The organism is Aequorivita sp. CRS11 (assembly GCF_059693805.1).
Genome location: NZ_JCATIG010000002.1, coordinates 57,672 through 288,357, shown reverse-complemented (window position 1 = coordinate 288,357; position 230,686 = coordinate 57,672). Strand labels below are relative to the sequence as shown.

At 38.8% G+C, this 230,686-nt stretch carries 226 protein-coding genes, 2 tRNA genes, 1 pseudogene and 1 riboswitch (2 of these 230 only partly in view); of the genes and pseudogenes, 104 read left to right on the top strand and 125 right to left on the bottom strand.

Features of this window, described 5'->3' with window-relative positions; translation table 11 throughout:
• The 3 genes from AC58DT_RS04450 to AC58DT_RS04440 form a co-directional block, all read left to right on the top strand.
• Window positions 1-481, top strand: partial view of a PIG-L family deacetylase gene (locus AC58DT_RS04450; RefSeq protein ID WP_497215625.1) — the end only. It extends 2,012 nt beyond the left edge of the window; 481 of the gene's 2,493 nt are visible here — the last part of the coding sequence; its start codon lies off the left edge, out of view; the stop codon is at window positions 479-481.
• Window positions 482-602: 121 nt separating this feature from the next.
• On the top strand, window positions 603-2,306 hold the full coding sequence (locus AC58DT_RS04445; RefSeq protein WP_497215624.1) for a sodium:solute symporter family protein: 1,704 nt from the start codon (window positions 603-605) through the stop codon (window positions 2,304-2,306).
• A 454-nt stretch (window positions 2,307-2,760) separates the two neighbouring features.
• Window positions 2,761-2,916, top strand: coding sequence for a hypothetical protein (locus AC58DT_RS04440; RefSeq protein ID WP_497215623.1), 156 nt, complete (start codon window positions 2,761-2,763; stop codon window positions 2,914-2,916).
• Between the two features lie 152 nt (window positions 2,917-3,068).
• Here AC58DT_RS04440 and AC58DT_RS04435 read toward each other — a convergent pair whose 3' ends face one another.
• Window positions 3,069-4,112: a WD40/YVTN/BNR-like repeat-containing protein gene (locus AC58DT_RS04435; protein ID WP_497215621.1), complete on the bottom strand. Its 1,044-nt coding sequence runs from the start codon at window positions 4,110-4,112 to the stop codon at window positions 3,069-3,071.
• A 245-nt stretch (window positions 4,113-4,357) separates the two neighbouring features.
• Here AC58DT_RS04435 and AC58DT_RS04430 point away from each other — a divergent pair, with 245 nt between their 5' ends.
• Window positions 4,358-5,569, top strand: a complete 1,212-nt coding sequence (locus AC58DT_RS04430) for an RsmB/NOP family class I SAM-dependent RNA methyltransferase (protein WP_497215620.1) — start codon at window positions 4,358-4,360, stop codon at window positions 5,567-5,569.
• A gap of 20 nt (window positions 5,570-5,589) precedes the next feature.
• A complete protein-coding gene (locus AC58DT_RS04425) occupies window positions 5,590-6,633 on the top strand; it encodes an endonuclease (protein ID WP_497215618.1) in 1,044 nt (347 codons plus the stop codon).
• A gap of 74 nt (window positions 6,634-6,707) precedes the next feature.
• On the opposite strand, the gene AC58DT_RS04420 is transcribed toward AC58DT_RS04425, so the two are convergent.
• On the bottom strand, window positions 6,708-9,626 hold the full coding sequence (locus AC58DT_RS04420) for a GEVED domain-containing protein (protein WP_497215617.1): 2,919 nt from the start codon (window positions 9,624-9,626) through the stop codon (window positions 6,708-6,710).
• A 132-nt stretch (window positions 9,627-9,758) separates the two neighbouring features.
• Between AC58DT_RS04420 and purL the strand changes: the two genes are divergently transcribed.
• Window positions 9,759-13,487, top strand: a complete 3,729-nt coding sequence (gene purL / locus AC58DT_RS04415) for a phosphoribosylformylglycinamidine synthase (protein WP_497215938.1) — start codon at window positions 9,759-9,761, stop codon at window positions 13,485-13,487.
• A 197-nt stretch (window positions 13,488-13,684) separates the two neighbouring features.
• Window positions 13,685-20,185 (top strand): alpha-2-macroglobulin family protein, encoded by a 6,501-nt coding sequence (locus AC58DT_RS04410; RefSeq protein WP_497215616.1) that lies wholly within the window; start codon window positions 13,685-13,687, stop codon window positions 20,183-20,185.
• 149 nt (window positions 20,186-20,334) lie between these two features.
• On the opposite strand, the gene AC58DT_RS04405 is transcribed toward AC58DT_RS04410, so the two are convergent.
• On the bottom strand, window positions 20,335-21,942 hold the full coding sequence (locus tag AC58DT_RS04405; RefSeq protein ID WP_497215614.1) for a hypothetical protein: 1,608 nt from the start codon (window positions 21,940-21,942) through the stop codon (window positions 20,335-20,337).
• Window positions 21,943-22,135: 193 nt separating this feature from the next.
• Complete coding sequence (locus tag AC58DT_RS04400; protein ID WP_497215613.1) at window positions 22,136-22,801, bottom strand: hypothetical protein; 666 nt, start codon at window positions 22,799-22,801, stop codon at window positions 22,136-22,138.
• A 448-nt stretch (window positions 22,802-23,249) separates the two neighbouring features.
• Here AC58DT_RS04400 and AC58DT_RS04395 point away from each other — a divergent pair, with 448 nt between their 5' ends.
• Window positions 23,250-26,039 carry an FIDD domain-containing protein gene (locus tag AC58DT_RS04395; RefSeq protein WP_497215612.1) on the top strand — a complete coding sequence of 930 codons (2,790 nt, stop codon included), beginning with the start codon at window positions 23,250-23,252 and terminating at the stop codon, window positions 26,037-26,039.
• Window positions 26,040-26,291: 252 nt separating this feature from the next.
• Window positions 26,292-26,618, top strand: a complete 327-nt coding sequence (locus AC58DT_RS04390) for a hypothetical protein (protein ID WP_497215611.1) — start codon at window positions 26,292-26,294, stop codon at window positions 26,616-26,618.
• A 201-nt stretch (window positions 26,619-26,819) separates the two neighbouring features.
• Here the strand turns inward: AC58DT_RS04390 and AC58DT_RS04385 are convergent, their stop codons facing one another.
• The 5 genes from AC58DT_RS04385 to AC58DT_RS04365 form a co-directional block, all read right to left on the bottom strand.
• Window positions 26,820-27,338 (bottom strand): hypothetical protein, encoded by a 519-nt coding sequence (locus AC58DT_RS04385; protein ID WP_497215610.1) that lies wholly within the window; start codon window positions 27,336-27,338, stop codon window positions 26,820-26,822.
• 127 nt (window positions 27,339-27,465) lie between these two features.
• Window positions 27,466-27,900 carry a hypothetical protein gene (locus tag AC58DT_RS04380; protein WP_417559133.1) on the bottom strand — a complete coding sequence of 145 codons (435 nt, stop codon included), beginning with the start codon at window positions 27,898-27,900 and terminating at the stop codon, window positions 27,466-27,468.
• 153 nt (window positions 27,901-28,053) lie between these two features.
• On the bottom strand, window positions 28,054-29,286 hold the full coding sequence (locus tag AC58DT_RS04375) for an ApeA N-terminal domain 1-containing protein (RefSeq protein ID WP_497215609.1): 1,233 nt from the start codon (window positions 29,284-29,286) through the stop codon (window positions 28,054-28,056).
• Between the two features lie 8 nt (window positions 29,287-29,294).
• On the bottom strand, window positions 29,295-32,558 hold the full coding sequence (locus tag AC58DT_RS04370) for an Eco57I restriction-modification methylase domain-containing protein (RefSeq protein WP_497215608.1): 3,264 nt from the start codon (window positions 32,556-32,558) through the stop codon (window positions 29,295-29,297).
• 793 nt (window positions 32,559-33,351) lie between these two features.
• Window positions 33,352-34,002 (bottom strand): hypothetical protein, encoded by a 651-nt coding sequence (locus AC58DT_RS04365; protein WP_497215606.1) that lies wholly within the window; start codon window positions 34,000-34,002, stop codon window positions 33,352-33,354.
• 629 nt (window positions 34,003-34,631) lie between these two features.
• Between AC58DT_RS04365 and AC58DT_RS04360 the strand changes: the two genes are divergently transcribed.
• The 12 genes from AC58DT_RS04360 to AC58DT_RS04305 all read left to right on the top strand — a co-directional run bounded on the left by AC58DT_RS04360 (window position 34,632) and on the right by AC58DT_RS04305 (window position 51,373).
• A complete protein-coding gene (locus tag AC58DT_RS04360; RefSeq protein WP_497215604.1) occupies window positions 34,632-36,413 on the top strand; it encodes an AMP-dependent synthetase/ligase in 1,782 nt (593 codons plus the stop codon).
• 6 nt (window positions 36,414-36,419) lie between these two features.
• Window positions 36,420-36,746, top strand: coding sequence for a DMT family transporter (locus AC58DT_RS04355; RefSeq protein ID WP_497215603.1), 327 nt, complete (start codon window positions 36,420-36,422; stop codon window positions 36,744-36,746).
• Between the two features lie 77 nt (window positions 36,747-36,823).
• Window positions 36,824-37,345, top strand: coding sequence for a DUF488 domain-containing protein (locus AC58DT_RS04350; RefSeq protein WP_497215602.1), 522 nt, complete (start codon window positions 36,824-36,826; stop codon window positions 37,343-37,345).
• 214 nt (window positions 37,346-37,559) lie between these two features.
• Window positions 37,560-38,000 carry a MarR family winged helix-turn-helix transcriptional regulator gene (locus AC58DT_RS04345; protein ID WP_497215601.1) on the top strand — a complete coding sequence of 147 codons (441 nt, stop codon included), beginning with the start codon at window positions 37,560-37,562 and terminating at the stop codon, window positions 37,998-38,000.
• A 77-nt stretch (window positions 38,001-38,077) separates the two neighbouring features.
• Window positions 38,078-40,486, top strand: a complete 2,409-nt coding sequence (locus tag AC58DT_RS04340; RefSeq protein ID WP_497215600.1) for a 3-hydroxyacyl-CoA dehydrogenase/enoyl-CoA hydratase family protein — start codon at window positions 38,078-38,080, stop codon at window positions 40,484-40,486.
• Window positions 40,487-40,534: 48 nt separating this feature from the next.
• The gene (locus tag AC58DT_RS04335) at window positions 40,535-40,897 is read left to right on the top strand and encodes a four helix bundle protein (RefSeq protein ID WP_497215599.1); all 363 of its coding nucleotides are present in this window, start codon (window positions 40,535-40,537) and stop codon (window positions 40,895-40,897) included.
• A gap of 66 nt (window positions 40,898-40,963) precedes the next feature.
• A complete protein-coding gene (locus AC58DT_RS04330; protein WP_497215598.1) occupies window positions 40,964-42,160 on the top strand; it encodes an acetyl-CoA C-acyltransferase in 1,197 nt (398 codons plus the stop codon).
• A gap of 23 nt (window positions 42,161-42,183) precedes the next feature.
• Window positions 42,184-43,992 (top strand): acyl-CoA dehydrogenase FadE, encoded by a 1,809-nt coding sequence (locus AC58DT_RS04325; protein WP_497215597.1) that lies wholly within the window; start codon window positions 42,184-42,186, stop codon window positions 43,990-43,992.
• Window positions 43,993-44,095: 103 nt separating this feature from the next.
• Window positions 44,096-44,962, top strand: a complete 867-nt coding sequence (locus AC58DT_RS04320) for a TolB-like translocation protein (RefSeq protein WP_497215595.1) — start codon at window positions 44,096-44,098, stop codon at window positions 44,960-44,962.
• Between the two features lie 77 nt (window positions 44,963-45,039).
• Entirely contained in the window at window positions 45,040-46,371 is a 1,332-nt protein-coding gene (locus AC58DT_RS04315; protein ID WP_497215594.1) for a M28 family metallopeptidase, read from the top strand.
• Window positions 46,372-46,383: 12 nt separating this feature from the next.
• Window positions 46,384-48,051 carry a M1 family metallopeptidase gene (locus tag AC58DT_RS04310; RefSeq protein ID WP_497215593.1) on the top strand — a complete coding sequence of 556 codons (1,668 nt, stop codon included), beginning with the start codon at window positions 46,384-46,386 and terminating at the stop codon, window positions 48,049-48,051.
• Window positions 48,052-48,079: 28 nt separating this feature from the next.
• Entirely contained in the window at window positions 48,080-51,373 is a 3,294-nt protein-coding gene (locus AC58DT_RS04305) for an amidohydrolase family protein (RefSeq protein WP_497215592.1), read from the top strand.
• Window positions 51,374-51,422: 49 nt separating this feature from the next.
• Here the strand turns inward: AC58DT_RS04305 and AC58DT_RS04300 are convergent, their stop codons facing one another.
• Entirely contained in the window at window positions 51,423-52,055 is a 633-nt protein-coding gene (locus AC58DT_RS04300) for a fasciclin domain-containing protein (protein ID WP_497215591.1), read from the bottom strand.
• Between the two features lie 208 nt (window positions 52,056-52,263).
• On the opposite strand from AC58DT_RS04300, the gene AC58DT_RS04295 reads away from it, so the two are divergent.
• Entirely contained in the window at window positions 52,264-52,641 is a 378-nt protein-coding gene (locus tag AC58DT_RS04295; protein ID WP_497215590.1) for a LysM peptidoglycan-binding domain-containing protein, read from the top strand.
• 60 nt (window positions 52,642-52,701) lie between these two features.
• On the opposite strand, the gene AC58DT_RS04290 is transcribed toward AC58DT_RS04295, so the two are convergent.
• Both AC58DT_RS04290 and AC58DT_RS04285 read right to left on the bottom strand, forming a co-directional pair.
• Complete coding sequence (locus AC58DT_RS04290) at window positions 52,702-54,165, bottom strand: magnesium chelatase (protein ID WP_497215589.1); 1,464 nt, start codon at window positions 54,163-54,165, stop codon at window positions 52,702-52,704.
• Window positions 54,166-54,274: 109 nt separating this feature from the next.
• Window positions 54,275-55,396 carry a vWA domain-containing protein gene (locus AC58DT_RS04285; RefSeq protein ID WP_497215588.1) on the bottom strand — a complete coding sequence of 374 codons (1,122 nt, stop codon included), beginning with the start codon at window positions 55,394-55,396 and terminating at the stop codon, window positions 54,275-54,277.
• Between the two features lie 160 nt (window positions 55,397-55,556).
• On the opposite strand from AC58DT_RS04285, the gene AC58DT_RS04280 reads away from it, so the two are divergent.
• A complete protein-coding gene (locus tag AC58DT_RS04280; RefSeq protein ID WP_497215586.1) occupies window positions 55,557-57,497 on the top strand; it encodes a S9 family peptidase in 1,941 nt (646 codons plus the stop codon).
• 5 nt (window positions 57,498-57,502) lie between these two features.
• On the opposite strand, the gene AC58DT_RS04275 is transcribed toward AC58DT_RS04280, so the two are convergent.
• The gene (locus AC58DT_RS04275; RefSeq protein ID WP_497215584.1) at window positions 57,503-58,468 is read right to left on the bottom strand and encodes an App1 family protein phosphatidate phosphatase; all 966 of its coding nucleotides are present in this window, start codon (window positions 58,466-58,468) and stop codon (window positions 57,503-57,505) included.
• Window positions 58,469-58,533: 65 nt separating this feature from the next.
• Between AC58DT_RS04275 and AC58DT_RS04270 the strand changes: the two genes are divergently transcribed.
• From AC58DT_RS04270 to AC58DT_RS04245, 6 genes are all read left to right on the top strand, one after another.
• Complete coding sequence (locus AC58DT_RS04270) at window positions 58,534-59,436, top strand: diacylglycerol/lipid kinase family protein (RefSeq protein ID WP_497215583.1); 903 nt, start codon at window positions 58,534-58,536, stop codon at window positions 59,434-59,436.
• 9 nt (window positions 59,437-59,445) lie between these two features.
• On the top strand, window positions 59,446-60,663 hold the full coding sequence (locus AC58DT_RS04265; protein WP_497215582.1) for a bifunctional alpha/beta hydrolase/OsmC family protein: 1,218 nt from the start codon (window positions 59,446-59,448) through the stop codon (window positions 60,661-60,663).
• Between the two features lie 58 nt (window positions 60,664-60,721).
• Complete coding sequence (locus AC58DT_RS04260) at window positions 60,722-61,255, top strand: hypothetical protein (RefSeq protein ID WP_497215581.1); 534 nt, start codon at window positions 60,722-60,724, stop codon at window positions 61,253-61,255.
• A complete protein-coding gene (locus AC58DT_RS04255; RefSeq protein WP_497215580.1) occupies window positions 61,252-62,004 on the top strand; it encodes an LVIVD repeat-containing protein in 753 nt (250 codons plus the stop codon). Before AC58DT_RS04260 ends, AC58DT_RS04255 begins: the two co-directional genes overlap by 4 nt.
• A 78-nt stretch (window positions 62,005-62,082) precedes the next feature.
• Entirely contained in the window at window positions 62,083-62,676 is a 594-nt protein-coding gene (locus AC58DT_RS04250) for a superoxide dismutase family protein (protein WP_497215579.1), read from the top strand.
• 140 nt (window positions 62,677-62,816) lie between these two features.
• The gene (locus AC58DT_RS04245; RefSeq protein ID WP_497215578.1) at window positions 62,817-66,347 is read left to right on the top strand and encodes a TraB/GumN family protein; all 3,531 of its coding nucleotides are present in this window, start codon (window positions 62,817-62,819) and stop codon (window positions 66,345-66,347) included.
• A gap of 64 nt (window positions 66,348-66,411) precedes the next feature.
• Here the strand turns inward: AC58DT_RS04245 and lpdA are convergent, their stop codons facing one another.
• Complete coding sequence (gene lpdA / locus AC58DT_RS04240; protein ID WP_497215576.1) at window positions 66,412-67,815, bottom strand: dihydrolipoyl dehydrogenase; 1,404 nt, start codon at window positions 67,813-67,815, stop codon at window positions 66,412-66,414.
• 175 nt (window positions 67,816-67,990) lie between these two features.
• Between lpdA and AC58DT_RS04235 the strand changes: the two genes are divergently transcribed.
• Window positions 67,991-69,196 carry an aminotransferase class I/II-fold pyridoxal phosphate-dependent enzyme gene (locus tag AC58DT_RS04235; protein ID WP_497215575.1) on the top strand — a complete coding sequence of 402 codons (1,206 nt, stop codon included), beginning with the start codon at window positions 67,991-67,993 and terminating at the stop codon, window positions 69,194-69,196.
• 10 nt (window positions 69,197-69,206) lie between these two features.
• On the opposite strand, the gene AC58DT_RS04230 is transcribed toward AC58DT_RS04235, so the two are convergent.
• Both AC58DT_RS04230 and AC58DT_RS04225 read right to left on the bottom strand, forming a co-directional pair.
• A complete protein-coding gene (locus tag AC58DT_RS04230; RefSeq protein WP_497215574.1) occupies window positions 69,207-71,699 on the bottom strand; it encodes a phage tail-like protein in 2,493 nt (830 codons plus the stop codon).
• A 182-nt stretch (window positions 71,700-71,881) separates the two neighbouring features.
• Window positions 71,882-73,447: a tetratricopeptide repeat protein gene (locus AC58DT_RS04225; RefSeq protein ID WP_497215573.1), complete on the bottom strand. Its 1,566-nt coding sequence runs from the start codon at window positions 73,445-73,447 to the stop codon at window positions 71,882-71,884.
• Window positions 73,448-73,715: 268 nt separating this feature from the next.
• On the opposite strand from AC58DT_RS04225, the gene nhaC reads away from it, so the two are divergent.
• From nhaC to ribB, 14 genes are all read left to right on the top strand, one after another.
• Window positions 73,716-75,212 carry a Na+/H+ antiporter NhaC gene (gene nhaC, locus AC58DT_RS04220; RefSeq protein ID WP_497215571.1) on the top strand — a complete coding sequence of 499 codons (1,497 nt, stop codon included), beginning with the start codon at window positions 73,716-73,718 and terminating at the stop codon, window positions 75,210-75,212.
• Between the two features lie 150 nt (window positions 75,213-75,362).
• Window positions 75,363-75,998, top strand: coding sequence for a peroxiredoxin (locus AC58DT_RS04215; RefSeq protein ID WP_497215570.1), 636 nt, complete (start codon window positions 75,363-75,365; stop codon window positions 75,996-75,998).
• A 3-nt stretch (window positions 75,999-76,001) separates the two neighbouring features.
• Entirely contained in the window at window positions 76,002-76,316 is a 315-nt protein-coding gene (locus AC58DT_RS04210; RefSeq protein ID WP_497215568.1) for a thioredoxin family protein, read from the top strand.
• A complete protein-coding gene (locus tag AC58DT_RS04205; protein WP_497215567.1) occupies window positions 76,297-76,545 on the top strand; it encodes a DUF6952 family protein in 249 nt (82 codons plus the stop codon). Before AC58DT_RS04210 ends, AC58DT_RS04205 begins: the two co-directional genes overlap by 20 nt.
• A 222-nt stretch (window positions 76,546-76,767) precedes the next feature.
• Window positions 76,768-77,454: a hypothetical protein gene (locus AC58DT_RS04200; protein WP_497215566.1), complete on the top strand. Its 687-nt coding sequence runs from the start codon at window positions 76,768-76,770 to the stop codon at window positions 77,452-77,454.
• A gap of 230 nt (window positions 77,455-77,684) precedes the next feature.
• On the top strand, window positions 77,685-78,185 hold the full coding sequence (gene tpx, locus AC58DT_RS04195) for a thiol peroxidase (protein ID WP_497215565.1): 501 nt from the start codon (window positions 77,685-77,687) through the stop codon (window positions 78,183-78,185).
• Window positions 78,185-78,544 (top strand): diacylglycerol kinase, encoded by a 360-nt coding sequence (locus tag AC58DT_RS04190; RefSeq protein WP_497215564.1) that lies wholly within the window; start codon window positions 78,185-78,187, stop codon window positions 78,542-78,544. Before tpx ends, AC58DT_RS04190 begins: the two co-directional genes overlap by 1 nt.
• Before the next feature lie 141 nt (window positions 78,545-78,685).
• The gene (locus AC58DT_RS04185) at window positions 78,686-80,089 is read left to right on the top strand and encodes a vWA domain-containing protein (protein WP_497215563.1); all 1,404 of its coding nucleotides are present in this window, start codon (window positions 78,686-78,688) and stop codon (window positions 80,087-80,089) included.
• A gap of 9 nt (window positions 80,090-80,098) precedes the next feature.
• Window positions 80,099-80,728: a hypothetical protein gene (locus AC58DT_RS04180; protein WP_497215562.1), complete on the top strand. Its 630-nt coding sequence runs from the start codon at window positions 80,099-80,101 to the stop codon at window positions 80,726-80,728.
• 10 nt (window positions 80,729-80,738) lie between these two features.
• The gene (locus AC58DT_RS04175; RefSeq protein WP_497215561.1) at window positions 80,739-81,422 is read left to right on the top strand and encodes a hypothetical protein; all 684 of its coding nucleotides are present in this window, start codon (window positions 80,739-80,741) and stop codon (window positions 81,420-81,422) included.
• A gap of 512 nt (window positions 81,423-81,934) precedes the next feature.
• Window positions 81,935-84,295, top strand: coding sequence for an FtsK/SpoIIIE family DNA translocase (locus AC58DT_RS04170; RefSeq protein WP_497215560.1), 2,361 nt, complete (start codon window positions 81,935-81,937; stop codon window positions 84,293-84,295).
• Between the two features lies 1 nt (window position 84,296).
• Window positions 84,297-84,935 (top strand): outer membrane lipoprotein periplasmic chaperone LolA1, encoded by a 639-nt coding sequence (gene lolA1 / locus AC58DT_RS04165; protein ID WP_497215559.1) that lies wholly within the window; start codon window positions 84,297-84,299, stop codon window positions 84,933-84,935.
• Window positions 84,936-84,943: 8 nt separating this feature from the next.
• A complete protein-coding gene (locus AC58DT_RS04160; RefSeq protein WP_497215558.1) occupies window positions 84,944-86,389 on the top strand; it encodes an LptF/LptG family permease in 1,446 nt (481 codons plus the stop codon).
• Between the two features lie 75 nt (window positions 86,390-86,464).
• The gene (ribB, locus tag AC58DT_RS04155) at window positions 86,465-87,613 is read left to right on the top strand and encodes a 3,4-dihydroxy-2-butanone-4-phosphate synthase (protein ID WP_497215556.1); all 1,149 of its coding nucleotides are present in this window, start codon (window positions 86,465-86,467) and stop codon (window positions 87,611-87,613) included.
• Here ribB and AC58DT_RS04150 read toward each other — a convergent pair.
• From AC58DT_RS04150 to AC58DT_RS04130, 5 genes are all read right to left on the bottom strand, one after another.
• Window positions 87,610-88,803 carry a DegT/DnrJ/EryC1/StrS family aminotransferase gene (locus tag AC58DT_RS04150; protein ID WP_497215555.1) on the bottom strand — a complete coding sequence of 398 codons (1,194 nt, stop codon included), beginning with the start codon at window positions 88,801-88,803 and terminating at the stop codon, window positions 87,610-87,612. The two genes, ribB and AC58DT_RS04150, sit on opposite strands and share 4 nt — an antisense overlap.
• Before the next feature lie 86 nt (window positions 88,804-88,889).
• Complete coding sequence (locus AC58DT_RS04145; protein WP_497215554.1) at window positions 88,890-89,528, bottom strand: NAD(P)H-dependent oxidoreductase; 639 nt, start codon at window positions 89,526-89,528, stop codon at window positions 88,890-88,892.
• A gap of 93 nt (window positions 89,529-89,621) precedes the next feature.
• The gene (locus AC58DT_RS04140) at window positions 89,622-90,032 is read right to left on the bottom strand and encodes a hypothetical protein (protein WP_497215553.1); all 411 of its coding nucleotides are present in this window, start codon (window positions 90,030-90,032) and stop codon (window positions 89,622-89,624) included.
• The gene (locus AC58DT_RS04135) at window positions 90,029-90,166 is read right to left on the bottom strand and encodes a hypothetical protein (RefSeq protein WP_497215552.1); all 138 of its coding nucleotides are present in this window, start codon (window positions 90,164-90,166) and stop codon (window positions 90,029-90,031) included. The genes AC58DT_RS04140 and AC58DT_RS04135 overlap by 4 nt, the downstream gene beginning before the upstream one ends.
• Before the next feature lie 118 nt (window positions 90,167-90,284).
• Complete coding sequence (locus AC58DT_RS04130; RefSeq protein ID WP_497215551.1) at window positions 90,285-94,175, bottom strand: hybrid sensor histidine kinase/response regulator; 3,891 nt, start codon at window positions 94,173-94,175, stop codon at window positions 90,285-90,287.
• Between the two features lie 142 nt (window positions 94,176-94,317).
• On the opposite strand from AC58DT_RS04130, the gene AC58DT_RS04125 reads away from it, so the two are divergent.
• The 4 genes from AC58DT_RS04125 (at window position 94,318) to AC58DT_RS04110 (ending at window position 96,586) form a co-directional block, all read left to right on the top strand.
• Window positions 94,318-94,402 (top strand) — tRNA-Ser (locus AC58DT_RS04125).
• 115 nt (window positions 94,403-94,517) lie between these two features.
• On the top strand, window positions 94,518-95,672 hold the full coding sequence (locus AC58DT_RS04120) for a tyrosine-type recombinase/integrase (protein WP_497215550.1): 1,155 nt from the start codon (window positions 94,518-94,520) through the stop codon (window positions 95,670-95,672).
• A 34-nt stretch (window positions 95,673-95,706) separates the two neighbouring features.
• The gene (locus AC58DT_RS04115; protein ID WP_497215549.1) at window positions 95,707-96,372 is read left to right on the top strand and encodes a hypothetical protein; all 666 of its coding nucleotides are present in this window, start codon (window positions 95,707-95,709) and stop codon (window positions 96,370-96,372) included.
• A gap of 1 nt (window position 96,373) precedes the next feature.
• Entirely contained in the window at window positions 96,374-96,586 is a 213-nt protein-coding gene (locus AC58DT_RS04110) for a hypothetical protein (RefSeq protein ID WP_497215548.1), read from the top strand.
• Window positions 96,587-96,620: 34 nt separating this feature from the next.
• On the opposite strand, the gene AC58DT_RS04105 is transcribed toward AC58DT_RS04110, so the two are convergent.
• The 12 genes from AC58DT_RS04105 to AC58DT_RS04050 form a co-directional block, all read right to left on the bottom strand.
• Window positions 96,621-97,085 (bottom strand): hypothetical protein, encoded by a 465-nt coding sequence (locus AC58DT_RS04105; RefSeq protein ID WP_497215547.1) that lies wholly within the window; start codon window positions 97,083-97,085, stop codon window positions 96,621-96,623.
• Between the two features lie 122 nt (window positions 97,086-97,207).
• Window positions 97,208-97,744: a hypothetical protein gene (locus tag AC58DT_RS04100; RefSeq protein WP_497215546.1), complete on the bottom strand. Its 537-nt coding sequence runs from the start codon at window positions 97,742-97,744 to the stop codon at window positions 97,208-97,210.
• Window positions 97,713-98,429 (bottom strand): phage holin family protein, encoded by a 717-nt coding sequence (locus AC58DT_RS04095; protein WP_497215544.1) that lies wholly within the window; start codon window positions 98,427-98,429, stop codon window positions 97,713-97,715. Before AC58DT_RS04095 ends, AC58DT_RS04100 begins: the two co-directional genes overlap by 32 nt.
• Before the next feature lie 5 nt (window positions 98,430-98,434).
• Window positions 98,435-98,905 carry a hypothetical protein gene (locus AC58DT_RS04090; RefSeq protein WP_497215543.1) on the bottom strand — a complete coding sequence of 157 codons (471 nt, stop codon included), beginning with the start codon at window positions 98,903-98,905 and terminating at the stop codon, window positions 98,435-98,437.
• Complete coding sequence (locus AC58DT_RS04085) at window positions 98,905-100,284, bottom strand: hypothetical protein (RefSeq protein WP_497215542.1); 1,380 nt, start codon at window positions 100,282-100,284, stop codon at window positions 98,905-98,907. Before AC58DT_RS04085 ends, AC58DT_RS04090 begins: the two co-directional genes overlap by 1 nt.
• Entirely contained in the window at window positions 100,284-101,561 is a 1,278-nt protein-coding gene (locus tag AC58DT_RS04080) for a hypothetical protein (protein WP_497215541.1), read from the bottom strand. Before AC58DT_RS04080 ends, AC58DT_RS04085 begins: the two co-directional genes overlap by 1 nt.
• Window positions 101,561-102,085, bottom strand: a complete 525-nt coding sequence (locus AC58DT_RS04075) for a DUF6712 family protein (protein WP_497215540.1) — start codon at window positions 102,083-102,085, stop codon at window positions 101,561-101,563. Before AC58DT_RS04075 ends, AC58DT_RS04080 begins: the two co-directional genes overlap by 1 nt.
• A complete protein-coding gene (locus AC58DT_RS04070; protein WP_497215539.1) occupies window positions 102,063-103,208 on the bottom strand; it encodes a hypothetical protein in 1,146 nt (381 codons plus the stop codon). The genes AC58DT_RS04075 and AC58DT_RS04070 overlap by 23 nt, the downstream gene beginning before the upstream one ends.
• Window positions 103,209-103,214: 6 nt before the next feature.
• Window positions 103,215-103,898 carry a hypothetical protein gene (locus tag AC58DT_RS04065; protein WP_497215538.1) on the bottom strand — a complete coding sequence of 228 codons (684 nt, stop codon included), beginning with the start codon at window positions 103,896-103,898 and terminating at the stop codon, window positions 103,215-103,217.
• Entirely contained in the window at window positions 103,879-104,484 is a 606-nt protein-coding gene (locus AC58DT_RS04060; protein WP_497215537.1) for a hypothetical protein, read from the bottom strand. Before AC58DT_RS04060 ends, AC58DT_RS04065 begins: the two co-directional genes overlap by 20 nt.
• A gap of 51 nt (window positions 104,485-104,535) precedes the next feature.
• Window positions 104,536-105,462 (bottom strand): hypothetical protein, encoded by a 927-nt coding sequence (locus tag AC58DT_RS04055; RefSeq protein WP_497215536.1) that lies wholly within the window; start codon window positions 105,460-105,462, stop codon window positions 104,536-104,538.
• A 147-nt stretch (window positions 105,463-105,609) separates the two neighbouring features.
• Window positions 105,610-106,836: a hypothetical protein gene (locus AC58DT_RS04050; protein WP_497215535.1), complete on the bottom strand. Its 1,227-nt coding sequence runs from the start codon at window positions 106,834-106,836 to the stop codon at window positions 105,610-105,612.
• An 89-nt stretch (window positions 106,837-106,925) separates the two neighbouring features.
• Here AC58DT_RS04050 and AC58DT_RS04045 point away from each other — a divergent pair, with 89 nt between their 5' ends.
• The 3 genes from AC58DT_RS04045 to AC58DT_RS04035 all read left to right on the top strand — a co-directional run bounded on the left by AC58DT_RS04045 (window position 106,926) and on the right by AC58DT_RS04035 (window position 107,958).
• The gene (locus tag AC58DT_RS04045; protein ID WP_497215534.1) at window positions 106,926-107,165 is read left to right on the top strand and encodes a hypothetical protein; all 240 of its coding nucleotides are present in this window, start codon (window positions 106,926-106,928) and stop codon (window positions 107,163-107,165) included.
• A 72-nt stretch (window positions 107,166-107,237) separates the two neighbouring features.
• A complete protein-coding gene (locus tag AC58DT_RS04040; protein ID WP_497215533.1) occupies window positions 107,238-107,447 on the top strand; it encodes a hypothetical protein in 210 nt (69 codons plus the stop codon).
• Window position 107,448: 1 nt separating this feature from the next.
• The gene (locus tag AC58DT_RS04035; RefSeq protein ID WP_497215532.1) at window positions 107,449-107,958 is read left to right on the top strand and encodes a hypothetical protein; all 510 of its coding nucleotides are present in this window, start codon (window positions 107,449-107,451) and stop codon (window positions 107,956-107,958) included.
• Between the two features lie 17 nt (window positions 107,959-107,975).
• Here AC58DT_RS04035 and AC58DT_RS04030 read toward each other — a convergent pair whose 3' ends face one another.
• From AC58DT_RS04030 to AC58DT_RS03975, 12 genes are all read right to left on the bottom strand, one after another.
• Window positions 107,976-108,194: a hypothetical protein gene (locus tag AC58DT_RS04030; RefSeq protein ID WP_497215531.1), complete on the bottom strand. Its 219-nt coding sequence runs from the start codon at window positions 108,192-108,194 to the stop codon at window positions 107,976-107,978.
• Window positions 108,195-108,448: 254 nt separating this feature from the next.
• On the bottom strand, window positions 108,449-111,289 hold the full coding sequence (locus AC58DT_RS04025) for a coiled-coil domain-containing protein (protein ID WP_497215530.1): 2,841 nt from the start codon (window positions 111,287-111,289) through the stop codon (window positions 108,449-108,451).
• 36 nt (window positions 111,290-111,325) lie between these two features.
• Window positions 111,326-113,512: a hypothetical protein gene (locus AC58DT_RS04020; RefSeq protein ID WP_497215529.1), complete on the bottom strand. Its 2,187-nt coding sequence runs from the start codon at window positions 113,510-113,512 to the stop codon at window positions 111,326-111,328.
• Window positions 113,509-114,690, bottom strand: a complete 1,182-nt coding sequence (locus AC58DT_RS04015) for a hypothetical protein (RefSeq protein WP_497215528.1) — start codon at window positions 114,688-114,690, stop codon at window positions 113,509-113,511. Before AC58DT_RS04015 ends, AC58DT_RS04020 begins: the two co-directional genes overlap by 4 nt.
• Entirely contained in the window at window positions 114,690-115,208 is a 519-nt protein-coding gene (locus AC58DT_RS04010; protein WP_497215527.1) for a hypothetical protein, read from the bottom strand. The genes AC58DT_RS04015 and AC58DT_RS04010 overlap by 1 nt, the downstream gene beginning before the upstream one ends.
• Before the next feature lie 173 nt (window positions 115,209-115,381).
• The gene (locus AC58DT_RS04005; protein WP_497215526.1) at window positions 115,382-115,723 is read right to left on the bottom strand and encodes a hypothetical protein; all 342 of its coding nucleotides are present in this window, start codon (window positions 115,721-115,723) and stop codon (window positions 115,382-115,384) included.
• Window positions 115,724-116,158: a hypothetical protein gene (locus tag AC58DT_RS04000; RefSeq protein ID WP_497215525.1), complete on the bottom strand. Its 435-nt coding sequence runs from the start codon at window positions 116,156-116,158 to the stop codon at window positions 115,724-115,726.
• Entirely contained in the window at window positions 116,118-116,738 is a 621-nt protein-coding gene (locus AC58DT_RS03995) for a hypothetical protein (protein WP_497215524.1), read from the bottom strand. Before AC58DT_RS03995 ends, AC58DT_RS04000 begins: the two co-directional genes overlap by 41 nt.
• Window positions 116,714-118,213, bottom strand: coding sequence for a phage terminase large subunit (gene terL / locus AC58DT_RS03990; protein WP_497215523.1), 1,500 nt, complete (start codon window positions 118,211-118,213; stop codon window positions 116,714-116,716). The genes AC58DT_RS03995 and terL overlap by 25 nt, the downstream gene beginning before the upstream one ends.
• Complete coding sequence (locus AC58DT_RS03985; protein ID WP_497215522.1) at window positions 118,200-118,643, bottom strand: hypothetical protein; 444 nt, start codon at window positions 118,641-118,643, stop codon at window positions 118,200-118,202. The genes terL and AC58DT_RS03985 overlap by 14 nt, the downstream gene beginning before the upstream one ends.
• Window positions 118,627-118,866 (bottom strand): hypothetical protein, encoded by a 240-nt coding sequence (locus AC58DT_RS03980; protein ID WP_497215521.1) that lies wholly within the window; start codon window positions 118,864-118,866, stop codon window positions 118,627-118,629. Before AC58DT_RS03980 ends, AC58DT_RS03985 begins: the two co-directional genes overlap by 17 nt.
• A complete protein-coding gene (locus AC58DT_RS03975) occupies window positions 118,820-120,310 on the bottom strand; it encodes a DNA-methyltransferase (protein ID WP_497215520.1) in 1,491 nt (496 codons plus the stop codon). The genes AC58DT_RS03980 and AC58DT_RS03975 overlap by 47 nt, the downstream gene beginning before the upstream one ends.
• A 139-nt stretch (window positions 120,311-120,449) precedes the next feature.
• Here AC58DT_RS03975 and AC58DT_RS03970 point away from each other — a divergent pair, with 139 nt between their 5' ends.
• Window positions 120,450-121,175 (top strand): DUF2971 domain-containing protein, encoded by a 726-nt coding sequence (locus AC58DT_RS03970; protein ID WP_497215519.1) that lies wholly within the window; start codon window positions 120,450-120,452, stop codon window positions 121,173-121,175.
• A gap of 3 nt (window positions 121,176-121,178) precedes the next feature.
• On the opposite strand, the gene AC58DT_RS03965 is transcribed toward AC58DT_RS03970, so the two are convergent.
• From AC58DT_RS03965 to AC58DT_RS03845, 25 genes are all read right to left on the bottom strand, one after another.
• Window positions 121,179-121,376, bottom strand: coding sequence for a hypothetical protein (locus AC58DT_RS03965; RefSeq protein WP_497215518.1), 198 nt, complete (start codon window positions 121,374-121,376; stop codon window positions 121,179-121,181).
• 177 nt (window positions 121,377-121,553) lie between these two features.
• Window positions 121,554-121,814: a hypothetical protein gene (locus AC58DT_RS03960; RefSeq protein ID WP_497215517.1), complete on the bottom strand. Its 261-nt coding sequence runs from the start codon at window positions 121,812-121,814 to the stop codon at window positions 121,554-121,556.
• Window positions 121,815-121,877: 63 nt separating this feature from the next.
• Window positions 121,878-122,690 (bottom strand): HNH endonuclease signature motif containing protein, encoded by an 813-nt coding sequence (locus tag AC58DT_RS03955; protein WP_497215516.1) that lies wholly within the window; start codon window positions 122,688-122,690, stop codon window positions 121,878-121,880.
• The gene (locus AC58DT_RS03950) at window positions 122,683-124,479 is read right to left on the bottom strand and encodes a ParB/RepB/Spo0J family partition protein (protein ID WP_497215515.1); all 1,797 of its coding nucleotides are present in this window, start codon (window positions 124,477-124,479) and stop codon (window positions 122,683-122,685) included. Before AC58DT_RS03950 ends, AC58DT_RS03955 begins: the two co-directional genes overlap by 8 nt.
• A 29-nt stretch (window positions 124,480-124,508) precedes the next feature.
• Window positions 124,509-124,733, bottom strand: coding sequence for a hypothetical protein (locus AC58DT_RS03945; protein WP_497215514.1), 225 nt, complete (start codon window positions 124,731-124,733; stop codon window positions 124,509-124,511).
• Entirely contained in the window at window positions 124,730-125,122 is a 393-nt protein-coding gene (locus AC58DT_RS03940; RefSeq protein WP_497215513.1) for a putative endonuclease domain-containing protein, read from the bottom strand. The genes AC58DT_RS03945 and AC58DT_RS03940 overlap by 4 nt, the downstream gene beginning before the upstream one ends.
• Before the next feature lie 35 nt (window positions 125,123-125,157).
• Complete coding sequence (locus AC58DT_RS03935; RefSeq protein ID WP_497215512.1) at window positions 125,158-125,334, bottom strand: hypothetical protein; 177 nt, start codon at window positions 125,332-125,334, stop codon at window positions 125,158-125,160.
• Window positions 125,331-125,957, bottom strand: coding sequence for a hypothetical protein (locus AC58DT_RS03930; RefSeq protein WP_497215511.1), 627 nt, complete (start codon window positions 125,955-125,957; stop codon window positions 125,331-125,333). Before AC58DT_RS03930 ends, AC58DT_RS03935 begins: the two co-directional genes overlap by 4 nt.
• Window positions 125,958-125,979: 22 nt before the next feature.
• Window positions 125,980-126,690: a DUF6291 domain-containing protein gene (locus tag AC58DT_RS03925; protein ID WP_497215510.1), complete on the bottom strand. Its 711-nt coding sequence runs from the start codon at window positions 126,688-126,690 to the stop codon at window positions 125,980-125,982.
• A 10-nt stretch (window positions 126,691-126,700) separates the two neighbouring features.
• A complete protein-coding gene (locus AC58DT_RS03920) occupies window positions 126,701-128,374 on the bottom strand; it encodes a DEAD/DEAH box helicase (protein ID WP_497215509.1) in 1,674 nt (557 codons plus the stop codon).
• 6 nt (window positions 128,375-128,380) lie between these two features.
• Window positions 128,381-128,617, bottom strand: a complete 237-nt coding sequence (locus AC58DT_RS03915; protein WP_497215508.1) for a hypothetical protein — start codon at window positions 128,615-128,617, stop codon at window positions 128,381-128,383.
• 276 nt (window positions 128,618-128,893) lie between these two features.
• A complete protein-coding gene (locus tag AC58DT_RS03910) occupies window positions 128,894-129,334 on the bottom strand; it encodes a hypothetical protein (protein WP_497215507.1) in 441 nt (146 codons plus the stop codon).
• A gap of 5 nt (window positions 129,335-129,339) precedes the next feature.
• Complete coding sequence (locus AC58DT_RS03905; RefSeq protein ID WP_497215506.1) at window positions 129,340-129,495, bottom strand: hypothetical protein; 156 nt, start codon at window positions 129,493-129,495, stop codon at window positions 129,340-129,342.
• 1 nt (window position 129,496) lies between these two features.
• Entirely contained in the window at window positions 129,497-129,748 is a 252-nt protein-coding gene (locus AC58DT_RS03900) for a hypothetical protein (RefSeq protein WP_497215505.1), read from the bottom strand.
• The gene (locus tag AC58DT_RS03895; protein WP_497215504.1) at window positions 129,745-129,918 is read right to left on the bottom strand and encodes a hypothetical protein; all 174 of its coding nucleotides are present in this window, start codon (window positions 129,916-129,918) and stop codon (window positions 129,745-129,747) included. The genes AC58DT_RS03900 and AC58DT_RS03895 overlap by 4 nt, the downstream gene beginning before the upstream one ends.
• Window positions 129,919-129,956: 38 nt before the next feature.
• Window positions 129,957-130,277 carry a hypothetical protein gene (locus AC58DT_RS03890; protein ID WP_497215503.1) on the bottom strand — a complete coding sequence of 107 codons (321 nt, stop codon included), beginning with the start codon at window positions 130,275-130,277 and terminating at the stop codon, window positions 129,957-129,959.
• 73 nt (window positions 130,278-130,350) lie between these two features.
• Complete coding sequence (locus AC58DT_RS03885; RefSeq protein WP_497215502.1) at window positions 130,351-131,001, bottom strand: PD-(D/E)XK nuclease-like domain-containing protein; 651 nt, start codon at window positions 130,999-131,001, stop codon at window positions 130,351-130,353.
• Complete coding sequence (locus AC58DT_RS03880) at window positions 131,001-132,200, bottom strand: hypothetical protein (protein WP_497215501.1); 1,200 nt, start codon at window positions 132,198-132,200, stop codon at window positions 131,001-131,003. The genes AC58DT_RS03885 and AC58DT_RS03880 overlap by 1 nt, the downstream gene beginning before the upstream one ends.
• A 16-nt stretch (window positions 132,201-132,216) precedes the next feature.
• Window positions 132,217-133,005 carry a recombinase RecT gene (locus AC58DT_RS03875; RefSeq protein WP_497215500.1) on the bottom strand — a complete coding sequence of 263 codons (789 nt, stop codon included), beginning with the start codon at window positions 133,003-133,005 and terminating at the stop codon, window positions 132,217-132,219.
• Between the two features lie 136 nt (window positions 133,006-133,141).
• Window positions 133,142-133,366 (bottom strand): hypothetical protein, encoded by a 225-nt coding sequence (locus AC58DT_RS03870; protein WP_497215498.1) that lies wholly within the window; start codon window positions 133,364-133,366, stop codon window positions 133,142-133,144.
• A gap of 109 nt (window positions 133,367-133,475) precedes the next feature.
• A complete protein-coding gene (locus tag AC58DT_RS03865; protein ID WP_497215497.1) occupies window positions 133,476-133,598 on the bottom strand; it encodes a hypothetical protein in 123 nt (40 codons plus the stop codon).
• Between the two features lie 22 nt (window positions 133,599-133,620).
• Entirely contained in the window at window positions 133,621-133,863 is a 243-nt protein-coding gene (locus tag AC58DT_RS03860) for a hypothetical protein (protein ID WP_497215496.1), read from the bottom strand.
• Window positions 133,863-134,213 carry a hypothetical protein gene (locus AC58DT_RS03855; RefSeq protein WP_497215495.1) on the bottom strand — a complete coding sequence of 117 codons (351 nt, stop codon included), beginning with the start codon at window positions 134,211-134,213 and terminating at the stop codon, window positions 133,863-133,865. Before AC58DT_RS03855 ends, AC58DT_RS03860 begins: the two co-directional genes overlap by 1 nt.
• 24 nt (window positions 134,214-134,237) lie before the next feature.
• Entirely contained in the window at window positions 134,238-134,549 is a 312-nt protein-coding gene (locus tag AC58DT_RS03850) for a hypothetical protein (protein ID WP_497215494.1), read from the bottom strand.
• Window positions 134,549-134,887 carry a response regulator transcription factor gene (locus AC58DT_RS03845; RefSeq protein WP_497215493.1) on the bottom strand — a complete coding sequence of 113 codons (339 nt, stop codon included), beginning with the start codon at window positions 134,885-134,887 and terminating at the stop codon, window positions 134,549-134,551. The genes AC58DT_RS03850 and AC58DT_RS03845 overlap by 1 nt, the downstream gene beginning before the upstream one ends.
• Window positions 134,888-135,039: 152 nt before the next feature.
• On the opposite strand from AC58DT_RS03845, the gene AC58DT_RS03840 reads away from it, so the two are divergent.
• The 7 genes from AC58DT_RS03840 to AC58DT_RS03810 all read left to right on the top strand — a co-directional run bounded on the left by AC58DT_RS03840 (window position 135,040) and on the right by AC58DT_RS03810 (window position 140,575).
• Window positions 135,040-135,777: an XRE family transcriptional regulator gene (locus tag AC58DT_RS03840; protein ID WP_497215492.1), complete on the top strand. Its 738-nt coding sequence runs from the start codon at window positions 135,040-135,042 to the stop codon at window positions 135,775-135,777.
• Window positions 135,774-136,223: a hypothetical protein gene (locus tag AC58DT_RS03835; protein WP_497215491.1), complete on the top strand. Its 450-nt coding sequence runs from the start codon at window positions 135,774-135,776 to the stop codon at window positions 136,221-136,223. Before AC58DT_RS03840 ends, AC58DT_RS03835 begins: the two co-directional genes overlap by 4 nt.
• Window positions 136,224-136,519: 296 nt before the next feature.
• A complete protein-coding gene (locus AC58DT_RS03830) occupies window positions 136,520-136,684 on the top strand; it encodes a Lacal_2735 family protein (protein WP_497215489.1) in 165 nt (54 codons plus the stop codon).
• Between the two features lie 15 nt (window positions 136,685-136,699).
• Complete coding sequence (locus AC58DT_RS03825) at window positions 136,700-136,969, top strand: TIGR03643 family protein (RefSeq protein ID WP_497215488.1); 270 nt, start codon at window positions 136,700-136,702, stop codon at window positions 136,967-136,969.
• 115 nt (window positions 136,970-137,084) lie between these two features.
• Window positions 137,085-138,992, top strand: coding sequence for an acetate--CoA ligase (gene acs, locus AC58DT_RS03820; RefSeq protein WP_497215487.1), 1,908 nt, complete (start codon window positions 137,085-137,087; stop codon window positions 138,990-138,992).
• Window positions 138,993-139,189: 197 nt separating this feature from the next.
• Window positions 139,190-139,366: a DUF1328 domain-containing protein gene (locus AC58DT_RS03815; protein ID WP_497215486.1), complete on the top strand. Its 177-nt coding sequence runs from the start codon at window positions 139,190-139,192 to the stop codon at window positions 139,364-139,366.
• Window positions 139,367-139,555: 189 nt separating this feature from the next.
• The gene (locus AC58DT_RS03810) at window positions 139,556-140,575 is read left to right on the top strand and encodes a helix-turn-helix domain-containing protein (protein ID WP_497215485.1); all 1,020 of its coding nucleotides are present in this window, start codon (window positions 139,556-139,558) and stop codon (window positions 140,573-140,575) included.
• Between the two features lie 221 nt (window positions 140,576-140,796).
• Here AC58DT_RS03810 and AC58DT_RS03805 read toward each other — a convergent pair whose 3' ends face one another.
• Together AC58DT_RS03805 and AC58DT_RS03800 are read right to left on the bottom strand one after the other, a co-directional pair.
• Window positions 140,797-141,108 (bottom strand): hypothetical protein, encoded by a 312-nt coding sequence (locus tag AC58DT_RS03805; protein ID WP_497215484.1) that lies wholly within the window; start codon window positions 141,106-141,108, stop codon window positions 140,797-140,799.
• Window positions 141,109-141,325: 217 nt separating this feature from the next.
• Complete coding sequence (locus AC58DT_RS03800) at window positions 141,326-141,499, bottom strand: hypothetical protein (protein ID WP_497215483.1); 174 nt, start codon at window positions 141,497-141,499, stop codon at window positions 141,326-141,328.
• A gap of 196 nt (window positions 141,500-141,695) precedes the next feature.
• Here AC58DT_RS03800 and purB point away from each other — a divergent pair, with 196 nt between their 5' ends.
• The gene (gene purB / locus AC58DT_RS03795) at window positions 141,696-143,039 is read left to right on the top strand and encodes an adenylosuccinate lyase (protein ID WP_497215481.1); all 1,344 of its coding nucleotides are present in this window, start codon (window positions 141,696-141,698) and stop codon (window positions 143,037-143,039) included.
• Between the two features lie 71 nt (window positions 143,040-143,110).
• Here purB and AC58DT_RS03790 read toward each other — a convergent pair whose 3' ends face one another.
• Genes AC58DT_RS03790 through AC58DT_RS03775 form a run of 4 tightly spaced genes read right to left on the bottom strand, consistent with a single transcriptional unit; the run spans window position 143,111 to window position 145,169 of the window.
• Window positions 143,111-143,653, bottom strand: coding sequence for a GFO_1091 family lipoprotein (locus AC58DT_RS03790; protein ID WP_497215480.1), 543 nt, complete (start codon window positions 143,651-143,653; stop codon window positions 143,111-143,113).
• 2 nt (window positions 143,654-143,655) lie between these two features.
• Complete coding sequence (locus AC58DT_RS03785) at window positions 143,656-144,195, bottom strand: GFO_1090 family protein (RefSeq protein ID WP_497215479.1); 540 nt, start codon at window positions 144,193-144,195, stop codon at window positions 143,656-143,658.
• A 43-nt stretch (window positions 144,196-144,238) separates the two neighbouring features.
• Complete coding sequence (locus AC58DT_RS03780; RefSeq protein WP_497215477.1) at window positions 144,239-144,676, bottom strand: PG0215 family putative anti-sigma factor; 438 nt, start codon at window positions 144,674-144,676, stop codon at window positions 144,239-144,241.
• Window positions 144,663-145,169 carry a GFO_1088 family ECF-type sigma factor gene (locus AC58DT_RS03775; protein WP_497215476.1) on the bottom strand — a complete coding sequence of 169 codons (507 nt, stop codon included), beginning with the start codon at window positions 145,167-145,169 and terminating at the stop codon, window positions 144,663-144,665. Before AC58DT_RS03775 ends, AC58DT_RS03780 begins: the two co-directional genes overlap by 14 nt.
• Window positions 145,170-145,376: 207 nt before the next feature.
• Here AC58DT_RS03775 and AC58DT_RS03770 point away from each other — a divergent pair, with 207 nt between their 5' ends.
• A complete protein-coding gene (locus tag AC58DT_RS03770; RefSeq protein ID WP_497215475.1) occupies window positions 145,377-146,771 on the top strand; it encodes a GFO_1087 family putative carboxy terminal peptidase in 1,395 nt (464 codons plus the stop codon).
• Window positions 146,772-146,847: 76 nt separating this feature from the next.
• Here the strand turns inward: AC58DT_RS03770 and AC58DT_RS03765 are convergent, their stop codons facing one another.
• Window positions 146,848-147,894: a YncE family protein gene (locus tag AC58DT_RS03765; RefSeq protein ID WP_497215473.1), complete on the bottom strand. Its 1,047-nt coding sequence runs from the start codon at window positions 147,892-147,894 to the stop codon at window positions 146,848-146,850.
• A gap of 14 nt (window positions 147,895-147,908) precedes the next feature.
• A complete protein-coding gene (locus AC58DT_RS03760; RefSeq protein ID WP_497215472.1) occupies window positions 147,909-149,741 on the bottom strand; it encodes a TonB-dependent receptor plug domain-containing protein in 1,833 nt (610 codons plus the stop codon).
• Window positions 149,742-149,770: 29 nt separating this feature from the next.
• Window positions 149,771-149,983, bottom strand: a riboswitch (cobalamin riboswitch).
• A gap of 45 nt (window positions 149,984-150,028) precedes the next feature.
• Between AC58DT_RS03760 and AC58DT_RS03755 the strand changes: the two genes are divergently transcribed.
• The 5 genes and pseudogenes from AC58DT_RS03755 to AC58DT_RS03735 all read left to right on the top strand — a co-directional run bounded on the left by AC58DT_RS03755 (window position 150,029) and on the right by AC58DT_RS03735 (window position 154,738).
• Window positions 150,029-151,174, top strand: a complete 1,146-nt coding sequence (locus AC58DT_RS03755) for an ABC transporter substrate-binding protein (RefSeq protein ID WP_497215471.1) — start codon at window positions 150,029-150,031, stop codon at window positions 151,172-151,174.
• Window positions 151,174-152,205: a FecCD family ABC transporter permease gene (locus AC58DT_RS03750; RefSeq protein ID WP_497215470.1), complete on the top strand. Its 1,032-nt coding sequence runs from the start codon at window positions 151,174-151,176 to the stop codon at window positions 152,203-152,205. Before AC58DT_RS03755 ends, AC58DT_RS03750 begins: the two co-directional genes overlap by 1 nt.
• Window positions 152,206-153,000: an ABC transporter ATP-binding protein gene (locus AC58DT_RS03745; RefSeq protein WP_497215469.1), complete on the top strand. Its 795-nt coding sequence runs from the start codon at window positions 152,206-152,208 to the stop codon at window positions 152,998-153,000.
• A gap of 26 nt (window positions 153,001-153,026) precedes the next feature.
• A complete protein-coding gene (locus AC58DT_RS03740; RefSeq protein ID WP_497215468.1) occupies window positions 153,027-154,367 on the top strand; it encodes a DNA recombination protein RmuC in 1,341 nt (446 codons plus the stop codon).
• Window positions 154,368-154,373: 6 nt separating this feature from the next.
• A pseudogene (locus AC58DT_RS03735) lies at window positions 154,374-154,738 on the top strand (6-phosphogluconate dehydrogenase).
• A 10-nt stretch (window positions 154,739-154,748) separates the two neighbouring features.
• On the opposite strand, the gene AC58DT_RS03730 reads toward AC58DT_RS03735, so the two are convergent.
• From AC58DT_RS03730 to rpmH, 3 genes are all read right to left on the bottom strand, one after another.
• Window positions 154,749-155,324: a T9SS type A sorting domain-containing protein gene (locus AC58DT_RS03730; RefSeq protein ID WP_497215467.1), complete on the bottom strand. Its 576-nt coding sequence runs from the start codon at window positions 155,322-155,324 to the stop codon at window positions 154,749-154,751.
• A 56-nt stretch (window positions 155,325-155,380) separates the two neighbouring features.
• On the bottom strand, window positions 155,381-158,233 hold the full coding sequence (carB, locus tag AC58DT_RS03725; protein WP_497215466.1) for a carbamoyl-phosphate synthase large subunit: 2,853 nt from the start codon (window positions 158,231-158,233) through the stop codon (window positions 155,381-155,383).
• A gap of 100 nt (window positions 158,234-158,333) precedes the next feature.
• Window positions 158,334-158,495 carry a 50S ribosomal protein L34 gene (gene rpmH / locus AC58DT_RS03720; RefSeq protein ID WP_068760675.1) on the bottom strand — a complete coding sequence of 54 codons (162 nt, stop codon included), beginning with the start codon at window positions 158,493-158,495 and terminating at the stop codon, window positions 158,334-158,336.
• Between the two features lie 274 nt (window positions 158,496-158,769).
• On the opposite strand from rpmH, the gene AC58DT_RS03715 reads away from it, so the two are divergent.
• The gene (locus AC58DT_RS03715; protein WP_497215465.1) at window positions 158,770-159,336 is read left to right on the top strand and encodes a DUF2892 domain-containing protein; all 567 of its coding nucleotides are present in this window, start codon (window positions 158,770-158,772) and stop codon (window positions 159,334-159,336) included.
• Between the two features lie 123 nt (window positions 159,337-159,459).
• Window positions 159,460-160,161 (top strand): TlpA family protein disulfide reductase, encoded by a 702-nt coding sequence (locus AC58DT_RS03710; RefSeq protein ID WP_497215464.1) that lies wholly within the window; start codon window positions 159,460-159,462, stop codon window positions 160,159-160,161.
• Between the two features lie 46 nt (window positions 160,162-160,207).
• Here AC58DT_RS03710 and AC58DT_RS03705 read toward each other — a convergent pair whose 3' ends face one another.
• Both AC58DT_RS03705 and AC58DT_RS03700 read right to left on the bottom strand, forming a co-directional pair.
• Entirely contained in the window at window positions 160,208-161,128 is a 921-nt protein-coding gene (locus AC58DT_RS03705; protein WP_497215463.1) for a lytic transglycosylase domain-containing protein, read from the bottom strand.
• A 59-nt stretch (window positions 161,129-161,187) separates the two neighbouring features.
• The gene (locus AC58DT_RS03700) at window positions 161,188-161,847 is read right to left on the bottom strand and encodes an alpha/beta fold hydrolase (protein WP_497215462.1); all 660 of its coding nucleotides are present in this window, start codon (window positions 161,845-161,847) and stop codon (window positions 161,188-161,190) included.
• Between the two features lie 245 nt (window positions 161,848-162,092).
• Between AC58DT_RS03700 and AC58DT_RS03695 the strand changes: the two genes are divergently transcribed.
• Window positions 162,093-162,392 (top strand): GNAT family N-acetyltransferase, encoded by a 300-nt coding sequence (locus tag AC58DT_RS03695; protein WP_062620971.1) that lies wholly within the window; start codon window positions 162,093-162,095, stop codon window positions 162,390-162,392.
• Here the strand turns inward: AC58DT_RS03695 and mtaB are convergent.
• Window positions 162,389-163,720: a tRNA (N(6)-L-threonylcarbamoyladenosine(37)-C(2))-methylthiotransferase MtaB gene (mtaB, locus tag AC58DT_RS03690; RefSeq protein WP_497215461.1), complete on the bottom strand. Its 1,332-nt coding sequence runs from the start codon at window positions 163,718-163,720 to the stop codon at window positions 162,389-162,391. The two genes, AC58DT_RS03695 and mtaB, sit on opposite strands and share 4 nt — an antisense overlap.
• Before the next feature lie 61 nt (window positions 163,721-163,781).
• On the opposite strand from mtaB, the gene AC58DT_RS03685 reads away from it, so the two are divergent.
• Both AC58DT_RS03685 and AC58DT_RS03680 read left to right on the top strand, forming a co-directional pair.
• Entirely contained in the window at window positions 163,782-165,422 is a 1,641-nt protein-coding gene (locus AC58DT_RS03685) for an ABC transporter substrate-binding protein (RefSeq protein ID WP_497215460.1), read from the top strand.
• A 38-nt stretch (window positions 165,423-165,460) separates the two neighbouring features.
• Window positions 165,461-165,742, top strand: coding sequence for a hypothetical protein (locus AC58DT_RS03680; RefSeq protein ID WP_497215459.1), 282 nt, complete (start codon window positions 165,461-165,463; stop codon window positions 165,740-165,742).
• Here AC58DT_RS03680 and AC58DT_RS03675 read toward each other — a convergent pair.
• Both AC58DT_RS03675 and AC58DT_RS03670 read right to left on the bottom strand, forming a co-directional pair.
• The gene (locus AC58DT_RS03675; RefSeq protein ID WP_497215458.1) at window positions 165,739-166,914 is read right to left on the bottom strand and encodes a GlmU family protein; all 1,176 of its coding nucleotides are present in this window, start codon (window positions 166,912-166,914) and stop codon (window positions 165,739-165,741) included. The two genes, AC58DT_RS03680 and AC58DT_RS03675, sit on opposite strands and share 4 nt — an antisense overlap.
• A 169-nt stretch (window positions 166,915-167,083) precedes the next feature.
• Window positions 167,084-167,365 (bottom strand): type B 50S ribosomal protein L31, encoded by a 282-nt coding sequence (locus tag AC58DT_RS03670; RefSeq protein ID WP_497215457.1) that lies wholly within the window; start codon window positions 167,363-167,365, stop codon window positions 167,084-167,086.
• A gap of 210 nt (window positions 167,366-167,575) precedes the next feature.
• Here AC58DT_RS03670 and AC58DT_RS03665 point away from each other — a divergent pair, with 210 nt between their 5' ends.
• From AC58DT_RS03665 to AC58DT_RS03635, 7 genes are all read left to right on the top strand, one after another.
• A complete protein-coding gene (locus tag AC58DT_RS03665; protein ID WP_279448436.1) occupies window positions 167,576-168,106 on the top strand; it encodes a DUF4199 domain-containing protein in 531 nt (176 codons plus the stop codon).
• An 8-nt stretch (window positions 168,107-168,114) separates the two neighbouring features.
• On the top strand, window positions 168,115-169,068 hold the full coding sequence (locus AC58DT_RS03660; RefSeq protein WP_497215456.1) for a glycosyltransferase family 2 protein: 954 nt from the start codon (window positions 168,115-168,117) through the stop codon (window positions 169,066-169,068).
• 39 nt (window positions 169,069-169,107) lie between these two features.
• Window positions 169,108-170,823, top strand: a complete 1,716-nt coding sequence (locus AC58DT_RS03655) for a phospho-sugar mutase (protein ID WP_497215455.1) — start codon at window positions 169,108-169,110, stop codon at window positions 170,821-170,823.
• On the top strand, window positions 170,823-172,649 hold the full coding sequence (locus tag AC58DT_RS03650; RefSeq protein ID WP_497215454.1) for an ABC transporter ATP-binding protein: 1,827 nt from the start codon (window positions 170,823-170,825) through the stop codon (window positions 172,647-172,649). The genes AC58DT_RS03655 and AC58DT_RS03650 overlap by 1 nt, the downstream gene beginning before the upstream one ends.
• A gap of 66 nt (window positions 172,650-172,715) precedes the next feature.
• Window positions 172,716-173,270, top strand: coding sequence for an RNA polymerase sigma factor (locus AC58DT_RS03645; RefSeq protein WP_497215453.1), 555 nt, complete (start codon window positions 172,716-172,718; stop codon window positions 173,268-173,270).
• 24 nt (window positions 173,271-173,294) lie between these two features.
• Entirely contained in the window at window positions 173,295-173,795 is a 501-nt protein-coding gene (locus AC58DT_RS03640) for a hypothetical protein (protein WP_497215452.1), read from the top strand.
• Window positions 173,792-174,253: a sensor of ECF-type sigma factor gene (locus AC58DT_RS03635; protein WP_497215451.1), complete on the top strand. Its 462-nt coding sequence runs from the start codon at window positions 173,792-173,794 to the stop codon at window positions 174,251-174,253. Before AC58DT_RS03640 ends, AC58DT_RS03635 begins: the two co-directional genes overlap by 4 nt.
• A gap of 51 nt (window positions 174,254-174,304) precedes the next feature.
• Here the strand turns inward: AC58DT_RS03635 and AC58DT_RS03630 are convergent, their stop codons facing one another.
• The gene (locus AC58DT_RS03630) at window positions 174,305-175,150 is read right to left on the bottom strand and encodes a DUF2911 domain-containing protein (protein WP_497215450.1); all 846 of its coding nucleotides are present in this window, start codon (window positions 175,148-175,150) and stop codon (window positions 174,305-174,307) included.
• Window positions 175,151-175,484: 334 nt separating this feature from the next.
• Here AC58DT_RS03630 and AC58DT_RS03625 point away from each other — a divergent pair, with 334 nt between their 5' ends.
• The 5 genes from AC58DT_RS03625 (at window position 175,485) to AC58DT_RS03605 (ending at window position 178,990) form a co-directional block, all read left to right on the top strand.
• Window positions 175,485-175,946 (top strand): SRPBCC family protein, encoded by a 462-nt coding sequence (locus tag AC58DT_RS03625; protein WP_497215449.1) that lies wholly within the window; start codon window positions 175,485-175,487, stop codon window positions 175,944-175,946.
• A 17-nt stretch (window positions 175,947-175,963) separates the two neighbouring features.
• On the top strand, window positions 175,964-176,659 hold the full coding sequence (locus tag AC58DT_RS03620; RefSeq protein WP_497215448.1) for an SDR family NAD(P)-dependent oxidoreductase: 696 nt from the start codon (window positions 175,964-175,966) through the stop codon (window positions 176,657-176,659).
• A 3-nt stretch (window positions 176,660-176,662) separates the two neighbouring features.
• Window positions 176,663-177,967, top strand: coding sequence for a cryptochrome/photolyase family protein (locus tag AC58DT_RS03615; RefSeq protein ID WP_497215447.1), 1,305 nt, complete (start codon window positions 176,663-176,665; stop codon window positions 177,965-177,967).
• Between the two features lie 109 nt (window positions 177,968-178,076).
• Entirely contained in the window at window positions 178,077-178,325 is a 249-nt protein-coding gene (locus AC58DT_RS03610) for a (4Fe-4S)-binding protein (protein WP_497215446.1), read from the top strand.
• Window positions 178,326-178,402: 77 nt separating this feature from the next.
• Entirely contained in the window at window positions 178,403-178,990 is a 588-nt protein-coding gene (locus tag AC58DT_RS03605; protein WP_497215445.1) for a hypothetical protein, read from the top strand.
• Between the two features lie 3 nt (window positions 178,991-178,993).
• Here AC58DT_RS03605 and murA read toward each other — a convergent pair whose 3' ends face one another.
• The 3 genes from murA to AC58DT_RS03590 form a co-directional block, all read right to left on the bottom strand.
• Window positions 178,994-180,307 (bottom strand): UDP-N-acetylglucosamine 1-carboxyvinyltransferase, encoded by a 1,314-nt coding sequence (gene murA / locus AC58DT_RS03600; protein WP_497215444.1) that lies wholly within the window; start codon window positions 180,305-180,307, stop codon window positions 178,994-178,996.
• A gap of 17 nt (window positions 180,308-180,324) precedes the next feature.
• Window positions 180,325-180,978, bottom strand: a complete 654-nt coding sequence (locus tag AC58DT_RS03595) for a DUF4290 domain-containing protein (RefSeq protein ID WP_497215443.1) — start codon at window positions 180,976-180,978, stop codon at window positions 180,325-180,327.
• 75 nt (window positions 180,979-181,053) lie between these two features.
• The gene (locus AC58DT_RS03590) at window positions 181,054-181,344 is read right to left on the bottom strand and encodes a DUF493 family protein (protein WP_062621497.1); all 291 of its coding nucleotides are present in this window, start codon (window positions 181,342-181,344) and stop codon (window positions 181,054-181,056) included.
• Between the two features lie 82 nt (window positions 181,345-181,426).
• Between AC58DT_RS03590 and AC58DT_RS03585 the strand changes: the two genes are divergently transcribed.
• The 5 genes from AC58DT_RS03585 (at window position 181,427) to AC58DT_RS03565 (ending at window position 186,042) form a co-directional block, all read left to right on the top strand.
• Window positions 181,427-181,972: an AAA family ATPase gene (locus tag AC58DT_RS03585; RefSeq protein ID WP_497215442.1), complete on the top strand. Its 546-nt coding sequence runs from the start codon at window positions 181,427-181,429 to the stop codon at window positions 181,970-181,972.
• A complete protein-coding gene (locus AC58DT_RS03580; RefSeq protein WP_497215441.1) occupies window positions 181,969-183,867 on the top strand; it encodes a RecQ family ATP-dependent DNA helicase in 1,899 nt (632 codons plus the stop codon). The genes AC58DT_RS03585 and AC58DT_RS03580 overlap by 4 nt, the downstream gene beginning before the upstream one ends.
• A 4-nt stretch (window positions 183,868-183,871) precedes the next feature.
• Window positions 183,872-184,822 (top strand): methionyl-tRNA formyltransferase, encoded by a 951-nt coding sequence (gene fmt, locus AC58DT_RS03575; RefSeq protein WP_497215440.1) that lies wholly within the window; start codon window positions 183,872-183,874, stop codon window positions 184,820-184,822.
• A 181-nt stretch (window positions 184,823-185,003) separates the two neighbouring features.
• Entirely contained in the window at window positions 185,004-185,276 is a 273-nt protein-coding gene (locus AC58DT_RS03570; RefSeq protein ID WP_062620916.1) for an HU family DNA-binding protein, read from the top strand.
• Between the two features lie 205 nt (window positions 185,277-185,481).
• Window positions 185,482-186,042, top strand: a complete 561-nt coding sequence (locus AC58DT_RS03565) for a YqgE/AlgH family protein (RefSeq protein WP_497215438.1) — start codon at window positions 185,482-185,484, stop codon at window positions 186,040-186,042.
• Here AC58DT_RS03565 and AC58DT_RS03560 read toward each other — a convergent pair.
• Complete coding sequence (locus AC58DT_RS03560; protein ID WP_497215437.1) at window positions 186,039-186,884, bottom strand: aminotransferase class IV; 846 nt, start codon at window positions 186,882-186,884, stop codon at window positions 186,039-186,041. The genes AC58DT_RS03565 and AC58DT_RS03560 overlap by 4 nt on opposite strands.
• Window positions 186,885-186,941: 57 nt before the next feature.
• The gene (locus AC58DT_RS03555; protein WP_497215436.1) at window positions 186,942-187,328 is read right to left on the bottom strand and encodes an START-like domain-containing protein; all 387 of its coding nucleotides are present in this window, start codon (window positions 187,326-187,328) and stop codon (window positions 186,942-186,944) included.
• Between the two features lie 195 nt (window positions 187,329-187,523).
• On the opposite strand from AC58DT_RS03555, the gene AC58DT_RS03550 reads away from it, so the two are divergent.
• The 3 genes from AC58DT_RS03550 (at window position 187,524) to AC58DT_RS03540 (ending at window position 188,664) form a co-directional block, all read left to right on the top strand.
• Window positions 187,524-187,597 (top strand) — tRNA-Met (locus tag AC58DT_RS03550).
• A 251-nt stretch (window positions 187,598-187,848) separates the two neighbouring features.
• On the top strand, window positions 187,849-188,007 hold the full coding sequence (locus AC58DT_RS03545) for a hypothetical protein (RefSeq protein WP_157881719.1): 159 nt from the start codon (window positions 187,849-187,851) through the stop codon (window positions 188,005-188,007).
• A 513-nt stretch (window positions 188,008-188,520) separates the two neighbouring features.
• Window positions 188,521-188,664, top strand: a complete 144-nt coding sequence (locus AC58DT_RS03540) for a hypothetical protein (protein WP_497215435.1) — start codon at window positions 188,521-188,523, stop codon at window positions 188,662-188,664.
• A gap of 14 nt (window positions 188,665-188,678) precedes the next feature.
• On the opposite strand, the gene hisS is transcribed toward AC58DT_RS03540, so the two are convergent.
• Window positions 188,679-190,052, bottom strand: a complete 1,374-nt coding sequence (hisS, locus tag AC58DT_RS03535) for a histidine--tRNA ligase (protein WP_497215434.1) — start codon at window positions 190,050-190,052, stop codon at window positions 188,679-188,681.
• Window positions 190,053-190,211: 159 nt separating this feature from the next.
• Here hisS and AC58DT_RS03530 point away from each other — a divergent pair, with 159 nt between their 5' ends.
• On the top strand, window positions 190,212-191,453 hold the full coding sequence (locus AC58DT_RS03530; RefSeq protein WP_497215433.1) for an ABC transporter permease: 1,242 nt from the start codon (window positions 190,212-190,214) through the stop codon (window positions 191,451-191,453).
• Window positions 191,454-191,533: 80 nt separating this feature from the next.
• Here the strand turns inward: AC58DT_RS03530 and AC58DT_RS03525 are convergent, their stop codons facing one another.
• The 4 genes from AC58DT_RS03525 to rpsF all read right to left on the bottom strand — a co-directional run bounded on the left by AC58DT_RS03525 (window position 191,534) and on the right by rpsF (window position 193,274).
• Window positions 191,534-192,007, bottom strand: coding sequence for a DUF6495 family protein (locus AC58DT_RS03525; protein ID WP_497215431.1), 474 nt, complete (start codon window positions 192,005-192,007; stop codon window positions 191,534-191,536).
• A 66-nt stretch (window positions 192,008-192,073) separates the two neighbouring features.
• Window positions 192,074-192,619, bottom strand: coding sequence for a 50S ribosomal protein L9 (gene rplI, locus AC58DT_RS03520; protein ID WP_497215429.1), 546 nt, complete (start codon window positions 192,617-192,619; stop codon window positions 192,074-192,076).
• A gap of 16 nt (window positions 192,620-192,635) precedes the next feature.
• On the bottom strand, window positions 192,636-192,932 hold the full coding sequence (gene rpsR / locus AC58DT_RS03515; protein WP_497215428.1) for a 30S ribosomal protein S18: 297 nt from the start codon (window positions 192,930-192,932) through the stop codon (window positions 192,636-192,638).
• A 3-nt stretch (window positions 192,933-192,935) separates the two neighbouring features.
• Window positions 192,936-193,274 (bottom strand): 30S ribosomal protein S6, encoded by a 339-nt coding sequence (gene rpsF, locus AC58DT_RS03510; protein ID WP_062621494.1) that lies wholly within the window; start codon window positions 193,272-193,274, stop codon window positions 192,936-192,938.
• A gap of 212 nt (window positions 193,275-193,486) precedes the next feature.
• Between rpsF and AC58DT_RS03505 the strand changes: the two genes are divergently transcribed.
• Window positions 193,487-194,200, top strand: coding sequence for a LytR/AlgR family response regulator transcription factor (locus AC58DT_RS03505; protein ID WP_193392790.1), 714 nt, complete (start codon window positions 193,487-193,489; stop codon window positions 194,198-194,200).
• Here the strand turns inward: AC58DT_RS03505 and priA are convergent.
• From priA to nadC, 4 genes are all read right to left on the bottom strand, one after another.
• Entirely contained in the window at window positions 194,197-196,647 is a 2,451-nt protein-coding gene (gene priA / locus AC58DT_RS03500) for a replication restart helicase PriA (protein WP_497215427.1), read from the bottom strand. The genes AC58DT_RS03505 and priA overlap by 4 nt on opposite strands.
• A gap of 88 nt (window positions 196,648-196,735) precedes the next feature.
• Window positions 196,736-197,164 (bottom strand): DUF2147 domain-containing protein, encoded by a 429-nt coding sequence (locus tag AC58DT_RS03495; RefSeq protein ID WP_497215426.1) that lies wholly within the window; start codon window positions 197,162-197,164, stop codon window positions 196,736-196,738.
• A gap of 24 nt (window positions 197,165-197,188) precedes the next feature.
• Entirely contained in the window at window positions 197,189-198,103 is a 915-nt protein-coding gene (locus AC58DT_RS03490) for a YihY/virulence factor BrkB family protein (protein ID WP_497215425.1), read from the bottom strand.
• On the bottom strand, window positions 198,100-198,960 hold the full coding sequence (nadC, locus tag AC58DT_RS03485) for a carboxylating nicotinate-nucleotide diphosphorylase (protein ID WP_497215424.1): 861 nt from the start codon (window positions 198,958-198,960) through the stop codon (window positions 198,100-198,102). Before nadC ends, AC58DT_RS03490 begins: the two co-directional genes overlap by 4 nt.
• A gap of 98 nt (window positions 198,961-199,058) precedes the next feature.
• Between nadC and rlmH the strand changes: the two genes are divergently transcribed.
• Window positions 199,059-199,532, top strand: coding sequence for a 23S rRNA (pseudouridine(1915)-N(3))-methyltransferase RlmH (gene rlmH / locus AC58DT_RS03480; protein ID WP_045079643.1), 474 nt, complete (start codon window positions 199,059-199,061; stop codon window positions 199,530-199,532).
• 76 nt (window positions 199,533-199,608) lie between these two features.
• On the opposite strand, the gene AC58DT_RS03475 is transcribed toward rlmH, so the two are convergent.
• The 3 genes from AC58DT_RS03475 to AC58DT_RS03465 form a co-directional block, all read right to left on the bottom strand.
• Window positions 199,609-199,917, bottom strand: a complete 309-nt coding sequence (locus AC58DT_RS03475; RefSeq protein ID WP_045079644.1) for a DUF6122 family protein — start codon at window positions 199,915-199,917, stop codon at window positions 199,609-199,611.
• A gap of 9 nt (window positions 199,918-199,926) precedes the next feature.
• Window positions 199,927-200,391 carry a DinB family protein gene (locus AC58DT_RS03470; RefSeq protein ID WP_497215423.1) on the bottom strand — a complete coding sequence of 155 codons (465 nt, stop codon included), beginning with the start codon at window positions 200,389-200,391 and terminating at the stop codon, window positions 199,927-199,929.
• A 91-nt stretch (window positions 200,392-200,482) separates the two neighbouring features.
• Window positions 200,483-200,662: a hypothetical protein gene (locus tag AC58DT_RS03465; RefSeq protein ID WP_497215422.1), complete on the bottom strand. Its 180-nt coding sequence runs from the start codon at window positions 200,660-200,662 to the stop codon at window positions 200,483-200,485.
• Between the two features lie 570 nt (window positions 200,663-201,232).
• Between AC58DT_RS03465 and AC58DT_RS03460 the strand changes: the two genes are divergently transcribed.
• Window positions 201,233-201,634: a helix-turn-helix transcriptional regulator gene (locus AC58DT_RS03460; RefSeq protein WP_497215421.1), complete on the top strand. Its 402-nt coding sequence runs from the start codon at window positions 201,233-201,235 to the stop codon at window positions 201,632-201,634.
• A 440-nt stretch (window positions 201,635-202,074) separates the two neighbouring features.
• Here AC58DT_RS03460 and AC58DT_RS03455 read toward each other — a convergent pair whose 3' ends face one another.
• The 7 genes from AC58DT_RS03455 to udk form a co-directional block, all read right to left on the bottom strand.
• Window positions 202,075-202,749 (bottom strand): tetratricopeptide repeat protein, encoded by a 675-nt coding sequence (locus AC58DT_RS03455; RefSeq protein ID WP_497215420.1) that lies wholly within the window; start codon window positions 202,747-202,749, stop codon window positions 202,075-202,077.
• Between the two features lie 70 nt (window positions 202,750-202,819).
• On the bottom strand, window positions 202,820-204,064 hold the full coding sequence (locus AC58DT_RS03450; protein WP_497215419.1) for a DUF6161 domain-containing protein: 1,245 nt from the start codon (window positions 204,062-204,064) through the stop codon (window positions 202,820-202,822).
• A gap of 39 nt (window positions 204,065-204,103) precedes the next feature.
• Window positions 204,104-206,269, bottom strand: a complete 2,166-nt coding sequence (gene scpA / locus AC58DT_RS03445; protein ID WP_497215418.1) for a methylmalonyl-CoA mutase — start codon at window positions 206,267-206,269, stop codon at window positions 204,104-204,106.
• Entirely contained in the window at window positions 206,269-206,916 is a 648-nt protein-coding gene (locus AC58DT_RS03440) for a hypothetical protein (protein WP_497215417.1), read from the bottom strand. Before AC58DT_RS03440 ends, scpA begins: the two co-directional genes overlap by 1 nt.
• A gap of 144 nt (window positions 206,917-207,060) precedes the next feature.
• Complete coding sequence (locus AC58DT_RS03435) at window positions 207,061-208,437, bottom strand: methylmalonyl-CoA mutase subunit beta (RefSeq protein WP_497215416.1); 1,377 nt, start codon at window positions 208,435-208,437, stop codon at window positions 207,061-207,063.
• A complete protein-coding gene (locus tag AC58DT_RS03430; protein WP_497215415.1) occupies window positions 208,434-208,766 on the bottom strand; it encodes an FtsB family cell division protein in 333 nt (110 codons plus the stop codon). Before AC58DT_RS03430 ends, AC58DT_RS03435 begins: the two co-directional genes overlap by 4 nt.
• Complete coding sequence (gene udk, locus AC58DT_RS03425; RefSeq protein WP_497215414.1) at window positions 208,763-209,383, bottom strand: uridine kinase; 621 nt, start codon at window positions 209,381-209,383, stop codon at window positions 208,763-208,765. The genes AC58DT_RS03430 and udk overlap by 4 nt, the downstream gene beginning before the upstream one ends.
• A 164-nt stretch (window positions 209,384-209,547) precedes the next feature.
• Here udk and AC58DT_RS03420 point away from each other — a divergent pair, with 164 nt between their 5' ends.
• Window positions 209,548-210,174, top strand: a complete 627-nt coding sequence (locus AC58DT_RS03420; RefSeq protein WP_497215413.1) for a WbqC family protein — start codon at window positions 209,548-209,550, stop codon at window positions 210,172-210,174.
• Window positions 210,175-210,266: 92 nt separating this feature from the next.
• Here AC58DT_RS03420 and AC58DT_RS03415 read toward each other — a convergent pair whose 3' ends face one another.
• The 7 genes from AC58DT_RS03415 to AC58DT_RS03385 form a co-directional block, all read right to left on the bottom strand.
• Window positions 210,267-211,283, bottom strand: a complete 1,017-nt coding sequence (locus AC58DT_RS03415) for an endonuclease/exonuclease/phosphatase family protein (RefSeq protein ID WP_497215412.1) — start codon at window positions 211,281-211,283, stop codon at window positions 210,267-210,269.
• Window positions 211,284-211,286: 3 nt separating this feature from the next.
• Window positions 211,287-212,162 carry a rhomboid family intramembrane serine protease gene (locus AC58DT_RS03410; protein ID WP_497215411.1) on the bottom strand — a complete coding sequence of 292 codons (876 nt, stop codon included), beginning with the start codon at window positions 212,160-212,162 and terminating at the stop codon, window positions 211,287-211,289.
• A gap of 2 nt (window positions 212,163-212,164) precedes the next feature.
• A complete protein-coding gene (locus tag AC58DT_RS03405) occupies window positions 212,165-212,908 on the bottom strand; it encodes a rhomboid family intramembrane serine protease (protein WP_497215410.1) in 744 nt (247 codons plus the stop codon).
• Window positions 212,909-214,753 (bottom strand): DNA mismatch repair endonuclease MutL, encoded by a 1,845-nt coding sequence (mutL, locus tag AC58DT_RS03400; protein WP_497215409.1) that lies wholly within the window; start codon window positions 214,751-214,753, stop codon window positions 212,909-212,911. It abuts the gene before it with no gap.
• A 6-nt stretch (window positions 214,754-214,759) separates the two neighbouring features.
• Window positions 214,760-215,044 carry a riboflavin synthase subunit beta gene (locus AC58DT_RS03395; RefSeq protein ID WP_497215408.1) on the bottom strand — a complete coding sequence of 95 codons (285 nt, stop codon included), beginning with the start codon at window positions 215,042-215,044 and terminating at the stop codon, window positions 214,760-214,762.
• Window positions 215,045-215,229: 185 nt separating this feature from the next.
• The gene (gene ribH / locus AC58DT_RS03390) at window positions 215,230-215,727 is read right to left on the bottom strand and encodes a 6,7-dimethyl-8-ribityllumazine synthase (protein ID WP_497215407.1); all 498 of its coding nucleotides are present in this window, start codon (window positions 215,725-215,727) and stop codon (window positions 215,230-215,232) included.
• A complete protein-coding gene (locus AC58DT_RS03385) occupies window positions 215,728-216,495 on the bottom strand; it encodes a tetratricopeptide repeat protein (RefSeq protein WP_497215406.1) in 768 nt (255 codons plus the stop codon). It abuts the gene before it with no gap.
• A 296-nt stretch (window positions 216,496-216,791) separates the two neighbouring features.
• Between AC58DT_RS03385 and recF the strand changes: the two genes are divergently transcribed.
• The 4 genes from recF (at window position 216,792) to AC58DT_RS03365 (ending at window position 220,065) form a co-directional block, all read left to right on the top strand.
• Entirely contained in the window at window positions 216,792-217,871 is a 1,080-nt protein-coding gene (gene recF, locus AC58DT_RS03380; RefSeq protein WP_497215405.1) for a DNA replication/repair protein RecF, read from the top strand.
• Between the two features lie 116 nt (window positions 217,872-217,987).
• Window positions 217,988-218,425, top strand: coding sequence for a lipocalin-like domain-containing protein (locus tag AC58DT_RS03375; protein WP_497215404.1), 438 nt, complete (start codon window positions 217,988-217,990; stop codon window positions 218,423-218,425).
• A gap of 17 nt (window positions 218,426-218,442) precedes the next feature.
• Window positions 218,443-218,739 carry a DciA family protein gene (locus tag AC58DT_RS03370; protein WP_497215403.1) on the top strand — a complete coding sequence of 99 codons (297 nt, stop codon included), beginning with the start codon at window positions 218,443-218,445 and terminating at the stop codon, window positions 218,737-218,739.
• Between the two features lie 57 nt (window positions 218,740-218,796).
• Complete coding sequence (locus AC58DT_RS03365; protein ID WP_497215402.1) at window positions 218,797-220,065, top strand: YCF48-related protein; 1,269 nt, start codon at window positions 218,797-218,799, stop codon at window positions 220,063-220,065.
• 95 nt (window positions 220,066-220,160) lie between these two features.
• On the opposite strand, the gene AC58DT_RS03360 is transcribed toward AC58DT_RS03365, so the two are convergent.
• Window positions 220,161-220,580, bottom strand: coding sequence for a nucleoside-diphosphate kinase (locus tag AC58DT_RS03360; protein ID WP_497215401.1), 420 nt, complete (start codon window positions 220,578-220,580; stop codon window positions 220,161-220,163).
• Window positions 220,581-220,728: 148 nt separating this feature from the next.
• Here AC58DT_RS03360 and AC58DT_RS03355 point away from each other — a divergent pair, with 148 nt between their 5' ends.
• Genes AC58DT_RS03355 through AC58DT_RS03345 form a run of 3 tightly spaced genes read left to right on the top strand, consistent with a single transcriptional unit; the run spans window position 220,729 to window position 223,415 of the window.
• Window positions 220,729-221,754 carry a DHH family phosphoesterase gene (locus AC58DT_RS03355; RefSeq protein WP_497215400.1) on the top strand — a complete coding sequence of 342 codons (1,026 nt, stop codon included), beginning with the start codon at window positions 220,729-220,731 and terminating at the stop codon, window positions 221,752-221,754.
• Window positions 221,744-222,292: a gliding motility-associated peptidyl-prolyl isomerase GldI gene (gene gldI / locus AC58DT_RS03350; protein WP_497215399.1), complete on the top strand. Its 549-nt coding sequence runs from the start codon at window positions 221,744-221,746 to the stop codon at window positions 222,290-222,292. Before AC58DT_RS03355 ends, gldI begins: the two co-directional genes overlap by 11 nt.
• Window positions 222,293-222,308: 16 nt before the next feature.
• Window positions 222,309-223,415: a peptidylprolyl isomerase gene (locus tag AC58DT_RS03345; RefSeq protein ID WP_497215397.1), complete on the top strand. Its 1,107-nt coding sequence runs from the start codon at window positions 222,309-222,311 to the stop codon at window positions 223,413-223,415.
• Between the two features lie 119 nt (window positions 223,416-223,534).
• Here the strand turns inward: AC58DT_RS03345 and AC58DT_RS03340 are convergent, their stop codons facing one another.
• From AC58DT_RS03340 to AC58DT_RS03325, 4 genes are all read right to left on the bottom strand, one after another.
• Entirely contained in the window at window positions 223,535-224,617 is a 1,083-nt protein-coding gene (locus AC58DT_RS03340) for a T9SS type A sorting domain-containing protein (protein ID WP_497215396.1), read from the bottom strand.
• Window positions 224,618-224,628: 11 nt separating this feature from the next.
• Entirely contained in the window at window positions 224,629-224,946 is a 318-nt protein-coding gene (locus AC58DT_RS03335) for a T9SS type A sorting domain-containing protein (RefSeq protein ID WP_497215395.1), read from the bottom strand.
• Entirely contained in the window at window positions 224,943-225,605 is a 663-nt protein-coding gene (locus tag AC58DT_RS03330; protein WP_497215394.1) for a zinc metalloprotease, read from the bottom strand. The genes AC58DT_RS03335 and AC58DT_RS03330 overlap by 4 nt, the downstream gene beginning before the upstream one ends.
• 487 nt (window positions 225,606-226,092) lie before the next feature.
• Complete coding sequence (locus AC58DT_RS03325) at window positions 226,093-227,544, bottom strand: aminoacyl-histidine dipeptidase (protein WP_497215393.1); 1,452 nt, start codon at window positions 227,542-227,544, stop codon at window positions 226,093-226,095.
• Between the two features lie 206 nt (window positions 227,545-227,750).
• Between AC58DT_RS03325 and AC58DT_RS03320 the strand changes: the two genes are divergently transcribed.
• A complete protein-coding gene (locus AC58DT_RS03320; protein ID WP_497215392.1) occupies window positions 227,751-228,818 on the top strand; it encodes a DUF3810 domain-containing protein in 1,068 nt (355 codons plus the stop codon).
• A 17-nt stretch (window positions 228,819-228,835) separates the two neighbouring features.
• Here the strand turns inward: AC58DT_RS03320 and AC58DT_RS03315 are convergent, their stop codons facing one another.
• Both AC58DT_RS03315 and AC58DT_RS03310 read right to left on the bottom strand, forming a co-directional pair.
• The gene (locus tag AC58DT_RS03315) at window positions 228,836-229,681 is read right to left on the bottom strand and encodes a DUF6503 family protein (RefSeq protein WP_497215391.1); all 846 of its coding nucleotides are present in this window, start codon (window positions 229,679-229,681) and stop codon (window positions 228,836-228,838) included.
• A 123-nt stretch (window positions 229,682-229,804) separates the two neighbouring features.
• Window positions 229,805-230,686: the 3' end of a T9SS type A sorting domain-containing protein gene (locus AC58DT_RS03310; protein ID WP_497215390.1), read on the bottom strand. The gene runs 1,068 nt beyond the window's last position; only the last 882 of its 1,950 coding nucleotides appear in the window; the start codon falls outside the window, past its right edge; its stop codon occupies window positions 229,805-229,807.

The window sequence follows — 230,686 nt, the reverse complement described above, 5'->3', positions numbered from 1 at the left end:
AATTCGGGCTTATAATACCGTTCCTGAACTAGCTTTCGCACAAACTGCCTTAAACAAATACGTGGAAAACGGCGGTACGATTATCGTGCAATACAACACCAGTCGCGGTTTGGTTACTGAAAATATTGCACCTTACGAGCTAAAACTTTCGCGAGATCGTGTTACCGATGAATTTTCAGAAGTGAGGATATTGGCGCCCCAGAACCCCATTTTAAATACCCCCAACAAAATCACACAAAAAGACTTTGAGGGCTGGGTGCAGGAACGCGGCTTGTATTTCCCCGATGAATGGGCGAAGGAATTTACACCAATTCTGGGAATGAACGACAAAGACGAAGCTCAAACAAAAGGCTCGCTTCTTGTGGCCAAATACGGAAAAGGATATTATATTTATACGGGATTGAGCTTTTTCCGCGAACTACCCGCTGGAGTTCCCGGAGCATACAGATTGTTCGCGAATATGCTTTCAATCGGAAAATAATTTTAAGAAAGTGACCGAAGAAAAACAAAAATTCGTCTGGAAATGGAAGTACACACTAGTGCTTTTGTTCAATGCTGTTTATATCTATCTGTTTTATTTATTAATGCAAAACTTCGCCTAAATGCAGCAGATTGATTGGATTGTTTTAATCGGAACCCTTCTTTTTATCGTGCTTTATGGCACATGGAAATCGCGCCAGCAAAAAGACGTGGGCGATTATTTAAAAGGCGGAAACACAGCCCATTGGTGGACCATTGGTTTGAGTGTTATGGCAACGCAAGCCAGCGCCATTACCTTTCTTTCCACACCCGGGCAAGCTTTTCACGACGGGATGGGCTTTGTGCAATTCTACTTTGGATTGCCAATTGCAATGGTTGTAATCTGTTTGGTTTTTATACCCATTTATCACAAGCTGAATGTTTATACGGCCTACGAATATCTTGAAAGCCGTTTTGATAAAAAAACACGAACACTTACCGCAATCCTATTTTTGATACAGCGCGGCCTGGCTTGTGGAATTACCATTTTTGCACCTTCCATCATACTTTCGGCTGTATTGGGCTGGAATTTGATTTATTTGAATATCATCATCGGAGTGCTTGTAATTATATACACTGTGAGCGGCGGCACAAAGGCGGTGAGCGTTACCCAAAAACAACAAATGGCCGTTATTTTCTTCGGAATGCTGATTGCCTTTCTTTTAATTCTGAATTATCTTCCGCTTGATATTTCGTTTTCCAAAGCGCTGGAAATTGCGGGTGCAAATGGCAAAATGGATATCCTCGATTTCTCTTTCGACTTTGATAACCGCTATACTTTTTGGAGTGGGATAATTGGCGGAACTTTTTTGGCCCTTTCTTACTTCGGAACAGATCAAAGCCAAGTGCAACGCTATCTTTCCGGAAGAAGTGTGAAACAGAGCCAAATGGGTTTAATAATGAACGGTCTGCTAAAAGTACCTATGCAGTTTTTCATATTGCTTGTGGGGATCATGGTTTTTGTTTTTTATCAATTCAACAGCTCTCCGTTGCATTTCAATCCTGCTGCCGTTAAGGATGTAAAAAAATCTGAATATGCAGCTGAATACAAGGCTTTGGAAGCACAAAAAGAAGCTATCGACCAAGAACTGGCCGCAACGCAGATAAGTTATTCAAAAGCCGAAAGTGATGCTTCCAAACAAACCTTGGCCCAAGAAATTAAAACCCTTAGCAACACCGAAAAGCAGTTGCGGGAACAGTCGGTAGCAGTGATCAAAAAAGCAAATCCAAATGCCGAAACAAATGATAAGGATTACGTTTTTATACATTTCATCCTAAACAACCTTCCGCGTGGGTTGATAGGTTTGCTATTAGCCGTAATTTTAAGTGCCGCAATGTCCTCAACCGCTTCAGAACTGAATGCCTTGGGAAGCACCACAACCATAGACCTTTACAAACGAAACGTACCCGGAAAACGTGAAAAACATTATGTGGCAGCATCACGCGGGTTCACACTGCTTTGGGGAATTATTGCCATTGTGGTAGCCTGTACGGCAAATTTATTTGATAACCTCATTCAGCTTGTAAACATTATCGGTTCCATTTTCTACGGAAATGTTCTAGGAATATTTCTACTTGCATTTTTTATAAAATATGTGCGCAGCAAAGCGGTTTTCATCGCTGCGCTAATCACTCAAGTTATCATTATCTATTTCTGGTATATAGACCTTATGCCCTATCTGTGGTTAAATTTGGTGGGGTGTGTAATTGTAATGGGGATTGCCATTTTACTTCAAGTTTTATTGCCAAAGAAAGATGATGCCGGAATTACGATTTCAGAACAATAATGTTTTAATTCAACTGTCACACTGCCCGCCACCAAAGAGTGATTAGGTTTCGACTGGGCTCAACCTAGGGTTTTGATACTGTGCTTCATACTTTATTCATACTCTATTCATACTCTATCTATGGCTTATATATGGGTGAACCTAGAGTTTAAGCAGTCCTAAAATAACGCTGTAATATTCGGCCACCAGTAGTCCGCAATTGGCACAGGAAATACAATGTATTATTACCGAAATCGAGGTTGGTCTGGATTATATGGGGCTGGACCACGGTGCTTGGAGCGTTATATAACACCTCTACCCAAATACTGATATTCCTGTACTTGAAAATGAGTATAGACTATTCAAAACCAGCTGAATTTCACTATGAATTGGCGAAGGAACTAAGCAGTCTTCGCAAAAAAAGTGTCTTTATTGTTGGTAGCGGCTGTAAGGCACACAAGTTGCGCTTGGTCGCTTGGAACAGATTAAAGAAAACTATGCTTTTGATTGGGCAACAGAAGCAAACGAAAATATAAAAACCCTTATTTTAAATTCAGACCACCAAAAACTCAGCGATTTTAAAGCGCAAGGAAAAGCTTTTGACTGGGCCATCCCAACTCCAGAACATTGACTGCCTTTACTTTATACATTAGCACCAATAGAAGAAAAAGAAATGATAACATTATTTAACGACAAGCCAGTTGGAGGGTCGTTAACAATGACTTCAGTAAAAATAGAACCGAATTATTAATTGGGTCTATACCCACTTGAAAAATCTTAATGTTATTCCCTAAAAACCAACTTTGAAATCCGGTTATTCCCCGAAGCAAAAGCAATACTATCATTCACAAACTCAATAGCAAAAAAACCTTCTTTTGAGAGTTCTTTCCAGTTTTTTCCGCCATCGCCACTAAAGGAAATTCCAGGTGAACCGATGGCTACAATCCCCTGCCCTTCTGTTCCGGGAATATATTTTACAGAAGAGCGATATCCCGGTTCTTTGCCGTTGGCAATCAATTTCCAAGTTTTTCCGCCGTTTTTGGTTATGGCTTTATTCCCTTCGTTATACGATTTGTCTTCCCAATTTCCACCGAAAATTATTCCATGCTTTTCATCCCTAAAATCAATACTGTAAATGCCCGTCATTGCTTTGCCTTGAAGGATTGGCGTATCAAAGATTTCCCAAGTTTTTCCTTTATCGGCGGTATGCATCACACGCGATTTTTTTCCGCCAGTTGCCACCCAGGCGTTATCGCCAAAAACGGCTATATTACTATTGCTTGCCGCAAAAGCCGCTTCGCCCTTTTCAACCTTTGGAAGGTTTTCGCACGGCAATTTCACCCAAGTATTTCCACCGTCACGAGTTATGATTACAGACATACAATTGACCACGGGATCGCCAATAGCAATACCTTCGTTATCATTCCAAAATTTCATGGAATCATAAAAAACATTCTCGCCTTTTTCGTTATAAACCTCTTCAATATTAGTTGCTTCGGTACCATTAAAACCAATTTTATAAAGCACAGCCGGATTGGCAATACTCAAAACGAAAACCGCCTCTTTTGTGGTTGCAATAGAACGAAAGTGTAATAATGAATCGCCGTATTTTATAATTGCCAATTTGGGAGTATCACCATCAATCAATCCCACCTTTCCCTTATCTGCCGAAAACCAAACCCTTTTTTCATCCAAAGGCTGGATGGCACGAATACTTAGACTATCAATAAAAACGGGGGTTATTTCAACGGAATTGATTTCAATTTCAGTTTTCTTTTCACAGGAAAAAAGAAAAAGGACAATAAATGTGGCAATGGCAAGACGCATAGATTCAATTTTTGGCAAAAGTAATGATTCTAAAATTTCAAATGGGTTATTCGGGTATTGAGTTACTTGGTTATTGGGTTATTGAGTTACTGAGTTACTGAGTTACTGAGTTACTTAAAAGTTATTTCGATTTCGGCTTTCGTATTTTGTATTTCGTATTTCATATTTCGTATTTTGTATTTCGTATTTCGTATTTCAAAAATCTAAGTTTAAAAAGATACCTTTGCAATCGCAAAACGCAGAAAATGAAATTACACAGAAATTTAGTATTCGCAACCATAGACTCCCTTCACTTGATTTTTAACGAAAACAAGCAAGCGGACAAGGTGCTAAAAAATACCTTAAAGCGCGATAAGCGCTGGGGTGCCCGCGACCGTGCTTTTATAGCCGAAACTACCTACGATATTGTACGTTGGAAACGGTTGTACGCCGAGATTGCCGAAGTACGCGAACCTTTTGACCGTCCAAATCTTTTTAGGTTATTTACGGTTTGGGCAACTTTGAATGGGATTGCCATCCCAGAATGGAAACAGTTTGAAGACACCCCAACCCGCCGTATAAAGGGAAAATTTGATGAACTTTCAAAAATCAGAAAGTACCGCGAATCTATTCCAGATTGGTTGGATGAATTGGGACAGAAGGAACTTGGCAAAAAGTGGGATAATGAAATTGCTGCTTTAAACCAACAGGCAGATGTGGTTTTACGAGTAAACACCTTGAAAACTACAGTTGAAAAACTTCAAAATGAATTGGCGGATCTTGAGATTGAAACCGAGATTTTAAAAAACTATCCCGATGCCTTAAAGCTGAAGGAACGCGCCAATGTTTTCACAACAGATGCTTTTAAAAACGGGTTGTTTGAAGTGCAGGATGCCTCTTCGCAAAAAGTGGCGGAAATGCTCGATCCAAAACCCGGAATGCGCGTAATAGATGCCTGTGCCGGAGCCGGCGGTAAAAGTCTTCACATTGCGACAATGATGGAAAACAAAGGCCAATTGATTGCAATGGACATTTATGAAAACAAGCTGAACGAGCTGAAACGTCGTGCCCGACGCAACGATATTTTCAATATTGAAACCCGCGTTATTGATTCCACGAAAGTGATAAAAAAATTGATTGATAAAGCTGATAAGGTTTTGATTGACGCGCCGTGCTCAGGCTTGGGTGTTTTAAAAAGAAATCCGGATGCCAAGTGGAAACTACAGCCCGAATTTTTGGATAATATTCGCGCCACACAAAAGGAACTGCTTGACAGTTATTCGCGTATGGTAAAACCGGGCGGGCAATTGGTTTATGCCACTTGCTCTATACTTCCTTCGGAAAACGAAATGCAGGTGAAAGCTTTCTTAAGTCGCGAAGAAGGAAAAGATTTCACATTGTTAAATGAAGAAAAAATAATGCCCAGTAAAAGCGGATTTGATGGATTTTATATTTCTTTGCTGCAAAAAAAAGATTAATGTCAAAACACTATTAAAAAATGAACAAAATATTTACCCTATTTCTTTTATTAAGCCTACAAACCCTTTTTGCCCAACAGCCTTATTATAATGATGTAAATCTTTCCTTAACCGGACAAGACCTATATTTTGCGCTGCAACAAAAAATTGAAAATGCAAGCACATCTTTCAATTATGGCGATACACGTGATTCCATGAAAATCACAGATGAAGACCCTGAAAACAATAATAATGTTTTGTTGCTTTACGGTTATGACGATGCGGGAAGTTGCACTACAGACCGAAGCCGTGACAAGGATGATTTTGGAGGTAGCAGTTGTCAATACAACCGCGAACATACTTTTGCCCGATCAAACGCAAATCCTTCAATGGGAAATGTAGATAATGGAACTACCGGAATTGGTGCAGACCCACACAACATTCGTCCAACTGACCAGCAAATGAACAACAACCGCGGAAGTAAGAAATTTGCAGATGGCTCTGGGAACGCTGGCGATGTGGGAAGTGGATATTGGTATCCCGGTGACGAATGGAAAGGTGATGTTGCTAGAATAATGATGTATATGTACACCCGATATGGCGATCGTTGCAAACCTTCATTAAACGGCAATGGGGCGTTACAAGGCTCTACAGAAATGCTACAAGTTTACCTGCAATGGAACGCTGAAGACCCTGTTACAGATTTTGAGGACCAACGAAACCCGTATTTGGAAAATTTCTACGGAAACCGAAATCCTTTTATTGACAATCCATATCTGGCAACGCTTATTTGGGGTGGCCCCGCTGCAGAAGATCGCTGGGGTTTAATTGGAACCGAAGAATTTATTGCGGAAAATATTTCAGTTTATCCAAATCCAACTTCAGAAATTCTTTGGGTGAAGGACGACACTTCTTTTTCAGTTGAAAACTATTCCGTTTATGATATTTCTGGAAGAAGAATACTATTCAACACTTTCAGTACTTCTGAAAAGAAAGTGGATGTTTCAAATCTCAACAGCGGAGTTTATCTTTTAGAATTGGTTTCTTCTGAAAGAAGAATTACCAAAAAAATTGTGGTTCAATAAAAAAAATTGAACATTATATAGAAAGAGCGGGCAATGCCCGCTCTTTTCATTTTTGGATTATTTCAGCGAATAATTTATTTTACAATAATTCGTGCCGTTTTAAAAGATTTGGTGTATTGGCCACCTACCCTTACAAGATAAACTCCACTTGCCGCTTCCCCCATATCGAGCTTTGCCTTAAAAGAATTACCTATCTTATCTAGCATCTTCACCTTAAGTTGTTGCCCCAGCATATTATAAATTGCTAAATAAGCTGTTCCCTCATATGCTGTTATAAAGTTTACTTCAAAATTTTTGTTGTTTTCTGAAGTAATTATCAAATCACCTTTGCTGATTGAAAAGTCATTTACGCCAAGTGTTCCAATATTTGCGGTATAGTCTTCAGTTTCTCCGAAACTGGTTTCTTCACAGGCGTCTGCCGGCACTTGGCCATTCCAATTGGTCTTTGCACGCATTCGGTGCGGGCCCATTGCTGCTCCTGCGGGTACAACCAAATCCATTGTGACTGTATAGGTTCCCTGACCTTGCCCGGAGGCAATTTCTACATTATCAACTACAACTTCATCTGCAGTAAAAGTGGAATCATCATTGAAATCAATCCAAACTTTCACAAACTGATCGCCATAGCCAGTGGTTATGGTCAATTCATTTGTGCTATCCGGTGCCAAATTGGCTACAAGGTTGGTGAAATCGCCATAACCTTCACAAGCTGAAGGGTTATTTATTTCTGCAACTGAAAATAATTGAAAACCATCACCAAATTCACAGTTCAAAAAGGGCTGGCATAAAATGTTTTCTATTTCGGTTGTAATGGCATCATTCGCAGCATTTGCATCACCTGCCAAAGAAGTTGAGACAGTTACGTTATAAACACCCAGCGCTGTAAAATCTGCTGTTTGTGTAAAACTATAGCTCATCTCCTGTTCGGAATCAATAGGCCCCGCAAAAGTTTCAACTACGGGTGTACCACCGTTTATAACATACTGTACATTAAAATTTGATTGGGTATCAGCCCCAAAGTTTTTTATCGTTGCAGTGATAGTTTCGTTGCCCAATCCTGAACCAGATATTGGCGCTGTAATCTCTAAAGCTCCAACATCATTCGCCAAAAGATGTGTGATATCTTTTGTAAATGGATCATTGGCAGGAAATTCGTCTCCCGCCAGATTAGATTTAACTTGAATAGCATAGGTTTGTCCAGGATTTGACAAGTCAATAGTTTGAGAAAAAGTATAGTTTGCCGTCGAACCTGCAGCTATACTCCCCGAGAAAGTTTCAGAAGCAATCAGGTTGCCGTCCACACGAAGTTCCAAAGGAATATTTGCTTGAGCCGCAGTTCCGAAATTTCGGATGCTTACTTCAACTGTTTCGGCATTTGTCAAGATTCCATTTTCCGGTTGAATTAGGGCATTAACACCTACATCTTTAGCAAAACCTCCAGACAAGGTGAAGGCGGCAATTTGGGTTCTCCAGTTGTTGTCTGAGGAAAAATATTCCGCAGTGTGCCAAAAAGTAAAATTATCAGGATCTAAGGTTAAATGTGAATAATCACCAAATCTGTTGGAAAACGTTTGCACACCTGCACCTTGAAATATTTCTGTCTCAGCAACGGTCATTTGACCCAAAGGATCTCCGTCAAACCTACCCGTATAGCGTATTCCTGCTTTCAACGAACCACTGGCTATGTTAAATGCAAGGCCAATATTTCCTGCGGCATCCATTCCAGCACTTCCCATAAAACGACTATTTCCATCTGCAGGCGCATAGGTACCTTCCTGAAATATGGACCATGGATTTGAGGCGTCATTTCGGAGTTCAATCCATCGAACGCCGGAAGTGTCATTTCCATCAATATCTGTATTAAAGGTGATTACCCAGCTATTGTGCCCGGCGAAGCTTCTATAATTGGGCGCATACGATATTATACCGCCTATCATATCAATCTTTTGATTAGTGCCTGGTTGGGCCACATCACCAGATCCAAAAGGAGCAAACACAGAATTGAAAGGGGCTGTGGGTATTTCCAAAGGTGCCGATATGGTAGAATTACTTGTTGTAATCCAATCAAGATCAATTTCCCATACTTTTAAATGGTCAAAAGTAACTCCCGACCATCCATCATCTTGAAGATATGTTACATACCCAGGAACATCTGCAGGATAAGTGGTCCCCAATAAATTTGCCGGTTCTGGACTTAAAACCGTGTTTGTATTTTGGGTAACGCCTGGAAGCGGAAAGCCCACAATCTTTGGATTGGCTCCCCCTGCCAACATCACATCTCTTTCAACCGCATAAACCTTATTTGTTGTTCCAATATTGGCCGTAAGATAATAAGCGTCATGCCAAACGCTATAATGGGGATAATCAGGAAAGCTTCCAAAGGTATATTGATATACATTGTAAGCACCTGTGGGGTCATTTGTTTCAGAAACGCCTATTGCAAGTGAATTGTTTAATGAACCAAATTCACTAACAAACCAACGGTCTGCCAATTGATCGTAAAGCACAATGGGATCTCCGGAATTGGAACCAATTCCTAAAAATGTTCCCAAAGCTACGGGGCCAACTACAAGATTGCCCGTTTTGTCAAAAATCTTTACGATAGAGTTAACCGCATGAACGTAATGGTTCGGACCCGCAGCTCCTGTAGGATCTGGCGGAACAAAACCCGACTCTGAAGAGGAAGCGCCTATAAAATTTTGTTCAATCGCCCTAGTTTGGATATTTCCAAAGTTCTTTTGAACTGTTTGGTCAATACCCGTGGGCAAGGCATTTGCATTTACTTGTTCATGATAGCGTGAACCGTTTTGTACAATTCTGATTTCCTTAATAGTTTGGTCAAGATTTTCTTCTTGAAGGGCAAAATCCCTCAAAGGAATTGTTTTTCCTATAAAAGTTCCAACGATAACCTCGTCTGGCGGAAAAGTTTCCTGGGAATATGCTCCCAGTCCAAATAGCATACAGGCTACAAATAGTAGTTTTTTAAGTTTCATGGTTTGATTTTAAAAAATTGAAGAGGAAAGGTAAGGCATTTTCCTTAATTATTAATTGTTAATAACCAGAAGTTTATAATAAATTGAGAACTCATAAATCTTACATTTTTATGTGATTAAAAATCCTTCAAAATTGGTTATCTTTGCACCTTCAAAAAACATCAAATATTTAAAAGGATGATTCACTTTTTCGGGAACGTTGAAAACACTGTTTTTGCAGTCCAGACCCAGGGAGAAATTACAGAGGAAAATATTAAAAAGTTGGAGTGGCTTTTTGGCAACCAACCTAAAATAAAGCAATCCGTCCTGTCTACAAACGCGACGGATTTTTTTGTTGGGCCACGTGCCGCAATGATTACGCCCTGGAGTACCAATGCTGTGGAAATAACCCAAAATATGGGCGTTGAGGGAATCATTCGTATCGAGGAATTTCATAACAACAAGGTTGAAAAAGGAACTTTCGATCCTATGCTTTCGCAGAAATTCAACCAATTGGATCAGGATATTTTTGATATCCACATTCAACCGGAGCCTATTTTGGAAATTGATAATATTTCCGAATACAACCAAAAGGAAGGTTTAGCATTAAATTCCGAAGAAGTTGAATATCTTAAAAATCTTTCCAAAAAACTGGGACGAAAACTTACAGACAGTGAAGTTTTCGGGTTCAGTCAAGTTAATAGTGAACATTGCCGCCATAAAATCTTCAACGGCACCTTTGAAATAGACGGCAAGGAAATGCCCTCTTCCCTTTTCAAATTAATAAAAAAGACTTCAGCTGAAAACCCGAATGAAATTGTTTCGGCATACAAGGATAATGTGGCATTCGTAAAAGGCCCAAAAGTAAAACAATGGGCGCCAAAAAGCGGCGACAAGCCCGATTGGTACGAAGAAAAGGATTTTGAAAGTGTTATCTCTCTTAAAGCGGAAACCCACAACTTCCCAACAACCGTGGAGCCTTTTAACGGTGCGGCAACCGGAAGCGGTGGTGAAATCCGCGACCGCTTGGCTGGCGGAAAAGGTTCATTGCCTTTGGCGGGAACAGCTGTTTATATGACTTCATATTCCCGATTAAACGAAGAGAGACCCTGGGAAAAAGGAATGAAAGAACGCGATTGGCTATACCAAACGCCGCTTGATATATTGATTAAAGCAAGTAACGGAGCTTCAGATTTTGGAAATAAATTTGGGCAACCGTTGATTGCCGGGTCTGTTCTAACATTTGAACACGAAGAAGAAGCGAGAAGATTAGGTTTTGACAAAGTAATTATGCTAGCCGGCGGAATTGGCTACGGAAAAGCAAGCCAGGCCATAAAAGACAAACCACAGGAAGGCAATAAGATTGTAGTTTTAGGCGGTGACAATTACCGAATCGGGATGGGTGGTGCCGCGGTTTCTTCTGCAGACACAGGCGAATTTAGTAGTGGAATCGAGTTGAACGCCATCCAACGAAGTAATCCCGAAATGCAGAAACGTGCCGCAAACGCAATCCGCGCAATGGTGGAAAGCGACGAAAACCCAATAGTTTCCATCCACGACCACGGCGCTGGTGGACACTTAAATTGCTTAAGCGAATTGGTTGAAGATACAGGAGGAAAAATTGATTTGGACAAACTCCCCATTGGCGACCCTACCCTATCTGCAAAGGAAATTATGGGCAACGAAAGCCAAGAGCGCATGGGCTTGATTATCGGGAAGGAAAACATTCAAAAACTGAAGCGGGTTGCTGACCGCGAACGTTCGCCAATGTATGAAGTGGGGAAAGTTACTGGCGACCAACGCTTCTGTTTTGAAAACGAAAAAGGTGAAAAACCTATGGATTTCGCCTTGAAAGATATGTTTGGCAGTTCGCCAACAACAATAATGAAAGATAAAACCGTAAACAGGAATTATAAAAACCCTGATTATGAAGTTTCGAAAATAAAAGATTACATTGAACAAGTGCTTCAATTGGAGGCTGTAGCTTGTAAAGATTGGCTTACCAACAAAGTGGACCGTTGCGTTACAGGCCGCGTTGCCAAACAGCAAACCGCAGGACCGTTACAACTTCCATTAAACAATTGTGGCGTAATGGCGCTTGATTTCCACGGAAAGGAAGGTGTTGCGACAAGTATCGGACATTCGCCATTAACAGCATTAATTGACCCTGCTGTCGGTTCGCGCAATGCCATTACGGAATCGCTTACCAATATTGTTTGGGCGCCGTTAAAGGACGGATTGAAAAGTGTGACCCTTTCCGCAAACTGGATGTGGCCCTGCAATAACGAAGGCGAAGATGCCAGACTTTATGCCGCCGTAAAAGCAGTTTCCGACTTTGCAATTGATTTGGGAATCAACGTTCCCACTGGAAAGGATTCGCTTTCCATGAAGCAGAAATACAAGGATGGCGAAGTAATTTCTCCCGGAACCGTGATTATTTCAGCGGCGGGAAATTGCAACGATATTCAAAAAGTTGTGGAACCAGTTCTACAAAGAAATGGCGGCAGCATTTATTACATAAACATTTCACAGGACGACTTTAAACTGGGCGGTTCCTCATTCGGGCAGATTTTGAATGCCATAGGAAATGACGCGCCAACCGTGAAAAGTGCGGAATATGTAAAAACCGTATTCAATACGTTGCAGGAATTGATTCGCGAGGAAAAAATCCTTGCCGGGCACGATGTGGCTTCGGGTGGATTGATTACCACTTTGCTGGAAATGTGTTTTGCCGATGTGCATTTGGGAGCAGATTTGGACCTTTCAAGTTTAGGCGGAAGTGATTTGGTGAAAGTGTTGTTTGCTGAAAACTGTGGCGTTGTAATCCAAGCTTCGGATGATGCTTTGGTTGAAAAAATGCTTTCTGACAATAAAATCGACTTCCAAAAGATTGGAACTGTTTCAGAAAGTGATTCCCTTTCAATAAAAAATAATAATAAAGAATTAGAATTTTCTATTTCTGAAATGCGCGATGTTTGGTATAAAACTTCCTATTTATTGGATAAAAACCAAAGTGGTGAAACACTTGCAAAAGAGCGTTTCAGCAATTTCAAAAAACAACCCCTACTACTTGATTTTCCAAAAAAATTCAATGGTAAACTCCCCTCCTTCGGAGGGGTCGGGGGAGGCCGCCGACCTAAAGCAGCAGTTATCCGCGAAAAAGGAAGCAACAGTGAGCGGGAAATGGCGTATATGATGCACCTTGCAGGGTTTGATGTAAAGGATGTGCATATGACCGACCTGATTGAAGGCCGTGAGGATTTGGAAGACATAAAACTATTGGTGGCCGTTGGAGGATTCAGCAATAGCGACGTTTTAGGTAGCGCAAAAGGTTGGGCGGGTTCGTTTTTGTACAACGAAAAAGCGAACACGGCCCTAAAGAATTTCTTTGCAAAAGACGATACACTTTCCCTGGGAGTTTGTAACGGTTGCCAGCTTTTTGTGGAGCTCGGCCTTTTAAATCCCGAAGATGATGAAAAGCCGAAAATGCTCCATAACGATACAGGCAAGTTTGAATGTGTGTTTACTTCGGTGAAAATTCAGGAGAACAATTCCGTGATGCTATCTTCAATGGCGGGAAGCACTTTGGGAATCTGGTCTGCACACGGGGAAGGGAAATTCAGTTTTCCAAAGGCGGAAAGCCACTATAATATTGTTGCAAAATACGGCTACGATGCGTTACCGGCCAATCCCAACGGCAGCGATTTCAACACGGCGATGATGACCGATAAAACCGGGCGCCATTTGGTTATGATGCCGCATTTGGAACGTTCTATTTTTCCGTGGAACTGGGCGTATTACCCAAAGGATAGAAAAAATGATGAAGTTTCGCCTTGGGTGCAAGCCTTGGTAAATGCACAAGAGTGGATTGAGAAAAAGTAAGAAGACCATTAAACATTTATAACCGTTTGCAACTTTCTGTAAACGGTTTTTTATTTTTGAGGAAACTGAAACAGTTAAAATCTATGAAAACTAAACCAGAAATACTGTTCACAGTTTAAAAGCATTGGTTCCCTAATTTGGAAATTTTTGTAGTTTAGAAAACGCATACCTTCGAGCTTCAACCAAAATCACTAGCCATGAAAAATGTAATCTTTACCCTTTTTCTTCTTGTTTCTTTTACTGTTATCGGACAAGATTTTGAGAAAAACTGGAAAAACGTAATTGAATTTGAAGAAATCGGAAGCATAAAATCTGCAAATGATGAGGTAGCAAAAATCTACAAAAAAGCAAAAAGAAAAAATAACGACCTTGAACTGATAAAAACATTTTTCTTTCGGGCGAAATATATGCAAGTGCTGGAGGAAGACGCCCAAGTAAAGATTATTTCCGAATTAAAAACTGATATCGCAACCGTTTCAGAACCTGGAAAATCACTTTTGGAATTCGTCTATGTTTCCTGCATCAATGAATATTTACTTCAAAACAAATATAAAATACAACGAAGAACGGAAACTGAAGCTGTTGCTCAGGATAACTTTTTAACTTGGACACTCCCTGATTTTGAAAAGGAAACAATAAAATATTTCCTTAAACTATCCCAAAACAATGCAGTATTAAAAAACAAGCCCTTAAAGGAATACGAACAACTTCTCGATTTTGAAAAACTGGATAATATTGAAAATTTAAGTCTTTACCAATTTTTGCTAAAAAAACACATCGCCCTTTACACCCGCCATTTAAACCAATATGAGGATAATGCAATTTTCTTTTCTCCAATTGAAACTAAGGTTTTTGGTAGCACCAAAGAATTTCTGTCAATAAGTTTTGATTCATTATCAAACACCAATTTAAAAAACACAAGTCTTCTCTATCAAGAATTGGAACGCCTGCATCCCGATGATGAAACTTTGGATTTTGAGCGAATTCAATTTTATGAAAATTATGTGTTTAGAAAAGATGCCAACTATCTCTCGATTTTAAATCGATACCAAAAAAGAGTGAGTGATACGGCACTTTTTCGCAAAGTTCAGTTAGCACGGGCAAATTTGTATTCGAAAATGGCTTCAAAGGAAAAATATCCCGATTACAACGCTATCGCCATCAAAATTTTGGACAGTATTCTAAGTGTGAAGTCGCGATCAAATTCCTATAAAAACGCATATTTACAAAAGCAAAGAATGCTCGCAAAATCAGTTGATGTTCAATTGCAGAAATATGTTTATGATGGGGAAAACACCCGAGCTTTTGTAAAATTCAAAAACACGGACAGTCTTTTTTTAAAAATTTTCAAAATCCCCAGCGAATTTCAATTTGAAAATAATGCCTTCAATAGGGATAGTATTATCACTGAATTATTGAAAAATGCCAAATTTGAAAAAACAGTTGCGTATAAACTTCCCAATAAAAATGACCTTTTCAGCTATAGTACCGAAGTTTTGATGCCCAAACTAGAAAAGGGAAAGTACTTGATCCTCTTCGCTGTTGATGAATCACGCTTTGCCGAAAAACAAATTTATAATTTCACTTTTTTAAATGTTAGCGATTTAGCCGTGCTGCACAAAGAAAAAGGCAATGACGATATTTTTCAAATCGTAAACAGAAAAACGGGAAAACCCATTGAAGGTGCTAAAATTCAACTTGAAGAAAAGCAAACAAAGACTGATAAAAATGGTAATGCTATAATTGCAAGAACCAAAGCTAAACCAAACAGTGACAGAAGAACGGAGTTAGAGATTTCAAAAGGAATCGACTCCTTGAAAATTGATTTTTTCAAAGGTTATTATAGCGAATACAGTGAGGAAAATGAAACCTTTACTGGCGATGTAAAATTCTACATGGATCGCGCGATCTATCGTCCCGGGCAAAAAGCATATGTAAAAGCTATTGCGCTACAAAACAAAAACGGTGTAAAAAGTACAGTTCCCAATCTAACTGTTTATGTGGAAGTGTATGATGCTGATAATAATACAATTGTTGAACGTGAATACCAAACCAATGAATTCGGTTCTTTCACTTTTGAATTTGATATTCCCAAAAATGGCGTTACGGGTGAATATATCATTGAAGCCGATGAGCCCGATAACTTGGAAAATGACGAATTATACGACCCTGAGGAAGATGAACATCTATTTTGGGACAATGTAGATTTTAGCTACAATGAAACTATATTTAGTGTTGAGGAATACAAGCGACCTACTTTTAAAGTTGAATTCAATCCCACCACCGAAACTTTTGCGGTAAACGACACAGTACAGGTTTCAGGAGAATCGATATCCTTTTCGGGCGTCAATCTCAGCGATTCACAAGTTAGCTACAACGTTCAAAGAGAATCCTACGTAAATTACCACTACCGCCAAGGTTGGTCCGACGAAAGTTTAACGATTGCAAAAGGAGAAACCACAACCGATAGTAATGGAGAATTCAAAATAGACTTTCCCGCCCTTCCATATTTAAATTTAAAAAAAGAAGACCTCCCGGTTTTTGAATATACCGTAAATGTGGCCGTAACAGATAGCCGTGGCGAAACGCAAACCGCAGAAACCCTGGTAAAAGTAGGTTACCACACTTTGCAATTGTCTGCGGAAATTCCTTCCGTATTAAATACCAAAAATGAAATCTCAGTAAAACTTAAAAGCACCAACCTCAACGGCAGTTTTCTGGCAACAAAAGGGATTGTTGAAATTTATTTTAAAACGCCTTTAAGCAACAAATTAAAAAAGCGCATTTTTTCAAAACCCGATATTCCAGGATTTACCGCAGAGGAGTTTGAAAGGCTTTTTCCCTATGAAAATATCGGCATTGAAGTAAATAAAGGTTTAGGAACTTTGGTTTTTTCTAAAGAAGTGAATACGGAAATAGACAATGAAATTTCACTCAACTTTTTAAAAACAAACCAAACGGGAAATTACACGTTAATTTTTTCCGCAACAGATAACCTGGGAAATAAGATAGAAACTTCAAAAGATTTCAAACTTTTGCACCACGACGCATTTGTTTCCGATAGACTTTTCACCATAAATCAAAAAAACGAAAATCCGTTTGCGGATGGTTTTGCAGAACTTGAAATACGTTCGGAAATTAAAAAACTTTACATTACAATTTCCGATAATAATGAATCCATTTTAAGGGAAGTCCCAATAGAGCTCAATGACGGACTTGCAAAAATAAAAGTACCGCTCAACAATGAGCGTTCAGAAGATCTGCGATTGTATTTTGAAACGTTTTTTGAAAACGAATTCTATTCCGAACCGTATACAATTGCAAAAGCAGACAAAGGAGAAATTGATATTGCCATTAAAAGCTTTAGAAATAAAATTGAGCCAGGAAGCAAGCAAACCTGGAGTTTTACCCTCACAAAAAATAATAAAGCCAAAGAAGCGGAAGTTCTCGCCTCTATGTATGATAGTTCGTTGGATCAATTTAAGACTGGTAATTGGGGCGCACTGCAGATACATAATTATTACTCCTATCGCAATTATTCCAATACTCGAAATCTAATCGATGGCATTGATTACATAAATCTTAACGCTTTAAATGCCCCGCTCCCGTTATTTCATTTTGCAGACGATGGAGTGGATTTATATTGGTTCGGTTTTGATTTTAACAATCCCAAAGGCGTAAAGAATTATAAAAACCAGAAAAAGCTAATTTCGAAAATTCCAGCCGGCGCAACTATGGTTTACGGCCTGGTGACCGATGATACTGGCTTGCCACTACCGGGCGCCAATGTTATTATTCGGGGCACCAGCCGCGGCACCCAAACCGATTTTGATGGGTATTATTCCATTGAAGTAGCACAGGGCGAAGTGCTTGATGTTTCTTATGTGGGTTTTAATACCAATAGTTTTATCGTTAATTCCAAGGAAAACAATGTGTCTTTGCAAGGGGGCTCGGCTTTGGAGGAGGTTGTGGTTACGGCTTATGGTATTAGTAGAGAGAAAAGAAGTTTGGGTTTTTCAGTAGTTGCATCCGTAGATTCATTGCTTGCGGGGAGTATGCCCGGAGTAATGATTGCGAAAAACTCAGAATACACTCCGGGAAGCGGCTCGTCTTTGGTTATTAGAGGAGCCTCATCATTACCTTCTTCTAAAAAAATACTCATCATTGTCGATGGTGTACCAGTTAATTTTGAAGATAAAAGTTTAGGGAATAGTATCGACAAAAACAATATTATAAATATTGCAAATTTAGACTCCAATAATATTGCAAGTATAACTTTTTTAAAAGGCGAAGAAGGAACAAGTTTATACGGCTCCGCGGCAGCAAATGGTGTTGTAATAATTACCACCAAAACCGCTTTGGAAGAATTAAAAAAGGTTGCTCCACGGAAAAACTTTAACGAAACTGCTTTCTTTTACCCTCAGCTAAAGACTGATAAAAACGGGGAAATAAGTTTCAATTTTACCAGTCCCGAATCATTGACGCAATGGAAACTACGTCTTTTCGCACACGATAAAAATGCACTTTCCGGCTATTTTGAAAATATGGTAATTACCCAAAAGGAATTGATGATCGTTCCAAACATGCCACGCTTTTTTAGGGAAAAAGATACAATTCAAATCACCGCTCGAATTTCAAACCTTACTTCAGAAAATAAAAATGGCACCGCAATTCTGCAGCTTTTTGATGCTGTTACTTTGGCGCCAATTCACGCTGAAATGGGCAACAAAATAAATTTAAAGAACTTCCAAACCGTACCAAAAGGCAATACTACCGTAAGCTGGAAAATAAATATTCCTGAAGGATTGCAGGGTGTGCAATACAGAATACTTGCAAAAGCTGGCGAATTTTCAGATGGGGAGGAAAATATAATTCCTGTTTTAACAAACAATATTTTGGTTACCGAAAGTATTCCGCTTTGGGTGCGCGAAAATTCCAAACGGGAATACACTTTTGAGAATTTGAAAAACAATACTTCCAGTACTCTTAAAAATCATCAACTTACCCTGGAATATACCTCAAACCCTACATGGCTAGCAATTCAGGCCCTTCCCTATTTGATGGAATACGAACACGAATGCGCAGAGCAGACTTTTTCACGTTATTACGCAAATGCACTTGCTTCAAATATTATAAATAGCAACCCAAAAATCGCTGCATATTTTGAAAGTATAAAAGGAAAAGGTATTTCTTCGGAATTGGAAAAAAACGAAGAATTGAAATCAATCATTCTTGCTGAAACACCTTGGTTCAACGATTCCCAAACGGACGAGGAAAAAAATAGAAGATTGGCATTTTTGTTCGATTTGGAGAAAATGAAAACGGCACAGCAAGCCACGTTTGAAAAGTTAAACAACCAGCAAATGGCAAGCGGTGGATTTCCGTGGTTTCAGGGTGGTTCAGAAAATGAATTTATAACAAGGCATATTCTTGCAGGCTTTGGAAAATTGATGCAAAGAACCGATAATCTCCCTGAGGATCTTAAATACCTGACAAACCGAGGAATTAGCTTTTTGGATAAAAAATTTGAGAAAGATTTTAAAAACAACAAAACCCAAAACAAATCCATCCCAAATTATTCAGAAATACATTATTTGTACGCCCGCAGTTTCTATTTAAAGCAGAATCCACTTTCGGATAGTCTTCAATTGAAAATAAATAAAAAATTGGAAATTTTGAAAGAGAATTGGCTGGATTCCCCACTTTACGAAAAAGGAATGGCAGCACTTATTTTTGAAAGATTTGGAGATACAAATACTGCCAAAAAAATCATTAATAATTTAAAGGAAACCGCTTCAAACAACGAAGATTGGGGAATGTATTGGCTTGAAAACAAAGCAGGTTGGTATTGGTACCAATCGCCAATTGAAACACAAGCGCTTATAATAAACGCTTTCGCGGAAATAACAAAAGACAAAAAATCTGTGGAGGCTATGAAAGTTTGGTTGCTAAAAAACAAGCAAGTGAAACATTGGCCTACCACAAAATCAACAACGGAAGCGGTGGATGCAATGCTAAATTTCGGGAGTGATTATACAAACGTAAAGGACAAAACAAAATTTGAGTTTGGCGATTCAAAAGCGATACAGAAAAAAATTACGGAAGTGGAAAAAGAAGCCGAAACTGGTTATTTCAAAATAAATTTTAACAGTTCGGAAATGCAAAAAGAAATGGCCTCCTTAACCATAACCAACAAATCTGAAGTTCCAGGTTATGGCGGTTTTTATTGGCAATATTTTGAAGATTTGGATAAAATTGTTGAAAATAACAATCAACCCCTAAAAGTTTTAAAGGAAATCTATCTAAAGAAAAATACTGATAACGGAGCGCAGCTTCAAAAAATATCTTCGGAAAACCCTTTAATAATAGGTGATTTGATTACGGTCCGGCTCATAATTTCCACTACGGAAAATATGGAATATGTCCATTTAAAAGATATGCGGGCATCAGCATTGGAGCCTGTTGATGTACTTTCAAAATTTGAATATAAAGATGGCTTGGGCTATTTCAAAAGCACCCGCGATGCAGCCACCCATTTCTTTTTTGACGAAATAAGAAAAGGTACTTATGTTTTGGAATACGATGTGAGAGCAAATAACATCGGTGAGTTTTCAAACGGAATTACAACGATCCAAAGTATGTATGCACCAGAATTTGCAGGTCATTCCAAAGGGATCAGGATAAAAATTGTTGAGTAATTTCTGAAGCAAATCGAAGATCCAACGTAGTTAAGTAGTTAATCTGTTGTGGTGCAGTCAAGCTCATCCCCCCTCTGAAGAGCTTGTCCCGAGCTTGGCGAGAGAGGGTTAGGGGGATGTTACAAGCAGTCTCATAAGTTTAACTCTTTTTAATCATTACCCATACCTCCTACTTTCTCAACTGCCGGCGTTAATTCATTTTTTAATACATTTAAAATCTCATCCATAATTGCCCATTTTTCTTCCGGTATTCTGTCTAGGCCGTGATTAAATTTGGTACTATAATCAAGGTTTTTAAAAAACGTATCTCCGCCCAGTTTTACAAATAGATACTCCATCTTGCCCAAATTGGGTTTGGCATAGCAGCATATCATCCACAGATTGTAGGCAGATAGATAATGCGGTTGGTAGGAAAGTTTTGAGTATATCAGCGTCCTAAAGGCTCTTAAAATGGCGGTGGCGAACATAGTATTTAGACCTTCCGCATTATCTAGAGCAGCATGCTCGCGAAGCACAAAGTATTGGGCAATCATTTTATCCGTAGCCTTGTACATAGAATCCAAGTCGCCATAATAGGGATTGCGGCATTTTTCCCAATGCATTGTAAATTGTTTGTACGGGATTTTGAATATCCTGTTTTCCAATGTCATAATTTTTTTAAAGAATTCCTGATGGATAAAGAGGTTGTCTTGTATCCAAAACCGTGTGTGCCCTATTAGGATTACATTACAGGCTGTAGTAGCCTTTGCGGTAACGGACTGTTGCATCCTATTCAAAATTGCCGTCCCTATCCCCGCTCCTATCAACAATAAATAGTAAAAGGTAGAGGTATCCGTTTGGGTTGTATGAAAGAGATAAATCTCTTCCGGCTGTTTTATTTTGTTTATTTGCGCTACCACTTCAAACAATTGTTGGTCCATAGGTGATTTTTCTGCTACAGCAATTGGTTTATCGGTGCTGGGTTTATTGCACTTGATTCTTTTTTTTAGTGCCAGAAAGCGATCCGAGACCATAGTGTACAATTGCTCCTCAACTTCTTTAATGGCGGGATATAGATTCCAGTTTAGCATCATTTCATCCCCATCCTCCGCCGCCTGTATTGCCACTTCCAGTTGTGCGATCAGGTAGTATGTACTTCCATTTTGTTTTACAAATAAGTCTTCAATGGATGGTAGGTATTGGGCTAGGAATTTTATGCGTTCCGTGAGACTATTGCCGTTAAAACTATGCCCTATATAAAGCCGTTCCAAATACGTTAGATGTTGTTCGTACAAGGAAATATAGGTCAGGAAAATGCTGGTACGTGCCTTTACAACAAAAAAATCGTTCACCATATTCATTAAGAACTCGTTTTCTTGATTATATTCATATTCATACTTTTTAAATCGCTTCTTAAAGGCCTTCCAATTCGTTTTAGGCTGAAATATATTTTCATTGTCTTGATATACCTTTGTGGCTGATGTACAATAGGTGGGAATAAATGGATTTCCTTCTTTATATCCATCTATCATTTGCAGCTTATTTAATACATGAAAAAATAATTGTTGTTTCTTTTGGGCCCTGCAGAGCCATTTTCTTGTTTCTATTTGGTCGCAGTGTTTATAATCCACTACAAAAAAAACCAAGTGTGGAGGCGATGTGCTGGTTGCAGGATGAAAATAAATACTTTCTATAGAGAATTCTAAAATTAGCTGTCGCAGTTTGACAGCCAATTCTGGTGGCAGAATCTGAAATGATTGGCTTTGAATTGTTTCCATGACATAATTTTTAAAGATTGCTTCAGTAAAGCTCTTTTAATGTGCAGGCATATTCAAGTTTATAAAAGGATATTTTAGAAACGTCATTGCGAAGAAGCGACAACAGGAGCGACTGAAGCAATCTCTCGAAGTGTAGTTACAATCATGATAACAAGTACCCTAATAAGATTACCACGACCTATCAACCTCACAATTAAGGGTTAACACCATTATCTTTTTCAATATAGAAATAAATAGCATCCAAAAAAATACGCATAAGCGTAAACCACATTACGAGTTGTAAATGCTTTTTAAGTATTGGGTCATTTTCAAAAGCCCACCTTTGTTTTGGGGTTACCGGTTTGTCGAAAATGGTGATTTGTTCAAGCAGCCTGTCATAATAGGGTTTCCCCACTATGTTCAGCATTGAAGCTGCCAATTCCACTTGAAATTCCTCAAGGGGCATTAAGGTGATCGCAACCTTCATGGTCATGGGGATTTCAAAGTTAGGCCAATCACCCTCCGGGTTACCATAAAATCTATTTCCAAACAGTCGCCAACATTCACTTAATAAAAACATAAGGAGCATTGCCAAGCCCACCGTTTTCAGTATTTGTTTATTGTTTATACCCGGAAAATCCATTTTTGCCTCTAAAAAATCCGTTATTGAATAGTTCCCCTCTTCCAGAATTTCGGGTATATTCAAATAAAGCTTATAGGCTTCTGAATCTTCCATACTCTGTAGCCATAGTAGGATGCCCTCGTTTAATGTTTCCTCTGTTTGGTCATCAAATAATTCTCGAAGAACCAGTTTCGCCTGTTTCATATTGGTTACATACAGGTAGCCTTGTGTTTTATTATTTTCCTTCCCCGCTTTCATACCGTACTTTTTAATGGATTAGCGAAGTGAAGTTCTTTATCAAAAAGCGGATATACCATTCTGAGGATGTATAATTTATCTTTACTAGGGGATATTTTAGAAGGAACAAGGGTCAGGCTTATTGACATATTTGTTAAATGTGATTTGCAGCCGTAGGCTGTAGGCTGTAAGCTATAAGCTCTAAAATAAAATCCAAGAGTCTCATAATCCATTCCCCCAATTGTCTAATTGCTAATTGGTCATTAAACATTGTTCCTAGCACCTATATTCACCACCTGTCCGTAGAAAAAATTCCAGAAAATGATTGTATTACAGGAGAAAGCAAAAACCCTTTAAAGCATAACAATCTTAGAGAAAATCCCTTTCAAGCGTATCAATATGAGCATCATATTTTTAATTCATAGTATCCCTTCTTTATTTGGTTATATTTGCCGAAAAATTGGAAACCATGAAAAAGGGATTACTACTACTATTACTATCATTATATTTTAATCTTCACGCCCAACTCGGGGGTGATTTGGATGTTACCTATGGCACGGGCGGCATTGCCGAATATACCATTACCGTTAATGGCGAACTAAGAGGCGTTACTATTTATGACAGCTACCAACTCCCAGATGGCAAATTACTGGCAGTGGGCATCGCCCAGTCTGGATGTTCTAATTATAGGGTTTACTATGGCGTAATACTTCGCCTTAACCCCAATGGAAGTCTGGATGCTTCCTTTCAGGATGGAGGCTATGGTTTTTATGGAGACACCGGTTTTAGGCAAATAAAACCAATGGGTGCCAACACCTTTTTGGTAGGTAAATCGGATAGACTTAGAAAAATTGATGTAGATGGGAATATTGATATGACATTTGGAGTAGATGGTACTATAATGACCGCTATGTCCTTAAGTAGTTTAGCCCTACATCCTGATGGTTCCTTTATCTTAGGTGGTAGCACAATGAACTCGGCAGGAAAATATGAACTCACTGTTTCGAAAGTATTTGCCGATGGTTCTGTTGATACCAGTTTTGCCACTGATGGCTATTATAAAATCCCTTATCAGGAGTTGGCGGCGCATACCTTATATGAACTACAATTGGATGCTTCCAACAGAATTCTTATAAACGGCCGTAAACAACGGAGCCAAAATAATGGAAATGTGTTATTGATTCGTCTTACCCCTCAAGGCGATCCCGATACTTCATTTGCAGATGATGGTGTATATGTAGATTTATACCATCATAACGGGTTGGCAAATAAGGTAGTTATTGAAGATAATGGCAACCTCTTAATTGCTGGCCATGGTTTGGATACCGCATTTGGTGATTTGGGGATGATACTTTCCCGCTTAAATAGCAATGGAATTATTGATACCACTTTTGGAACGAATGGCAGAGCTTTTCATCCTATCTATAGTGATTCTGAGCCAACAAGCATTCATCCTTTTGAAAATGGCTATGTAATTTCTGGAGTAGGCTATAATAATTTATTTGTGGCCAAGGTAACTGTTGATGGCGCCTTGGACACCACTTTTGATGATGACGGATTTGTAATTGTGGATTCTTTTGAATATACGGGGTATAGCACCAGTTCAACAATCGATGGCAACAGGATGATTATTGCTGCCAATAATAATTTTGCGCATTGTGCCCAATCTAAATATAAGGCTCAATTTATAAGAATCTTTTTAAATGATGAGGGTCTTCAGGTCACTGCTTTTCCCGGGGAGGATCTTGAGGCATGTGAGGAGAACAACAACGGGATAGCATTATTTGACCTTTCCCAAAATGATGCCCCTATACTTTCGGGTCAAGCGGGAGTAACCCTTACTTACCATGAAACACTTGCCGATGCTGAAACAGGTAGCAATCCCATTGCAAATATTACGGCATATACCAACCTTACCAATCCGCAAACAGTATATGCCCGAGTACAGGACGATAACAATGCTGATTTTGATACTACTTTTTTCAATCTTCTGGTTAATCCCAAACCTATTGTTCCCCCTATGGTGGATAGTATCGTTCAATGTGGGCCAGGAACTTTTGACCTTACCCAACGGGATTCTGCTATATACGGGACGCAGTCGCCTATGGAGTATACCGTTGTATATTTTGAGACCTTGGAAGATGCCCAAAATAACGTTTCACCAATTATGGATTCTAATGCATATAATATTATAGGAAGTAACCAAACAATATATGCGCGTTTGCAGCACAATACCACGCTCTGCTTTAACACTGTTTCCTTCGAAATTGAAGCCCTACCCGTACCGGATGATAGTGCCATAGTAAGCGAGTTTGCTATTTGCGAAATAGATTTTGATGGTCAAAGCGTTTTTGATCTTACCACTAAAATCCCGGAAATTTTGGGCGGGCAAGACCCGGGGCAATATTCCGTATTCTTTTTTCAAAGTGCATTAGATGCCGCTAACAATATCGACCCCATAATGAATACCACTGCTTTTACGAATGTAACGAATCCGCAGGTTCTTTATACTGGTATCCTAAATACAGTAACGGGTTGTTATGTAGGTGGAACACAGAATTTTGAGCTAGAAGTGCGGGGCGTTGTGCTGTCTCAGGAACCCCCTGATATGTTTGTGGATGAGGGCGATGGTAATGGCATTGCAGTTTTTGATCTTACACAAAATGAAGCTATAATGCTTGGATCTCAAAACCCTGCTACCTTCTCCTTTTCTTATTTTGAAAGTCTTGCCGATGCCACCATTAATGAAAATGTCATTGCAGTTCCTACGGCCTATACTAATATTTCCAATCCCCAATCAATTTTTGTAAGGATTGAAAATACAGATACGGGATGCTTTACGCTAGCAGAATTTGAAATAGAAACCGACGAAACAATCGTACTATTGGATAGTGATCAGGATGGGGTACCCGATATTGATGAAGACATTAATGGCAACGGAGATTTTGACGATGATGATACCGATGGCGACGGTATTCCCAATTATCTTGATATGGATGATGATGGCGATACCGTACCTACTGCTATTGAAATAGAGGGAATCGGTGCGGGCATTAGCGTTATTGATACTGATGGGGACGGCATTCAGAATTATCTTGACAACGATGATGACGGAGATGGTGTTCTTACCGAAGATGAAGATTACAACCACAACGGCAGCCCATTGGATGATGACCTCAATGCAAATGGCCTCCCTGACTTTTTAGATGCGCTTGTGGCTCTCTCGGTTGGCAACAACAATATGGAAACCCACCGCTAGTGCGCGATTGTATCGCGTTCCTTTCCGGCTCAACCATAATAGCGAAATACCACAATACAATCCAATAATCCTTTTTCCTTTGCATAATCTGCACATCTTTCTATCCTCCAGCTCTTTCTCCTTTTGGCACGAGCTACTACCGTCGAGGCAAGAACAACGAAAATTAGTACGTCCCCTAATTTACCACTTCCAAGAATTTTTTATCCCCCTCCCCTTTAGCATCTTGTAAGGCAAATACTTAAATCCGCTATTATGAAAAGCAAGAAAACCCAATTAAAACATTTAAAGAAATCAGCAAAGGACTCGCTGGTAACTCTCCAACCGTCAAAGAATAATTCAAATAAATTTAAAGCCAGCTTTCTGTATTTTGAAGGCTATCTGGATTTATTCACCACGATCGAATCCCTTCTCAATGTATGTATACTGGCAACTCAGGGAGATGGTTTTTGTCCGCCTCATATCAAGGAGCACGAGCGTGACATTAGAAAAACCTTAGAACTCGCGGCACAACTGCTGCCTTTTGAGGAAGGGGAGTTTTTGGATAAGGCTTATGAAGTATTTATAAAGAATGGCGAGTGACAGTAGGTAGCGCCAAGTTTAGGTAACTGGTATTGAATCTGCCAATAGTAGCAATATATATAGCTTTATATCTCGCTAGAAGTACTGCCACAATTTAATCGGATTCCCTAGTTATTAAATCGTTTCATCATCTCTAATTAGGTGGTTGCCATATTTGGAATTAATGAATACCCTTTAGAAATGGCCACAGAAGCAGAAAGATTATTTAAGCTTCCATAAATATTCAGAGAAAACTGGTTTATTGATGTAGAAAGAATATTTATTAAGGAATGAATCATACAATGCATTGTAATTGCAGCCACTTAAAGGAAATAGAATGATTTCTAAAGGTTGTAAACTCTTGTCCCCGAAACCCAGGACGATAAAAACCTTGTTTTCGTTTTTATCTATCGCCTTGTATCTTCTTAATTGCTTTTCATTGCACCATTCAATCTTATTTTCCCTATTGTAAACTCCACGACGCCATTTTGCCTCCACATAAAATTCCTTTCCGGTTTTTTTGTCTCGAAATTTAAAATCTGGTTTTAAACTGGACTCAATATAATCACCATTGTTGGAGTGATAATCGTGGGTTCGATGTACGAGATCATAGTCTGATTTTGGGAATAGGTATTTTCTAACATAGTCCTCGAACTCCTCTCCCTTTATGAAAGAATCTGGTTTGTTTACTTCGTTTTTTAATGCAGTAATGCCTTTGGTAATTTTTTTGAAGAGGCTCATGGTTTTAAATAAGCTATTGGTTTTTGCTAAAATATAAATTTACTGTGGGTAAATATAGGTTCTGTTGAATTTTAGTGCCAAGACAAGAGCGGAATTGCATTGGCATGAAAATATTTACATAAATGAATTATCTTTTTCTTCGTTTCCTTTTCGGTTTAGTTCTAAAAAATATCGGCTTTTGAATTTCATCTTCGACTATCTCAATACCTTGATTTCTTAGCACCATTTCAATATATTCTGGGTCCTGCCCTACCTGCAATGCCAAATCTTTAATGGTTACTCCTTTTAAATAATTACTTTGGATTTTCTGTTTGTCAATTTCTGTTATGTATTTCAGATTATGATCAGACTTTTGTGGAAGTTTTGCTTCATAATTTAGAAGAACTTTAATAATATCTGGAAGAACCGTCGGATTAATTTTTATTGATTCGGCTTTTTTATTTGAGTTTATAATTGTTTGCGTTATCTCAATATAAAACTTGCCATTTTCATGCTTTACCAAATCAATCAAAAAATCACTTTTGTCAAACTCAAGCTGTGTGGTTTTAATAATCGTTTTCATAGGGTAAATCATTAAATATTTAAAAATCCCTTATTTAATATATTTTAACCAAGTTCTATAGAATAGATTTACCCTCCGTTTTCCATGTTTAAACATGGAAAACGGAGGGTTCTTTCATAGATGATGAAGCGTTTGTTTCTAATTTTAAATTATTTAATCATTAATTTCTAAAATATCTTTATTCAATAATTTATTGACTGACTGCATATCTTGATATGTAGATTTAGCTCTACCTATAATTTTTTCAATAATTTTTTCGGAAGCTTCCATTTTTTTCATCAAACCTATACCAACTATATAATCTAATAAAAACGAAATATATAGTAATTCAAATTGTGAAAAAATATTGTTCTCAATTTTATTACGGTGAGTCAAAAAATCCCTATGTCTCACAATTTTAGAAACATATCCTTTGATTTCATTTTCAGGAATTGAAGTAATTCTCTGAATTAACTCTTTATGCTCTAATAAATACTTTTCTACGGTTGGGTTTTTATATGTTTTACCGAATTTAAAACTATAGGCTTCAAAAGCAGAGTAAGAATTTGTAAATCTTCTGCTATGACTTGTTTTTACAGATAGTAAATTTTCAATTATTATATCTGCACAATACGTAATATCGGGATTCGTAAACCAATGTTTAATTATTTTGGATAAATCTTCATTAATTGCATCATAATCCAGTGTAATAAACCCTGAAATGTTCTCCTTATTAAAGTCATCCTTATAATATAAGGAAGCCCACTTACCACAACTTAAACATTTAAAATTAAAGGACTTAAACTGAACAGATTTACCGTAAATGAAATGAAATAATTTTTGGAATAAATTGTAAAGTTCTATACTTTCCAGAATACTCAAATTCTTTCCTAACTTGTAATCTACATAGCCTACGTTATCCATTCTTAAAAATTCGTGATTGGAAGTGTATGAAGTAGATTTTGTTATTGTTAAAGTTAAGTCTTCTGAAATAACTGTTTGGTGTTTTATGTCCTCTTGTTTTTCAACCTTATCTTCGATTGAATTATACCAGTTCATTTTTCTTACCCATTTGACAATTGCTGTATTATCGATTTGAAACTCATTTGTCTTGAGGTTTATGGGGTCAATTAGATGATAAGCACAAACAAAAGTGTATTTAGGTCTATAAACTTTAGTTTCGACAATACCAGTACTACTATGCTGAATGTTACAGTTAACAAAGGTTACATAGCCCAAGCCAGTAAACATTCCATAAATAACATCTATTTGATAGGCAGTATATTTCTCGGTGAGGTTTGTAGTAATAAATATCTTATCCTCTATCAATTCAAGAACACAGAAGCATTTTGCATCCTCTGATTCCTTGAACCATACTTCACCGAAATATTTATTTTCTTTAAACATATATCCTATTAACTATTCTCTACAATGTCTCGTTCTTCTTGTGTAAGGCCATAGAGGTCGTACACCATTGTATCTATTGTTTTTTCTGTTAGGGTTATTTGGTTTTGTAGCGCTTGCGCTTTTTTCTTGTTGTCCTCAAAAAGTTCCAACCACTCAAACTCATCTTTTTTGGTAAGTGGTGTACCTCCTGCCTTTTTAATGGCCTTGTTGAGTTCTTTTATAAAATCTGCAAAGTCTAACTCGTGCCAGTTTTCGATTTTTTTATTAATGTCAATGTTTAGTTGACTTAAAATAAATTTTATGAACTGTTTATTTTGCTTATAAAAACTTGAATAAATATTTAAAATCTTGGTAACAGCATCATTTAAATTTTCTGATTCATAATTATTTGGTAAGGGTATATTTAAAATATACTGACTTTTCAACCTTAAATAACCACCTCTTGCTTTTACACATACAGAATTAAGATATACCTCAATGAGTTTAGAATTTAGAATACCTAAAATACTTTTAGAGTTAGTTGGTAAACCAAAACAAGTCATATCCATTAAAACATCCTTTGCAATAGAGAAATTTACAGAACTTGATATATCGGGATAGACTATATATTCTTGACGAAAAGGAAAATCCAATTTAATTTGTTGGTACTCATACCATTTTTTAGTTCCTTTTTCTATTCCCTTATCTATTATTGCTCTGTTCGATAATATATCCTTATTCTTTTCAAGAAAATTTAAAACTTCTTTGTGATCATCAAAATCTTCTATTAAAATTAAACCTCGATTATTAGATTCTTTATATGGAAACACAGTCTTATTTGCAGTTTCAACTGGGCTATATTTTTTTACCTCTCTACCTACTAAATAATCTTTCAGTAAAATAGAGTTTTCAATTTCTTTAGGAACTTCTTCTTTTTTGATTATATATGAGGCGTTTGAACCAGTTTTAATTCCAACTTGAGGTTTTTCAATAATTTCTGATAGTTTGTTATTCTCATCTTCTAATTTTCTCAATATAGAGAACAACTTATTATCAAGGGAACCTGTAGACCAAGAACCTAACCTTTTAAAAATTTCAGATTGATTTACTTCGATTGAATTTTGAAAGTTATTCTGAACTTCTTGATAATTTTCTTCTGAAACTACAAGTAATTTTGATTTTGATTTATTGGAATTTGTTTTTTCCTTGTCAAAAAGTATAATTGAAGGATAAGCAACAATTCCACTAAAAACATCTAAATCTCTGAAATCAATGAATGAGTTTATTTTACTATTATTCTGCAAATATTCAATTAAAATCTTTCCGTATTTTGTTTTAGTATACTTGCTCGATACAATAAAACCACACTTTCCATTTTCTTTTAAATTCGTTAATGATTTTTCAAAGAAGAAAACATATAAGTCTGATTTACCGGTAAACACTTCATATCGCTTCTCAAAATATTTTTTTGAATCTGCATCTATAAATTCATTTCTAACATAAGGCGGATTCCCAATCACCACATCAAAGCCACCATTTTTAAAAATCTGCGGGAATTGTTCCTGCCAATTAAATGCTTTATCACCTGCCACGGCTTTACTATCAATTAGCGAATTCCCGCATTTAATGTTATTGCTCAAATCGTTGAGCTTACGTCTTGGTTGTGCGGTTCGCAACCAAAGAGATAGTTTGGCTATTTCTACTGATTCTTCATTAAGGTCAACCCCATAGATGTTATTCTCTAAAATGGTGTTCTCTATATCGCTTAATATAAGGCCGCCACCTAATACTTTTGCTTTTAATTCATCGATATAACGGTGTTCTTTAATAAGAAAATCTAACGCTTGGTTTAAAAAGGCTCCAGAGCCACAAGCAGGGTCGCAAATAGTAATCTGCAATAACCACTCGCGGTAAGTGTCCAGCACCTCTAAAAGTTGCTTTTTGGTGTTTTGGTGCGTGCCTTTTTTCACCTCGAAATAGGCTTCTTCTTTAAAGCCCAGTGCTTCTTTTTTCTCTTGGCAAAGTTTACCCACTGTATTTTCTACTATATATTTGGTAATGTATTTGGGCGTGTAGAAAACCCCATCCTTTTTGCGTTTACTCTTTTGCTTATCAAACTCACCACCTTCAATTTCGGCATTTACGCTTTCAATCTCGTTAAGCGAGTTTTCAAAGATGTGGCCTAAAATATTGACATCTACCTGACTGCTAAAATCGTATTTAGCCAGTTTGTAAGTGTGTTTGTACAACAAGTCATCGTCTATTTCCAAATTATCAAGAATAGTATCCGGTTTAAACAATCCACCGTTATAGGCATAGATTTCCGCTCGTGAGCTTGTGCCTTTTCTGCCTTCATCCAGAAAATGAAAATATTTTTTAAAGAGGTTGTAAAGTGGACGCTCATCACCAAAATCGATATCGGCTTTCCATTTGTCCAGAATTTGGATAGTTGAGTTTGGTGGTAATAGGTCTCTATCTTCCGCAAAGAAAATAAACAGGAAACGGTCTATAAGCTTTTGGGATTTTTTGAATAGGGATAGCTTTACGTTTTTTTCAAGGGCTTTTAGTTCGTTACTATTGTCTTCATCAAAGGATTGCTTCGTCGTGCCTCCTCGCAATGACATCTCTGATTTAATACGTTTGGCATTTCGTTTTACAAGATCCCTAAAAAGTTCGCGTTTAAAAACAGAATAGGCACTGTAAAATTGTTTGGTTATTTTTTCCTCTTCAATTAGTGAGGCTTCTTTTATGGTTAGCGGTAAATGGTTAAGAATGTTGTCTTTTTGTAAGCATAGGTACATTAAGGCAAACTCTTCTGGTGCTAATTGAAACAGATTGAACTCTAAAAACTCCGTAGCATCATTAATATAGAACCGCAACTTCTCAAAATTGGAAGTGATTACATAAACACAGCCTTTTTGGTTGGCTTTATAATCAAACGCCTGTTTGCGGATGCTTTCTAAATCTTTGGTATTGGTTCCCTTTAATTCTATTACCCCAACAGCTTTGGCATCCTTTAATATAGCCCCATCTGCCTTTCCTGCTCCTTTTTGGTTTTTGAATTCGGTGGTGATATTAAAATTAGGTTTTGGATTAAGCGTATAATCCAACACATTTACAAACAACTCATCCAAAAACTTAGCTTGATACTGTTCTTCCTTTGAGTTTTTTATATTTTCTTGTATGGTTACGTTATGAAAATACTTAGTGTATTTTTTATAGGCTCGTTCTATAGCGAAACTATCCTGTTGTGCTAAGTATGTTTTTAGAACTGAAGTCTGAAATAATGTCATTTATTAGCTATTGGTTTTTTTGACGTTTATCAGTGGTTTGTTGGTTTTCAAATATAAAACAATAGATATTCATCCCACTACGGAAATCCGCAATAGGAGCAAATTAAAGGGGAGAAAAGTAAAGATATTAATAAATACTATTCCGTTTACATCTAAATTATTTTTCTCGATGAAATGTCGAGTTATTGGCTATAGGCTATAGGATTTAAGCTTTAGGCATTAGGCTTTAGGCTGTAGGCGGAAATGGTGAATAGGTGAATGTAATTAACAACGAATCCCGAATCTCGAATCTCTAATCACCAGGTTCAATTCTCAATTTAAGCAGCATTCAACATTCAACTTTCAAAATTCAACATTCAAAATTCAACATTCAAAATTCAATGGATGTGAACTTGTGAGTTTGTGAATGGTCTAAAAATCTTACGTCCTACGTCTTTCCGTCTTAGGTCTTAAAGCTGTAGGCTGTAGGCTGGATGGTGAATAGGTGGATATGTGAATGGTTGTGGATTGTGGATTGCTGTAAAACAAATCCCGAATCCCAAATCACAAGGTTCAATTCTCAATTTAGACAGTATTCAAAATTCAACATTCAAAATTCAACATTAAATGGATGTGAACTTGTGAGTATGTGAATGATCTAAAAATCTTACGTCTTACAGTCCTAGGTCTTAAGTCTTTCAGCGCAGCGGTCTTACCTCCTAAGTCTTATAGAAGCGGTAGCGAAACATAAAATCAAATCGTGAACCCAAAATCAACAGACAACAAACAACAGACAACCGAAAACAGAAAACCCTCAAAATACTCCCAAAATCTCAATCCCAACAGCATCCTGCCCCAAACATGCATATTCCTCTTCCCCAAGGATCTCCAAATACCGCAGCCCGATTACGGGAATAAAATGCATTCCCTCTTTTTTCTTCACCTTCCGTTCTAGTGGCATCACCAAAACTTCCGCTTTCCCCTGTTTTGTTCTTCGAATGGGAACGGCTTCATAAGTAGTAAATAAATTTATATCGGGATCATACGCCAGCAATAAATATATTAGCTCAAAATCCGTCGCTCCCTTCGGAAATCGGCCCGAAGAGGGATCAAATCCGCGCCAGGTCAGTGTGAAATCAACTTCATCTATTTCCGGATTCCCAAAATGTTGCCGTATGCCAGCTTTGGGCGTAAAGACAAATTCCCTGAGCAACATCTTGCCCTTAAGCGTCCGCAATCCCCCTCCCATAGTACGGTTACCTTGCTCCGCTGTGGTATCCAGTAATTTTATTTTAGAGCATAGCTTCATTAGCCGCTGGTGGAGCATGCCAACGTTTTTATACTTTAACAGGGGCCGTAAGGCTATCCTAAATTCCTTGACAAATAAACTGCACATCCCAAATTCATCCGAATTATTGTAAATTCTTGGGTTTTTTTTATTATTTTCGTAATTGAATCCTCCCATGGCTAAACTTGTTGGTTTCTAGATAAATATAGAGCCTTTTTTCAAAAAAAACAAGTATTACATGCCGACTGTAAGCCGACTCCATGCCAACTGCAAGCCGACCACATGCCGTCTCCATGCCGACCACACTCCATAGATACTCCATACATGCTCCATAGATACTCCATAAATGCTTCATAGAGGCTTTATGAATACTACCTATATGCTACTCCTCTGTCGTAATGGGAATTGTCTTTAAACTGTCCTAAATCCTACGATAAAAAACAGAAGACTTTAGAAATTAGTATTGAGTAAACAACCTAAAGAATACGGTATAGCATATAGCTTGTCTTGGTTCTTGGTTCTTGGTTCTTGATTCGTGTTTCTTGATTCGTGCTTCTTGGTTCTTGGTTCTTGTCTCTAGTCTCTAGTCTCTTCTCTCTAGTCTCTAGTCTCTTCTCTCTAGTCTCTAGTCTCTTCGCTCTAGTCTCTAGTCTCTAGTCTCTGGTCTCTGGTCTCTAGTCTCCTTCCCATACCCTACTATTAATAAGCCTTTTAAAACCCAAAAATTTTATTCAGTCGACAATCCTTTTTCATTTGAATTAAAACTTAAAAAAAATCGTTATTTTCACTTCCTTAATAATTCTATCATGAAAGACCCAAAAAGACTCTTCGACTTTCCATATTATCAACTTGAAAAATATCCTCAGGAAAAAGCCCTTGTCACAAAGTACAATGGCGAATGGAAAGCCACATCCACTCAGGAATATATAGATAAGGCCAATGCGTTAAGCCGTGGTTTAATGCGACTGGGCGTAAACCCCAACGATAAAGTTGCAATAATATCTATGACCAATCGCACCGAATGGAATATCTGCGATATTGGAATTATGCAAACCGGTGCGCAGGATGTGCCCATCTACCCTACCATCTCTGAAGATGAATATGAGTATGTATTAAACCACAGTGAATCTGTTTACTGCTTTGCTTCCTGTAAGGAGGTTTATGATAAAGTTCAAAAAATCAGAAACAACGTGCCATCTTTAAAGGAGGTTTACACTTTTGATAAAATTGAAGGCGCAAAAAACTGGCAGGAGATACTTGATGAAGGCAAAGATACCAGTAACCAGGACGAGCTGGATAAAAGAAAAGAAGCCATACACGAAGATGATTTGGCAACCTTGATCTATACTTCGGGAACCACCGGAAAACCAAAGGGCGTGATGCTTTCGCATAAAAACATTGCTTCCAATTCAAAACACAGTGTGGAACGCTTGCCGCTTGATTTCGGAAAATCCACATCCCTTAGTTTCTTGCCCGTTTGCCACATTTATGAGCGCATGATTCTGTATATGTACCAATATTGTGGCGTGAGTATCCACTTTGCCGAAAGCTTGGATACTATCAGTGAAAATTTAAAGGAGGTTAAACCCGATGTAATGACTGCCGTACCGCGTTTGCTTGAGAAGGTGTACGATAAAATTTATGCCAAGGGTGCCGAACTTACGGGAATAAAGAAAAAGCTTTTCTTTTGGGCCATAGAATTAGGGTTAAAATACGAGCCCTATGGCCAAAATGGCTGGTGGTACGAAACCCAATTGAAACTTGCCAATAAACTGATTTTTAGCAAATGGCGTGAAGCCTTGGGCGGAAACCTAAAAGCTATCGCTTCTGGTAGTGCCGCTTTACAACCGCGTTTGGCAAGGGTTTTCAACGCTGCACAAATACCGGTAATGGAGGGTTATGGTCTTACGGAAACTTCGCCCGTGGTTTCGGTGAACGATATGCGTAACCACGGTTTTAAAATTGGTACAGTAGGCAAACCGCTAAGGGATACCGAAGTAAAAATTGCCGAGGATGGCGAAATTTTAGTAAAAGGTCCGCAGGTAATGTGTGGTTATTACAAAAATCAGGAACAGACGGAAGAGGTACTGAAAAATGGTTATTTCCACACAGGAGACATTGGCGAAATTGATAGTGAAGGTTTTCTAAAGATTACCGATCGCAAAAAGGAAATGTTCAAGACCAGCGGCGGAAAATATGTGGCGCCACAACTTATCGAGAATGCAATGAAGCAATCCCGTTTTATAGACCAGATAATGGTAGTGGGCGAAGGCGAAAAAATGCCAGCAGCACTAATCCAGCCTGACTTTGATTTTGTAAAGGAATGGGGAAGCAAAAAAGGAAGAAATATTCCATCAGATCCAAAGGAATTGGTAAAAAACCAAGCCGTTATAGATCGTATTCAAAAAGAAGTTGATTTTTATAACGAGCGTTTTGGAAAGTGGGAAAAGGTGAAAAAATTTGAACTTACCCCTGAGCAATGGAGCATTGAAGACGGCCATCTTACTCCTACCATGAAGATGAAACGAAAAGTAATCAAAGAGAAGTATTTAGACTTGTACAATAAGATTTATGAGCATAATTCCTAAATATTCATGAATTGGCTCCTACTAATTATAGCCGGCCTATTTGAAGTGGCTTTCGCAGCCTGCTTAGGAAAAGTAAAAGAAACCTCCGGCCTCGATTCCAAATTGTGGTTTGGAGGTTTTTTGATCTGTCTTTTTATAAGTATGTTTCTGCTTATAAAAGCCACAAAAACGCTTCCCATCGGCACTGCTTATGCGGTGTGGACAGGTATTGGAGCCGTGGGCACGGTCTTGGTCGGGATTTTCTACTTCAACGAGCCCGCTACATTTTGGCGTGTGTTTTTCATTTCAACCCTTATTCTCTCCATAATCGGGCTAAAGTTTGTTGCCAATTAAAGTTCCGTTAAACTACTTTTTTCCTATGTAAGGACTTTCCAAAATTTTTATCTTTAAAAGAAAATCATCTTTTAACAATGAAAACGCTTTGGACCATAGGGCATTCTACGCGTTCCCTCGAGGAATTTTTAAAGCTGTTGCATTCCTGCAAGATTGAAACCCTCGTGGACGTTCGCCATTTTCCCGGCTCCCGAAAATTTCCGCAGTACAATAAAGACAATTTAAAGGTATCGCTTCCCGAAAACGATATTGAATACCTGCATCTCATAGATTTAGGTGGCCGCCGAAAACCAGAGCCAAATTCAAAAAACGACGCCTGGCGGCTCGATTCCTTTAAAGGATATGCAGATTATATGCAAACGGAACAGTTTCAACAATCCCTAAAAACTCTTAAGCAAGTCGCTTCAGAAAAATATACTGTAATTATGTGTGCAGAGGCAGTGTGGTGGAGTTGTCACCGCTCCTTAATTGCAGATATTTTAAAGGCTGAAGATTGGAAAGTGTTGCATATTATGTCAGAAAATTCAGCAACCGAACATCCATATACGGCCCCCGCAAAAATAGTGGACGGGAAGTTGGATTATTCTAAAAAGACGTGAGACGGTAAGACGTAGGACGTAAGACCATAAAATACTATTCGTGCTGTAATTTATAATAGTTGGAAGGACATGTTTCACATAAAGCCTACGTCTTACGTCAACCAGTCCTACGTCCTACGTCATAAAGTCCTAAGTCAAAAAAAACCCATTAATATATTATGCACGCATAATAAAATTTCGTATCTTTGGTAATCCATTTTTTCAAAGTCTTTTAATGAAGGAAAAAACAATAGATTACATACTTCGCTCCACTTGGATGAGCGTAACAAAAATGTATAATGAGGAAGCTGGAAAAAAAGGAAGCACCATGGCCACGGGCTTTGCACTTATAAGCATTGATCCCGAAGAAGGAACCCCTTCAACGGCACTTGGTCCAAAAATGGGAATGGAGGCAACCAGCCTTTCACGCACCTTGAAATCTATGGAACAAAAAGGATTGATTGAGCGAAAACCAAATCCTGAGGACGGCCGCGGGGTTTTGATTCACTTAACGCCTTTCGGAAAAGAGATGCGCGATTTTTCAAAAGGGGTGGTTTTCGGCTTTGATGAAGCGGTAAAAAAAAATGTCTCTGCCGAAGAACTGGAGATTTTCAAAAAGGTTGCAAACACAATCAACGAATTAATCAATTCAAAAAAAATATACGACTCTGAATAAAGAGTTAGGAATTAGGAATTAGGAAAATAGTTATAACCCAATTAACGAATAACTATTAACCAATAACTTTAAAAAATATGTCAAAAAGAAGAATTAACAAAGTAGCGGTAATCGGTTCCGGAATTATGGGAAGCGGCATAGCCTGCCATTTCGCCAATATTGGCGTGGAAGTGCTATTGCTCGATATTGTTCCGCGTGAGCTTAATGATGCCGAAAAGAAAAAAGGGCTTACCCTTGAAGACAAAGTGGTGCGAAACCGAATTGTAAACGACGATTTGCAAAAAGCCATAAAAAGCAATCCTGCCCCACTCTATCACAAGGATTTTGCAAAGCGGATTTCCACCGGAAATCTTGAAGATGATATTTCAAAAGTGAAAACTGCTGATTGGATTATTGAAGTTGTGGTAGAACGTTTGGATATTAAAAAACAAGTCTTTGAAAACCTTGCAAAACACAGAAAAGAAGGCACGCTCATTACCACAAACACCTCCGGAATTCCAATACATTTAATGAGTGAAGGCCATAGCGAGGATTTTCAGAAACACTTCTGCGGTACGCACTTTTTCAATCCGCCCCGCTATTTAAAACTTTTTGAAATCATTCCCGGGCCAAAAACCGCGCCCGAGGTAATCGACTTTTTAAGGGAATACGGCGAAAAATTCCTCGGAAAGACTTCCGTAGTCGCAAAAGATACGCCCGCATTTATAGGAAACAGAATCGGAATCTTCGGCATCCAAAGCCTTTTCCACCAAGTAAAGGAAATGGGCCTGACTGTTGAAGAAGTAGATAAACTTACCGGCCCGGTAATCGGCCGCCCAAAATCCGCAACCTTTAGAACCGTTGACGTTGTTGGTCTGGACACCTTAGTGCACGTGGCCAACGGAATCTATGAAAACGTGCCCGAAGATGAAGAGCACGAAACCTTTAAGCTCCCCAATTTCATCGATACAATGATGGAAAACAAATGGTTGGGAAGCAAGAGCGGACAAGGTTTTTATAAAAAGGTGAAAAATGACGATGGAAGTAGTGAAATCCTTTCGCTCGACCTCGATTCCATGGAATACCGAAAAAGCAAAAAAGCATCTTTCGGTACTTTGGAAAAGACCAAATCGGTCAATGTGGTAGCAGACCGTTTCCCGATTCTTATTGAAGGCGAAGACAAAGCAGGCGAATTTTACCGAAAGAATTTCGGAGCGATGTTCGCATACGTTTCCAAAAGAATACCCGAAATAACCGACGAACTTTATAAGATTGATGACGCGATGAAGGCCGGTTTCGGTTGGGAAAATGGCCCGTTCGAAATTTGGGATGCCGTTGGCGTGGAAAAAGGAATTGAATTAATAAAGGAGCTAGGAAGAGAACCAGCCCCGTGGGTAAATGAAATGCTCGAAAACGGCGTGGACAGCTTTTACGAAGTGCGCGAAGGCAATACCTATTATTACAGTATTCCAGACAAAATACATAAAAAAATACCCGGACAGGATGCCTTTATCATTTTGGACAACATCCGCAAATCCAAGGAAGTTTGGAGTAACAAAGGTATTGTGGTTGAGGATTTAGGTGATGGTATTCTAAATGTGGAATTCCGAAGCAAAATGAACAGCATTGGCGGCGATGTACTTGCGGGTGTAAACAAAGCCATAGACCTCGCTGAAGCCAGCTTTGACGGTTTGGTAATTGCCAATCAAGGGAAAAACTTTTCCGTAGGTGCCAACATAGGCATGATTTTTATGATGGCAGTAGAGCAGGAATATGAAGAATTGAACGCTGCCGTAAAATATTTTCAGGATACAAGTATGCGAATTCGCTACTCCTCCATCCCTGTTGTGGTTGCACCACGCGGAATGACTTTGGGCGGTGGCTGCGAGTTTACACTTCACGCAGACCGTGTGGTTGCAGCAGCCGAAAGTTACATAGGTTTGGTGGAATTCGGTGTTGGGGTAATTCCCGGCGGTGGCGGTTCCAAGGAAATGGCGCTTCGCGCAAGCGATACTTTTCAAAAAGATGATGTGGAATTGAACAGGCTTCAGGATTATTTCTTGACCATAGGAATGGCAAAAGTTTCCACTTCGGCCTATGAAGCTTACGATACTGGAATTCTTCAAAAAGGAAAAGATATAGTAATCGTGAACGAAGCAAGACAAATTGCAGCTGCAAAAGCTGTTGCACGTTTTATGGCGGATCAAGGCTATACAAAACCTATTCCGAGAACAGATGTAAAGGTACTTGGAAAACAAGCTTTGGGAATGTTCCTTGTTGGGACCGACCAAATGGTTGCGGGTAATTATATCAGCGAGCACGATAAGAAAATCGCCAACAAGCTAGCCTACGTTATGGCAGGTGGAGATTTGAGCGAAGCAAGCTACGTAAGCGAACAATATTTACTTGACCTTGAAAGAGAAGCATTCCTAAGTTTGACGGGGGAACGAAAAACTTTGGAAAGACTTCAACATATGATACAGAAAGGGAAACCCCTACGTAACTAAAAACGACATAAGACTTTAGGACATAAGACGTAGGACTAAAAATAATATATGGCAGCAAGACATAATTTTAGAAAACTTAACATTTGGAAAGAGGGAATTGAAATAGCAAAAGAAACATATGCTATCACTCAAATGTTTCCAAAATCCGAAACATATGGATTATCCAACCAAATGCAACGCTGTGCTGTCTCTATTGCTTCAAACATTTCCGAAGGTACTGCCAAAGGAACTAACAAGCATTTTCTTCAATATCTGGAAAATGCTCTGGGCTCCTCATACGAATGGGAAACCCAGTTGATTATATCGTATGAAGTTGGGTATATTTCCGAAGACACTTTTAAAAATTTAGAAACTAAAATACAGACAATCCAAGGAATGATTACCCGCTTTATGGAAAGTCTTTCAATTTAATATTTATTTTAACGGTATAGTCTTATGTCATAAGTCTTACCGTCATAAGTCAAAAAAAAAATCATTATGAAACAAAGAACTGCATATATTGTTAAGGCATACAGAACTGCGGTGGGAAAAGCACCTCGCGGAGTATTCCGTTTCAAACGTCCAGACGAATTGGCTGCGGAAACCATTAAATATATTATGGACGAATTGCCGCAACTCGACAAAAAACGAATTGACGACGTAATTGTAGGCAACGCAATGCCAGAAGCCGAACAAGGCCTTAATATGGGTCGCTTGATTTCGCTAATGGGATTGGATATTGTTGATATTCCCGGGATGACGGTAAACCGTTATTGCGCTTCGGGATTGGAAACTATCTCCATTGCTGCTGCAAAAATTCAAACCGGAATGGCAGATTGCATTATCGCTGGTGGCGCGGAAAGTATGAGTTATATTCCAATGGGTGGTTACAAACCGGTTCCAGATTATAAATTGGCAAAGGAAGGTCACGAAGATTATTACTGGAATATGGGTTTAACGGCTGAAGCAGTCGCTAAAAAATACAACGTTTCCCGCGAAGACCAAGATGAGTTTGCCTACACAAGTCAGATGCGCGCTTTAAAGGCACAGGATGAAGATCGTTTTCAGGATCAAATAGTTCCCATTGAAGTGGAGTACACTTTTGTGAATGATGCTGGAAAAAAAGTAACCGAAAAATATACTGTTAACAAAGACGAAGGTCCACGAAAAGGAACGAATGTTGAAGCACTTTCAAAACTTCGTCCCGTTTTTGCCCAGGGCGGAAGTGTTACTGCCGGAAACTCTTCACAAATGAGTGATGGTGCAGCTTTCGCAGTAATTATGAGCGAAGAAATGGTGAAGGAATTAAACCTAGAGCCCATCGCCAGATTGGTAAGCTTTGCAGCCGTTGGCGTAGAACCGAGCATTATGGGAATTGGCCCTGTTTACGCAATTCCAAAAGCATTGAAACAAGCTGGATTGAAGCAAGATCAAATGGAACTTATAGAATTGAACGAAGCCTTTGCCTCACAATCTTTAGCAGTTATCCGCGAACTTGGTTTGGATAAAGAAAAAGTAAATGTGAACGGCGGTGCAATCGCATTGGGCCACCCACTGGGCTGTACTGGAGCAAAACTTTCCGTGCAACTTTTTGATGAAATGCGCAAACGAAACCTACAAGGAAAATATGGAATGGTAACTATGTGTGTAGGAACCGGACAAGGCGCTGCGGGGGTTTATGAATTTTTGAAATAATAACTTAACAAAATTATAGAGTAATGGAAACTGAAACAAAAAATAACGAATTGCTTCGCGGCGGACAATTTCTTGTAAAGAAAACTAAAGCTGAAGACGTCTTCACCCCAGAAGATTTTTCCGAAGAGCAAAAAATGATGCGCGATTCCGTGAAGGAATTTGTTGACCGAGAAATTTGGCCGAAAAAAGAAGAATTCGAACATAAAAACTATGCACTTACAGAAGAAATAATGCGCAAAGCTGGCGAAATGGGCTTGCTTGGCGTTGCCGTTCCCGAAGAGTATGGCGGACTGGGCATGGGCTTTGTAACCACAATGCTTGTTTGCGATTACATTTCAGGTGCAACTGGTTCTGTGGCTACCGCTTTTGGTGCGCACACAGGTATTGGAACATTACCAATAACACTTTACGGAACAGAGGAACAAAAGAAAAAGTACGTTCCAAAACTCGCCACTGGCGAATGGTTTGGAGCTTACGCTTTAACTGAACCGGGAGCAGGAAGTGACGCTAACAGCGGAAAGACAAAAGCCGTACTTTCTGAAGACGGAAAATATTACAAAATCAGCGGGCAGAAAATGTGGATTTCAAATTCAGGTTTCTGCCATACAATGATTGTTTTTGCACGTATTGAAGATGATAAATACATCACTGGCTTTATTGTTGAAAACGACCCCGAAAACGGGATTTCAATGGGTGAGGAAGAAAAGAAGCTAGGAATCCACTCCTCCTCTACCCGTCAGGTTTTCTTCAGTGACACAAAAGTTCCAGTTGAAAATATGTTGGGCGAGCGCGGCGAAGGTTTCAAAATTGCGATGAACGCTTTGAACGTAGGGCGAATAAAACTTGCTGCTGCAAGTCTTGATGCGCAACGTCGCGTAATTGCAAATGCAGTTCAATATGCAAATGAGCGAATCCAGTTTAATGTGCCTATTTCTTCCTTTGGCGCAATAAAACTAAAACTTGCCGAAATGGCTACCAGCGCCTATGTGGGTGAAAGTGCCAGCTACCGTGCTGGAAAAAATATTGAGGATAGAATTGCACTTCGTGTAAAAGCTGGTAATTCTCACCAAGAAGCAGAATTGAAAGGTGTGGAGGAATACGCAATTGAATGTTCCATCTTGAAAGTTGCCGTTTCTGAAGACATACAAAACTGCAGCGATGAAGGAATACAAATTTACGGCGGAATGGGTTACAGCGCAGATACCCCAATGGAATCTGCTTGGCGTGATGCCCGTATTGCACGTATATACGAGGGTACAAACGAAATCAATCGAATGTTGGCCGTTGGAATGTTAGTGAAAAAAGCAATGAAGGGGCACGTAGATCTTTTGAATCCTGCGCAAGCCGTAGCTTCAGAATTGATGGGAATCCCTTCTTTTGAAACGCCAGATTTTTCTGAATTGCTTTCTGAAGAAAAAGCAATGATTGCAAAACTGAAAAAAGTGTTTTTAATGGTAGCCGGAAGCGCAGTCCAAAAATACGGAACCGAACTTGAAGAGCATCAGCAAACGCTAATGGCAGCGGCAGATATTTTGATTGAAATCTACATGGCCGAAAGTGCCATTTTACGTACCGAAAAGAACGCCAAGCGTTTCGGCAAGGATTCGCAAAAAGAACAAATTGCAATGTCGCAGTTATATCTTTATCACGCAGTAGATATTATTACCGTGAAAGCTAAAGAAGCAATTCTTTCCTTTGCTGAAGGTGATGAACAACGTGCGATGTTGATGGGCCTTAAACGATTCACAAAATACCAAAACATGCCAAACATTGGCGAATTAAGAAGAACGATTGCCCATAAAGTTATTTCGGAAAACAACTATCCGTTTTAAATCAATTAATAAATTATTCTTAAAACCGCTTCAGAAATGATGCGGTTTTATTTTTAGCAGTATTTTGGTTCGAAGTTTGCTATTTTTAAAAAAACAATTTATAATGAAGAAGTTCCTTTTCCTATCAATCATATTCACTACTTATCTCACTTTCGCACAAACCAATACTGAAGTCTATGTTTTTGATATTCGTCCAGCTTATGAAGGGCTGGAATTGTTAAATATCCAAAACATTTCAAACAACAAAGGTTACAACAACCAACCTTCTTTCATCGCTAATGAAACCCTTGTTTTTGCAGGAAATAATGAAGGTCAAACCGATATTTCAGAATATAGCCTGAATACCAAATCACAAAAATGGTTCAATCAAAAAACTGAGGGCGGCGAATATTCTCCTCAAAAATTTCCCACTAGTACTGATGTTGCAGCTGTTCGGCTTGATAAAGATGGTTTGCAAAGGTTGTATAAGTATAATTCACAAACAGGAGAACCCACTGAATTAATCAAAGATTTACAAATAGCATATTTTGCTTTTTACAATTATGAAAAAATACTTGCAACAGTATTGGACAGCGACAAAATGAATTTGGTGCTGATAGATTTGCAATCAAAAAAAACAGACACATTGTTTTATAATGCAGGACGTTCCCTTCAAAAAGTCCCAAAAACCAATTCAATGAGTTATTCTTTGGTTAACGAAGAAGGAAATCTAGACCTTTACCTATTGGATATGAATTCCTATGAAAACTTTTTTGTAACCCAATTGCCTATCGGCATTCAGGATTATGTTTGGATAAACGATACTCAAATTTTAGTTGGAAGCGGAAACAAACTCTATATGTACGATACGTTAGGCGAGTCGGAATGGACACGCGTTGCCTCCCTTGAGGATTATAGCTTAAAGAATATTACCCGTATGGCCATCAGCCCAAATGGCAAGAAGCTCGCTATAGTGACTGAATCCAAATAGATACATTTTTACATTCTCTAAAAGTTTTAGTAGGTTCTTCGTTCTTTTTGGTATTTTTAAACAAAATTACTTTCCCTATGAAAAGTTTTGTTTTCTTCATTATAGTTTGTTTTACCTTTTCATCCTTTTCACAGACCGAGCAAAGAATTTACGACATAATAAACGCTGTTTCTTCTGAAAGGATTAAGGCAGATATCACCACGCTTGCAAATTTCGGCACTCGAAATACATTTAGTGATACAATTAGCAACACTCGCGGAATTGGTGCAGCAAGACGATGGATTAAAGATGAATTTGAAACAATTTCAAAAGATTGCAACAATTGTCTTGATGTCTTCTATCAAAAAGATTTCGTAAAAGCCGAAGGGAACGACCGCGTTCCCCAAGATACTTGGATTGTAAACGTGGCTGCTGTGCAAAAAGGAACAAAATACCCCAATCGTTACATCATTATGAGCGGCGATATCGATTCCCGAAACAGCGACGGCAGCGATTTTACCAAAGATGCGCCCGGCGCCAATGACAACGCCAGTGGCATGGCTGGAGCTATTGAAGCAGCACGCGTGCTTTCAAAATATAAATTTGAAAGCAGTATCGTTTATTTGGGGTTGAGCGGTGAAGAACAAGGGCTTTTCGGTGGAAAAGGTTTCGCTGACTATGCCAAAACACAGGGTTGGGATATCATCGGCGTTTTAAATAACGATATGATTGGCAACATTGAAGGTGTTAATGGCGTAATCAGCAATCGCGACTTTAGGATTTTCAGTGAACCCGTCCCTCCAACCGAAACAGATCGAGAACGCCAAATGCGACGTTTTTACGGTGGCGAGGTTGATGGAATTTCCCGTCAACTTGCCCGTTACGTTTTTAAAACTACGCAGACATATATGCCGGAAATGAACCCAATGATGGTTTACCGTTTGGATCGTTTTGGTCGCGGTGGCCACCATCGGCCCTTTAACGATTTGGGCTGGGCGGGAATCAGAATTATGGAGGCACACGAAAATTACAACCAACAACATCAAGACATTCGCACCGAAAACGGCATTGAATATGGCGATAAGTTAAAATTCGTAAACTTTGGTTATGCCACAAAGCTTACTGCTGTGAACGCCATAACTATGGCCAGTCTTGCCTGGGCGCCCCCAGCACCGAACAATGTAGCCATTGGGGGTATTGTTGAACCATCAGCAAAATTGAAGTGGGACAAAGTAGATGGAGCAACCGGTTATAAAATTTACTGGAGAGACACAACCTCGCCCACTTGGGATTACAGCCGTTATGTGGGCGATGTTTCAGAATTTACCTTGGACGGAATAGTGATTGACAATTACTTTTTTGGGGTTGCAGCTGTGGGAAAAGATGGCTTTGAAAGTGTTGTCGTATTTCCAAATTCAGTATTTAGATAATAATTAAGCAATATGATTACATCAAAAAATCAAAACATTATTCCCCCTTTGAAAGGGGTTAAGGGGATATTTTTCCTCACAATTTTATTTTTATTTAATACTGTAACAGCACAAAAATTCACCCGTGCTGATACGCTCATAGGAAGCACCACCCCTGAACGCGTTTGGTGGGATGTTACCCATTACGATTTAAAGGTAAAAGTGAATCCTTCCGAAAAAACCATTGAGGGCAGTAATACAATCTCCTATAAAGTTTTAAAACCAAATGATGTAATGCAGATAGACCTGCAAGCCCCAATGAAAATTGACAAAATACTTCAGGACGGCAAAGAAATCACGTACACTTCCGAAGGAAATGCTCATTTTTTAAAACTTCAGAAAAAACAAAAACGGGGAAAGGAAAACAAAATAACAATCCATTTTTCAGGAAAACCCATTGAAGCAGTTCGCCCGCCTTGGGATGGAGGCTTCACTTGGGCCAAGGACAGCAACGGCAAGCATTTTATTGCAACTTCCAACCAAGGTATTGGCTCCAGTGTTTGGTGGCCTTTAAAGGACCACCCTTCCGAAGAACCCGATAACGGTATTACCATAGCCGTTACCACCCCAAAAGATTTGATGGATGTGAGCAATGGAAGGTTGAAAAAAGTTATTGAGAACAAAGATTCAAAAACTTGGGTTTGGGAAGTAATAAACCCAATAAATGCTTACGGAGTAGACATAAACATTGGCGATTATGTACATTGGGGTGAAAAATACAATGGGGAAAAAGGAATTTTAAATATGGATTATTATGTACTTCGAGAAAATGAAGAAAATGCAAAAGAACAATTTAAACAAGCACCAAAAATGATGGAAGCCTTTGAGCATTGGTTTGGCCCCTACCCTTTTTACGAAGACGGTTACAAACTCGTGGAGGTTCCTTATTTGGGAATGGAACACCAGAGTAGCGTGACCTATGGCAACAAATTTCAAAATGGTTACTTGGGTCGTGATTTGTCCGGTTCAGGTTGGGGACTGAAGTTTGATTTTATAATCATCCACGAAAGCGGTCACGAGTGGTTTGCAAATAACATTACGAATAAAGATGTGGCAGATATGTGGATCCACGAAGGGTTTACTGCCTATTCAGAGAATCTTTTTCTGGATTATTTCTTCGGAAAGGAAGCTTCAGCAGAATATGTAATTGGCACCAGAGATAATATTTTAAACGATCGCCCCATCATTGGAATTTACAATGTGGACCATCCAGGAAGCGGCGATATGTATTACAAAGGCGCAAACATACTTCACACTTTAAGACAACTTATTGAGAATGATGAAAAATGGCGAAGTATTCTGCGTGGATTGAATAAAGAGTTTTACCATCAAACTGTTACCACAAAGCAAGTTGAGGGATATATTTCAAAAGAAAGCGGGATAGATCTTACTCAATTTTTTGACCAATACTTGCGGACCATCATGATTCCAAAAGTGGAATATACCATTGATGGAAAAAATCTAAAATTTCGATATGTAAATATTATTGAAAATTTTGATATGCCCGTAATAGCCTTGGTTAACGGAAAAGAGGAATGGATTTTTCCAACTTCGGAATGGAAAACGAAAACTTTTGCTTCGCCTATGGAAAATTTTCAGATTAAAAAGGATTTTTATGTGAATTCTGAAAATCTTGAATAACAATTTTTACACCCTTTAATTAAAAAAAATGAAGAAATTATTCCCCACGCTCCTACTATGTGCTCTTAGCTTAACACTCACGGCACAGAAAAAAAATAAAAAAGACAAGGAAAAGGAAGACCCAAAATGGGAGGTTGCAAATCCAGGAGAGGATTTCAACTATAAAACCCATTCCTTTACTACAGATGAAGGCACTTGGATGAACCTGGACGTAAGTCCCGATGGAAAAACTATTGTGTTCGACCTGCTGGGCGATATCTACACTTTGCCAATTTCGGGAGGAACCGCCAAAGCAATCAGAACGGGAATTCCTTTTGAAATCCAACCCAGATTCAGCCCCGACGGCACAAAAATTTCGTTTACCAGCGATGCTGGCGGCGGCGATAATATTTGGGTGATGAATGCCGATGGAAGCGATGCAAAACAAGTTACCAAGGAAGATTTCCGCCTGTTGAACAATGCCGTGTGGAGTGCGGGCGGCAATTATTTAATTGCACGCAAACATTTCACTTCGAGCAGAAGTCTGGGCGCAGGCGAAATGTGGCAATACCACAAATCGGGCGGGACGGGCTTACAACTCACAAAACGAAAAAACGACCAGCAGGACGTAAACGAACCTTTTGTTTCCCCTGATGGAAAATATCTTTATTACAGTGAGGATATGTATCCGGGCGGCTATTTTCAATACAACAAAGACCCCAACGATCAAATTTATGCAATAAAACGATATGAATTTGAAACTGGAAAAACCGAAACCATTACAGGTGGACCCGGTGGTGCTGCACGACCCACAATTTCAAGTGATGGTAAAAAATTAGCTTTCGTAAAAAGAGTACGTACCAAAAGTGTGCTTTACATCCAAGATTTGGAAACAGGGCAAGAATGGCCTATTTACGATCAATTGAACAAAGACCAACAGGAAGCTTGGGCGCTTTTTGGTGTTTATCCAAATTTTAGTTGGATGCCAAACAACAACGAAATCGTTTTTTGGAGTGGTGGAAAAATCAACAAAATTGATGTGAATTCCCTAGCAGTGACCAATATTCCCTTTACGGCAAACGTAAAGATAGATTTAGCGGAAACAGTTCACTTCAATAATAAAATTGAGACTGAAACTTTTACTCCAAAAATGATCCGTCACACCGTAACTTCGCCAAATGGGGAATTTATTGTTTTCAGTGCTTTGGGCCATTTATATAAGAAAACTTTGCCCAATGGCGAACCCCAAAGACTTACAAGTAGTACCGATTTTGAGTTTGAACCTTCCTTTTCACCAAACGGTTCCGAAATAATATATGTAACCTGGAACGATGCCGAAAAAGGAGCGATTTATAAAATTTCCGCAAACGGTGGGATTCCGGTGAAATTAACTTCAAAAAAAGGAATTTACCGAACCCCTTCCTACTCGCAAAATGGAGCATTTATTACCTTCAGAAAAGAAAAAGGAAACACCGACCAAGGTTTTACTTTTACGAAAAACGATGGCATTTATGTAATGAATTCCGATGGAAGCAATGAAAAATTTGTAGTAGATAAGGGCGAATACCCTATGTTCAGCAAAGACGGAAAACGGATTTTTCTGCAGACCGGTGGAACCTATTTTGGAGATATCGAAAAAAAACTAATCAGTGTTAACCTTGAAGGCAACGATGAAAAAATCCACCTAACTTCAAAGTATGCAAATAGATTAATACCCAGCCCAAACAACGAGTGGATTGCTTTTACAAACCTCCATAAATTGTATGTTGCCCCTTTGGTGCTGAACGGTCACACTATTGACTTGGATGACAAAACTAAGGCCCTGCCCGTTTCGCAACTTGCGAAGGATGCTGGTATAAACATTCATTGGTCGTCGAACAGCCAAAAAGTGATGTGGACCTTGGGCGATGAATATTTCAGTAACGAATTGAAGAACAGGTTTACGTTTTTAGAAGGCTCTCCGGAAGAAGTGCCGGAAATAACTTTAACCGGAACAAAAATCGGTCTGCAAGCCCCGATGGATAAACCCAGCGGAAGGATTGCTTTCACAAATGCCCAAATTATTACGATGGAAAACGATGAAGTAATTGAAAATGGAACCATTGTTATTCACGAAAATAAAATAGAGGCCATTGGCGCAACCGATAAAGTTTCCGTTCCCTCTGGCACAAAAGTTTACTCTGCAGAAGGAAAAACCATCATGCCCGGCATGGTTGATGCGCATGCCCACGTGGGCGCTTTCCGCTATGGTTTGCCCACGCAGCAATATTGGCCTTTTATGGCAAATTTGGCTTTCGGGGTAACTACTTCGCACGATCCTTCGGCTAATACTGAAACGGTATTTACCCTTTCTGAACTTCAAAAAAGCGGGCAATTGGTTGGACCGCGATTGTTTTCAACAGGCTTCATTCTCTATGGCGCCGATGGTGATTTTAAGGCAGTTATCAATAGTTTGGAAGATGCCCGCAGCAGTATTCGCCGTACCAAAGCCTTTGGGGCAAAAAGCGTAAAAAGCTATAACCAGCCCCGCCGCGACCAGCGCCAACAAGTATTGCAGGCAGCTCGCGAGATGGGTATAAATGTGGTGCCAGAGGGTGGTTCCACTTTTTATCACAACATAACTCAGGTTATCGATGGCCACACAGGGGTTGAGCATAATATTCCCGTGGCACCAGTTTATAAAGATATACTTGAAGTTTGGGGCAAAAGCGGAACAGGCTATACCCCTACGCTGATTGTTAATTACGGTGGAATGAACGGCGAATTTTATTATTACGAACGCGACAATGTTTGGGAAAATGAAAAATTGTTGACCTTCACGCCGCGTAATATTGTGGACAGCCGATCGCGCCACAGAATTAAGTCACCCCAAGACGAATACGAAAATGGCCACATATTGGTTTCCGAAACTGCAAAAACTTTGAGCAATGCAGGCGTAAAAGTAAATATGGGTGCTCATGGTCAATTACAAGGTCTGGGCGCACATTGGGAAACCTGGATGCTACAACAGGGTGGCATGAGCAATTTAGAAGCCTTAAAAGCTGCCACTATTAATTCTGCGGAATATATAGGGGCCGGTGAAGATATTGGTTCGCTCAAGGTAGGAAAACTTGCCGATTTAATCGTGCTGGATAAAAACCCATTGGAAGATATTGAAAACACCGAATCCATAAAAATGGTGATGGTAAACGGTAGATTATACGATGCGGAAACCATGAACGAAATTGGTAACCATTCTAAAGAGCGTCTACCCTTTTTCTGGGAGATGGACAAATACAACCAAGCTTTCCCTTGGCATCAAGAAACCCACGGGTTTATGGATGGTGGATGCAGTTGTCATTAATAAAAAAAGCCCCAAAACTGGGGCTTTTAAATTTACTTAAAATATTGAATTACATTTTTGGCATCAATACTTTATCCACAACGTGAACAACACCGTTTGATGCATCCATATCAGCACTTGTTACAGTGGCCATATTTCCTTTGGCATCTTTGATCATAACTTTTCCACCTTTTTCAGACAAAGTCAAAACTTCGCCATTAAGGGTAGTAACATCAAGTTTGTTATTGGCTTCTTTAATTTTAGCCAAAACATCAGGGGCATTCATTTTTCCTTGTAATACGTGATACTTCAATAAACCTTGAAGTTGCTCCTTATTTTCAGGCTTCATTAGGTTATCCAAAGTTGCTTTTGGAACTTTGTTAAAAGCTTCATTGGTAGGTGCAAATACTGTATACTCACCTTCTGATTTTAAAGTCTGTGCCAAATCTGCTGCCTGAAGTGCGCTAACCAAAGTTGACAAATCTGAATTGCCCATTGCTTTTGCAGCAATTGAGTTAGCTTCCATCTCTGCCATTCTCGCTTGGTTATCTGCCTCAACTTTCATCAAGGAATCTTTTTCGCGCTCCATACGCATCTGTTCTGCTTGTGCTTGCGCTTCAGCTTCTTTCTTTTTCGAGTCTTCACAGCTTGCAAAAAGCATTGTTACTACTGCAAGAGACATTACAATTGTTTTTAGTTTCATAATAGTTTTTGTTGATTTAATGTTTGCACCAAAGATATTTCAAGCGCAGGGAATTTTTTCACAATTCAGATTAATCTTTAGTTAAATTTTTTGTAAATTTTTTAGGATAATCTCAACAGACCATCCATATTACTAAAGTTTTGCTAATAAGGAAATTGAAAGCCATAAAATAGTATCTTTAGGGAAATTAACTTTAAAATTTTTTATAATGATTAAATCGAAGTATCAAAGCGTTTTGGATTTAGGTGAAAAACTAAACATCCAAAACGGTGATGTAAAAGAAGAAAATGGCCAATTAAAAGTTTGGGGAACAGCTAAAAATCAGTACGAAAAAAATCTTCTTTGGGATGAAATAAAACGTGTGGGAGGTGAAAACCCAACCGATATTATGGCTGATATTAAAGTTGCCGATACTTCTGTATTTGCCCACCATACTGTAAAAAGCGGAGAATCATTGAGTAAAATTGCAAAGCAATATTATGGCGATACCAATAAGTACCATGCTATTTATGAAGCTAATAAAGGAAAATTAAAATCTGCAGACCTTATTCATCCCGGTGATGAATTGGTAATTCCAAATATTTAAGAATCAGTTAAAGAAAGCCGTCACCATATATTTAAAGTGACGGCTTTTTTATTTGAAATTTTATAGTCCGCTGATATAACTTCCGTATAAATCTTTGAAATGCAAGCCATTTCCTATACTGAATTTGCTCAGTTTTTTGTTTTCCGCCAATGCCCAAAGAATTAACTCCTTTAAAAAGTAACCATCCTTTTTTGGTGTTTCTGGTTGGTATTTTTCTATTAATCGCTGCAACGGAATAATTCGGTCCAATTCATTTTTATATTCTTCATCAGTATAGGAATCCAGCAATTCAAAATCATTTTCCTCAAAAAACCAAGCAACCACTTCGGCATACGGATCTGGGTCATCATCCTTAGTGAGCTTTTCAATTTTTGGGAATTTCTCCTTAAAAATAGTATTTACAGCATCTGCAATCAATTGTTGTGCGACCTGCGAAACGCCTTCTTGTTCCCCTTCATAAACCAATTCTATCTTTCCGGTAATGGATGGAATTATACCCACAAAATCTCCCAAACGGACGCTGGTTTTTTCTTCACCGTTGTGCAAAGCTCTTCTTTCTGCAGTACTCAAAAGATTCTCAAAAGCAGTAATGCTTAATCGTGCGCTCACGCCACTTTTAGCATCAATGAAATCATTTTCACGGGCTTCAAAACTTATTTGTTCCAAAATATCTTTTGCCAAATCTGGCACATAAACGTTTGATTTTGTTTTGATCGCTTCTTCGGTTTCCTGTTCCGTTATAGTCCGCGCAGTAGTAATATCTTCAGGGTAATGTGTTAGAATTTGGGAACCAATTCTATCTTTTAGCGGTGTAACGATACTTCCTCGATTTGTGTAATCCTCAGGGTTTGCAGTGAAAACAAACTGAATATCCAACGGTAAACGCACTGCAAAACCTCGAATTTGAATATCGCCTTCCTGCAAAATATTAAAGAGCGCAACCTGTATTCTCGGTTGCAAATCGGGAAGTTCATTAATGACAAAAATGCAGCGGTTACTTCGAGGAATCATCCCAAAATGAATCACGCGGTCATCGGCATATGTCAATTTTAAATTTGCAGCTTTTATTGGGTCAACATCACCAATAATATCAGCTACCGTAACATCTGGAGTTGCAAGTTTTTCTGAAAAGCGATTGTTGCGGTGCAGCCAACTTATCGGGGTGTCATCGCCTTTTTCGTGCATCAAATTTTTGGCATAACGGGAAATTGGATTAAAAGGATCGTCATTAATCTCGCTACCCTCCACAACAGGAATGTATTCATCCAAAAGACCGACCATTTGGCGTGCCAATCGGGTTTTTGCTTGCCCGCGAAGCCCTAAAAGATTTATATTGTGTTTTGAAAGAATGGCGCGCTCCAATTCTGGAATTACGGTAAGTTCATATCCGTGAATGCCAACAAAGGGGGTTTCTTTCTTCATTATTTTTTGAAGTAGATTGCGGCGCAATTCTTCTTTGATTGACTTCGGTTCGTGACCTGATTTTTTAAGCTGTCCGAAGGTTTTTATTTTTTCTATTTCCATAATTTTTATTTCTAAATATTTTAACCACAGAGGGCACAATGTTTTTCACAAAGGACACAAAGAATATATTCCATTGATACTCGATTGCTCGCGATAAATCGCTAACCTACTATTTAATCCGCTTCCGGCGATTCGTTTCATAATCACTAAAAATCATTTCGCCCAAACCTTTCAAGCCTGTATAAAATGCCTTCCCTTGGTTGGCTGCCGTAAAATGCTCAATAAACTGCATTAAATACGGGTCTTCGGCAATCATAAAAGTGGTGATGGGGATGTGAAGTTTTCGCGCTTGCGAAGCCATTGCGTAGCATTTGTTCACAATATAACTGTCAAGGCCGTTGCTGTTTTTATAATACCGCCCGTCGGGTAGCCTTACACAGCTTGGTTTTCCGTCGGTTATCATAAAAATCTGTTTGTTGGTGTTCCGTTTTCTTCGCAATAAATCCATCGCCAACTCCAGCCCAGCCACGGTGTTGGTATGATAGGGACCAACATTCAAATACGGCAAATCCTTTATTTTAATGGGCCAAGCGTCATTTCCGAAGACCAAAATATCCAAGGTATCTTTTGGGTAGCGCGTGGTTATAAATTCGGAAAGCGCCATCGCCACTTTTTTTGCTGGCGTTATACGGTCTTCACCGTAAAGAATCATACTGTGGCTGATGTCTATCATCAAAACCGTGCTCATTTGGGTTTTGTACATGGTTTCCTCAACCACCAAATCGTTTTCAGAAAGTGTGAAATCTCCCAGACCATGATTTATCTGTGCATTTTTGAAACTTTCCGTCATCGAGATTTGTTCCAAGGAATCTCCATAGCGATAATCGCGAAATTCCCCCGCTTGCTCATCTCCCTTGCCCGTTTGTTTGGTTCGGTGGTTTCCTGCGCCGCTTTTTCGGAGCTTTCCGAAAATCTGTTCCAACGCTCGTTTTCGAAGTGCCCTCTCGGTTTTTTCGGTAATAGCCAAGCCATTTTTACCGTCCATTTTTATTTCTTCACGCAAATAACCTTTCTTTTTAAGGTCTTCCACAAAATCATCCAGCGTATAATCATCTGTTGTAAGATTATACTCTTCATCCAACTGTTTTAACCAGTCCATTGCTTCATCCACATCACCCGAAGTATGGGTAATAAGTTCTTGAAAGACTTCGAATAGTTTTTCAAATGGCGATTGGTCTTTGGGAGTGTGTTTCGTGAAGATAAATCCGCTCTTGGCTTCTTTCTTATTCATATTTTAAAATTAAAACAATCTTTGTTTATAAAAAAAGCCGAAACGTTAAACTACTACCAAAAAAAATAATTATTTAATATTTAGGTAATTGAAATATGAAAAACAAAATTCATTAGATTTGTTTTGAAAATCAACAATATAACTTCCAAAATACATCTTTATGAAAAATTTCAGTTTAATCTTTTCAGCGCTCTTGCTCTTTGTTTCGTGTAAAAACAACCAAAACAAGGAAACAAAGGAAGTTGCTGATGTAAAAACATACACTATCGAGCAATTTATGGACAATGAAGAAGCTTGGGAAGATGGTTTTTCTGCGGACAAGTCCAAAGTTTTGATAACAAGCAACCGCTCCGGCATTTTTAATATTTACAGCGTTTCTGCTGAAGGTGGGGAATTGATGCCCATAACCCAGTCTGATAGTGCTTCGGTTTATGGTATTTCCTATTTTCCAGATGACGACAGGATTCTCTTCAGAATGGACGGTAATGGAGATGAAATTTTTAAAATTTTTGTGAAGGACAGCAGCGGCATTCAAAGACTCACGCCCGAGAAAAATGTTAGGGCGCTCTTTCAAGGCTGGGCAAAAGATGGTAAAAGTTTCTATTACAGCAGTAATGAACGCAACTCCCAGATGATGGATGTTTATGAAATGGACATTGTCACCTTTAAACCCAAACTTCTCCTTAAAAATGACGAAGCAATGAATTTTGGCGGGATTTCAGCAGACAAAAATTATATGTTGCTCTCCAAAGCTGTAAATACCAACGATAGTGATCTATTTCTACTCAATCTTGAAACAAATCAAAAAACTAAGATTAATGAAACACTGAGCAAAAATTCGCCCGAGGATTTTTCACCCGATGGGAAGTCATTTTACTACACTACCGATGCCGATTCTGAATTTTCTTTTTTAATGAAATACAATATTGAGGACGGCACAAAAGAAAAGGTTTTAGAAAAAGAATGGGACATCAACGCGTTCTATTTTACCCATAACGGAAAGTATCAAGTGCTTTTTAGCAATGAAGACGCCAAAACAAAAATGTACGTTACCGAAGTTGCAACTGGAAAGGAATTAAAATTCCCTAATATTGATGGTCAAGCCATTGAGTTCGCAAGTTTTTCTAATGATGAAACCATGGCGTTATTGACCGTGGGCAGCTCACAACTTCCCGCTAATACATATTCCTATAATCTTGCAACGAAGAAATATCATAAACTTACCGATGTTTTAAACAAAGAAATAAATCCAGACGATTTGGTGGAAGCAACCGTTGTGCGTTTTAAATCTTTTGACGGGTTGGAAATTCCTGCCATTTACTATCAGCCTAAGCAGGCGAGTGCAACGAATAAAGTTCCGGCGTTAGTTTGGGTTCACGGTGGTCCGGGCGGTCAATCCAGACAGGGATTTAGCTCTTTTATACAATACCTCGTAAATCACGGTTATGCAATTTTGGCTGTAAACAACCGTGGCAGTAGTGGTTACGGCAAAACTTTTTTCAAAATGGACGATCAAAACCACGGTGATAAGGATTTAAAAGATTGCATTGCCGGGAAAGATTGGTTGGCAAGCCAAGAAAATATTGATAAAGACAAGATAGGAATTATAGGCGGCTCATACGGAGGCTATATGACGATGGCTGCGCTTACCTATGCTCCGGACGAATTTAAGGTTGGCGTGAATATCTTTGGGGTAACCAACTGGATCAGAACGTTAAACAGCATTCCACCCTGGTGGGAATCTTTTAAAGATGCGCTTTATTTAGAAATGGGCGATCCAAATACCGCAGATTCCGTTCGCTTAAAGGAAATTTCACCATTGTTCCATACCGAAAATGTTACCAAGCCCTTAATGGTACTGCAAGGAGCGCAGGATCCACGTGTTCTTAAAATTGAATCGGACGAAATTGTGGAAGGTGTAAAAAAGAACGGCGTGCCCGTGGAATACGTGGTTTTTGAAGATGAAGGCCACGGATTTGTTAAAAAGGAAAACGAGATTGAAGCCTACGGAAAGGTTCTAAAGTTTTTGGATCAATACCTTAAAGGAGAAGGCCAAACATCTTTGGATACAGGCACCACGGAAGCAACCGAAGTGAAATAGCAGTTTTATACAATTCCAATGTTTTTGGAATGTGCAATCGCTTTTTCGCTATTGGCAAAATAACAAGTAGCAACACCCATAGATTCAATATTCAAAAGAATTTCTTGGGTTGTTGCTTTTTTTTGTTTTGAAGTCTGCCTAATGTAAATGGCTTTAATATTTTGTGGAAATATCTTTACAATCCTTTCATAAAGGTAAGGGTCTTTCTGTGAGTCATCACCCAATAAAACGTATTCAAGTTTTGGGTAAAACATAATGATATCCTTTATCTTTTCAAATTTATGGTCGTGGCTGCCCCTTCCTGTAAAAAGAAAATCGGAGATTCCGGTTTTAATTTTTTTCAGTTTTATTACTGCCTTCGGCAATTTGTGAAGTCGTGCAAAGGAATCGATAAATTCATAAAGGTTCCACTCGCTGCTGGAAACGTAAAAAAACGAATTGGAAGCCGTTTCGTTCTCCTGCCCTGCTTTGCTCAAGGCTTGGTAGTGTGGCACCACATCCTCAAAAACCTTTCGTTTGTTGATGTTTTTTAGAAGTAGCACATACAGTTTCTTAAAAAAATTTCCGCTGTGCGAAACCAAAAAAGTATCGTCAATGTCTGAAATTACGCCGACCTTGCTTTCAAAAGGCTTCAACAATTCAGAATTTTCCACGATGCCGTAATCATAAAGTTCGCAGCTCACTTTGTATGGATGCCAACCACTTTCAAGTTTTTCGGAATACGGAATTGTAAACCGAAAGTATCCATCAGCCAATGTTTTGGTCGTGACTTCTAAATTTTTAAACTTCAATTTTACCTCAACATTTTCCAAAGGTTTTATTCGGAACATATGAATTACCGAAACCGCATGGCGAATTCCCTTACGGTCCAATCTGAATTTGTCGGGCGCCCACGATTTGAAAACGTGGCCAAAAACAACCAATTCTTCATCGTTCACATAGCCACGGTACAATTTTAAATCAAGTTTCACTAATTGAGATTTCGTTAACGGTTTGGTATTTCCAAAATAGGTATTTTTAAATTTAATTCTTACTAATGAAATCAGAAAATTATATTTTATTGGTAGTAAACCCCATAGCCGGAGATTCTGAAAAGACTGCTATAATAGACGCAGTAAAGATAGAAGCTATAAAGCACAGCTATCGGTTCCAGCTTTACACAACTACCGGCAAGGAAGATAAAAAGGCAATAGAAAAAATTATTGAAGACGTAAAACCTTCTCGTGTTTTTGTTGCGGGTGGCGACGGTACCATTTCATTGGTGGCGGAATGTTTGTATGAAAAGGAAATAATTCTAGGAATAATACCTGCAGGTTCTGCGAACGGAATGGCCGTGAACTTTGGTCTTCCCAAAATGATTGAGGAACAGATAGCAATTGCTTTTTCAGATTGTACCTTAAAAGTAGATGTGCTTTTTATCAACGGCAAAATATGTCTTCATATTGCAGATTTAGGTATCAATGCAGAATTGGTAAAAAATTATGAAACCTCAGGAGTTCGGGGCAAATTGGGCTATTTTTTACAGTCCATTCCAACTCTTATGAATTCAGAATCACCTTTTCATTTTACAATTGAAACGGACGAGGGAATAGTAGAGGATTCTGGTGTTCTTTTGGCCATAGCCAATGCAAATAAATTTGGAACTGGAGCCACCATCAACCCTCAAGGAAAGGTGAATGATGGTAAATTTGAGATTTTGATTTTCAGAAATTTGGATTTCATCGAAATTTTCAAAACAATGAATGACCAACCAGATATGTCGTCAGATTTTGTGCAAATAATATCAACCGATAGTGCTATAATCCATTCAGCTAAAAAAATTCCATTCCAAATAGATGGGGAATTTATTGGGGAAATTGACGAAGTTAAAATTACAATTGCCCAACAAAAATTAATAGTGGCATTGCCTAAAAAATTCTGTAAACTACATACACCCTAAACCTAAATAATGAATATTCAAAAAGTATCCTTTACCAATAAAGACGAAGAACAACTGGCAGGCCGTTTGGAACTTCCGCTGGATCAAAAGCCTCATAATTTCGTCATTTTCGCACATTGCTTTACCTGCACCAAAAATTTAACAGCCGTTAAAAATATTGGAAGGGCACTTACAGATTCGGGTTTTGGGGTTTTAAGGTTTGACTTTACAGGCTTGGGCGAAAGCGAGGGGGATTTTGAAAACACCAATTTCTCCGGAAATGTAGAAGATTTAGTTGAAGCCGCCAATTTCCTAAAGAAAAATTATGATGCTCCCACCCTCATTATTGGCCATTCCTTGGGTGGTGCAGCGGCAATCTTTGCGGCAAATAAAATTGCTTCCATAAAAGCCGTTGCAGTTATCAATTCTCCCAGCCACCCTTCGCACGTATTGCATTTGTTGAAAGAAAGTAAACATGAAATCACAAAAAGCGGAAGGGCGAAAGTGAATTTGGGCGGAATTGATTTTACAATTAAAAAACAATTTTTAGACGATTTGGAAGACAAATCGTTTTTAAAAATTGTAAGTAACTTCAAAAAAGCGTTGCTCATTTTACATTCTCCTCAGGATACTATTGTTGGAATAAATAACGCCGAAGAAATATATACAGCCGCACACCACCCAAAAAGTTTTGTATCGCTTGACGGTGTGGACCATCTATTGAGCAAAAAAGAAGATTCAAAATATGTGGGGCAAGTAATTGCAGGCTGGGCTTCCCGTTATCTGGAAATTCCACCTGTTGCGGAGGTAAAAAGTAAAAGCAAAGTTGCCGCTAGTTTAAATGGAGATGAAAAATTCACAACAAATTTAAAATTGGGCGATCATTATTCTATTGCAGATGAACCCACAAGTTTTGGAGGAAACAATTTTGGGCCCTCGCCCTATGAATTTCTTTCCGCAGGGCTTGCTTCTTGCACAGTTATGACCATACAGATGTATGCTAGAAGGAAAAAATGGAATGTTGAAAATGTAACCTGTCACATCAACTATTCAAAAGATCATGCGGTAGATTGCGAGCATTGCGAAGAAGATTCAGCCAAAATAGACACCTTTACCCGTGAAATAAAATTATCAGGGAATCTTTCCGAAGAACAAAAAACAAGGCTCCTTCAAATTGCTGATAAATGCCCAGTTCATAAAACACTTCACACAAAAACCCAAATTATTACATCTTTAGATATTTCTTAAGCAACCACAATCGTATCAATCTATTTTGTAAACTTGTAATGTATTTAAACTAGAGTTTATGAAAATAAAAACACATTTAATTCTATTAATAATCGCTGTAACAACTTTACAAAGTTGCTGTTGGTATGGCGATTGCAACGAAGGAGATGATTTACCTCCTTCCTTTATCGAATCCCAATACGAGCCAGTATTTATGGAACGCCCCGCGTTTGAAAGTAGTGTTGTACTCTCTCCAGCAAAACCAGTTATAAATGCAGGAAAAATTTATGTTATCGATACTTTTCTTTTTATCAATGAAAAGAACGAAGGTTTTCACGTTTTTAATAATGAAAACCCTTCCAGTCCATCCCCTATTTATTTTATAGAATCACCAGGAGCAACAGATTTAGCTATACGAGAAAATATTTTCTACATAAACCAGGCAACTGATCTTATAGCCGTTCAAGTAGATTTGATCACCGGAGGTCTCAATGTTTCTAAACGTATAAGGGATACCTTTCCTGAAATGCTTTCCCCGGATGGATTTTACCCTATTGATATTCCCCAGAATAGTGTAGTTGTAAACTGGATACCGAAAACCAATACGCCATGAAAAAAATAGCATTACTTATTTTAACAATAGCTTTTGCATTAGCTTGTAGCCAAGATGGAGAAAATGCATCTCAAAATGAAGCTATGGGCACGGGCACCAATGATGGACAGGGGGGCTCCTTGGCACGTTTCGCAATGCTTGGCGATTATTTATACACGGTGGATGAATACGGTTTAAATGTTTATAATATAACTACTCCATCTGATCCCGTATTTGTAAACAACGTTCCTATTAGTTTCAGAATCGAAACCCTTTTCAATTACAAGGAATATCTATATATAGGGTCGCAGAATGGAATGTTTATATATAGCATTGGCAACCCTGAGTTTCCTGAATACTTGGCAGATGTACAGCATTTTACCTCTTGCGATCCCGTTGTGGCAAATGCCACCACAGCCTTTGTTACACTGTGGTCAGACTTAGGTTGTGGAACCACTGTGAACCAATTGGAAATTTATGATATTACCGATGTCGTAAATCCAACGTTATTAAGCGTTAGAAATTTAACATTTCCTAAAGGCTTGGGACTTTATGGAGATTATTTATTTGTTTGTGATGATGAAATAAAAGTTTTTGATATTTCAGACCCAGCGCATTCAGTTTTGGTTCACAATATTAATAGATTAGCCTTTGATGTGATTATACAAGATGATTTGCTTATAGCAATCGGACAAGATGGAATTTATCAATATCAACTCAACCGAAGTGATATTACAGACACTTCGCAACTTAGTGTTTTAAACTTTTAAAGTATTCTTAAAAAATTGGAGTCGCATTAAAACTATTGTACCTTTAATTTAAACTAGTATTAAACCAAAAAATAAATCATGAAAAAAGTTAGTTTAATTTGTAGCCTCTTTGCCATAATGGCTTTTGTAGGATGCAAAAATGAAAAAAAAGATATGGACGGAATGAATGATTCCATCCAAATGGAGTCAGAAAACCAAACAAATGAAATTAAGGAAGAATCCAAAACGGTTTCCGTTTCAATGGACTCTAAAAGTGGAAGTACTGCAAAGGGTGAAGCCTATTTTACAGAATCAAATGGAATGGTAACTCTCGAAGCAAAGTTTTCCGGACTTAAACCAGGTACCCATGCCATCCATATACACGAAAAAGCCGATTGCAGCGCTGAAGATGCCACCTCCTCTGGCGGTCATTGGAATCCTACACATGCCCAGCACGGAAAGTGGGGCGATGCTGAAGGATACCACAAAGGCGATATAGGAAATTTTGAAGTGGGCGATGATGGGATAGGTCGTATTTCTATGCAAACAGACGAATGGTGTATAGGCTGTGGCGACGAGAATAAAGATATTCTAGGCAAAGCGGTAATAGTACACGAAGGTAAAGACGACTTCACAACCCAACCTACTGGCGATGCTGGGGGTAGAATAAGTTGTGGGGGCATAATAAAATAATACACCACAAATCTTAAAAAACGCCACCCACAAATGTTGGGTGGTTTTTTTTATAATCTTTTCAAGAAATATAATTTTAAAAATGGCTATAAATCATTATCATTGAAATTTATTTTCATCAATGATTTGCATAGCCCCTTATGAGTTCAACTTTTCGCATCCTGTTTATTTCTTTACTTCTTTTATTTACCCTAAATCCAATTTTCTCCCAAGACAGAAAAAATTATGAACTTCTTTGGGAAATTAAACACAAGACTGGAAACAAAAAATCTTATTTATTTGGAACACTTCACCTAAAAGATGCTCGAGCTTTTAAGTTTAGTGATTCAGTTATTCCTGCGATAAAAAAATCTGAAATGTTCGCTTTGGAAGTACATCCAGATTCTGCAACAAACAGTTTTGGCGACAATTATTATAACTCGAATATAGAGAATGTATATAAAAAGATTCTTTCAAAAGAAGAATATAAAAAGTTAAAGGCTCGCTTCTTTGAAGTCAATAAAATTGATTTAGACAGTTTTCCCCTAAAGCATCCAAGCTTAATAGAGTCTATGCTAACTCTTGATGAGGATAGACCCGATGACCGCCGTACATTTCTCGATGCCTATTTATACGGAATTGCCTATAATTCCAAAAAAATAATAATTGGGCTTGAAGAAGTAAAAGATCAAATTCCCGCAATTGAAAATATGAGCGATATGGAACTCAGGGAAAGTATTCTGTCTATTCTTGACAATGCGGGAGATGAAAAAAATAATGAATTTGATAAAATAACAGAGCTTTATTACGAAGGAGATTTAGAAAAAATTTGGAACTACATTAGTGATAGCCAGGCTAACGATTCTATCATGATAAAAAGGAACAACGTCATGTTCAACAGTTTGGATGAAATTATGAAAACCCATAGCATATTTGCGGCTGTGGGTGCAGCACATTTGCCAGGTGAAAATGGTTTGATCACCCTACTTCGCGAAAATGGATACCAGGTAATTAAAGTAGAAGCAACTTTTAATGATTACGAACAACAGTACGAAATTGCTCCAGACCTAGATAGATGGGTTATGGATAGGAATGATTTTTTAGGGTATAGTGTTTTAACGCCCAGTAAAGCGGTACCTGTTGAAATTACCGAAACCATAAACGCCATGACCAGTACCGACCTCATTTATGGTGGCACTTTTGTGTACATGGTCGCAGACTTAAGAAATCAAATCTTAAAAGAGGGTTATGATTTTGTTGAAAATATTATAAATACCCAAACCCAAAAGGATACAGACTCCATTATTAGTAGAAATACCTTTGTGAAAGATGGAGTTGACTTTACAGAAGTTTTGATCAAAAAAGCAGAAATCTATACACGATTGCAGGTTGTTTTTAAAGATAAAATAATCTATACGTTTATGTCCGAAAATTCTTTAGAGGAAATCACTTCAGTATACGCAAACGCATTTTTTGATTCCGTGGAACTATTTGCTCCCAAAATAGAAGCATCGGTGTGGCAAAACCATACAGACCGTATGGGCGCTTACAGTGTAGAGGTTCCTGGTAAAATTCAGGATCGCAGCCAGACAAGTGATAATCCTAACGGTGATAAAGATTCGCCTTATATTATTAATATTTTTTCTGCAGAGGATAAAGCCAATAAGACTGTTTATTTGCTTCGTTATAATGATCAGCCAGTAGGGTATTATTTGGACGAAAAAGAAAGCTACTATGATTATTTTGATAACTATTTCAAAGAGAATGGAACGTTTCTGAAAGAACCCCAAGACATAATGGTAGATGGTAATGAGGGAAAAAAATACGAGCTTTTATTTTCAGATAAATTCCATACCGTAGCAAAACTTATTTTGAGGGGTAACAGGACCTATTTGTTAATGGCCCAAAACTATAATGAAGATGATAAAATTTCGGAAGACGATTTGTTTTTCAATTCCTTTAAATTTTTACCATACGCAGAGCCTTCTTTCGACACCATTATAAATATCCAAGATAAATATTCATTTAAAGCTCCCAGTAAAACAGTAATTGTCAACGAAGAAATTCAGGATGAATATTCAGAATATAGCCATGTAAAAAACTATAGTTCCCTAGACCCTACTACATCGGGAACTTACTTGGTTCAGCATATTAAATTAAAACCGTATTATCGTAAAAAATCAATTCAAGAGTTTTATGACGATTATGCCGAACTACTTACTGAATATGACGATACCATTGTAACTAATGTAAATATTACAATGGGCGGAAAACCAGCACGTGCAATTAGAATGAACAACGAAAATACCCACGTAAAACAAAGGATGAGGTTGTTGCTGGATGACGATTCAATCCTTCTTTTTTTAACTTATTTGGGTGATGAAGAAATAGATAAACCACGGTTAGATACATTTTTCAACTCATTGGAAATAAAGAAAAGTTCCAATAATTTTGATCTTACAGCCTCTAAAGCCGATTTGATCTTTAAAAACCTAAAATCCAATGACTCCATAAAATTTGCAGAAGGCAAAGGCGCCCTAAACTATTATGAATTTGATGCTTCTGAATATAAACTTCTTGAGAAGAACTTAAAACGCGAATTCAAAGATGACTCTATTTATTATGGTACAAAATATTATATAATCGGTGCGTTGACCGATCTGGAGAAACCAGAAACCCTCAAAACTTTCACGGACTTTTATAAAAATAAAAAAAGCAGCCACCACGCACGCATGGAAATTCTTGAGCAAATGTTGAAGCTTAAAAACAAGAATTCAGAAGCAACCTATTTTGACCTTTTAGAAAATCATAAACTTGAACGTAAAGATGTTAATGGTTATGAAATAATGACCACGCTCTCAGATACCTTATCACTTTTTGTCAATCACGATGCCCAATTGGCCAAACTTACAGACATTAATGATTACAGGGATGGTATAGCTTCTATTTATGCCTACAATATTTCAAACGACAGCGTTTATGGAAACAAAATGCCTTTGCTAAAGAACAAGTTGCTCTCATATATGTATCAGGACGTGACAACCTATTTAGATACAATAGCTCGAAAGAACAACCATCATATAAATGAAGGCCTAATGTATAGCTACATTGAATTTTCAAAGGAATTTGAAAATAAACCCGAAGAAGTAGTAAAAACATTGAAGCTTATGTCTGAACAATTCAAGGATAGTAAATGGCTTCAAGCACAAGCACTCATGGCAGCAACAAAATTGAATGTAGAAATTGAACCACAAACACTGAACGAAGCTTTTGAAGATATGTATGTTCGGTTTGAGTTGATGGAAAGTTTGATTAAAGCTGAAAACAGTAAATCAATCCCCAAAGTATATCTAGAGCCCAAGGAATTTGCAAAACTTTCACTTTATAATAATGTTGGAGATGATTACGACGGCTATCCAAATATTTTTGACTATTTAGGTGAAGTAACTGTTGGCGAAAAAAATTATTTTGTATTTACGTTTTCCTATGGGGAAATAAGCGAAGAAGATACAGAAGAAACTGACGGAACAGAAAAATATGTAGGTATAGTTGAGAAAACCCCTATCAATTTTTCAGAATTTGAAATGGCAAAATCCTTTACAGATTGGGAAATAGTTGAAGAAGACTGGAAAGCGCAGGCCACAAAAACTATAAATGATAAGGTTAAGTCTGAAAATTCTGAAACTGAATAATAACTTTCCAAAAAATAAAAAGTCCCACTTCTGCGGGACTTTTTTTATGGATAACTATAAAATTTTAAATATGTAATGCCCTATCATCCGTTGCAGCAAGCGCAGCTTCTTTCACAGCTTCAGCATAGGTTGGGTGTGCGTGGCTCATTCTGGCAATATCTTCTGCACTGGCACGGAATTCCATAGCTGTAACTGCTTCGGCAATTAAATCGGCAACACGGGCACCAACCATGTGCACTCCGAGCACCTCATCGGTCTTTTTATCGGAAAGGATTTTTACAAAGCCATCTGTATCACCACTCGCTCGGCTTCTTCCCAAAGCGCGCATCGGGAACTGACCAGATTTGTATTCTACTTTTGCTTCTTTAAGTTGCTCTTCTGTTTTTCCAACTGAAGCAACTTCCGGCCAAGTATAAACTACGCCCGGAATTAGGTTGTAATCAATATGTGGTTTTTGTCCGGCAATAATTTCAGCAACCAAAACGCCTTCTTCCGAAGCTTTGTGCGCAAGCATTGCCCCGCGAACCACATCGCCAATGGCGTAAATGTTTTTAATATTTGTTTGAAGATGGTCGTTAACATCAATCATTCCGCGTTCAGTGATTTTCACACCAGCGTTTTCAGCTTTTAAGCCATCTGTATAAGGCTTTCTTCCTACGGAAACCAAGCAGTAATCGCCTTTAAAAGTTACTTCTTTATCGTTTTTATCGGTTGCGGTAACGGTTATTTCTTTTCCTTTTTTGGAAACTGCGGAAACTTTATGCGAAACGAAGAATTTTACACCTTGTTTCTTCATAACCTTCATCAATTCCTTGCTTTGCGAAGAATCCATTGTTGGGATAATTCTATCCATATATTCCACAACAGAAACCTCAGCACCCAAACGGTGATATACTTGCCCAAGTTCCAAACCAATTACACCGCCACCAATAACGATAAGGTGTTTTGGAACCTCTTTCATATTTAAAGCTTCGGTTGAAGTAATAACTCTTTCTTTGTCCAATTTTATAAAAGGAAGCGTTGAAGGCTTACTACCCGTAGCGATAATTGTGTTTTTCGCTTCAATGGTTTCTTTTTTCTTTCCGTTGGTGATTTCAATATGGGTTGCATCCTTAAACGCACCCATTCCTGTGAAAACGTCAATTTTGTTTTTATCCATCAAAAACGCAATCCCTTTGGTGGTTTGATCCACAACCGAAGCTTTGCGCTCTATCATTTTTTTCAAATTCAATTTTATATCGCCAGAAATTTCAATCCCGTGCTCTTCAAAATGTTTCATCGCATCTTCATAATGATGTGAGGAATCCAGTAACGCTTTGCTCGGAATACAGCCTACATTCAGGCAGGTTCCACCTAAAACATCATATTTTTCAATGATTGCGGTTTTCATACCCAATTGTGCGCAACGGATTGCGGCAACATAGCCACCGGGACCCGAACCAATTATTGCTACATCATAAGTGCTCATAAAGTATTTCTTTTAAATTGAAGTGCAAATTTAACAGTTAAAGCTTAGATAGTAAAAGTTATAATCAATAAAGTTTTGGCAATTCTGAAAACTAAACTTGCAAAAGGAAATGCATTATAATTTTACCACTCCTTTAATTTTTCGCAAATTTGCCGAACAACCTAAAATAACTATCATGGCTTTTAAACCAGCAGACAAAATTCAGGATTTACAATACTTTGGCGAATTTGGAGGTGTTAATCCTTCCATTTCAGATTCCTCGACCTATACGTTTCTTTCCGCAAAAACAATGTTCGACACTTTTGAAGGCAATGCGGACGGCTGTTATTTATACTCCCGCCACTCCACTCCTTCCAATCTATATTTAGGCCAAGCTTTGGCGGCAATGGAAGGCACCGAAACCGCGAATGTTGCCGCAAGCGGAATGGGCGCAATTACCCCGGCAATTCTTCAGCTTTGTAAAGCAGGCGACCATATTGTTTCCAGTAGAACTATTTATGGAGGAACATACGCTTTTCTGAAAAACTTTGCGCCACGGTTGAATATTGAAACTTCGTTTGTGGATATAACTAATTTAAAGCAAGTTGAAAATTCCATTACTGAAAACACAAAAATTATTTATTGCGAAACCGTAAGCAACCCACTTTTGGAAATTGCAGATATTGAAGCGCTTTCAAAGATTTCTAAAAAACATGGCTTGCAATTATTGGTTGATAATACGTTTTCGCCTTTGAGTATTTCTCCTGCAAAATTGGGCGCTGATGTTGTTTTGCATAGTTTGACGAAATTCATAAACGGAAGCAGCGATACTATGGGGGGCGTAACTTGCGGAACGCAGGAATTTATAGATAGTTTGCGAAATGTGAACGATGGCGCAAACATGTTGCTTGGCCCCGCAATGGATAGTTTGCGTGCGGCTTCTATTCTGAAAAATTTGCGAACGCTTCACATTCGTATAAAACAGCACAGTGAGAATGCCTTGTATTTAGCTGAAAAATTTGAGGCCGATGGTTTGAAAACGGTGTATCCGGGATTGAAATCGCACACGGGCCACGAGCTTTTCAAAAAAATGATGAACGAGGAATACGGTTTTGGAGGAATGTTGACCATTGACGTAGGCGGAATTGATAAAGCTAACGAATTGATGGAATTGATGCAGGAACGCAATTTAGGATACTTGGCCGTGAGTCTTGGTTTTTACAAAACGCTTTTCAGCGCGCCGGGTTCTTCAACTTCTTCAGAAATTCCCGAGGAGGAACAAAAGGAAATGGGGCTAAGTGATGGTTTGATCCGTTTTTCAATTGGTTTGGATAATGATATTAAACGTACCTACCAAATGATGCGTGATTGTATGGTGGAGATAGGTATTTTAGGGAAATAGCGAATTAATTTTATTGTTTTTTCAATAACGCTTTTATTTCATCAATTTCACGTTGTTGGGAATCTAGCTTCGTTTGAAGTTCGTCATTCTGTTTCTTTAATTCAATTATGTATATATAGGCCTCTTCAATCTTTTCGAGATTAGTCACGGTCATATCACCCAGATCAATGGTCATGCCATCTTCCTTAATTTCTTCAAAAGATTTAACATTTGGCAAATGACCATTTTCTATAATGAACGATTCCAATTCAGCTAAAGTTTTAAAGGAATATTCGCTGTTGATGTCTGAATAACCTTGAAAATAGGATTCAAATACATAGTCGGGATAGGTGGTTGTATCAGATTGGAAGTTTTGTGCCCGCGCAGTTCCGTACACACGCAATGGAAAACCACCTGCAAGATCAATTTCTACTTTTTCCGCGCTTGACGATTTAAAAATAAAACTATCCGTAGTATCCTCATACTCTAGCCCCCACGCCGGAAAAGCAGGGGAATGTGACAACACCATTCTGTCTGCATTTCCGGAACCTTGAAACATATATATCATTGAAGGTGGCGTACCCGTAGTATTTGGAAATGCAATACTTGTTTGATCACTGGTAAATGTAATATCATCTGTTGGGGTTGCAAGATTTAATACACCTCCGGTTCTTGACCAATAAGATGGTGAGGGGTCATCTACCCAACTTACATTCCCCGCGCCGTCAGTTTGCATCACTTGATTAGCTGTTCCTCTTGAAGCTGGAAGTATATAATTATTACCTGTTGTTGTTCCTATTGAAACATTGCCTCGAAAATAGCCTGCATAACTACCTGCTTTCAATACATCGGAATACAATCCATAATGTGTGCCTCCGGCGGTATTTAAAATTTGACTGTAAACACCATATTTTGAACCAGTTCCAGTACCGCTTAATCGACTGGACACCCCGTAATGTGGTCCTGAACCGCTCCCCCGCAAATATATAAGCGACCCATAGTGAAGACCATTTCCAGAATTGGATATATCGGTATAATTTCCAACTTGCTGCCCTGTACCAGCTCCTTGAAGCCAAATTCTATCTCCATAATGATCTCCAGTCCCATTTCCGTCTAAAACACTGTAGGACACATAATGATCACCATCACCAGAACCTGAGAGGCTTGCAAAATTAGCGTAATGATTGTTATTGCCAGAATTAGTAATAAATAGCCTATTACCGTATTGAACCCCTGTACCAGCACCTTCCAATCTAGTCCAATTTCCGTAATGCGCTCCCGTACCCGTTCCTCTTAAAACATTGTATGAACCGTAGTGCAGCCCATTACCGCTATTATCAATTACATTAATGGTTCCCAATTGGGCACCCCCACCAGAGCCTGATAGTTGAATCTCGGTGCCATTGTGTGTGCCAGATCCATTGCCTTCTAGCCTAATAAACTCGCCGTAATGTGTGTTATTTCCGGAGTTAGTAATATGAACTCTATTGCCTAATTGAATTCCAGTGCCAGTACCTTCCAGTCTTGTCCAGTTTCCGTAATGCGTTCCTGAGCCTGTATTGCCCAATAAAGTATAGTTTCCAAATATGGTTGCGTTACTAGCCCCATCTATGAAATTATGAGTAGCATATCTTGTTCCAGAGCCATCACCAGATAATTCGTTTTTTGTACCGTAAAAAGCACCGTTCCCATTATTAAAGATTCTGTTTTCGGTTCCGAATATATTTCCAGAGCCCGTTGCCACCATATTGTTGACGACCCCATAATGTTCTCCCGTGCCATTTCCGTTATTGAAATTAAAAATTCCATATTGAAGCTCATCGTTAGTGTTGCTTAGTTGGGTAAACACACCTGTTAGTTGCCCTCCACTACTTCCAGAAATACGGTTGTCCAGCACTGTTTGAGGGGCAGACCCGCTGGGAACCAATTCTGAATAAATACCTGTTTGATACCCTGCACCCGTAGTGTTCATATAAATGTCTAACCCTTTTTTTGTATTGCTATTGCTGACGGTACTTTCTATTCGGGCAATTTCTGAAACTGTGGTAAACGTTCCGGTTTGCAGTATGTTTAAAGGTCTATTTTCAGAATCTGTAATATCCAGTTTGTAATCTGCTGTGTTTTTCCCGATGGCTAAATTTCCCATAGTAAACTGGTCGTCATTTATATCATCTGGCGAATTTGTGGTGCCTTCTTCATAAAAATCGTGATCTTCCGCACTTGCCGAAGTAACTAAACGTTCCCAATTACTTCCATTGAAATAATAATATCCCACTCCCGAGCCTCCAACAGTTCCAGCGTTTGTATTATAAATCAGTAATCCTGTTGCAGCCGTATTCAACCCATCAAGCATCGTGTCGGAAACATCTGAAAGTGAAACTTGCGGAATTAAAACACCTTTATCAGTTGCATTAATGTCCAATATAGATGATGCATCTGGTGTCGTGGTACCAATTCCAACTTGAGCCTGTGAACCCGTAGTAAGAAAAAAGACAGAAAAAATTATCGGTAGTAAATGTTTCATTGTATTAATCAATTAATTTTCACTAATACTTTAAAACTGCATTTTTTTTTCAAGGAACAACCTAACCTTATGGGATAGTTTTTGAAAATAAATAGTCAATTAGTTGATTAATAAATAATTGCAAACTATTTAATTAAAGAAATAAATTAAGATTTAGAGTAATTACTTTAAGTTTTGACGAACTAAACAGATTCTAACATAAATTGGAATGCCTCTTTCCTATTGTTTACACCCAACTTACTGTATGCATTTCGCAGGTGAAATTTTACCGTACTCACCGTTACGTGCATCTGGGCTGCAATATTAGAATTGGTTTTTCCGGCTATGCACAATTTGAGGGTTTCAAATTCCCTATCAGTAAGGGGAGTTTGCAGTTTATGGTTTAATTCTTCCATATTTAAATCTACGGAGAGTTCAGATGGACTGCTATGCAGTTCCATAAAGCGCTTCTGTAAGGCTTCCATTTGCAACGTTTGTGCTACGCGTTCGGCTTTCACCTTTTTGTGTTTTGTTATAAAATATAATAACAAAACTAGAATGATAATTAAACTACTAACTATAATTATAATTAATTCATTTTTTGCTTTTGCCAGTTTTGCATCATTTAATTCACTTTCAAAAGTGAGCTTTTGAATTTCTTTTTCTTTTTTAGCGGTTTCATATTGCGCTTCCAAATCAGCCACGCGGGCTTTTACTTCTACGTTACTTAACGAATCTGCTAGTTTAATGAATGCATTACGATAATTTAACGCTTCTGCTGGTTTGCCATTTTTTAAGGCAATTTTATAAAGTAGATCATAGGTTTTTTGTTCACTATGGGAAAATCCATTCTTCTTCGCAATGTATAAGGCACTCTGCGTAAATTTTTCTGCCTCTGCATATTTGGATTGTTCTAATCTAACGTTAGCCATAGCTATTAGTGTAGTGATGTACTCTTCTTGTTCGCCTAATGTTTTAGAATAATTATGAGCTTCTTGGTAATGTACAAACGCACTGTCAAGTTTTTGTTTTTTCAGAAATATTTTTCCCAGATTGCTTTCGGCATACACCAGCATTGTTGGGTTATTCAAATTCTTAAAAAATGTGCGAGCTTTGTTTAAATGATTGATCCCTTCATCTAATTGGTCTAAATCATTATATACAATAGCCAATCGCAGATGGTTAAGTGCAATATCTGTAGTATCCTTAATAGTTTCTGATAAAGCCAAACACTTTTTTGTGGTTTCCAAAGCCTTGTCAATTTGTCCTAATTGGTAATAAACTCCTCCCAAATTTCCATAGGTTTTGCTCAACACATCATTTAGCTGTGGGTCGTTTTTACCTTCTGCTAATTTCATAACCTTTTGATATGCCTCCAACGATGCCTCATAGTCGGCTTTTCCCATAAAGACCAATCCACGCGTATTGTAGATCATAGCTAATAAAAAATCTGATTGGGTTTGTTTGGCTAGTTTTTCAGCTTTCTTAAGATAAAAAAATGAAGAATCTGCGTGATTTATCTGTCCATAGGCTATACCTAAATTCAGATAATAATGCCCTTGCAAGGAATCTTTCGTTTGAGCTACAATTTCTTGAAGTGAAAGCAGATTGTCAATTCCCTCCCGTGGGTTTTCGGTGGTCATAAATTCATCTAAGACCTTTTCTACTTGATGGTTGGCTGTTTGACTATTTATTAAAAGAGGTGCAAATAAAAACAAGGCAAAAAGCAACCTGCTTTTGGTTTTGAAAGTTTTTAGTTTGCAAGACATGTTAGCGAAAGTTGAATCTCTTAATTTCTAAATATACCAAAAATGGATTTAATGAAAGCTAAGCAATTGTGGTTCGTTTCATAAATATCTTTAATTGCGATGTTCTTTTTAACAATTTAATAATGGGAAAGTATGTAGTTGAAGATGAAGTTTTAAATACAACTATTCCTAAAGTATTTGTATGATAGTCCGGCTAATCTGTTCCTTTTTTTAATTTGCATAGGTTTTTACAAAATCGTAACATTACATTCCATTTTAAAATTTCCCTATGCAAAGTCAAGACATTAAGCCCACCGACCCAAAAGTCGATCAGATAGTTGAAAACGTAGAACTGAATATTTGGGAGGCGCTTATCCCGGTCTTTGCACTTATCGGGATGCTATTTTACAATGTTTTTTATGCCTATGGCGATAGCGCATTGGACGGAAGCAACCAATTTATTCTTTTAATGGGCGGTGCCGTGGCGGCCATTGTGGGTTTTTTCAACAAGGTGAAATTTGACCAAATGCTGGAGGAAGTGGCGATCAACATAAAATCGACAGCAGGGGCTATTTTAATTTTATTATTGGTAGGGGCATTAGCCGGAACTTGGCTTATTAGCGGCATTATTCCCACAATGATTTATTACGGTCTTCAAATTCTCAATCCAACAATATTTCTCGCCTCTTGTGTAATTATTTGCGCCATTATCTCCGTGGCTACCGGAAGTAGTTGGACTACTTCAGCTACTGTGGGTATTGCACTTGTAGGTATTGCAAATGCATTGGACATTTCTATAGGAATGACCGCAGGCGCCATTCTTTCGGGAGCCTATTTTGGCGATAAGATTTCACCTTTAAGTGATACCACAAACCTTGCACCTGCAATGGCAGGCACAGATTTGTTCACCCATATTAGATACATGCTTTATACAACAGTTCCAACGTTGATTGTTACTTTGATAGTTTTCATAATTATAGGTCTAAACTTGGATACGTCAGGAACAGCAGATACCCATCTAATTCTCGCCGCTGTAAAAGATTCCATAAATGTGAGCCCTTGGTTATTTATAGTACCTATTGTTGTTATATTTTTAATTGTGAAAAAAACCGCTCCGCTAATAGCCTTACTCATAGGAACGCTTTTAGGTGCAGTTGCGGCATTAATATTTCAACCGGATATTGTCGCTTCTATCGGAGGAGGTTCTTCCCTTACCTTTGAAAATGGCTATAAAGGAATAATGAACGCAATAACTGTAGATAGCGCCATCCCTACAGAAAATGAAGCTTTAAAGGATCTCTTCTCCGCAGGGGGTATGTCTGGAATGTTAAACACTATTTGGCTTATATTGTGCGCAATGGTTTTTGGTGGAATTATGGATGCCATTGGTGCATTAGCGGCAATTAGCAAGGCATTGCTAAAATTGTTCCACACAACATTTGGTCTTTTTGCCAGTACTGTTGCGAGCTGTTTGGCGCTAAACCTTACCGCCAGCGACCAATACCTTGCAATCGTGGTTCCCGGTAAAATGTATGCAAAAGCCTTTAAGGATAAAGGTTTAGCTCCTGAAAACCTCTCAAGAACTTTGGAAGATTCGGGAACGGTAACTTCTGTATTGGTACCTTGGAATACTTGTGGCGCATACCACAGTGGGGTGCTGGACGTAGATACACTTCACTATGCGGGTTATGCTATTTTTAACTGGCTAAGTCCATTTATGACTTTGCTTTTTGCCGCCTTCAGAATCAAAATCAGGGAGTTAGCTACCTCTCCAAAAACAGCTTAATTTTACATAGCTTTTACTTATAGTTAAAAATTTAACGTATCGTAAAAATCTATCGGTTTATAGATTAATACATTCGCTTCAATTCCTTTATCCGTAAGGAGTTTCTATCTTTGCACTAGAAAATTTTAACCCAAAAAAATAAATAAAATTATGTCATTAGTAGGAAAAAAATTCCCAAACATTTCAGTAGATGCAATGAACGAAATGGGGGATACTTTTAAACTTAATGTGCTTGAAGAAGCAAAGAAAAACAACAAGAAAGTATTGCTTTTCTGGTATCCAAAAGATTTCACTTTTGTATGCCCAACAGAAATCCATTCCTTTCAGGAAGCACTTTCAAAATTTGAAGATCGCAACACTATGGTTATCGGTGCTTCTTGCGATACGCCCGAAGTTCACTTTGCTTGGTTAAACACACCAAAAGATAACGGTGGTATTGAAGGTATAACTTACCCATTATTGGCTGATACCAACCGCAACCTTTCCAATGCCCTTGGAATTCTTGATATTACCAACGAGCGTTATGATGAGGAAACCGGCTTGCTTATGGTAGATGGCGACAATGTAACGTACCGTGCAACTTATTTGATTGACGAGGAAGGAAAAATTTTCCACGAAAGTGTAAACGATATGCCTTTGGGTAGAAACGTAAACGAATTCGTAAGATTGATTGACGCCTACACCCACGTACAGCAAAAGGGCGAAGTTTGTCCAGCAAACTGGGAAGAAGGTAAAGATGCAATGAAAGCAACTCGCGAAGCTGTAGCAACATATTTGAGAAACTAGATTATGGTACTCGAATTAACAGAAGATAGCCTACAACAATTGATAGCTGAAGAAAAGGACGTAATCGTTCAATTTTCGGCGGGATGGTGCGGCAACTGTAGATTGATGAAGCCAAAATTTAGAAAATTGGCTTCGGAAACGGAAGATTATAAATTCGTTTTGGTTGATGCCGAAAAATTCCCTGAAAGCCGAAAAATGGCAAATGTTGATAATCTGCCTACTTTCGCAACTTTCAAAAATGGTGAATTGGTAAATCAGGTTCAGACCAACAAATTTGAACTTTTAAAAGATCTTGTAGATGAAGTTGCCCGTAATTAGACATATTCAGAAGAACAATTCTGTAGCACAAATAGAAAGCTGTGTAGAAGTTTTGGAATCGTACAGCGAATACAACAGAATTACGGATGAAGAACTGGACATCATCGGCGAACTTATCACCAATCTTTGCGGAGCGGTGGAAGTCCACAAAATGATTGATGACGGAATGCCGGAGCGAGACGCTGCAAATGCTTTTGCACAAAAGGTGTTGGGCTCCATAGACCGATAGAATTTTAATTTCTTTTAATTTGTAAGAATTCCTTTGTAAGCAATTGCAAAGGAATTTTTTTTATTCCCCTCTAATTTAATATCAGAAATTACCAGACCGTTCACTGCAGAAAGATATCTTCAATTGTTTTTAACACAATATTGTCCTCTTTTAAAAATTTAAGTGTCCAATTTCGATATAATTTTGTAACTTTCAAATAATAAACACTTTACGGGTATACAAATGAAATTATTGATAGTTACTACCGTATTAATTATGATATCGCAATTTGTGTTTGCGCAAAATTTCACTGGCAGTTTTGACCTCGTCGTGGGGTCCGAAAATCCGAATTCCAATAGCCGAAGCGATACCCTATCCTTCTTTTTTGGTGAAAACAAGACGGCATTAATTATCCATGCCAGGGGCAATCAACCTGATCTGCGACTGGTATTTAACCCAAAAGACAGCACTATAACTGGGTTATTTGAAGTCAACGAAAAGAAAGGTGGCTATGTTTTGCCGATGAACAAAAAATACTGGCCCTCTATGGATTACGCGTTATCTGATTACGGAACGGGCCCAAGAAAACAGTTAAATATAACCGGGGAACAAAAGAAAATCAATGGTGTGTATTGTAGTGAAATGATTTGCAATACCGATAAATTTGAAGGTTCATTTTGGATTGCAGAGGAAATTGAACTGAGCTTGGTGCAAGTAATGGCCTATCAGACCGTAGGAGCCGGGAAAGACACAGATGCAGTAGAAATGCTGGCTGAATGTGGAATACAAGGCTTCACAATGTTAACAAAATTACGCTTGTTTGAAAGGAAAGATGTAGTAATGTTGTCAATAATTAAATTGACGAATACTTTTGACGATGCCATTTTTAGTACCGAGGGCCATACGCTTGCCGATATGACAGAAGAATAAATGGTTCATCCCTTCCTAAGAACTTATATCATCAGCAAAATCATTAAATTGGATATGCCCAAAACCACCAAACACATAAAAGCCTGTCAATTACCCATTTGGATAATTTAAAAGATGATAAACCGAATACCTAAATACATTGTAAAGACGATTAAAAACCTTTATGAAGTCTTTTGGAATCATTGTGAATTTGATTGCTTATTTTTAAGCAATTAAATTGTTAAGAAATTATGGCAAAAATAAAATTAGGTGACAACACCATTGAAACATCCGGAAACCTTCCAAAAGTGGGAGAAAAAGCTCCAGAATTTGAATTGACCGCCCGCGATTTAAGTTCAAAAAAACTCTCAGATTATAAAGGGTCGCGCGTGGTAATGAATATTTTTCCAAGTATAGACACTAATGTTTGTGCCACCTCGGTTCGAAAATTCAATGAAAAAGCTACTGGCTTGGAAAACACAAAAGTACTTTGTATTTCTAAAGATCTTCCTTTTGCACAACAGCGCTTTGTAAACGATGAAGAACTAAACAATGTTACCAATCTGTCAGATTTTCGCGATGGCAACTTCGGAAAAAATTATGGGGTGGAAATGACCAGCGGCGCTCTTAGAGGTCTTCATTCGCGTGCAGTAATTGTGTTGGACGAGGATGGCAAAGTTATTTATAATCAGCAGGTGCCCGCCATTGGTGATGAGCCCGACTATCTTTCCGCGTTAAAAACTCTTTTATAATGAAGAATTCATTTTTAGGAAAGCGCCTTAAAGCATTTCGCTATGCTTTGAAAGGTGCTTTTCTTTTACTTCGCAATGAAGCGAGCATTCAAGTGCAAACCGCTTTGGCGATAATAATGACCATTGCAGGTTTCTATTTTGAAATAACTATCGTAGAATGGATGTTTCAAATATTCGCAATTGGGTTAGTTCTCAGTATAGAAGGATTAAACACAGCTGTGGAGGAAATTGCAGATTTTGTACACCCAGATTTTCACAACAAAATTGGATTAATAAAAGATATAGCCGCGGGTGCTGTATTTTTTGCTGCCGTTACCGCCATAATCATTGGATGCTTTATCTACATTCCAAAATTTTAATTGATTATTTACAAGTTCTTTTCTTTAAAGCTTAGCGCTTAAAAATTACCCAATTGGCTAATGATATTTTCGTTGTTTTGGCTGTAAGTTTATTTATTGAATATTTTTTCACTAACTTTATTACAGCCAAAATATTTGATTATGAAACAATTAGCCGTTATTTTTTGTGCGTTGATTTTTTCTTTCCAAAGCAATTCACAAACCAAGCAAGCCCCAGAAGTACCTTCGCCCATCATCTTTATTTATGATGCTAGCGGCTCTATGTGGGGCCAAATGGAAGGTAAAACTAAAATGGAAATCGCCTCCTCGGTACTTTCTTCTTCCATTGACAATTTTGCCGAAAACCAAAAAATAGGCCTCGTAGCTTACGGACATCGAAAAAAAGGAGATTGCCAGGATGTGGAAACCTTAATTCCCATAACCAATACTTCAAAGAGCCAAGTAGCGTCAGCCGTTAAAAGCATTAAACCTTTGGGGATGACCCCCCTCGCCTATTCGGCAGAAATGATAATAGACCAACTTCGAAAAAGTAAGGAAAAAGCCACCATTGTTTTAATAACCGATGGGATAGAATCCTGCGACGGCAATATCTGCGATGTGGTAAAAGCAGCCAAAAAAGAGGGAATCGATTTTAAACTTCACATTGTGGGCTTCGGTCTAAAAGCTGGTGAAACCGCACAACTGGAATGCGCCGCCAAAGCCGGTGATGGCCACTATTATGATGCCGCCGATGCCAGTGGCTTAAGCGAAGCAATGACCGAAGTAGCGTCAGAAACCGTAGATAAACCAAAAGGCAATCATGGAGTGTATGCCACCATGAACGGAAAACCAATTGATGCATTGGTTACTGCATATAAAGCTGGCACCAAAAATAAAGCGGGAGGAATGCGTACATATCGCGACACTTCCTTTGTGTATTTACCGCAAGAAACTTATGATCTTGAAATTCGACCTTTGGAAAATTCAAGAGTAGAACCTATTGTTTTAAAAGATATTAGAACTTCCAACGATAAAAAAACCTATAGTATAATAAGTTTTGATGGAGGAAAGTTTGCCGTTTCCACCACCAATAATGGCGAAGGTTGGGATTGTACCGTAAAAATTCTAAATGCCGATGGAAAAACGGTTGGCGGTGGCCGCACCTACGGGAGAACTAAGGAATTTGAATTAAATGCTGGCACCTACAGCATTGTGTTGCAAGCTATAAATTTGAATGGGACAGATACCAAAGCCACTGTTGAAAATAATGTGATCACTGGCGGGGAGACCACGGATGTAGCTTACAATTTTGAGTCGGGTACCCTGGAAGTTTTGCCAATGGGCGGAGGGAAATTAATAGATTGTACAGTTAATGTTATTGAAGTCAATTCCCGAACTAGCGTTGGTGGCGGAAGATCCTACGATCATGGTGTGAAAATGAATATCAACCCAGGAACTTACGAAATAAAAGTCCGGGCACTGAAAAAAACAGGCTTTAGTGGCGATAAATCGACCTCGATAACCGTAAAAAAAGGTGAAGATGTTAAGCAAACGTTCAATTATTAAGTATTAAAAATGAACCCTAAATTATTTACTTTTTTTATAGTCTTCTTTGTGCCGCTAATAACTGCGGAAGCACAAAGTGAATTGGGCGAAGGGTTTTTTTCACCAAATACAACCGAAGCCGAAACGCTTTATTTATTCGATATTCCCAACAGCAGAGCAGGCAGCCAAGAGCGCCCAACAGACAGTATAACCTTTATAAAGCGATATGCTAACCATGTAGATGGTATTGGGTATGCTCCCCAAAATTTTGCTCCATTTCACGAAAAATTAGATTATGGCGTCTTTATTATTCGAGTAAAGCGATTGGGTAGGGATCATCACGAAATTGTCATAAATGAAGAAACAGGAAAAACAGCCTACGTAAGCGCTTGGCAAGGAAATTTTATGACTTGGGGCGAGTTTTTTCTCAATTGCCATTCCGTAGAATTTATAGATAAAAACCAAAAGGTATTTGATAAGCCAATGATAAAATCTGCCGGAAGAGTAGTGAGTCCTACATACTTTAGGGCACGGTACATTATGGGCGCTTGGATGGAGGTAGAAATATTGGGAGACGATTACAATACTGTAAAAGGAAAAGGATGGATACGGTGGAAAAAAGACGGTAAACTGTTGATTACCTATAACCTCTTTTCTTAAACTTAAGAATATGAGAAACTTCTTCAAACCAGCCCGAATTGCCTTTTACTTTTTGATGCTAATTTCCTTTTTTATAGCTGGAATGTATTTTGCAGGTTTAATAGATGCTGGCAAAGGACAGGGTTTAGCTGGTGGAGCCATTGTTTTTGGATATGGCGTTATGTTTGGTGCCATCGCGTTTATTGCCTCTTTTTTTATTGGCCATTTTGTTCGTCATAAATTTATAGTGTACGCCAATATCGTTTTATTGGTGGTTATACTTATCACATATGGCATAACCCATTATAGATATATTCAGCGGCAAAACGCTAAAGAACAAAATGAACAATTCAAGCCCGTACCCACCACTCCAACTCCTCAGTCCAAACCAATTGGGATGGTAACATTTTTTAAAAACGACATATCGAATTACACAACGATAAAAAACCCATTAGCAGAAAACGACGAATTGGGTCTCGGATTTTTTAAACCAAACTTTTATCAGCATCCCACTCTTTTTTTCTATGGAAACGTGACGCATGAAAAACCTGTAACACAGCATTCTCCCACAGATAGTCTTGCGCTAGGTAAAGATCAATTTGGCGATTTTACCCTGATTTCTGCGCCACCATGGTTATGGCCCGAGGCTATGAACCAGCCCTTTGGCATTTTTTATTTTAAAGTGAAAACTGTGGGGGTGAATTCATTGAAGTAGAAGTAAATTCAAAAACAAAACAAACCGCTTTCCTTAACAAACAAAATGGGGAACTCCTCTTCTGGCCTGAGTTTCTGTTAACTGCTTCTTCAATTGATTTTATTGAAGGCAAAACGCAAATTCCAAAAATAAAACCTGTAGATCATGCAGCTGAAGTCAACACGCCTTTTGTACACCTCACAACTTTGCAAGTAAAAGGTGAATGGCTACAGCTAATCTTAAAAGGTGAAAAACATCGTGAAGTAGGAAAAGGTTGGGTTCGTTGGCAGAGAGACGGTAAAATATTAATAGCATATAAACTTCCCAATATATAAGTCCATTTTAATATTTTTTTAGGAAAAGCATTGGTTAAAAATTTAAACTTTCGGGATGGTCTCTATTCTTTACTTTGAATATGATACGTTAAATTTTCGTTTTTCTCCTTTTAAAATTTATTTTGAATTTGTTTTTTGTAATTTCAAATTTTCCTCACTGATATTTGTATTTTTGCTTAAAAGACAACCGTTCCATTAATGGCCAAAAAGAAAAAATCAACAACTAAAACACCCAGAAAAAAAATAAGCTTTTCGCTATCCAAACAACAGAAAATTCTTTTGGGTAGCTTTTTGTTTTTGTTGGGCTTGGCACTTTTGTTTTCCTTTGTTTCCTACTTTTTTACGTGGCAGGCAGATCAAAGTGAAATTGGCGCCTTGACAGAACGGGAACTGCAAACCAAAAACTGGCTCAACAAGTTTGGAGCTAATGTAGCGCACTTTTTCATTTATGACGGTTTCGGAATCTCAGCCTTTATTTTTGCATTTCTTGTTGCACTGACCGGAGTTTATTATTTTTTCGATTATGCCAAAAAACAATTGGCAAAATTTTGGTTTTGGGGTTTGCTTTTAATGCTTTGGATTTCAATTTTCTTCGGTTTTTTTGGTGAAAAAACAACCCTTTTTAGTGGTATCATTGGTTTTGAAACTAACGACCTCATGCAGGATTACTTGGGCTTGGTTGGCACCATGCTGGTAATGATTTTTATTTTGATTGTCTATTTAGTTGTACGTCTGAAGCTTACACCGGAAATGGCCATTGACGCATTTAGAAGTTCCAAAAAACACATTGCTTCCGAATTTGTTTCCGATGAAAAGGAAAACGATTCCGATGATGAGAAAGGAAACAAAACTGATGATAAAATTGAAGAGGATGAAGATTTTCCCGAACCTTATATTGAAGAGAAAGTAACGCCCCCACCTCCAGTAACCGAAAAATTAATTCTGAAATCAGACGTGGAAGGCGATGTGGAAATGGAAGTGGAACAAGTTGCCGATGAAGAGGAAATAGAAAACCTTAGCGATAAACTGGTAAAAGATTTTGGGGAATTTGACCCAAAACTGGAACTGAGCAACTACAAGTTTCCTAGTATTGAATTGTTGCGCGACCATACCGTAGGCGCTGCCATAACCATCGATCAGGAGGAACTTGAGGAAAACAAAAACCGAATTGTTGAAACGCTCAGCAATTATAAAATAGGTATTGCAAATATTAAAGCTACCGTTGGGCCGACAGTAACCCTTTACGAGATTGTACCCGATGCAGGTATCCGTATTTCAAAAATCAAAAATCTTGAAGACGATATCGCGCTTTCGCTTTCGGCTTTGGGAATTCGTATTATTGCGCCAATTCCCGGTCGTGGCACCATTGGTATTGAGGTGCCCAACAAAAATGCAAAAATAGTTTCTATGCGGTCTGTGATTGCTTCGGCAAAATTTCAGAATGCAGAAATGGAACTTCCCATCGCTTTCGGAAAAACCATCAGCAATGAAACTTTTGTAGTTGACCTTGCAAAAATGCCGCACATGCTGATGGCTGGGGCTACCGGACAAGGAAAATCTGTTGGATTAAATGCAGTATTAACCTCACTTTTATACAAAAAGCACCCTGCGGAAGTAAAGTTTGTTTTGGTAGATCCCAAAAAAGTGGAACTTACGCTTTTTAATAAAATTGAAAGACATTATTTGGCAAAACTGCCCGACACCGAAGAAGCTATTATTACAGATACTACAAAGGTTATAAACACTTTAAATTCCCTTTGTATTGAAATGGACACACGTTACGATTTGCTGAAAGATGCAATGGTCCGTAACATTAAGGAGTACAATACTAAATTCAAAAATCGAAAATTGAACCCCAACGAAGGACATCGGTTTTTGCCGTACATCGTTTTGGTGATAGATGAATTTGCCGATTTGATTATGACCGCTGGTAAGGAAGTGGAAACGCCCATTGCACGTTTGGCGCAGCTTGCGCGGGCGATCGGAATCCATTTAATTATTGCTACTCAGAGACCTTCGGTAAACGTAATTACGGGTATTATAAAAGCCAACTTCCCTGCGCGTATTGCTTTTAGGGTAACCAGTAAAATAGATTCCAGAACCATTTTGGACAATTCCGGTGCCGATCAGTTAATAGGTCGAGGGGATATGCTTTATACACAAGGCAATGAACTTACTCGAATTCAATGCGCATTTGTAGATACGCCTGAAGTTGCAGATATTACAGAATTCATTGGCTCACAGAAAGCATATCCCGATGCACACTTACTGCCAGAATATGTAGGCGAAGAAGGTGGCACAACTCTTGATATTGACATAGAGGAACGCGATAAACTGTTCCGTGAAGCCGCAGAAGTATTGGTAATTGCACAACAAGGTTCCGCCTCATTATTACAGCGAAAACTAAAATTGGGGTATAACCGCGCAGGTAGAATTATCGATCAAATGGAAGCGGCGGGCATTGTTGGCCCGTTTGAAGGCAGCAAGGCACGGCAAGTTTTGGTTCCAACAATAGATGCGTTAAATCAACTTTTAGATAACGAACAAAATGACAATTAAAATGCAAAAACTAGGTATTCTTTTAATCGCTCTTTTTATCACTACTTTTTCTCAGGCACAGGATGCAAAGACACTTTTGAAAGAGGTTTCAGCAAAAGCAAAGAGCTACGATAACATTTCAATCGATTTTAAGTATAATTTAAATAATTCCAAAGAAAATGTAAACCAAGAAACCCGCGGTGATGTTACACTCCAGGGCGATAAATATGTTTTGAATATGCTTGGAACTACCCGAATTTTTGACGGTAAAAATATTTACACCATTGTTCCCGAAGACGAAGAAGTAACCATTTCGGCATATAATGCCAAGGATGACAAGGAGATTACCCCTTCAAAGATGCTTACTTTTTACGAAAAAGGCTACACCTACAAAATGGATATTGAGCAAAATGTAAAGGGCAGAAAAATTCAATATATAAAACTTATCCCTATTGACTCAAAAGCTGAAATAAAGGACATTCTTTTGGGAATAGATGTACAGACCAAGCATATTTATAAGCTGATACAGACCGATGACAAGGGTACAAAATACACCCTTACTGTAAATTCATTTAAAACAAACCAACCCGTTTCCAAAACCTTGTTTACTTTTGACGAGGCTAAGTACAAAAAAGACGGTTACTACATAAATAGACTATAGCTCCGTAAGTGAAAATACTGGACAGGTACATATTGGTTACATATTTGAAGACGTTCTTGAGCGTCTTCATTATTTTAATGTTCATATTTGTCCTGCAGACCATTTGGCTCTACATTTCCGAACTTGCCGGAAAGGATTTGGATGTCTGGATTGTTCTAAAGTTCCTTTGGTACGTTTCTCCTCGTTTGATTCCGCTGGTATTACCGCTCACCATTTTGGTGACCTCCCTTATGGTATTTGGAAGTTTTGCGGAAAAATATGAATTTGCCGCCATGAAATCGACGGGAATTTCCTTGCAACGCGCTATGGGAAGCGTTATCGGTTTTATCATCGTACTTTCCATAACCGCTTTCTTTTTCGCAAACAACGTAATCCCCTATTCCGAATATAAATGGCAGAATCTTCGGCGGAACATTTCGCAATTCCAGCCTTCTATGGTTATATCCGAAGGACAGTTCAGCCAAATTGGTGATATGTTCAATATCAAGGTGGAAAAGAAAACCGGCGATCGGGACCAGTTTTTGGAAGACGTGGTAATTCATAAAAAAAATGAAGCCAAACCAAACGGGAACTATACTGTTATAATTGCAAATAATGGCGAGCTTGCAAGTGAAGAGGGCAGCAATACGCTATCGCTAATTTTAAAGGAAGGAAATTATTACGAAGAAATCCAGCCCAAAAATCCTGCGAAACAACAAGGCGAGCCCTTTGCAAAAAGCTATTTTGACGAATATTCTATCAACATCGATCTTACCGAACTGAATAATAAAGATGTTGATAAAGAGAATAACGTTAACAACCAAAACATGTACAATATCAGTGAATTGCGTGTTGAGATCGACTCACTTTCTGACAGTTATTCCGCAGATATTCAGTCATATACCAAAAACATGTACTACCGTAGTGGGGCAGAAAAATTTAAAGAAAATAAAATTAGTGATTCTGCAAAACCTCCAGCAATAAGCTCCATTCTTGAAATTTATAATCCAGCCCATCAATTGCAAATTGTAAAACTTGCATTAAACAATGCCAAAGGAACCCTACAAACCGTGGATGCGAAAAAGGTAGAATTTAAAAATAAAACCAAAAGACTGAACAAAACCGAAATAGCATTGCATGAAAAATATGCTTTGGGCATTGCTTGTATTATTTTGTTTTTTGTGGGGGCACCGCTTGGAGCCATTATTCGAAAAGGTGGAATGGGTTTGCCAATGGTGGTCGCTATCCTGCTATTTTTAACCTATCACTTTATCGGAATCTTTGCCAAAAACAGCGCGGAGGATGGAACTATGCATCCCTTTATTGCAACTTGGTTAAGTACAGCCATTATGCTACCTCTGAGTGTTTGGCTTACCTATCGCGCCACTACAGATCAAGGGATTTTCGACTTTGATTCATTTATGCAACGCATTGGGCGATTGTTCGGGATAAAAAGGAAAAAATCTTCCGAATAACATACAGCAATCCTAAGCTTCTTTTAACTATTTACAGCCGTACATTTTATATCTTTGCACAACATATTTGAAGCTATGATTTCTACAGAAAAAGAAAATTCCGTTAAACTCAACACTATTGAAGAAGCCATTGAGGATATTCGCAATGGAAAAATAATCATTGTAGTTGACGATGAAAACCGAGAAAATGAAGGGGATTTTATTGCCGCTGCCGAAATGGCTACTCCAGAAATGATCAATTTTATGGCAACCCACGGAAGGGGGCTCATATGTGCGCCATTAACAGAGGATAGATGTAACACCCTCGATTTAAATATGATGGTGGAAAATAACACCGTGCTGCACCACACTCAGTTTACCGTTTCGGTAGATTTGATCGGCCATGGTTGCACTACCGGAATTTCCGTTCACGATCGTGCAAAAACCATTAAAGCACTCGTTGATGAAAATACAAAAGCTAGCGATTTGGGAAGACCTGGCCATATTTTTCCGCTCCGCGCGAAGCAGGGTGGGGTTTTAAGGAGAACTGGCCATACCGAAGCTGCAATTGATTTGGCACGATTGGCAGGATTAAAGGCCGCTGGGATTTTGGTTGAAATATTAAACGAAGATGGCACGATGGCGCGACTTCCGCAGTTGATGAAAGTTGCGAAAAAGTTTGATTTGAAATTGATATCCATCGAGGATTTGGTGAAATACAGAATGGAGCACGATTCCTTGATTGAAAAAAAGGAGGACTTCAAAATAAATACGAAGTTTGGAGATTTTAGACTTCGCGCCTATAAACAAACCACAAACGATCAAATCCATATAGCACTTACAAAAGGAACGTGGAACGACAATGAACCTGTTCTGGTTCGTGTTAATGCAACTTTGGTAAATGGTGATATTTTGGGAACGCTTACCAACAATGCCGAACAGAAGTTGGATGATATGTTCAACGTTATAAACAGCGAAGGAAAAGGCGCCATTGTTTTTATTAACCAACAAAGTCAATCGCTTAATCTTTTAAACCGTTTAAAAGAACTTAAAGAAGCACAGAAACCCAACGAAATCGCAAAAGCACCCCGTATTGAAATGGACAGCAAAGATTTTGGAATTGGAGCCCAAATTCTTCACGATTTGGGAATTCATAAAATTCGTTTGGTTTCAAATAGCGAGCAAACCAAACGTGTAGGGATGATTGGATATGGTTTGGAAATTACGGAATATGTGAATTATTAAAGAGTCGACAATATTGCGCTTTTCATAGCCTCTGCCCGCTCCTTCACTTGCTTTGGCGTCCAGCCAATTTTTATGAGTGATGAAATTGTACGGCCCATAATAGCATCACTTTTTGAGAAATCGGTATTGTTTAAATCTTGCATTTGGCTTCTAACTTCAGCAGAAAGTTTACCAAGCGATTTCAAGTTTCGTAAATGTTCCCAGCCGTTTATATAGTGCCAATTATTGGTGAACCAATAAAAACAGGCATCTACGCCAGCTTTAGCAAGTGCCTTATGTGCTTTTTGGGTTAATTCTGCTGTGGGAAGAAAAAAGTTCAAAAACGAATAATTTTCCTCGCCACCTTCGGGAACCCGTCTGAAAGTAACACCTTCAATAGTTTCTATAGTTTCACGAAGAATAGTATAGTTTTCCTTTTGAGTCTTTAAAATATCATCCAGTTTATTCAATTGCGCAATTCCCACGGCGGCATTCAATTCAGAAATTCTGAAATTATAGCCTAAAAAAGGATGCGTTTCCGCCCCACGATCTTTCCCTATATGGTCGTGGCCATGGTCCTGATAGTGGTCTGCGTGCAATGCATACTTTTCATTATTTGTAATAACCGCCCCACCTTCGCCACAGGTAATGGTTTTTACATAATCAAATGAAAAGCAACCCAGATCACCGTAACTTCCCAAGGGTTTTCCTTCGTATGTTCCCCCAAGTGCCTGACAGGCGTCTTCCAAAAGAATTAACCTGTGCTTTTCACAAATCGATTTCAATGCCTTCAAATCTGCCATGGAGCCACACATATGTACCGGCATTACGCATTTTGTTTTTGAGGTAATTGCAGCTTCAACAGCTTTAGGGTTTAAGGTTAAAGTATCATCAATATCCACCAAAATAGGAACCGCTCCCAAGGCCAAAATAGATTCAAAACTTGCCACAAAAGTAAACGTTGGTATAATTACCTCATCGCCCGCGCCAATGCCAGCAGAAGCTAAAGCAACCGTAAGAGCAGCCGTACCACTGGAAACCAATTGGCAGTAGTCTGAACCTATTCTTTCGGCAAATGCTTTTTCAAACTCTTTTGCTTTCCAATGGTTATTGCGCATTCCGTCAAAACCGTATCGCATTAATACGCCAGTTTCCAATACATCGTGTACTTGTTTGCGCTCTTCGGCGCCAAAAAATTCAAATCCGGGCATTTTTTAATGATTAAGGTTTAATGTAGAATGAATAATAGATGTGCTTCAAAGGTAATGGTTGTGTTGTGAAATGGGATTTTTAAACATCAATTTACTTCAATTATAAGTTCGTCAATACCGCGACGCACTTTTTTGAGGTTAATAAAAAAGTCGGATTCGTCACGATAACCTACCGGAAGTACAATTACGGACTCCAAGCCTTTCTTATTCAATCCAAGCAGTTCATCATATTTTTTTGGTTCAAAACCCTCTATGGGGCAGGCATCAATGTTCTCAACAGCGCATACGGTCAAAAGGGCGCCAAGGGTTAGATAGAGCTGGTTAACCATCCAATCCTTTATTTCTTCACTATTTTTTTCAGTAAAGGAAGCTAGCAGGTTTTGCTCAAAAGGCTCTAGAATGGCACGCGGTGTTTTTCGCTGTGCTTCTACTCTTTTGAAATGTTCATAAATAAAATTCTCATTGATTTTCTTTTCAACACATAATACTAAAACGTGTGAAGCATCGCGAACCTGCGGCTGATTGTAGGTAAGTGGCATCAACTGGGATTTCAATTCAGCATTGCTAACCACAACCAATTTTAAAGGTTGTAAACCATAGGAAGTTGCCGTAAGGTTAAAGGTTTCTTTTAAAATATTCAGCTTCTCTTCGGAGAGAGTTTTTGTGGAGTCAAACCTTTTGGTGGCATAACGCCAGTGAAGTTTTTCAATTGTATTTGAAGTCATTTAAAAATGTGAATTAGTATTCAGCACAAAAATAGCGATAAAAATTTTGAACTTTTATCGCTATCCTTTTGCTACTAATTAAACAATTAAAAATTAACCTCCACTCCCATATACTTCTTCGCAATTCTCCCAAATAACTTCTATATCTTCTCGTAAATCGTCTATTCTGTTACCAATCTCTTCCCCCAATTTATTGATTTCTTCTTGTGAACACCCTTCATTTTGAGCATTTTGAAGAATCAATAGTTCGTACTCAATCAACATGCTTTGATAATTAATTGTTCTTTCGCGCCTCATCAGGCAAGCCTCAAGAGATTGCCCATTTCCCTCAGAGTCCACGATATTGGTCATGTCATCATTATAATCTTCATTCCATTCCCGGTAGAGCTCGATACTATTTGTATAACAATCACTTGGCCCCAACTCATCAATGCCACAACCGGAGAAATAACTTAATAATAAAAGACAACTAAGAATCAATTTAATTTTAAAAGAATATTTCATTTTTTTTGAATTTTTACAGATTTCACCACTTTATTATTTAATAGAATCTTCAATTCATAATTGCCCTCTTTCAAATGGTCGATGCTCATATAGATGACATCGTCCTTTTTTTTTGAATCTAGGGAGTTTTTCATTTATGAAGCCATTTTGCCTACACCAAAATTAAATAGATATATAAATTGGGCTTAACAGAAATGTTCCAAAACATAGAAGATATGTTTCAGCACTTATAATTAGAATGTTTATCAAGGGTTACGTGTTGTTTGAAAGATATTCGTTGGGCGTACAATTATAAACTTCCTTAAAGCATTTACTAAAATAGGAAGGTGTATTAAAGCCAACTTGATAAGCAATTTCTGAAATGGAAGCGTCAGTTTCCTTTAGCAAACGAATAGCTAACTTTAATCGTTGTGAGCGTATAAATTCACTTGCAGACATTCCTGAGATCGCTTTAAGTTTACGGTGAAGTTGTGTGCGACTCATATGCATAAGCTTTCCAAAACGTTCACTTGTAAAATCTGGTTCAGTAATGTGTTCGTCCAGAACATTTTGCAAACGTTTTAAAAAATCACTTTCTGTTGAAGTTAATGACAATTCAGGATTGATGCTTAAGGTTTTGCTGAAATGCCTTTGCAGCTGCCTTCTGGTTTCGATGAGTTTTTCAACTCTAATTTTCAACTTTTCACTTTTAAAAGGTTTGGTTACATAAGCATCGGCGCCGGTTTTTATCCCTTCAATTTCGTTCTCCTCCCCTACTTTTGCGGTTAGGAGAATTATTGGAATGTGGCTAGTAAGCTCATTTGTTTTAAGCGTGTTACACAATTGGATACCATCTATCTCGGGCATCATAATATCGCTTATTATCAGGTCTGGCATTTTTTCCAATGCTTTCGCAATGCCTATTTCCCCATTCTCTGCTTCAAGTATTTGATAATTATTCTTAAATATTGAAATGATAAAAGCCCGGATATCGGCTTCATCCTCGACTATCAATAGAAGTGGATTTTCTTTTTCAACGTTTTCAGTCTGTGGATTGGTTGGTGGTTCTGTGCTTTCTATTTTGTCATCAAAAACCAAAGCATCCTTTTCAAAGGCTGTATACTCAACTGGAACGGAAACAGTAAATTGAATTTTATTATCATCAATATTGTTTGCGATTATTGTTCCCTTTGAAAGTGAAACCAATTCTCTTACCAGGGCAAGGCCCACTCCCACACCTTCGGAAAGTCTATTATCCTGATAAAATCGTTGAAATAATTTACTTAAATCCTTTTTGCCCACATAATCAGTTTGATTGATTATTGAAAGCACCGCTACCCCATCCTGATTACTCGCTTCAAAAACAATGGTGCTGTTTTCCGGAGAGTATTTTATTGCATTAGATAATAGATTTGAAATAACCTTTTCAATTATATCTGTATCATACCACACATTTTTTAGGCCTTTACTCCTGCTTGAGATCGCAATGTTTTTTTTATCAGCTTTGTATTGAAAGGCACTGATAAGCTGCTTGAGCAAAATTGTCAGGTTTCCTTGTTTAATGGCCAATTTACGCTGGCCGGAATCTATCATTGACAAATCGAGCATTTGATCTACCAAGCCCACTAATCTGTCTGCATTGTGCTTAACCAGTGATAATTCCTTTTTATCATCTTTTGAAAGTTTAGCTTTTGCCAATTGATTTTCAATCGGTCCAGATATTAGTGTAAGTGGCGTCCGGAACTCGTGTGAAATATTTGTATATAGTTTGGTTTTAAACTCATCCAGTTTTTTCAGGCGTTCGGTTTCTTCGTGTTCCAACCGCAACTGGGTTTTTATTTCCCAGCGCCATTTTAAATATCTGTAGAGATAAAATCCAAACAATAAAAACAATAATGCATACATACCCTTTGCCAAATTGGTAGCATACCAAGGTTTTAAAATTGTAAATGAATAGGTTGTCGGTTCTGTATTCCAAACGCCATCATAATTGCTGGAGATAACCTGAAATACATAATCATCTGGCGGTAGGTTTGTGTAATGTGCAGTGTTGTTATTTCCCGCATCAATCCAATCGGAATCATTGTTTAACAGTTTATACCTGTATTGATTGCGTTCCGGTTGCGAAAAATGAAGGGAGGAAAAAGTGAACGTAACTGTATTTTCATTATGCTGAAGCTGTTGACCTGGCACGAGTTTTCGATCTTGGTTAAAGATTTCAAAGCCCGAAATAACCGTTTTTGGTTTTATGGGATTAAACGATAACTGGTTTGGATTAAACCAGTTTAAGCCTTCCAAACCACCAAAATACAGCACGCCATTTTGATCTCTAAAATATGCGCCTGTATTGAATTCAAAAGCTTGCAGTCCGTCATAATTACTATAATTTTCAATTACTGAAATAGTATTATCTTGAAATTTTAATTTTGAAATGCCCTTGTTGCTGCTCACCCATAAGTATCCTTCCTCATCAGGAAGAATTCCGTAGATTACATTATTTGGCAAACCTTCCGCTGTGGTAAACTTTTGTACTGTCTTTTCTTTTGGATTAAAAACTTGCAATCCATCCCCATTTGTTCCTATTAATAAAACCGAACCATCAAAGTATAATGACTTTACATTGCTGTTTACCGCCTCTATTTTATCGATAGTATTATTTTGAGTGTTTAGTTTAAAAAGGCCGTCAGTCTCCGTTCCAATCCAAAGTTCAAATGCATTTCCCTGTTCAATAGTTCTGATATTATTGGTGCTTAGATTTGAATTTTCGGTTGTGTATTCCTGAATAATTCCACGGTCTCTATCAAACTGAATGAGTCCATGGTCCCGGGTACAAAGCCATATTGTATTGTCCTTATCGTTATAAATTTTCCAAATGGTAAAAGAGGCGGTTTTATTAAAGGAAGTAATTGTACCGCTTGCATCCCTCACTTGCAACCCGTGAGTTTGATGGCCGATCCATAGTTTGTCCTCATCTGCTAACAAACTCATAATGCGATCTCCCAATAAATCTGAGTTTTGAGCTGTATAAGTGTAAAAATTTTGTTTATCAATATTTAAGCGCGTGAGCCCTTTTCCGGAGGTTCCTACCCAAATATTGTTTTCGGAATCTTTAGCAATTGCCCTAATTACATCAACATCCACATTTAGTGGAACTTGATCGTTTGTAAGTACGTTGAATTTAACTAGATACTCATCATAATAGCTGAGGCCAGTACCGTCAGTACCTAACCAAATGGTGCCGGTATTGTCTTCAAACAAACTTAGAACGTCATTATAATGCAGTGCATAGGGGTTATTTTTATCCTCGGTAAAATTCTGAATGGTTTTTTTATCAAAATTCACCAAATAGACCCCCTTGCCATAGGTTGCAATCCACAAGTCGTTGCGTTTATCAACAAGAAGATCTTGAATTATTAAATTTTCAGGAAGTATTGCATTTTCAAATCCTTTGAACTGTTGAAAATGTAATTGGTTTTCTTTTTTAATGAAAAGTCCCTTTCCAGAGCTCCCTAGGTAAAGACTATTGTCAATAGCCTGCGAAGCTGCACTAAAATTTGTTCCCGATAAAATTTCCCTAAAAATATAATGATCATTCTTTATTTCGAAAAAACCGTTGTTTGTAACAGCTAAGATGGTTTTATCTTTCATTTCGAAAAAATTATAAACGGTGCGTTTGGAATCTTTTGGTTTTAAAAATTGAATTGTGTCCTTGGTTTGATGGTTTATTCTGTAAATTCCATTTCCATACGTACCCAAAAAATAATCTAACTTCTCGCTTTGAATAAGTGTACTTACGTTATTGACACTATTTACAAAATTAAAAGTATCGCCTTCTACATTGTATTTTTGAAGTATCCCCGAATTGGAGACAATCCACAATTCTCCACTTTTCGCTACATAAATTTTACCAAGCTTACTAAATGTGGGCCGGGTAACGTCTTCAAATTGAATATCAAAATGTGTAAAATTTCGGCCATCATATTTGTTGAGTCCATCTTGGGTTGCAAACCACATAAACCCAGTAGTGTCCTGAGCTATACTCACAACGCTATTTTGTGACAGCCCCTGCTCCACGGTAAGTTCACGAAACGCAACTTGTTTATTGTTTTGTGAAAACCCGTCACAGAAAATCAATAATGAAAAAATTAACTTTAAGAGTTTCATTGCTAGTTGGTTTGTGAATTAAAGTTACTAAAAATATTATGGGAAACGGGAAAGCAGAGAAAGGTAACTTGTGGTGTTCAATAAAAAGTTTAAAAAAAGCTTTAAAAAATCAAAAAAAGCTTTCTATATTTGCACCCGCATTGGAGAAATGGCAGAGTGGTCGATTGCGGCAGTCTTGAAAACTGTTGAGGGTAACACCTCCGGGGGTTCGAATCCCTCTTTCTCCGCTGAAATTCCGAATCCCCTGTAAAAACAGGGGTTCTGGAATAAAGTTCAAAACAAAAGCACAATTCGTGCACAGATTGATACCTCCGCAGACATTTTAATTCTAAACAAATTAAAATGAAAAAATCAATCTACACCAAACCCAAAATTTGTCGATCCGAAAAAGGATGGTACGTTTGGTTCCGATACAATGGAACATTGAAACGTTACAAGCTTGGCATCAATTACATCAAGAACCTTCAAGAAAGGGAACGTGAGGCAAATGCCTTGAGAAAAGCTCTCTCTAGAAAACTCAAAAAGGGATGGAACCCTTTGGTCCCTGAACTTCCCGAATTGGATGTCGAGATGTCACTTCCTGCAGCACTTAAATTTTGTCTTCAAAAGAAAAAAGAAAACCTCTCTGCTAAATCTTATTCTGGATATAAAGGCACTGTCAAATTTTTGAACACCGCAATCGACTCCATCGGCTTCAATTTGCTTTCAATGGATGAGGTTAGACGAGCTCACATCAGAAAATTGATGGATATAGCAGCAAAACAGAGGAAATGGTCCAACAAGGCCCGAAATAAGCATCTCAATCATTTGAAGGCATTATTGTCCGAGTTGATCCACTGGGATATCATAGAAAATAATCCAGCCCATAACATAAAGAATCTTCCAGTCCAGGAAACTGAAGCAAATGTTCCAGCTACTTTGGATCAGCATGTTCTTATTAAAGAAAAACTCGAATCTGAACACTTCAATTTTTTTGTATTCGTGGCCACGATCTTCCATACGGGAATGAGACCTTGGGAAATTCTGCAGATCAAAATAGAATATATCGATTTTAAGGCCTCCGAAATTCATTTGCCTGCCCATATAACCAAAACTAGAAAAGAGCGCACAGTGCCTATCAATAGATTCCTAATGGAGTTATTTCTTACTATAGGTGCAGATGAGGTTCCCAACAATTATTTTCTATTCGGAAGCTTTAGAATTCCAGGGAGAGGAAACTGTGGTCCAAAAAGTGACTTCATCCCTGGTCCCACACAATTGAAAAGGGATACGGCCACAAAAAGGTGGAAAAAAATCGTTAAAGATGGGATGGGTATCAATGTAAATCTTTATAGTTATAAACATTATGGGGCCAATCAGAAGATAATTGCCGGTATGGAGCTGGATGTTCTTCGCGAACTTTATGGCCATACTTCGAAACTTATGACGATGAGATATGCTAAGGTGGTAAAAGAGATCTACCGTAAAGAAATTATGGAGCGTTCACCCAATTTTTGATTAATTTAGTCTATCTAATTCCTTTTTTTATATAATGAAGAAAAAAAATATTTACATCAGAGCCATGGAAATTGGATATAATCATGATAATGGTCTCTTATATTCTCAAATGAAAACATTCTTAGAAAGAGATTTGGATTTTACTTTTTCAAAGAGTAGAGAATATACTTTTGTCTCATGGTTTCTAAAAAATTTTCAATCAATAGATTCCGCTGATGCTCTCCCGGACACATTATATAAACTTAAATACTATATTCTCAAGGGTGAAAAATATAATGAACGGGCTTATGCAGAAGTAATGACTCAAAGATTCTACATGAAGGGCGAATTGGTAAAGCAATATTTAGATTATTTAGAATTAAAAGATTCGCGCCAGCACGCGAAAAAAGCGCAACAATCTTCAACTATCGCTATTGGTATAGCCATCCTCACATTAATAATTTCCATATACTTTTCCGCAACCACCCCGAATCCACCCTATGATGTAAATGTTCTGGAAAAGCCTCAACCGATAAAAGAGATATTTGCTCCAGATCCTCTCGAATCTATCAAACCCGATAATGAAAAAGCCTTCCATTTAAAAAAATCAATTGAAGAGCTTAAAGATGAACTGAATAAAGCTGATGAACTTATTCGCTATTACGAGTCCAACGATTATATCAACAAAGAAATCGCGAAAAGGAATATTGGTAAAATTTAAATTGCCGAAATTAGTAAACAAAATTAATGATATGGACTATATAGATTTAGAGGTCGACCACCCAAAAGAAAATGGTGATTACCAGGTAAAAATAAACGGAGGTAAAGAAGGTGTGCGTATAAGTCGTGCAACCTGGAGCCCTGAGAGGGGGTTTGAGTTATTGATTGATTCTCTTGGTCCTGAAGAATATATATTTGCGTGGCAGATAAAATAATTACCTCGAATTCGATGGAGTAAAAATGGAAAGTTTATGGAAACTTTTTGGAAAACCATTTCCAGGGCATATAGGTTTTTTTAGTCCGTGAGTACCAAATGTATCCCGCGCCCAATAAAGCCAAGATTATCCACAGCCACCAAGGTATAATTTCTGATGTGCGTTCCACTTTTAGATTTTTACTTTCTTCGAGTTTCTTTTGCAGCGTATCAATCTTTTGGTTCAGTTCGGTGATGGTAGATTCCTTTTCATTATTGACGATCGTAAGACTGTCTATGGTATTTTGTTTTTTAAGTTCATCTTCCGTAATCACATTGATCCAATTGGTATAAGTTCTAATGGTCTTGCCTTCTTTTTTTTCCTCCTCGACCGTTGCGGGAAGCTTAGGGTCTGCTACCGTACCGGAGAATTTCCCTAATTCAGAAGTGGCCTCTACAGTCTTTATAGACTTTAAAGCTTCCTGGCTTTCACGCTGGTTGTTGAGAATCAGATTTTTCATTTCCTTTGTGGAAACCTGCTCAAGATATACCTTGCTTTGCTTTTGCCTGTTCCGGGTACTTTTGCATCCCATCAAGGTTATTAGTACAAAAGCTAATAAAATATATTTATAAGTCTTTAAGCTCATAATATGTGAATAAAGTTAGACGGCACTCTTGCCAATAGTTTCTGCTTGATTTCCCAGACCTGAATCTTTCTGTCCTTATTCACATCAAATAATGGATTCCATTTTGCGATTCGCTCTGGAGAGAGTCTTGACGTGTGCAGCACCCATCCATCTGGACGACCAATTGCAGCAGGAAAGAAAACTGCCAAGTAAACATCGGTCATTCTTTGCATCCTGGACTTATAGGGCTTGAGATAAAGAAATACAAAATTCAATTGTTCCACGCCATCCATCTGTCTAAGTTCCGCAGTTGTAATACCTAAAGATTTTGCGGCCGCATCCCCAAACTGAATCAATCCTGTATATCCCAATTTATTGGTTATCGCAGGGTCAAACGTTCCAGCGGTCTCAAGATCCATTACCAACATCAACCAATGCGGATTTATCTGAAGCTTCAGCGAAACTTCCACAACTTTGTTCACAAATGCCTGTGGGTCACATTTCAGTACGGAAGCGCGAAGCTTATTCCCGTTTAAAATTTCCGAGGTCTTCATCGTTTTCATTTTTGTTTTGGTTTTCATCAAATTGATAACTATCATAGGATCTTCCGAAAAAGAAACTTTTTATTCTCAACATCACTAGGTCACCCATCTTCCTGAAGAACCAGTCCATTTTTTTGTAGAATTCAGGCTTTTTCCCAAACATTCGTTCCTGGTTTTCCCCTATTGAATGCACATCAAATGAGATTACCATAAAGAAGAAAAAAAGGGTAATCAACATACCGCCCTGGTGGAGTGTGTCCTGATCAATAAATACCAGAGCACAGGAAAAAATGGTTAGAATGGAACTGATAACTATCACAGCAAAAAATTTCCAAACACTACTCCAAAGTTTTTGGGAGCTTACATAACCCTTGGTTGTTCCTGCAGATATCAAATGCTCTTTTCTGGAAGCCTTTAATCCAGTTATAAAATCAAAAGTAAAAATGACAATGTACATTCCTAGGCCTGCGATGAACACAAAAAATGTTAGAATCAATCCCCTAATAACATCAGCGCTAAAGATGTCAACGAGCACATCCACTACTTGAACCCGGGGTTTAATATATTTATCTGCCAAATCTGAGAAGATAAAGGCCAATCCAAAAGAATGTGGAAACAACCCGAAATGCTCAAAGCAAAATGCCTTTTTTACAATCTCGAACATTGTCGCAGGTGAGTGGGTGATCTTGTCAATCATTATTATTATTCTTCAAATTCAAAATTCACTTTAAGAGGCAAGCCCTCGCAGGTAATTACATTCTTTATCCAGTCTATTGCTAATTGCTTAAATGGCGTATCTGCCAATGTCAATCCAGTCCAGATACTTTCAAGATTAAAATATTGAATAGCACCTTGGTAGTCTGGCTGTCCCCATTCTTGTATTCTTTCTTCATCATAGGTGCCGCCACGTGTTAGGAAAGCAAGAATTTCTTCCTCTTCATCGTTTTCATTTAAAATAGTTGTTGGAATATAAGTTTGGTCAAATACCTTTCGGTAGCTTTCAATTTCTATCACATTGCCCTCCAGCTCATACGCAAACTGAAACTTTGCAATGAGCATAGGCTTATCTGGAATAGGCTCTGCCGAACGTGCAATAACATAAGGCGATGGAAAAAAGCCGCGGTTTGCCCGTGGGCTTTTGTAGTTTTCTATTTTTGAATTGAATTTTATCATTAAAGTGTTATTTCGTTACTAAAGTCACTGAAATTCATTTGCCCGTCAATGGTTCTAATTTTTATTTTTACCCCTGTCAAACTTCCCACATCTGAAATCACATCGCTTAAATCAACTGTATCACCCGAAGATGTTATTTCACTATGTTCAAAAAGTTTTCTCCATAAAGTACCATCATCAACCCAAACTTCATAAGCATCCGTTCCATTAGCATTTGGCGTTGGTGGCGTGAAGTTTAAATCAACTGAATTTGATGTTAAGTTTGAATAACTCAATAAAGTTGGAGCATCAACAAAAATCACACTTCCACATTCTATAATAGTACACCCTCTCGTATCTCTAGCATAAATCATAATTGGGTGTAAATCGTGTCCTCCATAAAAGTTTGCAGGACCAATGGTAACACCACTACCTGTATTGGACGGGTCCTTCGACAACGTTACCGCATTACCCCCAACACCCGGTGCTAATACATACAAACCCAATGTTGAACCAAACCTCACATTTCTTACTGTTGAATAAGTTCCTGTTCTGGTATCTGCATTTATAGCATTTCCAAGGTTTATTCCTGTTGTTCCTCCAAAAGAAGACCATTGAAATTCGCCATCTACGGTAGGTGTTCCACTTACACACGTATATGTTAACCCATTTATATAAAATTTATCTCCAACATCTATGGAACCTGAAGGAAGTCGTAACCAATTAAAAGCCTGTCTATCTTTTACCTTACAATAATCTCCTATATAAATTTTGCATCCTGTTTTTATATTGGTTAAATCGTGGGCTTCGGTTGGAGTTCTGCCACCATCATTAAATGTAGAATTTGCGGATGTTAAATTTTTTAAATAAAGTCTTTCTAACGAGGCTAAATCTCTTAAAACAGGGAATTGATAATTTGAATTTCCAATTAGGGTTGTATTTGGGAAATATAATTTTTTTAGCTTATTCGCGTTCCTTAACAAGAATCTGTTTTGCAAATAAATAGGCTTCACGTTAATTTTGAGCAACTTATTCACATTTTCAATGGAATTCCCTGCGCCTTCTAAATCTGCATTAGGGGCGTAAAAATATTTCAAATTTGTCGCTCCTACGAAACTTTGCGCCAATCCAAAAATAAGTCCATCAAGGTCAATAAAATATGTTACCGATGTTACATTGAATGTATTTAAAATCGTTGAATAAGGTTTTGTGATGTACATCGAAACATTGTTGAAAGCGTCAATTGAAAAGTTTTGAATATCGGTTTCCAAAAGTCCTGCCGTTTTTGACGCAAATGAAGCAGCACTTGTTATATATGAAGCCCCAACGCCACCTATGAAAGTGTTTAAAAGGATATCCTGACCAATAAATCTTCTCATTTCATCAAAATCACCTGCCATTACGTAAGTTTTAAAAAGTAATATTGAACAATTCCTGTTTGGCGGCACTTCACTTTCAGGTGCATATCTGTATTTGCCTGAAAAGTGTGTCCGGGTATTTTTGTAGCTCCTGTAACTGTTGGTTCCGTGGCTCTGTTAATTAAGATTGTTGCTTCACCACCAGCTATTGCACCTGTTGTGGTAAATGCAGAATTCCCATTTGCCGACAACATATTGCAACTGTTCCCGACTGGATTAGATAAATTGACCGTTGTGCCAGTATCTGCAGTTACGGTGGCTTCTAATGAAGGAGCAACATTTGATAATTTTAAAAGCTCAACCCTATTCTGTACAGCGTTATATTTGAAATGTAGAATATCATTCTGTTTGATTTCCAGATCAGTCTCCTCAGCAAACCAAAATGGAACAGTCGCTGTACCGTCGTTATGCTTTAGTGAAACAGATTCAACTTCAGAGTTTTTCAGAAATATATCCATACCGTCATAAGCAACCCCTCCTGGTAAATCTGTAACCATGAAAAATCCCTTAAGGATTTGTCCTACAGATGAAGGCTTTAATAAATGGGTCGTATATTCCTGGGATAAAAAAAGTAGTTGAGGATTTGGAGCAGAATTCGACCTATATCTCTTAGAACTTTTTGTCACAAACTGATTCCCTGGAGGTAAAGGATCTGACGGGTCGTCAATATCCTCACCAAAAACATTCACCTGTGTAATTACAATTACATTATAGGGAAGTTGCGGAGGTACACCAACATCACTCCTCTCCTCTCCGGCAATTCGTTCAAAACCATTTGCAGTATTGGCCACGATTGTATCAATCCTATATTTATCCTCAGCCGCTGCTGGAATGGGAATGAGAGTCTCTGTGTCTTTTGAATAATCCACTCCTCCAATTCTCCAAATGGGCACGACTGGCAGTATAGGTATCTTAACAGTCAGAAGATTAGCGATTATTGGATCAGGGATCAGCTCAATAGGCCCCATCTGAATAATACCATTTTCATTAGCATTTCCATCACCGAGCGTTCCCCTGGAATAAAGGATTGGAAGCAAAACGTTCTGAAGAGCCTGGGCAGTTGGATAGGTTAGACCGTTAACAGATATCTCATCGATTCGTGTCGGACGTAAAAGTTCCATTTTACTATCGTATGCATTGACAATCCTGACCAAGTTCCCGGACACGGGATCACCAATGATCTGGGAAAGGAAATTCTTATAATATGGAATGCCATTGAGTGTAAACCTCTGGCTATTTAGATTTGTTATATTGGTCATTAGATCACCCGCGTTTGGAAACCAGATGTTGATCGTGTCCGTCCACAACCTTCATAGCAGCTGTTCCAGCTCTGGTATGTCGAAATATTGCGCTCGATGAACTTTTTGAAGTCCTCAAAGATGAAATTTGCGTCTTTCTTGTACTTATAGTACATATTATTCTTTTCTTCAGTAGTCAAAGGAGTTGAATGAGGGGTGGTCTTATTGACCAGACCATGGCTCGTGCTGACATTTCCCGATTTTCTGTAGAACCTGGCATAGGTAAAGTATGCCAGTACGTCTCCGATTCCCCTGAAGGAGTAATTTTTTCCGTTATATTGATACTCTCCCCCATCAATGAGCAATTTCCACTCGGCATCCTCTTTTTTTTCAAGCAGCTCAAAGTAAAAATCCTCGCATAGAAGCGGTTTCAAATCGAAATCCTGTGCTTCACGTATAAAAACGTTGAACTCGTCCTCATTGTAGCCGATGGCCACCTGAAGGATTTCCGAAACTTTTGCCTTATTGATTAACAGTACCATCATCAAGCAGTTTAAATTGTTTTATGCTCCAGTCATTAGTCGGATTGATAGGATCCTTATAGTTCCAGAACAGTTCCTTGAAAAGCCGCTCCAATTTTTGGCGGTCCAGGGCGGTCAGAGCGTTGTAAATGGATTGGGCCTTGATTAGATCCTCTCCAGAAGTGTTACCAAGTTTTCCTTGAATGAAATCAATGAGCTGTGGTGGTATGTTCTTGTATGCCTTTCGGATGAAATTACTGGAGCTCTCCTCAAAGTGGGCATACTTCTCTGCCTTGACCTCATTCTTAATGACATCGAACTTAAAGTTCCCGGACTTTTCACGTTCATCGTCCCAGTCATCCTTAATGATCAGTTTACGGCTTGCATTCTCAAGCCCAGAGATTTCATCTATGTTTTTGTAAAAATTACGCTCATCCTCAACGTTGGGAAACTCACGATGCCGGATGTACTGGATGTCCTCAAAGCTCCTTTGTACCGTGCCCTTGTAATAAAGTCCCATATGATACTCAACCTCGGCAAAATTCATCGCCTTTTCGACCAGGGATAATGGATAGGTATGTTTTCTTTCAAACTTGAAGAACATTATCTGTCCTTTATAGTTTTCCCATCCGCCGGCACGATCTACCTGGGCCTGAATAATCTCTGGACGTGGGTTGTACACATCGTATACATCGACGTCTTCCTTTTTAAGGTTCCTGCCCCACCCTTTTGGGCTTACGACAATCTTACCATAGTAATCATCACTGTCCTTCTGTCCTACCTTGCACAATGTAAATGGGATTACCGCATATGAATCCTTTTCATAATTGGCATTATACCCCACCCTGATGAAAGCGCCTTGATGCTTTGATCCCGATTCAGCAACTTCCTGAAGAAGATCATCTGGTGTAGTGTCCTCCCAAAACACATCGCTTAGATTGACATTGGACATATCAACATTGAAACCGCCCCCGGCAATGAACGTCTGATAAGTCCACGCACATTGTGAGGCAGTTGGGGAAAGATCAATGACATTCTCGTTTATAAGCGACTTGAGGTTATCGTCCCCGTGGAAAATAACCCCAAATCGTTTGTTGAAAATATCCTTTCTCTCCTCCTTGAAGGCTTTAGGAATCGTTGACTTCATAGCGGATTATTCTTCTTCGTCCGGCATTTCTGGATTGTTCACCTCGATTTCCTCGGCTTTTTTGCCTGGTTCGGAAGCAGGCTCTACCGGCTCTTTCTTTCCTTCATCCCCTTCATTTTTGATGGTATTGGCCACCGCCAAAAGCTCGTCAAGCTTTTTGCGATCAGCTGCCTTCAGACCATCGAAGCGTTTCTGAACGCCCTCAATAGTCTTGGCGCTGGTATTGACACCGATCTGCGCAAGGATGGACGTACCTTCCTCCACGGTGTAATTGTTCTCACCAACTACAACATGTGTAGCCTCTGAAGCTTTTTCTTTACCCGACAAAAGCTCGTCAAGGTTTTTGGGCAGAACGGCAAACAACTGTTTGCGGTTCGGGTTCTTTTTGATAAATTTAAGTGCAATCTCATCAGTGAGATTCTCATTTGTGTAGACCTTGCTGGATCCAGGAACTGGAAGAATACTCCCAGTTTTAAGTTTAAAATTTCGATCGTCTTTCATGACCTTATATTTTTTAAGTTTTTTGATTCTGTTAATGTAGCCGGCTATCTTGGTTGGACAGCCGGTACAAACTTCCCCGAATAGTTCCTGATAGAGATCGAATACCTCGGTCAGGTGCTTTCTTACTAATTCATCAGCTGGGGTCTCGCTGATGAACCGTACACGTTCATTAAGGAGCGACGTACTCATTGTCAGCAATCCAGGTTTCAGTTTCCTCGAGACCTGTGGTTCCATCGCCTTCGGCCATCAGGAAAATCTTTAATCCGGTTCCCTCTTCCTCACCCTCCTTGGTAGCGACTATCAAAGTAGTTGCACCAGAGTTGGCAGTAGAATCGAAATCGTCATTCAAGATGTCCATTCCCGACTCAAGTCCGGCGATACGATAAGAAATCTCACCGTTCAATCCTGTATCAACCATTTTGTTGATGGTCCCCACTCGGGCTCCGTCAACGAGTTCCTGAATTCTTTCGGATTCTTCCTCACCTCGGTAAGTGACAATGAATTCATCCGTATGGATGTACCCATTGGCAAAATCTCCAACTGCCAAGGCGTGCTTGGTTTTCTTAGTTTTAGAGCTTCCTTCAGCTGGATAAATTTTTGCTCCCGCTTTTAATACCAGGGCCGTAACCTTAGTTCCACGGTTGGCGGTCAATGTCGCGCCCCGATCAATGTCATCGGTATTGAAATACCATTTTTTACTGACCCCTTGTTTTGGCTTATGCCCGCACTTCTTTGCGAACAGTCCGGACAATTTTGCATCACATGATTCTGGCATAATTAATATTGTTGAAAGGGGGCGCTAGGCCCCCTTAGTTAGACAAAATTTTTATAATGCGGCTTTTAACGCATAAGGGTTCACCATCTTGAAATCAAGCATATAATTTGCTTTGATCCAGAATGTCTCATCTGCGCCACCGATGTACTCCAGACGAAGATCAGATAAAGCTGCCTCGCTATCCACACCTACCTGAAGGTACTCCTTTCGGGTATTCAAAGCAAAGTGAGGAAGGTGGATAGTGTCAGGATCTGGATCATTGTCAACAATGAAATCCTTTTGCTTCCAACGGTCATAGTTAACGATCGGCTTCAAAGCCTCTCCATCAATTGAAAGGTCTTTTATTCCTTTCATTGTCAAGTCCACATTGGACTGGAGACCGTACCCATTGGCACGTTTTACCCACTTTTTATAGGATTTGAAGAGACGGTTCGAGGTCAATAAAATGTCACTATCGAAATCGTACTGGTCCAAAACTTCTTCATAGATGTTCAATGCATCCTCACTTGCAAACGTGTTCTGAAGTGCGATTGAAGCGGCATCGTTCTGAGGAAGATCGATGAACGCATCGGCAAACTCCGGAAGCGTTGACAAATACTGAAGCGTTGGGATAAGTCCCTTGTCAATGGTATTGTAAAACTTCGCGAAAGTCGCCTCATCGGTCAGGATGTCCTGAGCAGCGATATCCTTATCACCCAAGAGAATGATTCTCAAAAGATCAAGCTCCATTGCCTTGGTAACGTGGTCCTGAATGAACATTCCTAATTCAGTACCCTCCAGGTTCTTGATGTCATGTCCATTGGCCAATGCCCACTGGGTGAACTGTCCCATAAAATCATCATAGCAATAGTTCAGTTTTACCTCCTGGAGTGTAGGATTCCAGAACTGGCTAAATGCAGGAAACGATGGTGAGATTCCATTTCCACCGCAACCTGCGGATTTTGTGGTAACGTACTCAAATCCTTTCCTCGCTGCCACTTGCTGGCCTCCCTTGATCCCGGGAACGATAGTAAAGAATTCGTTTGTCGGTTGGTGAAACAGATCATTTACGATGATCTCTCGTGTGTCCTGGATGAATCTTTCATCCGTGGCCAAAAGTTGAAAAGCTGATTTTAATTCCATGGCTTACTTCTTTTTACGGTTTTCGCGAGCTTCACGAACCTTGTCGGGATCGTAGCCACTGGCATTATTCTTTTTCTTTCCACCTGCTGGAGGCTCGGCCTCATATGTGGTTTTTTTGGAAGTGACCGATTTGGCCAACGTAGTCAAACGGCCATCGAACTTCTGTACCTGGTCGGCAATAAGTTCCATGCCTTCTTGGCTTTCCTTCAGATCCTTTTTGTAGGTCGTCTGGAACTTGTCAAAAGATTTTCGCATTGCATTAAAGCTCTGCATCATCTCTGCCATTGTAGGCTCTTCATCGGGAGGTGGAGGATCAGCCTCGGCATCCTTTATCTCGGCAATCTTACCACCGGCAATCACCAGTGTCGAGCCATCCTTCAAAACCACATCACCATCAGGGAGCGGCTTACCCTCAGAATCGTTGACTTGGTCGCCAACCTTTGGGTTTTCGTCTTCAGTAACGATCGTGATTATGTCTCCCGCCGCGGTTGTTTCCTCGACATCGAACGTCTCGTTCGCACTGAATTTCTTTTTTAGTTTGTCTAAGAAACTCATCTTTTCATTGTTTTTAAATAGGTTTAGGTAATTAATATAGCGGTCAAAAAAATCCTCCACTATGGATGGATCCTTCTGAATCACGTCAAAGATTGTTGGGTTGTTATCCAAGAAATCGGTAACGATTATTCCCAGGTCATTGGAGTTAGAGAAGAGGCTATCGGTCGCAGCTGGATCATCGACCACATCGGAAGCAACAATTCCATTATAGATGTGCGAGCTGAACTTCTTACCCTCGATTTCGACCGGCTCATTTTCATATTCTGGAATCGGAATGTGGATTGAATTACCGAACATGTCAGGATTGGTCTCCGCCATATCCATCACATATTCGAACATTGATATTCCCTTTCCGTCAACATCGGTCTTTTTAGAAATTGGATCTAAATGGAGATCGGCAAAAACTTTGTTCTTTTCGAATCGGAAATTTTTATATCTCCCAATAAAACTACCCAGTGAGGTGCTGCACATATTGGGATGCCCGAAACGGGATTTTACACCTTGCTTTTGCTCATTAGCCCCTTGGGCCAAAGCTTCAAGATATTTCAGTCCGAAGTGGGTGCCATTTTTGTTGGCGCCTTCCTTCAGTATAACCACATTTTTAACGACACCGTTCTCACGGTCGACATTAATATTTTTGGATTTGGAAAATACTGGAGTTGTTTTGAAGTGCATTTCGAGCTTTCTCTAATTTGTTTCAAAACTAAGGTTGATTTTTGGCAGGTAGTTAGGAAAGGAAATTCCTAATTGATTATATTTACATTATGAAAGAATTAAATCCAGCTGACAATTATCCTCAAGCAGAGGTGATTGCATTTAATCACGTTCGAAAAGAGCTAACGGATAGAAAAGGACATGTCATCTTTCCGGTAGACCACAGAATGAATGTGTTAATCAACCATACAGGTAAAGTCCCAACCCATTCTCCAAATGGATGGAAATTTACATTTCATCGCGAATCATTAGAAGATGAATGGAAACTAGAATCAGTAGATGAATATTAGATGTGGAAATTGATATTCATATTGCTGTTTATAGCTGTTGTTGCGATTCTAATCCAACAAACCGCGAAGCAGATGTTACGGGTATTCTCCATTAATAAAAAGCGGAAAGCACTCCGAGATGAAAACCCCTACATCCGTTATCACAAGTTCAAAAATAAAAATGATCAGAACTATGAGGAATATCTCGATTGGCTTGAAAAGGAAGGCGAAGGAGTGCCAGTAGATAAAATAAAAATGCCGGAAGATGTTCGGGCTGAAAATAAAATTAAAAAATTATTTTAAAATGTTAGTTTCTGAAGCAAATTCAAAGGACGAACGTATGTTTAAAGATGAACTTCTGAAACAATTAACTTCATGTAAAGATATTGACAACCTAATATTAAAAGGCCACATTTTAACGGAATTTTATTTAGAAAATGCAATAAATGAATTAGCTATAGAGAAACTTGACTTTAACAAATTGAAATTAAGATTTTCGGATAAGTTATTAATTGCAAAAGTGTTAGGTTTATTCAAAGATAAATTTTCTCTTGAGGATAAAATTTCTTTATTAAATAAATTAAGAAATAGTATATCCCATAATCTTCATTATGATAAAAAACTTTTTGAAAAATTAAAAAATGATATTGACCCAACTATTTATAAAAGTATTTTACGAAGAGAAATGAATCCTGATGAAGAGTTGATATTAAAGGTGGGAGACGTTGAGTTTGAATCAACATTTAATCATTATATGTTTATAAGCCATATCATGGATATTTGTGGTGGTTTATTCCTTAGGAGTAAAAAATAGTTAGGTAGAGGTTAGAGTTATTTTGAAAGTTCAGCAATAATTTTCCTGATACTGCTACCATCCTTCAATCCATAAGCTTCCGCAAGTGCATCATATCTACACACAACGCAGAGCTCTGGATGCCTGTGGAACTCCTCAAAGATTTCAATATTCCGAAGTACCGTTGGTGAAACAACTCCAAGGTCCTGCAATTCCTTTATTGATTTAATTCTTCTTTTCAGTTTGGTATAAAGCATCTACCATTTTTTTCGCGGGCACTCATAGCCCGAACTCCTTACGGCCGTGGACAATGGACATCCACATTCGCCACAATAGAAACCTTTGATTTGGGAAATCTGTTTATCCGGAAGAATTGCAGCGTGCAACCCTTTTTTAATTGCCGGGCATTCGATACAAATACCGGCCCTCTCCTTTGCCGTTTCGAGATTCACTGGATCGCTTCCCTGGAAATAGTTTTTCCATCCATCGATTATGTCACTAACCTTTCCCATCAGAAATTTGCGCCCGCGGCGATTGCTTCGTTAGTTTCTTTATCCACTATACCCGAATAGGTTCCACGGCTCGAACCTTCCAAGGATCCTTCACGGCTTCCCTGTCTCACACCTTCACCAACAATCTCTGCCATAAGATCGAAATCGAACTCAGGCTGTTGTGATGTCGATGCTGCACGAAGAACCTGTCCTCCCGAAGCTAAATAACTTGAAGCTCGTGAAAGAGATACACCTCCGTATTGCTGGTTGATATCCGAAAGCAATGGCCCAATCGCTGCGGATGCCTGACGGTTCAGGATGAACATTTTCTCGTCCTTCTCCGCTTCAAATGCGGTACCATCCTCGCCGTAGAATTTGGTTCCACCTTGGCTGTGCCTTCTACCGCCGATATTGAATACAGCTCCTCTTTCCGCTTTTGGCGTTTTGGTGGAAACTATTTTTTTAACGTTGGATATACCTAAGGCTATAGCCGCACCTGCAGCAATTGCCCCGAGTACCGGACCAACTACAGGAATTGCGGACATCGCGGAATAAGCAGATACTGCAGCTTTATAGGTCTCGATAGTAGTCTGGGCTATCGCAGCTGCTTTACCCAAGGCAGTTTCCTTTCCAACGATAGTAGCCAGACTTCCTGCTGTCTGTTCAGCAAGGCTTAGCTTATTGTCCTGAACCGCTCGTTCAATAGCCTCTCGTTGTTTGGCATACTTTGCCTCAATCAATGCGAGATCTGCCCCAGTCTTCTCTGCGGCCTCAATTTCCTGTTGACGTTTTCGGTCAAGTTCCATCAACTGGAACTCCAGATCATATTCTAAATTTTCAAGTTGGGCTGCTCGTTTGTTTTCCAGGTCAACGGCCTGCTTTTCCTTTTCAGCCTCTTCCCTCGCCTTCTTTGCTTCATCCAATGCGAGTTGGTTCGCCTCATTGATTGAATTAATGGCATCATTGTATTCAACCTGATTGATAACACCAAGCTCAAGTTTTTTGGCCAAGTATTCACTCTCCTGCTCAAGCAATAATGCAAGCCGTTCCTGTTCACGGGCATAGACCTCTTCAGAATAGAATTTACCCTCTACCAGTTTTTCCTCATGAGCCTTTTTGAATGCCTGGAGCTCGCGGTCCAGATTGTCCACGGCAATCTCTGAACGCTGTCTGGCCAGTTCATTTTCCGACTGCAGGACAAAGAGCCTGAATTCCTCTTCAGTGATTTTTTTCTTCAGGAGTTTTTGCCGTTCGATCTCAATGAGCTTGGCGGAATTCTCCTCCGCTAGTTTGAGCTCTTCGGCCATCGTACGCTTTTTGATACCTTGGCTCTCAAGATAAATCTGAAGATCTAACTGCTGTTTTTTAATGGACTCGTCAAATGCCTTTTGGGCAGCTGCCTCACGTTCAGCTTGGGCCTGTTTTGCCGCGTTGGCTGCTTCAGTTGCTAGTTGCTTTTTATCGCCCAGCGCTTTCTTCTCCACGTCAAGTATGATCGATTCATTTTTGATTCGCTGCGCAACAAGTTCCTGAAGTTGCTTTTCCTCTTCCCGGGAAGTGTCATTGAGGGATTGCTTTATTTTCAATTGCTCAATCTGAAGGTCGAGTATCTCATTCTCCCGGGCCACCATTTCCTTGGCAATCTTTTCGCCCTCCTCAATTGCAGCATTTCTTTGCTCAGCTGAAAGCAACTGGTTTTTTTGGATGTTCTCCAATTTCTTCAGCTGGATCTCCTGCTCGGCCCTCCACGCGATGATGTCAATTTCCCTGCGCTCGAATTGCTTTTGGAGCTCATCGATCCGCTGGCCCTTCTTGTATGCCTCGGCAAATGTATCGCCAATCGCGCCTGCGGCATTCTTTATTGAATTGATACCTTCCACGGCCACATCGTTGATATCGGACAGTCCCTCCTTTGCTTTGGTGAAATCAAGAGTAGCAATTCCGGACAGAATCTTCCAGTAGCCCTCAAATACCTTGATAACCTTATCCTTTACGAAATCGTAAACCTCGGTAATGGTCTTCTTTGGGTTGGAGAACGCCTTGAATAGAAACTCACCTACTTGCTGTAATATGCCAATTAGTGTCTGGAATATTGCCGACAGAGGACGTGTGACAGCTGTCACGGCATCGATACCAGCTTGTGTATTTTTCAGATAGTTTATTACCAATCCAAGTACTATCCCAATTGCGGCCACCACGGCTCCGATGGGAGTTGCAATGAAAGCCAATGATGCCTTGGTGATTCCACCTATGGCACTTGTCATAGCCTTTAGAGATTTTGTAACCATTGGAACAACGCCTCCTGCCTGCTGTGCCCTGGAAATAAAACCGATAAAACCTCCATTGAAGATATTGAGTTCCTGATAAGCCTCCATAATTTGGTTCTTATAGTTACCGATCTCCATTTTTTGGGTTACATAGGCATCCGCATTCTCCTTCAGGAATTCAGTATTCTCATCAATTTTCTTATTGATTTCATCGATTACCTTTTTACCTTCCTCAGTAGTGGCATTGACATCTTTTTTCAAGCGCCTGAGCTCCTTGTTGTTCTCAATGGCCCCATTTTCTGTAACAATCTGTTTAGCCAGTGCTGCATCGAGCTTTTGGGTAACGGTTAACATTTGGCCAGAAGCACTTGTAAGGTTTGAGACCTGTTGCTGGTTAACACGGTACTCAGTTGAAAGTTTCTTAACAGCAGCTTCAGCCTTGATATATTCCTTTGAAGCCTCTCCATACTGAATCTTCGCCACGACCTGTGCATCCTTTGCATCCAATATTGCCTGCTTAAGCTCCACCGATTTCTTGATGATACCATCAACATCGATATCCGCTTCAAATAGTTTTATTCTTTCCGATGCCATTCTAAATATATTGGCGATGGGAATGGTTCCCGAAATCTAGACCTCACCTCCAGTTACGGTGAGGGTAAGTGTATTACTTGCGCTTTCAGCGCCGTTGTTGTTAACCGTCAAGGTTATATATTGCTCTCCCAAAGAGGATGGTGTGATCCTCCATTGGTAATCTGAAATTTTCACTGCATCAGGATGCTCAATGGTAAGAATCACATAATCCGTGTTGTAAATATTGTTCAACCAAACATCTACTGACTCACCCAGAGCGAGGGTCCATTCGGTAAATCCTGACCCGAAAGTTATAATCGGTCTAGGAATATTAAGGTTGTCAACGATGCGCACAAGTTCTACACTTGTTTTCTGACCCTTTCTAAAGCTGCTTATCTTGTTCAACATGAAATTACTGGCCAGCTGTTCAATGAAATATTTTTTTCTGAAGTCTACGTTTGCGACATCTTTCACATTTAGGTTCATCACGGCCTTTACCAAAAGGGATCGATTCAGTACATTCAAAATTGAACTGTAGCGATTTGATATAATGTCCTTGAACGCGATTCGACCATAACCCTCTACAGCTACTGCCCCTGTTAAAGTCGCTTCGGTACCGAGCTGCTCAGAACCTATCTTCAATCCTGCCCCAAAGATGTACGGTACGCTCTTCATAAAATAAAATCGTTTATCGAGTGACTTGTAAGTTACCGAGCCATCATTCTTGATCTGCTTGTCAAATGTCTTGTATACCAGGGTGGGCCTTCCAAAATAGTCAACGGGCAAACGTTCTGGAGTATAGACCTTCGACTGGAACAACGGCTTGGAATCCTCTAGGTTTACGTTATCAATTACAATGGCTCCATCATTATAGTTTGCATTCTCCTCATTGTATTTATGCTTGAGAAGATTTTGTTGGGCGTAGCTACCATAGATGTAATTTTCTCCTATCTTTCCCTGGTACTTTTCGGACCAGTCAACAACATCGGCCGACTGCAAACGCTCGTCCATTGTGAGGAACTGGTAATGGTTTCTGTATTTGTCCTTGAATAGTGAAAGGCCGAATTCAGCCATCACCTCCTTAACGAAATCTGTGGCGGAAAAATCGATGAAAGCTTCTCCAAAATCAATGACAACAGGATTCACCTTTGTAAAAACCACATTAAAATCTGTCTCGTCTTCATCCAATAAAAAAATCCCGTTCGGATATCCCTTGATTACGATGCTGACAGTATCATAGACATTAAGATCAAAGATGAAGGAGGTACTGAACTCCTCACCAATGAGAACAAAAGACAAGTTTGCGCCAATTGGGGTCACATTGTTTGGGAGGATTCCTACCGTGTTTTTACCGACAAGAACAACTGCATTGTCCTCACCTGACAATTGCGTTACAATTGTGCCCGATATATCAACTCGATACGTACCAGCTTCTCCGACCATCATATGTATACGACTTGGAAAACCAAAATAGGCCGGTCCCTCATCCCATGTCAATGCCTTGGCGTAATAGGCAGCTTCAATTGGAAAAGTTGGACCAGCTCTCACTACCTGGATCTCATAATCATAGTCTGATGTCTCCAATACCAAAACATCTCCTCCACTTGTTTCGAGACCCTTGGGATAGGTCATCCAAAAATTGATAAAGTCCTCGGTCTGGAAAACCGAACCAGAGTACGTTATACCAAAATGTTCGAACAACTTGTCCCAAAGCCAATTCACCCGAACCGAGGGCGTCAGATAATCAATGTTGATTTTCTCTGGTCCCCCAAAAGCTGTCTTTCCTCCATAGTCCGCGATGATGTATCGATAAATTTCATTTGACCAACTGGCCATCACGGTGGCCAGATCTTTCGCATGTTCAAGGTCACTCAGATCGAGATCCTTTAATATGAAGTTCTCAATAGTCTTGAAAAGATCAAGGTTACCATCATAGACATAGGTCCTGTAATAGTCCGTAGTTTCCTTGATGATTGCCCAACCCTTCCAAACGAAACATTCCCCGGTCTCACGATCGTAGAGATAGCACTCATTTTTTTTGTACGGAACCTCAGAGGTATTTCCAACCAATGATAAATATTCCATATTCGCGACATTTGTAGGCGTCTTGGGCAGATTGAAGGAATTGGTATAATTCGTTTGCTTGGTTTCGATATTGGTGATATCGTTGGTCTGTTTGGTCTGGGCGATGTCCGTGCTTGCATCGGTATCCATCTCCATTCCGTTGATGATGAGTCTTATCATGTTAACGACACTCGATAACGTGCCGGTAGGGCGAACTCCATCAGGAATGAATATTTATGTTTTTTGGGCTGATGGATATCAAGCTTTCGTGTCATGCACTTGACTTCAATCCATCTCTTTGCCAATGGAACCTGATCAACGGAAAGTTGTGAGCCCTGTGAAAATCGTTCCGCAACATAGAGATAGACCTTAGGGCTTTCAATGATATATTCGAGTGCGCGCACATCTTCCAAAGTGAGACGATGTGCCAGTGCCTTGATCGTATCCTGTGAGGATTCTGCCCCGGTCTGAATTGTTGGGGCAAATGTTTCGTCCAAATTGTTCCAGTCATTCTCCAGTTCATCACCGTCCTTAACATTACGGGCACGGTTGTGATTCTGATGGAACAACCAATAGCCCCACCCTCCTAACTGGGTACGATATTTTACATAGATACCACATCGCGGTGTGTGCTTTTCAACATTAACGAAGATAGGATCAACTGATGGCAATTGATGTTTTGACAATCGTAATCTATTATGCCCAAAACTCAAAGGAAGAAAGTCCTCGATTGTTTCATCGTGGCTCCCATCACAGAATGCAAGACGTGTTACCTTCTTATTCGTCGGAATTGTCACGTTCATGGAAATAGCATTCGTTATGTTGTTGACCGTCATGACCCCAGAGGAAGAAAGAAAGGAGACATCCATCGGATAACCGGGCCAATAATTCAATTTATAGTTATTATTGGTACCTTTATTTGGATTGGCAAGTATAAAAAATCCCTCCTGATATGTTTCCCTTCGCTTATAGTCCTCGATTTGAATGACCCCCCTGAGGAACTTATAGTTCTTTATCATTTCTTCACCATCAGTAACTTGGGAATGAACACTCAAAGTTGCTTCCAGATTCCAATATTCAAGGCTCGTGGCATCGTAAACCAGGGAGGAGATATTGTTGCTTATTGACAATTCGAGATTATCAACAAATTTGTCCTGCGCTACAATTGCTTTGAGATATTCTTTAAAATTAAAGGTAAAATAACCGTCCGGGTCTGGGTATAAGGTAACGGAGAAATGGGCCGTGGAGAGAATACTGTGGGTAGCATTAGCCACCGCCGTATCACGGTACTTGATTACATTGTTGTTAAATGCCCATAAGATCTTATCGGTTGGGATGGACTTCTGGAATTGTATCATTATGCTGCACGTGTATAACTGTCCCGAAGGATTCCGACCACATCGGCACGGATACGGGTAAGAAATATTTCGCCCAGTTCGTTGAGCATTTCATAAATATCGTTTGCGAGAAAATCCTTTACCACAGAATCAATAACATAGCCCGGGTTGTGCTCATTGGGAACCTTGATCCCTTCCTTGGCTATCTTACGGGCAATCAGGAATGCGTACTGTTTTTTCTTCTCTCTGAAAATTGCCGGCAATCCTTTTTTCACCTCGATCCATTCTTCAATGTTTTTTCGAGGTGGCCATCCTCCCGGTCCGCGACCGTGTTCCATATAGTACGAATGAGGAGCGCCCCACATCGTCATGGCGGCATCAGTTACCTCGGGTTCCAGTGAGCGTTCGAATTCCCCGGACGCACGAAGGCCGAGCTCGTCGTATTTCTTGATGAACTTCAGTCTCAACCTTTCTAGGTAACGGTTATATATTTCCTTTTGCTCCTTGGTCATTTTTGGTCTTATGGCTCCTGAATGCATATGCAATCGAGCCAACGATTATACTAAAGATTAGAATCACTATAAATCCCGCAATCAAAATCAGGATTGGGGCGAACACTGCCCAGTAAGATGCCTCGATGAAGCCAATCCATTTAAAGATCAATAGGACTATCGTTGCGAATGTGATGCCGTACGTTAGGCGATCCTGCCATTTATTTTTCATAAACTTTATCTTTAATTTTATAAATCTCCTCCATAACCCATTGCAGGAGGTAGCATTCAAATTCATCATTATTTAAATCCAATTGAGCTGATATGTCAATAAATATTTCATTGACCAAATGTTTAGCTTCATGAGCCACCTCGGCAGGAGTTAGATCAAAAAACCAATTTAGAACGATGACCGGCTCGTTGTCATCATTCCTATAAACACATCCTATTCTATTTTTGAAAGGATATTCTCTGGAGTTCACATATACCTCTGCCTCATATTCATAGATTTTCAAATGAAATTTCACTTGGTAGATCGGAACTATAATGCTTTCAACCTTCATCTAAACAATTGTAAAGTCCACAGTAAACCTCACCTTGAGGCCGTCCAGATTGGTATCATATTCATTCTCGACCTCCATCTCCTTCCAGCGCTTGATGCTAACTTCCTCACAGCTGGTGAACTCCTCAAAGAGCTTTTCGACCTCAGTCTCCAGATCCTTTATATGCTCCTCATACTTGAAGTTATAGTCAGCATCCGATATCTTTGACCGTACGCATAGCACCGCCTCAGCTTCGAACGTGTAGCCGACCACTGCACCAAAATCATTGATGATGAAATCCCGGTCCTTCCAGAGCAAAAGAAAATACTTTGCCCGCTGCGCAAATGGTTTCTCTCCGTCATCTGGAAAATCATTCAGGTTCTGCCAATGGCCACGGCCGTAGTTGAAGTTCCAGTTAATATCCTGGCACGCCTCTTTTAGCTTTTCTACTAACAATCTCTTGGTATTTTCTTTGGATTTCCGCTTTGTCCCTGTTTAGACAAAGCTTCCGAAATATCACGGAGTAAGGCATCTGTAAAAGTTCCTCCTCCTTCCATACCTGACCCTTGGACAGAGAGTCCAGTGCCACGGCATAATCATATCTTTCCAGTTCCTGGACACCCGCCTCTTTTTCATCATCGGTCGGCTCATCATCGAGCTCGGCCTTTTCAACATCATTGATCTCTTTTACCCGTGCGGCAATCCATTTATAGACCGCAAAGGCATTGAACATATTGAGTGACAAAAACTCTTTTTCCTTGAGTCCATAATGCAGCTTCAGCAATTCTTTTATCTCATTATCACCGAGATATTTCCTTGTCAATATGAGATCGCTCCAGCTGATGGCCCAGAGGTCAAACTGTTTTGGCCTTACTTTTTTTCGACCTATCCTCAGGCGGGGGTTGGGCCTTAAACTGTTCTTTATTGTGTAATCCACAAACTCCCTATCCTCAGTTCCCAGTGATTCATAATCACGGATCCTTACGTTTTTTTTAAGGAACCATTCCCTTATTAAGCGGTACGGCTTGAACCCCATCCTGAATTGCTCGATTTTGTTTCCTGCTCTATGATTCCAGTGAGCGCATCTGGAGCATCATCAACCTTGTTGGATGCAAAAATCTTTTTATGTTTTGTGACCGCCTTATAGAATTCCGGCCATCGAATGTGCCAATCATCCGGAAAGACAATGAGCCGATTAACACTTGCTGAGTTGGAGAAGATCCTCGCCTCCTTATTCGAACCTTGATGGAACCAATCCACAGTTATAGTACGGTCAACTTTTTTAACAAGCCTGTCCACATTACGTGCAAAGCCCCTTCCCCCATTATTGCTCTCGATCTTTGCTTTTTTGATCTTGCCGTTGATCAACATCTCCGAGACCTTCGGCTCCGTGTACTCCATTGGCTTCTGGGTATATACCACATCTGTGACGTAGTAATGCTCATCTGTGTTTGCCAAGGGTACCAGATAATTGATGCTGCACAGATAATCCGTTCCCGTGTCTGCCGTATCCGTATAATTCTTGAGCATCCTGTACGCTGGTAACTGCGTATATGTTTTGAATGGGTTCTGGTACAAAAGGCCTTCCTTGTTGACAGGATTCCCCTGATGGAGACAGTCGAACATATCGGGATCCATGGCCCTGGAGGATTCCAGTTTCTCGATGGAATGCCTAGCTGGCCAAAGTGCCTCACCAGGTTCCCGTGGGTCAAATGAACTGGGTGCATCCTCTTTGATCGCTGGAAAATTAATCTTCAGGAACTGGTCGTGCCTCAGTTTTCGAATAATTTCATCCAGATCATCCTCGCCGTTCCACTCCACTACCTTGCCATCATCCTCGAGTTTGGCGATAAGGTCGTTCTCGCTCCAACGTGTGAAGACGATCAGCTGCTGGCTATCATTGTGGAGTCGGGTATCCGCAACCGATAGGTACCATTCCCAGACCTTTTTTTGCTGAAGGGGTGAATTACCCTCCTGCCAGTCCTTGTAAAGGTCATCCAATATCAGCACGTCCACGGGTTCCCCTGTCAACGGTCCACCGACACCAACAAACCTCATCGAACCATCACTGTTGATGGATTCACGGCTCTGGTTCGTGTTCGCCTTGGTACCCGTGTACCCACGCTCGGGATATTTGACCTCTGGAAAAATATCTTTGTACTCCCGTTCGCGCATTATGGTCATAATCTCACGCCCGAACTTCTCGGACTTGGTAGCGGAATAGCTCACCAGGGCCATTTTATCATCCATTCGTTTTCCTGCAATGTAGGCAGGTAACCTCCGTGAACTTCCCTCAGACTTTCCGTGCTGTGGTGGCATCGATGCAATGAGGTTCTTTATCTCCGCATTTGCAAAGCGGTCCAAAATGTCATAGAACTTTGTATGGAACCACGCTGGCTTGAACTTCCTGAACGTGGTCTCCGTGAACTTTAAGAGATGCTCCCTTGAATCCTCCACATCATTGAGGTAAAGACATTCCTCAAGCTTCTTGGCCTCTTCATACGTTAGCATTCTTTATCAGTTTTTCCTGCATTTTCTTTATGTAAGCATCACGTTCCTCCCGGGTCATTTCGGTATGCACAACGGTGGCATCGACCTGATGCTTTTTGGCGGGCTCGAGATCCTCAAGCTTGATTATCAGTTTCTCAACTCTTGTGATTGCATTGATACCTGCAGGTGTGCCCTTGAACTCTTCCTTCAAGCTTCTTTTGGTCTGCTTGAGCTCAGCAATCTTTGCCTGTCTTCTCAAGTCGATAGTGACATCGGTGTCCTGTTTCCAATTTGTATAGGCACGGTTCAGATAGGTACGTGCCTGCCTGAGGGTGATACCCCATTGTGTGGTGGCCTGTTTCAAAATCAGGTAGTCCTGGACACCATCAATGATCCAGCCCTGAATAGTGAAGACCCTTTTCTCCGCTTCTAATTTACTGGCTTTGGCCATTTGGGTACATTCGCTTTATCACCTCGATGTGGCGCTTCAGCTCATAGACCCGATCGTTGAGTTTGATTCGTTCGCGCTCCCTCATCCTTCTGATCTCGGCATCTTCGTCCTGAATGGCCTGTGGCTCATATGCCTTAAGCGCATCCTCGTTGATGCTTTTTTCCTTTTCCAAATATTCAATTATCTGGTCCCTTATCTGAAGTAGTTGCTTGTAGTTGCTCATGGGCGAAATCTTGTAGTGTCAAACTTCCGTTCAAGTGCCTAAAGTTAACACTTAAACCTCGTTTGTTGCAATAGTTGATATATCGGATAATTGCAGACTGAATATACAATGGCTCAATATCGGTGAACCTTCCCTTTCGTTTAGTATGCTCACACGCGATCAGGCAAGTACCAGACCCCAGAAACCAATCTATAACAACATCACCGGCATTTGTGGTGTCGAGAATTGCATCCGCAATCATAGATACCGGCTTAGGCGTTGGATGGTTCTTTAACTCATATCGGTCTGGATTGGCCATCGACATAGCAGATGGATACCTCCATACGTTGGAGCGGATCCTGTCCTTCAGCTCGAGATGTGAAAGATGCTTTGCGGCATTGCCGTTCTTGAAGATGAAGCACCACTCGTTACCATCCTTGTAGAACTCACCACCCTCATCGACTAAATCTTTGTTCCACAATGCTTTTGCCCTCTCATCTGAAAAAATGAAGCACAGCTCCTGCTGGGCACGGTAGAAAGAACCATTGGCCATCATATCCTTGGCCCACACGCAAACCTGTTTAGGCTGTGGATTGCCATATACCTGGCGCGCGGCTTCGGTCATATGCCAAGAGTGCCTGAAGTCCATAAAGATGTAATGGATTGCCCCGGGCACGCTATTGTCAACAGAGGTTTGCATGATCATAGAAAGGAACTTCATAAATTCCTCATCGTTCATCTCCCCTGCCCCTTCGGCAAAATCCTTGTGGTTGTGCTTTTTCTTGTTGTCCTTGATAAAGAAATCTGCTGGAAGATTATATGGTGGGTCACAATTGATCACTCGGGCTTTATCATCTTGCATCAGTTGAGCTACAGCTTCGACATTCTGAAATGAAGCGCATACCAATCGGTGTCCATTGATCTCGAACAGATCTCCCGGTTTAACAATTATATTTTCCTCATTTGGATAAACGTGCGGTTCCTCGGCGCTGTCGGTATCGTATGTATTGAACTTCTGATCATAGCGTTCCATCGAGAACTCTGGTATGTGGATGGTATCCCTCAGGTCGGGCAGCTGGATATCGAACTTGCTCACGAAATCAAATAGACCCTGCTGTGTAATCTTTGCATATTGCGATGAATATACCAGTACCAGCTCCGCGGCTTCCTTTAGATCCTTACAGTCAATGAAAGTCCCGGGCAGCTCATCGGGAATATCCACTCCCTGGTTCTTGATGAACATCAGGTCCAGATATCTGTGCTTGCCATCGAGACAATAAAGTTTTTTACCATCCCTCCAACCCTTGAAAGGATCGATGAATTGGTACTTCAGGATGGACTCCATCAATTTATTCTCACCCGATGGAAACCATTCTTTAAAGTTCTCCTCTTGGATGAAAGTTAGCTCCTGCCATTTCACAGGTTTGGTATGCAGCACCCTGGACGAAACAGTGTCCTTTTGCATTTATAGGAAGTATTTGGAAGAAAGCGACGTTATGCGCTTTGGAAATATTGTGCCCGAAAGTGGGACTTGAAGAATTATTCTGGTTTGGCAAATATAAAGAAAATTAATTCTATATTGTTTTATTCTACAAATTACACATATGGAAAATAATAAAATTAAAAACCCAGAAATATTATATAGATATCGTTCTTTAGGAAATTCTTGGGCAAATACCTTAAGCGAAATTCTTGGTCAAATGTATTTTGCAAGAGCTGAGATATTAAATGATCCATTTGATGGTCTTTCATATGCTCCGAAATATAATAGGATTTTAACACACCCTAAATTAATAGAGCCTCTTCACTTAATAGAAATTTGGAGTGTGGTTTGCTTCAGTACAAAATGGGACAATCCAACAATGTGGTCACACTATGCGGACAACTATAAGGGTATTTGTTTAGGTTATGATAAATCCGTTCTTGAAAAGGCAATGGATCATATGAAACCAGAAAACAATGCAGTAATCACAAATAGTTTTCTAAAACCTATGAGATATAAAAAAGATTTATTTATAAACAATCAAAATACTGAAGATCTATTGACTGTAAAAACAGAACATTGGAGCTATGAAGATGAATGGAGGTTCGGTATATTAGGTAGATATGGAAACATTAGTATTAGAGAAAAGGGGTTTGAATACCCTATACGTAAAGCAATTAAAGAAATTCTATATACCTCTGAATTAAAAAGAAATGAACTAATTATTATTAAGATGATAATTAAAACATTGGATTATCCAATTGATTTATATAAAGTCGAAATTGATAAAAAAAATATGATTATGACTCGAGAAAAGCAAAATACACAGATATTTTTTTCGGATTAGAATTTAAAAATTCAGATCACTTTCAATCGTCATCAATTTAATTTTAACTTCCTTCTGCCTCTCGGTCTTCGTCATCTCTTCAATCTCGACAGCTTCTTTCCTAAGCTTCCGGACCTCCCCCATTACCTTGTCGAATTCCTCTTGGTTTTCACAAAATGGGAGGTAGCGCAATAGCAGATCTATCACGCCAACCTGTTCCATTAAGTGCTGTTGGAAATTCATTTTGTTTTCCTTCCTTCTTCCTTGTACTCATATAACAAGGTACAGAGAGAGTAAATTCCTCCGTTTTTTGTTCTGATAAAAAGATCGTTTGAATCCGGAGAGACAAGACCTTTTTTCTTTAAAAATTCCAATGGTGCTTTCATATTTCTGAGTATTTTAGAATGCCTCACCATCCTGTTCGTCTTTAAATTGCTGTTCAAATTCCGCCTTACCTAGTTTCTGAATTGCAGCGGCCACATCCTTGAAACCGTTCAACTGAGCAAATTCCAATTTTTTTTGATACAGATCCTTTGGTTTGGTTTTCTCTACAGCTTCCTCTCCCAGTAGAAGGTTGCCGAAATTTTCGTTCTTTGAATGTTTTGCTACCTGAAACATCAATTTTGCATTCTTGTTGATCTCCGCACTTATGTTGGCCATCGCCTGTGCTTTTTTATATCAATCTTATCGTTTTCGAGATCATCCAGTGCCTCAAAAAGCTTTTTATTTAGTTCCATTATGTTGCTCATGGTCTCTTATTTTTCGTTCAAGTTTTTTTGTTAATCTAATATTGGTTTTCAATTCTTCAGGGTAGTTATGGATCGAGTTGCGTCTCATATTCTCGGCATTGTCGATCATCTCAAGATTATTGAGCTCGCAGTTCAATGTGTCACCATCCTTGAAGACAATGTTCATTCCCTCGGGAATAGGACCGTTGGCCTCTTCCCAAAGATGTCTGTGCAGCTGGACCCATTCCCCTTTGGAAATTCTTATATATTTATAAGGTTTTCCTCCATTTCTGTCAGAATGTTCGTGTCTTATGGTAATATCACCATCACTCAGGGTGTTTGCCGGGAGATGGCCCTTTTGGAACCAGGTATGTTTTACTTTTTCACGAGTGGCCGCATCCATTTTCTTTCCCTTGTTAGGGGGTATACTTCCCTTTTTTAATTGACTGTCCAGTTTCCTCTGCTCAATTATCTCCCTCGGGATCTTTAGCTGGAGCTGTCTTATCCTGGTCCGGAGAACCGTTTGCGATACACCAATCTTTTTTGCCAGTGGTTTGACGGGAATATCCAAAAGATGTTCTTTCAGCATCTCATCCTGCTCTGGGGTCATTATGGATCGCCCTTTCAATTTTTCAGCCTTCCATTTGTGCCAAACTGATTTAGGAACCTCAAGTCCATTAATTCTCATAATGCGGTATACGACCGATTTACTTACGCCGAAATTCTCAGCAATTTTGGTTCCTGACATTGAAAGATAATTATCCTTAACATATTCGGTGAGCTCGTCTGTAATTACTTTTTTAGGCATCTTTTTTGGCTTTTTTGGCAGCGGGCTTTTGATTGATCTTTGCCTCTATATATTCAAAAGATTTTTTAAATTCATCCGGAGACATTTTCTCAATATCTGCTAACCTCATTGTAATCCCACCTCTTTTTATTTCCTTCACCCTATCATCGATCTCGAACCCGAGCTCGACAAATTTCTCCAACCTTGTCTCCAAGTTATCCTCACGATCACCCTCTCCCCTTAGTTCCTTCAGCTTGGCATTGGTTCGGGCAATACGTTTTTCAGCAATCGCGGTCTGGGCATCTACAATTGCTTTCACAGATTGGGGCATCTGTGCACTAATTATCTCAAAATAGAATCTGGATTTGGTGCATTTTTCAAAGTTGGGCTCATGCATCGAGGTGAGCTTATCTTTAATTGCCATCCTTACAAGTCTGTTTATTTTAAGATCTTCGAAATTGGCATTCTTGTAGAATTCAAATTCCTTGGTGTCATTGTAGGAATCCGGAGAGTTTACCAGCTTATTATATTCTCGAACGGAAGAGTAATCGGGAACTTCCTTTTTAAAAAGATACCAAAGGGCTTTCGATTCAAGTTCCGTAAGCGGTTCATCACTCAAGGGATATTCATCGTAAAGCTTTTTGTCCTCTTTGATAGCCTGAAAAACTTTCACATTGTCGAGCTCGAGTGCGCGTTTTGCCCGCTCTTCGATTTTCTTTATTTGATCTTGGACAGTTGGTTCACTGGCCATTGCATTCCCTCCTTTCCTGTCATAGAGATTCACGTTTACCATTTTACCAGCACTACTTCCTGAAACATAGAATAGCTTTTGGCCTGTAATCTTTCCAAGCTCTCCAGAGGTTTCTCGAAAATCGTCATATTGCCTCAGCACTGTGAGCTTATATTGACCGATCAAATCTTTAATAAATCCTTCGGGTGCATTATAGCCACGTCCAAACAAAACATCCTCACCGTTTTCAATTATACGGGCAATGGTCTTGGTGATGTGCGCCTCCATTTTCTGGTCGTAGCATCCCGTATCGAAACAACGGTTAGTCTCTTCAATATCGGCAAAGAGTGTAGGATTCGCGCCTGCACGTTTGGGGCAGACTTCACAGGCAGTGGCACACTTTAGAAGGTTTTCATCCCTGGTATCAAACGGAGCTTCATCAAGATCATAAGTATCATTTTCAATTTGATCTCTCAATTCATTCACAGTTCCATATCCAGGATTCCAACCATTCAAGCTGCTTTCATAAATATCTTTTTGATCCTTCTGACCCAATCGTGCAATATGAATAGCATGCCCAATTCCAAGCTTCCCCTCATAGAAATCCTTTTTAATTTCGTCGATAAGGTCCACAAACTTTAGGCGCTGCGCAATGAACGTCTCGGGCTTTGCAAATTTGGCGGCGATGTCAGCTATTTGGTATTTTCCGCTGTCAAGCATTTTCTTGAATGCATCTGCCTCCTCTAATGGATGTACATCCTTCCTCTCCAGGTTCTCGATGATCTGCATTTCAAATGCCTCATCATCTGATAGATCTCGAATATTGGCGGGAATATCTTTAATTCCTGCCATCAACGACGCCCTGTACCTACGCTCACCGCATACAAGTTCATACTTTGCCTGTTTTGGCCCATTCTCCCCATTCTCAAGGGGTCGAATGAGAATGGGTTGCAGCACTCCTTTTTCTTTTACGCTATTGGATAGCTCCTTAAGGGATTGCTCATCAAAGGTTTTTCTTGGGTTCGTAGTTGATGCAATGATTTCTTTCAGTTGCACCACTTTCAATTCTTGTTTGCTCATAGTTTTAAAATTTGATTATTGATTAATTTTTATAATTTCATTCTCAATGGTATCGCCTGTATCTCTGCAGACGGTGGTTTTTGTTGCTGGAGCTCTTCTTCAAACTCCTCGGTTCTTGTCTCATCAGCTGAGATGGCCACACGAGTTATGTAACAGTGGATCTTTATTCCGCTCTGTGTTTTTCCCTCCCATACCCTGCAGGGGATGCCGTTGAACTCAATGATCTTTTTGGTGCTCTCAATGGTTACTTTCATAATCTGTTTTTTATGGTTCTAAAATCTTTTGTGAAGTCGGTAAAATTCTTGGCCGTATATCGAAGGACGGTCCAACCATCCAGCTGGGCAAGATTGTATTTTTCACAATCCTTCGTGTAACCAACCAAAGTGGTATGTCCGGACTTGGAGCTGTTGAGTCCTTCATATTCTATAGCCAGTTTGATGCTCGGTATGGCCACATCAAACCTAAACATACGGACCTCGTGAAACCTGTGCTCGTTAACATACCCTATGCCAATAAGCTTGAGATGGTTCTTGATGAACTGCAGACCTTTCGGGTCCGAGCTCGGTATCTTCACCGCTTTTTTCTGCGGTGGTAATTTTGTACCAGTGATGCGTTCTACATCACCTTTTTTCCATTTTACCATTTTACCGTGGTATCGGGTGCCACTCGGGCGAAATATTAGTCTTTATAACCTATGGTCTTAACCGTGTCAGCTGAGCACAATAACAATGCTCCAGTCTCTTTGAAATTCTGATCAATTACGCGAACTTTTAATTTGGGATTGCGATCCTGTTCATGCCAATACACATATCCCTTTTTTCCTGATTTTGTAAGTACGATAGCGGCTTTGTTCATTTTATTGCTTTTTTAAATGTTTCAAAATCGATTAAATACTTCTTGAGATAATTACAGGCCACGATGCTACGGCAAGTATTCTCTACGGAACCAACCACCGAAGAAACATTGAACCGGTTCGTGTTTTTTTTCTTTTGAAGCTTAACGGTTTGTATTCTGAACAACCTTATCAAAACCTCCTTCCGAATTGATAACTTCGGTTTTATTTCATCGTAAAGAAGCCAGGCAGAATCCGAATAACGCTCCATAACCAATTCATCGTAAACCATTTTTAAGAAAATCTCGTGGGTTTCTTTTTTTTCATTCTCCGAGACATTTCGTTCCGGAAGGGATTTTAGTCCCTCTTTGGCCAGCTGGTATTTGTTATTGCTGCGCTTCCATCTCAGGTATGCGGATAATACAATCCCAGTGGTATTATTACTCAATTCCGGAAGAATGTTTATGCCATTGCCTTTCTCATCCAATAACTCACGGCTCATGGCCATTTTGAAAGCCAAATAAACTTCACCGGGTCTGAGTCTATTGAATCTGGAAGTGCTTATAAACAAAAGCCAGTCCTTGGCCATCTCGTTGTTCTTTTCACGGACTTGCAACAAACGAAAAAGATCATCGGCCATCTTCATTTTTTTATCCGCTGAGCATTTTTCAATACTCTCCTGGGATATTTCCATTCTCAATATCGTCGGTAAGCTCTCGAACGAGCTTCTCGGTATTGACCTTTGCAGGTTTATACCCCTGAGCGAAACCATTTCCGTTTTTGTTGTGATCTGATTTTCCATTGTTGATTAACTTTTCGTTTCTTTTCTCTATCCAAATCCTTGTGTAGGATCGTAGCCGAGGTAAAAGTTGGGCCTCATCAAATTCTATTTTACCCTGCGCTATCTCCAAATCCATTTTATCGTTGAAGCTGTTTTCAAAATCGGCCCAGTTTTTTATTTCTTTTTTGTTCTGCATCAAAAAAGCTTCAAATTTTGAAGGAGATTTATTTTTTAAAAAACTTAAAGCCCGCCCATTTTTTTCTCCCTCGGTAGAGGGAACATTATCATTATCATTTACATTATCATTATCATTTACATTAGGTTCGCTTTTGGTTTTGTTTTGGTTCGCTTTTGGTTTTTTTACAACTTTTTTTCTACCCCCTTTTTTACCGTTTTCATAACGCTTATTGTTAGCGTCCAGTTGAGGTTTAATCAGCGTAAATATTGCCTTTGGCAGTCCTTCCAGAGCAACCTCATTAAAGTTTAGCGAATACTCGAAAATTGCAGAGTAAACCTCCCCTTGAATTTTTGGATCGAGCTCTTTTATAGCTTCATAAAAGCTTCGATAAAAAACCATGCTATCTCTCTTTTCTTCCATCTTAATAAACCTATTTTTTCGTAAAAAGGCTGACCACATTATCGACAAAACTCATTTCCATTTGGTCAGTAGCTCCAGTTATGGTATTACCCACATGCCGTTTCTCCTGAATCATTTTATATAGATCTTCGTCAATTGTTTTATCGCCTAAGAAATATGTACACATCACATTGTTCTTTTGACCAATACGATGGGCCCGATCCTCTGCCTGCACACAATCTGCATACGTCCAGGGATATTCAATAAATGCGACACGCGATGAAGCTGTGAGCGTGATTCCTACCCCTGCAGCTTTTATGTTGCAGACGATCAATTTCACATTAGGATTTTTCTGGAATGCATCAATATTTTTCTGCTTGAGTTCAGTGGAATCACGCCCCGTAACCGTTACCGCCTGGGGAAATTCCTTTAGCATTTCATCGACGATAGCGTGAAGTGAGCAAAAGACAATCAACTTCTCTCCGGACTCGATCACCTCCTGCACGAATTCCTTCACTTCATTAAGCTTACCCAGGGCAGATATTCTCTTGAGCTCACCCATCTTAACCATTATCTCACCACGCATCTTACGAGCGATCTCCATATCGGTACAGCCCTTTTCCTCAAGGAATGCCACAAAATCATTCTTGGCCTTGTTGTATTCTTTTCGTGTAGTGATATCGCACAGAATAGTCTGCCTTTGCTTTTCTGGAAGATCTTTGGCCACTTCCTTTTTTTCCCTCCGGAAGAAACAGTTCTCCTGAAGCTTGAAGTTGAGCTCACGTAGATTTGAGGCACCGGAACCACCTGCACAATATCTTTCCTTAAAAATCTTGGCGCTCTTCAGTGTTCCTATGATACCAAGTTGCGGCAATAGGTCAATCGGTTTATTGATCACCGGCGTACCAGTCAACCCGATCCTCCATTTCTTTCCCTGACAAATGCGCAATGTAATCTTTGCTTGTTGGGTTGATGGCGATTTGCATCTATGGATCTCATCAATGATCACGGATTTAAATAAATCGATTCGGGGATCCATTTCAATGTCCGTGCTTTTGTTAAGCTGTCCCTTTGGGGGCATACGCTTCACAAAATATTTTTTCAAAGACTCATAATTGGTGATGAAGATATCATTCATTCCGAGCTCGTGGAACCTGTGCCATGTCGTCTTGGTTTTTGTGTCCAGGACCATTGCTTTTTTACCCGTCCACATTTCCCACTCCCTAGCCCAGTTTATCTTCGTTGACGCAGGGCATATAACCAAACAGGGCCAAACATCCTCCTGAAGGTATTTGCTGGCCACGTAGAGGGTGGCTAGGCTCTGGAGTGTTTTACCAAGACCCTGCTCATCACCGTTAATGAACCTTTTGAAATGGAGACCTTGAGCTATTCCCTGCAGCTGATATGGACGTGGTTTGTAACCGTTCTCTCGGTTTACAATATCGATCTCGAAATCCAGGTCCTTCATCGGTGAAGGCGTACCAAATTGCTGTGGTGCCTGTGGCTGGAAAACTGTCCACTCAGCCCTGCATTTCTGCTTTATCTCCTTTAGATCATCTTTATACCTTCCTGGTACCACATAGATCTTTCGGGTCCAATCAAAACGTGAGCCGTCCAGTTTTTTTATGAGATTGGACTGGTAGTTCCGGAACCTTCCGAAATCTATTGTCACGTGGAATTCTGTGGGGTGCTCAACTATCTGCATTGCTCGCTATTGAATTTTTATTATTGCATCTGAATATCTTGCAAAATCAGGACTGTAGCCTCTATACTCTGTATTGTCAGAAAATGAAAGTATTTCACCACTTTTAAGATTGTCAACTAATAGCCAGTTTCCTCCAAATTTTTGCATTAGCATTATCTGAACATCTCTTGATGAACTGCCTTCAGGAAATGGCACTAACGCTTTTTCAGTAGTGCCGTACTTCGCATATATATTAATTCTCATAATTTAAAATTTTGAATTATTCGTAATAGGATATTACAGCCTTGTGTGTCTCGTCAAACTGGTCAAAGAAGAACGATATGTTCACGATCGCAAAGTCGTACTTCATCCATTCCGTAATTGCTCGCTGGCAATCCTCGCGTTTCTTGCATGTTATTACTGAAGTTTTCATAATGCCTCGGTTTCGATTTCCTCCTCATTTTCCTCGCCGAACATCTCCAGTTGTGCCTTAGGGGCAGACTTGCCCTGCATATACTGCAGCACTTCGGATTTAAGTTCCTAAATTGCTTCTTTTAATTCTGTGACAAATTTGTATTCGTCATCAAATAGAGAAGTTCCTGGTGTGGAAAATGAAATTTCTTTATAAGTCTCCAGCCTCTTAGCGCCCTGCAGATAAACAATCTCATCCCCATCTTTCTCTACAACAGAAAACTGAAAAACACGGTACTTAAAAAATGTAGGGTTTGGTGATAGTTCCTCATCCATCAAGTGTGTGTCAGGATCCTGAATTGCCATTTCGATTACATCAGGATTTGTGATCTCCTCCGAGATGAAACAGAAATGTGGAATAAGCTTTCTGAAGCATTGTCTCAGATCCTCATGGATGGGTGCATCACTTGATGTTTTGATGAGATTTTTTACATCAACATCGGTCTGTTCGAACTCGTATGAAAGGAATAGACTTCCCTTGATTGCGGCTTTTTTGATTACTATTTGCATAATTATTATTTATTGGTTGTACGTTGAGTTTTTAAAATCTTAAGAAGATTGGTAGCTACGGTAAAAGCTACAGGACTTTGCCAGCTTTTGGGTGTTCGTATTCCAAAACCTCCCTGATTTTTTCTTCTAGCTTTTTTTGCCAGTGTGTGCTTTCTTTTCATCTTAAACTGATTTAATTGATTTTGCGATTATGTTGTTATAGTTCCTTCCGAGCTGGCTCGTCTTACCATTGAAGCGAATCTTTATTTCAGCTCTTTGGCCTTCCTGAAATCCATCAATAGCTTCTGTGAGTTTGCCTTGGAATTCTACAAATAATCTGTTGTGTCTTCCCATTTGCAGGGTTACGACCTTTTTTTCTCGGCCGTTATTGTTCTCTGTTGTAATTTTTTCGATAGTGCCTTGTACTGCTATCATTTTTTAGGTTTGTTTTTTACTAAGAAATATCGAATGGTATGCAGGGTATCCCTGCGAATTATCTTTCCCTCGTTTGCCAACTCCTCAAAAAGTTCGAGAAGCTCCACAGGATGGAAACCACAATGGCCACCACTAACCTGATCCTTCTTGTGAACCAGGAAGAGCATCACTTTTTTTAATTTTTCTCTTTCTTCCGGAGTGTATCTCATCAGGAATTTGAATTAAATGCTGACATTTCTGCCTTTGCTTTGCTGATCACGGTTCTGCACCAATCCAATTGATGAGTGCAGGATCTGTTTACTCTGTCGGCCCAATTGACCAAATAGTTCTCATCGTAACACAGCGCATCCACAAACTTATTCGCGGTGGATGCGGGGAGCTGTGTCACTTTTTTCAGGTTATCGACTACCTCACTGGATAGTTTTCTGTCCCTGTGTATTTTGGCATCAGCCAATAATTTTCCAGTCCGGGCCATATGCACAGCCAATTGGTTTCCCCGGTACTGTGCTTCGTTGGCATCCTCGGACATCTCGACCTCGAGATCGGATTGGATTGTTTTTAATTCTTCTTTGATTTGCTCGTATGTTGCTATAATTGTCATATCAATTTGTTACGAAAAGCGACCACCATTTAAAGGCCAGTTCACTGTATTTCTTTACTCCCTGTTCAAATAATTCATCACCACGCCTAACCGGAACCTTGAAAACTTTAAAGTTCTTTTTGCTTATCCCGATTACTACATCCTTGTTACTGCCGGCAATGTTCATGTACCACGCGCGCTGACGATCATAATCGAAAAATCTCACAGCCTCCTCAAATTGTTTCTGGGTTGTGGCCGTTGTGCTTTTGATGTCTCCACCGTATCCCATTCGACCAGACCACAGATCCCACTTGCACCGAGTATCCAGTTCAAAATCCACTCCTTCGAAATGGAAGCTTTGCCTTTTGGTCATTACGGTCTGACAGTCGGAAACCTTTAGCATACTAGCTGAGAGTTCATCTTTCAAAAATGATTTTTTCATCGCCTGAGCTACCTCGAAATCATCTGAATCGTATGGGATACCATCTACAGTGTACTGATAAAAATCCACCTTGTGTGGTTCTGTGATTATAGCATCGACCAAAGTCCCAAACTTGTAAGCCTTCTCCTTGTCTACCTGCAGGCGCTCGGGTTGATAAAATTCCTTGATCCAGCTGAGGTCAGAATTTGAAACCTCAGCGCGATCAAAGTATGGATCAGAATTATAGTTCATTACTTGCGGTTTACGGCTTTATACACTGCTTCGTACTTCAAGTACTTGGAAGAGATCATCTCGCCATCCTTGTGGGCCGCACGTTCGCAAAAGGACTTCATCTGCCCAATTGATTTCTTTTCGATTTCCTCAATAGTTGATTTTGCCCCCTCACGTTCGAACCAGAACTGGAAGATCTCCACAGCTCCTGCCTGGTGCAGGATGTTAATTTTGTATCCGGAACGAGTTTCTGGTCCTTTATCATCGAAGAGCTCCAAATTATCCATTATTGCGTCTGCCTTCTCTCCCTCTGCTTGAAGTTTAAGTTCCTCCTCCCGTTTGCGTTGTGCTTCGTTTGCTTCAGCTTCACGCTTTGCTTTTTCCTCAGCCTCACGATTCTTCCGTGCTTCTTCCAATGCTTTCTTTTCCTCGGCATTGGCCGCTGCTATACGCTGCAGTTCATTTTTGAGGCTGGGAAGTTTCTCGATCAATTCCTTTATGTAAGCAGTTAGTTCACCTTCAACCACCGCTGCAATTAATTCAAAATCTTTGGTAGCCATTACTTGATCAAATAATTTCGCCACTTCTGCAACGACTATGAATTTGGTCTCGATAGATGGTTTGAAATCAATAAAGTGTGCCTTATGGTAAACAGGCTGTAATTCTTTCAGCGCTTTAGCTTTTGCTTCAAAGTTCTCCAACGTTATCTCATTGAAGGTTTTCTGAAGTGCGTCCTTTCGGCTCTCAATGTGCTTTTGAACGTAGGCTGAAAGCTGTGTTTCGATTGAGGTTTTAACATCTACCCGCTCCTTTTCCTGATTGAGTTTCAGTTCCTGCTCCAATCTTTTCTTTTCCTTTTCGGCCTCAATCTGCTTCACGTATTGGTTCCTGTGATTTTGGATAACAAATGGTACGGTACCATCCTTTCGGATATCAAGTTCATTCTCGGTTGCTGTGAACTCCTTTTTAATCTGGTCGAAAAGCTGTGTTATCGGTTTGCGGGCTTCTTCCATCTCCTTTTTTGCGTTCCGGCAATTCACTAAATATTTATTGCAGCGCGTATCAAGTTCAGGATTGAGTCCCCCGGCTTCATTGATTGCCTGGAGAATATTTCTTCCAACAGTCAAGGCCTTTTCGGAACGTTCTTTATTTATGTTTAGGACTTCAGCACCATTCTGGGCGATATCCTGTATCTGTGATGTTGTGATTAATTCTGACATAATAGATGTTTAATGATTAAAATGCATCGTCATCGACTGATGAAGTAGCGGATTGATTTTCTGGGACCTCCTCAAAATCGGAGTAGTTGTCTTCTGGTTTGGAGGTTGATGCCTGTAGATTTTCTACTTCATCCGGATCCGCATCGATCTCTATTTCGGTAAAGGTTTCAATCTCTGCAGGAATGCTTCCGGTAGCCCAACATTTTTCCTTGGCGGCGTGCTTGATGACCTTAGTACGAAGGAAGGCCGCATTTGGCTGACCATTCTCGTTCCAATTCTCACCATTGGCCATAGGTGATTTCTTTCTCCAGGCCTCCCAATCGGATTTTCTGTAGATGAAAAAGCGATCTGTACCCTTATCATCAACTACGAACCGCACATATGCCGCAATCATAGTCTCGGAAGCAAATTTTTCGATATGCTTTGTAACCCTACCATTTTCCACCTCGAATAAATCGCCCTGGTAAACGATCCTTGTCTGTTCGGCAAACTTTACTTGTCGGGTTCTTTGGAGACGTCTCACGTGCGCTCCTGCCTGTCTCCATAAATGGGCTTTACCTTTAATAGGAAGTAGATAAACCTCATTGTCCTCGGGATCCAGACTGTATCCGTTCACTGCAGCAGTTACAAAACAGGCATAAAGACTGAATGGGTCTGCTTTTTTCAGCGCATCGTTGCTGGCAATCTGTTGATTGAAGTGTACCAATTGTCTATGGTACATAAGTTCGCCACTATCGCTGGCATTGCATTTGTTGTAGTTCTCAACGAACTTTTCCCTTACAAAATCCAGTGATGCGATCTGCATCGGGGGCGTCTGCTGAAGGGTCTGTAAAATTTCATTTTTGCTCATGTTTTGAAATTTGAATGATTAATAATTATTTGTTGTATTTTTGCTTTGCTCAACCCCGCAAGGGTGTTTTAAAATTTGAATAGCCGTCCTTTTATGGGCGGTTTTTCTTTTTAAGGTGTGCGGGTTTTTTTCCTCTTTGACCCGTCACCAAGATTTTTCCATATCGCTGAATCCTTTTTTCCTGAGGTGAAGGTTCGGGAGTTTTAATTGAGGAGATCTCCCGAACCTCCAGACCCTGAAATATTTCAAGTGCCTCAGAAAGATGCCTCCGCAGACATCTATATTCTTCAAGTGGTATTTCTATTTTTTCTGCCATATTTTTTCAGTTATTACATAAACCGCTGTGAGGTATCCAATCGCCAGCGTAGCAATATGTAGGTAGGTTTGTATCATCTTGATTTGGGTTTAGGGTTTAGGGTTTTGTGTTACGTTATTTCCTCCTTTTCGGCTACTTCTATACGGTGCCAATGGATAAATTGCTCGAGTATCTGCTTTTGGTCCCAATTGAGGTCTTCCCATCTCTTTCCATCTACGAGCAATCGGCCCATATGGAAGGTCACTCTATAAAATTCATTCGTGTTCATCGTCGTTGATAGTCTCGTTAATAATTTCAATTTCTCCATTGCAAGAGTAGTGTATCATATCCCAAATGAATCGGATCACCATCTTCCTGTGTTCATATTTGCTCAACATTTCCTGATAGAAATTGGCAATTTCTTCATCAGTTTGGATAGCTTCATATCTCTCTATATCATCCCATAAATGGAAGTTTGCCAATGGGTTTCCAACAGTTATTTTTCTTAAATTTCCCATCACTCTACAATTATGGATTCCTTTATTTTGCTCTCGAGCATATCGTATTCCGCATCGGTCATTGGAATTTCCACTCCGTCTTCATCTCTTACCCATATGCCTGTTGTGTAGATTTCAGTATCGATGATCTCAAAGCTCCCGGGATAATCATGAGTGCTTTTTTCTGTCATCCCTAGTGCATGGACATCGGCAGAATATTGTACCGCCAACTTCTCGCCTTCGTATACCAACCTTTCTTCAGTTTTTGCGAACCCACGATCGCCATCCCAATCCATTGAAACTCGTGTGGGCTTCAATCCAGTGATGATCTTTGTTAGTGGCGTTTTATCAATTTGTTCTACTGTGCTCATAGTTTTAAAATTTGAATTATTGTCTTACTTAATCAATAGAGTCTCCTGAAGCTCATCAATTGCCTCAGACGCCTTTAACATTATATCACGGCAGCTTGCCATTGCTATTTCAACCAGTGCCACGATAGCCCGTGAATTGTCCTCGGTAAGGGTATTCGACCTAAATACCACGTTACGGATCGTAGATGTTCCCACACCTGTTTGAATTGACACATCTGCCCGATCGTCCTTGTCGGTATATTGGCGCAAATAGTTCGACAGCTTCTCGCTGATCGGATTTCCAAACTGTTCATCCTTAAGGATTTTTTCAACAGTGATTTTTTCTTGTGTTTCCATTAATCTTTGTTTTTACGACCCGATTTAACTGTACGGGTAACTCTTGCCCCACTGGTTCTGGCTGGCCTTCTCAACTCCATAGTCTCGATATTGACTATGATATGGAATTGGATCAGCAGACAAACCAGGGCTGTGAAATATTGGCGGGGATTGTCAATCCGAAGTATGAATTTGCGTGCTATATCAACCGCATTCCTACAATCCCACTTTTTACGAATATTATATGTGTGTGCATTTACTGTTTTTGGGCTCACGAACAATTTGCTAGCAATTTCCTTTTCAGTATTTCCCAAAGTCAGAAGTTCGGCAACTCGATATTCTTGATTTGATAATTCCATAGGGTAAATGCCTTAATTTTGGTTTGATACTATTGTTGTATTGTGGTTTTTGCGTTACTTTGTTGTAACTTGATTACAAATATACGCAAGATTATTTCATATACGCAACTTTATATGAAATTATTTTACGTGTTGCGTCAAAATATTTCATAATGAACCGAATTAAAGATCTTCGAAATAAGAAAGGAGAAAGCCAGTCAGACCTTGCAAATGCTATAGGTGTTAGTTTGAGAACAATTCAAAACTATGAAGCAGGAAGTGTTGATGTACCTTATAAAAATTTAGAAAAAATTGCGCAACATTATGACGTAACTTCTGCATATGTTTTCGGAGGGGTCTATGAAGAGTTGGAAAAGAAAGGTCTAATTAAGGACTATGATATTAATGATCCTTTGGAGGTTTTTAAAACAAAAGCGGGTTCAATATATGAAGAACTGCCTAGCGGGAAATTTAAAATTACCGTGCCATTGGTTCCAATTAAGGCTGAAGCATCCTACATAAGCCACTATTCAGATGCCGATTATGTATCAGACCTCACCCACGTAACTTTTATCGTTGATCAGGTCGGTAAGGGCAGTTATCGTGCATTTGAAATAAAGAATGATTCCATGAATGACGGCACCATTGAAAATGCCATTCCACAAGGAGCATATGTATTGGGTCGTGAACTGGGACGGCAGCACTGGAAATCAAAGATTAGATTTAAACAGCATCCCTATTGGATCATTGTGCATCAGGATTCCATTATTTGCAAGCAGATTATTGATCATGATGTTGAAAAAGGAACCGTTATATGCCATAGCATTAACGAATCTCCTGAATATTCAGATTTCGAAATCAACTTGGACGAAGTCCATCAATTGTATAACATTTTAAAAAGACAGATATGAAGAAAATTACACTGGCAATACTCTTGATCATCGGTATCAATTGCAATGCGCAATTGGAAATAGTGAAAACTGAAAAACCGGTTGAAATTGGAAAGGTCACCAACCTGGGTCAATTAGCTATTGAATGCGAAAGATATGGAGAACAGTATGTGTTTACATATCAAGATGTGAAGTTTCAACAATTAACCGATTATAAATCATTTACCTTAAAGAATGAACAATCCTTCAATGATCTATATGAACTGATTACATCTAATTGGGACAATCCTCCGGAGGAAGATATCATGATTAAATTGGACGAAGGCTATCTATGGGTAAGATTTGTAAAGGCCATAGGTGTTACTAATGTAGCTTTTGCTCACTCAGTGGATGAAAATGCTGATATTTTAGGAATCTCAACATGGTTAACCAAAAGAAGGGTTGACAAGCTTTTCGGAAAAAAATAATAGTGCACAGAATCGTACACAGAATTTAGTAATAATCATTTTTAATTTGTTTGCACATAATTCAAAATCAATCTGTTAGAAGTTAGAATGTTTGAATAGGAGAATCCCTCTTTCTCCGCTAAAAGCCCGTAAACACTACGTTTACGGGCTTTTTTTAATCTAGAAGACTTTCTTTCCTCTTAAATTGCAAGTAACATTAGTGCAACTTTTTGTTTAATAAACAGATAAATTACTTAAACGTTTTGTAATTTCACCTATTCGTAAATCGAGTTAACTATTCTATCAAAAACAATAATATGCTTGGACTATTCAAAAGGAAAACCGAAAAAGAAAAATTAGAGAAAGAGTATCAAAAACTTCAGAAAGAATCTTTCAAGCTCTCGAGCGTGAACCGAAAATTGATTGACCAAAAAGCATTTGAAGCTGAAGAAGTGTTGAAAAAGCTTGAGAAGTTGCACTAAACCAAAATGTTCATAATGACCGAAAGAGAATTAGATAGAATATTTGAAATGGCTTGGGAAGACCGAACTCCTTTTGAAGCCATTGAATTTCAGTTTGGTCTTTCAGAAAAAAATGTGATCAAAATAATGCGTAGCTATTTAAGAAATAGCAGCTTCAAACTTTGGCGTAAACGCGTTAACAGTGGTGTTAGTAAAAAACATCTCAAAAAAAGAAATCCAGAAATCAATAGGTTTAAATGCTCACGGCAAAAAGCAATTTCAGGAAACAAAATAAGTAAAAGATAGCACAGCTAATTTTCTAAAATAAATTACCTCTTTCATTTTTAAGACTCACCATAATTAAATATATTTCTGAATCCTTTTCAATTATTTCAGAATTACTGCGCAAAATCTTAAAACAATGAGCAACTACCACATCAAGAACTTAGAAGAATATTTTCAGGTTTACAGAAAATCGGTCCGTGATCCGGAAAACTTTTGGGAGGAAATTGCAGAAGAAAACTTTCTTTGGCGCCATCGATGGAATAAAGTGTTGGAGTATGATCTAGTTAAACCTGAGGTTTCTTGGTACAAAGGTGCTAAACTGAACATTACAGAGAACTGCATAGACCGACATATCTACACCCGAGGCGACAAAACAGCGATAATTTTTGAACCGAACGATCCCGTTGAAGAAGCGCAGCATATAACTTACAAAGAGTTACATGAACGTGTCTGCAGGTTTTCAAATGTACTGTTGGAACAGGGGATAAAAAAAGGAGATAGAGTTTGTATTTATCTCCCTATGATTCCTGAATTAGCGGTTTCGTTATTGGCCTGCGCCCGGATCGGCGCTATACATTCAGTGGTTTTTGCTGGTTTTTCCTCCACAGCACTTTCTACCCGAATCAACGATTCAGAATGCAAAATTGTTATTACCAGTGATGGCTCCTATCGCGGCAATAAAACTATTGATTTAAAGGGAATTGTGGACGAGGCATTGGAATCCTGCCCAAGTATAAAAACCGTGTTGGTAGCCAAGCGTACTCATACTGAAATAACAATGAAAAAAAATCGCGACAAATGGTTACAACCACTACTGGACGAGGCTTATCACGATTGCGTACCTGAAATTATGGACGCTGAAGACCCATTGTTTATTCTATATACTTCAGGCAGTACGGGAAGACCCAAGGGAATGGTACATACCACAGCTGGCTATATGGTCTATACCGCATATACTTTTAAAAACGTATTTCAATATAGGGAAGATGATGTGTATTGGTGTACAGCAGACATTGGCTGGATTACGGGCCACAGTTATATAGTTTACGGACCGTTGGCAAATGGCGCCACGACCCTAATGTTTGAGGGTGTTCCCTCCTACCCTGATTTTGGCAGGTTTTGGCAGGTTGTGGAAAAACATAAGGTTAGTCAGTTTTATACTGCTCCCACAGCAATTAGGGCGTTAGCAAAGGAACGGTTGGATTTTTCTGAAAACTATGATCTTTCTTCCTTAAAAATCTTAGGCAGTGTGGGTGAACCCATAAACGAGGAAGCTTGGCATTGGTATGATGAAAACATCGGGAAACGAAAATGCCCCATTGTAGATACTTGGTGGCAAACCGAGACTGGCGGGATAATGATTTCGCCAATTCCTTATTCTACACCCACTATTCCCACTTATGCCACACTACCATTGCCCGGCATACAACCCGCGCTGATGGATGAGAATGGTGATGAACTAAAAGGCAACCTCGTTAGTGGGCGTTTGTGTTTAAAATATCCTTGGCCTGGAATGGCCCGAACCATTTGGGGCAATCACGAACGGTATCGTGAAACATATTTTTCGGCTTTTGAAAACAAATATTTCACCGGTGACGGAGCATTGCGCGACAGTACAGGCTATTATCGTATCACAGGCCGTGTGGATGATGTTATAATTGTTTCTGGCCATAATCTGGGCACTGCGCCTATTGAAGACGCAGTAAACGAACATCCAGCCGTGGCGGAAAGTGCAATTGTAGGCTTCCCACACGACGTGAAAGGTAATGCGCTGTATGGATTTATTATTTTAAAAGAAATCGGTGAAAGCCGTCTGCACGAAAATTTACGCAAAGAAATAAACCAGATTATTACCGAACATATTGGTCCGATTGCAAAACTTGATAAAATACAGTTTACTACAGGTTTGCCCAAAACCCGAAGTGGCAAAATCATGCGACGAATACTCAGAAAGATTGCAGAGAAGGACACTGCCAATCTAGGCGATATTTCTACCTTGTTGAACCCAGAGGTGGTACAAGAGATTATGGAGGGGGCCCTTTAAATGATAATTCATTCTTTTATATCCAAAATTTTCAAAAAGGAGTTTTAGCAATAAATTGAAAACACATTTAAACTAATATGGCTGTAATTATTTAAATGAGTTAAAAAAAAGTGGAAATAAATTAGTTGAAAAATCAACAATTGAATATCTTTATAACACTGACAGTTAATAATTTATAAACCTCTAAACTCCTCGTCATGCTTTGGACCATCCTTTTTTTATTTTTAACCGTGGTGGCCGCCGTCCTTGGTTTTTTAGGATTGGGATTTGGCCCAATTGAACCCGCCAAAACCGCATTCTATGTTTTGGGAGCTTGTTTGCTTATTTCCGTATTCATGCAGAAGCGAAAAAAACGCAAAAGATATTATGAATAGTTTTAGAATAATTTTTTAAAAAAGGCCGCTCACTTACTATAGCGGTTTTTTTATTAAAAAATATTTTTTATAACCCTTTGTTAAACAACATATTATATGTTATAATTGCATTTAAGTTAAACAATGTACGGATATAGAACATTGCATTTCAATTGTAAGTAGTATTTTGGCTTAACAAAAAACCTCCACATGAATTCCATTCAAGTTAACTCACTTCCCCTAAAGGATGTTATAAGGGATATAGCAGAAGTTTTCAACATTTCCTATTCCGAAAATTGCGGCGAATATTTATTGCAGTTGCCCGAATCTGTTGGCGAGGGTACTATTCGCGGGATTAATTTTGAAGGCGGGCTAGGCCTTATCCAATACAATTGTCTTTTCAAGGAAGATTTGGAAATACATTTTGTAGTAAACCACATACATCCGTTAAAATTTCTTTATACAGTAAGCGGCACCTTACAGCACCGTTTTGAGAATGAAGAAGACTTGCATGAGATTAAGCAATACCAAAACGCCATTGTAGCCAGCAGTAAGCACAATGGCCATGTATTACTGTTTGAAGCCAACCAACGCATAACAGTGAACAGCTTAGAAATAGAACGTGAAAAATTTCAGGCCAAAATGGAATGCGACATAAAAAGTCTTGATGACGAACTAGAGCAATTATTTAAGGATATTAAAGCCAACGGAGCATTTTATCACAGTGGAAATTACAGTCTTAACATTGCCGATATCTTGACACAAATGGTTGATTTTACTGATGAAAATTTTACTCGCAAACTGTTTTTGGAAGGCATGGCCTATCAAATTTTAACGCATCAGATCCTTCAATATCAAGATGATAAAAAAGACGAAGGAAACCGTACGCTAATCCGCTCTACTGAATTGAAACAAATAAACCATATTTCCAGTCTTATAGAAAGCAATATTTCAGATGTACCCACAGTGGAGAACTTAGCACGTGAAGCGGGACTGAATATAAACAAGCTGCAAGAAGGTTTCAAAAAACTATATGGCACTACTGTAAATAATTATGTACAGAAAACAAGGCTTGATGCAGCTTACAATCTTTTGACCAAAACAGATCTTAGTATTTCTGAAATTGTAAATGCAATTGGGTTAAGCAGTAAAAGCTACTTTTCGAAAATATTTAAGGAAAAGTATAGTATATCACCTTCCGAATTTCGCAAAAAGCACCAGGATAAATAAAAAACCCCAGTCAAAATAAATTCCGACTGGAGTTTCCTCTTCTTCATAGCAATTCTTTACTGTTGCTAAAATAGCTTAGTTAGCGATATTTTTTTAACTCAAAAAGACAAATCATTAACCCAAAATCTTTTTTTAAATTATTATTTTTATTAAAAAAAAGAAAACCCTTCCGTGCAGCGACGTTGGAAGGGTTTTACAGTTGCGTTATGTAGGTACAACTGCTATTTCCAGTTTTTTATTTCTTTTTCCAGTTGGGCTCTAGATTTTCCGGTTTTATTTTCAAGCTTTTTTAAAGTTTCTGAAAAGGATTCATCTTTAAATTCAGAGACGTTTATATCTAAATTGTAGTTTTTATTAAAGTCTGAAGCTATCTTTTTCCACTTCTGTTCTAAATAATCATTGCCATCCTTTTCATTTTCAGTATTGTCGGACTCGGTATTATCTTTAACGTAGCTTTTTTCATCTGGCTCGTTATGATGTTCACTTTGGGCACCTTTACCTACACTATGTTTTGGATTTCCTTTATTGCTCATGATCTAAAATATTTGTTGCAATCTTGCTTAATTATTAATTAATATTCTTTTAAATTAACATATATCGTCTGTAAACTACCACAAAACGATTATTTTTCAATATATTTACCAATCCACTCTTTCCTTTTTATCCCCACAATAGAAACCCCTTTCTCATTGTGTTGATTAAGGGGTTTCGCCGTATCCTTAAAACGGATACTCAATTTCAAAACAACCATTATTCTTCCTCTTCTACTGGATGACGCTGGTTTTGTGGTCTGTTTTGAGGATTCCTCTGTTGATTTTGTTGTTCATTTTGAGGATTCCATTGCTGATTCTGATTTTGTGTACTCATAGCAATTTGATTAAAATAATAAATCATTTTTCTTTTCACAATTAAAGTTAACTTCATATCAAACTTTTGAAAGCCAACAAAATCATAAAATTGCAAAACGATTTATTTTTTTAACTAACCATTATCTTAAAAAAGCATTTTGTTGACATTTCGTTAAGTCTGAAGATCAAAATGAAATGGAAAATTTTATACCCAGACCCTTTCTTTATAACTCGTTGGTGTTTCGTATCTTTGCGCTTTTAAATTTTGAACCATGTACACCAACGCATTACAAGCCATTTCGCCAATAGACGGCAGATACGCATCAAAAACATCCAGCCTTATTCCTTATTTTTCTGAAGAAGCGCTCATCCGTTATCGCGTGCAAGTGGAAATTGAATATTTTATTGCCTTGGTGGAACTGGAACTTCCCCAATTAAATGATTTTCAACAAAAAAACTTTTCAAAATTAAGAGACTTGTACCTTGAATTTACTGTGCAGGATGCCATAAAAATCAAGGAAACCGAAAAAGTGACCAATCACGATGTAAAAGCTGTTGAATATTTTATAAAAGAAAAATTTGACGCTTTAAATCTTCAGAAATACAAAGAATTCATCCACTTTGGACTGACCTCACAAGACATCAACAATACTGCAATTCCACTTTCGCTGAAAGATGCCATCAACAACGTTTACGTACCGCTCTTGATGGAAGTGAAAAATAAACTGAAAGCACTTTCTGAAGATTGGGCCGAAGTTTCCATGCTTGCGCGGACGCATGGACAACCTGCTTCTCCAACCCGTTTGGGAAAGGAAATAGAAGTTTTTGTAGTGCGAATTGAGGAACAGTTTGATTTAATGAACGATATAAAAAGTGCTGCAAAATTTGGCGGTGCAACAGGTAACTTTAACGCACACAAAGTAGCTTATCCAGATATTGATTGGAGAGCGTTTGGAAAAAAGTTCGTACAAAATAAGTTAGGGTTGCACCACTCCTTCCCTACCACACAGATTGAGCATTACGATCATATGGCTGCTCTTTTTGATTGTTTGAAAAGAATAAACAATATTTTAATTGATTTGGACAGGGATATTTGGACCTACGTTTCCATGGATTATTTCAAACAAAAAATTAAAAAAGGGGAAGTTGGTTCCAGCGCCATGCCACACAAGGTAAACCCTATAGACTTTGAAAACAGTGAAGGTAATTTGGGAATTGCAAATGCGCTTTTTGAACACCTTTCCGCAAAACTTCCTATAAGTAGATTACAACGTGATCTTACTGATAGTACCGTTTTAAGAAATATTGGTGTTCCCATTGGGCATACACTTATTGCTTTTCAATCCACCTTAAAAGGCTTGAACAAATTATTGTTGAACGAATCGAAGTTTGCAGAGGACCTTGAGAATAACTGGGCTGTAGTAGCCGAAGCAATCCAAACCATTTTAAGAAGAGAAGGCTATCCAAACCCTTATGAAGCTTTAAAAGGATTAACGCGCACCAACGAAAGGATTAACCAAACTTCAATTGCAAATTTCATAGAAACGCTGGAAGTGCCTGAAAGCGTTAAACAGGAAATGAGAAACATAACGCCCGGAAACTACACCGGCATTTAAAAAATAGACCTATAAAAAAGGCTTCAACCAAAGAGAAGGAAGAAGCCTTTTTCGACTATTAATCAACTAATTTAATCTTTAAATATTTTTCCAAAACCTTCGAGTTTAGAGACGTCCAGATCGCCTCGTTCAGCAGATTTCATTAGTTTCAACATTTGGTCCGGGCGCATATTTTCACCCAACAATCTGAAAACCGCAAAACCACGATTATCATCACTCGCAAAAACAATCACCTCATCAATAGCATCTTCTTCACCTGTATACTTTAGAGTTGCATTCCAGTCATTGCTTTTAATGCGGGTAAGCTCTTTGTATTGCTCTTGGTCTAATATGTTTTTTAACTTTTGGCGTTCCATCTCATAATTGGCTGTATCACCTTCAACAATAGGATAAGCAACAACATTCACTTTTTTAATAGTATTAAGAATGTCTTTCTCTTCTTGTGTAAAATTGCCGGTGTTTCCCTGGAGCAAACTAGCTGCTATGTCCATTTTTACAAATTTGTCATCGTCTTGCTTTTCAACCAGATACTTTTGCAAGGACTTGTCACTACAAGAGACCAATGCTAGTGCACCCAATATTAAAGCCATAAAATATTTCAGTAATGATGCCATCGTTATTGTTTTTTCTTGGTGTCAATATTCTTAAGTTCTTCGCTACCGGGAACTTTTAGATCTTCAGTCAATTTTGAGATTTGCTTTAAATCTATATTTCCGGTGATGCTCATAATAACGGTTGTGGGTTTTCCGTCCACAATTCCATCCATATGCATCAACAGTTCACTTACAAAGTTTTCATTTTTGCCTTCTTTGCTGTAGAATTTTATATTTCTGCCATCTTCTTTTACGCGCATCAATTCCCCTAAATTTTTAGAGGTAGAAACATATTTTGCCACAGCGGCATCCATTTTTTGTGAAACGGCTGGATTACCGGTGGTAAAAATTTTAATGTTGTCTAGATCGTTTACCATTTTCAGATATGCCTGCGCTTCCGGATCGGTGGAATTAAGATCCATTTTGCTCAAAAGTTTGAACATATTTTTGGTAACCACTACAGAGGTTACATCTTTTTCGTTTTCAAAGGAATCAAAAGCGTTTTGAGTCCACGAAACCATAGGCGCTATTGCCAGTGCTATTACTATTGCTATTTTTTTCATCGTTTATAAGTGTTATTAAGTTATTGTTTATTTTTAAAACTTATTATTCAAAAATTTTATTTTTTGTTTTTCCAAATTGGCCCACAACGGTAAGCTGTTCCGCTCCTTTATTTAGGTTTTCAGAGAGCAGCATCATTGCTTGTTTGCTTTTTTCAAACGCCGCCAGAGCTTCTTTTTCCTCTTGAGAGTAATTGGGTTGTGAGAGATAAAAACTACCCACCCCAAACGCTACAACAAGCATTGCGGCTATGGAATACCACCAGACTTTATTACTTTGTGGTTTTGATTCAGGCAAGGCAAACGTTCTGGTGGAGCGTTCTGCTTTTGCTACTTTTAGACCTGCAAAAATTGGCTGGTACTGAATTAAATCATCAGCTACCCTTTCATTGTTAAAATAGTCCTGTAACAATTTTTCTTCTGCAAGGGTGGTTGTGCCTTCAAAATAGGCCTCAAGCAATTTTTTTATCTTAACTGACTCCATAATTATAATTTTTTATCATTGCGTCCCTAACTGTTTTGCGGGCTCGGGAAAGTGCCACTCGTATTGCGGTTTCGTTACTATCAAGCATCTGCGCTATTTCTGAAAACTCAAATTCTTCTACATCGCGTAGTTGGAGAACGATTCGTTGTTGCTCTGGCAAGGTTTCCATTATTTTAAAAACAATTTCAACACCGTCATTCGCTTCAATTTTCTTTTCAATATTTTCTGAGGTTTGAAAGTTGTTATGTACAATTTTCAAATTTGATGCCTGTTTTGATTTTAAACGGTCCAAGCAATAATTCTTAGTCATTGTAATTGCAAATGCTTCGGGGTTTTTATAATTCTCAATATTTTGCTTTCCTTTCCACAATTTCAAAAACACTTCCTGTACTGCATCCTCAGCTTCATCCTTTGAGACCAAAATTCGTTTCGCCAAACGGTATAGCTTATCCTTAAAAGGCATTATTAAAGTAATAAACTCGGTCTTTTCCATTTTGGTTGGTTGTTGGTTATGGTGCCGTCTATTTAAATGACGAATAGGTTCTGTTTTTGTTACATTGAAATTTTATCCGTGAATTTTCGACAAAATTTTAGACTGTATAAAGTCCCTAAATAATTTCGACTAAAAAAGCATATTTTTACCGTTACAATATAATCCCTAATTTACCTGTTTAAAAAGAATACCTTAATAAACCCATTTATGAAGAAAAGAATTTTCATTTCCCTTTTAATCGTTTCGGTACTTTTTGTTTCGTGTTTTGAAGATGCTGATGACAACCTTCAGCCTGCATCTACCATAGACATTCAGAATTTTATTTACCGCGGTCTTAATTATTTCTATCTATATAAAGCGGACAGTCCAGAACTGGCCAACGATGCTTTTGCCAACCAGGATGAGCTAAATAACTTTTTAAATAATTATCAAACTCCAGAAACTCTGTTTGACTATTTGTTGTCATCCCAAGATCGTTTCAGCAATCTTTATAGCGACTATACACTTATTGAGAATGCACTTAGTGGTATAACCCTAAGCAACGGTATGGAGTTTGGCTTGGTTTATTATCCAGACAACAGCGGGAATGTTTTTGGCTACGTGCGCTACGTGCTTCCCAATACCGATGCCCAATCACAAGGTTTGGTACGGGGTGATATTTTTACAACAATAGACGGTCAACAGTTGAATGAAAACAATTACAACGATTTGCTTGCGCCAAACAGTTATACCATTGGGTTCGCTAATTATGATGGGACTGATTTTACCCTTACGGGAGAAACTGCGCTTTTGAACAAAACACAGTACAATGAAAACCCTGTATATAAAGCTGAAACACTAACCGTCAACGGAAACAAAATAGGCTATTTAATGTATAACGGTTTCATAAAAGATTATGATACCGAACTTAACAATGCCTTTGCTCAGTTTAAAGCTGATGGAGTGAGCAGCTTGGTTCTCGATCTTAGATACAATGGCGGTGGTTCTGTAGAAACGGCAACCGATCTTGCTAGTATGATTACGGGACAATTTAACGGTCAAGTTTTTTATAAGGAATTTTGGAATGCAGACAGACAACCTGAATATGCGGAAAATGGTGTTTTTGACAATACGATCAGTAATGGAAGTTCCATCAGCAGCTTAAATCTTTCACAAGTTTATATTATTACCACCAGAAGAAGTGCTTCGGCCAGCGAATTGGTTTTGAACGGACTAAAACCCTATATAGATGCTGTTCAAGTAGGTGATACAACCACAGGAAAATTTCAAGCTTCGTTTTTGTTATACGATGCTCCCGCACCACAGTTTAGCAGAAGTGAGGCAAATCCGAACCATACTTATGCCATGCTTCCTTTGGTGTTTAAAACAGCTAATGCTGCTGGAAACACAGATTTTACAGAAGGTTTGTTTCCGCAGATTCCATTACAGGAAAATTATTTCAACCTGGGACAATTGGGTGATGAAAATGAACCCTTGCTTGCCGCTGCGCTTTTTGAAATTGCAGGCAGACCTATGCCATCCAATAAAGGAGTTCAGTATTTAAAAGAATTTTCAGACAGTAATGCTGATTCTCCTATTTACGGAAAAATGATTGGTAACTAACATTAATGATTTTAAAAAAAAGAAACTCCGTTGAATTTTGAAGATTCAACGGAGTTTTTTATGTTTTGAAGTTAGATTATTCGTTGAAATAAATGCCTCCGGGCACTATCCCCGTTTGGAAATTTTGGACTTGTTGGTTTGTTGAAAGATCATATATAAGTAGTGAACCTCTACTCGCAAAATCGTCTGCATCTGTAGCGTACAACATTCCATCCTTTGCCTCCAAAGCATAGAAAAAGCCATCTACAATATCATTACCGGGTAATGATATAGAAGCCACGTTTAAACTGTAAACCTTTCCATCCAAAGAGTAGAAAAGATTGCTTCCATCCATTGTTAAGCTCGATGGGTGTTCAACGGTACCGAAGGTGTAGGTGTTTGAAATTTCATTATTTGAAAGATTTATTTCCACAAGGGAGCCCGCAGTTTCATTTCCAGTATAATTAGGATTACCTCCACACAATACAAATAGGGAATTGCCCGCAATTACCATTGAGTTTGGAGCATCGCCAACCGTAATTGTACTTTCAAGCGTATTTCCTGAAATTACGGAGATTAAGTTATTCTGCCCAAAGCCACCTTGGTGGGCTACATAGATTTTATTATTGTACGAAACCATTCTTTCCGGTCCAAAAGAAACAGGAATAGTTGATGAAACTGTATTGTTACGCAAATCTAACACTGCCACAAAATCATCAGCGGTATCGTTGGGATCACCCCAGTTTGTTACGTATCCTTTACTTCCATCGGCCCCCATAAAGTAGCGTGGATTATTAACTCCTGCTTTAATAGAATCAACGGCTTCAAAGGAATACCTGTTGGCAATCATGATTTTGTTTGAATTGTTTACAACTATATAGGCATTGTCATCTTGAAACCCCATAGACTGTACGATATTGCCCAGTTCGGTGCCGTTTACAGTTCTATAAATATTTTGGGTAACTGTACTGAAATCTTCAGAGATAAACGTAATGTTTCCACTACCATTTCCAAAGAGGCCTTCGTTGGTCACTAAAATTCCCTTTTCAAAAGCTGCGGGCACATATTCTGGTGGAGTATCATCGTCATTGCTACACGACATAAAAAATAGAGCTGTAATTGCTGCAAAAAGTACTTTATTCATCATTTTCATTTTAATTATAATTTAAAGTTTAAAAATATTTCAATATTTCTTGAGGGCATGGGCCTAAACGCTACATTTTCATAATAGGTATTAAAAGCATTTTTAAGCCTTCCCCCAAAAGTAATGTTTGGATCAAAAGGTAAGTGATATTCAGCACCAAAGTTGAAAATCGTATAACCAGCAACACTTTCACTATTGTCGGTGGTGGTATAGGCTTTACCATTAAACAAACCCTGGGCGTAAATAGCAAATTTTCTAAGATTGTATTGCAAAGTTCCGCTGGCCTTATGGATGGGAACGTAGATAAGCTGTTTTTTCTTTTCCAAATCTTCTGCCTTCGTATAGGAAAAGTTTGCATTAAAATCCAATGTTTGTTGGTTTTTTAATTTTATGAAATAACCAACGGCTACCTCAAGACCATAATTTCTGGCTTTTTGGATATTCATCGGTTCCCAAATTCCGCCATTTCCGGGAATCCATTTTATTAAATTTTCTGAAGAAATATAATAAACCGCTATATCGGCCTTAAGATTTCCGAAAGAAAATTCCTGCCCCAATTCCGTTTGATACGAAGTTTCTGGCTGCAATTCAACATTGCCACCGGCGTACCAATATAAATCATTGAACGTAGGAACTCGATAGTTTTTTGAGCCGTTCACACGAAAGGCGTATTGTTTTGAAACTATCCATTTTGCATCGGCCGAAAAAAGCCAAGGATTTTCAAAATCATTCAAAAATTCTTTTCGGATGTTAAATCCATAAGTGAATTTTTTTGAAACTTTATGATTCAACAAAAGCACTGCAGCCATTGTTCTTCGGTCATTTTTCCCCACATTGCTACCTTCGGCAGTTACATAATTGTACTCTAACTTTCCGTTTAAGCGTAACTTTTTAAGAAGAAAAATCTCTGCTTGAAGGAAGCTGATAAATGTATTGGCTTTTCCTTCGTCATAAAACGGTTTGTTACTATCCGGAAAATAACGGTACTGCTCAAAAAGATGTGCCGCTGCCAACTTGGTTTGAAAAGCACCCAGTTTTTGTTGCACTTGCCAAAGATTTCTCGTAGCAATATCTTTATAGGCATCTTTGCCAACAGTATTTAAGCTTCCCGAAAAATTCCGGTCGTTATACGTATATTCCGAATTCCAGGTTGCCACACCATTTTCCAGCTTACGCGCTTCATTTATTTTTGCCGAAAAACGTAAAAATTCTCCGTGATTATTTTTTTGATTCCTTCCCACATAATCATAATCATTTTCTGAACTGATAAAATCCACACCGACATTTAAATAATGATTGCCCCAAGTTTGTGTTGTATTGGCATTACCTCCCAACGTGGCAAAACTACCATAGCGTAGCCCAAATTTCGTAATATCCATTTTTTCAAAAGAAAAGGAATTATTCAGATGAATACTCCCGCCCACGGCGCCACTACCATATTGTACACCACCGCCGCCACTTCTTATTGAAATTTCGTCATAATTTAAAGGAGAAATTACATTGAAATCGGTTTGGCCGGTAAATACCGAGTTTATATTGATTCCGTTCCAAACTACGGCAGTCTGGGCCGCATTTGTACCCCGAAAGGAAGGCGAAGATACCATCCCAAATCCGTTCTCCTTAAAATAAATTGTTGAATTGTACCGGAGCGTTTCCGTTAGCGAGCCAGCATTTCTTTCCACAATGGAATCTTCGAGTTTTTCAAGTTTAAATCCTTTTGAAAAGTGTATGAATTTTGAATCGGTCAGCATTACTTCGGGCAACCGCTGGATACTGTCCAATTGTGCATTCGCTGAAACCGAGGCCAGAAAAATAATATAAATAATATGGAAACCTATTTGCTTCATAATTCAACCTTTATCCCGAAAGTTTGACGTTTTATGTTATGAATAAGGCAGGTCTCCTGGCTTGTCTTTTTGTGCAACCTTCCCATCCGCCATATGCGAACAGTGGTTTTTGAAGCATGCACGCCCGAAAATACTTCGGGACGACTTACAGTTGCGGGAACAGCTTCGGATTTTAACCGAATTCCCTTTTAAGAGCGTTTTACGATACGGAAAACTGCTCACCAAAATTCATGGCAAAAATAGGTTTTAAATATTAGTTCGCCCAAACAAAACCATTATTTTTGGGGATGCAAAAAATTGTTTTCCTCATAAACATCCTTATTTTTTTTACTGCCTGTAAAAACAATGGCGATACTTCCGAACCAATAAAAACTGAAAATCAACCCCAAAAAATGGTATCAGTTACCTATGCGGAGGGTTTTGAAATTGAGGAGCTGGGAAATTTTAAGGTTATCACTTTAAAAAAGCCCTGGCCGGGAACTGACAAAACGTTTAAATATGCTTTAGTTAAAAAAAACACTCCTATAAAAAATCCTGAAAATTATGACGCTGTGGTTGAAGTTCCCGTGAGACAAATTGTGGTCACCTCCACTACCCACATTCCTTCATTGGAAATGCTGAATGAATTGGAAGCTCTAATCGGTTTTCCAAATCTGGATTATATTTCCTCAGAAGAAACACGAAAGAAAATTTCCGAAGGAAAAATTTCTGAGATCGGCAAAAACGAAGACTTGAATACAGAGATTTTGATAGATCTGAGTCCAGATGCGGTTATTGGTTTTGCCGTGGACGGAAATAATTCTGCATACTCAACCCTTCAACAAATGGGGATTCCAGTGCTCTACAATTCAGATTGGACCGAAACGTCACCTTTGGGAAAAGCCGAGTGGATTAAGTTTTTCGGAGCCTTTTTCAATAAAGAAAAAGAAGCCGACAGTATTTTTAAAAATATAGAGACCGAGTATCTATCTGCTAAAAAAATAGCTTCCGACGCCAAAGAAACCCCAACTGTGATCAGTGGTGCAATGTATAAAGACGTTTGGTATATGCCGCAGGGCGATAGTTGGGGAGCACAGTTTATTGCCGATGCAAATGGCGATTATCTTTGGAAACATTCTGGGGGTACTGGAAGTTTATCCCTAAATTTGGAATCTGTTATTGAAAAAGGTCATAAGGCCGATATTTGGATTGGCCCAGGACAATTCACAAGTTTGGAGGAAATGAAAAACGCAAGTCAGGCCTATTCACAATTTAATGCCTACAAATCTGGGAAAGTGTATTCATACAGCCTGAAAAAAGGGGAAACGGGTGGAGTTGTTTATTATGAATTGGCGCCTAACCGACCAGATTTAGTCCTCAAAGATCTTATTAAAATTTTCCATCCTCAATTACTGCCCGACTACAATATTTTCTTTTTTGATCAACTTCAATAATGCAAACTTCTCAAACATACCGGTTTCACTTTTTGGTTCTGTTTTTAGTGCTCATTGCAGTTTTTTTGGTGAATTTAAGTATGGGCTCAGTCTCCATTCCTTTAGATGAAATATTTTCGGTTTTTATAGGAAATGGTGCTTCAAAAGAAACTTGGCGTTATATTTTAATGGATTACCGTTTACCAAAAGCAATTACGGCAATGCTCGCCGGTGGCGGATTGGCAATTTCTGGATTGTTGATGCAAACCTTATTCAGAAATCCTTTGGCAGGTCCTTTTGTTTTAGGGCTTAGCAGTGGCGCAAGTTTAGGCGTTGCCATTTTAATTTTGGGTGCAAGTGCATTTGGAGGATTTTTTGGAACACTATTATTAAGCCAGTGGAGCTTGGTAATCGCCTCCGCATTAGGGAGTTTTTTGGTACTACTTGCCGTACTAGCCGTAACTTTCAGAATAAAAGACACGATGGCCATTTTGATCATCGGGTTGATGTTTGGCAGTGTGACAACAGCCGTAGTTTCGGTTTTGTCATATTTCAGTAATGCGGAACAACTTCAACAATACATTTTTTGGTCCTTCGGAAGTTTGGGTAACCAATCGTGGCAAGGCGTCTTTATTTTAGTAATTTGTTTTTTGGCAGGTTTGCTTTTAAGTATTTTTAGCAGCAAATCATTAAACGCATTACTTTTAGGTGAAAATTATGCGAAAAGCATGGGGCTTCACATCAAAAAAACCACATTTATAATAATACTGGCTACGAGCATTCTAGCTGGAAGCATTACGGCCTTTGTGGGACCCATTGCCTTTGTTGGGCTTGCGGTGCCACACTTGGTGCGCCAGTTTTATAAATCTTCGAACCATTTAGTCTTAATGCCTGCCGTTCTGCTTTGTGGCGCATTGCTTATGCTGGTCTGCGATACCCTGGCTCAATTGCCGTTCAGTGAATTTACATTACCCATAAACGCCATCACCTCATTGGTTGGCGCTCCCATGGTTATTTGGCTTTTAGTACGAAAACGAAAACTTTTCTTCTAAATGGATTCAAAGAAAAAAAATATCATTTTGGAATCACGAAACCTTACCGTGGGTTATGTGAAAAAAACAGGAAATCTGATAATTGCCGATACAGTCAATTTTTCAATTGAAAAAGGAGAATTGGTTGGTTTGGTTGGAGCGAACGGTATTGGAAAATCTACCCTTTTACGAACCTTGACTGGAATGCAAAATTCTTTAAATGGTGAGGTATTTTTAAATGAAAAAAATTTAAAAGAATATTCCTCATTCCAATTGGCGACACAATTAAGCGTTGTTTTGACCGAAGCACCCACCTCAAAAAACCTCTCGGTTATTGAAATGGTTTCCTTGGGAAGACAACCCTACACAAACTGGGTTGGCTCGCTTTCCGAAGAAGATAAAAAAACAATTCAATCTGCACTGGAAGCAACAGAAACTGAAGCCTTGGCCAATAGAAAATGTTTTGAACTGAGCGACGGACAAATGCAACGAGTGGCGATAGCGAGAGCATTGGCGCAGGACACCCCACTAATTATATTGGATGAACCCACAACACATTTGGATATTTATCACCGTGCCTATATCCTGAAACTATTGAAGAAGTTAGCCTCGGAAACAAAAAAAACAATTCTTTTTTCAACCCACGAAATAGATTTGGCCATTCAGCTTACTGACAAAATGCTCGTGATGGCAAAAGGAGAAACATATTTTGACGACCCCTGCAAACTGATTGAAGCTGGAAGATTTGATTCACTTTTTCCGAAAGAAACCATAGATTTTGATGGAAAAACCGGACGTTTTACCATTAGGAAATAAGTATCTTTACTTTAAAATTTATTGCAATGAACGAAACTTTTCTATTTCTCTTACTTGCTGCTATTTGCTTGTTAATCGGTGCATTTTTAGGTCATTACTTTGCTCGTTTAAAAAGTAAAACCGAAACAAGTAAACTTGAAGAACGCCTTGAGAACGCACAACTGCAAGAAGGTAAACTTAACGAACGTTTGGGGCTTTTAGTCTCGGAAAAGGAATCTTTACAAAAAGAGAAAGAACAGGCAAACATGCAGCTCTCACGCCAAAGCGCGGAATATGAAGCCTTGTATTCCGAACTTGAAAAGGAAAAGGAACGCTTCAAAAATTTCGAAAAAGATTTCAATGACAAGTTTGAAAATCTTGCTAATAAAATCTTGTTGGATAAAACCCACAAATTCACGGAATTGAACAAGGAAAATATTGAAGGAATACTAAAACCCTTGAATCAAAAAATCAAGGAATTTGAGGAAAAAGTTGGGAAAAGCAACGAAGATTTCATCAAAGGACACGCAGAACTCGGGAAACAGCTTCAATTCCTAAACGAACAGAATGTGAAAATAAGTGAAGAGGCAAACAATCTTACAAAGGCACTGAAAGGAGAAAGCAAGACCCAAGGAAACTGGGGCGAACTTATTTTGGAACGCGTATTGGAAAAATCGAATTTGGTCAAAGATCGGGAGTATTTTGTCCAAAAATCCTATACCGATGTCGATGGGAACAAAGTGCTGCCTGATGTTGTTATCCATTTGCCCAATGACAAAAGAATGATAATAGATTCAAAAGTATCTTTGACAGCTTATGAAAAATACGTAAACGAAGAAAACGAAGGTTTAAAGGAAAGATTTTTAAAGGACCACGTTCAATCCTTAAAAAATCATATTACCCAATTAAGCTCAAAAAAATATGAGGATTTACACGGAATCCAATCTCCCGATTTCGTTTTGATGTTTATTCCCATTGAGCCAGCCCTATATTTGGCCCAAAATTTTGATAATTCTTTTTTTTACACTGCTTTTCAGAAAAATATATTGTTGGTGAGTCCAACCACACTTCTTTCAACATTGCGGACCATAGACGCGCTGTGGAGCAACGAAAAGCAACAACAAAATGCGTTGGAAATTGCCAACCATGCAAGTAGCCTTTACCACAAATTCAAAATTCTATTGGACGATTTGGAAACGGTTGGAAATAGAATAGCTTCCACAAAGAGCGCATACGATGGAGCGATGAAAAAATTAACAGGTAACCAAAATTTAATCAAGGACATCAACAAACTTGAGGAATTGGGCATTTCACCAAAGGATAAAATGAAGGCTTCGTGGTTAAAAAAGGCAAATGTTAATAACGACGATGAACAAGATTCAAATTAAGAAATTATGAAAAAAATACTCATCATTATCCTGGGAAGCCTATTGGCGCTTTATTTGCTTTACTTCGCTTTTGTGTATTTTGTACCCTATAGTGAAGGGACCAGAGCGGGAGAACTTATTAAATTTAGCCATAAAGGCGTAGTTGTAAAAACCTGGGAAGGAGAAATCAGTCAAGGTATTAGCGGCGCACAGATTTTTTCCTTTTCAGTTTTAGATCAGGAGAAGGATGTAATAGATAAAAGGAGTATCAAGGCAGCTATGTAAAAGTAAGCTATGTAGAACGCTTTACTACCTTCTTCTTTTGGGGCGACACAAAATATTTCATTAATGATGTGGTAAAGGAACAATCACCACACTTTAATCGTCAATAGATTTTAAAAATTACTTTTTAGCAATTTTCAGCGTAGTCTGCAGGTTATTTGAAGTTACTTTTACAAAATACAAACCGCTGTTCAGTCGGCTCATATCTACCTGAGTCAAAATGCCCGACCCCTTTCCTTCTGAAACAAGTGTACCAAGTACATTATAAATTTGATAACTATCTACTTTGAATATAGAAGAAATGATCAATTCATTTCTTACGGGATTGGGATAAAAATTTAAGTTTTTCACGAATTTATCCTCTACGGAAAGTTTTCCAACCACGGTAACTTTTCCGCGCATCAAAGGATTTGATTCATTTTGATATTCCGTTACTCCTCGTTTTTGAAAAGTGTGTGAAAATTCAGTATTTAAACCATCAAGTGTGCCACTGCTAAAGGTTTCGGTGCCATTGGGAAGAGCCGTTACACTTTTTTGTGAACCATCATTCCAAATCCACAGAACAGTATCTCCAACCTCTATTGTAGGGCTTGCCACAGATTCATTGATACCTTGTCCCCAAGCAATTTCAACAACATTCTGACCCATCAGAATATTCGTTGCAATAAAAAATAAGAACAAAGTAATTTTTTTCATAAATGAATATCTCAAAAGGTTAGTTATCTAATTTACAAAAAAAAACACAAATCTGATTATTTACTCAGATACATTTTTCTCCTTGCATAGAGATCATAAAAGGCATCATCCTTTAAACTATCGATAAAAAGTATGCTCTCGCCCGTACTCTTCATCTCGGGCCCCAATTGTTTATTTACATTCGGGAATTTGTTGAAACTAAAGACCGGTTGCTTTATAGCAAAACCTTCCAGTTTCGGATTAAAATCAAAATCGGTTACTTTGTTATGTCCCAGCATTACCTTTGTGGCATAATTTACATAAGGCTCTCCATAAGCTTTCGCAATAAAAGGAACCGTACGCGAGGCGCGTGGATTGGCTTCAATAATGTACACTTTATCATCTTTTATTGCAAACTGGATATTTATCAACCCAACAGTATTTAATGCTTTCGCAATCTTATGGGTGTGATCTTTTATTTGCTGCATAACAAATTCACCAATGTTAAAAGGTGGCAAAGTTGCGTTTGAGTCTCCGGAATGGATTCCGCAAGGCTCAATATGCTCCATTATTCCAATAATATATACATTTTCACCATCGCAAATTGCATCTGCCTCGGCTTCAATGGCACCATCCAAATAATGGTCAAGCAATAACTTGTTATTCGGAATTTTACGTAGTAAATCCACCACGTGTTCTTCCAATTCCTTTTTGTTGATTACAATTTTCATCCCTTGTCCACCCAAAACATAGGAAGGACGAATCAATAACGGAAAATCAAGCTGGTCTGCAAGTGCAAGGGCTTCTTCAGTAGTTTCTGCCGTTCCAAATTCTGGGTAAGGAATGTTGTTTTCTTTTAAAAGTGTTGAGAAACTTCCTCGGTCTTCGGCCAAATCCAAAGATTTATAAGTTGTTCCGATAATATTGATTCCATAACGGTCAAGCTTTTCGGCAAGTTTTAAAGCCGTTTGACCACCCAACTGAACAATTACGCCTTCGGGTTTTTCGTGACGAATAATGTCGTAGATATGTTCCCAGAAAACTGGTTCAAAATACAGTTTATCTGCAACGTCAAAGTCTGTGGAAACCGTTTCGGGATTGCAGTTTATCATTATAGTTTCATAACCACATTCGGCTGCCGCCAATACACCGTGAACACAGCAATAATCAAACTCGATGCCCTGCCCTATTCTATTTGGGCCCGAACCGAGAACGATGATTTTTTTCTTTTCGGTTACTATACTATCGTTTTCTGAATAAGGCTTTTGGTCTTCAAGCTGCATTTCGTTTTCAAAGGTGGAATAATAATAGGGTGTTTCCGCTTTAAATTCTGCAGCACAGGTGTCAACCAATTTATAAACGCGCTGAATGTTCATTTCCTCACGTTTTTTGTAGACTTGACTCTCAAGACATTTCAGCATATGTGCAATCTGACGATCCCCGTAACCTTTTTGCTTAGCTTCCAATAATAATTCCCTCGGAAGTGTTTCCAAAGTATATTTTGAAATTTCCTTTTCCAATAAAAACAGTTCTTCGTACTGGCGAAGGAACCACATATCAATTTTTGTGATTTCGTGAATTCTGCTCAGCGGAATACCAATCTGGATTGCATCATAAATTACGAACACGCGGTCCCAACTTGCGTTTTTGAGTTTATCGAGAATTTGCTCGTAATTGGTATAACTTTTTCCGTCGGCGCCGATTCCATTTCTTTTAATTTCTAGCGACTGTGTAGCTTTGTGGAGCGCCTCCTGAAAAGAACGACCTATGCCCATCACTTCTCCAACGGACTTCATTTGAAGTCCCAAGGTACGATCTGAGCCTTCAAACTTATCAAAATTCCAACGTGGAATTTTTACAATTACGTAGTCTAAAGTTGGTTCAAACAATGCAGAAGTTGACTTGGTAATCTGGTTTTTTAGCTCGTCTAATGTATAACCAATTGCAAGCTTGGTAGCAATTTTTGCAATAGGATATCCAGTGGCTTTTGAAGCCAATGCCGAAGAACGTGAAACCCTAGGGTTAATCTCAATGGCTATAATTTCTTCATCATCATCAGGGCTAACGGCAAACTGAACATTACAACCTCCCGCAAAATCACCAATACTACGCATCATATGGATGGCCATATCTCGCATTCTTTGGAAGGTGCGGTCGTTGAGTGTCATTGCCGGTGCCACAGTTATGGAATCTCCGGTGTGGATGCCCATCGGATCCATATTTTCAATAGTACAGATAATTACAACGTTATCATTTTTATCGCGAAGCAATTCAAGTTCATACTCCTTCCATCCCATCATCGCCTTATCAATCATTACTTCGTGAATAGGAGAAATTTCCAATCCGTGCGATAGCAATTCATCAAAATCTTCTTCTTTATAAACTATTGAAGCGCCTGCGCCTCCTAACGTAAAAGATGCCCTAATAACCAAAGGAAAGCCAAATTCTTGAGCTATTTCCTTTCCTTGCAGATATGAGTTGGCTGTTGCCTGAGGTGCCATTTTCACCCCTATTTTCTCCATTAACTCTCTAAATTCCTCTCTGTCCTCGGTAATATTAATTGCGTTGATATCAACACCTATCAACTTTACCCCAAAGTCTTTCCAAATTCCTTTTTCGTCCGCTTCAATACACAAATTGAGTGCTGTTTGTCCGCCCATCGTTGGAAGTACCGCGTCAATCTGTGGGTGCTCTTTTAAAATTTTTACAATTGATTTTGTGGTAAGCGGAAGTAGGTAAATATGATCGGCCATAGACGGATCCGTCATAATGGTCGCCGGGTTGCTATTTATCAAAACGGTTTCTATTCCATCTTCGCGCAAAGACCGAAGAGATTGAGAACCGGAATAGTCAAACTCACAAGCTTGACCAATAACTATAGGTCCAGAGCCAATTATAAGAACAGATTTAATAGAAGGATTTTTTGGCATTTTCTTTACTTTTTTTGTATCGCAAATTTACGGTGCATTAGGGTATAAAAAAAAGGTGTTGCTTAGTTAAACAACACCTTTTATATATAATTTATCAACATTACTTTTTGTGACGGGCTTCAGAAGATACAGATAGTCTTTTTCTGCCTTTCGCTCTGCGGGCAGCTAAAACCTTTCTTCCGTTTACAGAAGCCATACGCTCTCTAAAACCGTGTTTGTTTCTTCTTTTTCTTTTTGATGGCTGAAATGTTCTTTTGCTCATTTTAGTATTCTTTAACTTCTGTAATTTCTTTTTTCAAAAACTTTTGGAGTACTCCCTCAAAAGTCGGGTGCAAAAATACAACAAGTTTTTAGTTAGGCAAACCTTTTTATGAAAATATCTGTATTTTTTTTACTTCCTAAATATAATATAAAATACCTCAGGTTTCAGAAGGCTTTTACTCATCTTTTACTAAAAATAATTTTCTATCCTATATAGAAAATATTCAAAAAAGCATTTAGATTTTATACCTTTGCACCCATTTTAAAGACGACTCATGTTCAATAAAAATATAAAATTAGTTTTGGCCGCTTTGGTAATCGGCGCGGCTGTTTGGCAATTCACCGAAACAAATATTGGCAATGGTATTATGCTCATTTTGCTCTCCTTAATGTTTGTGCTCTTGTATTTTAAAAATGAAATTATCCTGCTTGCATTTCTCCGCTTGCGGAAACAAGATTTTCCTGGAGCCAAAAAATGGTTGGATAAAATTAAGAACCCAAACGCGGCCTTGGTACCCAAACAGGAAGGTTACTACAATTACCTAAACGGTCTGATGATTTCGCAAACCAATATGGTTGAAGCTGAAAAGTACTTTAAAAAAGCTGAAAAACTAGGTTTGAATATGTCTGCAGATATGGCGATGACAAAATTAAACCTTGCCGGAATTGCAATGACCAAAAACCGAAAACGCGAAGCTGAACAGCTTATGACTGAAGCGAAAAAACTGGATAAGCACAATATGCTGGACGATCAAATAAAAATGATGAAACAGCAAATGAAAAAGATGGGACAGCCCAGACAGCAATTTGGCAAAGGCAGCCGCGGAGGAAGAAGGTTTTAAGTTATTTTCTTTTTAATAGTATTTATCTCTATCTATTGCATTTAATCGATTTTTAATGGCTGTTTATCGAATACACTACTGTAAATCAAGTAAATAGACTACCTTTGCCCAAAGCTTTTGCTTATGGGTAGAAAACTACTTTATCTCTTTTTATGGGTTTCCTTCTCAGCACAATCACAGATTGGGCAAGGCGATTATTTCTCTGAAGCGATTGGAAAAAACATTAGAAAATACACGAAAAATTCACAAAAAGCTTACGCTGAAGAGGATTTTGAACGTGCAGAGTTTCTATTTGATTCGCTTATAAATAATGTAATTAACGGGAGTTATTTGGACAATTTTAAAGTTCGAAAACTTTCCGGCAGAAAGATTGAGCTATACAAGTTTGAAAAGCCAATTTTCCTGATGACATATGCTTCTTGGTGTACGCCCGGTGTGGGTGAAATTCCAGCCTTGAACGAAATAGCTGAAAAATATTATAAAGACATTGATTTTGTGGTGCTTTTTTGGGATTCAAAAGAAAATGTGCGAAAATCTACCCGCGACTATTCCAAGAGGATCAATATAATATACGTGGATGAAAAAGAAAACACCAATGACCACATTGTTGAGATAATGAAACACAGTCTTGGCTTCCCCACATCCTTCTTTATTGATGAAAACAAACGCATTGTAGATGTTAGGCGTGGCGTATTGCACCCATATAATGAAAAGTATGAAATTTCATTTGAGCTTAACTACAATTCGTTTTTAAATGGTATTTCGCTTCTGAAAAACTTAGGATACGAAGACAAAGAGCACTTTGCTTCAAAACAAAACCCATAAAAGCGTTACGCTTTTATGGGTTTCAAATATTACATTAAGATAATTTTTATTGATAATATCCTTTTTCGGGAATTTCAATAAAATATTCCTTACCCGAAGCATTCTTCAAATAGGTATCCCGCAACCATGGATTGTGAAGTTTTAAAATTTTGTAATTTATTCCGTAAGGCTTTACCCATTCCGACCAATCCTCAACGGGTGTATCCACTTTTACAGTGTAGGTAGGGATATTTGTGTAAAGATCCTTTTCCCTAAAGTTGAAACCATATTTTTGGGGGTTGCTCATAATTTCTTTCAAGGCCAAGATTCTAAAAACATATCTGCTAGTTTCGGTATTTAACAATAAGTCGTAATAGCTGGTCTCTTTCTGTCGGTTTATCTGTTTGTTCATCCCCCCAACACCCGCATTATATGATGCAGCGGCCATAGTCCAACTTCCAAATTTCTCTTTTGATTTTTTTAAATATTCCGCAGCGACCATTGTAGCTTTTTCCAAGTTGTAACGCTCGTCTACGTAATCATTGATTTCAAGGCCATATTCCAATCCCGTTCCCTTCATAAAATGCCAAATTCCAGAAGCTCCGGCAGGAGAACTTTGGTACTCCAAACCACTTTCCGCTACGGCAAGGTATTTGAAATCGTCCGGAAGTCCGTATTTTTTCAATAGTGGCTCTATCTGTGGAAAATATTTGTTGGCTCGCTTAAAAAGCAGCAATCCGTTGGATTGCCAGTAAGTGTTTACCAATAACTCCCTATCCATCCTTTCGCGGATATCTGGATTGTGAAGCGGCACAGATTCACCAGCGAAGTCCATTTTTTCGGGCAGTGGCAAAGCGTATACATTGTAATCATTAACCAATTTTTTTTCAAGATTTGCATCTGTTGGGGCATCCTGCACTGCATGAATGCTAAGGGCACTAACCGCAACAATAATTACGCCCAACCCTATCTTACCTATCATTTTCATATAATCATATTTTCAATAAAGATACTTAATTCATCAATTTTTATTGATCAAAGAACAAATTATTCTTCAAAAATTTCCAGAAGCTTTTGCGAAATTTCCCTCCCTTTATTCAAAATCATAATATGTGTTCCGCCCTTTATAACTTCATAGTCGCTAATATATTTTGAAGGGAACACCATATCTTTATCACCGTGAATATGTAGCACATTATTTATCTTTTCCCTTCGGCTCCAATTTACCATTTTCTCAAGCGCCCAATCCAAATATTGCTTGTCCCGAACGTGCAGATATTGCTGATACAGTGACAGTCGCTTTTTTGTTTTTGGTCCAATGGAATATTTCGTCAAATCGTCTGCACTTAAAACTAAGCTTGTTGGGATGAGTTTGTAGGCTTTGGTCAAACTTGCTAGTTTCATGCGCCGCGGAAGCTCATTGCGAGATTTCACACTAGAAATAATTATAAGCTTTCTCAACTTTAAAAACTGGCTCATTTCCTGCACCACTACGCCACCGAAAGAAACTCCAATCAAGATAGCGTCTTTCTCCTTTACTCGGCTTGCCATTCTTTTGGCGTAAGCTTCCAAACTTTCATTTTTTTCTGGAATCAACCATTCCAAAATATGTACTTCATAATTCTCGGGAAATTTAATATTCCGGAAAATTTCACTTCCGGCAGCCATGCCTGGAACAAAGTAAATATGTGTTTTTTCAGAATTCATAAGTCTTTTGTGAAGAAAATGGCAAAGCCCAAAGATTATTCGTAAATTTACGGATACAAAGATAGAATTATAAAACTGTTTCTTTACAACTGAATAACTTCAGTCATAATTTGCTTTGAACACAAACCAAACATCAAAAAGTAGCGTATATAATAACACTTTAAGTTACCATATTCCGTATCTTAAAATAAACATTCCATATCACTGCATTCTAAATACCCTTTTTCAAATTAAAATAACTCCCAATGATTGAAGATGTAGAAATTACCGACAACGAATTTTTGAGACAGTTCGAACTCGAAATTGGCGACAATATGGCCCGCATAGAATATGCTTTGCAGGACCGAAAAATTTTTCTCACCAAATATGAAATGCCCGAAGATCTCGAAGAACAAGGTTTTAGGGAGATATTTATAAAAGCCGTTTTTGAAGAAGTAAAAAACCGTGGCATAAGCTTGGTGCCCACCAGCCCTGAAATTGCAGGATTTATGCGAAAAAACCGCAGAAAGTATAAAGATTTATTGCCAGTGGGAATTAATATTTAAGCCAAAACGGTTTCAGCTACCTCAAACCGCACCAATCCATCCTCATCAATTTCAGTAAGTTTAATTTGCTGTAAGGTATTTACCAATTCCGGATTCCACGGGGCTTTTACCTTTACGTAATTTTCTGTAAAACCGTGAATATAGCCTTCCTTGTTTTCGCCCTCAAAAAGAACTGTTCGGGTTGTGCCAAGCTGACTTTCATAAAAAGCCCTTCGCTTTTTCGCCGAAAGACCGCGCAACATTTTACTGCGCTTGTTTCGCACCTTCATCGGCACAACACCCTCCATTTCAGCCGCAGGCGTGTTGTCCCTTTCGGAATAGGTGAAAACGTGCAAATATGAAATATCCAATTCGTTTAAAAAATGATAGGTTTCCAAAAAACGATCATCCGTTTCGCCCGGAAAACCAACAATAACGTCGACTCCAATACAGGCGTGTGGCATTACTTCACGAATTTTCGCAACTCTTTCCACATAAAGTTCACGCATATAACGACGCCGCATCAATTTTAAAATTTCATTGCTTCCACTTTGTAATGGAATGTGAAAATGCGGCACAAAAGTGCGCGATTTTGAAACAAAATCTATGGTTTCATTTTTCAAAAGATTAGGTTCAATTGAAGATATACGAAGCCTTTCAATGCCCTGCACTTCATCTAAAGCTTTTACCAATTCCAGAAAAGTATGCTCGTGCTTTTTGTTGCCAAACTCTCCTTTTCCGTAATCCCCAATATTTACGCCAGTTAAAACAATTTCCTTAATTCCCTGTGCCGAAATATCCCCAGCGTTCTGTAAAACATTTTCCAAAGTATCACTTCGTGAAATACCGCGCGCCAATGGAATGGTGCAATAGGTACATTTATAATCACAGCCATCCTGCACCTTTAAGAACGCACGGGTTCTATCGCCAATGGAATACGAACCAACGTAAAAATCGGCATCCTCAATTTCACAGGAATGTACTTCGCCAAAATCGTTTTTGGAAAGATCATTTAAGTAATCGGTAATCTTAAATTTTTCGGTAGCGCCCAATACCAAATCAACCCCATCTACATCTGCCAATTCCTGTGGTTTTAATTGTGCATAACAACCTACAGCGGCAACAAAAGCTTTGGGATTGGCCTTCTGTGCTTGCTTTACAATTGTTTTAAAGCGCTTATCGGCATTTTCTGTGACGCTGCACGTATTTATTACATAAATATCAGCTTTTTCAGAAAAATCAACACGGTCAAATCCCTCCCCCTCAAAACTTCTTGCAATTGTAGAAGTTTCGCTGAAGTTGAGTTTACAGCCCAATGTATAAAAAGCGACTTTTTTTGATGCGTTCATTATTGTATTTTTGGCAAATGAGGGCACAAAAATACAAACTTAAATCGGTTCCCGAAAAAACATGATAGCGCCGTTGAAAAATCAAATTTTAAGAATTTCAAAATATTGCGTGCTCTTCTTTTTAATTTCCTGTGGAAATAATGAAGAAACCGAAAATGACCATCTCGTCTTCCGCTACAACGAACACGGAAACATCCCTACGCTCGATCCTGCTTTTGCAAGAAATCCGCAAGCTATCTGGCCGGATAACCAACTTTATAATGGTTTGGTGCAACTGGATGATTCCTTAAATATTGAACCTGATATTGCGAAAAGCTGGGTTATTAATGATTCAACTTACATCTATACATTTACCCTGCGGAATGATGTTTATTTTCATCAAAATATTGCTTTTGCAAAAATGGATTCCGCGGGGCCACCTCGATACACGAGAAAAGTTGTGGCACAGGATTTTGTTTACAGTTTTGACCGTTTGACCGATGAAAAGGTTGCCTCCTCGGGAAGCTGGGTGATGAATTATGTTCAAAAATATTGGGCCGAAAATGACAGCACTTTTGTAATTCAACTAAAACAGCCCTTTCCTGCATTTTTGGGATTGCTTACCATGCGGTATTGTTCCGTGGTTCCGAAGGAAGCGGTGGAATATTATGGCAATGAATTCCGAAGAAACCCGGTAGGCACGGGACCTTTTCAGTTTAAAATGTGGGAAGAAAACGTAAAGCTCGTATTCCGAAAAAACCCGCTTTACTTCGAAAGAGATGAGAACGGAGAAAGACTTCCATACTTGGAGGCCGTTTCAATTACTTTTTTGCCCGATAAGCAAAGTGAGTTTTTGCAATTCGCACAGGGGAAACTAGATTTTATTTCAGGTTTGGATGGTAGTTACAAAGATGAATTATTGACTACCCGCGGAGAACTTCAACCCAAGTACGAAGATTTGTATTATATGGTTACAGGGCCCTATTTAAACACGGAATATCTGGGTTATTTCCTGGGAACAAACACCCCAGAAATACAAAGCAAAACATTGCGACAGGCAATTAATTACGGTTTCGATCGCCAAAAAATGGTAACATATTTACGCAACGGAATGGGCATTCCCGCCATTCACGGTTTTATTCCCAAAGGTTTGCCCGGTTATGCTGAAATTGACGGTTATATCTATCAGCCGGAAAAAGCAAAAGAATTGATTGAACAGTACAAAAAGGAAACTGGTGATTCTAAACCTGAAATTACAATCGGTACCAACAGTCAGTATTTGGATTTATGCGAATATGTGCAACGCGAACTTGAAAAACTTGGAATTGCCGTGACTATAGATGTAATGCCTCCTTCCACACTTCGACAGATGAAAAGCAGCGGTGAGCTCGATATTTTTCGCGCCAGTTGGATTGCCGATTATCCCGATGCCGAAAATTATCTTTCGCTTTTTTACAGTCCCAACTTTGCTCCCGATGGGCCAAACTATATGCACTTTAAAAATCAGACTTTTGATAGTATTTATGAAAAGTCACTGAAGATTTCAAATATTGAAGAACGAAAATTGAATTACACCAAAATGGATTCCATTATTGTCGAAGAAGCGCCCGTTGTCCCTTTGTTTTATGATATGGCCGTGCGGTTTGTAAATAAAAATGTTTCGGGCCTCGGCATAAATCCACAGAATTTTTTGGTTTTGAAGCATGTCAAAAAAACAAAATAATTTGTAACTTACTTTTTTAAACTTCATAAAAGTAAACTATGGGATTTGGAGGTTCTGCTCTGGCAATGGCACAAACGCTTCGCAACAATGCAAAGCAACTTGTAAAACGTGATAAATATTTCGAAAAGGACATTACCCCTTCCAATAGTAGCTACGGAAAAATCATAGACCATAAAAAAATGTCGCCCGAGCAGTTTGAAGCATTCAAACAAAAACTGCGTCAAAATGAAATAGAGCGACAAAAACGGCTAACCCTAGTTTTTGGAAGCGTTATGATAGTAATTGTTGGAGTCCTAATCTACCTTTTATTTTTTTATTAAGCTTTTCGCCACTTTGAAGTTTCCTCAAAAACATGTTCCAAAATCTTGGCGTCCATCTCTGAAAACTCGATATTTCTTCGGTTCATAACCACTTTTGCCACTTCAATGGCCTTGTCGGTTTTATAGGTTGTAAAACCGCCACTTCCGCCCCAACTAAAGCTTGGGACAAAGTTTCGGGGAAAACCGCTTCCGAATATATTGGTGCTCACGCCCACAACCGTTCCTGTATTAAACATAGTGTTGATGCCACATTTACTGTGATCGCCCATCATCAATCCGCAGAATTGCAGACCGGTGCGTGCAAAACCTTCAGTTTCGTAATTCCAAAGGCGCACTTCGGCATAGTTGTTTTTTAAGTTACTATTGTTGGTATCTGCGCCCAAATTGCACCATTCGCCCAAAACGGAATTCCCTAAAAAACCGTCGTGCCCTTTATTTGAATACCCAAAAATTACGCAATTATTCACTTCTCCTCCAACTTTGCTATGCGGACCAATAGTGGTATTGCTGTAAATTTTGGCTCCCATTTTTAATGTTGAATGTTCGCAAAGCGCAAACGGACCGCGAACGGAACACGCTTCCATAATTTCAGCATCCTTGCCAATATATATTGGTCCTTCGGAAGCGTTTAAGGAACAAAGTGGCAATTTTGCACCTTCTTCAATAAAAATGTTTTCGGGATTGCTCGCCCAAACGGCTTCGGGAATGGATTGCGATTTACGACCTTTGGTAAGCATTGAAAAATCGCGTTTTATCGCTTCGCCATTTTTTGAAAAAATATCCCAGGTGTTCTCAATTCTTAAAACATCATCGTGGGCATATTGAATTATATCAAAGGTTTCAAAATCTACTTCCTGCCCTTCTGTTGTGAAAAAAGCAATCGGTTCATCATCAAAGAATACAGCCTTATTTTCCTCCAAACCTTTAATGATGTTCACCAAATTTTCCGAAGGCAGAAAAGACGCATTTATGAAAATATTCTTCTCGAGCTCCACGAACGGATACTTTTCCGAAAGATAATCTTCTGTTACCGTCGTGGTGGTAAAACCCAAAAGATGTTCCCATTTTTCACGAATGGTTAAAATACCTACGCGAATATCCGCCACCGGACGGGTAAAGGTGAAAGGCAAAAGCTGGTTGCGGACGTTGCCGTCAAAGAGGATATAGTTCATTTGGTTTCAAGTTTCAGTTTAACCCTTCGACTGCGCTCAGGGTGACATTTTCGATTTCATAATCCAATATTACTCAAAATTCAGCAATCACCAATCGTTAATCAGCAATCTAAAATCAAAAAGCCCCCGATTTCTCGAAGGCTTATATTTTTTTACTAAAAAGTGAAGACTACTCTTCTGTTTTAGCTTCTTTTGCTACAGGTTTTTTAAACTTGTCGTATTTGTTTTTAAATTTGTCAATACGTCCCGCAGTATCAATAAGTTTTGCTTTACCAGTATAAAAAGGGTGTGAAGAACGTGAAATCTCCATCTTTACCAAAGGATATTCAACACCATCCACTTCGATAGTTTCTTTAGTATCTGCAGTTGATTTTGTAAGGAATACATCTTCATTGCTCATATCCTTAAAAGCAACTAATCTATAATTTTCTGGGTGGATACCTTTTTTCATCTCTCTAATATTATAATTTAAAAATGCGCTCTTCCGACCTTTCGGAATTGAGTTTGCAAATTTAAGTATTAATTGGAAATTAGCAACAAAATAATACACTTTTTTTATTCACCGCAAAATCGCCCGCAAATGTAACGTTTTACTATATTTGTTTACTAACAAACCGAACCTGTCTGCCACTTTTTTGGTAGGCCAAAAAACCAATAAAAAATGGAAACTCAAACTACTTCATTAAAAAAAATAGCACTCAATTATGGGGTTCTATTGGCATTACTTTCAATTGTTTTACAAGTTATTTCTTACGTACTTGACGTTCATATTGATCGGCCATGGTGGCTAACTGTTCTTCAGTTAATTATTTCCGTAGGCGTTATTGTTTATGGTATAAAAGCATTTAAAATTTCAAACGAAAATTACCTTACACTGGGGCAAGCACTAAAAACCGGTTTGGCAATTAGCCTTGTAGCTGGAATTATTGCAGTAGTTTTTAACTATATTTTTATGAATTATATTGACCCAGATTTTGTTCAAAAAACCTTGGATTTCTCACGAGAACAAATGTTGGTGAAAAACCCAGAGATGACACAGGAACAAATCGATATGGCAATGAACATGTCTGCGAAATTTATGTCACCAATGATAATGTCTGCTTTCGCAATAATTGCAACTTTGTTTTTTGGATTTATTATTTCGCTTTTCGCTGGATTGGTAATGAAGAAAAACCCACCTCAACATCTTTAATTAGCTGAATGAATATCTCCATCGTCATACCTCTTCTCAACGAAGAAGAATCGCTAAATGAATTGTACCGTTGGATTGCAGATGTTATGCAATCCAATGGTTTTTTATACGAGCTCATCTTTATTGACGACGGAAGTACGGACGATTCCTGGAAGATTATTGAAAAAATCTCTGAAGAAAATCCAGTAGTAAAAGGAATCCGTTTTCAGAAGAATTATGGAAAATCACAAGCATTGCATGCAGGTTTTGCAATGGCCAAAGGCGATGTAATTATTACGATGGATGCCGATTTGCAGGACAATCCTGAAGAAATACCAGAACTGTACAAAATGATTACCGAGGATGGTTTCGATCTAGTTTCCGGTTGGAAAAAGAAACGTTACGATTCAGTGCTCAGCAAAAACATGCCTTCCAAATTGTTCAATTATGCAGCCCGGAGAACTTCGGGTGTAAAATTGCATGACTTTAATTGTGGATTAAAAGCCTATAAAAAGGACGTCGTAAAAACCATAGAGGTAACCGGCGAAATGCACCGTTACATCCCCGTTTTGGCGAAAAACGCTGGTTTTGGGAATATTACCGAAAAGCCCGTTCTGCACCAAGCCAGAAAATATGGAACCACAAAATTTGGCGCAGAACGCTTTATTCGTGGTTTTTTAGATTTAATTACTATCTGGTTTTTGTCAAGATTTGGCAAGCGACCTATGCATCTCTTTGGGGCTTGGGGCGCATTAATGCTCATTATAGGTTTCCTTTTGGCGCTGTATTTGGGAATTGACAAACTGTTCTTAAATCCCTTCGGAAGACTTATCACCGAGCGACCACAATTTTATATTGCGCTGACTGCAATGATTTTGGGTACCCAGCTTTTTCTTGCCGGATTTTTGGGCGAATTGATCCTTCGAAGTAAAAAGGATTCCCGAAACTACATCATTAAAGAACAGCGAAACTTCCAAGATTAACCATTCAGATTCGTTATTTTTGCACTTTAAATTAAGCGAATGATTTACGTAGATCCGAAAATTCTAGCCCGGGTAAACCAATGGCTCACCCCCTTTTTCGACAAAAAAACCCAGCACGACATTAAAGAAATGATTGCTTACGATCCCGAGGGATTGGAAGATAGTTTTTATAAAAACCTAGAATTCGGTACCGGTGGAATGCGAGGCATTATGGGCCTTGGCGACAACCGAATAAATAAATACACCTTGGGAAAAAATACCCAGGGGCTCTCAAATTATTTAAAGAAGCAATTTCCCAATAAAGAAATTAAAGTCGCAATCGCTTATGATTGTCGCCACAACAGCCAGGAATTTGCAAAAGTAGTGGCCGATGTATTTTCAGCAAACGGAATAAAAGTATGTCTTTTTTCAGAATTGCGCCCCACCCCAGAACTTTCCTTTGCCGTAAAACATTTGGATTGCCAAGCCGGAATTGTTTTAACGGCATCGCACAATCCACCCGAATACAACGGCTATAAAGTATATTGGGAAGATGGCGGACAGTTGGTGCCGCCGCAGGATGGTGAAATTATTGCCGAAATAAATTCGCTTAAATACGAAGACATAAAATTTGAAGCAAACGAGAATTTAATTCAATATATAGATACCGAAGTAGATAAAGCTTTCGCAATGGCTTCAATTGAAAACGGAACTTTTAATACTTCAAAAGAAGCAAAAGACAATTTAAAAATTGTTTTTACTTCCCTTCACGGTACGTCAATTACAATGATTCCAAAGGTTTTGGAACAAGCTGGCTATAAAAATGTTTCCATAGTTGAAGAACAAGCAGAGCCCAACGGAGATTTCCCAACGGTAAAATCGCCCAATCCAGAAGAACCAGCCGCTTTAAAAATGGCTTTGGAGCTTGCCGAAAAAGAAAATGCAGACATTGTAATTGGCACCGATCCAGATTGCGACCGTTTGGGAGTTGCTGTTAGAAACAATAATAATGAAATGGTTTTGCTGAACGGAAACCAAACAATGGTTTTAATGACGCACTTTCTTTTGGATCATTGGAAAAAAGCTGGCAAACTGAACGGCAATCAATTTGTGGCTTCTACAATCGTTTCAACGCCAATGGTCGAAAAAGTGGCGGAGCATTTCAACGTAAAATATTTGGAAGGGCTCACGGGTTTTAAGTGGATTGCCAAAATGATAAATGACTTTCCCGAGCTCGAATTTATTGGTGGCGGCGAAGAAAGTTTCGGGTATTTGGTGGGCGATTTTGTGCGCGATAAAGACGCGGTTACCTCTACCCTACTGGCCTGCGAGATTGCCGCACAGAAAAAATACGCTGGCAGCAGTATGTTTCAATATTTGAATGAAATTTATAATACGTACGGCAACTATCGTGAGCATTTAATTTCAATCACAAAAAAAGGAAAACAGGGCGCCGAGAAAATTTCAGCAATGATGAAAACGCTTCGCGAAAATCCTTTTACAGAAATTGCTGACAGTAAAGTGGTTCGGATGGACGATATTTTAAGAAGTGAAACCACAGATTTCACAAAACAGGAAACTTTGTCACTAACCCTGCCAAAAAGCAATGTATTAATATATTACACCGAAGATGGCAGCAAAATTGCAGCACGACCCAGCGGCACCGAACCCAAAATAAAGTTTTACATTAGCGTGAATACTTCCGAAAAGAATAATTTTGAAGAAATACTTCAGAAAAAAATTGACGCTATTGCCGCACAACTAAACGTGAGTTAATGAATTATTTCAAAAAAATACTGCGCTACGCCTACCCCTATAAAAAGTTTGCTTTTTTAAATATATTCTTTAATGTGCTGTACGCTTTATTCAGCACGCTTTCATTTGTTGCGCTAATACCTGTTTTAGAGATTATTTTCAGCGATCAGCGTACGCTCGGGCCACGCCCGGTTTATGAAGGTTTTTCAGGTATTAAGGATTTTTCGCAGGAATACCTCAATTACTTCATCATTGAAAACATCAACAAATACGGGGAGTTTAAGATTTTAATGTATATGGTTGGCATTATAATCGCTTTGTTTTTGTTGAAAAATTTAAGCAATTATTTGGCGATGTTCTACTCCACATTTCTTCGTAATGGCGTATTAAAAGATCTTCGAAACGACCTTTACGGAAAGGTGATACAGTTTCCATTGGCATTCTATTCCGAAAAGCGGAAAGGCGATACCATTTCCAGGCTTAGCGGCGATGTGGATGAAGTAAAAAACTCGGTGCTTTCCGTTTTGGAAATGATTGTCCGCGAACCGTTGACCATCATTTTTTCTTTGGTTACCATGCTTTTCATCAGTGCAAAACTTACACTTTTTGTGTTTCTCTTTCTTCCTATTTCTGGTTTTTTAATTTCAAAAGTAGGGAAATCGTTAAAAAGAGGTTCGCTAAAAGTACAACAGGAACAGGGCGTTTTTCTTTCTATTTTGGAAGAAACTATGGGTGGCCTGCGCATAATTAAAGCCTTTCACGCCGAAAATCTTTTTCAGAAAAAATTTGAGGACAGTAACGAACGCTTTTATAAACATTCAAATGCAGTACTTAACCGTCAAAATCTTGCATCGCCGCTGAGTGAGCTCTTGGGCATCATTACCATTGGAGTGCTGTTGGTGTATGGCGGTTATTTGGTTTTTGTGGACCGCACACTGGAGGCCAGTTTCTTTATTGGTTATATTATGCTGGCCTACAATATTCTTACGCCTGCCAAAGCTATCGCCAAAGCCAGTTATTCGCTTAAGCGTGCCGATGGTTCCGCACACCGAATCTTGGAATTATTGGAAGCTGAAAATACCATTACCGATATTGAAAATCCTGTGCAAAAGGAAGGTTTTGACGGGGTGATTTCTATTAAGAATATTTCATTTAAATATGAAGACCAATACGTTTTAAAGGATTTTTCACTTGAAATTCCGAAGGGAAAAACCGTTGCGCTCGTGGGCCAATCTGGGAGCGGAAAAAGTACAATTGCAAATTTACTCACCCGTTTTTATGATGTGAACCAAGGAAGCATTGAAATTGATGGCGTAGATATAAAAAACATTTCGAAAAGGTCTTTGCGTGGTTTAATGAGTATCGTTTCGCAGGACTCTATTCTTTTTAATGATTCGGTGGGAAACAATATAAAACTTGGAAAACCTAATGCTACCGAAGCTGAATTAATGGAAGCTTCGGAAATTAGCAATTCCTACGAATTTATAAAAAATCTCCCCGATGGTTTTGACACCAATATTGGCGATGGAGGCGGTAAAATAAGCGGCGGCCAAAAACAACGGTTGAGCATTGCTCGTGCCGTTCTTAAAAACCCGCCGATAATGATTTTAGACGAGGCAACTTCGGCTTTAGATACCGAAAGCGAACGTTTGGTACAGGATGCTTTGGAAAAAATGATGAAAAACCGAACTTCCATCGTTATTGCCCACCGTCTTTCCACTATTCAAAATGCAGATAATATTGTGGTTCTTTCCAAAGGAAAAATTGTGGAACAGGGCAAGCACCAAGAGCTTTTGGAGAAAAAAGGCGTGTACTACAGCTTGGTGGAAATGCAATCTCTTGCTTAATTCAATAGCCTAAATTAAACCATTGTTCTGTAACTTAGTCCTATAAATAAGTTGCGCACTCAAATAATGGTTGAAGAACGAGAACTGGTAACGGCATTGCAGACCGAAGCGGAGAAAGAATCTGCTTTTCGGGAGCTAGTAACGCAATACAAGGAACGGCTTTACTGGCAAATACGGAATATGGTTTTAGACCACGATGATGCCGATGATGTGCTACAAAATACATTTATCAAGATTTTCAGAAATATTAATTCATTTAAGGGAGAAAGTAAGCTTCATACGTGGATGTACCGCATTGCCGCTAATGAATCTATCACATTTTTAAATAAAAAGGCAAAACGCAACAATGTTTCAATAGACAATGTAAAAAACAATGCGGTTCGCAAGTTGGAAACAGACGTATATTTTGAAGGCGACGAGCTGCAACTTCAGTTTCAAAAGGCCATTGCAACATTGCCCGATAGACAGCGATTGATTTTTACAATGAAATATTTTGAAGACCACACCTTTGAGGAACTTTCGGAAATACTGGAAACCTCAGTAGGCGGATTAAAAAGCAGCTATCACATTGCCGTAAAGAAGATCACGGAATTTATTAAAAATCAAGATGAAACTCTTTGAAATTTTTAAAGTCAGAGTTAAGTAATGGAAAAATATAAAAACATACCAAACTTTAAAACTCCCGAAAATTATTTTGAGGATTTTGAGGTGCGCCTTTTTAGCAAAATAGCTGAAGAAAGCTTCCCCAAAACTGCAGGATTTAAGATACCTAAGCAGTATTTTGAAAATCTGGATTCAAAAATTTTAAAAGAAGTTGCAGCTTCAGAAAGAACAGGAAAAGTAATATCGCTCTTTTCTCGGAAATATTTTGGATATGCTTCCGCAATTGCCGCTTCTCTTGTTATTGGCTTTACAGTTTTTAATACCAAAAGCAATACTATCAGTCTTGACTCACTTCAATTGGCTGCTATTGACACATATATTGAAGAAGGCAATTTAAACTTAGATCTTTACGACGTGACTTCATATATAGAAAATGAAGACATTGTCAATATAAATTTGGACACCAAGTATGCTACCGATAATTCACTAAAAGAATATCTTTTGGAAAATATAGACACAGAAACCTTAATTAATGAGCAATGAATAAATTAGTTATTCTCCTTTTCCTATTGACCACAATCGTGCAGGCACAAGACGGAAAACATGAAAAAATAAAGGCTTGGAAAACAGCTTACATTACAGAAAAACTTTCGCTCACTTCCTCTGAAGCAGAAAAATTCTGGCCCATTTATAATAAGTTTGACGAAAAATTTCACGAGCTTAGAAAAAAAGAGCGAACTGAAATTTTTAAAAAGCTACGTGACGGACTGGAAAATCTTACAGATGCAGAAGCCAATGAATTGATAGACAAAAATCTTTCCATCGAATCCAGTGAGCTTGAATTGCGCAAGCAAATGACAGCAGAATTGCGAAAAGTGATTTCCCCAAAGAAAATCATTTCACTAAAAAAAGCGGAAGACGATTTTAAGCGGGAACTGTTAGATAGGTATAGAAATAGCAAGGGTGATAAAGGTGAAAAAGGCCCGAAAGGCCCGAAATAAAAAAAGCCCCGATAAATTCGGGGCTTTTTTTATTTAATAAGGCATTTTGAATTACATAGCTCCCCATTCTTTTAAAGATTTTTCATTCAAGGCCACATAATCACTATTACCAGCGGCTTTCGCCATTTCCAATGATTTTTTAGCAGCTTCAATAGCGCCTTTTTTATCACCTGCTTTTGCGTAGATCAATGATTTTTGGCGTAATTGCCAGAATTTTGGATCCTTGTTCATTTCAATAGACTTATCAATCCAGGTTTTAGCTTGATTGATGTCTTTACCGGCTTCCAAATAATAAACCGCAGCAGAGTAATAATCATTTGCAGAAGGGCCGTTCATAACTCTCTGAATGCTTGCAGTTACAGTTTTATCAGTATTAAACTTAATTGGTACACCCACATAAGTTTTTTCCCAAAGCATTCCCAGCATAGCAGAATCATTTTTCAACTCGTCAAAACTCATTGTAAAAGTTTCTATATTCATAGGCATTGGATATGCCTGTGCAGATACCTGTGCTGCAACCTTGCTATCATCCCACTTCTCTGGCATGCCCCAATTGTTGGTGTCATCATAAAAGTATACTTCCCAGTTTGATGCTCCTGGCTTGGTATAAATAGCATATGAACCAGCTTTTAATGTTTTACCGCCTATTTCTACATCACTATTAAAAGTAATTTTGGTATTTGCATTTGCACCAGTACGCCACATAGCGTCATAAGGTACCAAACCACCAAAAATGGTTCTTCCTTTCATGGAAGGTCGAGAGTATTCCAAAGTAACATCTGTCAGGCCTACTTTTTGTTCAATTTTTTGAAACGGACTTGGTTGTGGTGTTTCTATTTGTGCCTGTATGCCAAAGGTTAACATAAGGGCAGAAAAAAGTAAAATAATTTTTTTCATCGTAATGGTTTTAAGGTGATTATAATTTTCACGAAGTTACTGTTTGGAAATTTTTTAATAGTTAAGGAAAACCTAAAATCTTAGATTTTTGCAATGAAAAGAAAACACGTAATCTTCGATTATAGTTTAAACACAGCAGAATTGTTAATATTTTGTTTAAACTTTTTTTGATATAATAAAACAAACTATTTTTAAGAAAAAATTTAAGCTATGTTGAAGTTTTTAAAAAGAATACTTAAAATTCGCTTGCAAAACAGTTCCGTGGAAACCAAAACCTATAGGCTTTTGCGCATGAACCGCAATCTTTCGTTCAGGCAAGGAAAATAGGTAGTGAATGAAAATTTACACACTACACGCAAAACAGAACCTGCCCATATCTATAGAGGAGGCATGGCAGTTTTTATCAGACCCTAAAAACCTAAAAGTTATTACTCCAGATTTTATGGGGTTCCACATTCAATCGGGTGCTGACAGGTCTATGTTTGCGGGACAAATTGTGGAATATATTGTCACACCTATTTTAGGCATCAAAACCAAATGGGTTACGGAAATCACACACGTTGTGGATAAAAAATATTTTGTGGACGAGCAACGCTTCGGGCCTTACGCCTTTTGGCACCATAAACATTTTATAAAAGAAATTGACGGCGGGGTAGAAATGGAAGATTTGCTTCACTACAAATTACCTTTTGGTTTTTTGGGCCAATGGGCACATCCTTTTTTGGTAAAGCCGAAACTCGACAAAATTTTTGAATACCGAAAAAATAAGTTGGTAGAACTTTTTGGCACCATCTAACCTCATAAAAACGAATTATGCAAAAAAACATACTTTTAATAGGCGGTTCCTACGGAATCGGAGCCTCCATTGCCGAAAAACTGAAGAGAAATCACCAAGTAATCATCGCTTCCCGTACCAAAGAAAATATTCCCGAAGGCATAACACACCACACCTTTGATGCGTTAAATGATAACATTTCAGACTTAGATGTACCCCCCAAAATCCACGGATTGGTTTATTGTCCGGGCAGCATAAACCTAAAACCTTTCAAAATGATGAGTTCCGAGACATTTAAAGAAGATATGGAACTAAATTTCCATTCTCTGGTTCGCGTGGTTCACGGCTTATTACCCAACCTAAAAAATGCAGAACAGGCTAGTCTTGTGTTTTTCAGTACCGTTGCCGTGAAGGTAGGGATGCCGTTCCATACTAGTGTGGCTGCAGCAAAAGGTGCTATTGAAGGTTTTGCAAAAGCACTCGCTGCGGAATATGCCCCAAATTTTAGGATAAATGTAATTGCGCCCTCGCTTACCGATTCGCCTTTGGCTTCAAAACTTTTAAATAGCGAATCCAAAAAGGATAAAATGGCGGAGCGTCACCCCTTGAAAAAAGTGGGCACTATAGAAGACATTGCCGCTATGGCGTCATTCCTGCTAACTGATGGTTCACAATGGATTACCGGACAGGTTTTAGGGGTAGACGGCGGACTTTCAACTTTAAACATCAACTAAATTTTGGCTGAAAAAGTAAATATATTTTGGTTTCGAAGAGATCTGCGGTTGGATGATAACGTTGGATTTTACAAGGCCCTGCACGGAAAATTCCCGGTCTTGCCCATTTTTATTTTTGATCCTGAAATATTGAATGAGCTACCCAAAGACGATGTGCGTGTTACTTTTATTTTTGAAACGCTTCAAAAAATGCGGGATGAATTACAGAACCACGGTAGCAGCATTGCGCTTTACCACGGAAAACCGGAAGCTATTTTCAAAAAAGTGATTTCGGAATTTGAAGTGCAAAACGTAATAACCAATCACGATTACGAACCCTATGCAAAGCAACGAGATGAATCCATTAAAAAATTTCTCGATGGTAAAGGAATTGGTTTTTACACCTATAAAGATCAGGTGATTTTTGAAAAGGATGAAGTAGTGAAAGATGACGGCGATCCCTATATTGTTTTTACACCCTATATGAAAATCTGGAAAAATAAGTTCAAAAAGGTGTATGATGAAAAGATTTATAATACAAATGAATTTTTAAAGAATCTATACCAAAACTCACGAATGCCGAATCTTTCGTTAAGTAATCTCGGTTTTAAAAAGTCAAAAATAAAAGTTCCGGCTTACGATGTAACACCCACGACCATTCAAGAGTATGAAAAACGAAGAAATTTCCCTGCTGCAGATGCTACTTCCCATCTTGGGCCACATCTTCGTTTTGGAACCGTAAGCATACGGAAAATGATGAAAAAGGCCACTGCCGAAAAAAATGAGGTTTTTTGGCAAGAACTTATTTGGAGGGAATTCTTTATGCAAATCCTTTGGCATTTTCCAGAAACGGTTGAAAATGCTTTTAAAAAGAAATATGATCGTATTGAATGGCGAAATAATGATGCCGAATTCAAAAAGTGGAAAGATGGAAAAACCGGCTACCCCTTGGTTGATGCAGGAATGCGGCAATTGAACGAAACTGGCTATATGCACAACCGCGTGCGGATGGTCGTTGCCAGCTTTTTGTGCAAACACCTTTTAATAGATTGGCGTTGGGGTGAAGCTTATTTTGCTGAAAAACTATTAGATTATGAAATGTCCAATAATGTGGGCAACTGGCAATGGGCGGCAGGCTGCGGCGTAGATGCAGCGCCATATTTCAGAATTTTCAACCCCACAACACAGATTGATAAGTTTGATAAGGACTATAAATACATCAAAAAATACGTGTCCGAATTTGGGACTGAAGAGTATCCTGAAAAAATGGTAGATCACAAAGATGCCCGTGAAAGATGCTTAAAAGTTTATAAAGCTGCAGTTTCTTAAAAACTGTTAATTTCTGTACGATTATTCCTATTTTGTGTATTATATCGATAAAATGTGTAGTTTTATCGATATTTTCACATTTAATTTTACAAACCCCAAATTGTAAAGTATGGAAACCTACAAAAATGTTTACAGTAATGGTGAAGTGATCGTAACATATGAACCAAGTCGTTGCATTCACGCCGAGGCTTGCGCCAAGGGCCTATCCGAAGTTTTTAAAACTTCTGTAATTCCGTGGATTGATTTAGATGGTGCCAGTACCAAGAAAATAATTTCACAAGTTAAAAAATGCCCTTCCGGAGCTTTAAGTTGTACCAAAATAAGACCAAAGCAGTTTGTTAAAGATTTTGTAATTTGAGAGAAAATTTGGGTGGTTGTGCACAATTTTTCTACTCTTGCACTGTTAAATAAAGCATTGCAAACAAACCTGAAAACATGAAGAAGATTTTAGTACTAGCCCTCCCCCTATTTCTATTTACGCTACAATCAGTTGCGCAAGACTCAATCCAAGTTCGAAAAAACACCCTTAACGAACAGATGACCAATGCTTTTGATAAAAGCAATAGTTATCAAGAATACAAAGTAATCAAGAAGACCCAGCTTGCTACTTTAAAGCGAAATATTTTAGATTCCGTTTCTTCATTAGAGAAGAAAATAAATACTCAGGAAAGTGAATTAAGTCTTCAGAAAAACGAAATTGATTCGCTTCGTCAAAATCTTCAAAACACCAAACAAAACTTGGCTTCTGCCAAAGAAAAAGAAGATGGGATCGAAATTTTTGGCATTCTCACTTCAAAAGCCACTTATAATGCTATTATGTGGAGCATTATCCTTATTTTATTATTGATTAGCGGCTTCTTATTCTACAGGTTTTTGAACAGCCACAAAATTACAAACGCTGCCCAACTGAAAATGGCAGAGATGGAAATTGAACTGGAAGATTACCGCAGAAACAGTTTGGAACGCGAGCAAAAGTTGCGCAGAAAACTTCAGGACGAGATCAACAAAAACCGGAAAGCTTAATATTTAAGGTTCTGTACGTGTAATTTTTGCACCAATGGCGCGAAGTCTTTCATCTATGTTTTCGTAACCCCTATCTATCTGTTCAATATTGTGGATAGTGCTTGTGCCGTGTGCCGAGAGCGCTGCAATCAAAAGTGAAATTCCCGCCCGAATATCTGGTGAAACCATAGTTGTAGCTTTCAGATTTGATTGAAAGTTATGGCCAATTACCGTTGCCCTATGCGGATCGCAAAGAATGATTTTGGCACCCATATCTATCAATTTATCCACAAAGAACAGGCGGCTTTCAAACATTTTTTGGTGAATGAGCACGCTTCCTTTTGCTTGGGTACAAACTACTAGCACAATACTCAGCAAATCTGGGGTAAAGCCAGGCCAGGGTGCATCTGCCACCGTTAGTATGGAACCGTCAATATAACCTTGTATTTCGTATTCCTTTTGGGATGGAATGTGAATATCATCTCCTTTTTTATTCAGCTTTATTCCAAGTTTTCTAAAGGTTTCGGGAATTAACCCCAAATTTTCCCAACTCACATTTTTAATGGTGATTTCACTTTGGGTCATTGCCGCAAGGCCAATCCAGCTACCAATTTCTATCATATCTGGCAGAATACGATGTGTACAGCCACCTAGATTTTTTACACCTTCAATAACCAATAAATTTGAGCCAACTCCTGAAATATTTGCGCCCATGGCATTTAGCATTTTGCAAAGTTGTTGGATATAAGGTTCGCAAGCAGCGTTGTAAATAGTGGTTGTTCCCTTAGCCAAAACGGCCGCCATTACAATGTTTGCAGTTCCAGTAACCGAAGCTTGGTCTAAAAGCATATAAGTACCCTTCAACCCTTTTGGAGCTTCAACTCCATAAAATCGTTCCTCCTTATTGTAACGGAACTTCGCTCCAAGGTTTATAAAACCTTCAAAGTGAGTATCGAGCCTTCTTCTGCCAATTTTGTCACCTCCTGGTCGCGGAATATAACCTTTGCCAAATCTAGCCAACAACGGACCTACAATCATAATAGAGCCACGAAGGGAGCTTCCCTCCTGCTTAAAAAGTTCTGATTCTAGATATTCCAGATTAATTTCATCAGCAATAAAAGCATATTTACCTTTTGCCAGTTTTTGGATTTTCACCCCAAGGTTCTCTAGAATTTTTATCAGTTTATTCACGTCCAGAATGTCCGGAATATTTTCAATGATTACCTTTTCAGGAGTTAACAATACTGCGCAAAGAATTTGTAAGGCTTCGTTTTTGGCACCCTGAGGCGTTATTTCGCCCTTTAATTTATGCCCGCCCTCTATTTGGAAAGTTCCCATAGATAATGGTTGAAATTTTAATAACGCTTGCGGTTGCGGTTATTTGATTTGTAATTTTTCTTGTTGGAAGAGTTGGTATTGAAACGCTTTTTGTTTTTCATCAAATCAGAAGCGTTACTCAAATCTTCATCGCTATTCTTTAGGTTTATTTTTCCGCCGGAAAGTTCAAAAAGATGTTCAAAGATAACTTCGTCCTCCACAGTATCCTTGTTCCAGTTTAGAAAACATTTTTTCATGTGATTGGCAATGGTAAGGATAAGTCCCTCTTTTTTATCGCCTTCTTCCCAACTGTTTGCAACATCAATCATTCGCTTTATGTTGTTACCATAAAAACGGTATTTGGGATGGTTTTGTGGATAGTTCAAGGGTTCCGGCCTTTCCATTAATTCTTCACGGGAAGGAATTGGGAAAGGAGAATCCACATCAAGTTTAAAATCGGAGATTATAAAAAGCTGGTCCCAAAGCATGGGCTGAAAATCTGGCACATCGCGAAGGTGCGGGTTCAGGTTTCCCATAACCGCGATGATGCTTTTGGCAATTTTATTACGCTCTTCTTTGTCCTCGGTGGCAATGGCGTGGTCCACCATCTTTTGTATATGGCGGCCGTATTCCGGAATAATCAATTTTGGGCGCTCTGTATTATATTCTATTTGTGCTACTTCTTGTATCAAAATGTTTTAATTAAGGGAAGAATATTTGTGTATTCGGAAAGATTGAAAATCATTTCTCTCGCAAAATACTAAAAATTAAAGTGAAATTACACCTTCAACGTTGGAAACTTCAAGATATTTTTTCACTACATCATCGGGAGATTCCATCGTAACTTTTATTGAAATGCTGGAATAGGTTCCTTTTGATGAATCACGTGTTGCTATTTCGGCATCGGTACCGTCAAAAATAGCTTCTATTTCTGCTATTTTTTCTAAGCTGGCGGGTACTATAAACTTGAACAGATAAGGTGAAGGCCACGTGGTATCTTCTTCAAGTTGTTTTTTTAATCGGTCGTAAAATTCTGTGGTGTTTTTTCCTTGATCCATCAAATAATTTTGCTCTGTGAGCAACAAAGATACACTTTCACCACAAATATTTATTTACTTACTTTGTAGAAAATTGTAACTTTTGGACACGAGAAGAATTGTAATTACCGGTGGGCCCGGCTCAGGAAAAACGGCACTAATTAATTATCTGGAAAAAGAAGGCTATCCCGTCATGCACGAAATTTCAAGAGATGTAATTCTTGAAGCACAAAAAGAAGGGATTGAACAATTGTTTTTGGAGAATCCTATTTTATTCAGTGAAAAATTATTGGAAGGCAGATTGAAGCAGTTTCACGAAGGAAAAAATTGCGCAGCCCCCGTACTTTTTTATGACCGCGGGATGCCAGACGTTACTGCTTATATGGACTTTGTTGCTACCCATTATCCTGAAAATTTTTGTGAAACGTGCAATGAATACCGATATGATGAAATATTTGTGCTCCCCCCCTGGGAAGAAATTTACGAACAGGACAACGAGCGCTACGAATCTTTTGAACAGGCCGAGAAAATATTTCATTTCCTTAAAAATGGTTATCAAAATTATGGATATAAAATTCATGAAGTACCCGTGGGCACTATTAAAGATAGAGTCGAAAATATTCTGAATCACCTTAAAAATACACCTTGACGAATGTCCGCGACATCCTGACCAAATATTGGGGTTATACTTCCTTCAAACCTTTGCAGGAAGAAATAATCGCATCCGTAATGGACGGGAAGGATACTGTGGCACTTTTACCCACAGGCGGCGGAAAGTCACTCTGTTTTCAGGCTCCTGCTTTAGCACTAGAGGGTACTTGTATTGTAGTTTCACCTTTGGTAGCATTAATGGGCGATCAAGTGAATGTTCTAAAGGAGCGCGGGATAAAAGCGCTAAAGCTAACTGGCGGAATTTCTTTTGATGAACTAACCACACTTTTGGATAACGCCCTTTACGGAAATTATAAATTTCTTTATCTATCGCCCGAACGGCTTCAGCAGGAAATAGTCCAAAACTACATCAAGCAGATGAACGTGAATTTAATCGCGGTTGATGAAGCACACTGTATTTCGCAATGGGGAAATGATTTCAGGCCTGCCTATAAAAACATTATAGTGCTTCGCGAAATACATCCGCTGGCACCCATCATCGCACTTACAGCTACGGCAACGCCCGAGGTTTTGGAAGATACCATTTCAGAATTGAAAATGGAATTTCCTGCGATCTTCAAAAATTCCTTCGTTCGCGAAAACCTTTCATATCAAGTTTTTAAAGTGGAAGACAAACTTTACAAAACCGAACAACTGCTTAAAACAAACAAAGGCTCTGCAATTGTGTACGTGCGAAATAGAAAAGGTACCATTGAGATCAGCGAACAACTAAATAGTTTAGGCATTTCTGCCACTTTTTATCACGGGGGAATTTCAGCAAAGGAAAAAGCACAAAAACTGCAAGCGTGGCGCAACGGGGTTGTCTCTACTATGATTGCAACCAACGCTTTTGGGATGGGCATTGACCACCCAAACGTTCGCTTTGTGATTCATCTTCAAATACCCGAAAGTTTGGAGAGTTATTTTCAAGAGGCCGGACGCGCGGGACGCGATGGCGAATATGCTTCCGCGATACTACTATATAATGAGTACGACAAAATATATGTGAAGCAACAATTTGTGGAATCGTTGCCCACAACTTCAGATTTGAAAACTATTTACAGAACACTGAGCAATTATTTTCAGATTCCCTATGGTGAAGGAGAATTCACAAAACACAATTTTGGTTTTTCAGAATTTTGCAGAACTTACAGCCTGAATACCCTTTTAGCGTACAATGCACTCAACAGTTTGGACCGTTTGGGGATTATTCAACTTTCGCAGGAGTTTGGACGAAAATCCATTGTGCATTTTTTAATTTCCTCTCAAAAAGTGTTGCACTATTTTGAAAAGGACATAACGGTTTCTGTCATTGGAAAAACAATTCTTCGTATTTATGGCGGTATTTTTGAAATGCCCACGGCCATCAATCTGGATTTGATTGTGAATAAAACGGGGCAGCCCATTGAAACCGTAATTTCAATATTAAAAAAAATGGAGCGCGACCAGGTCGTGGAAATGACGCTGCAGATAACCGATGCCACACTTACGTTTTTGGTTCCAAGGGAAGATGACAAAACTATAAACGTAATTTCACGCGAGGTGGAAGCACTAAACCGAAAGAAAAAGGCGCAGGTAAATTCCGTTCTCAATTATATTGAAAATACCAAAACTTGCCGAAGCGTGCAGCTGGTTTCCTATTTTGGTGAAACTACTGCTTCAAAATGTGGCATTTGTTCGGTTTGCAAAGCGCTAACTTCAAAATTTTCAAAAACCGATATGCAACAACTGGCAGGACAGATTTTGGCACTACTTGAAGAATCGGAATTAACTTCGCGGGAGATTTCAGAAAAACTTACTTTTGCCGAAACTGATATCCTGAAAGTACTCCGTTTGCTTATGGATGCCGAGAAAATAAGTGCCAATCCAAAAAAACAATATTATTTAAACTGAAAAAATGCAAAACGATTTAAGAATAGTATTTATGGGAACGCCCGACTTTGCTGTGGGGGTTTTAAAAGAAATGGTGGAAGCAGGCAAAAATATTGTGGGCGTAATTACGGCACCTGACAGGCCAGCGGGCCGGGGCAGAAAGCTGCTGGGATCAGCGGTGAAGAAATATGCGGTTTCACAAAATTTAAAAGTATTGCAACCCACAAATTTAAAAGATGAATCATTTCTTGAAGACTTAAAAAATCTGAATGCCAATCTTCAAGTAGTCGTGGCTTTTAGAATGCTTCCAAAAGCGGTTTGGCAAATGCCCGAGTTGGGAACTTTCAACCTACACGCTTCACTTCTTCCACAATATAGAGGTGCGGCTCCTATAAATTGGGCAATAATTAATAGTGAAGAAAAATCGGGCGTTACCACTTTCTTTATTGATGAAAAAATTGACACTGGTTCAATTATTGCCAACAAGGAAGTAGTTATAGAAGAGAATGAAACGGCGGAAACACTTCACGATAAACTGATGGATGAAGGGAGCAAACTGGTTTTGGAAACACTTGAATTGATTGAGAAGAGAAAAGCAAACCCAAAACCACAGCCCAAGACAAGCAATTTAAAAGAAGCTCCAAAACTCACATCAGAAAACACGCGTATAGACTGGACAAAGCCAGGAAAGGAAATTGCTTCTTTTATTCGCGGGCTTTCACCCTATCCAGTAGCATGGACTATTCTTCATAATAATAATGAGGAATTGAAGACAAAGATTTATAGCGCAAGCTTTGAGAGAAGTGAGCAAATTTTAAAACCTGGAAGTATTCAAATTTCCAAAAAAGAACTAAAAGTAGCCTGTGCAGATGGATTCATTATTATAAAAGAAATACAACTTCCCGGTAAACGCAAAATGGACGTTTCTTCGCTTTTAAATGGTTATTCATTTGATGAAGATTCCAAACTATCGTGAACCCTTGTCAGTACTGATACTATTAAAAACACATAAAAAAGCATCAAGTTTATTAACAAACACCCCAAGTTATCAACAAAAATAACGATTTCCTGCGTGGTTACTTGCCTGAACGGATATTCCTGTTAAATTTGTAGGGCAATTAATCGAAGTTTAACCAACAATTTAATTTAAAAAAATTATGAACAAATCAGATTTAATCGATGCAATGGCAGCTGATGCCGGAATTACAAAAGCTGCTGCTAAGAAATCTTTAGAGTCTTTCTTGGGCAACGTTCAAAAGTCCCTTAAAAAAGGTAACAGAGTATCACTTGTAGGATTCGGATCTTGGTCAGTATCAAAAAGAGCTGCTAGAGAAGGAAGAAACCCTCAAACAGGTAAAACCATTAAAATTGCTGCTAAAAAAGTAGTTAAATTCAAAGCTGGTTCAGATTTACAAAACAGTGTAAACTAAATTGTAAAATATTTTACAACATTGTTAGCCCTTCTTTTCATTTAAATGAAAGGAAGGGCTTTTTTATTTATCTGAACCATAGTTAATTACGAATTTTCAATAAAAAATTATATTTAACTAATAATAAATCAATCAAACAACCATCTCAGTGAATTTTTGGTATTTCTAAAATTATTCCTTAGATTTAAATTACCAAAAAAACTATATGACCACTTTAAAACCAGCCAAGGGACTATTATTGGTCGCAGAACCCTCTATTATTGGGGATGTATCCTTCAACCGATCTGTCGTGCTTTTGGCCGAGTATAATGAAAGTGGATCTGTGGGGTTTATTCTTAACAAGCCCCTTCAATACAAGCTTCGCGACTTCGTTCCTGAAATAAATTCAAAACTCCCCGTATTTAACGGAGGGCCGGTTGAACAGGACAATCTTTATTTTATTCATTGCATCCCAGAAATTATTCCAGACAGTATTGAAATTTCCAACGGTATTTATTGGGGTGGGGATTTTAGTGCAATAATCGATTTATTAAAAGACGACAAGTTAAATAAGAACCAAATACGTTTTTTTCTGGGCTATTCTGGTTGGGAGAGTGAGCAATTAGAGCAGGAACTGGAAGTAAATAGCTGGGTGGTAGTCCCAAATAACTACAACAATTCGATTATTGGCAAGACAAATATTAATTTTTGGAAAGAAAAAATGATTGAGTTTGGGGGCGACTATATTTTATGGTCCAATGCCCCAGAAAATCCAAGCTTCAATTAATCCATTCTAGCTTTTAGGTTCAACTTTGGCAGCAATATCTTAGCTGTAGAATTCACAAATTCCTTTTTTCTGTATTTTGTAACGGAAACAATCCCTTGAATGGTGTTTGTTATAAAGATTTCGTCCGCTTTTTGAAGTTCGAATGGAGAAATAGAGGCTTCCCGCAACCCAAGTTCTGGTGTTGTATTTATAATAGAAATAAGCTGTTTGCGCAAAATTCCGTTTAAACAACCATCCAAAAGTGGCGGGGTTTTAACAATATTTCCTGAAATCAAAAAAATATTTCCGTTAAGTGCTTCCACTACTTGCTTGTTTTCATTCAGCAATAGGCAATTATCATAATTATTTTCTTTTGCATAAATACTTCCCAGAATATTTACAATTCTATTGGTTGTTTTTAATGTTGAAAGCAAGCCAGAGTTTATAAAATGGTCCTTGAAAAGTTCAATTTCGCAATCCGTTTCTGCTAATGTATAAAAAGGCTCCTCTAATTTTTCAAAAGAAATGGCATAGTCAACTTCATTCGTTGTCGGCGTATATTTCCCTCCTGTTTTACGCCACACAATAATTTTCACACGAACAGCGGCACATTTTTTTTCAGAAGAATTGATTGTTCGCAAAATTTCTTCCTCTAAAAATTCCATTGTAAAATTCATCGGAATTTCCATTCGTAGAATTCGCATAGATGCCATCAATCGAAAATAATGGTCTTCCCAAAAGTATATTTTTCCTCCTGAAAACCGAAGTGTTTCAAAAACAGCATCGCCATAATTAAGGCCTCTATTGTCCAAAGCAATTATTGCTTTGGAATTTTCCAGCAAGGTTCCGTTTAAGTTTATCATAAAAAAACCGCCCACTTTTAAGTGAACGGCGCAAAGATATTATAATTTAAAAGGATTTTAGACTGATCCCAAAATTGACTTTAGGTTGGAAATCATATTTTCCCAAAGCATTTTTCCTTCTTCTACTTCATCTTCTTCGGCAAAATCCGTTACCATTAGCGAAACATCTTTTGTAATTTCATCAACCTGAATGCGAAGTTCAAAGTAAAAATCTTCACCCTCATCTTCTACCCACCTAAATTTGATGCGTTCAGGGCTTTTTTTACTGAGCAGTTTTGCGCGCTCTTCACTTTCAGACCAAATAAATGTATAAAACTCACCACGTGAATTTACGTTGTCTGCATACCATTCGGAAAGGCCCGAAGGCGTTGAAATATATTGATATAAAAGTGAAGGGGAAACCTGGATGGGGAATTCCATTTCATATTTTATTTTATCTTCCATAGCTCTTTGTTAGTTGATGCCCAATATATATATATTAATTTTAACCTCAAATGAAAGATTGAAAATTTTTCATTCAAATGAATTTGCTAAAAAGAGGAAATAATTTCAATAAAAACAGAACCTAATATTTGCGACAGATTATTTTGTTTCTATCTTTGCAGCCGCTTAGACATAAAGTTTGCAGCAAAAAAATATGGCGAGGTAGCTCAGCTGGTTAGAGCGTCGGATTCATAACCCGGAGGTCGCGAGTTCAAGTCTCGCTCTCGCTACTAAAATCCCCAAGGATAATTCCAAGGGGATTTTTTTGTTTGATACCTTTATACTGGAAAAATAATCAATGCTACTTCTGTAAGAAATGTCTTTCGAAAACGAAAAAATCTTCCGTTGGTCGAAAATTTCTTGGGTATATGCCCATTATTCTTACATTTGTTAAAATCTAGTTAATAAATAATTGAGCAACAGCTTTATATAGGTAGATTAAACGTTTAATTTTACTCTTGAACTTTTAAAACCTATTATTATGAAAAATTATTTATTTGCATTAGTAATGCTAGCAGGTCTAGCTTTTAGCTGTACCCCAGAAAACCAAATTAGCGATGAGCAACAAATCGACAAAGTCAAAATATGTCCGCCAGGAGACCGAAACTGTAACGGGATTCCTGATAATCAAGAAGACTAAAATAAGTTTTTACTTAATTTTTCTTGCAATTGTAGCGGTGCTATCACCGTTCTTACACATCTTTTATATTTTTAATGATAGAGAGGGCATATTTGGATTTTCATACATGTCCTCTTTTATGTATTCTTTGAGCCTTCCACTTATGGCAATCTGTTCTGGATTACTTTTAAAATTTGTCGCTCAACAAGTTTTGGAATTTAGAATGTTTTTAATTTTTATAAGCCATTCATTTCTTTTCGTTGGAATATTTTTTATAATTTACACCTTGGTTCCATTAACAGATTTTTCCACCTCTATATATTTTATCTCTCTATTTATACTTTCAGTTGCCCTTACTTTTGCCGCTCATTTTTTACACCGGGCTATATTTACTACAGAACAACGCCTCAAAAAAATAATATCAAAACTTTTCGACTTTATAATTCTTGAAACTCCCCGCAAACACGTTTCAGAGGAAAAACAGATTGACTATGTTATTTCCTATGAAAAGATTATTAACGAAATTGGGGATGAATGAAACAAACAATGACCAACCTTACTAAACTGCGTATTTCCGGTATGCTTTCTGAAGCGGCCCAACGGGAAGCTGAGCAAAAAATAATGGAAAAACGCAAACAGGAGTATTCAGAAAATGAAGCTCGAATAAATTTTGTTTGAAAATAATTGAAACTTTATTGGGCCAGCATTTTTTCCAATTCTGAATAGCTCACGGATGATTGCGCACCACTTTTCATGTCCTTAAGTGTGTATTGTTGTGCTTCCATTTCCTTTTCGCCTGCCAATACCGTAAAAGGAATATTCCGTTTGTCCGCATAGCCCATTTGCTTGCCCATCTTAGTATCATCGGGATACAATTCAGCCTTTATCCCTGCGTTGCGCAAATTTGTTATCGCTTCCATTGCATACAGCGCTTCCTTATCTCCAAAATTTATAAAAAGCGCCTTACTGTTTTCTGAAACCGTTTTGGGGAAAAGATTCAGTTCCTCAAGAACCAAATAAATACGGTCCAATCCGAAAGAAATACCAACACCGCTAATATTCGGCATTCCAAAAATTCCCGTTAGGTCATCGTACCTTCCGCCACCGCCAATGCTGCCCATACTTACTTCGGCAGGAGCCGCGACTTCAAAAATAGCACCCGTGTAATAATTTAAGCCACGTGCAAGCGTAACGTCAATATCCAGCGAGGTTGTTTGTAAACCGAGTGTTTCAATATTTTCTGTAATAAACTCCAACTCTGTTACGCCTTTCATCCCTAATTGAGAGCCATCGAGCAAACCTTTTAGGGAATTCAATTTTTCTACATTGCTGCCTTTAAAGGAGAACAGTGGTTGCAGCTTTTGGAGTGCTTCATCTGAAATACCTTTTTCGCGCATTTCCTTTTTTACGCCTTCCTCCCCTATTTTATCGAGTTTATCCAAAGCAACCGTAAAGTCAATCAATTTATCTTCGGCGCCGATGGTTTCGGCGATGCCGCTCAATATTTTTCGGTTGTTGATTTTTATGGTTACGCCCTTTAAACCGAGTTTGCTAAAAACGGCATCGTACAATTGCACAAATTCTACTTCCTGCCAAAGCGAAGTAGAGCCCACAACATCTGCATCACACTGAAAAAACTCACGGAAACGGCCTTTTTGCGGTCGGTCGGCACGCCATACGGGTTGTATTTGATAACGTTTAAAAGGGAAGGTGATTTCGTTTTGGTGTTGCACAACGTAACGTGCAAAGGGAACTGTAAGATCGTACCGGAGTGCTTTTTCAGAAATTTTTGAAGTTATTTTATTACTGTCTTTTTCGGAATATAAATCCTCGTCTACTTTTGAAAGAAAATCGCCACTGTTCAAAATCTTAAAAATCAACCGATCGCCCTCTTCGCCATATTTCCCCATCAAAGTCTCGCTGTTTTCAAAAGAGGGCGTTTCAATAGGTTGAAAACCATAGAGCGAAAAGGTTTCTTTGATTACATTGAAAATATAATTGCGGCGCGTAACTTCCTCTGGGTTGAAATCGCGCGTTCCTTTTGGGATGGATGGTTTTTTTGACAAAATCTGTGAGCTTTTGATTTTTTATATTCTGCTTGGCAAATATCCTAAATAATAATGAAGTTTGCCACAATAAGATTGGCGGAAAAAATTATTTGCCTCACTGTTATTCTGTAACTTTATTGCCCCTTTACAGTCTAACGGTTAACACAAACTAAAAATATGTTTTCACTTTTCCGGGAAAATGTTCGAATTGCGCTGGATTCCATTAAAAGCCAACTCCTAAGGACCATTCTTACCATTGTTATTATTGGAATTGGCATATGGGCACTCGTTGGCATATTGAGCGCTGTGACGGCGCTGGAAAACACTATTTCGGGCAATTTTGCCTCAATGGGCGCCAATACTTTTAATATTCAGCAATACGAATTTACCGTACAGTCAAATAGAAGTGGAGAAAGAGAGAAAGTCAATCCAATAATTAGCTACAATAATGTACGTGAATTTATTGATAAATATGAATTTCCGTACACACAAACGTCCCTTTCATTTCAGGGCACATCCACCGCCGAAGTAAAATACGGTTCTGAAAAAACCGATCCGGAAGTACAGGTTTATGGCGTGAATGAAAACTATTTGGAAAACACGGGAACCGAAATTGATAAAGGAAGAAATTTCACCATTTTTGATGTACAGAATAACAACAAGGTGTGTTTAATAGGCTCTGATTTTGTAAAAAATCTTTTTGAAGATGAAGACCCAATCAATAAAACCATCAGTATTCGCGGGGTGAAATTTAAGGTTATTGGTTTGTTGGAATCCAAGGGATCCACTTTTGGGAACAATCAGGATTTAAAGGTTTTGATCCCTGTTCAGGTTGCTCGTGGCATTTTTACACAACCCAATATTAATTACAATTTAAGTGTAAAAGTGGATGACAAACAAATGATGGAAGCCGCACAGGACGAAGCTATCATTACTTTTAGAAATATTAGAGGCTTAAATCCTGTGGAAGAAAACAATTTCGGTATTGAACGCAGTGACGATTTAATAAACCGCATCGCAATGATTACGGGTTATTTGGAAGCCGCAGCGTGGATAATCAGTATCATTACCATTTTGGGCTCTTCCATAGCGCTTATGAATATTATGCTGGTTTCGGTAACCGAACGTACACGGGAGATTGGTGTGCGAAAAGCAATGGGCGCGAAACGCTCCACAATCTCTACCCAATTTTTTATGGAGACCATAGTTATTGGACAATTCGGAAGTGTTTTGGGGATTATCCTGGGAATTTTAACCGGCTTTGCGTTTGCCAAAATCTTTAAGTTTGACTTTACGCTACCCTGGGCCGCGATCATCTGGGCAACCATCATCACTTTTATTGTTGCAATAATTGCCGGTTCCTATCCTGCTTCAAAAGCGGCGCGGTTGGATCCTATTGAAAGTTTGCGTTATGAATAATAGAGAAAATTACAACTAACAATTCCAAATCCCAATCATATTCAATTTTGGATTTGAGAAATTTTAACCGGTGCTTTTAATTATTCGCTTAACAAGTCGCTGAAATACGTATAAAGCTCTCCTTTGGTTATTACCGAACCTTGTTTTATCAAAACAAAAATATCTTTGTTGCGATCATCAGTGATTGCTTTTGTGGAAGTATATAGATTTACCGAATCATCATGAAGATTTTGTTGCAGCCACTTGTAACCATAATCTGTTGTAATATCTATATTTTCATCATCAATCTTTATGGCTATCAGTTCCATAAATGCTTCAGAAATATGAAAAAGCATTAATTGTGTTGGTGAAATGTGTTCCAAATACTTCACCTTATTTAATACTCCTTCCCAAATTAGATCACTGAATATATCGAGCTCCTGTTCGGCAACTTCGGGTTTTTCAGTTTTAAGTGTTTTCCATTCATCAGCGGTAATGGACTGTGTGGCCAAAAAATTAATGAATTCCTGGTGCAGTTCCTCAAATTGTTCTTTTGTTAATCTGGTGTACTTCATAAGTTTGTAAAAAAATAAAACCTTCCCCGAAAACGGGAAAGGTCTTAAAACAATTAATCGTGTTATTTAGTTTACTTCTTCCGAATTTGCTTCTTCAGAGGTAGTCTCTTCAGCTTTAGCTTCTGCCTTAGGCTTAGCTTCTGGTTTTGATTTTGTTGCCGGTTTAGCTTCAGCAATCACTTCAAAAGTGAAGTTGCTTATCACATCTCTATGAAAACGGATAGTAGCATCGTAAGGACCGGTACGCTTAATGGCGCCACCAGCAATAGTGATGTACTTTTTATCAATAGACACACCTTCTTTTTCAAGAGCATCTGCAAGATCTGCATTTGTAACAGAACCAAACAACTTATCGCCCTCGCCAGTTTTGGCGGTAATTTTAATTTCAAGACCGTTAAGTTTCTCTGCCTGGGTTTTAGCTTCGTCAACCACTTTCTTTTCTTTAAAAGCGCGTTGTTTCAAAGTTTCAGCCAATACTTTTTTAGCCGAAGGAGTAGCAAGTACTGCGTGCCCCTGTGGAATCAAAAAGTTTCTTCCGTAACCGTTCTTTACGGTTACCACATCATCTGTAAATCCCAGATTTTCTACGTCTTTTTTTAATATAAGTTCCATAATGTTCTCTGGTTTTTTATTTTAATAAATCGGCTACGTAAGGCATAAGTGCCAAATGGCGCGCTCTTTTTACGGCAACTGCCACTTTGCGCTGATACTTTAATGAAGTTCCGGTAAGTCTTCTTGGAAGGATTTTACCTTGTTCGTTCACAAATTTCAATAAGAAATCTGGATCTTTATAGTCAACATACTTAATACCCGATCTTTTGAAACGACAGTATTTTTTAGTTTTGTTGGTCTCTATGTTAAGCGGGGTAAGATATCTTATCTCTCCGTCTTTTTTTCCTTTTGCTTGTTGTTGTAATGTAGCCATAATTTAAGCTGATTTTTTATTGCGGTTTCTTCTTTTTTCTGCCCAAGCAATTGCGTGCTTGTCAAGGCTCACTGTAAGGTAACGCATAAAACGTTCGTCTCTTTTAAATTCAGTTTCAAGTTCGTGAACTACTTCACCGTCAACGGTGAATTCAAAAAGGTGATAAAACCCACTTTTTTTGTTCTGGATTGGGTAAGCAAGTTTTTTCAAGCCCCAATTTTCTTTGGATATCATCTCAGCACCTTTAGAAACAAGAAGATCTTCGTATTTCTTTACTGTTTCCTTTATCTGGTCTTCAGATAAAACGGGATTTAAGATGAAAACAGTTTCGTAATGATTCATAAAAAATCTATTAAAATTAATGTTTAAAACCTTGGCTTTCTGCCAAAGAGGGTGCAAAAATAATACTTTATTTGGTATAATCAAACCTTATTTTGAAATGTCTTCAGAAAAATCAATTTTAGACGAAGTGCGCAATTTTTTCGATTAAAATCAAAAAAAGTTGCATTTCATCGATTATTTGCATATTATTGCCTTACGCAAAACCTACTATTGTGGAGAAAACAATACTTAAATGCGCAATTGTAGATGATTCTACACTGCAGCGGCTTTCCATTGTAAAGCTTATCCAAATGCACCCCTCACTTGAGCTTGTTGGGGAGTATAAAAATGCAATTGAGGCCAAAATGGGTCTCGCTTCCAATGAAATTGACCTCATCTTTCTAGATATAGAAATGCCCATTCTTTCTGGGTTTGATCTTTTAGATGATATCCAGAGAAAACCCCAAGTCATTTTTGTTACAGGAAAAACCAAGTATGCTTTTAAAGCATTTGACTATGATGCCGTTGATTATCTTCGGAAGCCTATTGCCAAGGACAGATTTTTAAATGCCGTTCACAAAGCAATTACCAATTATAAACTTAAGCATGAGGAAGGCTTTGATGATGAAGATTTCATCTTTGTAAAAAGCAACCTAAAAAAGCGAAAAGTTTTTCTTAATGAATTACGTTATATTGAGGCTTTAGGTGATTATGTGAAGCTTGTAACCGAGCACGAATCACTTGTGGTTCTTTCAACAATGAAGGCTTTTCAGGCGCTTCTTCCTAAAGAACGCTTCTTAAGAATACATAAGTCTTATATTGTGAATTTAGACAAGGTGCAACGTTACAACAGCAAAACAATTGAACTGGAGAAAGACCAATTGCCGTTGAGCCGAAATAGAAAATCTGATCTTGTAGAGGCACTGGCAGCAACCCAGAACGCTTAATAATTATCCACATCTATATTTACGCGAACGCTTGAAAATTCTTTAATAGAATTAAAGCTTCGCTGTACGTTATCAATATATTTTTTCGTCTTTTCCAAAGATTGGTTTTTAGGAATTTTCACAAGTATATTCATGATATACTTATTCTTTATTCTTCCCACTGGCGGTGGCTCTGGCCCCAGTATATTTTCTTTAAACTGCAATTCCAAAGCTTGGCCAAACCATAGTGACGCTTTCTGTACACGCGCTAAGTTCTTATCCTTAAAAACTATTTTAATGGTTCGGTAAAAAGGAGGGTATTTATAATTGTAGCGTTCTTCCAGCTGCTCCTTGTACATCGCTTCATAATCGTTAACGCTTACTTGTTTTAATATTTGATGGTACGGATTATATGTTTGTATCAAAACCTTGCCGCGTTTTTGGGTACGCCCTGCCCTGCCCGAAACTTGTTGTAGCAACTGAAAACTGCGTTCGTGCGCACGAAAATCTGGAAAGTTCAAAAGATTATCTGCATTCATTACCCCTACCAAACTTATGTTTCTAAAATCCAAGCCCTTGGCAAGCATTTGTGTGCCTACCAAAATATCAATTTCCTCGTTTTCCAAAGCTTCAATCAATTTGGAATAGGCATGCTTTCCCTTGGTTGTGTCCTGGTCCATCCGCGCCACTTTATGGTTAGGAAACAGTGTTTTTAATTCGGCTTCAATCTGTTCGGTTCCAAAACCTTTAGTGTCCAGTGTTTCGCTACCGCAGGCAATGCAGCTTTTCATCATCGCCATATGATAGCCGCAGTAATGGCAACGTAACTGGTTTTTATACTGGTGAAATGTTAGGCTCACATCACAATTGGGACATTGTGGTGAGATTCCGCAGGTGGTACATTCCACAACGGGCGAAAACCCTCTTCTGTTTTGAAAAAGAATGACCTGCTCGCCATTTTTTAAAACCTCGCGCATTTCTTCCAAAAGCCGGTCACTGAAATGGCCCGTCATTTGTTTCTTACGGGTTTTTTCCTTGATATCGACCAACTCAATATCCGGCATCAACACATTTCCGAAGCGTTTTTTTAAAGTCACCAATCCAAATTTTCCAGATTTTGCGTTGTGGTAACTTTCCAAAGAGGGCGTGGCGGAACCCATCAAAAGTTGGGCTTTTTGAAGATTAGCCAAGACAATTGCACTGTCGCGGGCATTGTAGCGCGGTGCAGGGCTGTATTGTTTGAAAGAAGGTTCGTGTTCCTCATCCACAATAACAAGCCCCAAATTTTTAAAAGGAAGAAATAAGGAAGAGCGCGCGCCAATAACAACTTGCGCTTTTTGTTTTGCTGAAAGCACATTGTTCCAAACCTCAACCCTTTCATTCACTGAAAATTTAGAATGGAATACTGAAATCTTTTCACCAAAATATTTTTGAAGTCGTGTAATAAGTTGTGTAGTTAAAGCAATTTCGGGGAGCATATAAAGCACTTGCTTTCCGGCGGCTATAACCTCTTCGATAAGGCGCACATAGATTTCCGTTTTTCCACTTGAGGTAACGCCATGAAGCAATACTACATCATTTGTTTTGAACGCTGTTTTAATTTCTTGATATGCCTTTGTTTGTTGCTCACTCAACAACTTTATTTCAGAAGAAGCTTCGCCGGAAAATTCCACACGATCGTGCTGAATATAATATTCCTCCAAGATACCTTTATCTATCAAAGCCTTTAGTGTAGCGGCGGATGCTTCACTCTTCTTTTGTAGCGCTACACTGCTGATTGGTTTTTTGACTTGCGTATTCAGCATAAAAAGATGCATAAGCACCTGCCGCTGTTTGTGCGCACGGGTGAGTGAGTCTAAAAGCTCGCGCAATTTTTCTTCGGAAGTATATTTAGGGGCAAGTTTTATGTAGCGCTTCATCTTGGGGACGTATTGCTCATAAACCGTTTCTTCGACCTCGATAATATTTTTATCTAGTAAATTTTGGATAACTGAAACAATATTCTTCCTATCCAAAATGGAACGTGCATCATTTATATGAAGCGATGATTGGTGCTGCAAGGCTTCGTATAAAACGAACTCGTCATCGGTCAACGATTCCTCATCCTGGAAATTTCGAGATGAAAGTTTGATAATGGTTTCACTCTCTAAAAGAAATGCACTGGGCAGGGCCGCTTTAATTACTTCTCCTAAAGAACACATATAATATGCGGCCAGCCATTCCCAATGTTTCAATTGAAGTTGGGTGATAATGGGTTCCTCATCCAAAATATGGTCTATGGATTTTGTTTCGTAACCTACGGGTGGTTGGTCGTGTACCTGATAAACGATGCCCGTGTAAACCTTTGACTTTCCAAAAGGTACGGCCACGCGCATACCCTGCTTTAAAAAAGCAGCTTCATCTTTATTCACACCATAGGTGAAGGCTTGCTTTAATGGAATGGGAAGGATTACGTCTATGAAATACAAGAGTTATTGATTATTGGGGTTATTGGGTTATTGGAAATAAAAAAACCGCCAAAATTGGCGGCTTAAAGATAGTGCTTTTAAAGTTTTATTAATTGACGCGCGTCCAGGTTTGTGTTCTTCCCAAAAGAGAAAAACCTATGTAACCGCGAACATCCAATTTGTTTGGGCCATCAAGTTCTATGTAGCACTTATACACTTTTCCATTGTTGGGATCCATGATGGTACCGTCATTGTATTCATCGCCGTCTTTTTCAAGTCCTTTGATTATTACAAGACCCAGTACCGGTTTGTCCTTATCTTCTCCAGGGCATTTATCGCATTTTACATTTTTTTTAGCGGGATTGAGGATTTCTACGATTTTTCCGTAAACCTTTCCGTTTTGCTTATAGATTTCTACAATGGATTTGGCTTCGCCGGTTTCATCGTCGATGGTTTTCCATTTTCCGGTTACATCCTGCGCCGTGGCAGTTAATATTGTTAAGACAATTAGGGAGCAAGTTAAAAGTATTTTTTTCATCTGTTTAAAAATTTAGGTTTATAGTTAAAGTTTATCTTTTAGCCGCCTTATAGAAACATTCAATTCAAACCCTAGCAGCAATAGGTTTGCGTTTATCCAAATATAGAACATCAAAATTAAAAGTGCACCAATGGAACCGTATAACTCGTTATAATTTGAAAAGTTATTGATGTAAACTCCAAAAAGGTACGTTGTGACAATGAAAAGGACCGTTGTAGTAATGGCTCCCACTGAAAAAAAGCGGGATTCCTTACCTTCTTTGGTTCCAAAATAATACAAAGTAGCAATAACCCCGTAGATCATTATTACAAACACAACAAATTGAAAGAACGAAATCCAGAAAACATCATTGTCTATATAGGCTCTGGACTGAAGGTCATTTATAATGTATTCACCATATAAAATAACCCCTACCGAAGTTAACAACAACAATGCCAAGAAAATAGAAACGATTATTGCAACCAGGTATTGCCTAAAAAAACTGCGGTTTATGGTTACATGAAATGAATGCTCAAAAGCACTAAAGATGGTATTAACGCCATTGGCAGATAAAAAGATAGATAAAAAGAATACAAACGATATTAATCCTGCGCGAGGATTTACCGCAATATCTGCAATTATGGGATAAAAGAATTCAGTGGTTTGGGCAGGCAACAAGGCTTCCATAAAAATCAAAAAGCGGGTTTGGAAACCATCTATGGGAATATAGGGAATTAAGTTTAAGAGAAATAATAGAAAAGGAAATAACGCAAGAAAAAAACTGTAGGCAATGGAACTAGCCCTAAAGGAAAATGTGCCGTTTAAGATTCCGGTGCCGTAAACATCAAGTAAATTATATAGAGAAAACCCACCCATGCCGGGAAGTTTTATCTTTTTACTGAAACGCACCACATCTCGGATTACCGGAATGCTTATATCCTTTTCAGAATCTTCGCTCATTTAACGGCTTTTAAACTCAGGTCCATATTGTGCACAGAGTGTGTTAAAGCGCCACTGGAAATATAATCTACCCCACATTCGGCATATTTTCTGGCGGTCTGCAGCGTGATGCCTCCACTGGACTCGGTTAGGCATTTCCCGTCTATGAGTTTTACCGCTTTGCGGGTATCTTCATAATTGAAATTATCTATCAAAATTCTATACACGCCCTCGGATTGTAATATTTCTCCAATCTCGTCCAGGTTTCGGGCTTCAACTATAATTTTAAGCCCGAGCTGGTTTTCCTTTAAATATTTTTTTGTCTTTTCAATAGCCTTGGTTATTCCGCCACAGAAATCTATGTGATTGTCCTTCAGCATTACCATATCATAAAGTGCAAAGCGGTGGTTCTCCCCGCCGCCAATTTTTACGGCCCACTTTTCCAAGGCTCGGATTCCGGGCGTGGTCTTTCGGGTGTCGAGGATTTTTGTGTTTGTGCCCTCAAGCAGTTTTACGTATTTATTCGTTTTAGTGGCAATGGCGCTCATACGCTGCATGGCGTTCAAGACCAATCTTTCCGACTTTAAGATAGATTGCGAAAGGCCCGAAACGTAAAATGCCACATCGCCATAGTTTACGGGGCTTCCGTCCTTTATTTTAATATCGAGCTCAAGTCCCGGATCTACATATTCAAAAACCTGCCGGGCAAATTCAACGCCGGCAATGATGCCCTCGTCCTTTACCAAAAGTTTGGCGGAGCCCAGCGCATCTTCCGAAATACAGGCCAGCGAACTGTGGTCGCCATCGCCCACATCCTCGCGGATGGCGTTGGCGATGATGATGTCTATTTCTTTGTTGAATTGTTTTTCTGAAATCATAGCAAGGAAATTTCAGCTAAAATAACAAAAAGAGTTGGCAGTATTCAGTTTCAGTAGGCAGTTATGCAAAAACCTTTAAAATCCATTACTTTTGAAATATGAAAATAACACTGCTCGCCATAGGCAAGACCGACAACAAACAACTGCAAAGCCTGATGGATGACTACACCAAGCGCCTTGGGTTTTATATTGCTTTTGAAATGGAAGTGATTCCAGATGTGAAGAATGCGAAGAATCTTTCCGAAGCGCTTCAAAAACAAGCAGAAGGCGATGAAATTCTGAAGCGCACCACTACTGCCGATGTTTTGATTCTGCTTGACGAAAAGGGAAAAACCTATTCTTCGGAAGGGTTTGCACAGTTTCTTCAAAAGAAAATGAATAGCGGGTTAAAGAACCTCATCTTCGTTATTGGTGGTCCGTATGGGTTTAGCGATGCCGTTTATGAACGTGCCAACGGAAAAGTTTCGCTATCCGCAATGACCTTTTCGCACCAAATGGTTCGGCTTTTCTTTATTGAGCAGCTGTATCGCGGGTTTACTATCCTTCGGAATGAGCCGTACCACCATCGGTAGGGATTTGTTTATTCAGGACCTGCCTGCCAGAGGCACAACAGGCAAGTTTGGAATTTGGAATTTGGGATTTGGGATTTCAATTCCATTGGCAATCTATATAGTCCGTAAACATGTGGAATAATAATCCCACAGCTATGATCCTAGTTTTCCTAAAGAATAACAATACCACATATCCTGCCATCGCCCAATAGGTGTGCAACGGGTGGAAGTTGATGCTGCAACGTCCGGGATCGAAAATTGGGGTGGCGAGGAGGTGATCTAAATCTACTAGCATAGTCGCAAGCATAATGAGCCAGGCTTTTTTCCATTGACTTCTGAAAAAAACATAAGCTATAAGGCCGGGAACCAAAAGATGCAACGTATAGTGTACCAGCGTTTGTAGCATCAGATCAGGTTAGGGATTGGTTATTTTTGCCAACAGTACTATCTGCCCCAAATGATAGGCATCGTGCTGGAGAATGCCGTGGATGTGCTGATAATAGGTGAGTTTATTTACCGGATATTTATTGATGAAATCTGCCTCATTAAAGGTGCTAAGGAAATAGAGCCATTCCTTTTGGGTTCTTTCCAAAGTTTCGAGGGTTTGTTGCCACGCTTCTACGGAAGTATCTTTTATCTTTTCTATATAATTGTTTGACGGGGTTTGGATCACTTCGCCCTGTACTCTCTTCAATACGTTTTCACGCCAAGCAATTATGTGGTTTACAATTTCCCAAATAGTGTTGCCGTTTTTTATTGGGCGTTGGGCGGCCTGTTGTGGAGTTATTTGTGAAAGTGTGTCCTGTATGGTAACGTCCAGCCAGGGATGGCCGTGGTATAGGTCTGTGAAAAGGCTTTGTATGCGGTGGGATTCGTTCATAAAAGATTGTTGATTGTTGAATGTTGAATGTAAAGATAGTGAATTGCTTAATTGGTATAAAAAGGAAAACGCCCCTGTGGGAGCGTTTATGTTACGGACAGGTATAGTCTGCCAAATCGTTTCGTAATTTTTCCTCATCGCCGGATTGTTCGCGGTGGAATTTTATAAAATTGGTTGCTTGTTCTAAATCCAACTGTGCTTGGGCATTGTTTGGATCCTGATCTAATTTTGTCTTTGCGGCTTCGCCTTTGCATTTGGCCTTTTTGCCCATTTCGAGGGATTTGTTGTACTGGTCGTTACAGGCAGTTAATGTTGTTTTTGGCTATCATTTAAATATAGAAAATTTTTGGATTCACTACACAGGGCTGGTGCTAGTGGGAATAGAGAAATTATTGCGTTAATATAAGGTATTTTAGAAGTATCTAGGGAGTATCTATGGGGTATAATCGGCATGGAGTCGGCTTGCAGTCGGCATGGAGTCGGCTTACGGTCGGCATGGAGTCGGCTTATGGGAGAGAAAATGTTGCTCATAATGTATAATCCGGGAGCGGATATAGAACAGGGTTATAAATATACAACATTGAAGGGGTGGTTTGCAAGTTTTTTTTAATTGTTTATGGGTTATCTGTTTAATTGTTAAGTAAGTTTGAAACATAAATACACTAGGACGTTAGGGATAAATTATCCTAAATAATAGCTATTTTAGTATTTACTTACACGGGGATTTATTAAAATAAAAGTTAACTTTGGTGGTCACAATAAAAATTTGAAGCCGATATACTTCTTCAAATTCACTGGAGTTGGCAATAGTTATTAGCTTTATTATTGAATTATATCTAATATGGAACAAAAGGTACACGAAGGGCGGAATGTAAAACGTTTTCGCGAAATGCTTGGTATGAAGCAAGAGGCACTTGCCTATGAGCTTGGCGAGGAATGGAACCAGAAGAAAATTTCACTGTTGGAGCAGAAAGAAAGCATTGAAACTGATTTATTGAAAGAAATTTCTGAAGTGCTCCATATTCCGGTTGAAGCTTTTAAGAATTTTGATGAGGAAAAGGCTGTAAATGTAATTTCTAATACTTTTAATGACAATGCTGCGGTTATAAACAATAATCCTACTTTTCACCCCATAGAACAATTAATCAAACTCCACGACGAGAAAATTGCTCTTTATGAGCGCATGCTGAAAGAGAAGGATGAAATGATGACTCGGTTGGAGAGGTTGATTCGGGGGAAATGATTTTTTTGAGGTCACGGGCAGGAAGCTTGCCGTAACGGGGTTGGATGGGTCGCATTGCAAATGCTCAAAGTAGCTGGGCACGCTTTGCAAAAGCGCGCCAGGGAGGATAATGTTTTGCGATGCGGTGTACTTGACATTTAGCTGTGGAATTTGTAATGCAGCCATGGGCGGGGCGTACTGCGTGCCGTAGGAGATGGGAAACTGCATGAGTTCGTAAAAGTTGTCCACGTTTATTACGTGGCCGGTTTCATTTTGTTTTGCCATGATTTTTATGGTTTTAGATTAATATTAAACTAAAATTATGAAATCGGACTTTTATGGAAATACGTGTTTGCACGTATTTTTGGGGGGAGTTTGAGTAGTGAGAAGTGAGTAGTGAGAAGTGAGTAGTGAGTAGTATTAGTAGTAACGGGGGACGCTTTGTAAAAGGGTGGTGGGAATTAAATACACGTTTGTAAACGGTCCTCCAATACTTTTTGATTCTCTTTAAGCTCAGGAAATTTATTCAATTGTGGCTTGATTTTGGAATATAATTGGTTTGCCCGGGAACATTTTTCTTCACTTAAGTACACGCGTACCAAAACATAAGAAGCAAACGTTTTTTCATCATCGTTTTCCGAATGCAAGAGTAGATAGTTTAAAACCTCCTCACTTTTGTTGTACTCTTGTAAATTACAATACGCAATTCCTAAATTTTGGGCAGCGGCAAAGTAGGATGAATCTGATTTAGTCCACGCTTCCTGATAATAATCTAAGGCAAGTTTGTCTTTTCCCCAGTCAAGGTAGAGATTTCCTATATTACATAAAACCACAGGATTTTCAGGCTCTAGCTCTAGAGCTTTAGTAAAGTAACCATCGGCCTTGTGAAGCTCATTTATTTTCACCAGCTCAATTCCTTTTGAATTTAGCCTGCGCGCTTCTTCATTTTTAAAAGTATAATCGCCACTCAAAATATGTAAATCTGTATCATCCTCTCCTTTAAAAACTTCATAGGTTCTTTCATTTGTATTGGCTTTTTCTTCTTCCTTATTTTTGCAGCCCAAAAAAAATAAAACACACACCAGCCCAGCACCTATTGTTATTTTGGGGAGCGTGTTTATATGTTTTTTATCCATACTATTTTATTCAAGGGTGACAAGCCGAGGCTTTTAAATGAGCACGCTTTACAAAAGCGCGCTAGGGGGGTTATTTACCAATGAATTTGGAAATATCATTTGGCATAGTAGGCCCAGAATCTTCTTTTAAAAGTCCAGTATCTGTTCTACTAAATAAAGATTGCATTATCAGTTTTTTATCTTCATCATCTACAGCTGAATCCTTTAATAATGCCAAATAGAAAAAGGTTAATGTATGTCTTTCTTCAGCATCACGAGCGAGATGATAAGAACTAAACATAACCTTAGTAATAGCTCTTATTGTATATGCAATAAGAGAAAGAAGTGCAATAAAAACTAATGTCCATCTTACAATAACGGAAACATTTTGATCAAAAACATGCAAGAATATCCAATCTGGAGCTGTTATTAAAATAATAGCAAGAAATATTCCTGTAATTGCAATAATCCATATTAATATGGTTCTGGCCTTATTTCCATCTCTAAAATATTTTTGGGATTTTATTTGCCAGTATTTAGCTGGCGCCTCTAGTTTTAGCTTTTCTTGATAAAGTTTTTCTAATTCTAATATTTTGGTGGTAGAAGAATTATCAAAATTATTAAAGGTTTCTTTTGAGTTTAAAAACCATTTATCAAATAATTTCTTTTTTTCGTCTTTAAACTCTTCAATTTCTTTTAGATGTTCCGCATAACTATTCTTAGATTTTATAAGGTGTTCATTTAGGTGCGATTCAGTTTCAGAAATGTAGTTTTGGAACTCAGATTTTAAAGAACTTATCGAACGTTTTTCAGCCTCTCTCCTTTTTGTAATCTCTGTATGATCCTTTAATTGATATTCATATGCCAAAATACTTCCAATAAAATTATCTTTCGAATTAAATTCAATATTGCCCATTACATAATTATATGCACCGTGGAAATAGTTTGGATTTTTATTATAAATTTTACTTAGAAAAGACGTTTCAGGACTGTCAAAGGTAAAAATACCTTTGTATTGCCGAAAAGTTGCTTCTTCATTTCGCCATCCACGATCTAAATTATTTTTGTCTGTATTTAAATTACTTTTTACAAATATCTCTAGACGTTTTAGAAGATGTTCAAAATGCTTTAATGAATTATTGAATTCTTTGGGAAGTTCATCTTTAGCTTTTTCATAACCTAAAATTTGATTTTCTAAAAATTTATGAATAGAAGTAACTCCTTTAAGCTCTATGAATAAATTTAAATGCGGATACTTTAAATTTAATTGAATAGACTCAAAATTTTCAGGATTAGAAGATTTTTTAATAATCTCCCTAAATTCTCGGGTTGTCATAATTCATAACTATAATCTTGTTAATAATCTACTAAAAACTCACTCCACTCCCTCAATCAAAACCCCCAACATCTCAATAGCGGCATCGCTAATGCGGGTACCGGGGCCGTAGACCGCTACTGCGCCGGCATCAAAAAGATATTGGTAGTCCTGCGCGGGTATTACGCCGCCCACGATAACCATAATATCTTCGCGGCCGTACTTTTTTAGGGCTTCTATAACCTGCGGTACAAGAGTTTTGTGGCCTGCGGCAAGGGAGGAAACGCCCAGGATGTGTACATCGTTTTCCACGGCCTGTTTGGCTGCTTCGGCTGGGGTTTGGAAGAGTGGGCCTATGTCCACGTCAAAACCTACATCGGCATAGCCTGTGGCTACTACCTTGGCGCCGCGGTCGTGACCGTCCTGCCCCATTTTGGCAATCATAATACGGGGGCGGCGGCCTTCAAGTTCGGCGAACTTGTCTGCCATTTGCCTTGCCTTATCAAAACTTGGGTCCTTTTTCATCTCTTTGCTATATACACCGCTAAAGGAGCGTATCTGTGCCTTATACCTGCCGAATTCCTTTTCCATTGCGGTGGAGATTTCGCCAAGCGTTGCCCTGTGGCGGGCGGCTTCTACGGCTAAAGCTAATAAATTTCCTTCACCTGTCTTTGCACATTCGGTAATATCTGCCAGGGCATTTTCTACCTTTTTGGTGTCGCGGGTGGCTTTTATGCGGTTTAGGCGTTCAATCTGCGAGGTGCGGACTTTTTGGTTGTCCACATCGAGGATTTGCAACGGGTCTTCCTTTTCAAGACGGTATTTGTTTACGCCTACTATTATGTCCTGTCCGCTATCAATACGCGCCTGCTTACGGGCAGAGGCTTCCTCTATGCGCAGTTTGGGGATGCCGGCCTCTATGGCTTTGGTCATGCCGCCGAGTTCTTCTACTTCTTCTATTAACGCCCAAGCTTTGTTGGCGATATCGTTGGTAAGGTTTTCTACATAATAACTTCCCGCCCAAGGATCCACCGTTTTGGTGATTTGTGTTTCAGTTTGAAGGAAAATCTGGGTGTTACGTGCAATTCGTGCAGAGAAATCTGTTGGCAGCGCAATGGCTTCATCCAAAGCGTTTGTATGCAAAGATTGCGTTCCGCCGAAAACTGCTGCTGCGGCTTCAATGGCGGTTCGAGCCACGTTGTTAAATGGGTCTTGTTCTGTTAGGCTCCAACCGCTGGTTTGGCAGTGGGTTCTTAAAGCAAGTGATTTTTCGTCCTTTGGATTGAACTGTTTTACAATCTTTGCCCAAAGCATACGCGCGGCGCGCATTTTAGCGATTTCCATAAAATGGTTCATCCCGATGGCCCAAAAGAAAGAGAGCCGAGGCGCAAAAGTGTCTATATCCATACCCGCTTTTATTCCAGTGCGGATGTACTCTAAACCATCTGCTAAAGTGTAAGCAAGCTCAATGTCTGCAGTAGCTCCCGCTTCCTGCATATGGTAACCGGAGATGGAAATGCTATTGAACTTGGGCATATTCTTGGAAGCAAACTCAAAAATATCACTGATAATTTTCATGGATGGTGTAGGCGGATAAATGTAAGTATTCCGCACCATGAATTCCTTTAGAATATCGTTTTGGATGGTTCCCGTCAAATCTTTAGGCGAAACGCCCTGCTCTTCCGCAGCGACAATATAAAAAGCCATAATGGGAAGCACGGCGCCGTTCATCGTCATGGAGACGCTCATCTTGTCCAGCGGAATTTGGTCGAAAAGGATTTTCATATCCTCAACGCTGTCTATGGCTACGCCCGCCTTGCCCACATCGCCCTCTACTCTTTCATGGTCACTATCGTAGCCTCTGTGCGTTGCAAGATCAAAAGCTACCGAAAGCCCTTTTTGACCTGCGGCGAGGTTACGTCTGTAAAAAGCGTTGCTGTCCTCAGCCGTTGAAAACCCTGCGTATTGGCGGATGGTCCACGGACGACGCACGTACATTGTGGAATAAGGCCCGCGAAGGTTTGGCGCAATTCCGGCTACGAAGTTTAGGTGTTGAAGATTTTTTATGTCTTCCCCAGTGTATTGGTTCTTGATTTCGATTTCCTCGGCGGTTTGAGTGGTTTCTGGTTTCTGGTTTTTGGTTTTTGGTTGACCTGCAGAAACACCCTTCTCAGGTCTTCCGTCTTCCGTCTTTAATTCTAAATGTTGTAAATTTTTTCTGGCCATTATATTTCCAATTTTTCAATGAAAGGGTCAAAGTAAACCCCTACTGGCGTGATGAGCTGATAGGCTATGGTTTTACTATTGCGGCTAATAAAGTATAGGGCATTGTAATACTCAAAGTTCTTTGCCTCGGAAGAAATTTTATAGACGCTTTTGAAGATACAGTTCTTAGGATAACCCACATATTTTGCGGTAATTTTTTCATAGGAAGAACTGGAATCCAAAAGGTTTTCAGTTTGGGTGCGCATCATTCCCAAAAATAACTGGGCATCCCTTTTTGAAATTTCCATATAAGGCATTCCGAATACCAAACAGGTGGAACCTGATTCTTCATCAAAATAAATATACAGCTCTCCGTCCAGATTTGCTTTATGGTTGATGTTCTTTATCTGTGCATTAGCCTCCTCTTCGGGAAGTTTTGTTTTTAGTGTCTGCTGATACTCTGCCATAGAATAGCGCTTAAAGCTGAGCGGAAGAAATATACGCACGCCATTTTCTTCCAAAAAATGATATTCACCTTTAAGTTCCACTTCTGTATTGTCATCCTTTAGTTCCATCCAGTCAACTACCTGTTTACCCACCTCGAAACAAGAAAATAGCGTTGTTGCTATCAATACCGTAAATAAATAGAAGGTTAATCTTTTGATCATAATGCTATAATATACTTGTTTCCAAATAAATTGCGAAGCCAATCATCATTGAGGCTATCGCAAGAAACTGGTTTCAGGTTTCAAGTTGCAGGTTGCTGTTTGCTTCCGGCATCCCGCTTCAATTCAATATGCTGTACATCTTTTCTACTCTTTGCTCAATCTTTCCTGTTCAATTTTTTCTGCCAAGCGCCTTTCAATAATTGGGGCGATAAGCGTTTTTACCGGATTGTGCTTAACGAAAGGGAAAAGCTCCAAATCGTCTTTCATCCTATCGTTTTTGTTGGGGTGATAATTGGTTCCCAAAAGTTTCAGTTCGCCATTGTCAAAAAGTTGCTGTTCCTTTTCGGCGCTTTCCTTTGTTTTCTTTTGAATGGTTCCTTTCTTTAATTGCTGAAGAAAGCCGCCTCCCTTTTCTATTTCCTTGAATAGTTGTAAGGCTTTTTCCGCAAGTTCATCCGTTAGGCTCTCGATGTAATAGGTACCGTCGGCGGGATTGCTTACTGCATCAAAATAACTTTCGTGCTTTAAAATAAGTAATTGGTTTCGGGAAATACGCTCGCCAAATTCGTTGTTTTTGTGATAGGGTGCATCGTACGGCATATTGCAGATTGTATCTGCCCCACCTAAAATTGCACTCATACATTCGGTGGTGCTGCGAAGTAGGTTTACGTTGTAATCGTAAAGGGTTTTGTTGCGTTTTGAAGGGGTGGCAATGATGTGGCAAGTTTCATTTGCGCCATATTCTTTTGCCAATGTTGCGTATAGCTTACGCAGGGCTCTAATTTTTGCAATTTCGAAGAAGTAGTTAGGACCTGTGGCGATTTTGAAAGTAAGCAATGACCTCTCGACTGCGCTCGAGGTGACAGAAAAATGGTTTAAATATTCATTTGCGTGGGCCAATGCGTATGCCAATTGCTGAATTATGTTGGCACCTGCGTTTTGGTATAAGGTTGCATCAACGGAAAGTAAGTTTTCAGAAGAATGATTCTGAAAAATACTGTCCAAAATCTCGTGGTCCTTTTTTAAGTTGTGGAACCAGTTTCCGGTGCGGGCAAGGTTTCCTATTAAATCTATGTTGTAATAAACCGTTGCTTTTTTTTCTGAAAAGAAGCTGATGAGTTTGCCGTAAAATGCTTCGGAAAGAAATTTTAGGTTGAAGTAGATTGAACTCTTGTCAAAAGGAAAATCCTTAAAAATGGTCTCAATTCCAAATTCCCTTTCCGCTGAAAAGATAATGGCCTCTGCCCCTCTTTGCAAGGCATCCAAAGCGATATCATTCGCTATATTTTCATCATCGATAAATATTTCTTGGGCAATTTTCCACGATTGGGGCTGGCCGGGAATGGGCTGAAAATCTTCCTTGAAATCATCTTCGTGGTAAAAGGGTTTTACGTTAATGCCTTCGGGACTTTGCCAAACCAAGGTTTCATTATAGTCGGCGCCTTTTAAATCGTATTGTATTTGCTGTTTCCACTGTTTTGCGGAAACTTCATCAAAATCTTCAAATAGAAATTTACTCATCGTTTTTCTTCTTTTTTGATGCTGTCTTCGTGTTCAATTATATAAATATCCTCGTTTTCCTTTTTCAAATAATATTTTTCACGAGCGAACTTCTCCATCTCGTTACTGTCCTCCATCTTTTTGATGAAGGTTTTATCGTGGTCTATTTCGTTTTGATAAAACTCTGCGTTCTCTTCCAAGGCATTGATATCACTATCCAACTCGTTATGGATAAGATAGGAATTGGTGTCAAAAAAAAGCATCCAAACAATAAAAAGTATCAGTATAAGCACGTATTTATTGCTTATAAACCTGATCCACTTGTTCTTTTTAAGTTCCTTGAATTTCACGATTCGGTATAGCTTAGTTTTTGATGGATGATGCTTCTTATAACGTTTACCGCGACGGTATTGTATCTATTTGTGGGAATAATGATGTCTGCAAATTCTTTGGTAGGCTCTATGAATTGCTGGTGCATCGGTTTTAGGGTGTTTTGGTATCGGTTGAGAACTTCTTCCAGGTCGCGACCACGGGTGGCGATATCGCGCTTTAAACGGCGAATCAAACGTTCGTCGCTATCGGCGTGCACGAAAATTTTAATATCGAACATTTCCCGAATGTCGGGATGCGCCAAAATTAAAATTCCTTCCACAATAATAACCTTTTTTGGGAAGGTAGTAATTGTTTCGCCAGTTCTATTATGCTCCACGAAGGAATAGACGGGTTGTTCAAAAGAATTTCCCTTCCGAAGCTCTTTTAAGTGGCTTACCAACAAATCAAAATCGATTGCCTTTGGGTGGTCGAAGTTTATTTTTGTGCGCTCTTCGAAAGAAAGATGGCTTGTATCGTGATAATAGGAATCTTGTGAAATAACGCAAACTTCATCAACGGGAAGCTCTTCCACAATTTGATCTACAACTGTTGTTTTTCCGCTACCGGTGCCTCCGGCGATGCCAATAATGAGCATATTTTTTCGTTTTCACAAAGGTAGGGAAAAGGGTTGCAGGTTTCAAGTTTCAGGTTTCAAGTTTTACACATCCCTCCAGCCCCCTTCAAAGGGGGAGCGATTTTGTTTTTGAATTCGGTTTCATTTTCGATTTCTTCCCTATTTTTGAAGTCTTAAAATTTTGAATGAAAACAATTCTCCTACATCCCTCCTATTTTCCATCCATTGAGCAGATGGCTGCTGTGGCGCAGGCCGAAAGTGTTGTTTTTGAAGTTGAGGATAATTACCAAAAGCAGACCTATCGCAACCGTACGTTTATAGCACATAGTAACGGGAAGCTCCTTTTGAACATTCCGATAAAACACAATAAAACCGGAAAGCGCAAAAAAACGAAAGATGTAATTGTGGAGAATGATTTTCCGTGGCAGGAACATCATTGGAGAAGCTTGCAGAGCGCTTATAGAACCTCGCCATTTTTCGAGTATTACGAAGATGATTTAGAAGATTTTTTCACCAAACCCGTAGAAGGTTTGATGGCCCATAATCTAAAAATTTTTGAAGTGCTTTGCGAACTGTTGGGAATTGATGTAGAAGTATCAAAAACTACTTCTTTTGAAAAAAAATCTGTAATAACCGATTTGCGTATTTTGATTGATGCAAAAAGAAAGTCAGCTTTCCAGCCTGAACCCTACACACAAGTGCATGAAGCAAACCATCCCTTTCTGCCCAACCTTTCAGTTTTGGATTTACTTTTTAATGAAGGGCCGAATGCCTTAAGTTATTTGGAAAGGCAACAGTTAGTTTATGATTAAATATTTTAGAATGAAATTGGTTATTGCTAATAGTTAATTGTTAATTGTTAATTGTTAATTGTTAATTGTTAATTGTTAATTGTTAATTGAATTTACCACCCCACCGTTGCCCGAACTGCGTAATGGTCGGAAAAGGTTTTTTTCAGGGTATCAAACAATAGTATTTCAAGGCCTTCGGAAGCAAAAATATAATCTATACGCATAGGGTATTTTTCAAACTTAAAGGTTGTACCCAGCCCATTGCCCCGTTCACGGAAGGCGTCCTGCATTCCATCCTTTAATTTTCTATAACTGTATGAAAAAGGCGTGTTGTTGAAATCTCCGGAAAGGATAACGGGATGTTTGGTTTTCGATTTGTGTTCTAGAATTGCCTCTACCTGGTTTTGTTGCATTTCAAACGCGCGCGACACCCTTTTACGAAGTTTTTCATTATCGCTTTCCTGCAAAAAGCTTACCCGCGGGATAATGCCGAGCGATTGTAAATGTAGACTGTAAATGCGAATGGTATCGGTGTCTTTTACAACATCGGCGTACAGGGTGTTATTATAGGTTTCTTCAAAATCAAAAGCTCCTGTATTAATTAAAGGATATTTTGAAAAGATGGCGTGGCCCAATTTTGCCTTTTCAGATTTAAAGTGAATATATTGATGCGGATACATTGAAAAATCAATTGTATTGGGCTTGTAATATTCCTGCACACAAACCACATCTGGGGATTCTTCAAAAAGCATTTCAGAAATTATTTGCGGGGCATCGGCTTTTGGGTTTTTTTCATAAGCGTTGAAAAGACGCACATTATAAGATAGTACACTGAGCGTATTTTTATATTGAGAAGCGTCGCGTTCCGAAGAAACTTCATAAAATACGTTGAAGTAAAAATAGGAAATCAAAAGCACGGTAAATGAGACAAAAAATCTGCGCCTGAATTGTATAGCCCAATAAATTGCAAAAATGATATTTACAATTATAAGCAGTGAAACTACCAAACTTAACAATGAAAGTGTAGGAAATGATCTGGGCGGTAAATAAGGCAGTATGAAGGAAATCAACAATAAAAATGCTGCGAGCAGGTTGCCCCAGTATATAAATTTGTTGAGAGATTTCCGCATTGGTTAGTCTTCTTTTCCGGCTTTGAACAAAAAGTCTTTTTCTTCTTTTGTAAGACTTTCGTAACCGCTTTTTCCTATTTTATCAAGAATACTGTCTACCTTTTTTTGGTTTTCAGATTTTTCGGCTTTGGATGTAGAACGTCGTGGAGCGGGTTGTGTTGTGCGATGTACCTTTTTGAAGGGCTTTTTTGTACGAGGTTTAAAAAGGTTAGCGACCCAATCCATAAAATTTTCAAACCATTTACCAATGTCGTTTCCCTTGGCAAGCTGAATTGCATAAATATATCCAAAGAGTGCTCCGCCCACGTGTGCCATCAATCCTCCGGCATTGCCCGATGAGGGAATGCGTACCAAATCAAAAAGGAAAAGAAACAGCGCAATGTGCCAGAGTTTAATGGTAAATGTGAAAAGCCGCACCTCAGTATTTGGCGTGTAAGTTGCGATAAAAACCATAATAGCCGTTACCGCACCTGAGGCGCCAATAAGAAACCCACGGTGCATTTCAAAAACAGGAAAGAAATTATAGGACAGCATAAATAACAATCCACCCGCTGCGGCACCCAATAAATAAATGGTAAGCAGTCTTTTTCCAGTGAAAAGATTTAATACAAACTGCCCAAACCAATACAACCATAGCATATTGAACAAAATGTGAAAAAATCCAAAATGCAGAAATCCGTATGTAACTATTGACCAAGGATGAAATAAAAGTGTATCGAAATCATCACTAAGTACAAACCAACGCGCAAAGTATTGTGGACTAACGCTTAAAAAGAAAGCTCCCAATCTAACCACCAAAAAGGCTGCAACGTTGATCACAATCAGCTTAACCAAAATATTGGCGGTTTTATATTTATATGAAAGACTAGTAGCAGCCATAGTTAATTCCAGCGATGGTTATCAAAACTATTCTTCTTCCAGTACCAGGCCATAATAAAACCGAAGAGCGCTCCACCTATGTGTGCCCAATGCGCAATACCCGTGGCCGTTCCGGTAATACCGAAAACCAAATCCAATAAAATAATTCCGGGAATAAAATATTTTGCTTTTATGGGAATTGGAAGGAAAATAAGCATCAATTCTATATTTGGAAACATAATTCCGAAGGCCACCAAAATTCCATAAACAGCACCCGAGGCCCCTAAAGCGACCCCATTATAAGATTGCGCCATAGCTTGTATATTCTCCATAGAAACTGTGTCTAGCACAGCTCTGCTTCCACCATCGCGGCCAGAAAGGTAATTCATTACTTCCGTTTCGCTCCAGCCACCGGCTATTAAAGAATCCATCACACTGTGGATTTGAAAATAATTCACCAAAGTATGAATTGCCGCTGCACCAAGTCCCGCAGAAAAGTAAAAGAATAGAAACTTTTTTTGCCCCCAGCGCATTTCCAAAGGCGAACCAAAAGCCCAGAGCGCATACATATTAAAAAGTATGTGAAAAATAGACGAAGGGTCGTGCATAAACATATGCGTAATAGGCTGCCAATATTGAAAATTTGGGTTTTCAAAATAGTAAAGCGCGAACAATTTTATAGAGAGCTCCCCAATAATAAATGACCCTATATAAAAGATCACGTTAATTATTAATAGAAATTTTACAGTATCGGTTATTCTTCCCATTTACATAAATTTTTTATCGAGATCGCTCACGTCCATTGTTGTAAAAACCAATTTATTCCTTGGGGAAACAGAAGGTTCTTTGCACGCAAAAAGTTGATTGATCAAATGTTCCCGTTCCTCCCTGTTCAAAGAAATACCGGTTTTTATTGCCATACTTGCCGCCATTGACTTTGCAAGCATATCGTTTTGGCTAAAACCGCTATCGGGTACTTCTTCCTTTATATCGTACACCAATTGGCTGAGCAAATTTACAACATGGCTTTCCAATATCAGCACGGGAATTCCGCTAATCTCAATGGTTTCATCTTTTATTTCTGAAAAGATAAAGCCCGTATGCTCCAATTGTTCGCGTACTTTTTCAATAATTTCGAGATCTGGCCTTGAAAAATGCAATTGCAGCGGAAACAATAATTGCTGACTCACCGCTTCTTTTACAGTGATGTTTTTCAGCAATTCCTCGTAAAGAATCCGTTGGTGCGCTAGGTTTTGGTGAATTACCATCATCCCGTTTTTTAAAGGACTTACGATGTATTTATTCTGAATCTGGAAGGTTATCTGTCCCGATTCTGCTTCGGAATTTTCAAAAAGACTCCCGGTTACTTCCTCGCTTTCAAATTCAATATCTTCCAGGTTTGAAACTGTTGCAGTTTCATCTTTTAACCCTACATAAAGTGATTCCCACGCAGCAGACTGTTCTCTTTTAAAAGGAAAATTGATATTGCCCTGTTTGGGTTTTTCCTTAAAAGGATTAAACTCTCTATCCACTTCTATGGAAGGCGCTGTTGGTTGTTTTTTGTTATAATCGTACGGTGTATCAAAACCTTTGTCCCTTTCAAAATCGAGTACTGGCGCAATATTGAATTGCCCTAAGCTGTGTTTAACCGTTGCGCGGAGCATGGCATAAATGGAATGCTCGTCGTCAAATTTTATTTCGGTTTTTGTGGGATGGATGTTGATATCGATGGAATGCGGATCTACTTCCAAAAAGAGAAAATAGCCCGGATGCACATCATTTTTCATCAAACCTTCAAAGGCCGACGAAACCGCGTGGTGCAGATATGGACTTTTAATAAAACGATCATTCACAAAAAAGAACTGCTCTCCCCTACTTTTCTTTCCGAATTCGGGCTTCAATACAAAGCCTTCAATTTTTAAGATTTCGGTTTCCTCGCTTACGGGAACCAATTTTTCATTGGTTTTGCTTCCGAAGATATTTACAATACGTTGGCGGGAATTTGACGATGGAAGGTTAAAAACATCGCTCCCATTGTGAAGCATTTGGAAAGCAACAGTTGGGTGCGCAAGCGCAACACGATGGAATTCGTCAATAATGTGCCGCGTTTCCACGGGATTGCTTTTTAAAAAGTTCCGCCGCGCGGGAATGTTGTAGAAAAGATTTTTTACTGAAATGGTCGTGCCCTTTGGAACCACCGCCGGGTCCTGCGAAATTACTTTGCTGCCTTCAATGGTGAGGTGTGTTCCTATTTCAGAATCTTCGGTTTTGGTTTTTAGCTCAACGTGCGCAATGGCGGCAATAGATGCCAAAGCTTCCCCACGGAAACCTTTGGTATGCAAATTAAAAAGATCTTCAGCCGATTTGATTTTTGAAGTGGCGTGGCGCTCAAAACTGAGCCTAGCGTCGGTAACGCTCATCCCGATACCGTTGTCGGTAACCTGCACGAGGGTTTTTCCCGCATCTTTAATTACCAGTGTGATTGAAGTTGCCTTTGCGTCAATGGCGTTTTCCAATAATTCCTTCACTACCGAGGCGGGGCGTTGCACAACTTCGCCAGCTGCAATCTGGTTTGCAACGTGATCCGGTAATAACTGAATAATGTCTGCCATTAAAATTTATGCGTAGAAAATAGATAAATCAAATTCAATAATAAAAAGGAAAAGTAGCACGAGAATGGCAATGATTACAATCAGTCTTCGGTTTGCTTTTCTGTCGGAAGATTGCCGTAAATCTGCCCAAGCGGTTTTGAATTTTCCTTTCAAACCTTTGTTGTCTCCAACTGTAGTTCGGAATTCATCAAATTTATGGCCCATTGAAAATGGGCTGCCGTCTCCGTCAAATTCGTAATGACGCGGTTTGTAGCTGTACTTTTTGTTTTTTCTCTTACCTATTAGTCCCATAATTGTCGTGCTTCAAAGTTACTTAATTCAATTAGGAATTCAGAATTATGAATTCAGAATTTAATTGTTTTTTGAACAATTACCATGCCGAAGTCCTCCCCCAGCCCCTCCAAAGGAGGGGAGCAAACCCAAGATTTTATGAAAATTTAAAACGTCCCTCCCTCGGGGAGGGATTTAGGGTGGGACTAAAATTTTGATTCCTTCCTCAGCTGTGCCATTTTTATCGCAGCAATTGCGGCCTCAGTACCTTTGTTACCGTGTTTGCCGCCGCTGCGGTCTATGGCCTGTTGCATATTGTTATCGGTAAGCACGCAGAAAATGACGGGAATATTACCGTGGACGTTCAAATCTTTTATGCCTTGGGCAACGGCTTCGCAGACATAGTCAAAGTGTTTTGTTTCGCCTTGAATTACGCTTCCAATTGCAATTACGGCATCAAGCATATCATAGCTTTGCGTAATTTGTTTACACCCGAAGATAAGTTCAAAACTGCCGGGAACATTCCAGCGGACAATGTTTTCATTGATGGCACCGCAATCCTTTAAAGCATCAAAAGCGCCCTGAAACATTCCTTCTGTAATATCGTGGTTCCATTCTGAAACAACAATCCCAAACCGAAAGTCCTTCGCGTTTGGGATTGTTGTTTTATCGTAAGCCGATAAATTTGTATTTGCTGTAGCCATTTATTTATTCATTGCTTCCGCTCGGCCGGTATAGATTTCAGCCTTAGTAGCTTCGGTAGATTTTGGGTACTCGTCTGCTATTTTTTTGAAATGCGCCAATGCCTTATCATTTTGGCTCAAAGACATGGCGGCAATACCTGCTTTCAAAAGAAAACGCGGCGTTGTAAAATCGTTGGTACGCATTGATGCTGCTTCCTCGTAATATTTCAAGGCATCCTCATTTTGACCCAATTGTACAAAAGCATCACCAATTGCCCCTTTTGCCAAAGGTGCCAAAACATCGTCATCACTGCTGAATTTGTCTAAATGCGCAATAGCATCTTGATATTTATTTGTATTCAAATAAGCCATTCCAGCATAATAATGCGCAAGGTTGGCTGCATTTGTACCGCTGTAGTTCTCAATAATCTCCAAGAAACCATACTTGCCTTCACCACCTTGTAAGGAAAGGTTGTAAAGTGAATCTTTTGCAGGTGCGGTCAACGCCTGTTCCCAATAGCTCTGGGCTTGGAACATCTCGTTCATTGCCTCTGCCTCTTTCGGGGTTTTAATATATTGATCGTAAGCAAAGTATCCCAACACCAGAACTGCCACAACAATGATAAAGCCCAAAATTCCTTTTTGGTTCTTTTCAACCCAAGCTTCCGTTTTTGATGCGCCTTCGTCAAGCGTATTAAATACTTCTGCCGTTGTGCTGTTTTCTTCAAGCTGCGTTTCTTTTTCAGCTTTTGTAGTTGGTTTGCCTCCGCGTTTCTTGTACGTTGCCATAGTTTTAGGTTATAGTGGCGCAAAAATAAAATTTTAAATGGAATTTGAAAGGATAAATATTTCTTATTTTTTAATAATTTGCAAAGCAGCCTTTTGTCTTCGACAAGCCGTCATTACTGAAAAAATTTGTGGAGAATTGAAAATTTTCATAATTGACCTAAGACAAAAGGACATAAGACGTAGGACTAAATCATTCCAAACCTCTTATTTTTACAACCTTTAAAACGTTTTTTTAAAATTAACTTTCATTTTTTTAGTCTTACATCCTACGTCTAAAAGTCTTATGTCATTTTTATATGATTTTACAAAAGCTCTCTTTGCTCAACTATAAAAATTTTGAAGCCGAAACCTTCGAATTTGACCCAAAAATAAATTGTTTTGTGGGAAATAATGGCGTGGGAAAGACCAATGCGCTGGATGCAATCTATCACCTTTCCTTCGGAAAAAGTTACTTTAACCCCATTACGACCCAAAACATGAAACACGGAGAGGATTTTTTTGTGGTGGAAGGTTTTTACGAACGAAAGGAAACGCCCGAAAAAATTGTGGTAAGCGCAAAAAAAGGACAGAAAAAAATTATAAAACGAAATGGGAAAGCTTATGACAAATTTAGCGAGCACATAGGGTTTCTGCCTTTAGTCATCATTTCACCAGCTGACAGGGATTTGATAATTGAAGGAAGCGACACCCGTAGAAAATTTATTGATGGTGTTATTTCGCAACGCGATTCCGATTATCTGAATACGCTCATTAAATACAACAAAGTGCTGGCACAGCGCAATTCGCTTTTGAAATATTTTGCGGCAAACAACACTTTTAGTCAAGACACCATTGATATTTACAACGAACAGCTTCACAATTTCGGGACTTCTATTTTTGGAAAGCGGACTGCTTTTTTGGAAGAATTTCTACCGATATTTTTAAATCGCTACAAATCCATCAGCAGTGGCGCGGAAAGCATAAATTTGGTTTATGAAAGTCAATTGCAGGAAAACGACCTGTTGACGCTGCTTCAGAAAAATATTACGAAAGATAAAATTACACAATACACCAACTTTGGGATACACAAAGACGATTTGGTTTTTGAGATTGACGGACACCCAATCAAGAAATTCGGGTCGCAGGGGCAACAAAAATCGTATCTTATAGCTTTAAAATTGGCTCAGTTCGATTTCATAAAAAACCATTCAAAAACGAATCCTATTTTGTTATTGGATGATATTTTTGATAAACTTGACGAAACACGGGTGGAGCATTTAATTACTTTGGTTGACAATGAAAATTTTGGACAGCTATTTATTAGCGATACCCACGCGGAAAGGACTGAAGAAGTTATAAAAAAAGTACATCAGACTTATAAGATGTTTCCGCTTTAGGAGTTAAGTGTTAGGTGTTAAGTGTTATTGGTTAATTGGAAATAACGGATCTTTGTGTTTTTGTGAGAAAAAAATGCACGCAAAGGCGCAAAGGCGCGAAGAAAATTTGAAAAAAAATGATTTATAAAATCACATTTCTACTAATTACCTTACTTTTTGTTTCTTGCGAAAAACCAAATCCCGAGGCTCAAAAACAAAACCTCAGCGGTTATTGGGAAATAAAAACCGTGAAAATGCCCGATGGTGAAAAGAAAGAATTTGAAATAAACACTGTAATTGACTATATTGAAGTGAAGGGCGACAGCGGCTCACGAACCAAGGTTTCCCCAAAGTTTGATGGTACTTTTAGGACAAACGGCGTTGCGGAAAATTTCACTTTAAAAATTGAAGAAGATAGCCTGCGGATGTATTACAAAACTCCTTTTGACGAATGGAAAGAAACCGTTATTGAAGCAAAGGATAGCACACTTACAGTTATAAATAGGGATACTAAAATTTATACTTATTCAAAATTTAAAAAGTTTGATTTCGGAATACCGACAACTGATAACTGATAACCCAAAACAGAAAAATGGCAAAAAGACACGCAGAAAATATTTCAATTGGAGATGCTTTAAAAGAGTTTATCGATGCAAACCGCCTGGAGAAAGGTTTGGACAAAGTAAACGCCAAAGAAGCTTGGGATTCGGTAATGGGCGTGGCTATCTCGAAATACACGACAGATATAAAATTGGATCGTGACACACTTTATGTACAGCTTTCATCATCCGTTCTGAGGGAAGAGTTAAGTTACGGAAAGGAAAAAATCATCAAATTGCTGAATGAGGAATTGGGAAAGGATTTGATTAAGAAATTGGTTTTGCGATGATTTCTGCTTTGTCAATGATAATAATCAATTTTAAAATAACTTTTTAAAAGAAATGACATGAAAAAATTATTACATTTTACAATTCTGCTCATTTCAACATTTGTATTTTCCCAAGAAAATTGGAATTATCTGCCTATTGAAATTACAAACAATTATCATGGCGCTATTTACACAATAGACGAAAATATAGTACACGTAGTTTCAGATGATGGCGTATTTTATAAAACCGAAAATGGCGGAGAAACTTGGACACAGTTTGATAGCAGTGCGCAAGAATTCTTTTTCGATCTTGCTTTTGACGGCCTGAATAATGGTTATGCAGTTGGTGGCAACGGGAATATTTTGAAAACCGGAAATGGCGGAGAAACTTGGAATACAATTAACTCTGGAACTACTGAAGCACTTGTATCAGTAGCTGTTAATGCCCAAAATAGCATATGGGTTGTGGGTGATAATGGCACTGTTCTACATTCTATAGACGGCGGAAATTCATGGACTTCAAATAACACACTGACAATAGAAAACTTAAATGACGTAAAATTCAAAGATGAAAGCATAGGCTATATTGTTGGAGATAATGGCACGCTACTTTATACCGAAAACGCCGGAAATAATTGGGAGGAGTTGGCAATTCCAGCTACAGATGATTTATCTGCACTGTCTATAAATGGAGATTTTATATACCTTTTGTCTGGTTATGCCAATTCATTCTTTAGTGACTATGGCTTTTCCGGAATCGAAATTTATAAAAGCAATAATAATGTAACTTGGGCCCACTCACCGATTGATGATTTTTTAAGTGGTGCCTCCGATTTGTACTTTTTAAATGATGATTTGGGATATATGGTTGCCTCAGATGCCTTGCTTTGCGACTGTTGTTATGTTTACATCGATAAAACCATCGATAGCGGTGTAACTTGGACGGATAGCTACTATGAAGAAACAAATGCCGCAAATTGCAACGCCAATGTAGGTTATGCAGATATTATATTTCCTTCAGAAGATGTGGGTTATGTTTTGCTTGGTTCGCGTGTTTTAAAAACACCCTATGAAACCGCTGGTGTGGAAGATTTTAATAAGAGCGGCGTATTTACAATTTACCCAAACCCAACTGTGAATAGTAAATTCAACTTACAAATCGATATTTCAGATTTCGAAGGCATTTCAATTGAAATTTTGGATATAAATGGAAAGAGGATTTTTACAGAAACTTCATTAAAGAAAAACAACAGCATTTCCCTTCCGAACATTTCCGAAGGCATTTATTTCATTAATCTTTTGAAAAATCGAAATATTGTAGGCAACCATAAGTTGATACTTCGTTAAATTACAAATACAATAATAGGTAGGCATTCCCGCACCTATAAATAAAAACGCCTTCCAAACGGAAGGCGCTTTCAGTTAAGATATTTAGTAAATGCTTAAAACATTTCGCGACCCGCAAAATGGAAAGCACTTTCAATAGCTGCGTTTTCATCGCTATCACTTCCGTGAACTGCGTTTTCGCCGATAGAAGCTGCGTATAATTTACGGATGGTACCCTCAGCCGCATCGGCCGGATTGGTAGCGCCAATCAACGTACGGAAATCCTCTACTGCATTTTCCTTTTCAAGAATAGCCGCAACGATTGGGCCGCGCGTCATATATTCTACCAATTCGCCATAAAATGGACGCTCACTGTGTACTGCGTAAAATGCTTGCGCATCTTGCGTAGTCATGTGGGTAAGTTTCATCGCTACGATTCTAAAACCTGAAGCGTTAATTTTTTCAAGAATGGCGCCAATGTGTCCTTTTTCAACCGCATCTGGCTTTAACATTGTAAATGTTCTGTCTGTTCTCATTGTGTTTTTAAAATTTCGGCAAAAATAACTATTTGAAAATGAAAAGCAACTATTTACGGAATGTTTAATGATTTCTTAAGGTTTCGATAGAAATATCTTGCCCGAAGCATTTCACTCATAAATTGTATTTATTGTATCTTCGCCAACTATGAATAAAGACACTACTGAAGCAGTTCAAAAACTCTTGGCTTCCCCACAAAAAGTTGTAATTGTAGGCCATAAAAACCCAGATGGCGACGCGGTGGGCTCGTGCTTGGGACTTTCTTTTTTTCTGAAAAGCCTGGGGCATAATGCAACCGTAGTTATGCCGAATGACTTTCCGGATTTTTTAAAATGGCTGCCAGGTTGCGAAGAAATCATTATTTATGAAAAAGAAGTTCAGAATACTAATGAAATATTTGAAAATGCAGGTTTAATTTTCACTTTGGACTTTAATAGTTTAGATAGAGTTGGCGGTGAGTTACAAGTTGTTTTGGAAAAAACAACAGCAAAATTTGTTATGATCGACCATCACCAGCAACCCGCAGATTATGCTGTTGCAACCTATAGTGATGTTAAAATGAGCTCTACTTCCGAAATGGTTTATCATTTTATGGATGCATTGGGACAGGCTGATAAAATCTCAAAGGAAATTGCCATAAATCTCTACACAGGAATAATGACCGATACCGGCTCATTCCGTTTCTCCTCCACCAGCCCAACCACACACAGGGTGGCTGCCAAATTGATAGAAGCCGGTGCCGAAAGTGCCATTATCAATCAAAATGTTTACGACACTAACAGCCCAGAGCGTATGAAACTTTTAGGCGTGGCTTTAAATAATCTGGTGATTTTACCAGAAATGCACACAGCCTATATCACCCTCACTCAAAAAGAACTGGATGACCATAACTTTAAAAAAGGCGATACCGAAGGATTTGTAAACTATGCGCTTTCAGTAAAAGGAGTTGTTTTCGCTGTAATTTTTATTGAAAACAAGCAGGAAAACCTTGTAAAGATTTCCTTTAGAAGCAAAGGGAATTTCTCCGTAAATGATTTTGCCCGTAATTATTACAGCGGCGGCGGCCACATAAATGCTGCCGGCGGGAAAAGTTCACAGGACCTTAACAAAACCATATCTGAATTTATTAGTATCTTGCCCCGTTATAAAAATGAACTCACAGATGCTTTATAAGCTGTTTTATAGTATACTTTTTTTTGCATTTCTTATTGGCTGTAAAAGTCCTGAGGCCAGACGACCAGAGCAAAGCCACTCGGGTACTTTTATTAAAGAATCTGCTGAGCGCAATAAAAAAATCTACGACGAGGAGAAAAGTTTTATTGAAAAACTAATGGCCAAAGACTCCACCAATAACTATATTTCTTCCGAGAATGGTTTTTGGTACTACTACAATACACGCGATACCACAAGTACCGAAATGCCAGATATGGGTGATATTGTAAAATTCACTTATGATATTAAAGACCTTAACGGCAACCTTATTCTTTCAGAAAAAGAGAATGGCCTGCAACAATATAAAGTTGACCAAAGCAACCAAGATTTAATTTCTGGGGTTCGTGAAGGCATAAAACTCATGAAGGAAGGCGAGACGGTAACCTTTCTTTTTCCTTCCTATAAGGCTTTCGGCTATTATGGAATCGAAGAAAAACTCGGCACCAATATTCCAGTGCAGAGCACAATTACCCTACATTCAATTGAACAATCAAACTAAAATTAATTTCTAAAAGATGAAAAAACTAACATTTTTATTTTTATTTCTAACCCTTGCATTTGCTTCCTGTCAGGAAAAATATCCAGAGCTAAAAGATGGAGTTTATGCTGAATTTATTACAAACAAAGGAACTTTTGTAGCCGAGCTTAAAAATGAAACAGCACCCCTTACCGTTTCTAACTTTGTGGCTTTGGCAGAAGGCACCAATGGAATGGTCGACTCACTTTACAAAGGAAAGCGTTTTTACGACGGGCTTACCTTTCACCGAGTTATCAAGGATTTTATGATACAGGGCGGCGACCCCAAAGGCGACGGTACAGGCAATCCTGGTTATGCATTTCCAGATGAGCCTACTGATTCTATTCAGTTTTCGAAAAAAGGCCTTTTGGCAATGGCAAACTCAGGACCAGACACTAACGGAAGCCAGTTTTTCGTTACTTTAAAAGAAACACCTTGGCTTAATGGCCGTCACACAATTTTTGGTGAAATAGTAATCGGTCAGGAAGTAGTTGATTCCATTGGAAACATGGAAACAGAAAAGCCCGGTGATAAGCCAAAGGAGCCGGTAATTATAGAAACAGTGAACATTATAAATAAGGGCAATGTAAAAGTTCCTTATTTCACTGAAGAAATGGCAAAGCTTGAAAAAGAGAAAAAAGAAAAAGAAGAGCGCATCAATAAAGTAGCTGAAAAACAAGCTGAAGAACTTAATGCTATAAGAGCTAAAGCAGACTCGCTTCCTTCAGGGCTTAAAATTTATTTCAACGAAAAAGGTGAAGGGCCACAGCCAAAGGAAGGAGATAAAATATTGATGAACTATGCAGGATATCTTGCCGATGGACATATGTTTGACTCAAACATTCTTGAGAACGCCGAAAAATTTGAAATGGTAGACGAGATGCGCAAAGCTGCACAACAGTACGTACCAGTGCCCACGGATTATAGCACAGAGGCGAAGTTGATTCCAGGCTTCCGCGAAGGTCTTTTGAATATGAAAGTTGGTGACAAAGTGACCATTTTTATACCTGCCCATTTAGCTTACGGAAAAAGAGGAATTCCAGGGGTAATACCCCCGGATTCTGAATTGATATTCAACCTAGAAATTGTTGAGATAGCGCAGTAATTGGAAAAAACTTTTAACTAAAAAAGGAACCGAGATTAGGTCAGTCATGGTCGGAAGAAAAAATCTTCCGACCATGACTGTTTTTACAGCTCCTTGTATTTGATCTTAATTTTGAAGCGTTACCGCACCACCAGCTTTTTGGTAGTACTATCATTGCCCGCTTTTAGGGTTACAAAATAGATGCCTGCCGCATAGCCCGAAACATCCAGTTTTATGACCGTTGTGTTTTCCAACGGCTCTTTGCTTTCCAAAACCTGCCCCAAGTTGTTGGAAACCGTAACCGCCAAGCCAACAAACCCTTGGTTGGGGAGGTTTATGGCAACGGTGCCGGTTGTCGGGTTGGGGTACATGGTAAAATCTTGGAGTGTTGCCGCTGCCACGCCCAGCGCATCGCACTCTGCTTGGTTGTTTACAAAGGTTGTCCCCGGGTCTTTTAGCCAATCGTCCAGATAGGTGGCGCTGGCATCGTCCACGAGGATGCAGTCTAGATAGTCAGAAGTTTCGTAAACATTAAAGGTTGCAATATTCTCGTTATTGCCGTTTCTTACATCGAGGCTTTCGAGTGGGTTATTAGTTGCGTCAAAGCCCAAAAGTATTAGGTTTTGGGTTAAATCAATATTCGATATGTTATTATGACTCACGGAAATTGACGTGAGCAATGGATTTTGGGAGGTATCCAAAACTCCTGATATATTATTATATGTGGCTATAACTAAATCAATGACCGGATTGTTTGTAAGGTCCAAGCTCCCTATACCGTTAATATCACAATACAATTGTTCCAAACCGGGGTTTTGGCTAATATCGAGCGCAGTCAAAAAATTTTCAGGACAATATATTATCTCAAGGGTGGTAGTTGGCGGCAGGAGTAGTTCTGTAATATTGCTGGATGCGCAATTTAGCCCCCATAAATTCATATTCTGTGAGACATCTAGTATTGGAAGGTTGTTATTGGCACAATTTATAAGCTCCACTGCGGCAAAATCCTCAATTCCAGCAAGATTCTGTATGCCTTTCGAGAATACTACTAACTCCGTTACGTTCTCAATATTTGCTGTAAGCACCAAACCATTATTGGGCACGCCATCGCCCATGCCGTTCTGCTCCAAGTAATTTTCAAAATTTGCATCGGGGATGGCCGTGAACTGTGCAAAACAAAAAAAGGAGTTCAATAAAGCTATAAAAATCAAAAATCGTTTCATAACCCTATTTTTTAATGTTCTACTAGCAATTGCTTGATGGTCAACTGGCCATTGTCGTAAAAATGAAGGAAATACAATCCTTCGTCAAGACCTGAGGTGTCAATTGTCTTTAACACATTTTGGCTTTCGCCCGAAAGTACCATTACCCCATACGCATCGAATATTTGATAAGGATAGGTATTGGCCGGTTTTTCCCGAAGGTCAAGATTAAGTTCTCCATCCATTGCGTTTGGATAAAAATTTAAGCCTGCTGTGGCACAGGGATAGCCCGAAAGCGTATAATTTGAGACGGCAGTCAAAGCTGGTATTATGGTCATGGCCACTTTCATCCTATTCCCTGTTTAGGTGTTAAATAAGACATGCACGGAACAACCGAGTGCCCCATAATATTATGTTCATCGGGATCATAGGGATCACCGGGATCGTTGGGGTCGTCTGGATCTCCATTGCCATCAAAACCGCTTTCCAACCATTGGCAAGTGGCAAAATCAACTTTGTAATTCATATCAGGATCGGCTGGAGTATCAGTTATATAATCGCCACAGATAGCAGAATTGGAACCATCCGCAAATTCGGGACATTCATAGGGGTCTTGCTGTGTGTTTTCACCGGTTCCGTGATGGGTGTGCCACAAGGAAAGCACGTGGCCCATTTCGTGGGAAAGGATGTGCGATTTTACCAATGGATAGGTTTGCAGGGTTACCGGGTCTTCCATAAAACCAGAAACCAAAAATGCGGTTTTAGGTTGACTTGATGTTCCATAACCATCCCAACCTAAAAAACCAACAGAGTCATCATACATATAAATATCCACACCATCGGGATGGTTATTTATATCGAATACGCTGGCGCCTGGGCTATAAAATTCTGAATCATCATCAATATAATCAATCTGATGATCCCATACAAAATAGATGTTATGGGGGTTAAAGGCGGTATCCAAATAACTCAGTGCCAAACTAACATCAGATGGAGACTGTCCTCCCATGTGGCTTGACTTTCGTATCACGTGTACGTATATCCGAACACAAAAGGAGTAGTTTGAATAATTTTGTGTTCTATATGGTTCGATTAATATCTCTTGGTTGGCGGCCGCAAGAGTATCAATTTCACAATAAACCTGTGCGTGGGCCTTACCGCACATCACAAAGATCAAAGAAGTAAGAAGTAAGAAGTAAGAAGTAAGAAGTAAGAAGTAAATTTTTTCATGATTATATCAGTTTTAAAAATTACATTTCTTAAAGATACGTTAAAATTTCATAAAAACCAATTTCATCAAAATAAAAAAAGGAGCCTGTTACAGCCAATCATAGTCGGAAGAAAAAATCTTCCGACCATGACTGGAGATTCGGTTCCTCTTTTTTTGATTCAAGAAACAAGAGCCAAGAATCGAGAAGGATTCTTTTAAATAACATTTATCTCATTATAATAGAATCGTCTTGTGTCTTTCAGCGAAGCGGTCTTTACTCTTGGCTCTATTTCTTCGGAATATTCTTCAAGATTTCAAGAACAAACTCCCAGTATTTTTGTGCGGAGGAAATACTCGCGCGCTCATCGGGAGAGTGCGCCCCCTTAATGGTCGGTCCAAAGGAAATCATATCCATCCCGGGATAGTTCTGGCCCAAAATACCACATTCCAAACCAGCGTGGCAAGCAGCCACATGTGCCTTTTCGCCGTTCATCTTTTGATAAAGATTGTCCAAAACCTTTAAAATAGGACTGTCCATATTTGGTGCCCACCCGGGATAATCGCCAGCAAGTTTTACTTTATACCCAGCAAGTTCAAAAGTTGAACTCAGAGCGTTTGCCAAAACATCTTTTGAAGATTCCACAGAGCTGCGTGTTAAACATTCTATTTTAATGTTTCCATCAGCAACCATAACTTTTGCAATATTGTTTGAGGTTTCCACCAAATCGTCAATATCAGGGCTCATTCTGTAAACACCATTGTGAGCTGCGTTCAAAGCATTCAAAAATATTCTTTGATCATTTTGGCTCATTGCTTGAGAAAAAGTCTCGCTACTTTTTTCAGCAGTAATGGAAAGATTGGGTTCCAAGGACTTATATTCTGACTGAATGTTATCCTTCAGCTTTTCAAAAGCCTCCAAAAACTTTTCTTCGGAAGACACCACAACCGTGGCCACACTTTCCCGCGGTATTGCATTGCGAAGACTTCCGCCTTCAAGTTTCGCCACCTGCATAAAATCTTTTGTTGCAAAAAGCAAGCGGTTCATAAGTTTGTTGGCGTTGCCCAATCCTTTTATAATGTCCATACCGCTGTGGCCGCCTTGTAAACCTTTCACCTTAATAGTAAAAGTAGCTGAGTTTGGTGGTGTTTCAACTGAAGTATAGGTGCCTGTTGCGGTAACATCTACTCCGCCGGCGCAGCCCACGCCTATTTCATCATCTTCTTCAGTGTCCAAGTTCAAAAGAATATCACCTTTCAGCAAGCCACCCTTTAACCCCTTTGCACCGGTCATTCCGGTTTCTTCGTCTATTGTAAACAGAGCTTCAATTGCGGGATGCTCAATTTCATTACTTTCAAGAATAGCCATGATCGTGGCTACCCCCAAACCGTTGTCGGCTCCAAGGGTTGTGCCTTTTGCGCGAACCCAATCACCATCCACATACATCTCGATTCCCTGAGTGTCAAAATTAAAGTTGGTATCGTTATTTTTTTGGTGAACCATATCTAAGTGGCTTTGCAGGACGACCATTTTTCGGTCTTCCATTCCCTGGGTTGCGGGTTTGCGGATTATCACGTTGCCCACTTCATCTTCAAGGGTTTCCAAGCCGAGGCTTTTTCCGAAATCTTTCATAAACGCAATAACGCGTTCCTCCTTTTTTGAAGGGCGCGGTACGGCGTTCAGATCGGCAAATTTGTTCCAAAGTGCTTTGGGGTTTAAGTTTCTTATCTCTTCATTCATTGTTTATATTTTTTGTTATGAAAAAAATCCGCCACGAATGCACGAATAATTATGTTTCTTAGTGAAGTATTATTTAAAAGAATTTTAAAATATAATTATCATAAAAACATTTGTGAGTTAGTGGCTAACGTTTCTACCACAAAATTACCTTTTTTCATTCGCTATAAAAATTATGTGGTGAAAGATTTCCTTCGTATGTTTGGAATATGGTAAAACGGACCTCAGCTTTCCTCACCATTTTCCTGTTTGTGCAGATAATAGCACTTCAGGTTTTAAAGTTTTTCCCAAAATTTGTTGAGAAATATTACAGTCTCGGGATATATCCATGGATTTCAAAAATTTCGCGTTACATTTTTGGTTGGATTCCTTTTTCCGTGGGCGATTTGTTTTATCTGCTAATTGCCATTGTAGCCATTCGGTGGCTTTATAAAAATGTGAAACGTCTTAAAAACGACCAAGTAGGTTTCGCCGTAGAGATTCTGGGAGCGGTTTCAGTGGTTTATTTTATGTTCCACGTGCTATGGGGATTTAACTACTATAGACTTCCACTGCACAAATCCCTGCAGCTTGAAAGTGATTATACCACAGAACAATTATTGGAAACCACCAATCGCTTTATAGAAAAAAGCAACTCCATGCATCGCGAACTGGGTTTTGCTGATAGCGTGAAAGTTGAATTACCCTACACTCAAAAGGAAATGTTCAAAAAAACCTTGAACGGTTATAAAAATTTAGAAGAAGAGTTTCCGCAGTTGGCTTTTTCGCCACGAAGTATCAAAAAAAGTGGTTGGAGTTTGGGGCTTACCTATATGGGCTATAGCGGTTACCTAAATCCATTTTCGGGTGAAGCGCAGGTTAACAATCTGATGAAAACCTATAAATTTCCGGTAGTGGCCTGTCACGAAGAAGCCCACCAAATAGGCTATGCTGCAGAAAATGAAGCCAATTTTATAGCCACGCTTTCTACTTTGCATAATGATGACCCATTTATGCAATACGCGGGCTATATTTTTACACTTCGGTATTTGATAAATGAAGTGGCGCGACGCGATGAAGCTAAGTATGAAGAGCTTTTAACGCAAATAAATCCAGGTATCTTGGAAAGTTATAAAGAGATGCGAGATTTTTGGGAAAGCTATCAAAATCCGTTTGAAACATTCTCAAAGCTTTTTTGGGACAACTTCCTAAAAGCAAACAACCAAAGCCGCGGCATTATGAGCTACGACTATATGGTTGCGCTTGTGGTAAATTATTATGAAGGTAAAAAACTTTAGCTCCCAACTTTAACTGGTTATTGAACATATTCCGCCTCTGCAGGTTTTGCAAAAACTTCAGTGTCAAGCATGGTTTCAGTTACAGTAACTTTATCAAATTTTATATCCATCTTTTCCCCTTTGGGTTTCCCGTTTTCCACGTTCCACCACGTAAGCTTTTCAGGTAATAGCAAACCATTTACATCTTGCCATTTGTCGTATTTTATATAATGCCAATCATCGCTTTCCTTTTGGTCTTTAAAGGTTACAGTATACGCCAACCAAACCATTTTATTGGTATCTGGCTCAAAATATAGGATGTACTCATCCTCAGGCGAATCGCCCATGCCCTTGTCATAGGAAACTTTTAAACCGTTATACAATTTGCCATCAAGTTCGGTGGGGGCTACAGCTTCATAATTTATTCCCGGGTCTGAAATAATAAAAGGCATTGCATAGAAATAGAACATTAAATTGTGGTAAAATACCGGATTGCCTTCATAACCCAAATCGTGTTTTAACAACCAAACGCCCTTTCCGTCTTTCCCAATAGACCAATCTTTAGTTTCTATTTTGGTTTTACGGTCTGGTAATGAAACGGTATGTGTTTCCAAACCGTTTTTTCCCTTCATTTCAAAACACAGGTTATTCATCTTTTTCCAATGATCCAACCCACCGTGGGCGGTAAATACAGTTTGCAATGTTGCAGGATATGTTTTTTCGATGTTTGTTTGTGCATTCTTTGGATCACCATCTGGGGCTTCAACTCCCGTTGAATCAAATTCGGTGCCCTCAACCCGTGGATCTTCTCCGGTAGTTTTTTTATCGTCCCTACAGGCAGAAAGAGACATTATAAGTGCAGCAAAAAAAATCAGCTTTTTCATATTGATTGGTTTTTAGTTGTTTAAAAATAAAAAAGCTTCCCTTGTTGGGGAAAGCTTTTTAGAAAGGTTTATGATTATTAGTTTGCAGTTTTAGAGGATAGTGGGCGTCTTCTTTATTGGAATTTAATTCTTAATTAATTTTTTAACGACTGATTTTCCTTCCGAAGAAACCTTCACAAAATAAACCCCATTTTCCAAAGAATAAACATCTACGGTCAACGTGCCATTCTGCGGAAGTATTTTTTTAGAAATCAATAATTTTCCTTGAATGTCATATAGTGAAATAGTTGTTTCTGAAACCAGTTTTGTTGCTTGCACCGTAAAACTTTCCGAAGTTGGATTTGGAAAAACGCTCAAATCTGTAAAAGCAGAATAATTCACGGAAAGAAACACCTCATCATCCAGAAAATCCGGGATGCCATTTGTGTTTGTATCATCGTCAATTGGGGTTCCGTTGTTGTTGTAATCTTCGTCTATTGTTAAAGTACCGTCGCCGTCGTCGTCATTGTCGAGGTAGTTTTCAATGGTGTCGCCATCGGTGTCTATGTAAATATACGATGGTGCCACGCCTGCGCCAATTCCGGTTGTTTCATCTAATGTAAGTACTGAATCGCCATCGTCATCGCTGTCCAAATAATTTGGAATATTATCACCATCTGTATCATCGTCGTTTAGGTTTCCATTGTTGTTTATATCTTCGTCTTCGTTGGCAATGCCATCTCCGTCTGCATCGGGCGTGGTTTCATCGGTAAGAATTTCAAAGGAAGTTACTACAAAGCAACCCGTATTCACATCTTCAACCCGAACATAAATAGTCTCTGGGTTTGAAGTGTTTATGTATGAAGTTGGAACGGCTATAGGATTTGTATTGTTTTCTGCATCTGCTTCAGTAACATAGAAGTATACTTCATAATCGGAAGGATTTAAGCCAGCCAACATTACAGCTATATTTTCAGTAAGATCAAAAACGGCAAAACCATCGCCGTCGCCTTCATTTATAAAAAG

Bases quoted from the DNA above. Each gene is read 5' to 3' on its own strand.
- AC58DT_RS04035 (WP_497215532.1), top strand. From the start codon at position 107,449: ATGTTAGTTTCTGAAGCAAATTCAAAGGACGAACGTATGTTTAAAGAT.
- AC58DT_RS03620 (WP_497215448.1), top strand. From the start codon at position 175,964: ATGCAAAAAAACATACTTTTAATAGGCGGTTCCTACGGAATCGGAGCC.
- AC58DT_RS03490 (WP_497215425.1), bottom strand. From the start codon at position 198,103: ATGAGCGAAGATTCTGAAAAGGATATAAGCATTCCGGTAATCCGAGAT.
- AC58DT_RS04395 (WP_497215612.1), top strand. From the start codon at position 23,250: ATGAAAAAGGGATTACTACTACTATTACTATCATTATATTTTAATCTT.
- AC58DT_RS03960 (WP_497215517.1), bottom strand. From the start codon at position 121,814: ATGGCCAACATAAGTGCGGAGATCAACAAGAATGCAAAATTGATGTTT.
- AC58DT_RS03870 (WP_497215498.1), bottom strand. From the start codon at position 133,366: ATGGCAGAAAAAATAGAAATACCACTTGAAGAATATAGATGTCTGCGG.
- AC58DT_RS03935 (WP_497215512.1), bottom strand. From the start codon at position 125,334: ATGAACAAAGCCGCTATCGTACTTACAAAATCAGGAAAAAAGGGATAT.
- AC58DT_RS04445 (WP_497215624.1), top strand. From the start codon at position 603: ATGCAGCAGATTGATTGGATTGTTTTAATCGGAACCCTTCTTTTTATC.
- AC58DT_RS04150 (WP_497215555.1), bottom strand. From the start codon at position 88,803: ATGCCCGGATTTGAATTTTTTGGCGCCGAAGAGCGCAAACAAGTACAC.
- AC58DT_RS03950 (WP_497215515.1), bottom strand. From the start codon at position 124,479: ATGAGCAAACAAGAATTGAAAGTGGTGCAACTGAAAGAAATCATTGCA.
- AC58DT_RS03555 (WP_497215436.1), bottom strand. From the start codon at position 187,328: ATGGAAGATAAAATAAAATATGAAATGGAATTCCCCATCCAGGTTTCC.
- AC58DT_RS04305 (WP_497215592.1), top strand. From the start codon at position 48,080: ATGAAGAAATTATTCCCCACGCTCCTACTATGTGCTCTTAGCTTAACA.
- AC58DT_RS03760 (WP_497215472.1), bottom strand. From the start codon at position 149,741: ATGAAGCAAATAGGTTTCCATATTATTTATATTATTTTTCTGGCCTCG.
- lpdA (WP_497215576.1), bottom strand. From the start codon at position 67,815: ATGAGCACTTATGATGTAGCAATAATTGGTTCGGGTCCCGGTGGCTAT.
- AC58DT_RS03370 (WP_497215403.1), top strand. From the start codon at position 218,443: ATGGCAAAAAGACACGCAGAAAATATTTCAATTGGAGATGCTTTAAAA.
- AC58DT_RS03605 (WP_497215445.1), top strand. From the start codon at position 178,403: ATGAAGAAGATTTTAGTACTAGCCCTCCCCCTATTTCTATTTACGCTA.
- AC58DT_RS03680 (WP_497215459.1), top strand. From the start codon at position 165,461: ATGGGATTTGGAGGTTCTGCTCTGGCAATGGCACAAACGCTTCGCAAC.
- AC58DT_RS04435 (WP_497215621.1), bottom strand. From the start codon at position 4,112: ATGCGTCTTGCCATTGCCACATTTATTGTCCTTTTTCTTTTTTCCTGT.
- AC58DT_RS03545 (WP_157881719.1), top strand. From the start codon at position 187,849: ATGAAAAATTATTTATTTGCATTAGTAATGCTAGCAGGTCTAGCTTTT.
- AC58DT_RS03985 (WP_497215522.1), bottom strand. From the start codon at position 118,643: ATGGCCAAAGCCAGTAAATTAGAAGCGGAGAAAAGGGTCTTCACTATT.
- AC58DT_RS03830 (WP_497215489.1), top strand. From the start codon at position 136,520: ATGCTTGGACTATTCAAAAGGAAAACCGAAAAAGAAAAATTAGAGAAA.
- AC58DT_RS03460 (WP_497215421.1), top strand. From the start codon at position 201,233: ATGGAACAAAAGGTACACGAAGGGCGGAATGTAAAACGTTTTCGCGAA.
- AC58DT_RS04210 (WP_497215568.1), top strand. From the start codon at position 76,002: ATGGTACTCGAATTAACAGAAGATAGCCTACAACAATTGATAGCTGAA.
- AC58DT_RS04230 (WP_497215574.1), bottom strand. From the start codon at position 71,699: ATGAAACATTTACTACCGATAATTTTTTCTGTCTTTTTTCTTACTACG.
- AC58DT_RS04345 (WP_497215601.1), top strand. From the start codon at position 37,560: ATGAAGGAAAAAACAATAGATTACATACTTCGCTCCACTTGGATGAGC.
- AC58DT_RS04145 (WP_497215554.1), bottom strand. From the start codon at position 89,528: ATGACTTCAAATACAATTGAAAAACTTCACTGGCGTTATGCCACCAAA.
- rpmH (WP_068760675.1), bottom strand. From the start codon at position 158,495: ATGAGCAAAAGAACATTTCAGCCATCAAAAAGAAAAAGAAGAAACAAA.
- AC58DT_RS04200 (WP_497215566.1), top strand. From the start codon at position 76,768: ATGAAATTATTGATAGTTACTACCGTATTAATTATGATATCGCAATTT.
- AC58DT_RS04085 (WP_497215542.1), bottom strand. From the start codon at position 100,284: ATGGCAGGTGATTTTGATGAAATGAGAAGATTTATTGGTCAGGATATC.
- AC58DT_RS04375 (WP_497215609.1), bottom strand. From the start codon at position 29,286: ATGTTTAAAGAAAATAAATATTTCGGTGAAGTATGGTTCAAGGAATCA.
- AC58DT_RS03965 (WP_497215518.1), bottom strand. From the start codon at position 121,376: ATGGAACAGGTTGGCGTGATAGATCTGCTATTGCGCTACCTCCCATTT.
- AC58DT_RS03330 (WP_497215394.1), bottom strand. From the start codon at position 225,605: ATGGGAGGACAGTCTCCATCTGATGTTAGTTTGGCACTGAGTTATTTG.
- AC58DT_RS03640 (WP_497215452.1), top strand. From the start codon at position 173,295: ATGGAAAAATATAAAAACATACCAAACTTTAAAACTCCCGAAAATTAT.
- AC58DT_RS03465 (WP_497215422.1), bottom strand. From the start codon at position 200,662: ATGGGCAAAAAGGCCAAATGCAAAGGCGAAGCCGCAAAGACAAAATTA.
- AC58DT_RS03740 (WP_497215468.1), top strand. From the start codon at position 153,027: ATGAACGAAACTTTTCTATTTCTCTTACTTGCTGCTATTTGCTTGTTA.
- AC58DT_RS04030 (WP_497215531.1), bottom strand. From the start codon at position 108,194: ATGCTTTATACCAAACTGAAAAGAAGAATTAAATCAATAAAGGAATTG.
- AC58DT_RS03945 (WP_497215514.1), bottom strand. From the start codon at position 124,733: ATGAAAGTAACCATTGAGAGCACCAAAAAGATCATTGAGTTCAACGGC.
- AC58DT_RS03780 (WP_497215477.1), bottom strand. From the start codon at position 144,676: ATGGAGTCAGTTAAGATAAAAAAATTGCTTGAGGCCTATTTTGAAGGC.
- AC58DT_RS04385 (WP_497215610.1), bottom strand. From the start codon at position 27,338: ATGAGCCTCTTCAAAAAAATTACCAAAGGCATTACTGCATTAAAAAAC.
- AC58DT_RS03930 (WP_497215511.1), bottom strand. From the start codon at position 125,957: ATGAAGATGGCCGATGATCTTTTTCGTTTGTTGCAAGTCCGTGAAAAG.
- AC58DT_RS04025 (WP_497215530.1), bottom strand. From the start codon at position 111,289: ATGGCATCGGAAAGAATAAAACTATTTGAAGCGGATATCGATGTTGAT.
- rpsF (WP_062621494.1), bottom strand. From the start codon at position 193,274: ATGAATCATTACGAAACTGTTTTCATCTTAAATCCCGTTTTATCTGAA.
- AC58DT_RS04235 (WP_497215575.1), top strand. From the start codon at position 67,991: ATGGCTTTTAAACCAGCAGACAAAATTCAGGATTTACAATACTTTGGC.
- AC58DT_RS03920 (WP_497215509.1), bottom strand. From the start codon at position 128,374: ATGCAGATAGTTGAGCACCCCACAGAATTCCACGTGACAATAGATTTC.
- AC58DT_RS03665 (WP_279448436.1), top strand. From the start codon at position 167,576: ATGGAAACTCAAACTACTTCATTAAAAAAAATAGCACTCAATTATGGG.
- AC58DT_RS04340 (WP_497215600.1), top strand. From the start codon at position 38,078: ATGTCAAAAAGAAGAATTAACAAAGTAGCGGTAATCGGTTCCGGAATT.
- AC58DT_RS03805 (WP_497215484.1), bottom strand. From the start codon at position 141,108: ATGAGCAATAAAGGAAATCCAAAACATAGTGTAGGTAAAGGTGCCCAA.
- AC58DT_RS03970 (WP_497215519.1), top strand. From the start codon at position 120,450: ATGGAAAATAATAAAATTAAAAACCCAGAAATATTATATAGATATCGT.
- udk (WP_497215414.1), bottom strand. From the start codon at position 209,383: ATGCTCATTATTGGCATCGCCGGAGGCACCGGTAGCGGAAAAACAACA.
- AC58DT_RS04380 (WP_417559133.1), bottom strand. From the start codon at position 27,900: ATGAAAACGATTATTAAAACCACACAGCTTGAGTTTGACAAAAGTGAT.
- AC58DT_RS04365 (WP_497215606.1), bottom strand. From the start codon at position 34,002: ATGGGAGGATTCAATTACGAAAATAATAAAAAAAACCCAAGAATTTAC.
- AC58DT_RS03635 (WP_497215451.1), top strand. From the start codon at position 173,792: ATGAATAAATTAGTTATTCTCCTTTTCCTATTGACCACAATCGTGCAG.
- tpx (WP_497215565.1), top strand. From the start codon at position 77,685: ATGGCAAAAATAAAATTAGGTGACAACACCATTGAAACATCCGGAAAC.
- AC58DT_RS03610 (WP_497215446.1), top strand. From the start codon at position 178,077: ATGGAAACCTACAAAAATGTTTACAGTAATGGTGAAGTGATCGTAACA.
- AC58DT_RS03415 (WP_497215412.1), bottom strand. From the start codon at position 211,283: ATGCGGAAATCTCTCAACAAATTTATATACTGGGGCAACCTGCTCGCA.
- AC58DT_RS03900 (WP_497215505.1), bottom strand. From the start codon at position 129,748: ATGATAGCAGTACAAGGCACTATCGAAAAAATTACAACAGAGAACAAT.
- AC58DT_RS03790 (WP_497215480.1), bottom strand. From the start codon at position 143,653: ATGGCATCATTACTGAAATATTTTATGGCTTTAATATTGGGTGCACTA.
- AC58DT_RS04325 (WP_497215597.1), top strand. From the start codon at position 42,184: ATGGAAACTGAAACAAAAAATAACGAATTGCTTCGCGGCGGACAATTT.
- AC58DT_RS04040 (WP_497215533.1), top strand. From the start codon at position 107,238: ATGTTACGGGTATTCTCCATTAATAAAAAGCGGAAAGCACTCCGAGAT.
- AC58DT_RS04260 (WP_497215581.1), top strand. From the start codon at position 60,722: ATGAAAATAAAAACACATTTAATTCTATTAATAATCGCTGTAACAACT.
- gldI (WP_497215399.1), top strand. From the start codon at position 221,744: ATGCTTTATAAGCTGTTTTATAGTATACTTTTTTTTGCATTTCTTATT.
- AC58DT_RS03800 (WP_497215483.1), bottom strand. From the start codon at position 141,499: ATGAAGTTAACTTTAATTGTGAAAAGAAAAATGATTTATTATTTTAAT.
- AC58DT_RS03470 (WP_497215423.1), bottom strand. From the start codon at position 200,391: ATGAACGAATCCCACCGCATACAAAGCCTTTTCACAGACCTATACCAC.
- AC58DT_RS03375 (WP_497215404.1), top strand. From the start codon at position 217,988: ATGATTTATAAAATCACATTTCTACTAATTACCTTACTTTTTGTTTCT.
- AC58DT_RS03860 (WP_497215496.1), bottom strand. From the start codon at position 133,863: ATGGGAAATTTAAGAAAAATAACTGTTGGAAACCCATTGGCAAACTTC.
- AC58DT_RS03565 (WP_497215438.1), top strand. From the start codon at position 185,482: ATGACCACTTTAAAACCAGCCAAGGGACTATTATTGGTCGCAGAACCC.
- AC58DT_RS04095 (WP_497215544.1), bottom strand. From the start codon at position 98,429: ATGATTGACAAGATCACCCACTCACCTGCGACAATGTTCGAGATTGTA.
- AC58DT_RS03650 (WP_497215454.1), top strand. From the start codon at position 170,823: ATGAATTATTTCAAAAAAATACTGCGCTACGCCTACCCCTATAAAAAG.
- scpA (WP_497215418.1), bottom strand. From the start codon at position 206,269: ATGGCCAGAAAAAATTTACAACATTTAGAATTAAAGACGGAAGACGGA.
- AC58DT_RS03890 (WP_497215503.1), bottom strand. From the start codon at position 130,277: ATGTCCGAGGATGCCAACGAAGCACAGTACCGGGGAAACCAATTGGCT.
- AC58DT_RS04070 (WP_497215539.1), bottom strand. From the start codon at position 103,208: ATGAAGTCAACGATTCCTAAAGCCTTCAAGGAGGAGAGAAAGGATATT.
- mutL (WP_497215409.1), bottom strand. From the start codon at position 214,753: ATGGCAGACATTATTCAGTTATTACCGGATCACGTTGCAAACCAGATT.
- nhaC (WP_497215571.1), top strand. From the start codon at position 73,716: ATGCAAAGTCAAGACATTAAGCCCACCGACCCAAAAGTCGATCAGATA.
- AC58DT_RS04215 (WP_497215570.1), top strand. From the start codon at position 75,363: ATGTCATTAGTAGGAAAAAAATTCCCAAACATTTCAGTAGATGCAATG.
- AC58DT_RS04080 (WP_497215541.1), bottom strand. From the start codon at position 101,561: ATGACCAATATAACAAATCTAAATAGCCAGAGGTTTACACTCAATGGC.
- purB (WP_497215481.1), top strand. From the start codon at position 141,696: ATGTACACCAACGCATTACAAGCCATTTCGCCAATAGACGGCAGATAC.
- AC58DT_RS03705 (WP_497215463.1), bottom strand. From the start codon at position 161,128: ATGAAAATGATAGGTAAGATAGGGTTGGGCGTAATTATTGTTGCGGTT.
- AC58DT_RS03335 (WP_497215395.1), bottom strand. From the start codon at position 224,946: ATGAAAGTGGCCATGACCATAATACCAGCTTTGACTGCCGTCTCAAAT.
- AC58DT_RS04135 (WP_497215552.1), bottom strand. From the start codon at position 90,166: ATGAAAAACTCCCTAGATTCAAAAAAAAAGGACGATGTCATCTATATG.
- AC58DT_RS04430 (WP_497215620.1), top strand. From the start codon at position 4,358: ATGAAATTACACAGAAATTTAGTATTCGCAACCATAGACTCCCTTCAC.
- AC58DT_RS04115 (WP_497215549.1), top strand. From the start codon at position 95,707: ATGAAGAAAAAAAATATTTACATCAGAGCCATGGAAATTGGATATAAT.
- AC58DT_RS03340 (WP_497215396.1), bottom strand. From the start codon at position 224,617: ATGAAACGATTTTTGATTTTTATAGCTTTATTGAACTCCTTTTTTTGT.
- rplI (WP_497215429.1), bottom strand. From the start codon at position 192,619: ATGGAACTTATATTAAAAAAAGACGTAGAAAATCTGGGATTTACAGAT.
- rlmH (WP_045079643.1), top strand. From the start codon at position 199,059: ATGAAAATAACACTGCTCGCCATAGGCAAGACCGACAACAAACAACTG.
- AC58DT_RS04335 (WP_497215599.1), top strand. From the start codon at position 40,535: ATGGCAGCAAGACATAATTTTAGAAAACTTAACATTTGGAAAGAGGGA.
- AC58DT_RS04010 (WP_497215527.1), bottom strand. From the start codon at position 115,208: ATGCATTCAGGAGCCATAAGACCAAAAATGACCAAGGAGCAAAAGGAA.
- AC58DT_RS04015 (WP_497215528.1), bottom strand. From the start codon at position 114,690: ATGATACAATTCCAGAAGTCCATCCCAACCGATAAGATCTTATGGGCA.
- AC58DT_RS04390 (WP_497215611.1), top strand. From the start codon at position 26,292: ATGAAAAGCAAGAAAACCCAATTAAAACATTTAAAGAAATCAGCAAAG.
- AC58DT_RS03420 (WP_497215413.1), top strand. From the start codon at position 209,548: ATGAAAACAATTCTCCTACATCCCTCCTATTTTCCATCCATTGAGCAG.
- AC58DT_RS04420 (WP_497215617.1), bottom strand. From the start codon at position 9,626: ATGAAACTTAAAAAACTACTATTTGTAGCCTGTATGCTATTTGGACTG.
- AC58DT_RS04265 (WP_497215582.1), top strand. From the start codon at position 59,446: ATGAATATTCAAAAAGTATCCTTTACCAATAAAGACGAAGAACAACTG.
- AC58DT_RS04225 (WP_497215573.1), bottom strand. From the start codon at position 73,447: ATGTCTTGCAAACTAAAAACTTTCAAAACCAAAAGCAGGTTGCTTTTT.
- AC58DT_RS04190 (WP_497215564.1), top strand. From the start codon at position 78,185: ATGAAGAATTCATTTTTAGGAAAGCGCCTTAAAGCATTTCGCTATGCT.
- AC58DT_RS03435 (WP_497215416.1), bottom strand. From the start codon at position 208,437: ATGAGTAAATTTCTATTTGAAGATTTTGATGAAGTTTCCGCAAAACAG.
- AC58DT_RS03560 (WP_497215437.1), bottom strand. From the start codon at position 186,884: ATGATAAACTTAAACGGAACCTTGCTGGAAAATTCCAAAGCAATAATT.
- AC58DT_RS04140 (WP_497215553.1), bottom strand. From the start codon at position 90,032: ATGAAATATTCTTTTAAAATTAAATTGATTCTTAGTTGTCTTTTATTA.
- AC58DT_RS03750 (WP_497215470.1), top strand. From the start codon at position 151,174: ATGCAAACTTCTCAAACATACCGGTTTCACTTTTTGGTTCTGTTTTTA.
- AC58DT_RS03570 (WP_062620916.1), top strand. From the start codon at position 185,004: ATGAACAAATCAGATTTAATCGATGCAATGGCAGCTGATGCCGGAATT.
- AC58DT_RS03655 (WP_497215455.1), top strand. From the start codon at position 169,108: ATGATTTACGTAGATCCGAAAATTCTAGCCCGGGTAAACCAATGGCTC.
- carB (WP_497215466.1), bottom strand. From the start codon at position 158,233: ATGCCAAAAAATCCTTCTATTAAATCTGTTCTTATAATTGGCTCTGGA.
- AC58DT_RS03770 (WP_497215475.1), top strand. From the start codon at position 145,377: ATGAAGAAAAGAATTTTCATTTCCCTTTTAATCGTTTCGGTACTTTTT.
- mtaB (WP_497215461.1), bottom strand. From the start codon at position 163,720: ATGAACGCATCAAAAAAAGTCGCTTTTTATACATTGGGCTGTAAACTC.
- AC58DT_RS04100 (WP_497215546.1), bottom strand. From the start codon at position 97,744: ATGAAGACCTCGGAAATTTTAAACGGGAATAAGCTTCGCGCTTCCGTA.
- fmt (WP_497215440.1), top strand. From the start codon at position 183,872: ATGCAAAACGATTTAAGAATAGTATTTATGGGAACGCCCGACTTTGCT.
- AC58DT_RS03815 (WP_497215486.1), top strand. From the start codon at position 139,190: ATGCTTTGGACCATCCTTTTTTTATTTTTAACCGTGGTGGCCGCCGTC.
- AC58DT_RS03660 (WP_497215456.1), top strand. From the start codon at position 168,115: ATGAATATCTCCATCGTCATACCTCTTCTCAACGAAGAAGAATCGCTA.
- AC58DT_RS03710 (WP_497215464.1), top strand. From the start codon at position 159,460: ATGGGTAGAAAACTACTTTATCTCTTTTTATGGGTTTCCTTCTCAGCA.
- AC58DT_RS04045 (WP_497215534.1), top strand. From the start codon at position 106,926: ATGAAAGAATTAAATCCAGCTGACAATTATCCTCAAGCAGAGGTGATT.
- AC58DT_RS03980 (WP_497215521.1), bottom strand. From the start codon at position 118,866: ATGAGCAACTACAAGCAACTACTTCAGATAAGGGACCAGATAATTGAA.
- AC58DT_RS03450 (WP_497215419.1), bottom strand. From the start codon at position 204,064: ATGACAACCCGAGAATTTAGGGAGATTATTAAAAAATCTTCTAATCCT.
- AC58DT_RS03855 (WP_497215495.1), bottom strand. From the start codon at position 134,213: ATGAGCACAGTAGAACAAATTGATAAAACGCCACTAACAAAGATCATC.
- AC58DT_RS03315 (WP_497215391.1), bottom strand. From the start codon at position 229,681: ATGAAAAAGCTGATTTTTTTTGCTGCACTTATAATGTCTCTTTCTGCC.
- AC58DT_RS03385 (WP_497215406.1), bottom strand. From the start codon at position 216,495: ATGGCAACGTACAAGAAACGCGGAGGCAAACCAACTACAAAAGCTGAA.
- AC58DT_RS04005 (WP_497215526.1), bottom strand. From the start codon at position 115,723: ATGAAGGTTGAAAGCATTATAGTTCCGATCTACCAAGTGAAATTTCAT.
- rpsR (WP_497215428.1), bottom strand. From the start codon at position 192,932: ATGGCTACATTACAACAACAAGCAAAAGGAAAAAAAGACGGAGAGATA.
- AC58DT_RS03850 (WP_497215494.1), bottom strand. From the start codon at position 134,549: ATGGAAACACAAGAAAAAATCACTGTTGAAAAAATCCTTAAGGATGAA.
- AC58DT_RS03495 (WP_497215426.1), bottom strand. From the start codon at position 197,164: ATGAAAAAAATACTTTTAACTTGCTCCCTAATTGTCTTAACAATATTA.
- AC58DT_RS04410 (WP_497215616.1), top strand. From the start codon at position 13,685: ATGAAAAATGTAATCTTTACCCTTTTTCTTCTTGTTTCTTTTACTGTT.
- AC58DT_RS04320 (WP_497215595.1), top strand. From the start codon at position 44,096: ATGAAGAAGTTCCTTTTCCTATCAATCATATTCACTACTTATCTCACT.
- AC58DT_RS03835 (WP_497215491.1), top strand. From the start codon at position 135,774: ATGAAGAAAATTACACTGGCAATACTCTTGATCATCGGTATCAATTGC.
- murA (WP_497215444.1), bottom strand. From the start codon at position 180,307: ATGGGAACTTTCCAAATAGAGGGCGGGCATAAATTAAAGGGCGAAATA.
- AC58DT_RS03975 (WP_497215520.1), bottom strand. From the start codon at position 120,310: ATGCAAAAGGACACTGTTTCGTCCAGGGTGCTGCATACCAAACCTGTG.
- AC58DT_RS03630 (WP_497215450.1), bottom strand. From the start codon at position 175,150: ATGAAAAAAATTATTTTACTTTTTTCTGCCCTTATGTTAACCTTTGGC.
- AC58DT_RS03885 (WP_497215502.1), bottom strand. From the start codon at position 131,001: ATGAACTATAATTCTGATCCATACTTTGATCGCGCTGAGGTTTCAAAT.
- AC58DT_RS03325 (WP_497215393.1), bottom strand. From the start codon at position 227,544: ATGAATGAAGAGATAAGAAACTTAAACCCCAAAGCACTTTGGAACAAA.
- AC58DT_RS04315 (WP_497215594.1), top strand. From the start codon at position 45,040: ATGAAAAGTTTTGTTTTCTTCATTATAGTTTGTTTTACCTTTTCATCC.
- AC58DT_RS03775 (WP_497215476.1), bottom strand. From the start codon at position 145,169: ATGGAAAAGACCGAGTTTATTACTTTAATAATGCCTTTTAAGGATAAG.
- AC58DT_RS03745 (WP_497215469.1), top strand. From the start codon at position 152,206: ATGGATTCAAAGAAAAAAAATATCATTTTGGAATCACGAAACCTTACC.
- AC58DT_RS03755 (WP_497215471.1), top strand. From the start codon at position 150,029: ATGCAAAAAATTGTTTTCCTCATAAACATCCTTATTTTTTTTACTGCC.
- AC58DT_RS03540 (WP_497215435.1), top strand. From the start codon at position 188,521: ATGAAACAAACAATGACCAACCTTACTAAACTGCGTATTTCCGGTATG.
- AC58DT_RS04065 (WP_497215538.1), bottom strand. From the start codon at position 103,898: ATGAGTACGTCGCTCCTTAATGAACGTGTACGGTTCATCAGCGAGACC.
- AC58DT_RS04425 (WP_497215618.1), top strand. From the start codon at position 5,590: ATGAACAAAATATTTACCCTATTTCTTTTATTAAGCCTACAAACCCTT.
- AC58DT_RS04360 (WP_497215604.1), top strand. From the start codon at position 34,632: ATGAAAGACCCAAAAAGACTCTTCGACTTTCCATATTATCAACTTGAA.
- AC58DT_RS04255 (WP_497215580.1), top strand. From the start codon at position 61,252: ATGAAAAAAATAGCATTACTTATTTTAACAATAGCTTTTGCATTAGCT.
- AC58DT_RS03395 (WP_497215408.1), bottom strand. From the start codon at position 215,044: ATGGGACTAATAGGTAAGAGAAAAAACAAAAAGTACAGCTACAAACCG.
- AC58DT_RS04290 (WP_497215589.1), bottom strand. From the start codon at position 54,165: ATGGAAATAGAAAAAATAAAAACCTTCGGACAGCTTAAAAAATCAGGT.
- AC58DT_RS03915 (WP_497215508.1), bottom strand. From the start codon at position 128,617: ATGAGAATTAATATATATGCGAAGTACGGCACTACTGAAAAAGCGTTA.
- AC58DT_RS03700 (WP_497215462.1), bottom strand. From the start codon at position 161,847: ATGAATTCTGAAAAAACACATATTTACTTTGTTCCAGGCATGGCTGCC.
- AC58DT_RS03910 (WP_497215507.1), bottom strand. From the start codon at position 129,334: ATGCAAATAGTAATCAAAAAAGCCGCAATCAAGGGAAGTCTATTCCTT.
- AC58DT_RS03825 (WP_497215488.1), top strand. From the start codon at position 136,700: ATGACCGAAAGAGAATTAGATAGAATATTTGAAATGGCTTGGGAAGAC.
- AC58DT_RS03320 (WP_497215392.1), top strand. From the start codon at position 227,751: ATGGTAAAACGGACCTCAGCTTTCCTCACCATTTTCCTGTTTGTGCAG.
- AC58DT_RS03685 (WP_497215460.1), top strand. From the start codon at position 163,782: ATGATAGCGCCGTTGAAAAATCAAATTTTAAGAATTTCAAAATATTGC.
- AC58DT_RS03670 (WP_497215457.1), bottom strand. From the start codon at position 167,365: ATGAAAAAAGGTATCCACCCAGAAAATTATAGATTAGTTGCTTTTAAG.
- AC58DT_RS04175 (WP_497215561.1), top strand. From the start codon at position 80,739: ATGAGAAACTTCTTCAAACCAGCCCGAATTGCCTTTTACTTTTTGATG.
- AC58DT_RS03785 (WP_497215479.1), bottom strand. From the start codon at position 144,195: ATGAAAAAAATAGCAATAGTAATAGCACTGGCAATAGCGCCTATGGTT.
- AC58DT_RS03695 (WP_062620971.1), top strand. From the start codon at position 162,093: ATGATTGAAGATGTAGAAATTACCGACAACGAATTTTTGAGACAGTTC.
- AC58DT_RS03355 (WP_497215400.1), top strand. From the start codon at position 220,729: ATGAATAAAGACACTACTGAAGCAGTTCAAAAACTCTTGGCTTCCCCA.
- AC58DT_RS03880 (WP_497215501.1), bottom strand. From the start codon at position 132,200: ATGTCAGAATTAATCACAACATCACAGATACAGGATATCGCCCAGAAT.
- AC58DT_RS04400 (WP_497215613.1), bottom strand. From the start codon at position 22,801: ATGAAAGCGGGGAAGGAAAATAATAAAACACAAGGCTACCTGTATGTA.
- AC58DT_RS03360 (WP_497215401.1), bottom strand. From the start codon at position 220,580: ATGAGAACAGACAGAACATTTACAATGTTAAAGCCAGATGCGGTTGAA.
- AC58DT_RS03475 (WP_045079644.1), bottom strand. From the start codon at position 199,917: ATGCTACAAACGCTGGTACACTATACGTTGCATCTTTTGGTTCCCGGC.
- AC58DT_RS04060 (WP_497215537.1), bottom strand. From the start codon at position 104,484: ATGCCAGAATCATGTGATGCAAAATTGTCCGGACTGTTCGCAAAGAAG.
- AC58DT_RS04300 (WP_497215591.1), bottom strand. From the start codon at position 52,055: ATGAAACTAAAAACAATTGTAATGTCTCTTGCAGTAGTAACAATGCTT.
- AC58DT_RS03405 (WP_497215410.1), bottom strand. From the start codon at position 212,908: ATGGGAAGAATAACCGATACTGTAAAATTTCTATTAATAATTAACGTG.
- AC58DT_RS03865 (WP_497215497.1), bottom strand. From the start codon at position 133,598: ATGGGCCGATTGCTCGTAGATGGAAAGAGATGGGAAGACCTCAATTGG.
- AC58DT_RS04180 (WP_497215562.1), top strand. From the start codon at position 80,099: ATGAACCCTAAATTATTTACTTTTTTTATAGTCTTCTTTGTGCCGCTA.
- AC58DT_RS03840 (WP_497215492.1), top strand. From the start codon at position 135,040: ATGAACCGAATTAAAGATCTTCGAAATAAGAAAGGAGAAAGCCAGTCA.
- AC58DT_RS03525 (WP_497215431.1), bottom strand. From the start codon at position 192,007: ATGAAGTACACCAGATTAACAAAAGAACAATTTGAGGAACTGCACCAG.
- AC58DT_RS03715 (WP_497215465.1), top strand. From the start codon at position 158,770: ATGTTCAATAAAAATATAAAATTAGTTTTGGCCGCTTTGGTAATCGGC.
- recF (WP_497215405.1), top strand. From the start codon at position 216,792: ATGATTTTACAAAAGCTCTCTTTGCTCAACTATAAAAATTTTGAAGCC.
- AC58DT_RS03905 (WP_497215506.1), bottom strand. From the start codon at position 129,495: ATGAAAAGAAAGCACACACTGGCAAAAAAAGCTAGAAGAAAAAATCAG.
- AC58DT_RS04330 (WP_497215598.1), top strand. From the start codon at position 40,964: ATGAAACAAAGAACTGCATATATTGTTAAGGCATACAGAACTGCGGTG.
- AC58DT_RS03645 (WP_497215453.1), top strand. From the start codon at position 172,716: ATGGTTGAAGAACGAGAACTGGTAACGGCATTGCAGACCGAAGCGGAG.
- AC58DT_RS04020 (WP_497215529.1), bottom strand. From the start codon at position 113,512: ATGATAAGACTCATCATCAACGGAATGGAGATGGATACCGATGCAAGC.
- AC58DT_RS03810 (WP_497215485.1), top strand. From the start codon at position 139,556: ATGAATTCCATTCAAGTTAACTCACTTCCCCTAAAGGATGTTATAAGG.
- lolA1 (WP_497215559.1), top strand. From the start codon at position 84,297: ATGCAAAAACTAGGTATTCTTTTAATCGCTCTTTTTATCACTACTTTT.
- AC58DT_RS03345 (WP_497215397.1), top strand. From the start codon at position 222,309: ATGAAAAAACTAACATTTTTATTTTTATTTCTAACCCTTGCATTTGCT.
- AC58DT_RS03410 (WP_497215411.1), bottom strand. From the start codon at position 212,162: ATGGCTGCTACTAGTCTTTCATATAAATATAAAACCGCCAATATTTTG.
- AC58DT_RS04185 (WP_497215563.1), top strand. From the start codon at position 78,686: ATGAAACAATTAGCCGTTATTTTTTGTGCGTTGATTTTTTCTTTCCAA.
- acs (WP_497215487.1), top strand. From the start codon at position 137,085: ATGAGCAACTACCACATCAAGAACTTAGAAGAATATTTTCAGGTTTAC.
- AC58DT_RS04295 (WP_497215590.1), top strand. From the start codon at position 52,264: ATGATTAAATCGAAGTATCAAAGCGTTTTGGATTTAGGTGAAAAACTA.
- AC58DT_RS04280 (WP_497215586.1), top strand. From the start codon at position 55,557: ATGAAAAATTTCAGTTTAATCTTTTCAGCGCTCTTGCTCTTTGTTTCG.
- AC58DT_RS03530 (WP_497215433.1), top strand. From the start codon at position 190,212: ATGTTTTCACTTTTCCGGGAAAATGTTCGAATTGCGCTGGATTCCATT.
- AC58DT_RS03875 (WP_497215500.1), bottom strand. From the start codon at position 133,005: ATGCAGATCGCATCACTGGATTTTGTAAGGGAAAAGTTCGTTGAGAAC.
- AC58DT_RS03940 (WP_497215513.1), bottom strand. From the start codon at position 125,122: ATGGTAAAATGGAAAAAAGGTGATGTAGAACGCATCACTGGTACAAAA.
- AC58DT_RS04370 (WP_497215608.1), bottom strand. From the start codon at position 32,558: ATGACATTATTTCAGACTTCAGTTCTAAAAACATACTTAGCACAACAG.
- AC58DT_RS04250 (WP_497215579.1), top strand. From the start codon at position 62,083: ATGAAAAAAGTTAGTTTAATTTGTAGCCTCTTTGCCATAATGGCTTTT.
- AC58DT_RS04205 (WP_497215567.1), top strand. From the start codon at position 76,297: ATGAAGTTGCCCGTAATTAGACATATTCAGAAGAACAATTCTGTAGCA.
- AC58DT_RS04120 (WP_497215550.1), top strand. From the start codon at position 94,518: ATGAAAAAATCAATCTACACCAAACCCAAAATTTGTCGATCCGAAAAA.
- AC58DT_RS03440 (WP_497215417.1), bottom strand. From the start codon at position 206,916: ATGATCAAAAGATTAACCTTCTATTTATTTACGGTATTGATAGCAACA.
- AC58DT_RS03590 (WP_062621497.1), bottom strand. From the start codon at position 181,344: ATGGATCAAGGAAAAAACACCACAGAATTTTACGACCGATTAAAAAAA.
- AC58DT_RS04310 (WP_497215593.1), top strand. From the start codon at position 46,384: ATGATTACATCAAAAAATCAAAACATTATTCCCCCTTTGAAAGGGGTT.
- AC58DT_RS04170 (WP_497215560.1), top strand. From the start codon at position 81,935: ATGGCCAAAAAGAAAAAATCAACAACTAAAACACCCAGAAAAAAAATA.
- AC58DT_RS03955 (WP_497215516.1), bottom strand. From the start codon at position 122,690: ATGCCTAAAAAAGTAATTACAGACGAGCTCACCGAATATGTTAAGGAT.
- ribH (WP_497215407.1), bottom strand. From the start codon at position 215,727: ATGGCTACAGCAAATACAAATTTATCGGCTTACGATAAAACAACAATC.
- AC58DT_RS03925 (WP_497215510.1), bottom strand. From the start codon at position 126,690: ATGGAAGAAAAGAGAGATAGCATGGTTTTTTATCGAAGCTTTTATGAA.
- AC58DT_RS04350 (WP_497215602.1), top strand. From the start codon at position 36,824: ATGAAAACGCTTTGGACCATAGGGCATTCTACGCGTTCCCTCGAGGAA.
- AC58DT_RS03625 (WP_497215449.1), top strand. From the start codon at position 175,485: ATGAAAATTTACACACTACACGCAAAACAGAACCTGCCCATATCTATA.
- AC58DT_RS04405 (WP_497215614.1), bottom strand. From the start codon at position 21,942: ATGGAAACAATTCAAAGCCAATCATTTCAGATTCTGCCACCAGAATTG.
- AC58DT_RS04050 (WP_497215535.1), bottom strand. From the start codon at position 106,836: ATGCACTTCAAAACAACTCCAGTATTTTCCAAATCCAAAAATATTAAT.
- AC58DT_RS04130 (WP_497215551.1), bottom strand. From the start codon at position 94,175: ATGAAACTCTTAAAGTTAATTTTTTCATTATTGATTTTCTGTGACGGG.
- AC58DT_RS04105 (WP_497215547.1), bottom strand. From the start codon at position 97,085: ATGAAAAATCTGATTCTCAACAACCAGCGTGAAAGCCAGGAAGCTTTA.
- AC58DT_RS03995 (WP_497215524.1), bottom strand. From the start codon at position 116,738: ATGGGGTTCAAGCCGTACCGCTTAATAAGGGAATGGTTCCTTAAAAAA.
- AC58DT_RS04075 (WP_497215540.1), bottom strand. From the start codon at position 102,085: ATGATGGTACTGTTAATCAATAAGGCAAAAGTTTCGGAAATCCTTCAG.
- AC58DT_RS04355 (WP_497215603.1), top strand. From the start codon at position 36,420: ATGAATTGGCTCCTACTAATTATAGCCGGCCTATTTGAAGTGGCTTTC.
- AC58DT_RS03845 (WP_497215493.1), bottom strand. From the start codon at position 134,887: ATGGAATTATCAAATCAAGAATATCGAGTTGCCGAACTTCTGACTTTG.
- terL (WP_497215523.1), bottom strand. From the start codon at position 118,213: ATGCTAACGTATGAAGAGGCCAAGAAGCTTGAGGAATGTCTTTACCTC.
- AC58DT_RS03675 (WP_497215458.1), bottom strand. From the start codon at position 166,914: ATGAACTATATCCTCTTTGACGGCAACGTCCGCAACCAGCTTTTGCCT.
- AC58DT_RS04285 (WP_497215588.1), bottom strand. From the start codon at position 55,396: ATGAATAAGAAAGAAGCCAAGAGCGGATTTATCTTCACGAAACACACT.
- AC58DT_RS03765 (WP_497215473.1), bottom strand. From the start codon at position 147,894: ATGAATAAAGTACTTTTTGCAGCAATTACAGCTCTATTTTTTATGTCG.
- AC58DT_RS04245 (WP_497215578.1), top strand. From the start codon at position 62,817: ATGAGTTCAACTTTTCGCATCCTGTTTATTTCTTTACTTCTTTTATTT.
- nadC (WP_497215424.1), bottom strand. From the start codon at position 198,960: ATGATTTCAGAAAAACAATTCAACAAAGAAATAGACATCATCATCGCC.
- AC58DT_RS04090 (WP_497215543.1), bottom strand. From the start codon at position 98,905: ATGATAAAATTCAATTCAAAAATAGAAAACTACAAAAGCCCACGGGCA.
- AC58DT_RS03365 (WP_497215402.1), top strand. From the start codon at position 218,797: ATGAAAAAATTATTACATTTTACAATTCTGCTCATTTCAACATTTGTA.
- ribB (WP_497215556.1), top strand. From the start codon at position 86,465: ATGATTTCTACAGAAAAAGAAAATTCCGTTAAACTCAACACTATTGAA.
- AC58DT_RS03455 (WP_497215420.1), bottom strand. From the start codon at position 202,749: ATGGATAAAAAACATATAAACACGCTCCCCAAAATAACAATAGGTGCT.
- AC58DT_RS03730 (WP_497215467.1), bottom strand. From the start codon at position 155,324: ATGAAAAAAATTACTTTGTTCTTATTTTTTATTGCAACGAATATTCTG.
- AC58DT_RS04270 (WP_497215583.1), top strand. From the start codon at position 58,534: ATGAAATCAGAAAATTATATTTTATTGGTAGTAAACCCCATAGCCGGA.